This window comes from Xanthomonas sp. GW, from assembly GCF_014236815.1.
In the GTDB taxonomy this organism is placed as follows: Bacteria; Pseudomonadota; Gammaproteobacteria; order Xanthomonadales; family Xanthomonadaceae; genus Xanthomonas_A.
Map to the genome: position 1 here is coordinate 2,606,380 of NZ_CP051189.1, position 230,686 is coordinate 2,837,065.

Annotated in this window: 194 protein-coding genes, 1 pseudogene and 1 riboswitch (1 of these 196 cut by a window edge); of the genes and pseudogenes, 140 read left to right on the forward strand and 55 right to left on the reverse strand. The window is 68.1% G+C overall.

Going from position 1 to position 230,686, the window contains the following annotated elements; genetic code table 11:
* Positions 1 to 102: 102 nt before the first annotated feature.
* The 7 genes from HEP73_RS11195 to HEP73_RS11225 all read right to left on the reverse strand — a co-directional run bounded on the left by HEP73_RS11195 (position 103) and on the right by HEP73_RS11225 (position 5,797).
* Positions 103 to 339: a hypothetical protein gene (locus HEP73_RS11195; RefSeq protein WP_185823218.1), complete on the reverse strand. Its 237-nt coding sequence runs from the start codon at positions 337 to 339 to the stop codon at positions 103 to 105.
* A gap of 55 nt (positions 340 to 394) precedes the next feature.
* A complete protein-coding gene (locus HEP73_RS11200; protein ID WP_185823219.1) occupies positions 395 to 646 on the reverse strand; it encodes a hypothetical protein in 252 nt (83 codons plus the stop codon).
* The gene (locus HEP73_RS11205) at positions 643 to 1,980 is read right to left on the reverse strand and encodes a TFIIB-type zinc ribbon-containing protein (protein ID WP_185823220.1); all 1,338 of its coding nucleotides are present in this window, start codon (positions 1,978 to 1,980) and stop codon (positions 643 to 645) included. Before HEP73_RS11205 ends, HEP73_RS11200 begins: the two co-directional genes overlap by 4 nt.
* A gap of 19 nt (positions 1,981 to 1,999) precedes the next feature.
* Positions 2,000 to 3,151: an SPFH domain-containing protein gene (locus HEP73_RS11210; RefSeq protein ID WP_185823221.1), complete on the reverse strand. Its 1,152-nt coding sequence runs from the start codon at positions 3,149 to 3,151 to the stop codon at positions 2,000 to 2,002.
* Positions 3,152 to 3,385: 234 nt separating this feature from the next.
* Entirely contained in the window at positions 3,386 to 3,661 is a 276-nt protein-coding gene (locus HEP73_RS11215) for a hypothetical protein (RefSeq protein ID WP_185823222.1), read from the reverse strand.
* A 487-nt stretch (positions 3,662 to 4,148) separates the two neighbouring features.
* Positions 4,149 to 5,072 carry an alpha/beta fold hydrolase gene (locus tag HEP73_RS11220; RefSeq protein ID WP_185823223.1) on the reverse strand — a complete coding sequence of 308 codons (924 nt, stop codon included), beginning with the start codon at positions 5,070 to 5,072 and terminating at the stop codon, positions 4,149 to 4,151.
* Between the two features lie 83 nt (positions 5,073 to 5,155).
* Complete coding sequence (locus HEP73_RS11225; protein WP_185823224.1) at positions 5,156 to 5,797, reverse strand: cysteine hydrolase family protein; 642 nt, start codon at positions 5,795 to 5,797, stop codon at positions 5,156 to 5,158.
* 176 nt (positions 5,798 to 5,973) lie between these two features.
* Between HEP73_RS11225 and HEP73_RS11230 the strand changes: the two genes are divergently transcribed.
* Complete coding sequence (locus HEP73_RS11230) at positions 5,974 to 6,597, forward strand: response regulator transcription factor (RefSeq protein ID WP_185816364.1); 624 nt, start codon at positions 5,974 to 5,976, stop codon at positions 6,595 to 6,597.
* A 177-nt stretch (positions 6,598 to 6,774) separates the two neighbouring features.
* On the opposite strand, the gene HEP73_RS11235 is transcribed toward HEP73_RS11230, so the two are convergent.
* Positions 6,775 to 7,569, reverse strand: coding sequence for an SDR family NAD(P)-dependent oxidoreductase (locus tag HEP73_RS11235; protein ID WP_185823225.1), 795 nt, complete (start codon positions 7,567 to 7,569; stop codon positions 6,775 to 6,777).
* A gap of 116 nt (positions 7,570 to 7,685) precedes the next feature.
* Positions 7,686 to 8,177, reverse strand: a complete 492-nt coding sequence (locus HEP73_RS11240) for a cupin domain-containing protein (RefSeq protein WP_185823226.1) — start codon at positions 8,175 to 8,177, stop codon at positions 7,686 to 7,688.
* 503 nt (positions 8,178 to 8,680) lie between these two features.
* Between HEP73_RS11240 and HEP73_RS11245 the strand changes: the two genes are divergently transcribed.
* The 6 genes from HEP73_RS11245 to HEP73_RS11270 all read left to right on the forward strand — a co-directional run bounded on the left by HEP73_RS11245 (position 8,681) and on the right by HEP73_RS11270 (position 19,394).
* Positions 8,681 to 11,794: a sensor histidine kinase gene (locus tag HEP73_RS11245; RefSeq protein WP_185823227.1), complete on the forward strand. Its 3,114-nt coding sequence runs from the start codon at positions 8,681 to 8,683 to the stop codon at positions 11,792 to 11,794.
* Between the two features lie 62 nt (positions 11,795 to 11,856).
* Positions 11,857 to 13,251 (forward strand): SWIM zinc finger family protein, encoded by a 1,395-nt coding sequence (locus HEP73_RS11250; RefSeq protein WP_255423466.1) that lies wholly within the window; start codon positions 11,857 to 11,859, stop codon positions 13,249 to 13,251.
* Positions 13,248 to 14,774, forward strand: coding sequence for a DUF5691 domain-containing protein (locus HEP73_RS11255; RefSeq protein WP_185820077.1), 1,527 nt, complete (start codon positions 13,248 to 13,250; stop codon positions 14,772 to 14,774). Before HEP73_RS11250 ends, HEP73_RS11255 begins: the two co-directional genes overlap by 4 nt.
* Before the next feature lie 27 nt (positions 14,775 to 14,801).
* The gene (locus tag HEP73_RS11260; protein WP_185820078.1) at positions 14,802 to 15,884 is read left to right on the forward strand and encodes an ATP-binding protein; all 1,083 of its coding nucleotides are present in this window, start codon (positions 14,802 to 14,804) and stop codon (positions 15,882 to 15,884) included.
* A gap of 13 nt (positions 15,885 to 15,897) precedes the next feature.
* Positions 15,898 to 18,216 (forward strand): DUF5682 family protein, encoded by a 2,319-nt coding sequence (locus tag HEP73_RS11265; protein WP_185820079.1) that lies wholly within the window; start codon positions 15,898 to 15,900, stop codon positions 18,214 to 18,216.
* Positions 18,213 to 19,394, forward strand: a complete 1,182-nt coding sequence (locus tag HEP73_RS11270; RefSeq protein ID WP_185820080.1) for a vWA domain-containing protein — start codon at positions 18,213 to 18,215, stop codon at positions 19,392 to 19,394. Before HEP73_RS11265 ends, HEP73_RS11270 begins: the two co-directional genes overlap by 4 nt.
* Positions 19,395 to 19,834: 440 nt before the next feature.
* On the opposite strand, the gene HEP73_RS11275 is transcribed toward HEP73_RS11270, so the two are convergent.
* Entirely contained in the window at positions 19,835 to 21,115 is a 1,281-nt protein-coding gene (locus HEP73_RS11275) for a phospholipase D-like domain-containing protein (RefSeq protein WP_185820081.1), read from the reverse strand.
* A gap of 284 nt (positions 21,116 to 21,399) precedes the next feature.
* The gene (locus tag HEP73_RS11280; protein ID WP_185820082.1) at positions 21,400 to 21,630 is read right to left on the reverse strand and encodes a hypothetical protein; all 231 of its coding nucleotides are present in this window, start codon (positions 21,628 to 21,630) and stop codon (positions 21,400 to 21,402) included.
* Positions 21,631 to 21,798: 168 nt separating this feature from the next.
* Between HEP73_RS11280 and HEP73_RS11285 the strand changes: the two genes are divergently transcribed.
* From HEP73_RS11285 to HEP73_RS11310, 6 genes are all read left to right on the forward strand, one after another.
* Positions 21,799 to 22,338: a ZrgA family zinc uptake protein gene (locus HEP73_RS11285; protein ID WP_255423467.1), complete on the forward strand. Its 540-nt coding sequence runs from the start codon at positions 21,799 to 21,801 to the stop codon at positions 22,336 to 22,338.
* Positions 22,335 to 23,048: an ATP-binding cassette domain-containing protein gene (locus HEP73_RS11290; protein WP_185820083.1), complete on the forward strand. Its 714-nt coding sequence runs from the start codon at positions 22,335 to 22,337 to the stop codon at positions 23,046 to 23,048. Before HEP73_RS11285 ends, HEP73_RS11290 begins: the two co-directional genes overlap by 4 nt.
* A 2-nt stretch (positions 23,049 to 23,050) precedes the next feature.
* On the forward strand, positions 23,051 to 24,304 hold the full coding sequence (locus HEP73_RS11295) for an ABC transporter permease (protein WP_221899413.1): 1,254 nt from the start codon (positions 23,051 to 23,053) through the stop codon (positions 24,302 to 24,304).
* Between the two features lie 2 nt (positions 24,305 to 24,306).
* Complete coding sequence (locus HEP73_RS11300) at positions 24,307 to 24,894, forward strand: DUF3299 domain-containing protein (RefSeq protein ID WP_185820085.1); 588 nt, start codon at positions 24,307 to 24,309, stop codon at positions 24,892 to 24,894.
* The gene (locus HEP73_RS11305; RefSeq protein ID WP_255423468.1) at positions 24,881 to 25,525 is read left to right on the forward strand and encodes a DUF3299 domain-containing protein; all 645 of its coding nucleotides are present in this window, start codon (positions 24,881 to 24,883) and stop codon (positions 25,523 to 25,525) included. The genes HEP73_RS11300 and HEP73_RS11305 overlap by 14 nt, the downstream gene beginning before the upstream one ends.
* A gap of 150 nt (positions 25,526 to 25,675) precedes the next feature.
* Positions 25,676 to 26,341, forward strand: coding sequence for a hypothetical protein (locus HEP73_RS11310; RefSeq protein WP_255423469.1), 666 nt, complete (start codon positions 25,676 to 25,678; stop codon positions 26,339 to 26,341).
* A 249-nt stretch (positions 26,342 to 26,590) separates the two neighbouring features.
* Here the strand turns inward: HEP73_RS11310 and HEP73_RS11315 are convergent, their stop codons facing one another.
* Positions 26,591 to 27,610 (reverse strand): hypothetical protein, encoded by a 1,020-nt coding sequence (locus HEP73_RS11315; RefSeq protein ID WP_221899343.1) that lies wholly within the window; start codon positions 27,608 to 27,610, stop codon positions 26,591 to 26,593.
* A 157-nt stretch (positions 27,611 to 27,767) separates the two neighbouring features.
* Here HEP73_RS11315 and HEP73_RS11320 point away from each other — a divergent pair, with 157 nt between their 5' ends.
* Positions 27,768 to 27,974 carry a hypothetical protein gene (locus tag HEP73_RS11320; RefSeq protein ID WP_185820086.1) on the forward strand — a complete coding sequence of 69 codons (207 nt, stop codon included), beginning with the start codon at positions 27,768 to 27,770 and terminating at the stop codon, positions 27,972 to 27,974.
* 944 nt (positions 27,975 to 28,918) lie between these two features.
* Positions 28,919 to 29,113 (forward strand): type II toxin-antitoxin system RelB family antitoxin, encoded by a 195-nt coding sequence (relB, locus tag HEP73_RS11325; protein ID WP_185820087.1) that lies wholly within the window; start codon positions 28,919 to 28,921, stop codon positions 29,111 to 29,113.
* A 632-nt stretch (positions 29,114 to 29,745) separates the two neighbouring features.
* Here the strand turns inward: relB and HEP73_RS11330 are convergent.
* From HEP73_RS11330 to HEP73_RS11355, 6 genes are all read right to left on the reverse strand, one after another.
* Entirely contained in the window at positions 29,746 to 29,925 is a 180-nt protein-coding gene (locus HEP73_RS11330; protein WP_221899344.1) for a hypothetical protein, read from the reverse strand.
* 87 nt (positions 29,926 to 30,012) lie between these two features.
* A complete protein-coding gene (locus HEP73_RS11335) occupies positions 30,013 to 30,555 on the reverse strand; it encodes a hypothetical protein (protein ID WP_185820089.1) in 543 nt (180 codons plus the stop codon).
* Positions 30,552 to 31,145 carry a VC1465 family Xer recombination activation factor gene (locus HEP73_RS11340; protein ID WP_185820090.1) on the reverse strand — a complete coding sequence of 198 codons (594 nt, stop codon included), beginning with the start codon at positions 31,143 to 31,145 and terminating at the stop codon, positions 30,552 to 30,554. Before HEP73_RS11340 ends, HEP73_RS11335 begins: the two co-directional genes overlap by 4 nt.
* A gap of 706 nt (positions 31,146 to 31,851) precedes the next feature.
* Positions 31,852 to 32,559, reverse strand: coding sequence for a TraX family protein (locus HEP73_RS11345; protein WP_185820091.1), 708 nt, complete (start codon positions 32,557 to 32,559; stop codon positions 31,852 to 31,854).
* Positions 32,560 to 32,788: 229 nt separating this feature from the next.
* Positions 32,789 to 34,504, reverse strand: coding sequence for an ATP-binding cassette domain-containing protein (locus HEP73_RS11350; RefSeq protein ID WP_185820092.1), 1,716 nt, complete (start codon positions 34,502 to 34,504; stop codon positions 32,789 to 32,791).
* A gap of 156 nt (positions 34,505 to 34,660) precedes the next feature.
* Positions 34,661 to 35,719 (reverse strand): serine kinase, encoded by a 1,059-nt coding sequence (locus HEP73_RS11355; protein WP_185823392.1) that lies wholly within the window; start codon positions 35,717 to 35,719, stop codon positions 34,661 to 34,663.
* A 203-nt stretch (positions 35,720 to 35,922) separates the two neighbouring features.
* On the opposite strand from HEP73_RS11355, the gene HEP73_RS11360 reads away from it, so the two are divergent.
* Together HEP73_RS11360 and HEP73_RS11365 are read left to right on the forward strand one after the other, a co-directional pair.
* Positions 35,923 to 37,419, forward strand: a complete 1,497-nt coding sequence (locus tag HEP73_RS11360) for a B12-binding domain-containing radical SAM protein (protein WP_185820093.1) — start codon at positions 35,923 to 35,925, stop codon at positions 37,417 to 37,419.
* Positions 37,416 to 38,708 (forward strand): nucleotidyltransferase family protein, encoded by a 1,293-nt coding sequence (locus HEP73_RS11365; protein WP_185820094.1) that lies wholly within the window; start codon positions 37,416 to 37,418, stop codon positions 38,706 to 38,708. The genes HEP73_RS11360 and HEP73_RS11365 overlap by 4 nt, the downstream gene beginning before the upstream one ends.
* A gap of 96 nt (positions 38,709 to 38,804) precedes the next feature.
* Here the strand turns inward: HEP73_RS11365 and HEP73_RS11370 are convergent, their stop codons facing one another.
* The 15 genes from HEP73_RS11370 to HEP73_RS11440 form a co-directional block, all read right to left on the reverse strand.
* Positions 38,805 to 39,911, reverse strand: coding sequence for a glycosyltransferase family 4 protein (locus HEP73_RS11370; RefSeq protein WP_185820095.1), 1,107 nt, complete (start codon positions 39,909 to 39,911; stop codon positions 38,805 to 38,807).
* Complete coding sequence (locus HEP73_RS11375; RefSeq protein WP_185820096.1) at positions 39,908 to 41,032, reverse strand: glycosyltransferase family 4 protein; 1,125 nt, start codon at positions 41,030 to 41,032, stop codon at positions 39,908 to 39,910. Before HEP73_RS11375 ends, HEP73_RS11370 begins: the two co-directional genes overlap by 4 nt.
* A 26-nt stretch (positions 41,033 to 41,058) precedes the next feature.
* Positions 41,059 to 42,570 carry a B12-binding domain-containing radical SAM protein gene (locus tag HEP73_RS11380; protein WP_185820097.1) on the reverse strand — a complete coding sequence of 504 codons (1,512 nt, stop codon included), beginning with the start codon at positions 42,568 to 42,570 and terminating at the stop codon, positions 41,059 to 41,061.
* Between the two features lie 23 nt (positions 42,571 to 42,593).
* Positions 42,594 to 43,292 (reverse strand): class I SAM-dependent methyltransferase, encoded by a 699-nt coding sequence (locus HEP73_RS11385; protein WP_185820098.1) that lies wholly within the window; start codon positions 43,290 to 43,292, stop codon positions 42,594 to 42,596.
* Positions 43,289 to 44,518: an amidohydrolase family protein gene (locus tag HEP73_RS11390; protein WP_185820099.1), complete on the reverse strand. Its 1,230-nt coding sequence runs from the start codon at positions 44,516 to 44,518 to the stop codon at positions 43,289 to 43,291. Before HEP73_RS11390 ends, HEP73_RS11385 begins: the two co-directional genes overlap by 4 nt.
* A 3-nt stretch (positions 44,519 to 44,521) precedes the next feature.
* Positions 44,522 to 45,370: a class I SAM-dependent methyltransferase gene (locus tag HEP73_RS11395; RefSeq protein WP_185816392.1), complete on the reverse strand. Its 849-nt coding sequence runs from the start codon at positions 45,368 to 45,370 to the stop codon at positions 44,522 to 44,524.
* Positions 45,371 to 45,508: 138 nt separating this feature from the next.
* Positions 45,509 to 46,366, reverse strand: a complete 858-nt coding sequence (locus tag HEP73_RS11400; protein WP_185820100.1) for a Wzz/FepE/Etk N-terminal domain-containing protein — start codon at positions 46,364 to 46,366, stop codon at positions 45,509 to 45,511.
* Positions 46,363 to 47,550 (reverse strand): hypothetical protein, encoded by a 1,188-nt coding sequence (locus HEP73_RS11405; protein WP_185820101.1) that lies wholly within the window; start codon positions 47,548 to 47,550, stop codon positions 46,363 to 46,365. Before HEP73_RS11405 ends, HEP73_RS11400 begins: the two co-directional genes overlap by 4 nt.
* Positions 47,547 to 48,488 carry a glycosyltransferase gene (locus HEP73_RS11410; RefSeq protein ID WP_185820102.1) on the reverse strand — a complete coding sequence of 314 codons (942 nt, stop codon included), beginning with the start codon at positions 48,486 to 48,488 and terminating at the stop codon, positions 47,547 to 47,549. The genes HEP73_RS11405 and HEP73_RS11410 overlap by 4 nt, the downstream gene beginning before the upstream one ends.
* Positions 48,488 to 49,741, reverse strand: coding sequence for an O-antigen translocase (locus HEP73_RS11415; RefSeq protein WP_185820103.1), 1,254 nt, complete (start codon positions 49,739 to 49,741; stop codon positions 48,488 to 48,490). The genes HEP73_RS11410 and HEP73_RS11415 overlap by 1 nt, the downstream gene beginning before the upstream one ends.
* Positions 49,738 to 50,853, reverse strand: a complete 1,116-nt coding sequence (locus HEP73_RS11420; RefSeq protein ID WP_185820104.1) for a DegT/DnrJ/EryC1/StrS family aminotransferase — start codon at positions 50,851 to 50,853, stop codon at positions 49,738 to 49,740. The genes HEP73_RS11415 and HEP73_RS11420 overlap by 4 nt, the downstream gene beginning before the upstream one ends.
* Complete coding sequence (locus HEP73_RS11425; RefSeq protein WP_185820105.1) at positions 50,850 to 51,785, reverse strand: GNAT family N-acetyltransferase; 936 nt, start codon at positions 51,783 to 51,785, stop codon at positions 50,850 to 50,852. Before HEP73_RS11425 ends, HEP73_RS11420 begins: the two co-directional genes overlap by 4 nt.
* Positions 51,772 to 52,731: a glycoside hydrolase family protein gene (locus tag HEP73_RS11430; protein ID WP_185820106.1), complete on the reverse strand. Its 960-nt coding sequence runs from the start codon at positions 52,729 to 52,731 to the stop codon at positions 51,772 to 51,774. The genes HEP73_RS11425 and HEP73_RS11430 overlap by 14 nt, the downstream gene beginning before the upstream one ends.
* 4 nt (positions 52,732 to 52,735) lie before the next feature.
* On the reverse strand, positions 52,736 to 53,401 hold the full coding sequence (locus HEP73_RS11435; protein WP_185820107.1) for an acetyltransferase: 666 nt from the start codon (positions 53,399 to 53,401) through the stop codon (positions 52,736 to 52,738).
* Between the two features lie 4 nt (positions 53,402 to 53,405).
* Positions 53,406 to 53,822 carry a sugar 3,4-ketoisomerase gene (locus tag HEP73_RS11440; protein ID WP_185816401.1) on the reverse strand — a complete coding sequence of 139 codons (417 nt, stop codon included), beginning with the start codon at positions 53,820 to 53,822 and terminating at the stop codon, positions 53,406 to 53,408.
* Positions 53,823 to 54,170: 348 nt separating this feature from the next.
* Here HEP73_RS11440 and HEP73_RS11445 point away from each other — a divergent pair, with 348 nt between their 5' ends.
* The 15 genes from HEP73_RS11445 (at position 54,171) to HEP73_RS11515 (ending at position 66,452) form a co-directional block, all read left to right on the forward strand.
* Positions 54,171 to 54,680, forward strand: a complete 510-nt coding sequence (locus tag HEP73_RS11445) for a cytochrome b (RefSeq protein ID WP_185823393.1) — start codon at positions 54,171 to 54,173, stop codon at positions 54,678 to 54,680.
* A gap of 59 nt (positions 54,681 to 54,739) precedes the next feature.
* The gene (locus tag HEP73_RS11450; RefSeq protein ID WP_185820108.1) at positions 54,740 to 56,101 is read left to right on the forward strand and encodes a cytochrome C; all 1,362 of its coding nucleotides are present in this window, start codon (positions 54,740 to 54,742) and stop codon (positions 56,099 to 56,101) included.
* Between the two features lie 30 nt (positions 56,102 to 56,131).
* Positions 56,132 to 56,530, forward strand: coding sequence for a c-type cytochrome (locus HEP73_RS11455; RefSeq protein ID WP_185820109.1), 399 nt, complete (start codon positions 56,132 to 56,134; stop codon positions 56,528 to 56,530).
* A gap of 277 nt (positions 56,531 to 56,807) precedes the next feature.
* Positions 56,808 to 57,551 carry a TorF family putative porin gene (locus HEP73_RS11460; protein ID WP_255423472.1) on the forward strand — a complete coding sequence of 248 codons (744 nt, stop codon included), beginning with the start codon at positions 56,808 to 56,810 and terminating at the stop codon, positions 57,549 to 57,551.
* 64 nt (positions 57,552 to 57,615) lie between these two features.
* Positions 57,616 to 58,203, forward strand: a complete 588-nt coding sequence (locus HEP73_RS11465; RefSeq protein ID WP_053841697.1) for an RNA polymerase sigma factor — start codon at positions 57,616 to 57,618, stop codon at positions 58,201 to 58,203.
* Entirely contained in the window at positions 58,200 to 58,844 is a 645-nt protein-coding gene (locus HEP73_RS11470) for a zf-HC2 domain-containing protein (RefSeq protein ID WP_185820110.1), read from the forward strand. The genes HEP73_RS11465 and HEP73_RS11470 overlap by 4 nt, the downstream gene beginning before the upstream one ends.
* Positions 58,841 to 60,172: a S8 family serine peptidase gene (locus HEP73_RS11475; protein ID WP_185820111.1), complete on the forward strand. Its 1,332-nt coding sequence runs from the start codon at positions 58,841 to 58,843 to the stop codon at positions 60,170 to 60,172. The genes HEP73_RS11470 and HEP73_RS11475 overlap by 4 nt, the downstream gene beginning before the upstream one ends.
* Positions 60,173 to 60,181: 9 nt before the next feature.
* Complete coding sequence (locus tag HEP73_RS11480) at positions 60,182 to 60,982, forward strand: heme ABC transporter permease (protein WP_185820112.1); 801 nt, start codon at positions 60,182 to 60,184, stop codon at positions 60,980 to 60,982.
* A complete protein-coding gene (ccmD, locus tag HEP73_RS11485) occupies positions 60,979 to 61,194 on the forward strand; it encodes a heme exporter protein CcmD (RefSeq protein WP_185820113.1) in 216 nt (71 codons plus the stop codon). The genes HEP73_RS11480 and ccmD overlap by 4 nt, the downstream gene beginning before the upstream one ends.
* Complete coding sequence (gene ccmE, locus HEP73_RS11490; RefSeq protein ID WP_185820114.1) at positions 61,178 to 61,654, forward strand: cytochrome c maturation protein CcmE; 477 nt, start codon at positions 61,178 to 61,180, stop codon at positions 61,652 to 61,654. Before ccmD ends, ccmE begins: the two co-directional genes overlap by 17 nt.
* 58 nt (positions 61,655 to 61,712) lie before the next feature.
* Positions 61,713 to 63,698, forward strand: a complete 1,986-nt coding sequence (locus tag HEP73_RS11495; protein ID WP_185820115.1) for a heme lyase CcmF/NrfE family subunit — start codon at positions 61,713 to 61,715, stop codon at positions 63,696 to 63,698.
* A complete protein-coding gene (locus HEP73_RS11500) occupies positions 63,695 to 64,237 on the forward strand; it encodes a DsbE family thiol:disulfide interchange protein (RefSeq protein WP_185820116.1) in 543 nt (180 codons plus the stop codon). Before HEP73_RS11495 ends, HEP73_RS11500 begins: the two co-directional genes overlap by 4 nt.
* Positions 64,234 to 64,719: a cytochrome c-type biogenesis protein gene (locus tag HEP73_RS11505; protein ID WP_185820117.1), complete on the forward strand. Its 486-nt coding sequence runs from the start codon at positions 64,234 to 64,236 to the stop codon at positions 64,717 to 64,719. The genes HEP73_RS11500 and HEP73_RS11505 overlap by 4 nt, the downstream gene beginning before the upstream one ends.
* The gene (locus HEP73_RS11510) at positions 64,713 to 65,369 is read left to right on the forward strand and encodes a tetratricopeptide repeat protein (RefSeq protein WP_185820118.1); all 657 of its coding nucleotides are present in this window, start codon (positions 64,713 to 64,715) and stop codon (positions 65,367 to 65,369) included. Before HEP73_RS11505 ends, HEP73_RS11510 begins: the two co-directional genes overlap by 7 nt.
* Before the next feature lie 105 nt (positions 65,370 to 65,474).
* Positions 65,475 to 66,452, forward strand: a complete 978-nt coding sequence (locus tag HEP73_RS11515) for a retroviral-like aspartic protease family protein (protein WP_185820119.1) — start codon at positions 65,475 to 65,477, stop codon at positions 66,450 to 66,452.
* Between the two features lie 106 nt (positions 66,453 to 66,558).
* Here the strand turns inward: HEP73_RS11515 and HEP73_RS11520 are convergent, their stop codons facing one another.
* A complete protein-coding gene (locus HEP73_RS11520) occupies positions 66,559 to 66,918 on the reverse strand; it encodes a response regulator (RefSeq protein WP_185820120.1) in 360 nt (119 codons plus the stop codon).
* A gap of 445 nt (positions 66,919 to 67,363) precedes the next feature.
* Here HEP73_RS11520 and HEP73_RS11525 point away from each other — a divergent pair, with 445 nt between their 5' ends.
* Genes HEP73_RS11525 through HEP73_RS11535 form a run of 3 tightly spaced genes read left to right on the forward strand, consistent with a single transcriptional unit; the run spans position 67,364 to position 69,656 of the window.
* Entirely contained in the window at positions 67,364 to 67,711 is a 348-nt protein-coding gene (locus tag HEP73_RS11525) for a DUF3649 domain-containing protein (RefSeq protein ID WP_255423473.1), read from the forward strand.
* Positions 67,708 to 69,327 carry a PepSY-associated TM helix domain-containing protein gene (locus HEP73_RS11530; RefSeq protein ID WP_185820121.1) on the forward strand — a complete coding sequence of 540 codons (1,620 nt, stop codon included), beginning with the start codon at positions 67,708 to 67,710 and terminating at the stop codon, positions 69,325 to 69,327. Before HEP73_RS11525 ends, HEP73_RS11530 begins: the two co-directional genes overlap by 4 nt.
* Positions 69,324 to 69,656, forward strand: a complete 333-nt coding sequence (locus HEP73_RS11535; RefSeq protein WP_185820122.1) for a DUF3325 domain-containing protein — start codon at positions 69,324 to 69,326, stop codon at positions 69,654 to 69,656. Before HEP73_RS11530 ends, HEP73_RS11535 begins: the two co-directional genes overlap by 4 nt.
* Positions 69,657 to 69,674: 18 nt before the next feature.
* On the opposite strand, the gene crcB is transcribed toward HEP73_RS11535, so the two are convergent.
* Positions 69,675 to 70,094, reverse strand: coding sequence for a fluoride efflux transporter CrcB (gene crcB, locus HEP73_RS11540; RefSeq protein WP_185820123.1), 420 nt, complete (start codon positions 70,092 to 70,094; stop codon positions 69,675 to 69,677).
* Positions 70,095 to 70,205: 111 nt separating this feature from the next.
* A riboswitch (Fluoride riboswitch) is annotated at positions 70,206 to 70,276 on the reverse strand.
* Between the two features lies 1 nt (position 70,277).
* Entirely contained in the window at positions 70,278 to 71,588 is a 1,311-nt protein-coding gene (locus tag HEP73_RS11545) for a replication-associated recombination protein A (protein ID WP_185823396.1), read from the reverse strand.
* 180 nt (positions 71,589 to 71,768) lie between these two features.
* Here HEP73_RS11545 and dmeF point away from each other — a divergent pair, with 180 nt between their 5' ends.
* Entirely contained in the window at positions 71,769 to 72,845 is a 1,077-nt protein-coding gene (gene dmeF, locus HEP73_RS11550) for a CDF family Co(II)/Ni(II) efflux transporter DmeF (RefSeq protein ID WP_185820124.1), read from the forward strand.
* A 50-nt stretch (positions 72,846 to 72,895) separates the two neighbouring features.
* Here dmeF and lolA read toward each other — a convergent pair whose 3' ends face one another.
* From lolA to HEP73_RS11565, 3 genes are all read right to left on the reverse strand, one after another.
* A complete protein-coding gene (gene lolA / locus HEP73_RS11555) occupies positions 72,896 to 73,522 on the reverse strand; it encodes an outer membrane lipoprotein chaperone LolA (protein ID WP_185820125.1) in 627 nt (208 codons plus the stop codon).
* A 74-nt stretch (positions 73,523 to 73,596) separates the two neighbouring features.
* Complete coding sequence (locus tag HEP73_RS11560) at positions 73,597 to 75,552, reverse strand: DUF3857 domain-containing transglutaminase family protein (protein ID WP_255423474.1); 1,956 nt, start codon at positions 75,550 to 75,552, stop codon at positions 73,597 to 73,599.
* 101 nt (positions 75,553 to 75,653) lie between these two features.
* Positions 75,654 to 78,011, reverse strand: a complete 2,358-nt coding sequence (locus HEP73_RS11565) for a DNA translocase FtsK (protein ID WP_185816420.1) — start codon at positions 78,009 to 78,011, stop codon at positions 75,654 to 75,656.
* A gap of 296 nt (positions 78,012 to 78,307) precedes the next feature.
* Between HEP73_RS11565 and trxB the strand changes: the two genes are divergently transcribed.
* The 4 genes from trxB (at position 78,308) to infA (ending at position 81,533) form a co-directional block, all read left to right on the forward strand.
* A complete protein-coding gene (gene trxB, locus HEP73_RS11570) occupies positions 78,308 to 79,276 on the forward strand; it encodes a thioredoxin-disulfide reductase (protein WP_185816421.1) in 969 nt (322 codons plus the stop codon).
* Positions 79,277 to 79,330: 54 nt separating this feature from the next.
* The gene (locus HEP73_RS11575) at positions 79,331 to 80,452 is read left to right on the forward strand and encodes a GNAT family N-acetyltransferase (protein ID WP_185820126.1); all 1,122 of its coding nucleotides are present in this window, start codon (positions 79,331 to 79,333) and stop codon (positions 80,450 to 80,452) included.
* A gap of 30 nt (positions 80,453 to 80,482) precedes the next feature.
* Complete coding sequence (gene aat, locus HEP73_RS11580) at positions 80,483 to 81,220, forward strand: leucyl/phenylalanyl-tRNA--protein transferase (RefSeq protein WP_185820127.1); 738 nt, start codon at positions 80,483 to 80,485, stop codon at positions 81,218 to 81,220.
* 94 nt (positions 81,221 to 81,314) lie between these two features.
* Positions 81,315 to 81,533, forward strand: a complete 219-nt coding sequence (infA, locus tag HEP73_RS11585) for a translation initiation factor IF-1 (protein WP_004425677.1) — start codon at positions 81,315 to 81,317, stop codon at positions 81,531 to 81,533.
* 124 nt (positions 81,534 to 81,657) lie between these two features.
* On the opposite strand, the gene clpA is transcribed toward infA, so the two are convergent.
* Entirely contained in the window at positions 81,658 to 83,940 is a 2,283-nt protein-coding gene (gene clpA / locus HEP73_RS11590) for an ATP-dependent Clp protease ATP-binding subunit ClpA (protein WP_185816424.1), read from the reverse strand.
* A gap of 123 nt (positions 83,941 to 84,063) precedes the next feature.
* The gene (gene clpS / locus HEP73_RS11595) at positions 84,064 to 84,384 is read right to left on the reverse strand and encodes an ATP-dependent Clp protease adapter ClpS (protein ID WP_046979857.1); all 321 of its coding nucleotides are present in this window, start codon (positions 84,382 to 84,384) and stop codon (positions 84,064 to 84,066) included.
* A gap of 75 nt (positions 84,385 to 84,459) precedes the next feature.
* On the opposite strand from clpS, the gene HEP73_RS11600 reads away from it, so the two are divergent.
* The 6 genes from HEP73_RS11600 to HEP73_RS11625 all read left to right on the forward strand — a co-directional run bounded on the left by HEP73_RS11600 (position 84,460) and on the right by HEP73_RS11625 (position 88,950).
* On the forward strand, positions 84,460 to 84,960 hold the full coding sequence (locus HEP73_RS11600; protein ID WP_185820128.1) for a hypothetical protein: 501 nt from the start codon (positions 84,460 to 84,462) through the stop codon (positions 84,958 to 84,960).
* Positions 84,960 to 85,418, forward strand: coding sequence for an NUDIX hydrolase (locus tag HEP73_RS11605; RefSeq protein ID WP_185820129.1), 459 nt, complete (start codon positions 84,960 to 84,962; stop codon positions 85,416 to 85,418). The genes HEP73_RS11600 and HEP73_RS11605 overlap by 1 nt, the downstream gene beginning before the upstream one ends.
* Complete coding sequence (mnmA, locus tag HEP73_RS11610; RefSeq protein ID WP_185820130.1) at positions 85,415 to 86,554, forward strand: tRNA 2-thiouridine(34) synthase MnmA; 1,140 nt, start codon at positions 85,415 to 85,417, stop codon at positions 86,552 to 86,554. The genes HEP73_RS11605 and mnmA overlap by 4 nt, the downstream gene beginning before the upstream one ends.
* Positions 86,551 to 87,165 (forward strand): high frequency lysogenization protein HflD, encoded by a 615-nt coding sequence (gene hflD / locus HEP73_RS11615; RefSeq protein WP_185820131.1) that lies wholly within the window; start codon positions 86,551 to 86,553, stop codon positions 87,163 to 87,165. Before mnmA ends, hflD begins: the two co-directional genes overlap by 4 nt.
* A gap of 148 nt (positions 87,166 to 87,313) precedes the next feature.
* Entirely contained in the window at positions 87,314 to 88,504 is a 1,191-nt protein-coding gene (locus HEP73_RS11620) for a methyl-accepting chemotaxis protein (RefSeq protein ID WP_185812878.1), read from the forward strand.
* 128 nt (positions 88,505 to 88,632) lie between these two features.
* The gene (locus HEP73_RS11625) at positions 88,633 to 88,950 is read left to right on the forward strand and encodes a hypothetical protein (RefSeq protein WP_185820132.1); all 318 of its coding nucleotides are present in this window, start codon (positions 88,633 to 88,635) and stop codon (positions 88,948 to 88,950) included.
* A 190-nt stretch (positions 88,951 to 89,140) separates the two neighbouring features.
* Here the strand turns inward: HEP73_RS11625 and HEP73_RS11630 are convergent, their stop codons facing one another.
* The 4 genes from HEP73_RS11630 to HEP73_RS11645 form a co-directional block, all read right to left on the reverse strand.
* Positions 89,141 to 90,460: an ABC transporter ATP-binding protein gene (locus tag HEP73_RS11630; RefSeq protein ID WP_185812880.1), complete on the reverse strand. Its 1,320-nt coding sequence runs from the start codon at positions 90,458 to 90,460 to the stop codon at positions 89,141 to 89,143.
* Between the two features lie 19 nt (positions 90,461 to 90,479).
* Positions 90,480 to 92,234 carry an ABC transporter permease gene (locus HEP73_RS11635; RefSeq protein WP_185820133.1) on the reverse strand — a complete coding sequence of 585 codons (1,755 nt, stop codon included), beginning with the start codon at positions 92,232 to 92,234 and terminating at the stop codon, positions 90,480 to 90,482.
* A gap of 81 nt (positions 92,235 to 92,315) precedes the next feature.
* Positions 92,316 to 92,564: a hypothetical protein gene (locus HEP73_RS11640; protein WP_185820134.1), complete on the reverse strand. Its 249-nt coding sequence runs from the start codon at positions 92,562 to 92,564 to the stop codon at positions 92,316 to 92,318.
* A gap of 388 nt (positions 92,565 to 92,952) precedes the next feature.
* A complete protein-coding gene (locus HEP73_RS11645) occupies positions 92,953 to 95,742 on the reverse strand; it encodes a sensor domain-containing protein (protein ID WP_185820135.1) in 2,790 nt (929 codons plus the stop codon).
* Positions 95,743 to 95,914: 172 nt separating this feature from the next.
* On the opposite strand from HEP73_RS11645, the gene HEP73_RS11650 reads away from it, so the two are divergent.
* Entirely contained in the window at positions 95,915 to 98,014 is a 2,100-nt protein-coding gene (locus tag HEP73_RS11650; RefSeq protein WP_255423475.1) for a PAS domain-containing sensor histidine kinase, read from the forward strand.
* A 4-nt stretch (positions 98,015 to 98,018) separates the two neighbouring features.
* Positions 98,019 to 99,743, forward strand: coding sequence for an EAL domain-containing protein (locus tag HEP73_RS11655; protein WP_185812884.1), 1,725 nt, complete (start codon positions 98,019 to 98,021; stop codon positions 99,741 to 99,743).
* Positions 99,744 to 99,880: 137 nt separating this feature from the next.
* Here HEP73_RS11655 and HEP73_RS11660 read toward each other — a convergent pair whose 3' ends face one another.
* From HEP73_RS11660 to flgA, 4 genes are all read right to left on the reverse strand, one after another.
* The gene (locus HEP73_RS11660; RefSeq protein WP_185820137.1) at positions 99,881 to 101,110 is read right to left on the reverse strand and encodes an ATP-binding protein; all 1,230 of its coding nucleotides are present in this window, start codon (positions 101,108 to 101,110) and stop codon (positions 99,881 to 99,883) included.
* Positions 101,111 to 101,208: 98 nt separating this feature from the next.
* Positions 101,209 to 101,553: a flagellar protein FlgN gene (locus tag HEP73_RS11665; RefSeq protein ID WP_185812886.1), complete on the reverse strand. Its 345-nt coding sequence runs from the start codon at positions 101,551 to 101,553 to the stop codon at positions 101,209 to 101,211.
* Entirely contained in the window at positions 101,550 to 101,867 is a 318-nt protein-coding gene (flgM, locus tag HEP73_RS11670; protein WP_185812887.1) for a flagellar biosynthesis anti-sigma factor FlgM, read from the reverse strand. Before flgM ends, HEP73_RS11665 begins: the two co-directional genes overlap by 4 nt.
* A 65-nt stretch (positions 101,868 to 101,932) precedes the next feature.
* On the reverse strand, positions 101,933 to 102,577 hold the full coding sequence (flgA, locus tag HEP73_RS11675) for a flagellar basal body P-ring formation chaperone FlgA (RefSeq protein ID WP_185820138.1): 645 nt from the start codon (positions 102,575 to 102,577) through the stop codon (positions 101,933 to 101,935).
* A gap of 117 nt (positions 102,578 to 102,694) precedes the next feature.
* Between flgA and HEP73_RS11680 the strand changes: the two genes are divergently transcribed.
* From HEP73_RS11680 to HEP73_RS12125, 89 genes and pseudogenes are all read left to right on the forward strand, one after another.
* Positions 102,695 to 103,639: a chemotaxis protein gene (locus HEP73_RS11680; RefSeq protein ID WP_185812889.1), complete on the forward strand. Its 945-nt coding sequence runs from the start codon at positions 102,695 to 102,697 to the stop codon at positions 103,637 to 103,639.
* A gap of 151 nt (positions 103,640 to 103,790) precedes the next feature.
* The gene (flgB, locus tag HEP73_RS11685; protein ID WP_185812890.1) at positions 103,791 to 104,195 is read left to right on the forward strand and encodes a flagellar basal body rod protein FlgB; all 405 of its coding nucleotides are present in this window, start codon (positions 103,791 to 103,793) and stop codon (positions 104,193 to 104,195) included.
* Positions 104,196 to 104,197: 2 nt separating this feature from the next.
* Positions 104,198 to 104,605: a flagellar basal body rod protein FlgC gene (gene flgC / locus HEP73_RS11690; protein ID WP_145708233.1), complete on the forward strand. Its 408-nt coding sequence runs from the start codon at positions 104,198 to 104,200 to the stop codon at positions 104,603 to 104,605.
* A 38-nt stretch (positions 104,606 to 104,643) separates the two neighbouring features.
* The gene (locus tag HEP73_RS11695) at positions 104,644 to 105,318 is read left to right on the forward strand and encodes a flagellar hook capping FlgD N-terminal domain-containing protein (RefSeq protein ID WP_185820139.1); all 675 of its coding nucleotides are present in this window, start codon (positions 104,644 to 104,646) and stop codon (positions 105,316 to 105,318) included.
* 25 nt (positions 105,319 to 105,343) lie between these two features.
* Positions 105,344 to 106,567, forward strand: a complete 1,224-nt coding sequence (flgE, locus tag HEP73_RS11700; protein WP_185812892.1) for a flagellar hook protein FlgE — start codon at positions 105,344 to 105,346, stop codon at positions 106,565 to 106,567.
* Positions 106,568 to 106,716: 149 nt separating this feature from the next.
* A complete protein-coding gene (locus tag HEP73_RS11705) occupies positions 106,717 to 107,472 on the forward strand; it encodes a flagellar basal body rod protein FlgF (protein WP_145708224.1) in 756 nt (251 codons plus the stop codon).
* 117 nt (positions 107,473 to 107,589) lie between these two features.
* Positions 107,590 to 108,375, forward strand: coding sequence for a flagellar basal-body rod protein FlgG (gene flgG / locus HEP73_RS11710; RefSeq protein WP_185812893.1), 786 nt, complete (start codon positions 107,590 to 107,592; stop codon positions 108,373 to 108,375).
* A gap of 26 nt (positions 108,376 to 108,401) precedes the next feature.
* Positions 108,402 to 109,103 (forward strand): flagellar basal body L-ring protein FlgH, encoded by a 702-nt coding sequence (flgH, locus tag HEP73_RS11715; RefSeq protein WP_185820140.1) that lies wholly within the window; start codon positions 108,402 to 108,404, stop codon positions 109,101 to 109,103.
* An 8-nt stretch (positions 109,104 to 109,111) separates the two neighbouring features.
* A complete protein-coding gene (locus HEP73_RS11720) occupies positions 109,112 to 110,230 on the forward strand; it encodes a flagellar basal body P-ring protein FlgI (RefSeq protein WP_185812895.1) in 1,119 nt (372 codons plus the stop codon).
* A gap of 1 nt (position 110,231) precedes the next feature.
* Entirely contained in the window at positions 110,232 to 111,458 is a 1,227-nt protein-coding gene (gene flgJ / locus HEP73_RS11725) for a flagellar assembly peptidoglycan hydrolase FlgJ (RefSeq protein ID WP_185820141.1), read from the forward strand.
* Between the two features lie 11 nt (positions 111,459 to 111,469).
* The gene (flgK, locus tag HEP73_RS11730; RefSeq protein WP_185820142.1) at positions 111,470 to 113,344 is read left to right on the forward strand and encodes a flagellar hook-associated protein FlgK; all 1,875 of its coding nucleotides are present in this window, start codon (positions 111,470 to 111,472) and stop codon (positions 113,342 to 113,344) included.
* Positions 113,341 to 114,546 carry a flagellar hook-associated protein FlgL gene (gene flgL / locus HEP73_RS11735; RefSeq protein ID WP_185812898.1) on the forward strand — a complete coding sequence of 402 codons (1,206 nt, stop codon included), beginning with the start codon at positions 113,341 to 113,343 and terminating at the stop codon, positions 114,544 to 114,546. Before flgK ends, flgL begins: the two co-directional genes overlap by 4 nt.
* Positions 114,547 to 114,879: 333 nt before the next feature.
* A complete protein-coding gene (locus HEP73_RS11740; RefSeq protein WP_185820143.1) occupies positions 114,880 to 116,064 on the forward strand; it encodes a flagellin in 1,185 nt (394 codons plus the stop codon).
* A gap of 197 nt (positions 116,065 to 116,261) precedes the next feature.
* The gene (gene fliD / locus HEP73_RS11745; RefSeq protein WP_185820144.1) at positions 116,262 to 117,596 is read left to right on the forward strand and encodes a flagellar filament capping protein FliD; all 1,335 of its coding nucleotides are present in this window, start codon (positions 116,262 to 116,264) and stop codon (positions 117,594 to 117,596) included.
* A gap of 169 nt (positions 117,597 to 117,765) precedes the next feature.
* Positions 117,766 to 118,185 carry a flagellar export chaperone FliS gene (fliS, locus tag HEP73_RS11750; RefSeq protein ID WP_185812901.1) on the forward strand — a complete coding sequence of 140 codons (420 nt, stop codon included), beginning with the start codon at positions 117,766 to 117,768 and terminating at the stop codon, positions 118,183 to 118,185.
* On the forward strand, positions 118,182 to 118,484 hold the full coding sequence (locus HEP73_RS11755; protein ID WP_185820145.1) for a hypothetical protein: 303 nt from the start codon (positions 118,182 to 118,184) through the stop codon (positions 118,482 to 118,484). Before fliS ends, HEP73_RS11755 begins: the two co-directional genes overlap by 4 nt.
* The gene (locus HEP73_RS11760) at positions 118,481 to 119,059 is read left to right on the forward strand and encodes a PilZ domain-containing protein (protein ID WP_185812903.1); all 579 of its coding nucleotides are present in this window, start codon (positions 118,481 to 118,483) and stop codon (positions 119,057 to 119,059) included. The genes HEP73_RS11755 and HEP73_RS11760 overlap by 4 nt, the downstream gene beginning before the upstream one ends.
* Before the next feature lie 94 nt (positions 119,060 to 119,153).
* Positions 119,154 to 119,786, forward strand: coding sequence for a response regulator (locus HEP73_RS11765; RefSeq protein ID WP_185812904.1), 633 nt, complete (start codon positions 119,154 to 119,156; stop codon positions 119,784 to 119,786).
* A 272-nt stretch (positions 119,787 to 120,058) separates the two neighbouring features.
* Positions 120,059 to 121,456: an RNA polymerase factor sigma-54 gene (rpoN, locus tag HEP73_RS11770; RefSeq protein WP_185820146.1), complete on the forward strand. Its 1,398-nt coding sequence runs from the start codon at positions 120,059 to 120,061 to the stop codon at positions 121,454 to 121,456.
* A gap of 13 nt (positions 121,457 to 121,469) precedes the next feature.
* Positions 121,470 to 121,853, forward strand: coding sequence for a response regulator (locus HEP73_RS11775; RefSeq protein ID WP_010341669.1), 384 nt, complete (start codon positions 121,470 to 121,472; stop codon positions 121,851 to 121,853).
* Positions 121,850 to 123,340: a sigma-54 dependent transcriptional regulator gene (locus HEP73_RS11780; RefSeq protein WP_185820147.1), complete on the forward strand. Its 1,491-nt coding sequence runs from the start codon at positions 121,850 to 121,852 to the stop codon at positions 123,338 to 123,340. Before HEP73_RS11775 ends, HEP73_RS11780 begins: the two co-directional genes overlap by 4 nt.
* A gap of 280 nt (positions 123,341 to 123,620) precedes the next feature.
* Positions 123,621 to 124,796 carry a DegT/DnrJ/EryC1/StrS family aminotransferase gene (locus HEP73_RS11785; protein WP_185820148.1) on the forward strand — a complete coding sequence of 392 codons (1,176 nt, stop codon included), beginning with the start codon at positions 123,621 to 123,623 and terminating at the stop codon, positions 124,794 to 124,796.
* Positions 124,793 to 125,017 (forward strand): acyl carrier protein, encoded by a 225-nt coding sequence (locus HEP73_RS11790; RefSeq protein ID WP_003466862.1) that lies wholly within the window; start codon positions 124,793 to 124,795, stop codon positions 125,015 to 125,017. Before HEP73_RS11785 ends, HEP73_RS11790 begins: the two co-directional genes overlap by 4 nt.
* A 1-nt stretch (position 125,018) precedes the next feature.
* Complete coding sequence (locus tag HEP73_RS11795) at positions 125,019 to 126,059, forward strand: ketoacyl-ACP synthase III (RefSeq protein ID WP_185820149.1); 1,041 nt, start codon at positions 125,019 to 125,021, stop codon at positions 126,057 to 126,059.
* A gap of 2 nt (positions 126,060 to 126,061) precedes the next feature.
* A complete protein-coding gene (locus HEP73_RS11800) occupies positions 126,062 to 126,823 on the forward strand; it encodes an SDR family NAD(P)-dependent oxidoreductase (RefSeq protein WP_185820150.1) in 762 nt (253 codons plus the stop codon).
* Positions 126,820 to 127,599, forward strand: coding sequence for an SDR family NAD(P)-dependent oxidoreductase (locus HEP73_RS11805; RefSeq protein WP_185820151.1), 780 nt, complete (start codon positions 126,820 to 126,822; stop codon positions 127,597 to 127,599). Before HEP73_RS11800 ends, HEP73_RS11805 begins: the two co-directional genes overlap by 4 nt.
* Positions 127,596 to 128,252 carry a NeuD/PglB/VioB family sugar acetyltransferase gene (locus tag HEP73_RS11810; RefSeq protein ID WP_185820152.1) on the forward strand — a complete coding sequence of 219 codons (657 nt, stop codon included), beginning with the start codon at positions 127,596 to 127,598 and terminating at the stop codon, positions 128,250 to 128,252. Before HEP73_RS11805 ends, HEP73_RS11810 begins: the two co-directional genes overlap by 4 nt.
* 14 nt (positions 128,253 to 128,266) lie before the next feature.
* Positions 128,267 to 129,406, forward strand: coding sequence for an aromatic ring-hydroxylating oxygenase subunit alpha (locus HEP73_RS11815; protein ID WP_185820153.1), 1,140 nt, complete (start codon positions 128,267 to 128,269; stop codon positions 129,404 to 129,406).
* Complete coding sequence (locus tag HEP73_RS11820) at positions 129,403 to 130,032, forward strand: LbetaH domain-containing protein (RefSeq protein ID WP_185820154.1); 630 nt, start codon at positions 129,403 to 129,405, stop codon at positions 130,030 to 130,032. Before HEP73_RS11815 ends, HEP73_RS11820 begins: the two co-directional genes overlap by 4 nt.
* Before the next feature lie 37 nt (positions 130,033 to 130,069).
* Positions 130,070 to 131,215, forward strand: coding sequence for an aromatic ring-hydroxylating oxygenase subunit alpha (locus HEP73_RS11825; RefSeq protein ID WP_185820155.1), 1,146 nt, complete (start codon positions 130,070 to 130,072; stop codon positions 131,213 to 131,215).
* Positions 131,205 to 131,828 (forward strand): UDP-3-O-(3-hydroxymyristoyl)glucosamine N-acyltransferase, encoded by a 624-nt coding sequence (locus tag HEP73_RS11830; protein WP_185820156.1) that lies wholly within the window; start codon positions 131,205 to 131,207, stop codon positions 131,826 to 131,828. Before HEP73_RS11825 ends, HEP73_RS11830 begins: the two co-directional genes overlap by 11 nt.
* 31 nt (positions 131,829 to 131,859) lie before the next feature.
* Positions 131,860 to 132,801, forward strand: coding sequence for a hypothetical protein (locus tag HEP73_RS11840; RefSeq protein WP_255423476.1), 942 nt, complete (start codon positions 131,860 to 131,862; stop codon positions 132,799 to 132,801).
* 38 nt (positions 132,802 to 132,839) lie between these two features.
* Positions 132,840 to 133,001, forward strand: a complete 162-nt coding sequence (locus tag HEP73_RS11845; protein WP_185820157.1) for a hypothetical protein — start codon at positions 132,840 to 132,842, stop codon at positions 132,999 to 133,001.
* Entirely contained in the window at positions 132,998 to 134,521 is a 1,524-nt protein-coding gene (locus tag HEP73_RS11850) for an FkbM family methyltransferase (RefSeq protein ID WP_185820158.1), read from the forward strand. Before HEP73_RS11845 ends, HEP73_RS11850 begins: the two co-directional genes overlap by 4 nt.
* Before the next feature lie 386 nt (positions 134,522 to 134,907).
* A complete protein-coding gene (locus tag HEP73_RS11855) occupies positions 134,908 to 138,429 on the forward strand; it encodes a glycosyltransferase (protein ID WP_185820159.1) in 3,522 nt (1,173 codons plus the stop codon).
* A gap of 341 nt (positions 138,430 to 138,770) precedes the next feature.
* The gene (fliE, locus tag HEP73_RS11860) at positions 138,771 to 139,133 is read left to right on the forward strand and encodes a flagellar hook-basal body complex protein FliE (protein ID WP_185812917.1); all 363 of its coding nucleotides are present in this window, start codon (positions 138,771 to 138,773) and stop codon (positions 139,131 to 139,133) included.
* Between the two features lie 11 nt (positions 139,134 to 139,144).
* On the forward strand, positions 139,145 to 140,860 hold the full coding sequence (gene fliF, locus HEP73_RS11865) for a flagellar basal-body MS-ring/collar protein FliF (protein ID WP_185820160.1): 1,716 nt from the start codon (positions 139,145 to 139,147) through the stop codon (positions 140,858 to 140,860).
* 10 nt (positions 140,861 to 140,870) lie between these two features.
* Entirely contained in the window at positions 140,871 to 141,860 is a 990-nt protein-coding gene (gene fliG / locus HEP73_RS11870; RefSeq protein ID WP_185812919.1) for a flagellar motor switch protein FliG, read from the forward strand.
* Entirely contained in the window at positions 141,857 to 142,477 is a 621-nt protein-coding gene (locus HEP73_RS11875) for a FliH/SctL family protein (RefSeq protein WP_185820161.1), read from the forward strand. The genes fliG and HEP73_RS11875 overlap by 4 nt, the downstream gene beginning before the upstream one ends.
* A complete protein-coding gene (locus tag HEP73_RS11880; protein ID WP_185820162.1) occupies positions 142,474 to 143,850 on the forward strand; it encodes a FliI/YscN family ATPase in 1,377 nt (458 codons plus the stop codon). Before HEP73_RS11875 ends, HEP73_RS11880 begins: the two co-directional genes overlap by 4 nt.
* 3 nt (positions 143,851 to 143,853) lie before the next feature.
* Positions 143,854 to 144,321: a flagellar export protein FliJ gene (fliJ, locus tag HEP73_RS11885; RefSeq protein ID WP_179564511.1), complete on the forward strand. Its 468-nt coding sequence runs from the start codon at positions 143,854 to 143,856 to the stop codon at positions 144,319 to 144,321.
* Positions 144,318 to 145,619, forward strand: coding sequence for a flagellar hook-length control protein FliK (locus tag HEP73_RS11890; protein ID WP_185820163.1), 1,302 nt, complete (start codon positions 144,318 to 144,320; stop codon positions 145,617 to 145,619). The genes fliJ and HEP73_RS11890 overlap by 4 nt, the downstream gene beginning before the upstream one ends.
* Positions 145,620 to 145,847: 228 nt before the next feature.
* Positions 145,848 to 146,375, forward strand: coding sequence for a flagellar basal body-associated FliL family protein (locus HEP73_RS11895; RefSeq protein ID WP_185812923.1), 528 nt, complete (start codon positions 145,848 to 145,850; stop codon positions 146,373 to 146,375).
* A gap of 12 nt (positions 146,376 to 146,387) precedes the next feature.
* On the forward strand, positions 146,388 to 147,395 hold the full coding sequence (gene fliM, locus HEP73_RS11900; protein ID WP_185812924.1) for a flagellar motor switch protein FliM: 1,008 nt from the start codon (positions 146,388 to 146,390) through the stop codon (positions 147,393 to 147,395).
* The gene (gene fliN / locus HEP73_RS11905) at positions 147,392 to 147,730 is read left to right on the forward strand and encodes a flagellar motor switch protein FliN (protein ID WP_185820164.1); all 339 of its coding nucleotides are present in this window, start codon (positions 147,392 to 147,394) and stop codon (positions 147,728 to 147,730) included. Before fliM ends, fliN begins: the two co-directional genes overlap by 4 nt.
* The gene (gene fliO / locus HEP73_RS11910; RefSeq protein WP_185812926.1) at positions 147,727 to 148,146 is read left to right on the forward strand and encodes a flagellar biosynthetic protein FliO; all 420 of its coding nucleotides are present in this window, start codon (positions 147,727 to 147,729) and stop codon (positions 148,144 to 148,146) included. Before fliN ends, fliO begins: the two co-directional genes overlap by 4 nt.
* A gap of 2 nt (positions 148,147 to 148,148) precedes the next feature.
* Positions 148,149 to 148,970, forward strand: coding sequence for a flagellar type III secretion system pore protein FliP (gene fliP, locus HEP73_RS11915; protein WP_185820165.1), 822 nt, complete (start codon positions 148,149 to 148,151; stop codon positions 148,968 to 148,970).
* Positions 148,971 to 148,974: 4 nt separating this feature from the next.
* Positions 148,975 to 149,244, forward strand: a complete 270-nt coding sequence (locus HEP73_RS11920; RefSeq protein WP_185812928.1) for a flagellar biosynthetic protein FliQ — start codon at positions 148,975 to 148,977, stop codon at positions 149,242 to 149,244.
* A gap of 21 nt (positions 149,245 to 149,265) precedes the next feature.
* Positions 149,266 to 150,057, forward strand: a complete 792-nt coding sequence (fliR, locus tag HEP73_RS11925) for a flagellar biosynthetic protein FliR (protein WP_185812929.1) — start codon at positions 149,266 to 149,268, stop codon at positions 150,055 to 150,057.
* A gap of 131 nt (positions 150,058 to 150,188) precedes the next feature.
* Positions 150,189 to 153,140, forward strand: a complete 2,952-nt coding sequence (locus HEP73_RS11930; protein WP_255423477.1) for a ligand-binding sensor domain-containing diguanylate cyclase — start codon at positions 150,189 to 150,191, stop codon at positions 153,138 to 153,140.
* Between the two features lie 215 nt (positions 153,141 to 153,355).
* Positions 153,356 to 156,253: a ligand-binding sensor domain-containing diguanylate cyclase gene (locus HEP73_RS11935; RefSeq protein WP_255423478.1), complete on the forward strand. Its 2,898-nt coding sequence runs from the start codon at positions 153,356 to 153,358 to the stop codon at positions 156,251 to 156,253.
* A gap of 104 nt (positions 156,254 to 156,357) precedes the next feature.
* Positions 156,358 to 157,488: a flagellar biosynthesis protein FlhB gene (gene flhB / locus HEP73_RS11940; protein ID WP_185812931.1), complete on the forward strand. Its 1,131-nt coding sequence runs from the start codon at positions 156,358 to 156,360 to the stop codon at positions 157,486 to 157,488.
* A 17-nt stretch (positions 157,489 to 157,505) separates the two neighbouring features.
* Positions 157,506 to 159,569 (forward strand): flagellar biosynthesis protein FlhA, encoded by a 2,064-nt coding sequence (gene flhA, locus HEP73_RS11945; protein ID WP_185816590.1) that lies wholly within the window; start codon positions 157,506 to 157,508, stop codon positions 159,567 to 159,569.
* A gap of 182 nt (positions 159,570 to 159,751) precedes the next feature.
* The gene (gene flhF, locus HEP73_RS11950) at positions 159,752 to 161,212 is read left to right on the forward strand and encodes a flagellar biosynthesis protein FlhF (protein WP_185820167.1); all 1,461 of its coding nucleotides are present in this window, start codon (positions 159,752 to 159,754) and stop codon (positions 161,210 to 161,212) included.
* Positions 161,199 to 162,083, forward strand: coding sequence for a MinD/ParA family ATP-binding protein (locus tag HEP73_RS11955; protein ID WP_179564490.1), 885 nt, complete (start codon positions 161,199 to 161,201; stop codon positions 162,081 to 162,083). The genes flhF and HEP73_RS11955 overlap by 14 nt, the downstream gene beginning before the upstream one ends.
* Complete coding sequence (locus HEP73_RS11960; RefSeq protein WP_185812932.1) at positions 162,080 to 162,829, forward strand: RNA polymerase sigma factor FliA; 750 nt, start codon at positions 162,080 to 162,082, stop codon at positions 162,827 to 162,829. The genes HEP73_RS11955 and HEP73_RS11960 overlap by 4 nt, the downstream gene beginning before the upstream one ends.
* An 18-nt stretch (positions 162,830 to 162,847) precedes the next feature.
* Positions 162,848 to 163,240, forward strand: coding sequence for a chemotaxis response regulator CheY (gene cheY, locus HEP73_RS11965; protein ID WP_010341542.1), 393 nt, complete (start codon positions 162,848 to 162,850; stop codon positions 163,238 to 163,240).
* Positions 163,240 to 163,848, forward strand: coding sequence for a protein phosphatase CheZ (locus HEP73_RS11970; RefSeq protein ID WP_185812933.1), 609 nt, complete (start codon positions 163,240 to 163,242; stop codon positions 163,846 to 163,848). The genes cheY and HEP73_RS11970 overlap by 1 nt, the downstream gene beginning before the upstream one ends.
* Positions 163,849 to 163,852: 4 nt before the next feature.
* On the forward strand, positions 163,853 to 165,586 hold the full coding sequence (locus HEP73_RS11975; RefSeq protein WP_185812934.1) for a chemotaxis protein CheA: 1,734 nt from the start codon (positions 163,853 to 163,855) through the stop codon (positions 165,584 to 165,586).
* A 328-nt stretch (positions 165,587 to 165,914) separates the two neighbouring features.
* Positions 165,915 to 166,655, forward strand: a complete 741-nt coding sequence (locus HEP73_RS11980; RefSeq protein ID WP_185812935.1) for a flagellar motor protein — start codon at positions 165,915 to 165,917, stop codon at positions 166,653 to 166,655.
* Positions 166,656 to 166,664: 9 nt separating this feature from the next.
* The gene (gene motD / locus HEP73_RS11985; protein ID WP_185820168.1) at positions 166,665 to 167,654 is read left to right on the forward strand and encodes a flagellar motor protein MotD; all 990 of its coding nucleotides are present in this window, start codon (positions 166,665 to 166,667) and stop codon (positions 167,652 to 167,654) included.
* Positions 167,654 to 168,436 carry a ParA family protein gene (locus tag HEP73_RS11990; protein WP_185820169.1) on the forward strand — a complete coding sequence of 261 codons (783 nt, stop codon included), beginning with the start codon at positions 167,654 to 167,656 and terminating at the stop codon, positions 168,434 to 168,436. Before motD ends, HEP73_RS11990 begins: the two co-directional genes overlap by 1 nt.
* Positions 168,433 to 169,893, forward strand: coding sequence for a chemotaxis protein CheW (locus tag HEP73_RS11995; RefSeq protein WP_185820170.1), 1,461 nt, complete (start codon positions 168,433 to 168,435; stop codon positions 169,891 to 169,893). The genes HEP73_RS11990 and HEP73_RS11995 overlap by 4 nt, the downstream gene beginning before the upstream one ends.
* A gap of 293 nt (positions 169,894 to 170,186) precedes the next feature.
* Positions 170,187 to 170,495: an STAS domain-containing protein gene (locus HEP73_RS12000; RefSeq protein WP_074375519.1), complete on the forward strand. Its 309-nt coding sequence runs from the start codon at positions 170,187 to 170,189 to the stop codon at positions 170,493 to 170,495.
* Positions 170,492 to 170,857 carry a response regulator gene (locus HEP73_RS12005; RefSeq protein WP_003470902.1) on the forward strand — a complete coding sequence of 122 codons (366 nt, stop codon included), beginning with the start codon at positions 170,492 to 170,494 and terminating at the stop codon, positions 170,855 to 170,857. The genes HEP73_RS12000 and HEP73_RS12005 overlap by 4 nt, the downstream gene beginning before the upstream one ends.
* Before the next feature lie 34 nt (positions 170,858 to 170,891).
* Positions 170,892 to 172,892 carry a chemotaxis protein CheA gene (locus HEP73_RS12010; RefSeq protein ID WP_185820171.1) on the forward strand — a complete coding sequence of 667 codons (2,001 nt, stop codon included), beginning with the start codon at positions 170,892 to 170,894 and terminating at the stop codon, positions 172,890 to 172,892.
* A 348-nt stretch (positions 172,893 to 173,240) separates the two neighbouring features.
* Complete coding sequence (locus tag HEP73_RS12015; RefSeq protein ID WP_185820172.1) at positions 173,241 to 175,397, forward strand: methyl-accepting chemotaxis protein; 2,157 nt, start codon at positions 173,241 to 173,243, stop codon at positions 175,395 to 175,397.
* A gap of 395 nt (positions 175,398 to 175,792) precedes the next feature.
* Complete coding sequence (locus HEP73_RS12020; RefSeq protein ID WP_185820173.1) at positions 175,793 to 178,006, forward strand: methyl-accepting chemotaxis protein; 2,214 nt, start codon at positions 175,793 to 175,795, stop codon at positions 178,004 to 178,006.
* 197 nt (positions 178,007 to 178,203) lie between these two features.
* Positions 178,204 to 180,864: a methyl-accepting chemotaxis protein gene (locus HEP73_RS12025; protein WP_458309616.1), complete on the forward strand. Its 2,661-nt coding sequence runs from the start codon at positions 178,204 to 178,206 to the stop codon at positions 180,862 to 180,864.
* A 401-nt stretch (positions 180,865 to 181,265) separates the two neighbouring features.
* Positions 181,266 to 182,033 carry a transporter gene (locus HEP73_RS12030; protein ID WP_185820175.1) on the forward strand — a complete coding sequence of 256 codons (768 nt, stop codon included), beginning with the start codon at positions 181,266 to 181,268 and terminating at the stop codon, positions 182,031 to 182,033.
* A 19-nt stretch (positions 182,034 to 182,052) separates the two neighbouring features.
* Positions 182,053 to 184,431, forward strand: coding sequence for a methyl-accepting chemotaxis protein (locus tag HEP73_RS12035; protein ID WP_185820176.1), 2,379 nt, complete (start codon positions 182,053 to 182,055; stop codon positions 184,429 to 184,431).
* Between the two features lie 343 nt (positions 184,432 to 184,774).
* Positions 184,775 to 186,866: pseudogene (locus HEP73_RS12040) on the forward strand (methyl-accepting chemotaxis protein); the annotation flags it as partial.
* Between the two features lie 774 nt (positions 186,867 to 187,640).
* Entirely contained in the window at positions 187,641 to 189,887 is a 2,247-nt protein-coding gene (locus HEP73_RS12045) for a methyl-accepting chemotaxis protein (protein ID WP_185820178.1), read from the forward strand.
* Between the two features lie 480 nt (positions 189,888 to 190,367).
* On the forward strand, positions 190,368 to 192,923 hold the full coding sequence (locus tag HEP73_RS12050; RefSeq protein WP_185820179.1) for a HAMP domain-containing methyl-accepting chemotaxis protein: 2,556 nt from the start codon (positions 190,368 to 190,370) through the stop codon (positions 192,921 to 192,923).
* A 209-nt stretch (positions 192,924 to 193,132) separates the two neighbouring features.
* The gene (locus HEP73_RS12055) at positions 193,133 to 193,666 is read left to right on the forward strand and encodes a hypothetical protein (protein ID WP_255423479.1); all 534 of its coding nucleotides are present in this window, start codon (positions 193,133 to 193,135) and stop codon (positions 193,664 to 193,666) included.
* Positions 193,663 to 195,927 carry a methyl-accepting chemotaxis protein gene (locus tag HEP73_RS12060; protein WP_185820180.1) on the forward strand — a complete coding sequence of 755 codons (2,265 nt, stop codon included), beginning with the start codon at positions 193,663 to 193,665 and terminating at the stop codon, positions 195,925 to 195,927. The genes HEP73_RS12055 and HEP73_RS12060 overlap by 4 nt, the downstream gene beginning before the upstream one ends.
* 298 nt (positions 195,928 to 196,225) lie before the next feature.
* On the forward strand, positions 196,226 to 198,922 hold the full coding sequence (locus tag HEP73_RS12065; RefSeq protein ID WP_185820181.1) for a methyl-accepting chemotaxis protein: 2,697 nt from the start codon (positions 196,226 to 196,228) through the stop codon (positions 198,920 to 198,922).
* Positions 198,923 to 198,980: 58 nt separating this feature from the next.
* Entirely contained in the window at positions 198,981 to 199,763 is a 783-nt protein-coding gene (locus HEP73_RS12070; RefSeq protein ID WP_185820182.1) for a flagellar brake protein, read from the forward strand.
* A 249-nt stretch (positions 199,764 to 200,012) separates the two neighbouring features.
* Positions 200,013 to 200,504: a chemotaxis protein CheW gene (locus HEP73_RS12075; RefSeq protein ID WP_185820183.1), complete on the forward strand. Its 492-nt coding sequence runs from the start codon at positions 200,013 to 200,015 to the stop codon at positions 200,502 to 200,504.
* 202 nt (positions 200,505 to 200,706) lie between these two features.
* Positions 200,707 to 201,087, forward strand: a complete 381-nt coding sequence (locus tag HEP73_RS12080; protein ID WP_185812950.1) for a hypothetical protein — start codon at positions 200,707 to 200,709, stop codon at positions 201,085 to 201,087.
* Between the two features lie 104 nt (positions 201,088 to 201,191).
* Entirely contained in the window at positions 201,192 to 203,579 is a 2,388-nt protein-coding gene (locus HEP73_RS12085; protein WP_185820184.1) for a methyl-accepting chemotaxis protein, read from the forward strand.
* A gap of 179 nt (positions 203,580 to 203,758) precedes the next feature.
* The gene (locus HEP73_RS12090) at positions 203,759 to 206,008 is read left to right on the forward strand and encodes a methyl-accepting chemotaxis protein (protein WP_185820185.1); all 2,250 of its coding nucleotides are present in this window, start codon (positions 203,759 to 203,761) and stop codon (positions 206,006 to 206,008) included.
* A 166-nt stretch (positions 206,009 to 206,174) separates the two neighbouring features.
* Positions 206,175 to 206,744: an MCP four helix bundle domain-containing protein gene (locus HEP73_RS12095; protein WP_185820186.1), complete on the forward strand. Its 570-nt coding sequence runs from the start codon at positions 206,175 to 206,177 to the stop codon at positions 206,742 to 206,744.
* A 60-nt stretch (positions 206,745 to 206,804) separates the two neighbouring features.
* Positions 206,805 to 209,066, forward strand: a complete 2,262-nt coding sequence (locus HEP73_RS12100) for a methyl-accepting chemotaxis protein (RefSeq protein WP_185820187.1) — start codon at positions 206,805 to 206,807, stop codon at positions 209,064 to 209,066.
* 97 nt (positions 209,067 to 209,163) lie between these two features.
* A complete protein-coding gene (locus HEP73_RS12105) occupies positions 209,164 to 210,030 on the forward strand; it encodes a CheR family methyltransferase (RefSeq protein ID WP_185820188.1) in 867 nt (288 codons plus the stop codon).
* Positions 210,027 to 210,629 (forward strand): chemoreceptor glutamine deamidase CheD, encoded by a 603-nt coding sequence (gene cheD / locus HEP73_RS12110; RefSeq protein ID WP_185812956.1) that lies wholly within the window; start codon positions 210,027 to 210,029, stop codon positions 210,627 to 210,629. Before HEP73_RS12105 ends, cheD begins: the two co-directional genes overlap by 4 nt.
* On the forward strand, positions 210,626 to 211,702 hold the full coding sequence (locus HEP73_RS12115; protein WP_185812957.1) for a protein-glutamate methylesterase/protein-glutamine glutaminase: 1,077 nt from the start codon (positions 210,626 to 210,628) through the stop codon (positions 211,700 to 211,702). Before cheD ends, HEP73_RS12115 begins: the two co-directional genes overlap by 4 nt.
* A 4-nt stretch (positions 211,703 to 211,706) precedes the next feature.
* Positions 211,707 to 214,355 carry a sensor domain-containing protein gene (locus HEP73_RS12120; protein ID WP_185820189.1) on the forward strand — a complete coding sequence of 883 codons (2,649 nt, stop codon included), beginning with the start codon at positions 211,707 to 211,709 and terminating at the stop codon, positions 214,353 to 214,355.
* A gap of 22 nt (positions 214,356 to 214,377) precedes the next feature.
* Complete coding sequence (locus tag HEP73_RS12125) at positions 214,378 to 217,335, forward strand: ligand-binding sensor domain-containing diguanylate cyclase (RefSeq protein ID WP_185820190.1); 2,958 nt, start codon at positions 214,378 to 214,380, stop codon at positions 217,333 to 217,335.
* A 477-nt stretch (positions 217,336 to 217,812) separates the two neighbouring features.
* Here HEP73_RS12125 and acnB read toward each other — a convergent pair whose 3' ends face one another.
* The 3 genes from acnB to HEP73_RS12140 are packed head-to-tail and all read right to left on the reverse strand — an operon-like array spanning position 217,813 to position 221,124.
* Positions 217,813 to 220,404, reverse strand: a complete 2,592-nt coding sequence (acnB, locus tag HEP73_RS12130; RefSeq protein WP_185812960.1) for a bifunctional aconitate hydratase 2/2-methylisocitrate dehydratase — start codon at positions 220,402 to 220,404, stop codon at positions 217,813 to 217,815.
* Positions 220,405 to 220,462: 58 nt separating this feature from the next.
* Positions 220,463 to 220,870, reverse strand: coding sequence for a type II toxin-antitoxin system VapC family toxin (locus HEP73_RS12135; protein ID WP_185812961.1), 408 nt, complete (start codon positions 220,868 to 220,870; stop codon positions 220,463 to 220,465).
* Entirely contained in the window at positions 220,867 to 221,124 is a 258-nt protein-coding gene (locus HEP73_RS12140; protein WP_185820191.1) for an AbrB/MazE/SpoVT family DNA-binding domain-containing protein, read from the reverse strand. Before HEP73_RS12140 ends, HEP73_RS12135 begins: the two co-directional genes overlap by 4 nt.
* A gap of 148 nt (positions 221,125 to 221,272) precedes the next feature.
* On the opposite strand from HEP73_RS12140, the gene acnA reads away from it, so the two are divergent.
* Entirely contained in the window at positions 221,273 to 224,041 is a 2,769-nt protein-coding gene (acnA, locus tag HEP73_RS12145) for an aconitate hydratase AcnA (RefSeq protein ID WP_185820192.1), read from the forward strand.
* Positions 224,042 to 224,234: 193 nt separating this feature from the next.
* Here the strand turns inward: acnA and HEP73_RS12150 are convergent, their stop codons facing one another.
* Positions 224,235 to 224,669: a Cif family virulence factor gene (locus tag HEP73_RS12150; protein ID WP_185820193.1), complete on the reverse strand. Its 435-nt coding sequence runs from the start codon at positions 224,667 to 224,669 to the stop codon at positions 224,235 to 224,237.
* 108 nt (positions 224,670 to 224,777) lie between these two features.
* On the opposite strand from HEP73_RS12150, the gene HEP73_RS12155 reads away from it, so the two are divergent.
* Together HEP73_RS12155 and HEP73_RS12160 are read left to right on the forward strand one after the other, a co-directional pair.
* Positions 224,778 to 226,463 carry a long-chain fatty acid--CoA ligase gene (locus tag HEP73_RS12155; protein ID WP_185820194.1) on the forward strand — a complete coding sequence of 562 codons (1,686 nt, stop codon included), beginning with the start codon at positions 224,778 to 224,780 and terminating at the stop codon, positions 226,461 to 226,463.
* 254 nt (positions 226,464 to 226,717) lie between these two features.
* On the forward strand, positions 226,718 to 227,593 hold the full coding sequence (locus HEP73_RS12160; protein ID WP_185812965.1) for a crotonase/enoyl-CoA hydratase family protein: 876 nt from the start codon (positions 226,718 to 226,720) through the stop codon (positions 227,591 to 227,593).
* Between the two features lie 51 nt (positions 227,594 to 227,644).
* Here the strand turns inward: HEP73_RS12160 and HEP73_RS12165 are convergent, their stop codons facing one another.
* Both HEP73_RS12165 and HEP73_RS12170 read right to left on the reverse strand, forming a co-directional pair.
* Positions 227,645 to 229,804 carry an ATP-binding protein gene (locus HEP73_RS12165; RefSeq protein WP_185820195.1) on the reverse strand — a complete coding sequence of 720 codons (2,160 nt, stop codon included), beginning with the start codon at positions 229,802 to 229,804 and terminating at the stop codon, positions 227,645 to 227,647.
* Positions 229,801 to 230,686, reverse strand: the 3' portion of a protein-coding gene (locus HEP73_RS12170) for a response regulator (protein ID WP_179564411.1). 257 nt of this gene lie beyond the right edge of the window; the window shows 886 of its 1,143 coding nt (coding positions 258-1,143); its start codon lies beyond the right edge, outside the window; its stop codon occupies positions 229,801 to 229,803. The genes HEP73_RS12165 and HEP73_RS12170 overlap by 4 nt, the downstream gene beginning before the upstream one ends.

Consider the following 230,686-nt stretch of genomic DNA (forward strand, 5'->3'; position numbering starts at 1 on the left):
GCCTGGCCGATGCAAGCGGCCAACCTGGATTTCCACGACCGGACAAACGCATTGACTGCAAAGCGCCCAGCCGGCCCAGCCGGCCCGACCGGCACGACCCCTTCACAGTGGCAGGCGATCGAGCGAGCCGCGGAAGAGGAACTGCAGCGCCGCACGCGCGAGGCGCATGCGGCGATCCTCGCATTGCTTCAGCGCCATGCCCAGGATTTCAGCCCGCGGCAGATTGCAGGGCTTCAGCGACGCTTGCGCAAAGGGCGCTGAGCGGCAGGAGCGGGCGCGCACATTGATTGGCGCGGAAGCATCGCGCCATGGATGGATCATCGGGTCAAAGCGGTGCATCTCGCGCTGCACCGCCGCCGTGACCCTTTGGCGCGGCATGGAGCTGGACAGCGCCTCAGCCGGTGTCCCGCTGCACGCGTGCCCGGTAAGATCGCACGTTGCTGCCGCTGATGTACCGGTCCTGCGTGCCCGTCACCGTCCCGACCTTGCTGTCCGAGCCGGTCACCGGCTTGGCCTCGACGCTCGTCTCCCGCTCGAAGGCGTGCGATTTGTCGGTGTTGCGGTAGTACCGGTACAGGGTCCAGTACAACGCGCTCGCGCCGGCCGGACCGGCCAGCAGCAACCAGAGTCCACTGTCGTCGCTCATGAGGTGGTCACCACGATCCAGAAGGCGATGGCTTCGATGACGCTGCCGGCGGTGAGCGCGGCCAGCAGCAGTTTCCACTGCTGCACCGGCACGCTGCCCATGGTTTCGCCGGTGCGGCCGTTCACCGCGATGTAGTGCAGCATGCCGCCGTTGCGGCCGGGCTGGTGGTACGAGTACAGCCACACCGGCAGGTACATCGACACCCAGCGTGTGCCATGGACCTCGAGCCGTTCGTGCTCCCAGCGCACGCCGCGGTCGTAGCGGTCGACGGAGTCCTCGACCTGGGCGCGGGCGATCGACAGCAACTGGTCCTCCAGCCGTGGACGCAGATGCTCGACGTCGCGGTTGCGCTTTTCCGAGGTGAAACCCGCCAAGTACGACGCGTTCCACTGCACCGCGTTCTTGGTGTCGAACGGCAGGATCGTGTTGATGATGTTGTTGGTGTTGGCCTGGGCGTCCAGGTTGCCGCGTTCGGAAGACGATTCCAGCGGCAGGTCGTCCACGGTGAAATCCACGTGCCGTTGCACCTGGTACACGTCGGCGTCGTAGTAGGTGGTCTTGTTCTTCTCGGTGCCGCGCGTGTATTCGCGGGTCATGATCTCGCCCTTGCCGGCCACGCTGGCGCTCACGTTGCCGTCGACGATCATGTAGGGCAGGTACACGCCGACCACGTTCTCGGGCGTGAACTGCTCCTTGAAGGCCTTCAGCGCGAACAGGCGCCGCTTGTCCACGAACTGGCGGATGCGTGCGACCGCATCCTCTTTCTTGATGTGGAAGGGCAGCACCGCGTCGGGCACCGCGCCGTTGGCGATCTGCTCGTTGACGCCGAACACGTGACGGCACCAGTGGCAGCGCGCGGTCATCGTGCTCTCGGTGTTGACCGTGACCTCGGCGCCGCAGCCGCTGCACTTGAAGCTCATCAGGCTGGCGGCGTCGGCGGCGATGTCGCGCGCGCCCGAGGCGATGACGGTGCCGCGCAGCTCGCCGATGCCGGCGCCGAAGCCGAAGACCTCCTCGACCCGCGCGCCATGCCATTCGTTGCGGCAGTATTGGCAGACCAGCAGGTCGGTGCCGAGCTTGGGGCGGATGTCGGTGGCGCCGCATTTCGGGCAGCGGTTGAGGCCGTCCTTCAGCTCGTTGGCAGCGGTGTCGATGGCGAGCGGATCGGGCGCCTGCAGTTCGTCGCGGATCGGCGCGGGCAGGGTGGCCGGATCGAGCGGAAAACTGCCGGGCAGGGGCGGCACGTCCTGCGGCGAGCCGGGCCCGGTCACGGCCGCCGCAGGCAAGGGCGGCGGCACCGGCGGCAACGGCGGTGGGGTTCTGGAGTCGGACATGATCGTGGCGTCCGGCGGCTTACAGACCCAGCGCCTTGGCCTTGGCCGCGTCGTAGTCGCTTTGGGTGATCAGGCCCAGGTCCAGCATCTCCTTGGCCTTCTTCAGCTTGGCGACCGCATCGTCGGCGGCCGGTGCGGCGGGCGCGACCGGCTGCTGCAGACTGCCCACGCCGCCGACCATGCCGGTGGCCATGCCGACCCCGACCAGGCCCGCGGCGCCGCCATGCTCGCCCGCCGACTGGATGCCCTGGGCGACGCTCGCCTGCAGGTTGGAGTTGCCGCGCGCGCCAGCCAGCGCATCGGCGCGCTGCACGGTCTTGAGCAGTTCCCGCGTATTGGCGTCGTACTCGATCGACACGATCGCGGTCTTGACGATGGCCAGGCCGCGCTCGGAGCGCCACTGGTACGCCTGCTCGACCGCATCGGACAGGCTCTTGGCGAAGCCGAGCGAATCCTGCTGCAGCTTGGTGATGCGGTTGCCCTTGCCAGGGTCGTTCGTGTACAGGCTGAAGGCCGGCGCCAGCGAACCGATCACCTCATTGAACAATTGGTTGGCGGCAGCGTTGTCGAGGTCGGTGAAGTCGAACACCTGGCCCGGCTGCAGATAGCGCGCCGGCACGAAGTTCTTCACGAACAGGATCGGATCGACGATCTTCAGCGTATACGCGCCGCGCGTCACCGCGCCGACCTGGGTGCCGAGGAAACCGTCGTCCCAGTAGATCTCGGACTGCGTGCCGAAGCGGTTGTCGGGCAGCTCCTTCAGCGACACGAAGAACGCGGCCTGCTGCGAACCCGGCTGGCCGCCGAACTTGAAGCGCTCCCAGCTCTGCCGGATGAGCGGCGCGACCAGGCCGTCGCCGGCGAAGATGGATTGCGAATTCGGATCGTCGGAGCGCCATTCGTAACCGCCCGGCTCGGCGACGAAGCCGGTGATCGCGCCGTCCTGGATCAGCAGCAGCCCGTAGCCCTCGGGCACGACGATCTTCGACCCGTTGCTGATGATGTTCGACGACGCGCCGGTGTTGGAGCCGCGCCCGGCATTGGTGCCGTGCGGCACCGCGGCGAACAGCGCCGCCGTTGCCGGCAGGCCGGCCGGCACGGTGTAGAAGTCCTTCCACTGATCGGCGAGAACGCCGCCGACTGCACCTGACACCGCCTGGACAAGACCCATGACAACTCCGTTTGATTCGTGGACGGGCACCATGCCCATCGTGCTGGCCGGACTATATCAGTAGCGGGCGACGGGCGAAGGCGGAGGGCGGTCTGGTCCTGGCGTGCCGCTGACCTTGTGCCGAAGCGGCCATCGCGGTACGCCGTATACCGAAAAACAAAGCCCCGCGGGAGCGGGACCTTGTTCGGGTGACGGGATTTCAAAGCGCGGACTGGTGCCGCGCCGGTAGCAGCCTTACGGCAGATTGCACTTGAGCTTGCCGTCCACGTAGTAGGGCTTGGGGACATCCGGGTTCTGGCTGGTCTTCTCGAACACCACCTCGAACGAGTCGAGATCCGGCGTGCCCTTGCGCGACGTGCAGGCGTCCTGCAGCTTCTGCTTCACCGCGGCGATGCCGGCGTCGCGATTGGCGCCATCGGCGCTGTTGGTCAGATTGACGACCTCGGCGGAGGCCAGCGGGCTCAGGCCGAGCAGGCAACCGGCGAACACGAGTACGTGCAGCTTCTTCATGGAGTCTCCTTTGCGATGTCGATGTCCGTTGGCGGCCGGCGACGTGGTCTGTGCTTCACGGATATGCATGAGGCGTGGCGTCGTCCGGCGCGTCGGTAGGATAGGGGAAAGGAGTTAAGGCTTCGTGGGGACGGGAAAGGCGCTATGGCATTTCCCATTGGGTCGTACGCCAGCTACGCGTATCGGATCAATGAGCGGGATCTGGCTATCGAGTGTGTAGTCAAGCGGGTAGATGCGATCAGGGCGGCGTTATCGCAGGTAGGCACTGCCTGCGGACAGGCAGCGCCACCGTCGACCACCGCGCATATGGTGAATGATCGTTCTATTGCTGGTGGTCGCCGCACCGCGCGTTCGCAGCAGCCATCCTTGCAATTCGCTCACTCCCAGACGGTCTGCATGGGAATGAACCAACCAAATGCCGTTGGCCGGGGACGGCCGCATCGTGCATGCGAGCCGGTTCTTCGCACGGTATGTTTTTTCTCCCGCGCTATTTGTCCAGAAAAGAAACGAGCGCAGGAATTGTCTGCTCCGGCGCCTCCTCCATCAGCCAATGGCCCGAGCCCTTGACGATGACTCCCTCGACATTGGTATCGACCAAACGCGCCTGGTCGATCAGGAACTGGCCACCGGCCTTCTCGCCGGACAAGACCAGCATGGGGACATGGATCGGGGTCCTGGCGAAGTCGGCGAAGTCCTTCGCGTCCTGCTCGAAGTTACGGAAGTATTCGAAGCCGGCGCGCATGCCTCCCGGCTTGGCGTATTGCGCGGCGTAGAACTGCCGGTCCGTCTCCGAGATCGAACGCGTGCGATCGGCAGCGAAGTCGTTCCAGAAATGCTCGAAGTAGATGCGTTCGCGTCCATCGACCAGCTTGAGCGGCACCTCCCCATAGAAGTGGAAATGCCAGAGGTCGCGCAGCAGCCAGACCTTGGTCCAGTCGCCTACGCCCGGCAGGAAGGCATCCATCAGCACGACACTTTCGACCTGGTCGGGGTACTGGGCTGCATAGGCGTAGGCAACCATCAGGCCAATGTCGTGGCCGACGATCTTGACCTTGGCATAGCCGAGCGACTGCACCAGCGCATGGATGTCCTGGGCCATGGTCTTCTTGTCGTAGCCGCCTTGCGGTTTCGAGGACGAGCCCGCACCGCGCAGGTCGGGTGCGATCACAACATGGCGATCGCCCAGTTGGCTCATCAGCGGACGCCACATATGGCTGGTCTCGGCATAGCCGTGCAGCAGCACGACCGGCGTACCGGTGCCATGGCCGGCCTGCAGGTAATGCAGCGTGACGCCATTGGCGTCGGCCGAGTGGCTCTGGATGGGATCGTTGGCCGCATAGGCAGTGGATGCGGTGAGGAGCGTCAGCAATGCGATGACGGCATGCCGGAAGGAACGAAGCAGCGTTTTCATGGGAAGTCCTGGTTGAGAGCGTTGCGGGAGGAGGATTTCCTCCCGGTCATGCGGGCACCGTTGCCGGCGGAGAAGGAACGGGGTCATGGATCGGGGGCGAACGGCACGCGTGCCAGGAACTCACGCGTCGTCAGCAGTGCATGGGCATAGGTGGGCCCGTTGATTTCGTGCGCGTAGAACATCGCGTCGTGGCTCAAGGCCGCGGTGGCATCGGTGACCAGGGTGACGTGGTAGCCCAGTTCGCTGGCGTGGCGGGCGGTGGTTTCGACGCAGAGATTGGCGATCAACCCGACCACGACGACGTGGCTGATGCGCTGTTGCTTGAGCAGCAGATCCAGGTCCGTGCTGACGAAGCCGTTAGCGCCCCAGTGTTCCTTGGCCACGGTGTCGCCCGACGCCGGCGTGAAGTCCGGATGCCACTGGCCTCCCCAACTGTTCTTCAGGAATTCCTGCGCTTGCGAGCTCGCCTTTTGGTAGGGGTTAGGGTGCCGCCAACGGTCGAAGTCGTTGGACTCCGCGCGGTGATGGGGGACGAAGAACAGCGGCCATCGGGCGCAGCGGATCGCCTGCCGGATCCGGCGCAGGTTCTGCAACAGGTCGACGGCCCCGGCAACTTCGGCCAAGCGTGGCCAGAGTTTTCCGCCGTCGGACAGCACATCGTTGTAAGGGTCTACCAACAGCAGAGCGGTATGGCCCGGTGGATAGAACGGCCCCAGCGAATCCATGGCAGCTTCTCCGGGCACGCCGTTGCGCCCACGACGCCAGCATCGGCCGCTCGTCGCAGGGCGGCATCGCGGATAACGGTGGCTTGCGCATCCTCCATTTGGGGGATCCCGTCGTCGCCCCGGGTTTGCTGTACATTGCACCGCGAACGACAGCGGCAGGCGTAGCGGAGCTGGGCATGGCCATCCGGATACTGACCATCGACGATCATCCACTGGTACGGGAAGGCATTTCCGCCATGCTGGAGGTCGAGCAGGACCTGATCGTGGTAGGCGAGGCCGGCGATGTCGAAAGCGGCCTGGAAACGTTCCGCCGCCTGCTGCCGGATATCGTGCTCGTGGACCTGCAGATGCCAGGCTGCAACGGCATCGAGTTCATCCGCAGGCTGCGCGGGGAGTTTCCCGCGGCCAAGGCGGCAGTGCTCACGACTTACGGCGGGGATGGCAATGCGCGCGAGGCGATGGCGGCGGGTGCGTACGGCTACCTGCTGAAGAGCTCGCTGAGGGGCGAACTGATCGACGCGCTGCGCAAGATCGCGCAGGGAAAGCGCTGCGTGTCCGCCGAGGTGTCGCAGGAGATTTCCCGGCACATCGGCGAGGAGGCGCTGACGGCTCGCGAACTGACGATCCTCACGGCGCTGGCGCGCGGCTGGGAAAACAAGCGGATCGCCAATGAGATGGGAATCTCGGCCGAAACCGTCAAGTCGCACCTGACCCGCATTTTCGAGAAGATCGATGCCAGCAATCGGACCGAGGCATTTCAGATCGCGCTGCGCCGCGGCCTGGTGAGGCTCGACGATTGAACGGTCGCCCCGTACGGACTACGAGGACGACCGCAGCTTGCGTCTCAAGGTGATTCCTCGTCGCTGACCCCAGCATGCCGATGAACGGCGCGGCTTCCTGGCCTTGCTCGATTGCGACTGGCAGCAGCGTGCCCATATCGGCAAGCGCTGCAGCATCAGCGCAGTTTTTCCGCCAGTTCAGATAATTGAGCGCACCACGCCACCATCTACGCGCACGGCCGCGCCGGTAGTGGCCGAGGCTTGCTCCGAGGCAAGATAGACACTGAGATTGGCGACTTCTTCGACCGTTGCGAGGCGTTGAATCAAGGAAGTCGGGCGGTGGCTGGCAATGAAGTCCTGTTCGACCTCGGCCTGCGAAATTCCCTTCTCCGCGGCGATTTTCCCGAAGAAATCGCCAACCCCTTCGGATCTGGTGGGGCCCGGCAAGATGGCGTTGACGGTGACCCCAGTGCCGGCCAGCGATTCGGCGAGGCCGCGCGACACGGCGAGCTGCGCGGTTTTGGTCGTGCCGTAATGCACCATCTCCACAGGAATCTGCACGCCTGATTCGCTGGAGATGAATTGAATGCGGCCCCAGCCACGCCGGGCCATTTCCGGAGCGTAATGCCGGGCGAGGCGAATGCCACTCAGCACATTCACTTCGAAGAATCGCATCCAGTCTTCGTCAGGAATATCGAAGAACGCCTTCGGTTCGAAGATGCCCAGGTTGTTGACCAGTATGTCCGTCGCCGATACGGCAGCAATCAGTTCCTGTGCACCCTTGCTTGTCCCCAGGTCGGCGGCGACGCCCGACACCTCGGCATGCGGAACGTTGTTGGTAATGGCAACGATCGCGGCGTCCACGCGCTGCTGGGTGCGTCCAGTGACAATCACTCGCGCGCCAGCAGCGGCTAGGCCGTTGGCGATGGCAAGTCCAATGCCGGCCGTCGAACCCGTGACGATGGCGGTCCTGTTGTTCAAGTCGATCTGCATGGAAATCTCCTCTAGAGGTTTGACAAACGTTGTTCGGGGCTTGCGGCGGTTCATGAAGCTTTGCATTGCAGCGCCGCGGCGTCGAGCGCTTCCTCTCCGGCACCCGACGGGCGGACTCAGTGCTTGGCTCTCGGAGCATCCACGGGATTCTCGTAGACCGTGTCCGTCGGCCCGAAACCGGTGATGAGTACGGTGACCGCTTCGTCGCCGGTTTGCGCGAAATGCGCGGCATTTGCCGGCTCGGTGTAGACCGAACCGGGCGTCAGTGTTTTGAGCTTGCGTGGATCGAACTTCTGTCCGTAACCGAAGTGCCACGTGCCCGACAATACCGTCCCGGCGCGGTCGCCGGCATGATGATGCGCGGGAATGGAAGCATGCGGGGCCACGCGAAGCAGTTGGCTGTAAGGGCCGGGCTGCGATGGATCGCCGAGAATGGTGACAACCTGTACTTTCGCATTGCCAGAGCCGCCTGCGCCGCCGGTGGGGGAAATGGCAGAGAGTTCGCTGGGCGTCTTTGCATAGTGGTCCGAGAACGTCGGAACACTCGGCTGCTGGGCATGCGCATCCACGGCAAGCGCAACCAGGAAAGCGATCATCGGCTTGTTCATTTCGTCTCGTCCTTTCGTTGATGTTCGGTTTCTTTGCGCTCGTCATTGGCGACACCGACGTCAAGTGGGCACGGAAGCCTGGCGTGCCGTGTCGCGCCGGATCGGGTTCCGCGTGGCACCGTCGGCGGGGCCACGCGCCTACCGACGCTCCGCTTGATCGGTTGCGTCACTTGCATGAATCGGCCCGAGGCGACCACCGCGGATCTGGAAGGGCTCTGGGAGAACGCGTGGCCCGGTGAACGGACCTGGCCGCAGCGAGTCCATGGCAGGTGCTGCGGGCGCGTGCCGTGGCGTTCACCAGACCAGCATCGGCCGATCGTCGCAGGGCGACATCGCGAGAATCGGTTGGTCGCCTGTCCTCCATTTGGGGGATTCCCCGTGTTGCCCGCGTTCGCCGATCGCTGCGACCGTGCGCATGCAGCGCTTCACCTGCTGCGCCATACTCCTGACGTCCATCCGGCGTGGGAGATCGCCGGGCACATCCCTCCGACTGCGACCCACCCATGGCCCTTCTGGTCCCCGTCGTGCCGTCCTTCCGGTTTGGCGAGCCGGGCAGCGTGCGCCGTCTCCTGCATGGCGGCTTCGCCTTGCTCCTGCTCGGCTTGTGCGCTACGGCACACGCGCTTGCTCCCGATCGCGCCCTGTCGCAGCTGCGGCACGATCGATGGACTCCCGACCAGGGGGCGCCGGCGCAGGTCATGTCGATCGCGCAGACGCCGGATGGCTTCCTCTGGCTGGGATCGCGGCAGGGCTTGTACCGGTTCGATGGGCTGCGCTTCGAGCGGATCACGCAAATTGCAGGCAAGCCCATGAGCGATGACGACATCCTCAACCTGTTCGCCGACGAAGACGGCAGCGTCTGGATCGGCTATGTCAGCGGCGGCATGAGCCGCATGGGCGGACCACGCCCGGCGAACTACGCCTATCAGCGCGAGGATGTCCCCGTCGGTTCGGTGATCGGGTTTGGACGGGACGCAACCGGGCGGTTGTGGGCAGCCACGTCGGGCACGATCGTGTACCTGGATCTCGCCACGGATACGTGGAAGACCTCCCGGGACATGGGCTTCGATCCGGCGTGGTCGCCGCGGCGCCTGTTCGTCGATCGCGAGAAGGGCGTGTGGGTGGCCTTTTCAAATGGGGCGCAACACGGTATCGCGCACCTGGCGCCCGGCGCGACGCGGTTCGAGCGCGTGCCGCAGTCCATCGAGACTCCATTTTTCGACCAGGCGCCAAACGGCACGCTCTGGGCGGTGGACGAATGGGGCGCACGTCCGCTTGCGCAGGCTATGCCGCTGCCCGGACACGCCGGGGCTACTACGTTCAGCTGGCTTGCAGCGGATTTCAAGGGCGCCGGCCTTCGCTTCGACCGCGACGGCGTAATGTGGCTCGCCACCGCGGATGGAATCGCGCGCGTACGCGATCCCGCCAAGCTGCATGCGCCGGACAAGACCCATCCCGCGCCGTCGCCGGAATACTTCGGCACCGCGCAGGGATTGACCTCCGAGGTGGTGTGGACGCTGTTCGAGGATCGGGAGGGCAACATCTGGACCGGCACCGCCAACGGCCTGGACCGCTTCCGAGAGAACGCGCTGGCCGCGATCCGCCTGCCGCGGCGCGAGCAGGCATTTTCCATAGAGGCGGATCGCTCGGGCCGCATCTGGGCGGGCAATCCGGACCAGGGGCCGATGCGCGTTACCCCGGATGCCGACCAGGCCACCGGTGCCGTCGTGCAGGAAGTCGGGGGCGCGGACGACGGCGTTACCGCACTGCATCGCGACGGCGCCGGCAACCTCTGGGTCGGAGACGCCGACGGCGGGTTGTGGCGCAGCGACGGGGCAGGGCTCCGGCCTGTCCCGCTGCCGCCGGAGGTCGCTGGTGGCGGCAGGATCGTGACCATGGCCAGCGATCACGCAGGTGGACTGTGGCTGAGCAAGGTCAATGGCGGATTGCTACGGTTCCACGAGGGAAAGTGGGAAGCACAGAACGCCAAGTACGGCATGGACGCAGGGACTGCGCCACGGGCGCTGGTGGAGGACGCGCAGGGCCGGATCTGGTCCGACGCAGGACAGACGATCCGGGTGTTCGAGCATGGCGGACACCGCGATTTCGATGAGGATGGCCCCGGCGTCGGTCGCATCGCGGTGTTGCGCGCGTGGAAGAGCGAGCTCTGGATCGGCGGCGTGCAGGGCGTGGCGGCACGCATCGGCGAGCATTTCCAGCGCCTGCTGGGCCGCGGTGGCGAGACGTTCGAGCGCACAGCCGGGATCGTGATGCTGGCCAATGGCGAGGCGTGGTTCATCGGGCGCCCCGGCGTCACCCGGGTGCCCGCGAGCGAGATGGCACGCTGGCGTGTGCAGCCTTCCTATCGTGTCGCCTTCGATCGATTCGGGGTGTTGGATGGCCTGCGGGGCGCAGCAGAGCAGAGCGGGGCCTCGCCGGTCGCAGCGGCCGACGGCCAGGGCCGGGTATGGTTCGCGACCAGTCGCGGCGTCCACTGGATCGATCCGCGGCAGCTCCAGCACGGCAATGCGAGTCCAGGTGCCGCCCCCGTCGTGCTGGCCCTGCATGTGGACGAGAAGGAGCTATCGCTCGCATCGTCGCCGACCCTGCCGGCCGGCAGCCGGGACTTGCGGATCGGCTACACGGCGCCATTCCTGCGCAGGCCCGAGCAGGCCCGGTTCCGCTACCGCCTGGATGGACTGGACGATGACTGGCACGACGCCGGCGCCCGACGCCAGGCCTTGTACAGCCGCCTGGCCCCGGGCAGCTATCGGTTCCGGCTCATGGCCAGCGACGGGGCACAAGCCTGGTCAGGACGGGAGGCGGCGTTTACCTTCGAAGTGCTGCCGGCGTTCTGGCAAACCTGGTGGTTCGCACTGGCCTGCCTGGCGGTCACGCTGCTGCTGGTGTGGTGGCTGGTGCGTTGGCGCGTCGCGATCGCGCGCGAAGGCCTGCAGCGGGCGTACCGTGCCCGCATCGGCGAGCGCGAGCGGATCGCACGCGATCTGCACGATACGCTGCTGCAATCGATGCAGGCGCTGGTGTTCCTGGTGGATGCCGCGCGGGGACGGCTCGAACGCGGTGACGGCGAGGCCGCCAAGACCGGACTTTCCCGCGCGATACGGGAAGCCAATGCCGGGCTGGTGGAAAGCCGTGATCGTATCCGCGACCTGCGGCAGCAAGGAGCGGAGTCCCAGGACCTAGCAGCGGCACTCCGCGACCTGCCGAAGAAACTCGACATGCCGCCGGATTTCGCCTATGAATTCAGTACGTGGGGCAGGCCGGTCCGCTGGCATGCGCCGGAGCAGGACGAGGTGTATCGAATAGTGCGCGAGGCGGTCGCCAACGCAGTGCGGCATGCAGGTGCCAGGCATATCCGCGTGCGCGTGACCGGTGGATGGCTTGGCGTCCTGGTGGAGGTCGAGGACGATGGTTGCGGGATCGAAGCAAACCTCTTGGCACGCGGCAACCGCGATGGCCACTGGGGGCTGACCGGCATGCGCGAACGGGCGAGACTTTTGGGGGCGACGCTATCGGTGACCTCCAGGCCGGCGGAGGGCACTGTGGTGCGGCTGCGGCTGCTACGTTGGCGCGTGATTAGAGGCATTGGAGTGTAGGTCGGGTTTCGGCTCTATCTACTCAACGAGGGGGGCGTCGTCACTAATACCCCCCAACAACCATGAGTCCTGCAGCTGTATCCGACCTCGGCTATCATCCTCCGCAATCTGATGTGAGTACGGATATGGAAGTGCGACTCACGCGCGAGCAAGTGCTCGCGCTTGCGCCTGATGCATCGTCAAGCAAGGCGGCCGGTGGTCTGGCTACAGATGGAAAGTGGGGCCTGCTCGGTGCAGATGCCGAAGCCCTATGGGGTGAATGCCAAGGCAGCGGCGCCAAGCCATACCAGACCCAAGTGGAGCTGACCACGCTGGTGAGCCGCTGCTCGTGCCCCAGCCGCAAGTTTCCTTGCAAGCATGGCCTGGCATTGCTGTTGCTGTATGCCGCCGGCAATCCGCGCTGCGTGCCGGGCGCGCGCCCAGCCTGGGTGGAGGAGTGGATGCAGGGCCGCCGCGCCCGTGCGGTCCGGAAGGAGGAAGCTGCCGCCAACGTGTCCTCGCCGGATCCGCAGGTGCAGGCCGCCGCTGCCGCCAAGCGCGAACAGGCGCGCTGGTCGCGCATGGAAACCGGTGCGGCAGAACTGCAGCGCTGGGTGGCCGACCAGTTCCGCCAGGGGCTGGCCAACCTGGGCGCCGGCTTCGAGCAGGAAGCGCAGCGCATGATGGCACGCATGGTGGATGCCCAGGCCCCGGGACTGGCCGGCCGGCTGGAACGAGCGCTGGGCGAGGGCGGGCGCGACCTTGCCCAGCTGGCCGAACTGGGCGAATGCCTGGGGTTGTTGCAATTGCTCACCCAGGCGGTGCCCCGCATGGAAACCTTCAGCGCAGCGCGTCAGGCGGACCTGCGCACTGCGCTGGGTTGGCCGATGGAGCGCGAAGCGGTGCAGCGGGAGGGCGAGGCCGTGCGCGACCGTTGGCACGTGCAGGGTCAACACGTGATTGAACAGCCGGGCAACTTGCTGGAGCGCCGCGTGTGGCTGCACGGCCTGGAAAGCGGGCGGGCCGCGCTGTTGCAGGACTACAGCCATGCTGGGCGCGGTTGGGAGCAGCACTGGCGCAACGGCCATGTTCATGCGGGCACGCTGCATTTTCACGCGGGCACGGTACCGCTGCGCGCGGTGCCGGGCGAGGTGGAAGCGGGTATGGACGCCGGTAAGGCGCTGCCGCGCGAAGACACGCTGGACGCCGCCGCGCAGGCGTATGCCGTCAACCCATGGCTGCCGCAGGTACCCATGCGCCTTGGGCAGGCGCATGTGGCGCACGATGGCCGCAACGCTTGGGTGCAACACGCCGAGGGCACGCTGCCGCTTCGGCTTCCGACAATGCAGGGCTGGGCGCTGATGGCGTTTGCCGGTGGCCACCCGCTGTGCCTGATGGGCGAGTGGGACGGCCAGGCGCTGCTGCCACTGACCGCCTGGAACGCGCCGGGCGAGCGCTGGGAAAGGAGCGGGACATGAGCGAGGCATGGTTGAAGCCGGCCCTGCTGGGCATAGACCGTCCGCAGGCCATCCCCGCCACAGGCGCGCTCGGCGAAGTGCTCGCCGCCGTGGCCACGCAGGAAGATGCCGCGCTGGGCTACAGCCGGCAGGTGGGCGTCCTGGCCGCCTGCCGGCGCGCCGCCTTGCGCATGGCCGCGCCGGTCGCGCTGCCGCCGCCTGCGGAAGTCGATCCTCTGGCGCTGCCCACCGGCCACGCCTGGGCACCGTTGTTGAAGGGGCTATTCGGCAATGCACAGCCGTCGCCGTGGATGAAGCGCGCCCGTTACGAGGCCTGCTTGCAGCTGGCCGCACACAACCGGCACCTGCCGGTGGCGGTGCTGCCGCAGGCGCTGGAAGCCGGTGTCCGCCTGAGTGCGTTGCGCCCCGGCCTGCGCCCGGTGCTGGGTGTACGCGGCCGCTGGCTCGCGGCCCGCAATGCAGACTGGGCCTACGCGGCAGATACAGCGGTCGACGCGGATGCGCCGACGGACCTGGAGCGGGTGTGGAACGAAGGCGCGTTCGATGCGCGCCTGCTGGCCTTCCGGCAACTGCGTGCGCACAACGCCGAGGACGCCCGCGCGCGTTTGCAGGGCACGCTGAAAGACCTCTCCGCGCGCGAGCGGGTGGACTTCATCACTGCGCTGCAGCCACAGCTGAGCGAGGCCGATGCGCCGCTGCTGCAGCCGCTGTTGAAGGACCGCAGCCGCGAGGTGCGCATGCTGGCGGGTCCGATGCTGGCCCGGTTGCCGTCCACGCCGCACGCGCAATACGTGCAGGCGCAGATGCTCGCCGTGCTGCAGCACCAGCCTGGCGGGCTGATGCGCCGTATGACCTGGAAGCTGGAAGCTCCCGCGGCGGCCGATGCCGGATGGGCCGAAGCCGCCATCGACAGCAAGCGCCCCAACAACGATATGTTGGGTGAGCGTGCCTGGTGGCTCTATCAGCTGGCGCGCCAGCTGCCGCTGGCCTGGTGGTGCCATACCCTGGAAAAAGCGCCAGCGCAGGTGCTGGCCTGGGCTCGCAGCACGGACTGGCATGACGCGCTGTTGCGCGCCTGGCTGGAGCGTGTGGACGCCAGCGAACCAGAATGGGTGGAAGCCCTCATCGGTGTGGAGCAGCGGCACATGAGCCTGGGCGACCTGCTGGCCATGCTCCCGCCAGCGCAACGCGAACGGCATTGGCCCACCAGTGCGGCCGAACTTCAACAGAAGCGCCTGTTGGGCGAAGTGCTGGACAGCACGGGCCTTGGCCAGACTCTCAGCGCCACTTACTCGCGGCAACTGGCTGCCGGGCTAGGCGCGCTGTTCGGCGAAGCGTCCCTGCGTTATGACTACACCCTGCGCGACGCGCTGCTGGAACTGTTGGCCGTGCTTCACCCTTCCGTGCTGTCGCACGTGCAGGTAGCCGACGCACAGGCCGATGCCACCGAGGCCATGCGCGACTGCGTGCACCAGGCACGCCAACTTCTGGCCTTGCGCCAGACCCTGCATTCCGCTTTCTGATCATCACGCCCTTTCATTGGAGCCAACATGAGCACTGCCGTCCTGCGCCAGCACGCCGAACACCAATACGCAGAAGAGTTGGAAGAACTGCGCCGCCAGGACACCCGCCAGCGCCCGGCCAACTGGATCCTCTCGCCGTGGGCGGTGGTGACCTATCTATTGGGCGGCACGCTGGAAAATGGCTTTGTGGTCAGCCCCAAGTACATCGGCGAGCGTCGCCTGATGGAAGTGGCCGTGGCCACCATCGCCACCGATCGCGCCCTGTTGCTGTTCGGGGTGCCGGGCACGGCCAAGTCGTGGGTGTCCGAGCACATGACCGCGGCCATCAGCGGCGATTCCACACTGCTGGTGCAGGGCACGGCCGGCACCAGCGAAGAGCAGATCCGCTACGGCTGGAACTACGCGCAGTTGTTGGCCCACGGCCCCAGCGAGAAGGCGCTGGTGCCCAGCCCGCTGATGAACGCCATGCGCCTGGGCAAGATCGCTCGCATCGAAGAACTCACCCGTATTCCTGCGGATGTGCAGGACGCGCTTATCACCGTGCTTTCCGAAAAGACCCTGCCGGTGCCGGAACTGGGCAGCGAAGTGCAGGCCGTGCGCGGCTTCAGCGTGATTGCCACGGCCAACAACCGCGACAAGGGCGTGAACGAACTTTCCAGCGCGCTCAAGCGCCGCTTCAACACGGTGATCCTGCCGGTGCCCTCCAGCGAGGAAGACGAAGTGGCCATCGTGGTCAAGCGCGTGGCCGAAATGGGCGTGGCGCTGGACCTGCCGGCCGAACCGCCGGCGCTGCAGGAAGTCGCGCGGGTGGTACGCATTTTCCGCGAGCTGCGCAACGGCGTTACCGAAGACGGCAAGGCCAAGCTGAAGAGTCCCAGCGCCACGCTTTCGACCGCCGAGGTCATTTCGGTGATCAACAACGGCATGGCCCTGGCCGGCCACTTCGGCGATGGCGTGCTGCGCCCGAGCGACATGGCCGCCGGCATGATCGGTGCCATCGTCAAGAATCCGGTGCAGGACGCGCTGGTGTGGAAGGAATACCTGGAAACCGTGGTGAAGGAACGCGACGACTGGAAAGACCTGTACCGCGCATTCCGCGAGCACGTCTGAGCGGCCCGCGCCAATGAGCGAAGGCATCTCCCTTTTCGGCATCCGCCACCACGGACCGGGCTGCGCACGCAGCCTGCTGGCTGCGCTGGAGGCGCTGCAGCCGGACTGCGTGTTGATTGAAGGCCCGGCGGGTACCGAGGCGCTGCTGCCGCACGTGTTGGAGGCGGGCATGCAGCCGCCGGTGGCGTTGCTTTCCTATAGCGTGGACGACCCGCAGCTGGCGGTGTTCCATCCCTATGCGCTGTACTCGCCGGAATGGCAGGCGATGAGCTGGGCGCTGCGCAACGGCGTGCCGGTGCGCTTCATGGACGTGCCCCCGGCGCTGACGCTGGAATGGCAGGCGCAGGCCCGCGCGGACCGCCTGGTGCCGGAGGCCGCCGAGGCGCCGGACGCAGCGGATGAAACAGCGGTGCAGCCCCACGGCGACGCTGGATCTGCCGCCGAAGAAGACGCCGAAGCCCGCCCGGCCGACCCACTGGACTGGCTGGCGCGCGCCGCCGGCCACGCCGACGGCGAGGCCTGGTGGAACTACATGGTGGAAGAGCGGGGCAACGGGCAGGGGCTGTTCGACGCCATTGCCGAGGCCATGGCAGCCGTGCGCGAGCACACACCGGAATACCCCGGCCTGCGCGGCGAGCACGAGGCCGTGCGCGAGGCGCACATGCGCACCGCATTGCGCAGCGCCAGCAAGGAATTCGCGCGCGTTGCCGTCGTGTGCGGGGCCTGGCACGTGCCGGCGCTGCAGCCGGCCTCCCTGAGTGCCAACAGCGCCACCGCAGACAACCGCCTGCTCAAGGGCATGCCCAAGCGCAAGACGCAGAGCACCTGGGTGCCGTGGACCTACCGCCATCTGAGTGCCGAAAGCGGATACGGTGCCGGCGTGGAGGCGCCGGGCTGGTACGACCACCTGTGGCGCAACGCCGGCGCGCACGACCAGCGCACCGTGGGCTGGTACGCCCGCGTGGGCCGGTTGCTGCGCGAGCACGGGCTGGACTGCTCCCCGGCCCATCTCATTGAAGCCACGCGCCTGGCCGACACCCTGGCCGCGCTTCGCGGCCATCCTTCGCCTGGACTGGAAGACATTGCCGAAGCCAGCCGCGCCGTCATCTGCAATGGCGACGACGCGCCCATGCGGCTCATCCGCGAACGCCTCATGGTGGGCGACGCGCTGGGCCAAGTGCCTGAGAGCGTGCCGGTGGTCCCGCTGCAGCGCGACCTGGAAGCCCAGCAGAAACGCCTGCGCCTGAAACCCGAGGCGCTGGAAAAAACGCTGGATCTGGACCTGCGCAAAGAGAACGACCTGGCGCGAAGCCACTTGCTGCACCGCCTACGGCTGATCGGCATCGAATGGGGTAGGCTTACGCGCACCGGGCATTCGGTGCGCGGCACCTTCCACGAGGTCTGGCAGTTGGCGTGGCAACCGCACTTTCTGGTGGATCTGGTGGAGGCCAGCCGCCACGGGCAGACCCTGCTGGACGCCGCTTCCAGCAAGGCCATCGCGCAGGCGCGCAAGGCCGAAGCGCTGCCCGAGCTTTCCGGACTGGTGGATCAGGTGCTGCTGGCCGATCTGCCGCAGGCGGTGCGCGCCATTGCCGCCGAGCTGGAGGCGCGCGCAGCCACGGATGCCGATCCGCTGGCCCTGCTTGGCGCACTGCCGCCGCTGGCCAACATCCACCGCTACGGCAACGTGCGTCAGACCGAGGGCGTGCAGGTGGCGCACCTGTTCGACAGCATGCTGGAACGCGCGGTCATCGGCCTGACCCTGGCCCTTTCCGGCCTGGACGAAGCGCGCGCCGAACAGGCCCGCACCGTGGTGCTGGATGCCGACCGCGCCATTGGCCTGCGTGACGACGCAGGCGGCAGTGCCGGCTGGCAGCAAGCATTGCAGCGGGTCGCGCTGTCGTCTTCGTGCAGCGCGCTGCTGCGCGGCGTTGCCCTGCGTTTGCTGTTCGACACGCAGGCGGTGGCGGCCGAAACGGTGCACTTACAGCTGCAGCAGCAGCTTTCGCCGGGTGCCGAGCCGCTGCAAGCCGCGCAGTGGCTGGATGGCTTCCTCAACCGAAACGCTACCGTGCTGCTGCACGATGATGCGGTGTGGCGGATGATCGACGAATGGGTGGTGGCGCTGGACGAGGCGCAGCTGGTGCGCGTGCTGCCGCTGGTGCGGCGGACCTTTGCCGCCTTCGAGGCCGCCGATCGCCGTGACCTGGGCACTCGCGTGAAGCGGGCACCCATGCAGAAACCGGTGGCCGTGCTGGCCCCGGACTGGAACGTGGCACGCGCCGAACGCGCGTTGCCGATGCTGCGCGAACTGCTCGGGCTGCCCGCATGACCGATACCACCGAAGCACCGGACACCCCCACCTCGCGCGAGCAGCGCTGGCGATTGATTCTGGGCCAGGAGGCCGAGCGCAGCTGCGGCGCGTTGCCCAAGAACCTGCAGGGGATCGACCAGGCCCTGGCCGCGCTGTACGAACCTGATGGCCCCGGCGGCCTCGGTCGCCGCGGTGGGCGCGGGGCGTCTTCGCCGAATGTGGCCCGCTGGCTGGGCGACATTCGCCGTTATTTTCCGTCATCCGTGGTCCAGGTGATGCAGCGCGATGCCCTGCAGCGGCTGGACCTCACCCAGATGCTGCTGGAAAAGGAAATGCTGGAGCAGGTGCAGCCCGACGTGCACATGGTGGCCAACCTGATCGGCCTGAGCCGGGTGATTCCGGCGCAGACCAAGGACACCGCACGCATGGTGGTGCGCAAGGTGGTGGACGACCTGCTGCGCCAGCTCGAGGAGCCCATGCGCTCTGCAGTGACCGGCGCACTGGACCGCGCCCGCCGCAACCGCCGCCCGCGCCTGGCCGAGATCGACTGGCACCGCACCATCCGCAGCAACCTGCGCCACTGGCAGCCGGAACTGCGCACCGTGGTGCCGCAGGAGTTGGTCGGCTATGGCCGCAAGGCAAGAAAGCCGCAGCGGGAAGTGCTGCTGTGCATCGACCAGAGCGGTTCCATGGCGGCATCGGTGGTGTATTCGAGCATCTTCGGCGCGGTGATGGCCTCGTTGCCGGCGGTGGCCACGCGCCTGGTCGTGTTCGACACCGAAGTGGTGGACATGAGCGAGCAACTGGACGACCCGGTGGATCTGCTGTTCGGCGTGCAGTTGGGCGGCGGCACCGACATCCACCGCGCGGTGAGCTACTGCCAGGGCATCATCCGTGAACCGCACAACGCCATCCTGGTGCTCATCTCCGACCTGTACGAGGGCGGGGTGGAAGACAGCCTGCTGGCCCGCGCCCGCGAGCTGCTGGAGGCTGGCGTGCAGTTCATCGTGCTGTTGGCACTCAGCGACGAAGGCGCGCCGTCCTACGATCGAAGCTTGGCCGGCAAGCTGGCGGCACTGGGCGTACCGTCCTTCGCCTGCACGCCGGATGCATTCCCGGGGCTGATGGCCGCTGCGATCCGCCGCGATGACATCAACCAATGGGCAGGCGGGCAGGGGCTGTTGACGACGCGTTGAGGCTTACTCTGGATCGCGCAGCAATGCATGGTGCACAGACGGGGCAGGGCAGCGCGAACGCGGTGCGATTAGGGAGGTTTGACGCTGGACGCGCGACAGGTCGCAGCGTTGCCGACACCGCGCGCCGCAACGCGCTCGCCTTGGTCGACACGTCGGCGGCGCGGAAGCAGGCGATCGACCCGCCGATGCGTTCGGCCGGATTGGATGCAGGCGGGTAGGCCCATGCCTGGCAGTGGCAGTACCTCGGCTGGTGGCCGACGGCATTGCGATGACCTCGGCGATTGCGCGTTGCGGCGACATCCTGCAAATCGAAGCGGGCGATCACAGCTTGCGCCGTTGCGCGCGCCGGCCGATGGCATGATCGAACGCGCACCGGGCAGACAAACTCTGCTCGAACCCTGAAGGCGCGCGCCTTCAGGGCGATACCAGGGCGCCGGGGACTACTCGGTGCGCGGCGCCTTGTAGTCCTGGCCCGGCTGCAGCGTGGTGACGTAGGGGCCGTTCCAGTCGCGGTCGAAGATGTGCGTCAGCGTCTCGGCCGGGCCCTTGCCCTTGACGAACACCGAGGCGTCCACCGCGGTGTTGAAGTAGCTCCATTCCCAGTTGCCGGTGCCGATGAAGCTGCTGCGATCGTCGGCCACCGCGTACTTGGCGTGCTCGACGCGCGCATATGCAATGAAGCCTTCCGGCGCCGGCGGCAGGCTGCTGAACTTCACCGTGATGTTCGGGAGTACCGCCAGGCTTTTCAGATACGCCTGCATCGGTTCGCGCAGCGCCCAGTCGGCGACGATGATGTGCACCTGCACGCCGCGCGCGGCGGCATCGCGCATGGCGCTGTCGACCGGCGCCCACCAGCCCTCGGGCCCGAAGCTGCGGATCGCCGAGAGCGTCATCACCTGGATGCGTAACGCATGCTGGCTGGAGCGGATCATGTCGACCAGGGCCGGCTCCTCGGCGGTGACCCACGCGGGTTGCAGCGTCGGCGGGCTGAAGGCAGGGAAGGCGATCAGCGGCGCGTCGCTGCCGGCATCCAGCAACACCGGATCGCTGGCGGTGGCCGGGGCGAAGTCCGGCGGCTGCACGCCGCGCGCCTGCGCCTTGGCCAGCTTGCCTTCGTCGGCCAGGCGCCAGCTGAAATCGAAGCTGGCGGCGAAGGTTTTGGCGAAGCGTGCATCGTCGATGCGCGCGCCGATCTCGTGAATCTGCTCCAGTGCACGCCAGTCCCAGTTCTGGCTGCCGACGAACACGCTGGCGTCGTCGATGACCATGTACTTGGCGTGCAGCACGCCGCCGGTCAGCGTATCGACCGGCAACACGCGCACCGTGATGCCCGGCACCTTGCCCAGCCAGGCGACGCTGTCCGGGTTCTTGGCCAGGAAGCTGTGGTCGACCAGCAGATGCACCGTCACGCCGGCGCGGGCGCGGGCGGCCAGTGCGTCGAGCACCGGGGTCAGGCCGGTACCGGGTTTTTCGGAGAGATAGAACGCGGCGATGTCGATGCGGCGCTTGGCACCGTTGATCATCGCCAGCCAGGTCTGCTGCGTGCGCGGTACCCCCGGCTCGCCGTAGAGGCTGGCTTCGGGCACGCTTTCGACGATCTGGAACTGCGAGGGCTGCGGCCGGGCCTCGATGCCGGTCGCTGCCAACAGCAGCAGGCAGGTCAGGGCGGCGTGCAGGGAGCGGCGCGCGGGACGCGCGCGGACGGGGGACGAGAGAGGCACGTTGGGAGTCCTTGCGATGACGTGGGAAGTGGGCGCCATGCGGGCATGCGCTCGCACGCTGCCGGCGTCGCGGGTACTGGCCCTATCGCACAGGTGGCTGCAGCGCGTCGGCCAGTGCGGTGGCGTTGTAACGCATTAGTTCCAGATAGGTCGGTGCGGGCCCGTCCCCAGCCGACAGCGTATCCGAGCCAGCGAGACTCGCGGCGCGACGCCCAGCAGCAGCGGGTCGTCGGCGTGCAACGGTTCAGGCGACGGCGCGGTGGCCGCGGGCAGCTAGGGATGGCTCAGGCGCGACCGTCGGCGCGTTCGGCGTGCGCCTGCGCGAACCATTGCAGCACCTGTTGGCGAAGCGGCTCGCCCCAGCAGCGCACGAACTGCTGGGTGTGGTGGTCATTGTGGTCGTTCAGCGCGGCGATGCGTTGCTCGATATAGGCCTGGTGCAGGCTCAGGCCGCATTCGACCTCGACGCAGTGGCGCCAGGCGGCGTAGCTGTCGGGGATGACGAGGAGAGACATGGGGGTGTCCTTGGCTTGCGGCGCCAAACGAGGGGCATGCGATCCCCGTGCGGTGCGGTCTGATTGTGGCCGGAGGCGAACCGCGGCTGACTGAGGCCAGCGCCAGGCTTGCATCACCGGTCTGCTTTTCAAGTAGTGTAATATTATAACTTAACCAATACGGTCCCTATGCGACATCCCATTCCCCTGTTCCTGCTGCTCGCCTCGGCCAGCCTGCCGATCGCTGCCAACGCGGTCCGTCATCACGGCCCGCACGTGCATGGCCAGGCCAACCTGGATGTCGCCGTGGATGGCACGGCCTTGGAGGTTCAGCTCAGCGCACCGGGCATCGGCATCCTCGATTTCGAGCATCCGGCGCGCGACGCCGACGAGCGCCAGCGCCTGGATGCCGCAGTCGCCACGCTGCGCGGTGCCCGCTGGCTACAGTTCCCGGTCGCTGCGGCCTGTTCGCTGCGCAGTGCGCAGGTGAACACCGAGGGCTATGTCGTGGCGATGGCGGATCCGGACGAACCCGGCCATAGCCATGCCGAGTTCCACGCCCGCTACGCGTTCCAGTGCGCGCACCCGGCCCGGCTCGACCACCTGCAGGTGCTGCTGTCGCAGCGCTTCGCGGGGCTGCACAAGGTGGTGGTGAACGTCGCCACCGCGGCAGGCCAGGACCGCACCGAGGCGGTGGCCGGGCAGACCCGGGTGAACCTGCCGGGATGAGCCTGCACCACGTCGTCGAACTGAGCGATGTGCGCTTCGGCTATCCCGGCGCCGCCGCACCGGTGCTGGAGATTGCCGCGTTCGCGCTGCCGCGCGGGCAGCAGTTGTTGCTGCGCGGCGCCAGCGGATCGGGAAAGAGCACCTTGCTGGCGCTGATCGCCGGCGTGCTGCAGCCCGATGCCGGTCGGGTGCACGTCGCCGGGCAGGACCTGGCGGCGTTGCGCAAGGCGGCGCGCGACCGTTTCCGCGCCGACCACTGCGGCGTGGTGTTCCAGCAGTTCAACCTGCTGCCGTTCCTGAGCGCGCGCGACAACATCGCACTGGGCCTGCAGTTCTCCGCCCGCCGCGGCCGGCTGGCGACCGGCACGCAGGCGCTGGACGCGGAGATCGAACGGCTGATGGCCGCGCTGGGGCTGGACGTGGCGGCGCTGTGGTCGCGGCCGGCCAGCCGCCTCAGCGTCGGCCAGCAGCAGCGGGTGGCCGCCGCGCGCGCGTTGATCGCGCGGCCGCCGTTGCTGCTCGCCGACGAGCCGACCTCGGCGCTCGACCCGGTCGCGGCGCAGGCTTTCCTGCAACTGCTGTTCGCCGAATGTCGGCATGGCGGCACCAGTTCGATCGTGGTCAGCCACGATCCGTCGATCGCGCCGCTGTTCGACGCCCAGGCCGACCTGGCCACGCTCAACCGCGCCAGCGCCGGAGGTGCGCGATGACCCTGTTGAAGCTGGCCCTGGCCAGCCTGCGCAGCCGGCGCCTGGGCGTGGCGTTGACCGTGCTGGTGATCACCCTGAGCGTGATGCTGCTGCTGGGCGTGGAGCGCATCCGCGCGCAGGCGCACGAGGGCTTCGCCAGCACGGTGTCGGGCACCGACCTGATCGTCGGCGCGCGTTCGGGCCCGGTGAACCTTTTGCTGTATTCGGTGTTCCACATCGGCGACGCCACCAACAACGTGTCGTGGAAGAGCTACCAGGATCTGGCCGCGATGCCCGAAGTGAAGTGGGCGGTGCCGCTGTCGCTGGGCGATTCATATCGCGGCTACCGGGTGGTCGGCACCAGCACCGGATTCTTCGAGCACTACCACTACGGCGCGCGGCATGCGCTGGCGTTCGCGCAGGGCAGGGCGTTCGCCGATCTCTACGATGCGGTGATCGGCGCCGACGTGGCCGCCGCGCTTGGCCGCCACGTCGGCGACGAGATCGTGCTGACACATGGCACCGGACGGATCGGTCTGGCCACCCACGCCGACAAGCCGTTCCGCATCGTCGGTCTCCTGCGCCGCACCGGCACGCCGGTGGACTCCAGCGTGCTGGTGTCGCTGCAGGCGATCGAGGCGATCCATATCGACTGGCATTCCGGCGTCCGCCTGCCAGGCCGGCACGTCAGCGCCGAGCAGGCGCGGACGATGGACCTGACCCCGGACAACATCACCGCCTTCATGCTCGGCCTGAAGACCCGCATCGCCACCTTCTCGGTGCAGCGGCAGATCAACGAATACCCGGAGGAGGCGATGCTGGCGATCATGCCGGGCGTGACCCTGCAGCAGCTGTGGAGCACGCTGGGCACCGCCCAAGGCGCGCTGCGCATGATCGCCTCGCTGGTCGTGCTGCTCGGCCTGGTGTCGATGGTCGCGCTGCTGGTAGCCACGCTGCAGGAGCGCCGGCGCGAGATGGCGATCCTGCGCGCGGTCGGCGCGCGGCCGCGCGACATCGCCGGGCTTCTGCTGTTCGAGGCAGGCCTGGTCACCGTCGTATCGTGCGCACTGGCGCTGCTGGTGGTGAGCGCGGCCAGCTGGCTGGCGCGCGGCTGGGTGCTCGACCATTTCGGTCTGGCGATCAACCGCGTCGCGCCCAGCGAGGTGGAATGGGGCTGGCTTGGCTGCGTGCTGCTGGCCGGCGTGCTCGCCGGCATCGTGCCGGCCCTGCTGGCCTATCGCCGCACCTTGGCCGATGGCCTGTCGCCGGAGCTGTGAGCATGCGCCGCTGGATGCTTCCGTTGGTGACGCTCGCGCTGCTGTGCGGTTGCGGCCGTCAACCCGCCAACCCCAAGGTGCAACAGGCGCCGGCGGCGCAGCCGGCGCTGGTCGCCGACGTGCCGATCGACCCGCCGCTGGGCGAGCCCGACGCCGACGGCTACCGCGAGCTCGACTGGACCGCGATGCTGCCGCCCGCCGACCTGCAGGCAATGGAAAACGGCGGCGAACCGCAGGTCGACCATAGCGGCAATCATGCGATGCCGCAGACCGGCACCTACCACACGGTGGCGGCGGTGCTGGCGCGCAAGGTGCGGCTGCCGGGCTACGTGGTGCCGCTGGACAGCGACGATGCCGGCCGCGTGCGCGAGTTCCTGTTCGTGCCGTACTACGGCGCCTGCATCCACGTGCCGCCGCCGCCGCCGAACCAGATCGTGCATGTGCGCCTGGACACCCCGATCGACCCGCCCGACATGTACAGCCCGTTCTATCTGTCCGGCCAGTTACGCGCCGAGACCCTGCACGGCGAACTCGCCGGCACCGCCTACACGATGGAGCAGGCCCGTCTGCATCCCTATGAAAAAGATTGATCGCCATCTACCGCTGGCCGCGGTGCTGTGCCTGCTGGCGGCCTGCCACGGTCACGACGGGCAGCCCGGCACGAGGCCCGAACCGTCGGCGGCAGCGGCGAACGCGACCGCTGCGGCCGACGGTGTCGCCGACACGGTGGAGCGCTGGGAACAACTGGCGCCGGCCAACGACATCTACCAGCGCCCGCCGCCGCGCATCAGTGCCGGCTGGAGAGGCGACACCACCGCGATGGACCAGGCGGCCGGCGACGATGGCCCCTCGATGGTCAACGGCATGCCGATCGATCACTCCGGTACCCAGCGCGCCGCGCAGTTCGGTTCGTCGGAAGTGGTGAAGGCGTTGGAAGGCAAACGCTTCGCCCTGGACGGCTATGTGGTGCCACTGGAAAGCGACGACCAGGGCAAGGTCAGCGAACTGCTGTTCGTGCCGTTCTATGGCGCCTGCATCCACGTGCCGCCGCCGCCACCGAACCAGATCCTGCACGTCGTGCTGCGCACCCCGATCGACGTGCCGCAGCTGTGGGATCCGTTCCATTTGCAGGGCCGGCTGCATCTGGCCAGCTTCAAGGCGCACATCGCCAATGCGACCTACGACGCCGAGGACGCGTCGATCACCCCAGTGAAGGGCTGAGGGCGCGGATGGATGCGGCCGACGTCGCCAAGCGTGCGTTGGATCGCGCTTGCCGCCTGCGCGCTCGCCGTCGCTGGCGGTGTGCTGCTGGCGTTGCGCGCACACCGGCAAGCGGGACCGACGTCGGGCGCGGTGACCGCGCCGGCCCGCATGCCGGTCGCTGCCGCATTCCATGTCGCGCCATTGCCCGACGATGCGGCCGGCAAGCGCATCGCCACCCTGCTGCACAGCGATGCCGCATTCGCCCGCGACGTGGCGTTCCTGCTTGCGGCCAGCGTGCGCGAGCGCTGCGCGCCGGCGCATGCCGGCGAACTGGCGAAAATGGCCAACCGCGCGCGCCTGCCGGTGCTGGCCGCCACGTCCGCGGTGACTGCGCGCGAGCAGGACCTGGACCAGCCGATCTACCAGGCGATCCAGCGCATCGCCGCAGCCGCACCGTGCGGGCGCGCGCTCGACCTAGCGGCGACCGGTCTGCCGCTGCAACTGGACCCGGAGCGCTACTCGGCGGCGTTCCCCGACAGCTATTACCAGCCGACGTTGGACGCGGTACCGCACGAGTACGCCGGCCAGCCGCTGGGCGCACGCGCCGCGCAGGAATGCCAGTCGATCGCCTATGCGGTGCTGCCGCTGGGCCGCAATGGCTGGCAGTGCAGGGCGCTCTGGGCCAGCACGCGCCCGCGGATCGTCAAGGCCTGCGAACAGGCCCGCAGCGAAAGCGGGCAGGGGGCTGGCGAAGCGATTCCGCCCGAGGTCGCCAATCGGTTGACGCCGGTGGTGGCTGGCATGCTGGACAAGTTGCCGGAATCCTGCCGCTGAAGGCTGTTGCTGCTGTTGCTGCGAAAGCAGACTGTTGCGAATGGTAGGCGTTGGCCAAGACAGGGGCTCGCGGAGCAGTGGATTAGGGGTGTTTATCGAGGGTAGGGCGCATGTCCGCTTTCGGCCAGGAGCGGACATGGTTTTCTGAGTTAGAGAACTGACAAGCTTCTAGTCCACGACGGTGCCTAGGCCATCGCTCTGCAAAGCCCTCGCTTGACGCCCGAGACGCTTGCGCGGGCGTAAGTCGCATCACCCAGAAATGGGGGAGATCGCGAACATCTTGCGGAACATCAGGAAGTCGTCAGGCCTAGAACGATACACCTCCCCATCGGACGCGATCCAGTCCTGCGAGACTCGCGGGTGATCGAAGATGTCGATGGATAGAGGGTGCGTGGCAAATGGGTTGTGAAGTATGTGTAACCCGTCCAGCAGGTGCTCGGAATAGTCACGTTTAACTGCGCAACGCTTCTCAGGCATCAGAGTGTGTGGCGACGCATGAAGCGTATTGAAGATCGCAAGCATATCGGGCGCATCTGCAAGCGCGCACATCTTCCCCCAACCCGCGATCGGACTGAAGACAACCGCCGAGACTTCCTTGCACACGTCGGAACAGAAGAATCCAACAGGTATTGGAACGTCCGCCCGTTTCATCACAGCACTGATGCCGTACTCGATCATGGTCGAGAGACCCGCGGCGATCGTTTGCTCTTCGTCAACGTAACGACCGTAAAGGGCGGCTTGGATAGACCGATCGAACTCCAGGTGCGACATGGGACGATCGAAAGGCGCCAGCGCCAGTACGAAAGGCTTGTCCCGAACGTGTTCGAGCGTTCTGTAGTGGTCCCGATATCGCTTCGTCTTAGACGAAATGCTGTTGCATGTGCGAACGATTGACTCGCGATTGAACTCGTTCAGATCCTCGGGGATATCCGGAAATCCGGGCCCGACTGGAGGTGAGCCGCCTATCGCTGGCGCGGAGATCGTTGCCTCCATCGTGAAACTGGTGGGGCCGGTTATCAGGAAATCAGGGGCGTGGTGACGCTGATCAAGCTCAAGCCTAAGTTCCTTTAGCACCGCGTGCAGATACAGCTCCCAATAGCTTGAGTCGAAGGTCGTTTGGAACTCCCTCGTGAACTTGCCGTCTCTGTCACGAAACCCATTTGCCCAGCTTTCGATCACTGCGCGCTCAGCCGCGAAGCTCGGCCCTATGAGCCGTTTGAAAGCGGGATGAAGCTGTTCGTTTGCAACTTGGACTTCGAAAATATTCATGCTCGAATGACCGTACTTCCCGCCGCTTTCGGGTGCGACCATAAATCATTTGTCCACACGCGGCGGCTTTAGTCAACACTTCGGATTTCCCATCAACCTAAAGCGGCGTTTGCGCGAAACCGTTTGCAGATTCCACAGAAGAATAGGTGTCAGCTCCATGATCGACCTCATCATCACTCTAACCAAAGTTCTCGACCAAAGCGCGAAGCAGGCAATTTCCGACTGGCTGGAAGCGTCGCCGAAGCGCGCGGCATGGCACCTAATTTCCGACTATGTCTTTGACGACCCAGATCGCCACGACACTGCTTCCTTCGTCGTGCTACTTCACCATGAATCGCTGGATACGATCCTCGGCTACATTTAGAACCAAGCTCCCTCCGACATCAAGCGCACGCGGGACGCTTCTCCCGGATTGATCCGCTACCTCCCTCAACTCGTCAGTTGTTTTCAGCTTCACTTTTTGTCTTGGATGAGGGCGATCGCTTTCTGGCCAGCTATTCATCCATCTAAGAGATGATCGGTGGTCTTGAGGAGCTTGGGCGCATTGCTGATGCCATGAGCGATCGGGCTTCGATCTCGGCCAGTGGATGTGCAGATCATTCACGACAGGCCGACGGCGACATTGGTGGAAGCCTACTTTGAGGCTCATCCTGCAGTTCGGTCCAGACGACACCATGCCTTGGTCGATGCAGAGGCACTGCGAGTGGCATGGCATATCTCTACCGGTCGCGTGCCATGCCCCGCATGGGGCGTTGATGCTATGGCACGTGTGAATGCACACCTTAGCTAACCATCGCAAGCAGAACCGTGTGGAGAGAGAAGCGGCATGAATGACCTCGCAGACTACCTAGATCCGCAATACCGATCATGGCTGTTGTCTCAGGCTGTGCCTCAAGTATGGGCGGTAACGTTTTCCCTCCATCTTGTTGATGGAGGCGAGGGCACAGCAATCGCGGCAGCGGATGCTGCCGCCGGCGTGGTGAAAAGGCTAAAGGACGAACCTGTGCTTTCTCCAGAGGACATTGTTGCGAAGTCGGGCTTCGTCTTTTCCTTCGACGATTTTCGGGCTGGTACCGTGTCACTCATCGATTGCAACAGCCCAGTGACTCGATCTACCGAGATCCCACTGATACTGAGATCGAGCAAGCCTTCGAGAGCTACCAACAAAGCCGCAGTGACTTCTACTAAGGTCTGGGAACACCAGGCCGATCTAGCCGCAAGGAGGTCATTGCACTCGCAACCGCCGCCATCGGTATGCCATCTTGGCGAATCCGGGCAGCTTTTCCGTCGTTCCATCTTGGAGTAGGCATGGCCAAGCTCGATCCCCGTGTTTCCGAATTTGAGTCCACCGAAGCCGCCGAGGACTACGACCGGTGGTTCCGGGCGAAGATCGAGCGCGCCGTGGCCGACACGCGGCCGACGATTCCGCACGACCAAGTGATGGCGCGCGCACACGCTGCGATCGAAGCCGCCGCGAAGCGACAGATCTGCCTGATTGAATAAGGGTGTACTACCAGGGCGTCAGCGCTGTGGACTGAGTAAAAGTGCCTGCTTTTTCCGCATGGCGTTCATCGTGTACCGCAAATGTCTGCGTACGTTCACAGCTGCTCAGCAACATCTGCGTCGATTTCCCAGAGTCTCCGCCGGGATCGCCCAAAATTCTCCGCGGTGAACAAAAGTCTTTAAAAATCAATGAGGGGCACGATTTTAAAAAACTGACAGTGCTCAAACCAGCTAGATCGACCTGGGGGCCGGACCCGTAGAGCATTTCGCATAATGTATATCGGTTCGTTATACGTCGCATGAGTTAATCCCGCTGTGATCTTAGAGTAAATGAAAGTGTCGACACATGCAAAAACTTCTCGGTTTAATTCGTTACGCGTAACGTAAATGAATTTCCTGACGCGTCATGAAATAGGTATTTTCGTGACGCGTCATTAAATTAAAAGCGGCTTGCAGGACGCGAGCTTTTTGTCAGTGCCTCGGCAAGAAAAAGCCCGCGCCGATCAGGGCAGCGGGCTGATAGATCTCAAGCTGTTTACGCGGGGTGCCCCCGCACCCCAGATTAGATAATTCCGTGACGCGTCACGAAAATGGAAGTGAGAAAGATGGCGTAGAGCAGGACAAGCGAAACATCAGGCAACACGGTTCACCTGGACGCGATGACCTAGACCACCTCGCCGCGCAAGCAAAGAGAGCTCGCGCCGGTAGTAGGCGATGAACCTCTCAATTGACTGCAGCACGTCTGCATAGGCGATCTTCTCCTGGATTGACGTTGGTTTTTCCGCGCGAAGCTCAAGGACGATATCGCGCATCTGATAGGAACGTTGGAGCGAAGACCGCAGGTAATCAGCATCGGACTGACGTTTCATAGAACCCCCTTTTAGTGACGCGTGACAAAACTAGATGCCTTGCGACTTCTGGTGAAAACGCCGCCAGATGCGATCCTGGTAGTCCTGGGCCTTCACGTACTCATGCTGGAAAGACGCGCCGAGGATGCCGGTAGGTACAAAGCGACGAGGGCATAAGAGGAAGGTGGTCATAGCAGGGTTCGGCATGCCGCGAACCAGACCGCCATGGGGGATGAAAGTGAACTTAGATCGGCTCTCGGGCGTGGCCTTCTTGGCACGCGAGGGCAGGGGGGCGCCACGCCCCGACCCGATCGTCCCTCCAGGGGCGTGTCGTGGCGCCCCAACTGGCGACGTGGCATCGAGAGCTGCCTGCATTCCCAGCGCCGAGGCAAGAAGGCCTGGAACAGGGTCATGCTCTTTGGGCTGGTGTTGAGGCTTTTCACCGTCGAGGTACTGCCTGACGGCAAGGGAGACCAAGGCATTGAGCGAGATGCCCAGATCCTTGGCCTTGGCAGCTGCCTGGGTCTTGAGCGGGTCGACCAGGCGCACGTTGGGCGCGGTCTTGCGGGACGGTACCGGGAGCTGGTCGCTCATGCGGTCCTCCGCAGAGCATGGTCCTGAGACTTTTGGCCCGTGTTACTGCTCGGGCCAACCGGCATGCGCCGGGGAGCGACCTTGGAGCTGTGCTGGTGCGGTAGCACAGCTACCGGTGTATCCACCGGCCGGAGCGGTGAAAAGTCCCCGGAAGTGTCGACACTCTGCCGACAATGCGTCGACCTGGTCGACCTCGAGGCCCACGCCGGCGCGCGGCAGTGTTCGACCATAGCAGTGGCCACGTGGGTGGGCAACACGCCGCGCCGCTGGGCCATGATGTTGCGGAACTCCTGCGCCTGCAGCACCAGGAGCGACCACCAGACCAGGTCGCTGGAACGCAGCTCGCGGCCTTCGGGCGTCGCCAGGACGTCGCCACGCACCTGGAAGCCGGTCCAGTCAGGTCCGAGCAGCTTGCCGCCCCTGAGCACGCGCATGAGCTTGTACGCGGTGTAGGGGATCCGGGATCGAGCAGCTTCCCAGTTGGCGACGGTGCGCACGCTGACGCGCAGCAGAGCGGCGCAGTCGCGGATGGACAGGCCGAGGGTGAACCTGGCGGTGCGGAACCGGTCAGCGTGGTGCCGGATCTGCAAGGGCGATGGCCGGCCGCGCCCCCGTTCGGGGACACGGCCAATTTCGCATAATGTATATTATGTTAAAATCGCAGTGTAGCTGCGTTGGGTTGCTACCATTCTTGCCGCTCTTTGCCCCTGGCAACCCTAAAGTCGGCTCCATCTCGCCTTACAGGTGGATTGATCGCAGGATAAGGAATACACAGTGGCAAGCCCCGCCCCGGTCATCGACCAATGGATATCGCCGGCAGCTCTACCGAGGGTCGGCAGCGCAGATAGTTACGCTGCTGATCGAGCGCTTGCTCCCAGCCATTGCCCACTCTGCGGATCACACGGCCCTCGGAACATGAGACGCCGGAAGCCCTGGCTTCAGCGGTACCAAGTGCAGGGATATCGAGAAGAACCGAAGATGGCCGAGGACGTCCCCAGGCGCGGGACATGCCGTCCTGCATCGCGAAGTCGACATGCTCGCAATATGCATGTACCCATGGCCGAGGATCGCTAGCAAGAAGCTTGCGACAATCGAGCTTCGGAACCGCAGTGACATTGCGATTTGGGTTCACACGCTCGATGCCACGGCCAGCGGCTGAGCGCGTCTGCGCAGACAAAGCGGACGCCGAAAGCAACAAGAACAGCCCTAAGACACGAACATCCATGCTCACCCCCCATGGCAGAGATGATATGTGAGGAGTGAAGCGCACGCTTAGACAGATGCAACGCCCCGATGTCAGGCGGCATGTACGGCCATCGTTCGCGCCAACACCGCAAGCACCGCCAGATGCCCCACGTAGTAGAGATAGAACGCCCAGCGCGTCCGTGGAATGGGGAAATCGCGGTTCGCCAGCAGCGCTACTACCGGCAATGCCAGCAAAGCCCAGCCGTTGCCGTTCCACCAGCACAGCGGTCCGAACGCCACGACGAGTATGGCGATGCGCGCATAGCGGTGTTCGACCACGTGGCGGACGCCGTGCCGCATGGCGTCCTGGCGTGGCGCCTGCGGCACCGCGCGCAAACGGAACACCCACCAGGCGGTCAGCACCAGGATCAGTCCGGCCCAGTTGTAGTCCACCAGCGGCGGCGCCGCCAGGACGCACATGCCGAGCAAGGTCCACTGCCGTTGCTGGATACTCCAGATCGCCGCCGCCGCCAGGGCAAAGCTCAGCAGCACGTTGAACGGCACCCAGTAGCCGAACGCCAGTCCGCACGCCGGCTGGGCCAGGATTCCCCACAGCAGCAGCCTGCGCACGGACTTGAGTACGTCGGCGCCAGGCTGGGCCAGGTTGTAGGCCATGACCAGGGCGAACAGCGGGAACGCTACACGGCCGAGTTCGGACACGACCGGGAGGTAGCCGTCGTCGAGCACCTTCGCTACGTGATCGCCGGTCATCAGCAGCAAGGCGATCCATTTCAACAGTTCGCGGGCACTGCTGGTCATCGTGTCGTTCAGAACGCCGCTCCTGGCGGCCAGGTGTCCGCCCTGCCCCTACCTTGCGCCATTGCCTGTGATGAGCGATGCGGTGCGTAGGGCGGTGATCCGGCGAACAGCAGGCGCGCATGCTGTCGAGGCCATGGACGGTAGACGGTTCCGTGCAAGGCAGCAATACGGGTCATCGCTTTTCGCAGCGCGGCGCGCCAGCGCGGATCGCGCCCGCATGCGGCGCAGGTCAGAGCGACTGTTGTGCCATCGGCAGTGGCGCCGATGCCGGGCGCGTCATGTGCAGGCAGCGGTCGGCCACGGCCGACAGGCTGGTCCGGTGCGACACGACGACCAGCGCGGTGCGCGGCAGGCGTTGCCGCAGCGTCGACAGCACGTGCTTCTCCGAGACCGCGTCGAGTGCGCTGGTGGCTTCGTCGAGCAAGGCGATCCGCGGCTGCCTGAGGATCACCTGCGCCAGCAGCAAGCGTTGCAGTTCGCCGCCTGAGAGTTTGGCGGCGGCGCTGTTCAAGGTGGTGTCCAGGCCCTGCGCGCCAGCCTGCAGGCGCGCGGCCAGGCCGACGTCGCGCAGCGCCTGCCACATCGCCGCTTCGCTGGCGCCCGGCTCGGCCCAGGCGAGGCAGTCGCGCACCGTGTGCTGCCACGGGCGCACGCTCTGGCCGACATAGGCGCCATGCCGGACCAGGGCGCGGTACGCCGCGAAATCCAGCGTTTGCCCATCGCATTGCGCCGCGAACTCGCGCGGTTCGACCATGCCGGCGAGCACGTCCATCAGGCTGCTCTTGCCGGCACCGGAGTGTCCGCAGATCAAGGTCATGCTGCCGGGCGCCAGGATCAGTTCGCCGATCGCGATCGCGGCCAGCGGCGGCGCCAGGCCGATCCGGTGGATCCGCAGCGGGCCATGCATGGGCGCGGCCGCGTGCGGCGTTGCCGGCACCGCCCTCGCCGTCCCCAGGCCCACATAGTGTTGCCATAACTCCAGCGCCGGCGCCGCCGAACGCAGTTGCTGAAAGCTCTGCCGGGTCGAGACCAGATACGGCAACAGCCGCCCCAGCAACAGGCCTACGGTGATCAGCGCGCCGCGGTCGATGCCGTGCCAGAGGCCGGCCAGCAGCATGATCGCGGCGATGGCGGCGACGGCGCTGAGTTCGAGCAGCAGCCGGCCCGAGGCGACCAGTGCCTGTTGCCGCCAGTAGCCATGGCTGAGCCGGCTGGAGATCGCGTCGTAGCCGTTTTTCTCCAGGTCTTCGCGTTCGAACGAACGCACGTGGCGCAGGCGCCGCGGGAAATCCTCGCTGAGCCAGAACAGCCGGGTCATATCGGCGACGTACTGGCGGCTGACCCGCGCCTGTTCGTGGCCGGAGATGCGGAACGCGAGCACGGCCAGGCCCAGCAGCGGCGGCAGCGCCAGCACCAGGATCGGCGACACCAGAAAGGCGATGCCCAGGCTGACGCCGGCGGTGATGGCCGCCACCAGCAACTGCAGCAATGCGCTGAAGCCCTGGACGATGATCTCGATGTTGTAGGTGAGCACGTTGGCGATTTCCGCCGAACTGGCGTCGGCCAGCGCCGGCAGCGGCGCGTCGAGCAGGCGCGCATGCACCATGCGGCGCAGGCGCACCGCATGGCCACTGGCCAGGTCAGCAGCCAGCCGCGCGCCCGTCCAGCGCAGCAAGGCGAAACCGGCGCTGGCGACGACGAAGATCCCAGCCTGGGCGAGGACGCCGTCGGGCAACGCGAGCACGTGGCCGCCTAGCGTCAGTGCATGCCCTGGTTGCACCAGCGGTACCAGGGCGACCGTGGCCACGGCGCCGGCCAGCGCGCAGACCAACGACAGCACGACGTAGAGACAGATGCGCATCCGCTCGCCACGATCCAGGGTGGCGATGAAGGTGCGCAGCAGAGGTGGCGCCGCGTCGGGCGCGGTGTGGCTGCGCGCGATCATCGGTGGCTGCCTGGGGACGGCGCCCGTTCTCCGATCAGCACGGCGCGCTGCGACGCGCCTGTATGCCGCGCAAGTGCGAGCATGGCACTGCGACCGCCCTCGCCTGCGCGCGACGTCTCCGTTCTCATGGCCGGCATACGCTCGTCGTCGCCGTACTCATCGCAGCAACTGCAGCACGGCGTCGACCGAAGCATCCGGATGCGTGCCGCGTTGCAGTTCGTACACGCCCAGTCGCTGCAACTGGCGTGCGAACAGCGCCCATCCCGGTTGCGCGGCGGCGTAAGGCTGGTCGGCGGTCAGGCGCTCGAGCACCTCGTGTTCGGCGATGGGACGCAACAGCTGCTGCGGATCGGCGGCGGCCGTGCTGGAAACGAACACCGCACCGGCAAGCTGCAACGGCGCGGGCGCAAGGCATGCGCGACCGTTGCGGATATCGACTTCGTGCTTGACCGCGCCGCTGCGGCGCCGGATCGTCGGCGCGGCGGCGATCCAGGCGCGGGTCTGCTCGTCGACCAGCCGCAGCAGATCCGGCCGCAGGTGCAGGAAGTTGCCGATGCCGGTGGCGAGCATGCGCTGCGGCTCGACGAACAACGCGTCCTCGGCGAGGAACTCCAGCCCGCGCAGCATGCTGTGCAGGGCCAGAGTGGACTTGCCCGCACCGCTGGCGCCGAGCAGCAACACACCGCGCCCGCCGGCGCCGACACAGGCGCCGTGCAGCGGCACCAGACGCATCGCGCGCGCCGCCAGCACGAACACCGCGAACTCGATCAGTTCGTAGCGCACATGGTAGGGATGGGCGAGCATGTCTTCCGACACCACCAGCAGCGCCCTGCCCTGGTCCGGCATCAGCACCATGTAGTTGTCGGCGTCGATGACCCCGCACAGCGCGCCCGCGCCGGAATGGGTCTGCACCGGCGGCGGCTGCAGTGCGAACACATAGGGGGCGTCGTGGCGCGCGACCAGGTTCAGCTCGATATGGAAGTCGGCTGCCTCCGGCAGCTGGTGCGGCGGTACGCCGCCGAACGCCGCTTCGACCAGCTGCAGCAAGGCCTCGCTGTTGCTTTCGAAGCGGAAGCGGCCACCCAGCAGTTGCTTGCTGAGGACGTGGTCGCGCCGCAGCCGGTCGTGGAACGGATCGGCAGCAACTCCAGCCTGGGTTGCGGCAGTGCCGCCCACAGGCTCCCAGCGTTGCGTGCGCACGGTCGAGAGCTGCATCGGGGGATGGGTCCGTGGGGTCGATGCGCGTGAGTGCGTGCAGCGGCAGCAAAGGTTGCGCGGGTAGCGCGCGCCGACGTGGCTGCGCAACGCGCACAACCAAAGCTGCCGCCAGCGGCACTTACGGCACGGCCACCTGTGCGCGGCCACTGCTGCATGCGCCGCGGCATCTGTCGCCGGCGCCGAACGAGACCCTTCCGCCGATGCCAAAGATCCAGGTCAGCCACTCCTATTTCCTGCGCTACGATCCCAAGCAATGGGAGCGCGGCAAGCCGTATCCGCCGCTGGCCACGCTGCAGGTGGCCACGCTGCTGCGCCGGCATGGGCACGAGGTGACGCTGTTCGACGCGATGCTGGCCGACGGCGTGGAGGACTACCAAGGCTCGCTGCGCGCCGCGCAGCCGGACCTAGTGGTGTTTTATGAGGACAACTTCAATTTCCTGACCAAGATGTGCCTGAGCCGGATGCGCGAGGCCGCCTGCCGGATGATCGCCGAGGCGCGTGCCGGCGGCAGCCGGGTGATCGTGGCCGGCTCCGACGCGTCGGACCATCCCGAAGCGTTCCTGGCCGCTGGCGCGCACGCGGTGCTGATCGGCGAAGGCATCGCGCCGCTGCTGGAACTGGTCGAGCGGCTGCAGCGAACGCCCGGCATCGACGCCGCGGCCTGGGTGGCGGACGTGGCCGATGTCGCCACCGCCGCGCTGCCGCAGCTCAAGCGCGCGCAGATCGGCGCGCGGCCGCCGGATCCGCGCCTGTCCGGCCTGGCCGCCTGGGACCTGGTCGATATCGAACGCTACCGGCGCCTGTGGCTGCAGCGGCATGGCTATTTCAGCCTGAACATGGCCGCCTCGCGTGGTTGCCCGTTCCGTTGCAACTGGTGCGCCAAGCCGATCTGGGGCAACCACTACAAGCGCCGCAGCGCGCCGGAAGTGGCCGCGGAAATGATCCACCTCAAGCGCACCTTCGCCCCCGACCATATCTGGATGGCCGACGACATCTTCGGCTTCCACATCGAATGGGTGGAAGAATTCGCCGCGGTGCTGGCCGCGGCCGATGGCTCGATTCCATTCACCATCCAGACCCGCGCCGATCTCGGCAGCGAACGCATGGCCGCCGCGCTGGCCCGCGCCGGCTGCGCCGAGGCGTGGATCGGCGCGGAAAGCGGCAGCCAGCGCATCCTCGACAAGATGACCAAGGGCACCGCGGTGGAGGACGTGATCGCCGCGCGCCAGCGCCTGGGCGCGCACGGCATCCGCGTCGGTTTCTTCCTGCAGCTCGGTTACCTAGACGAGCAACTGGACGACATCCTCGCCACCCGTGCGCTGGTGGCGACGGCGCGCCCGGACGACATCGGCGTCAGCGTGTCGTATCCGCTGCCCGGCACCAAGTTCTACCAGCAGGTGAAGAACCAGCTCGGCCGCAAGACCCATTGGCAGGACAGCGACGACCTGGCGATGATGTTCCATGGCGCCTACGACTCGGAGTTCTACCGGCGGGTGCGCGATCTGCTGCACCGGCAGGTGGACCTGCAGCGCACCGAAGCCACGCGGCCGCCGCAGGACTATGCGCAGGACTGGGCGGCACTGGATGCACAGTGGGACGCATTGATCGCAAGCGAAGGCCAGCACCGGACCGACGCCGCCCTGCCTGCCGCAGCCATCGCCTCCGACCGCCGCATCCCGCTGGCGCAACGCCAATGAGCGCGCAGGCGACGCCGCAAGCGCAGGCGCCCTCCTCCGCCGATCCCTTCATCGATGCATTTGCCGAGCGCGCGACGCAGCCTGCGTTGAAACAGGTCGGCCGCGGCTTGCGGCTGGCGACCGAAACCCTGGCGCACGAGCTGGCGCGGCCGGGCAACCCGATGCCGCAGTGGAACCGGCTGCAATGGCAGCTGGCCGCGGCGGCGACCGCCGCGCACGGCATCGGGCCGTTGCTGAGCCGGCTGTCGGTGTGGCCCGATCGCGACTGGAGCGCGTTCCTGGCCGAGCAGCGCGAGCACGTCGCCCACCGCTACCGGCGCATCGCCGCGCTGCTGGAGCGGATCGATGCGCTGGCGCAGGCTGCCGGCGTGGCGATCGTGCCACTGAAGGGCGCGGCCTTGCACGCGCAAGGCCTGTACCTGCCTGGCGACCGGCCGATGGCCGACATCGACCTGCTGGTGCGCGCCGAAGATGCGGCGCAAGCGGGTGCGTTGCTGGAAGAGCTCGGATACGTAGCCGAATTCGCGCAGTGGAAGCACCAGACCTTCCGCCCGGCGCAGGCGCAGCCCGTCGCCAGCCTGGGCGAGCATCGCGACACGCCGATCAATATCGAGCTGCACCTGCGCATCCAGGAGCGGTTACCGCTGGCCACAGTCGATATCAGCGAGCGCATCTTCCCGCGCGACAGCCGCCCCGGGCTGAACCCCTACCCGTCCAACGGCGCGCTGATGAGCCATCTGCTGCTGCACGCGGCTGGCGGCATCTGCAGTCGCAGCCTGCGCTTGATGCATCTGCACGATATCTCGCTGCTGGCCACGCGGATGAGCGGCAAGGACTGGCGGGTACTGTGCGATGACGCCGATGGCGCGCCGTGGTGGGCGTTGCCGCCGTTGCAACTGGTGCTGCGCTACTACCGCACGGCGATTCCGAAGCCGGTGCTGGCGCAGTTGCGCGCGCAGTGCCCGCCGCTGCTGCGGCTGGTCTCGCGGCGGCTGGACCTGACCCGTGCCTCGTGCTCGCAGCTGTGGCTGCCGGCGCTGCCCGGGATCGAATGGGCGCGCTCGCCCGGCGAAGTCGTGCGCTATCTGCGGCAGCGGCTGCAGCCCTCGCAGGAAAGCAAGCAGGAACGTGCCGACATGATCCGCACCCAGCTGTGGCTGCAGGGCCAATCCTGGGTCGCCCTGCCGCAGCGGCGGCGCGTGCTGCTGCGCCTGCTGCGGCCGGTGCCGCGCATGGATACGCTGTATGCGGTGCGTAGCGCACTGCAGGGATATGCGGCTGCGCGTTGAGTTATGTAGCTCCCTGTAGGAGCGGCTTCAGCCGCGACAGGCGCTATCCGGAATGCCTGTCGCGGCTGAAGCCGCTCCTACATTGGATCCGTGCGCTCACGCGCGCTTCGGACACAGCCGCCGGTACAGCGTGTTGAAGCTGCGCACGGTGTGCTCGGCGTCTTCGCGCACCGCGCGGCATTGCGCGGACCAGGCCAGGCGCAGGCGCAGTTCGTCGTCGGCCAGGACCTGGCGCAAGGCTTCGGCCAGGCCGGCCCAGTCGCCGGTCGGCACCGCCAGCGCCGCCGACGGCGCCCATTCCAGCAGGTGCCCTACCCCGGTGCCGACGGTGGGCACGCCGGCCACCGCCGCTTCCAGCAGTACCATCGGCCCGGCTTCGTGCAGCGACGACAGCACCAGCAGATCGGCGGCCTCCACCAGCGGGCGCAGTTCGCGCTGGGTCTTGAAACCGAGGAAGCGCACCTGCTGCGACAGTCCCAGCTGCGCGACCAGGCGCTGCATCTCGCCGTCGAGCGTGTCCACGCCGACGATGTCGATCCGGAACGCGACCCCGGCCCGCGCCAGCGCCGCCAGTGCGCGCAGCAGCGTCGGCTGGTCCTTGACCCGGTTGAGGCTGGCCACGTGCAGCAGCTGCGCGGTGCCGCCATCGCGGCGGCGCGGCTCGCGCTGCGGCCAGGCGCGCAGGTCCACGCCCAGCGGCACGCGTTCGGCGGCGATGCCCAGCGCCTGCAGGGCATCGACGATCGGCGCGCTGGCCGCGGTGACCGCGTTCGCCAGCCGCAGCACCAGCGCCTCGCGCAGCCGGCCCTGCCATTTGCGCCGCCCGCCGTAGCCGATGGCATGCAGCGCGACCAGTTCGCCGCCGGCGATGTGCACCAGGCTCGGCCGCCGCAGCAAGCGTGCGGCGGCCACTGCGATCAGGCTGCAGTGGCCGGAAAAGATCGATTGCACCAGGTCGAACGGCGCCAGGCGATGCTCGGCGCGGATCGCGGCGACCGCGCGCAGACGAGTACGGCCCTCGCCGATGTTGTGGATGCGCGCGCCGAGCAACTCCCAGCATGCCGGCGCGGGCTCCTGGTGCAGCACGAACACATGCAGCTCGTGGCTGCGCGCCAGGCGTTCGATCAGGGTCAGCAGCACCGGGATCACCCGGTACTCGCCGCTGCGATCGACCCCGCCGGGCACCACCAGCGCCAGCTTCATGCCTCGCTCCGCGCGGCTTGCTCCAGCAGTTGCGCATAGGCGCGCGACCAGCGCCGGCCCACCGCCGCGAACGACAGCTGCGCATCGAAATGCGCGCGGACCTGCTCTGGCGTCGGCCGTTCGGCGGCGGCATGCACCAGCGCCTCGGCGAGCAGCCCGGCATCGCCGCACGGCCACAGTTCGCCGACGCGGCCGCAGTCGGTGAGCGCGCGGAACGACGGGATGTCGGTCAGCACCGGCAGCGTGCCGCAGGCGAAGGCTTCCAGCGCGGCGTAGCCGCAGCTTTCGGCCAGGCTGCCCGACACGAACAGATCCGCCGCGCGCATCAGCGTCTGCACCTGCGCATGGTCGACCTTGCCCAGCAGATGCACGCGCCCGCGCAGGCGCGGATCCTGCTGCACGCGTTGCTGGATCGCCTCCAGCAACGGCGCGCTGCCGTACGCGCAGAACAGCTGCAGTCCGGGCAACCGCGCGGCGGCGCAAGCCACGCCTTCGAGCACGGTCAACGGATCCTTGCCGGCGCTCAGGTGCCCGACCCACAGCACGCAGGGTTCACCATGCAGGCCGCTCTCGCGCCGCGCCTGGGCGCGATCGCCGGGGGTGAAGCGGCAGCTGGATTCGGGAATTGCGAACAGGCGGGTGGACGGCGCGAACAGCCCGGCATGCACGAACGAGCGCGCCAGATCGAGCGAGGTGAAGGCGATGCCCGCCGCGGCCGCGTACCACTGCCGCCACTGCGAGCGGCGCCACCAGCGCGGCGGGCGATTGGCATGGTCCTGCAGCAGGATCGGCACCTGCGGCAACTGCCGCGCCATCGCGCAGGCCTCGCGCGCGAACTCCAGGCCGTGCACGTGGACCACGTCGGCGCCGATCGCCTGCACGATGCCGGCGATGCGCCGCGCACGGCTGCTGGTGCCGGCATTGCCCGGATCGGTGAAGTGATATTCCACGCCGTTGCGCAGCAACTGCTCCGATGCGTCAGCGGCCTGGATCACCGACACGCGGGTGCCGGCGCTGGCCACCGCTTCGGAGATGTCGGCCAGAGACGGCCAGTGCGCGAACACCTGCGCCGGCGCCAGTCCCGGCGGCGTGCGGACGAAATTGATCTGGACGACGTGCATGGAGTTTCCGCGGGAAGACGACACGCCTAGATGCCGGAGACCTGCGGCCGGCGCAGGCGCACCAGCCAATTGGCAAGGTTCAATTCCCACGGCCGGTCGTAGCGCCGGTAGCGGTAGCGCCACGCCGCCATCGCGCTCAGGCCGCGCTTGGCCCAGCGCGGCGAGCGCAGGTCCTGCGCGGTGGGATAGCGGCAGCCCAGCACGGTGACGAAGTCGCGGATGCGCTGGCGCAGCGCGTCGTCGAGCCAGGGCGCGTCGGCATGGCAGGCGTAGTCCACCCATTGCGGCTGGGTCCACTCCTCCGGCGTGCGCGGGAACTCCACCGGCGCGCCATGCAGGTCGCGCAGCGGCATCGATGCGCGCTTGCCGCGGTCCTTCTCGTGGCGGCTGGCTTCCGGCAGCGGCGTGTACACGTAGACGATGATTTCCGACTGCGGATTGATCTGCTTGAGCTCGCGAATGAACTCGAAGGTCTGCTCGGTCTCGTGCACGGTGTCCTGCGGCGGCGCGACCATGAACGACAGCTCCGGGATCACCCCGTTGCGCCGGCACAGCTCGGCCACCTCCAGGGTCTGGTCCGGGCGCGTGCCCTTGCGGATTTCCTTGAGCATTGCCCCGCTCGGCGATTCGGCGCCGATGTAGGCCATGCGCAGCCGGCTCTTGCGTACCAGCTTCCAGGTGCTCTCGGACAGGTTGAGCAGCGCGTCGGCGCGCGCATAGCACCACCACGGCATCTCCAGCTTGGCCATGACCTCCAGCAGCGGGATCATCTCCGCCTCGCGGTCGAAGAAGTTGTGGTCGAAGAACTGGATCGAATCGGCGCCCAGTTCTTCCTTCAAATAGCGCAGCTCGCGCTCCAGCCGCGCCGCGGTGGGCAGCGCGGTGGCGCCGCCGAACATCGCCGCCACGCCGCAGAAGGTGCAGCGGAAACGGCAGCCGAGTGCGGCCTGGTGCGAGGCGGTGCGGCGGCCGAGGAAGCTGCGGCCCAGGTACTGGCGCGGGTCGCCGAGCTTTGCGTACGGCAGCGCCGGCGCCGCCTCGCCACGGCTGAAGCCGCGATTGCGGTTGTGCACGATCGCGCCGTCCTGTTTCCACGACAGGCCATCGATCTGCGCCAGACCTGGGCCTTCGCCGCGCAACGCCGCGACCAGTTCCGGCAGCGTGTCCTCGCCCTGCGCGCGGATCGCGTAGTCCACGTACGGCGCGCTCAGCGCGGTGTCGGTGTACAGGGTCGGGAAATAGCCGCCCCAGACGATCGGCATGGCCGGGAAGCGTTCGCGGATCGCGGTGGACAGTGCGATCGACGGGGCGATCTGCGGCCCGCCCATGACGCTGATGCCGACCGCGTCGTAGCGTTGTTCCTGCAACGCCTGCAGCGCGCTGTCGATGAAGCCGCGATCGACGTTGCCGTCGATGATGCGGCTGTCGCCGCTGCGGTCCAGCGCCGCGGCCAGGTTCAGCAGCGCCAGCGGGAAGCGGGCGTTGCCGCGCGAGGTGATGGTCGGATTGACCAGCAGCGTGTTCGGTGTGGAAGGCATGGGAGAAGACCGCAAGGCGAGGCTCACGGCAGGCGCCGCAGCCGGAACACCAGCGCCACCGGAACCTGCAGCGCGGCAGGATCGAAGTGCGCGCCGGCGGGAATGTCGGCAGGATCGAGCATCGGTTCGCGCACCGCCTCGATCGCCAGCCCGAGCGCGGCGCAGGCCGCATGCCAGTGGCTGTAGAGGTGCTGGGTGTGGCGCACCGCGTAACGCTGGCCAGCGGCCTTGAAATCGCGCTTCCAGCCCAACGCGTGGCCGATCGGATGCACGTCGCTGCACAGCACGCTGCCGCCTGGGCGGGTGACGCGGTGCAGTTCGGCCAGCGCCGGCAGCAGCTGCGGCAGATGCCCGACGACCAGGGCGCAGATGCTCAGGTCGGCCTCGGCATCGGCCACCGGCAGCGCGTCCAGGCTGCCTTCGCGCAGCGTGTAGCGATTGCCGGCGCCGGCCGCATCCAGTTCGCGCGCGGCGCGGCCGAGCATCTGTGGCGACAGGTCCACGCCGGTGGCGTGCGTGGCGTGGCGCTGCAGCGCATGCAGCAGATAGCGTCCGCTGCCGCAGCCGGCATCGAGCACGCGCTGGCCGTGCAGCGCGGGCGGCAGCAGCGCCAGCATGGCGCGCTGCTCTGCCTGCATCACCGGGTTGTGCGCATGCGCCGGATAGCTCGCCGCCCACAGCGCATAGGCCTCGAACGGGTCCAGGATCGGCACGGCGCTCATGCGCGGCGTGCCTGCAGGACGGACTGCTCGGTCGTGCGAAGCACATCGCCCTGCAGCTCCAGCCCAGGTTCGAGCGCGAGCAGCGCGGGGTCGGCCAGCTCGGCGGCCAGCAGCTTCGGCGCGCCATCCAGCGTGACCGGCACCGCCGCCACACCGGTGGCCTCGAACCAGTCGGCGAAATCGGGATCGGCGATGCGCGGGCGTCCATCGCGCACCACCGCACGCAGTTCGCTGCGCGCCAGCCCGACCAGGCTATGCGCCGGATCGCCGCCGCGGTCGCCGACGATCAGCAGATCCGCGGCGGTGCCGACCGCGAGACTGCCGCGTCCGGGCAGGCGCAGGATGCGCGCCGCGGCGGTGGTCGCCAGCGCCAGCGCCTGCCCGGCATCCACGCCGTTGGCGGCGGCCACCTGCAGTTCCTCGAGCAGGTCGCGCGCGCCGCTCAGGCGCGAATCGCTGCCCAGCGCCAGGCGCCCGCCGGCGTACAGCCGGCGTGGATCCAGCGTGCGCCCCAGCAGCGCCAGGTTGCTCGACGGGCACCACACCACGGCGGCGCCGCAGGCGAGCACGCGTTCGATGTCGGCGGTGTCGAGGCCCACGCCGTGGATCAGCACGCTGTTGGCGGCCAGGCAGCCGCGCCGGTCCAGTTCGGCCAGCTCGCCGGCGGCGACCGCATCGGTGCCCTCGGCCAGGTGGATCATCCACGGGTGGTCGGCGGCGGTCGCGGCGAAGCTCTGCGCCAGCGGCGGGCCATAGTCGGGACCGTGCAAGGCGTAGCTCCAACCGAACTCGCGCAGCAGCGCGATCGGAAAGTCCGCCGCGTCCAGTTCGGCGTGCCACGGATCGTGGTGGGCGACGCAGGTGACGCCGGCGAGCAGGTTCTTCAGCGCGCCGTGGCGCAGGCGCAACGCTTTCGGCAGTTGCAGCGCGGCGGCGACGGCGGGGTCGCTGAAGTGCTCAGCGAATGCCTCGATCCATGCGTAGCTATTGGCGAACGGCGCGGTCTGCGGCAACGGCGGCACCGCGTTGACCTGCAGGTGCTCGTGCGCATTGATCAGCCCCGGAAACACCAGGTGCCCGTGCAGCGCGATTCGGTACGCCGCGGTGGCCGGCGCGGCGGCGATGCGTGCGCCGCGCAACGCCAGCGAGGCGCGCACCGCGCCGGCCGGCGTGGCCAGGCGCGCGCCGTGCAGGCAGGTCTCGGCGGTGGCGAAAGGCGTGCGCATCGGTCAGCGCTTGCGCATCACGATCAGGAAGTGATCGCCCATGTCGCGCAGCAGCGGCCAGCCGCCGATGCGGTCGTCCAGCCGGCCCAGGCGCTCGCCCCAGCGCGGGTGGCGGCGGTAGTGGTCGACCAGGTACGGCGGCGGCAGGCACAGGCTGAGCGCGCGATAGGATTCCAGTTCGAAATGCGCGGAAAAGGCGCGATAGAACTCGCGCGGCAGGTAGTACCAGGTCCAGATCGTGTGCCCGTTCATGCCCACCGCGGTGACTCCGCGCGCGCCACGCACCGCGGCGCGGCGGAAGCGTCCGCGCAGCGCGTAATGGCCCACTTCCCACGGGCACAGGCGCCCGATCACCGAGAACACCAGGCGCCCGTCGCGGCGCAGCAGGCGCGCGCATTCGGCGGCCACCGCGGGCAGGTCCGGCGCGCAGTTCAGCGGGCCGAAGTTGGAATACATGCCGTCGAACTCGCCATCGAGGCGGTCCAGTTGCTGGATGCCGACGTGCGCCGCGCTGAGCCGCCCCTGCAGCGCCGGGTCCTGCGCACGCTGCCGGGTGCGCTCCACCATCTGCGGCGACCAGTCGGTGGCCAGCACCCGATAGCCGCGCTGCGCGAACTCGTGGGCGTCCAGGCCGGTGCCGCAGCCCAGGTCGATCAGCCGCGCGCCGACCGGCAACTGCGCCGCCACGGTGTCCCACAGGGTGGTGCGCATGCGCTGGATCAGTTCGTTGTTGCCGCGCGGGCCGTCGTAGTCGGCGGCGACGCTATCGAAGGCGCGCTGAGTCTCCAGCAGCAGCGCCGGATCGATCGTCGCCGCGCGCGCAGCGGCGCCGGGCTTGCCATTCGCAGTCACATCCACTCTCCACTCGCCTGCCGTCGTCGTCGGGAATTGCCGTGCCGGCCGCAAGCGCGGATCGCACGGTATGCCAGTGAGTGCGGGTGGCGGGCGGTTTGGTTGAATCGCCGTGCGCGGCGTCTTGCGTATTGGCGCTTATGCGCCGCTAAGGGCCTGCTGAGGCTGCGGCATGCGTGCGGCCTGCCGGCGCCGCAGCGCGTTGCGGACGATCGCGGCGAACACGCCAAGCCCGGCGCCCAGCATCAGCGCCACCGCCAGCACCAGCACCGGATTGGGAAATGCCGGGCGTTCGGGCACGTAGGCCGCCCACGGCGCGGAGGTGTCGTAGGTATAGCGCGCGCCGAGCCGGGCGAGCAGGTCGTCGCGCTCGGACTTCAGGCTGCGGATGGTCGCGTTCTTCTCCGACAGCAGCATGTTGCCGAGCAACTGCTGCTCGACGCTGCCCTTGCCCTCGGCCTGCTGTTGCAGCAGGCGTGCGCGCTCGGCCTGGGTCGTGGCGAGTTCGCTGCCGATGTCCTGCAGGCGTTCGCGCGCCTGCTGCATCGGCACGGCCTGGATGCGCCGGTGCAGCGCCTGCAGCTGCGCGGTCGTCGCCGCGGCCAGGGCGCGCGCCTGCTGCGCCGAATCGGCGCGCAGGCTCAACTCGATCAGGTTGGCGTAGGGATCCGGGTCCAGTTTCAGGCTGCTGCGGTACAACGCGGCCTCGCGCCCGTTCAACGGCAGGCCCAGGCTGTGCAGCACCTGGTCCTGGAACAGCCGGGTCTTGATCCGCTCGATCACGCGCTGGAACGGCTCCAGCTTGGGATCGCGCCCGGCCGGGGTCGGGCCGAATTCGCCGACCTGCACCCATGCGGTGGCCTGCCACTGGCGCGTGGCCACATGCAGGAAGGCGAACGCCAGCGCCAGCGCGGCGAGCAGCGGCAACACGCACCACTTCCACTCGCGGCGCAGGATCCGCCACAGGTCGATCAGGTAGATTTCGTCTTCTTTCATGGCAAGGCACTTCCTGGAGAAAAAGGTGGCGACGGTGCCTGCCCCGCCCTGACCGGCGCCGCCGCCAGCGCCGCGCGGCGGTTCGGCAACAGCGCGCTGCAGGCGTGCAGGACCAGGCACAGCGCGATGAAGCCGGCGTTGGTCCAGGTGAAGGCCTGCGGCGCGAACGGCGACATCAGGCAGGCGTAGGCGATGCGCAGGAACACCAGCAGGTTGAACAGCGACACCGTGCTGCCGAGCAGGCGCACGCTCCACAGCAGCGCCGCGTACAGCGCCAGCATCGCGGCCAGCGCGGCGCCGGCGCCGCCGGCCAGCAGGAACGGGAAGAATTCGGTGCCGACGTTGATGTTCGGCGCATCCAGCGGAATGCCGGTGCCGGCGGTGGCGATCGAGCCGCTCAACGGCACCAGCTGGTTGACCAGGAAACTGGCGTTGACGTAGTCCTTGGCCAGCATCGCGCCGAAGTTGTAAGGGCCGGCGCCGATGTACAGCAGCAGCCACTTGATGCCTTGCGGCGCGGCGCGGTACAGCGCGCCGAACGGCAGCGTCACCGAATCCAGCGAGCCCGAGCGCAGCGTGCCCAGCAGCGAGAACGCCGCGCCGCCAGCGACCAGCAACGCCACGATGGCCTTCCACGGCACCGGCCGCGCCGGATCGCGCCGCAGCAGCAGGAGCAGCGCGAAGCTGAACAACCCGGCGAAGATCCGGTTGCGGTCGATCACCAGCACCGGGAACACGAAACCGGCGACGATCATCGCGTTGCGCAGCGCCTTGTCGCGCACGCACAGCAGCGCGATCGGCGGCAGGATCCAGCACATGTTGGACAGGTGCCGCACGTGCGAATGCAGCGGTGTCAGGTCGGCATACGCGGATGGATTGGTGAACAGCGGGATCGGGAACAGCGCCAGGTCCAGTACGCAGAACACGCCGACCAGCGCCGCCAGGCACAGCGCGACGAAGGCCTCGCGGGTGCCGGCATAGCGGCGCGCGCGAAACGCGGCCAGCGACGGCAGGCGCATGCCGTGCAGCGCATCCAGCAGCAGCGTCGTTGCGGCCGCGGCGGCCAGCAAGGCGATGCCGTCGGCATAGCCGGGCGGCAGATCGAAGCTGAGCAAGGTCAGTGCGCAACTGAACAGCAGCGGCAGGCCGAAGTAACTCGACGGCAGGCGCAGCAGGCGTTTCATGCGCGCTCGGCCAGCGGCGCCGCTGCGGCCGGCCGCAGGCGCGCCAGCAGCGACAGCCAGGCATGCGCCAGCAGGTGCCCGCCCAGCGCCGCCGGCTGCCGCCGCAGGAACGCGATCTTGGCCGCGATGTAGTGCGCCTGCGCGTGCAGCAGCGTGCGGCACGGTGCATCGAACAGCGCTGCGCGGCTCAGCGCCACCTGCCGCGACTCGGTCAGGTTTGCCAAGCGACTGGGCAGGTGCCGGGTCCTGCTGGCGTTGGCGCCGTGCAGCCGGTACGCGCAGACGCCAACGTCGATGAAACCCAACGCGTCGCGCGCGACCAGGCGCAGGAAGAAATCCCAGTCCTCGATATGCAGCTCTTCGTCCCAGGCCACGCGCGCCTGCAGCGCGCTGCGCCGGACCAGGGCCACCGCCCCGCTCACCGCCCAGTGCCGGATCACCGCGCGGCGGATGCCGGCGTCGCTCAGGTACAGGCGTTTGTCCACGCCGTGCAGGTCGCGCATGCTGCTCTGGTGCAGCAGGCGCCCGTCCGCATCGACCACTACCGCATCGCCGATCACCGCGGTCTTGTCCGGCGCAGCGCGCAGATAGGCGACCTGCGCGGCCAGACCGCCCGGCAACAGGTAGTCGTCGCTGGCGCCCAGGCGCAGGAACTCGCCGCTGGCCATCGCCACCAGGTGGTTCAAGGTGGCGGCGATGCCGCGGTTCTCGCGCGGCCAGAACCGCACCGGGATGCGCTGCCCATGCAGCGCGATCCACTCGGCGATGCGCGCGGCGGTGGCGTCGCTGGAGCCGTCGTCGACGATCACCAACTCCTTGTTCGGATACGGATCCTCCAGCACGCTGTCCAGGCAGCGCTGCACGAAGCGTTCGTGGTTGAACGCCGGCACCAGCACCGACACCAGCGGCATGTCGCCGCGCAGTTCGCGTTCGTCCATCAGCGCAACCCTCCCAGATAGCGGCGTACCACCACGACGTTGAACGCCAGGTACAGCGCATAGTTGACCGCGAATGCGTATGCCGCCCCGATCAGGCCCATGCGCGCGGTGAACAGATAGACCAGCCCCAGATAGCTGGCGGCGAACACGCATTCGGAGATCACGAACAGCCGCGTCATCGCCTTGGCCAGCATCAGGTACGACAGCACGAACGAGGCGATCTTGATCACGTCGCCGATCAGCTGCGGCGCGTATAGCGGCGCGGCGGCGGCGAAGTCGGCGGCGAACAGCAGCCGGGTGATCCAGTCGCGGCACAGATAGATCGCCGCGGCCAATGCGATCACCGCCGGCAGCACGTAGCGGTAAGCCGTGCGCAATTCCAGCAGCAGCCCGGCGCGATCGCGCAACGCCGCCAGCTTCGGCAAGTAGTAGACGTTGATCGCGGTGGTGAAGAACAGCAGATAGGCCTCGGAGACCTTGCTGACCGCCTGCCAGTAGCCGACCTGCTGCCAGCCGAAGGTGCCGGCCAGATGGTCGCGCACGCCGATGTTGACCAGCAGCGGCAGCAGCGCCGAGGTCAGGGTCATCACCGAGAACGCGGCTAGCCGCCGGGTCATCTCCGCATCGAAGCGGATGCGCAGCATGTCGCGGCGGAAATATGGGCTGCGCCGCAGCGCCGGCAAGCCGGCGCACAGCCACAGCACCTGCCCGGCGACCAGCGCCAGCAGCGCGCCGTACAGCTGCAGCCAGCGCGACAGCCACAACACCACCAGCACGCTGAGCACCGAGCCGGCGACCTGGATGAAGGCCAGCCGGCGCACGTCCATGAAACCGTTGACCACCGCCAGGATGTAGTTGACCAGGGCGATGCCGAGCTGGGCCACGGCCAGCACGCAGATCAGGCTCTGGTACTGCGGATCGCCGAGCAGGCGCTGCGCGATCTGGCGGCTGAACAGCAGCGCGACCACGCCCATCACGCAGGCGGCGCAGCACGCATAGCCCAGCGCCGCGCCGAGCAGCCGCGCCAGCTTCTGCGCATCGTCGCGGTACTCGGCCACGTACTTGACGATGCCGGCGCCGATGCCGCCGCCGGCCAGCACCGCCAGCAGCGACATCAGGCTGGTGAACTGGCCGAGCCGGGCCACGCCGGCAGGCCCGGCATACACCGCGACCAGCTTCAGCACCAGCAACGCGGCCAGCAACTTGGCCGCGGTGGCCACGCCGCTGTACAGGCCGCTGCGCAGCACGTTCATGCCGCGCTGGCCTCGAACGCCTGGCAGGCATCGATCACCCGCTCCACCGCTGCCGCATCCAGGGTCGGCCCGATCGGCAGGCTCAGCACCTCCCGGTGCAACTGCTCGCACAGCGGCAGGCTGCGTCCGCTCAGCCCGGCATAGGCCGGCTGCCGGTGCGGTGCCACCGGATAGTGCACCAGGCAGTGGATGCCGCTGGCCAGCAGGTGGCGTTGCAGCGCGTCGCGCCGGGCGCAGCGCACCACGAACAGATGCCAGGCGTGGGCCGCCTCGTCGGCCACATGCGGCAACTGCAATTGCGGATGCACGATGCCGGCGCGGTAGCGCCGCGCCACATCGCGGCGCAGGGCGATGTCGGCATCCAGGTAGTGCAGCTTGACCCGCAGCAACGCCGCCTGCATTTCGTCCAGGCGCGAGTTCACGCCCTGCACCAGGTGCCGGTACTTGATGTCCGAGCCGTAGTTGCGCAGCATCCGGATCTGCGCGGCCAACGCGTCGTCGTCGGTCGTCACCGCGCCGCCGTCGCCGAGCGCGCCCAGGTTCTTGCCGGGGAAGAAACTGAAGCCGGCGGCGTCGCCGAAGCTGCCGGCGTGGCGTCCGTGCAGGCGTGCGCCATGCGCCTGCGCCGCGTCCTCGATCAGCAGCAGGCCATGCTGCCGCGCCAGCGTCCGCAGCGCGGCCATGTCCGCCAGCTGGCCGTACAGGTGCACCGCCATGATCGCCCGCGTGCGCGGGCCGATCGCCCGCTCCACACTGGCCGGATCCAGGTTGAAGCTGACCGGGTCCGGCTCCACCGGCACCGGCAGCAGCCGGTTCTCGCTGATCGCCAGGAAGCTGGCGATGAAGGTGTTGCCCGGTACGATCACCTCGTCGCCGTCGCGTAGCCGGCCCAGTTCGCGGTAGCCGCGCAGGATCAGGGTCAGCGCGTCCATGCCGTTGCCCACGCCGATCGCATGTTCGGTGCCGCAATAGGCGGCGAACTCGCGCTCGAACGCGTCGAGCTCCTCGCCCAGCACATACCAGCCCGAGTCGATGACTCGTGCCGCCGCGGCCTTCAGTTCGTCGGCATAGCGGGCGTTGAGCGCGCGCAGGTCCAGGAACGGCACGCTCATCGCAGATCCCAGGCGTAGAAATCGTGGACCACGCCGCGCGCGCCGAAGCGCTCCTTCTGCGTGACCAGGCCGTCGTTGAGCACCTGGCCCTGCTGCTCGGTGGAAATGCCGAGGCTGAAGTACTCGCGCGGCGCGTAGCGGTGTTCGATCAGGTCGGCCAGCAGCAGGCTGAGCGCGTCCACGCGCCGGCCCTGTTCGGAACAGGCAAGGTACTGCGTGTGCACCACGCGGCCGAAGTCGTACAGCAGCGTGCCGGCAAGCAGCGCATCGCCGTCGCGCACTTCGTACAGCACCAGCTGTTCCGGGAAGCGCCCGCACAACAGGCGCAGTTCCTGCAGGCTGTGGGTGGGCGTGGCGCCGTGGCGCTGCAGCACCTCGCTCAGCAGCGCATGGAACGGGGCCGGATCGTCGCTGTGCTGCACGCGCAGGCCGGCCTTGCGCGCCTTGCCGATCGAGCGCCGCCGTTCGGCGGCGAAGCGCAGCGGCTCGCGCAAGGCGATGGCCGAGGACAGGTCGCGGCGTTGCAGCCGCGCACCGAGCCGATGCAGGGCATAGAGATCCTCTTCCGCCGGCGACGCATGGAATAGGTGCGGCACCGCCTTGTACAACAGTTCGTGCACGCCGCGCGCGCGATAGTGCGCGGCGATCTGTTCGAACACGTCCAGCGTGGCCGCCGCGCGCAGGCCATGCGCGGACAGCAGCCCGGCATAGCTCAGCCCGGCATGGCTGACCACGCGCGCGCCCTCGATGTTGGCCGGGAACACCGCAAGCAGCGCACCGCCGCGTTCGACCAGCAGCGAGGCGTCGACGAAGCGCTCGGCGTGGTAGTCCATGTAGCCGCGCCGGTGCAGCAGGTTGCCGTTGCGGGATTCGGCGATCAACGCGTCCCAGGCTGGCGCATCGGCGGCGGTATACGGCCTAACCGAAATCATCGCCACTCCCCTCGCCTGCGCCCTGCGCCAGCGGCGCCACCGCCACGCCGAAGCCGTCGCGGCCCATGTCGTTGCCGTTGTAGAACATCAGCACGCGGTCGCGGTGCCGGATCAGCGCCGGATAGCACAGCGTGCGCGCGTCCCAGCCGCCAGGCGAAAGCGCCAGGCCGAAGGCCTCGTCGCACCGCTGCCAGTGGCGGCCGTCGGCGCTGCGCGCCACGCCGGGGAAATACGCCCCATCGATGTTGCCGCGGGTGAAGTACATCAGGTAGCCGCCCTGGTGGCGGTACACGCGCGGGCGGCCGATGCGGTATTCGCTGCCCTGCGGCTGCAGGCACAACGTGTCCTGGCGCGGGATCGCCTGCAGGTCGTCGGTCTCGGCGTAGCGGATGTGGTAGCGCGGGAACGGCGTGCCGTCGATGTGCTCCCAGTCGTCGCCGACCGCGTACCACAGCCGCCAGCGGCCGTCCTCGTAGCGTGCCGAATGCACCGCGGCGATGGTGCTGCGCCCGGGCGCGCGGTCCAGCAGCGGCGTGTCCTGGCGGCGCTGGAACGTCTCGCCGCCATCGCTGGACACCGCCAGCCCGGTGAAGGCCAGGAACTTGGCCTTGGCCACGCGCTGGAAGCCGACATAGAACATGTACAGCCCGTCCGGCGCGGCGACTACGTCGCCGAGGATCATGCCGTTGTCGTCGAAGCAGCCGTCGCGGCCGATGTCCAGCACCGGCGTGGCGCTCACGCGAACCACCCGGGTCGGATCGTCGCCGCGCACGTCGACGTAGCCGATGCGGCTGATCCCGGCGTCGTCGCGGAAGCCGGCGTAGACGCGGATCAGCTCGGCATCCAGGCGATACGGCGTCGGCGTCAACGCCGAATGCCGCATCCAGCCGCCGACGCCGTCGCGTGCGGTGGCGAACGCCAAACCGCGTTTGCTCCAGTCGAACATGGCGTCAGAGCGTCACGTCGAAGCTGGACTTGCCGGCCACCGCGCGCGCCGGCGCGCCGACGTAGACCCGGCCCGGTTCGGTGTCGCGGGTGACCAGTGCGCCGGCGCCGATGACGTTGTCCGCAGCGACCTTGACCCCGTCGCTGAAGGTGGCATTGACCCCGACGAAACTGCTCTGGCCGATCTCGCAATAGCCGGAAATCACCGCATGCGAGGCGACGAACACGTGATCGTGGATCACCGTGCGGTGGCCGATGTGGTTGCCGCTCCACAGGATGCAGTTGTCGCCGATGCGCGTGAACGGCTGCACCACATTGCCTTCGAACACGAAACAGTTCTCGCCCAGCTGCGCATTGCGCCAGACGAAGGCGCGCGAACTGACGTAGCTGGCCAGGCGGTAGCCGCGGCGCTTGGCGTCGAGGAAGAACCGCGTGCGCAGGCGATTGAGGCCGCTGGCGGGAATCGCCACGAACGCCTCGATCTCCCCCGGCGGGTACAGCCGCTCCAACTCCTCGTACGCCACCACCGGCCGCTCGGCCAGGGTCGGCGCGGCGATGTAGTCGCGCTCGGCGCTGAAGGCCAGCACTTCATAGTCGCTGTCGTGGCTGAAGTATTCGCAGGCGATCTGCGCCATTTCGCCCGCGCCGATGATGACCAATGGTTTCGCCATGGCGCTACGCCTCCTGCCTGCGTTCGCCCGCGGCTTCGCGCAGGAAATCGTCGTAGTCGAGGATGTAGTCGGCCGGATCGTAGGCCTGGTCGGCCAGCACCATCAGCACGCAGTCGGCACTGAAATCGTACAGGTCGCGCCACACCATGCTGCCGAGCAGCAGGCCCTGGGAAGGGTCGTCGAGCACCACCTGCACCGGTCCGCTGCCGTCGTCGAGCAGGAACGACACCGAGCCATGCAGGGCCACCGCCAATTGATTCAGATGGCGGTGCGCGTGCTGCCCGCGGTGCACGCCGTGCTTGGTCGCGAACAGGTAGTACACGCGCCGGATGTCGAAGGGCACGTCGCGTTGCTGCTCCAGGGCCACGAGCAGACCGCGCTCGTCGCCGTGCGTACGCAACTGGATTCGTTCGATTGCCATAGTATGTCCGACACGGACTCCGACGCGGAGTTACCAGGCTGAGTGCCGCCGGCCGGCGCAAAGGTTGCGCCATGCCGCTCGCAGTGCCGCTGCGAAGGCCGCCGCCACGCCGACGCAACCTTTTGCCGCGCACCCGGCACCCATCTGCGACCACCACTGCGCCGGCCATTGCGCTGCCCGCGGGTGGCGCAGCACGACGCCGCGAACGGCAGCGCGCATTCCATCGACACGACCTGGACAGGGCACGCCACCATGACTTCATCCACGCAGGCCGACGACGGCACCTCTCTCTCCGGCGCACCGGAGCATCCGCCGCGCACATCCGCAGCGGCAGGGTTGCCGCGGCCGATGGTGGTGCTGCACTGGCTCACCGTGCTGTGCCTGGTGCTGGCGGCGAGCCTGATCCTGCTGCGCGAAGAAGTCGAAGGCCGCGCCGTACGCCAATGGTTGCTGGAGGGACATCGGCATTTCGGCCTGTTCGTGCTCGGTCTGTTTTTCCTGCGCGTGGCGCTGCGCCTGCGCCTGGGCAAACGCCACGATCCCGACGCCACCTCGCCGCTGCTGCGGGCGCTGGCCGGGCTCACCCATGTGGTCATGTACGCGCTGCTGCTGACCCTGCCGGTGCTGGGCTGGGCGCTGAGCCAGTCCATGGGCAAGCCGGTGCACCTGTTCGCCGCCACGCTGCCGGAACTGGTCGCCCCCGATCCGGATCTGGCCGACACGCTCGGCGCCTGGCACGTGTATGCCGCCTGGGCGCTGCTCGGCCTGATCCTGCTGCATATCGGTGCCGCGCTATGGCACCACTTCGTGCGCCGCGACGACACCCTGCGGCGAATGCTGCGCTTCCGCCGCGGCTGAGCCGCGCCGCCACCCTTCCCTCGTCCGCCGCCGCGCCGACCCGCTCAAGGACCCATCGCATGCAGACCGCCCCGTCTCCTTCTTCCCTCTTCCGTCCCGGCACGCTGCGCGGCGCCGAGCAGGTCTTGCTGTGGTCCACGCTCGGCTCGCTGTTGCTGCTGGCCAGTCCGCGCGCCGCGGCGGTGCCGGCGTTCGCGCGGCAGACCGGCTCGTCCTGCGCGGACTGCCACATCGGCGCCTATGGCCCGGCGCTGACCCCGTACGGCATGCGCTTCAAGCTCAACGGCTACACCGACAGCGACGGCAACGGGACCAAGATCCCGGCCTCGGCGCAGCTCATCGGTACCCGCAGCGTGCCGGTACGCGGCAAGACCAACAACCAGCTCAGCGAGGGCGATCTGTACCTGGCAGGGCGTGTCACCGACAACATCGGCGGCTACATCAAGGTCTCCAGCACCAATAACGGCAAGGACAAGTTCACGACCAAGCTGGACAACGTGGACCTGCGCTTCGTCGCCAAGACCTTCAAGCTCGGCGGCAAGGACGCCCTGCTCGGGGTCAGCGTCAACAACAATCCGGGCAGCCAGGATCCGATCGGCGTGCTGCCCAACGCCTCCGGCCTGGGGCCGGCCTCGGCCTACGCCAGCTCCACCACCCTGCTCAACCAGTCCTCGCTGTCCAACCGGGTGATCGGCACCAGCGTCTACGGCGTGTACGACCGCAACTGGTACGGCGAGATCGGCACCTACAACGCGCTGCCGGTCTCCACCCAGGACGACCTCGGCTATGCGGTCGGCGGCGACCCGGGCAAGCTCAGCGACACCGGCTACCTGCGCCTGAGCTACATGAAGGACATGAAGAAGCAGTTCTTCTCCGCCGGCGTGGTCGCGCTGACCACCCATCGCCAGCTGCCGCGCAGTACCGGCCCGCGCGACGACTTCACCGACCTGGGCTACGACCTGAACTACCAGTTCCTGGGCACCCGCGAGCACATCCTCAAGCTCGGCTATCTCAACATCTACGAACGCCGCCGCTACGGCAGCGCGCTGATCGACCCGGCCGACCCCAGCGTGGCCGGACTGCGCCGCGGCAGCATCCGCGACCAGTCGATCAACCTCAGTTACACCTACAAGCAGAGCTACGGCCTGTTGCTGGCGCACTTCATCAACACCGGCTCGGACGATGCGTTCCGCTACCGCCCGTACGCCGCGCCGGACACCACCAGCAACCTGATCAGCGCCTCGTGGGCGCCGTTCGGCAAGGACGATTCGTTCACCTCGATCGCCAATATGCGCCTGTCCGCCACCTGGTTCCGTTTCAGCAAGTTCAACGGCACCACCGGCAACGTGTTCGGCGCCCTGCCGGAGACCCGCCCGCACGACCTGAACCAGTTCTCGCTGGCCCTGAGCCTCGCGTTCTGAGCACACCTTTCCCCCCAAGTACGGATCGCCATGAAAGCAGCCAACCCATTTCCCCTGTGGTGCACCCTGATGGCCAGCCTGCTGCCGCTCGGCGCTGCGCTCGCGCCCGCCGCGCAGGCCGGCGGCGGCCTGCCCGGCGCCGACGTGTTCGCCACCGAATGCGCCGAATGCCATAGCGCGGCGCCGGGCAAGAACAAGAAGGGCCCGACTCTGTTCGGCGTGGTCGGACGCAGCGCCGGCAGCGTGCCCGACTACCGCTACTCGGACGCGATGAAGAAGACCCAGTGGACCTGGAGCGACGACAAGCTGCGCAGCTACCTGGCCCAGCCCGCGTCCAAGGGCGTCCCCGGCGCCAACATGAAGTACGACGGGCTCGACGACAGCAAGCAACTGGAAGACCTGATCGCCTATCTCAATACCCTGCATTGAAGTCGGCACCCGGCCCCGGCATAGTCGAACCTGAACCCGGCGTCCGCCGCCGGGCGTCCGCCGTGTCGCCACCAGTGCGCAATGCCGATAATGGCGATCGTCCACGCGGCGGGCGCTCCAGCGTTGCCGCTGGCACGTGCCCCAGCGTCCCCTGCGATCCGACCCGCGACCATCGAGCGCCCGTGCACAACCGCCCTTCTGCCGCCGGCTCCCCGTCCCCGACCGCCCTGCCCGCGACCGCCATGGGCCGCCGCCGCAGATGGGCATCCCGACCGGCATGACCACGGCCGCAGGTGACCTGGCGCCGCGTGTCGCATGCCTGCGCCCGCTGCCCGGCACGCTGGCGCTGGCGGCGGCGCTGTGCCTGCCGGGCACGGCGTTGGCGGCCAAGCTGGGCGGCGCGGTCGGGCTCAGTTCGCAATTGGTCGATCGCGGCATCGCGGTGACCGCCGACACCCCGTCCCTGCAATTCGCCGGCTACTGGCTACCGGCGCCGGGCTGGTCGCTGGGCGCGTCCGCCAGTACGGCGCTGGATGCGCCGGGCCACCAGTTGCTGACCACGGTCGAGCTGTCGCGCAGCTGGACCCTGTCCGACAGCTGGCAGATGCAGGCCGGGCTGCTGCGCTACGACTACCCCGGCAACCGCATCAACCGCCTGTTCAACCGCAACGAGGCCAGCCTCGGCTGGTCGTACCGGGACCGGCTGAGCGTGTCGCTGGCTGCGTTCGAGCTGCCCGACAGCTACCGCGGCCGCTGGTACGGCGCCGCCGACCTCACCGTGCACCAGCCGCTGTCGGGGCAGCTGTCGCTGTCGGCCGGGATCGGCATCAGCCAGGCCCCGCCGGCGCTGTACGGGCTGGACTACGCCGACCACTACAGCTACGGCCAGGCCGGGCTGATCTGGAACGACGGCGCCTGGAGCGTGGAGGTCGACCGCGTGTTCAGCGACGCGCGCAGCATCTACGCCAGGCGCGGCAACGGGATCTGGCCGTGGGTAGTCACCGTGTCGCGCGCCTTCTGATCCGCACGCAACCTTTTCGTGCCGACCCGGCACATACCGGTGCCCGTTGCCAAGCCAGCCCTCCATGACCGACACCGATCCACTAGGCGATGCCACCGACCGCATGCTGCTCCGGCGCATGGCCGGCGGCGACCGCGATGCGTTGGCGACCCTGTATCGCAACTACCACGGGCGCCTGTGCCGGTTCCTGTCGCGGCTGACCCGGCGCCCGGACATCATCGAGGAGGCGATCAACGACTGCTTCTGGATCGCCTGGCAGAAGGCCGGCGACTTCCGCGGCGATTCGCAGGTCTCGACCTGGATCATGGGCATCGCCTACCGCTGCGGGCTCAAGGCGATCCGCCACCACAGCGACGAGGCGATCGAGGACGGGGTGAGCGCCGAAGAGCATTTCGGCTCCTCTTCCGACCCGGACGAGGACCGCGAACTGCGCGACTGGCTGGGCAAGGGCCTGGAGCGGCTGTCGGCCGACCAGCGCCTGGTGGTCGAACTGGTCTACGGCCTGGGCCACAAGCTGGAAGAAGTCGCGGCGATCATGCAGTGTCCGGTGGGCACGATCAAGGCGCGGCTGTTCCATGCCCGGGTCAAGCTGCGCAACGTGCTGCCGGGATTGGCCGGCGGTGCTTCCCCTCTGACGGAGAGCGTGTCATGAAGACAGGCTTCAACGAGCCGGGCAACGAGTGCTCGCATGCCTGGGAACTGATGCCGTGGGTGCTGCAGGCCAGCGCCACGGAAGAACAGCACGAGTGGCTGATCGCGCATCTGGCCAAGTGCAGCTTCTGCAGCGCCGAGTTCGCGCAGCAGAGCCGGCTGCGCATGGCGATGTCGCTGCCCAGCGACGTGCCGGTGGACGCAGAGGCCGGGCTGCAGCGTCTGCTCGGCCGCCTCGACGCGCCCGAACCGCAGCGCCTGCCGGTGCGCGTGCGCTCCAGCTGGACCACGCGGGCGCTGGTCGCCGCGGCGCTGGTGCAGGCGGTCGGACTGGGCGTGCTCGGGGTCAGGCTGTCCGCCAGCGACCAGGGCCAGGGCAGCGGCTACCGCACCCTCAGCGAGACCGCGCAGCCGCTGGCGAGCGATGCGATCCGCGTGGTGCCGGACGCGCGCATGACCCTGGCCGACTGGGACGCGGTGCTGCGCAAGCTGCAGCTGCGCGTGGTCGGCGGCCCCAACGGCGCCGGTGCCTACACCGTGGTGCCGGTGCAGGCCGGATCGCCGGCGCAGCCGCAGCGCAGCGTGCAGCAGCTGCGTGCGACGCCCGGCATCCGCCTGGCGGAGCCGATTTCCGCACCATGAGCCTGCGTCGCGCCTGCTTCCTCGTCGCCTGCCTAGCGCTCGGCGCCTGCGCCCATGGCGGGCGCGGTGCTGGCGACGCGCCCGTGGCGGCAGCGGCGGCGCCTGCGAAGACCCCGACCCTTGACGCCTCGCCGGCCTTGGACAGCCAGCGCCAGATCGTGCTCGCGGTGGCCAACCCGATGGCCGCGCCGGGTCGGCATGCCGGCTCCAACCTGATCGGCTATGCCTCGTCCAAGTATTACGGTGCCGGCACCCAGGCAGCGGCGACGCTGGACGCGCTGACCCAGCGCTACAGCCTGCGCCAGGTGACCGGCTGGCCGATCAAGCCGCTCGGCGTGTACTGCGTGGTGTTCGAGCCGGCGCCGGGCGCGGAGCGCGACGCGCTGCTCGCCGAACTGGCCAAGGACGAACGCGTCGCGCTGTCGCAGCCGCTGCAGGAATTCGCCACCTACGCCGACGCCGCGCCGCCGGCCCAGGCCGCGCAGCCGCTGCGCTACAACGATCCCTACGTGGACATGCAGCGCGGCTTCGCCGCGACCAACGCCGCCACCGCGCAGGTGCTGAGCCAGGGCCAGGGCGTGGGCGTGGCCATCATCGATACCGGCGTGGACACCGCGCATCCGGACCTGCAGGGCCGGCTGCGCGAGGTGCGCGACATGGTCGGCGCCGATCCCACGGCGTTCAATCGCGACCACCACGGCACCGAAGTGGCCGGGATCATCGCCGCCGGCAGCAACAACCATCTCGGCATCGTCGGCATGGCGCCCAAGGCCATGCTCGACGTGTACAAGGCCTGCTGGTATCCGCAGCGCGCCGGCGCCGGCGCCGGCTGCAACTCCTTCACCCTGGCCAAGGCGCTGGTCGCGATCGGCGACACCCGCGCGCGCATCATCAATCTGAGCCTGGGCGGCCCGGCCGATCCGCTGCTGCGCAAGCTGCTCGAACAGTTGCTGCGGCAGGGCCGCATCGTGGTCGCGGCGATGCCGCCGGACGGCCGCCTGGACGGCTTTCCCGATGCCACCCCGGGGGTGATCGTGGTGCGCACCAGCAGCCCTACCCCGTCGCCGCCGGGCGTGCTCAGCGCACCGGGCGAGGACATCCTCACCACCCAGCCCAACGGCGGCTACGACTTCACCTCCGGCTCGTCGATGGCCACCGCCCACGTCAGCGGCGTGGTCGCGCTGCTGCTGGCGCTGGCGCCGCAGCTGGACGCGCGCAGCGTGCACGAGCTGCTGCGCCGGACCAGCCGGCAACGCGACGGCTTGCTGCAGGTGGATGCCGCCGCCGCGGTACAGGCGCTGCCGCGCACCGCCGCCACGGCGCGCTGAGCGTTGCGCATGGCCAAGTGGATTCCGCACTGGATGCATCGTCTGGCCTCGCCGCCGACGTTCTACCGCGTCGCCGGCGCGATCCGGCCGTGGGCGCTGGGCGCGGCGCTGCTGCTCGGCGCGGTGGCGTTCTACGGCGGCCTGGTGCTGGCGCCGCCGGACTACCAGCAGCACGACGCCTACCGGATCATCTTCATCCACGTGCCCAGCGCCTGGATGAGCCTGTTCGTCTATGGCGCGATGGGCGCGGCCGGCTTCGTCGCCCTGGTCTGGCGGCTGAAACTGGCGGAAGTGGCATGCATGGCCTCCGCCTCGATCGGCGCCGCGTTCACCTTCATCACCCTGTGCACCGGTTCGCTGTGGGGCAAGCCGATGTGGGGCACGTGGTGGACCTGGGACGCGCGGCTGACCTCGGAACTGGTGCTGCTGTTCCTGTACCTGGGCGTGATCGGCCTGTACCGCGCGATCGAGGATCCGCGCCAGGGCGCGCGTGCCGCCGCGCTGCTGGCGCTGGTCGGGCTGATCAACCTGCCGATCGTGCATTTCTCCGTGGTCTGGTGGAACACCCTGCACCAGGGCTCCACGGTGCGCGTACTCGGCCCGTCGAAGATGCCGCTGGCGATGCTGTGGCCGCTGCTGACCGCGGTGCTGGCGAGCAAGTGCTACTACCTGGCTAGCCTGCTCGGGCGCATGCGCACCGACCTGCTGGCGCTGGAGCGCGGCAAGGGCTGGGTGCGTGCGCTCGCGCTGGCCGCACATGCGCCGGCGCCGCTGCCGGAAGTGCGCGTGGCGGCGGAGCGCGCGGCATGAGCGGCTTCTGGGCGATGGGCGGCTACGCCGCCTACGTGTGGAGCGCCTACGCGCTGTTCCTGCTGATGCTGCTGCTGGACACGCTGCTGCCGCGCTGGCGGCAGCGGCGCCTGCTCGCCGAGACGCGTGCGCAGTTGCTGCGCGAACAGGCGCGGCGCCAGCGTGGCGCCTCTTCCCGCTTGCCAGGTATCGACCATGAATCCCACCCGTAAGCGCCGCCTGCTGGTCGTGCTGTTGGTGCTGGGCGCCGCCGCGCTCGCCACCGGCCTGTTCGTGCTGGCCCTGCAGCACAACATCAGCTACCTGTTCACGCCGAGCCAGGTGCAGGCCGGCCAGGCCGACGGCTACCGCGTGTTCCGCCTCGGCGGCATGGTCAAGGCCGGCTCGATCCGGCGCAGCGCCGATTCGCTGCGGGTGGACTTCACCGTGATCGACAAGTCCGGCGCCACCGCGGTCGCCTACACCGGGATCCTGCCCGACCTGTTCCGCGACAACCAGGCGGTGATCGCCACCGGTTCGCTGCATGGCGCCGGTTTCGTCGCCACCGAGGTGCTGGCCAAGCACGACGAGACCTACATGCCGCAGGAACTGAAGGACGCGATGGCGCAGGCCCATGAGGGGCGCACCGCGGCGGCGGTCTCCGCGTCGGCCGCCACGTCCGCCACGCCATGACGCGGATGCTGACCTGCCGCACCGCGCTGCGCTGGCCGCGTTCGATCGCCCTGCCTCGATGACCGCCGAACTTGCCCAGCTCGCGTTGATCCTGGCCCTGTTGCTGGCGCTGGCGCAGGGTGTGCTGCCGCTGCTCGGCGCCTGGCGCGGCGATCGCGCGTTGATGGCGGTGGCGCGGCCTGCGGCTTGCGCGCAAGCGCTGTTCGCCTGGCTGGCCTTCGCCCTGCTCGCCTATGCGCTGCTGCGCCTGGATTTCTCGGTGCGCTACGTGGCCGCCAACGCCAACTTGGCGCAGCCCTGGTACTACCGGCTGGCCGCGGTGTGGGGCGCGCACGAAGGCTCGCTGCTGCTGTGGATCGCCATCCTCAATCTGTGGACGCTGCTGCTGGCGCGCAGCAGCCGGCACCTGCCGGAGGCGTTCGCCGCGCGTGTGCTCGGCGTGCTCGGCCTGATCGCTGCCGGCTTCCTGGCGTTCGTGCTGTTCACCTCCAACCCGTTCGCGCGGCTGTCGCCGATGCCGCTGGACGGCAACGAACTCAACCCGGTGCTGCAGGACCCGGGCATGGTGTTCCACCCGCCGGTGCTCTACACCGGCTACGTCGGTTTCTCGGTGGCCTTCGCCTTCGCCATCGCCGCCCTGCTCGGCGGCGAACAGCAGCAGGCCTGGGTGCGCTGGGCGCGGCGGTGGACCAATGTCGCGTGGGGCTTCCTCACCGCCGGCATCGTCGCCGGCAGCTGGTGGGCGTATGCCGAACTGGGCTGGGGCGGATGGTGGTTCTGGGATCCGGTGGAGAACGCCAGCTTCATGCCGTGGCTGGTCGGCGCGGCGCTGATCCACACCCAGGCGGTCACCGAGAAACGCGGCGCGCTGGGTGCCTGGACCCTGCTGTTGTCGATCCTGGCGTTCTCGCTGTCGCTGCTCGGTACTTTCCTGGTGCGCTCGGGCGTGCTGACCTCGGTGCACGCCTTCGCTGCCGACCCGCGCCGCGGCCTGTACATCCTCGGCTTCCTGATCGTGGCGGTCGGCGGTGCGTTGCTGCTGTACGCGCTGCGCGCGCCGCGGCTGGCTGCCGGCAAGCCGTTCGCCGCCCTGTCGCGGGAAACCGCGATCCTGGTCGGCAACCTGATGCTGACCGTGGCCGCGGCGATGGTGCTGCTGGGCACGCTGTTCCCGCTGCTCGGCGATGCACTGCGCTTGGGCAAGGTCTCGGTCGGCCCGCCCTACTTCGGCCTGCTGTTCCCGCTGCTGATGCTGCCGGTGGTGCTGCTGCTGCCGTTCGGCCCGTACCTGCGCTGGGGCCGGACCGAACCCGGCGCGCTGCAGGCGGTGGCCGTGCGCGCGATGCTGGCCGCACTGGCCTGCGCCCTGGTCGCCTTCGTGCTGACCGACGGCTCGGCCCGCGCCGTGGCCGGCGTCGCCGCCGCCACCTGGATCGGCGTCGGCACCGCGCTGTATGCCTACAAGCGCCTGCGCGAAGCGCCGCGCGGCCGCCGCTTCCCCGCGGAGCTGGCCGGCATGCTGCTGGCCCATGCCGGCGTGGCGGTATTCGTGGCCGGCGTGCTGCTGTCGGAAAGCCTGTCGATCGAGCGCGATGTGCGCCTGGCGCCGGGGCAGAGCGAACAGATCGGCGGCTATGCGTTCCGCTTCGACGGCGTGCGCATGATCGACGGCCCCAACTGGAAGGCCGAGCAAGGCACGCTGACGGTGAGCCGCGATGGCACGGCGGTGGCGGTGTTGCATCCGCAGAAACGCCTGTATTCCAGCGAGCGGATCCAGACCGAGGCGGCGATCGATGCCGGCGTCACCCGCGACCTGTACGTCGCGCTGGGCGAGCCGATGGACGACCAGCACATCGAGAACGCCTGGACCCTGCGCCTGTACTACAAACCCTTCATCCGCTGGATCTGGCTGGGCGGCCTGCTGATGATGCTCGGCGGCTTCGTCAGCGCCTGCGCGCGCCGGCTGCGTGCGCCGCATGCGCTCGCGCACGAATCGGGCCTGGCCGCGCCTGCGGTCCCAGCAGCAGCGGGCGTATCGCCATGAGCCGGCTGCTGCCCCTGCTCGGCTTCGTGCTGCTGGCCGCGTTGTTCGGTTTCGGCATCTACTGGAGTCGCGCGCACGACCCGCGCGAGGTGCCCTCGCCGCTGATCGGCAAGCCGGCGCCGGCGTTCTCGCTGCCGCGCCTGGACGATCCCGCGCAACGTGCCGGCAGCGCCGAATTGCGCGGCAGCCCGTACCTGCTCAACGTGTTCGGCAGCTGGTGCCTGGCCTGCGGCGAGGAGCATCCTGTGCTGCTGGCGCACGCCAACGACCTCGGCATCGCACTGATCGGCTACGCCTACAAGGACGACCCGCAAGACGCGCGTGCCTGGCTCGCACAGCGCGGCAATCCTTATGCACTGGTGGTGGTCGATGAGGACGGACAGCGCGCGATCGACTTCGGCGTCTACGGCGCCCCGGAAACCTTCCTGATCGATGCCCAGGGCGTGATCCGCTACAAGCATGTCGGCGTGTTGACCCCGGCGGTGATCGCCGAAGAACTGCGCCCGGCGATCGCCGCGCTGGACGGAGCGCAGCGATGAACGTGCCCTTTGCACTGACGCTACGCGGCCGGCCATGGACCAGATCGTGGCTGGCGTTGCTGGTCTTGCTGCTGCTCGCGCATGCGGTGCCGGCGGCGGCGCAGGCGGTGGATCCGCTGCCGTTCCAGGACCGGCAGCAGGAACTGCGCTTCCAGCGCCTGACCGCGCAATTGCGCTGCCTGGTCTGCCAGAACGAGAACCTGGCCGACTCCAACGCCACGCTGGCGCGCGACCTGCGCCACCAGGTGTTCGCGCAGTTGCAGGCCGGCCGCAGCGATGCGCAGATCAAGCAGTACATGGTCGATCGCTATTCGCAGTTCGTGCTCTACGACCCGCCGCTGGCGCCGGCGACCTGGCTGCTGTGGTTCGGTCCGCTGCTGTTCCTGCTCGGCGGCGCGGCCATGGTCGTGGCCACGCTGCGGCGCCGAGCCGCCGCCGCAGCGCACGCGCCGCCGGAACAGGAGCCGGAAGAACAATGGTGACCGCCGGCTTCTGCATCGCCGCCGTGCTGATGCTCGGCATCGCGCTGGGCGCTTTGCTGCGGCCGCTGCTGCGCCGGCGTCCGGGCGCGCGCACGCTGCGGCTTGGCGCCGCGACGCTGTTGGCCGTGGTGCTGCCGCTGGCGAGCGCCGGCCTGTATCTGCTGGTCGGCGATCCGGCCGCACTTGCCGGCGTGCCCGTGCAGGCCGCAGCGGCGCCCGACCCGGGGGTGACGCAGCGAGTGCTGCAGCAATGGTTGGACCAGGCCGCGGCGGCAGTGCAGGCGAAACGCAGTGCCGAAGCGCGCGACGCCTACGCGCAGGCGCTGCGGATCGATCCGGACAACAGCGACGCGCTGCTCGGCTGGGTCGAGGCGGACATGGCCGAGCAAGCCGATTTCGCCGTCGGCACGACCGCGCACGGCATGCTCGAGCGCGTGCTCGCGCAGCAACCGGACAACCAGCGCGCCCTGTGGATGCTCGGTATCGGCGAATTCCAGCAGCGCCGCTACGCCAGCGCCGCGGCGCACTGGCGACACCTGCAAGGCCTGCTGCCCGAGGCTTCCCCGCTGCGCGACGCGGTGGCGCAGAAAATCGCCGCCGCCGAAGCGATGGCCGCGACGCCCACGCCTGCGCCCGCCGCAACGCGCTGAAGCGCCATTGCTTGCGCGATCTGTCGCGCGGTCTCGGCATCCAGATGCCGCCCGCGCTACCCTTCGCCTTTCAACGAGAATGCGAACCGCACTGTGGAGCACCCTATGCTGGTTTCCCCGACAAGCCCGAACAGCCGCGTCTATCGGATCAGGCCGACGGCAAGCAAGCTCGGCGCATGCGGCCTCGCGCTGATCGCGTTGCTCGCGAGCGCCATCTGGCCGCGCGACGCGACAGCGGAAGTCGCGATGACGCCGGGCGTCACCGGGCACCTGCTGGTCCCCGTGTTCGTCAACGGCAAGGGACCCTACGAGTTCATGCTCGACACCGGCGCCGACACCAGCGCGGTCTATGCCTGGTTCGCGTCGGAACAGCATCTCCCCTCCGGCAAGATCGCAACCATCAGCGGCGCGACCGGAGACGTGGAGGAGACGACGACGCGGGTAGAGTCGCTCTCCCTCGACGGCAGGGCGATCCATCATCTCGACGTGGACACCATTCCCGACCGGACCGACGGCGTGAAGATCGCGGGAATCGTCGGCGCCGATCTGCTGATGGACCGCATCACGGTGATGGATACCGGGTGCCAGACCGTCTCGCTGCTGCCGCGCGGCAAGAATGCGGCACGGCTCGCCGGACACAGCGCGACCCTGATCGAGGCGGGGTCGATCAAAAACGGCAAGCAATTGACGCTACCGGTCACGGTCAACGGCGTGGCCGGCGTGGCGACGCTCGACAGCGGCGCCCGCTCGTCGATGATCAACACCACCTTCGCCAACGCCGCGCAGATCGATCCCGGTTCGGCAGCGTTCCGCGACGGACCGCCCGCGCGTGGCGCCGTCCAGACGCCCATCCCTTCGCGTATCGGCCCGATCGGCACAGTGAGCTTTCCGGGATCGACCCAGCGCAACGTCGTGGCGCGCGTGGTCGACCTGCCGGTGTTCGACGACGCGGGGTACTCCGACGGGCACGCGTTCAACATCGGCGTGGACATGCTCCAGGCCATGCGTATCACGCTCGATTACAGTGCGCGCCGGGTATGGATTGGCCCGTCAAGCTGTGTTGCCACGTCAGGCAGCCGCTGATTCCCGCTCAGGCCACGCTCTCGATCGATCTTTCACAAACAGCCCAATCCCACCTCCGCCGTGACGTGTCGCAACGCTAGCGCATCGGCCAATCGCCGAAAACCGGTCAGAGCACGGCGTTGATCTTGGCTTGCAGCGAATCGGTACTGAAGGGCTTCAAGAGGTAGCCACTCGCCCCCGCCTCCTTGAGCGCGGTGATGTCGTCCCGCCTGTCGTTGGCGAGTACCATGATGAAAGGCGTGCCGGCTATCGCACGGTCCTTGCGGATCTCGTGCAGGAGCTGCAAGCCGGTCATCGGCTGCATGTTCCAGTCGCACAGGACCAGGCCGACCTTGTCCGCACGCAACGTAGTCAGGGCCGACGCGCCGTCGGCGGCCTCGGCCACGTCGTCGTAGCCGAGCCGGTTCAACAGGTTCTGGATGACACGGCGCATCGTTCGGTAATCGTCGACGATCAGAATCTTCATCTATCGCGTCTCCGCAGTGGTCTGTCGCCGGCATCCACCGGCCATCGGGCGCATCCGGTGCGGGGCTGCGTCGTGACGGGAACGCGGCAATGGCCGCCCTCCCTTGCGCTCCACATCGTTCGCTTGGCCCATGGTGCCAGCAGTCCGCGAAGGATTTCAGCGCCAGAACTTGCCACGAGGCCGTCATTTGCCTCGCGGCGCCGTGGCCTGGACTGCCACGTCTGCTAACGCGACCACGGCACCAGGTACGGCAGGAATATTTGACCACCGTCGCCGCCGATCGGTGGCGAGCTTCCTGGCCGACACTGCGGTCGCTACACGCACTACCGGAGCATTGCGCAGCAAAGATAGGAATGCGTATCATTAACGTGCTCGGCACGATTCATCGCCGCCACGCTCCCGCCTAGCCCGATGCCAAGCCGGTGCCTTTTCCCGACAGGCTTCCATGCATCCAGTTCCTCCCGCCCCCCTGCCCGATCCCCACGCCTCGCGCACGCCGGCTGCGTCGCGGCGTCCATTGCCGCCCTGGCTGGGTGTGCTGTCGCGCACCCTGGCGGCGATCTTCGGCGGCTATGCGCTGGCCGCGGCGACCTCCGCGCTGCTGCCGCTGCTGTGGCCGGCGCTGCGCGCGCAGGCGGTGCTGAGCGGCATGATGCTGGGCATCCTGGTCTGCGCCTGCACCGCGTTGTGGGCGTTCGCCACGCGCAGCGCCACCCGCGCCTGGCTGGGGATCGTCGCGCTGCTGGCGCCGATGGCCCTGGCCATCGCCTGGCTGCAGCGGCACGCGCCATGAAGCAGGGATTCCGCCAGTCGATGGCCTGGCTGCACACCTGGACCGGGCTGCTGGTCGGCTGGGTGCTGCTGCTGATCTTCATGGCCGGCACCGCCAGCTATTTCCGCGACGAGATCAGCCGCTGGATGCGCCCGGAATTGCCGCGCGCTTCGCTGAGCACGGATGCCGTCGCCGCGCGCGCGGTCGCGCTGCTGGAGCGCGAAGCGCCGCAGTCGCCGCAATGGACGGTGTCGCTGCCAGGCGCGCGCTCCTCGTTCACGCAACTGTTCTGGCGCAATCCGCCGCCGGCCGACGGCAGCGCCCAGAGCCGCAAGCAGATGTTCGGCGACGCGCTGCTGGATCCGCTCAGCGGCCAGCCCAGCGCCGCGCGCGACACCCGCGGCGGCGAGTTCTTCTATCGCCTGCATTTCGATCTGCACTACATCCCGGTGATGTGGGCGCGCTACATCGTCGGCTTCTGCGCGATGTTCATGCTGGTGGCGATCATCAGCGGGGTCATCACCCACAAGAAGATCTTCAAGGACTTCTTCACCTTCCGCCCGGCCAAGGGCCAGCGCTCGTGGCTGGACTTCCACAACGTCAGCGCGGTGCTGGCCCTGCCCTACCACGCGATGATCACCTATACCGGGCTGGTCACGCTGATGCTGATGTACCTGCCGTGGGGCATCAAGGTCGCCTATCCGAATGCGGAAGACGCGTTCTACGCCGAAGCCTTTTCGCAGCCGGCCAATCCCCGCGAAGCCAGCGGCCGGCCGGGCACGCGCCTGCCGATCGCGCGCCTGCTGGACGTGGTCCGCGCCGAATGGGGCGCGCAGGCGCCGATCTTCGGGTTCTCGCTGTACAACCCGGGCGATGCCGCGGCGGTGATCGAAATCCGCCAGGGCGAGGGCCGGCGCCTGGCCTACGATCCGCCGTCGCTGCTGCTGGATGCCGGCAGCGGACAGGTCCTGGCGCGCAGCGGCAGCTCCGGCGCGGCCGCGCAGACCCGCAGCACGCTGTACGGCCTGCACCTGGCGCACTTCGCCGAATCGGGGTTGCGCTGGCTGTTCTTCGGTTCCGGCCTGCTCGGCTGCCTGATGGTGGCCAGCGGCGTGATCCTGTGGGCGGTCAAGGAACGGCCCAAGCACGCCAAGGCCGGCCGGATCAGCGTCGGCCTGCGCCTGGTCGATGCGCTGAACATCGGCACGGTGGCCGGCTTGCCGATCGCCTTCGCCGCCTACTTCTGGGGCAACCGGCTGATTCCGGTGCAGGTGGCCGAGCGCCCGGAGCAGGAAGCGGCGGCATTCTTCCTGGCCTGGGCCGCGGCGCTGCTCGCCGCCTTCGCCTGGCCGAAGCGCGCGATGTGGGCCTGGCAGCTGTATCTGGGCGCCACCCTGTTCGCGCTGCTGCCGCTGCTCAACGTAGCGACCAGCGACGCGCATCTGGGCAATAGCCTCCCGGCGCGGGATTGGGCGCTGGCCGGAGTGGATCTGGTGTGCTTCGCATTGGGCTGCGTGCTGGCGCTGGCCGCACGGCGCATGCAGCGCTGGCAACCGCCGCTGTCGGCGGCCGAACGCCGCGCACGCGAACGCGCGGCGGCGCAGCCCGTGTCCAGCGCGGCGCTGGAGACGCCATGAACCTGCTCGGCCTGGGCCTGGCCTTTTCCGGCTTCGTCGCGCTGTGCCTGGCGATGGAGAAACACCAGCTGGAACTGTACGGCGCGCAGCGCGCCGCGCCGGCGCGGATGCGCCAGCTGCGCGTCGCCGGCTGGCTGCTGCTGGCCGCGGCGTTCGCCTGCTGCGTGACAGCGCGGGGCTGGACCATCGGCGCGGTGCTGTGGCTGGGCACGCTCAGCGCCAGCGCCGCGCTGCTGACCTACGGCCTGCTGCCATACCGGCCGCGCGCCATCGTGCCGCTGGCGCTGGCCGCGCCGCCGTTGGGGCTGGCGGCCGCGCTGCTGTCCTAGCACGCGCGGCCAATGCACTCACTTGCCGGCACTGGCTGCCGGCGGTCGCAGTTCGGTCGCCACGCGGGCGCCGCCGATCACCAGCAGCAGGCCCGCCGCCAGGGTGATCGCCAGGTACAGCGGCACCATGCCGCCGCGCCCGTTGCGCAGGAACACCAGGCTTTCCATCATCAGCGAGGAGAACGTGGTCAGCCCTCCGAGCAGGCCGACGATCAGCAACGCACGCCAGTACGGCGCGCTGGCGCCCTTGCCTTCGATCCAGACCAGCAGGAAACCGCCTAAGAACGCGCCGACCAGGTTCACCGTCAGCGTGCCCCACGGGAAACCGGCGCCATAGCGCTGCAACAAGGCGCTGCCGACGGCGAAGCGCAGTCCGGAGCCGACCGCACCACCGGCCATCGCCAGCAGCAACTGCTGCCACCACACGGCGAAGTTCATGCGCGGCCCCGCTGCACGGCGGCGCGGCGGCGTGGAAAAACGAAAACGAAGTGCGGCATCGTGGTCTCCAGATCGGGCGATGCCGGGGCGCAAGCCTGCCGCCCCGGCGGGGGTTGGGCAGGCATCATCAGCGCGCAGGGACTGCGGGCGGTTCGAGGAGGAATGCCATCTCCTTGCTGCCGATTATGAGCGCGTCGGCTTGGCCTTGTCAGCCCGCGCCTGTTCGCGCGCGGCGCGCAGCCGGTCGAGCTTGTCCTTGAGCTTGATCTCCAGGCCGCGCTCCACCGGCCGGTAGTACACGCGCTCGCCCATCGCATCCGGAAACCCGGTCTGGTCCAGGGCGATGCCGCCCTCGGCGTCGTGGTCGTACTGGTAATGCTCGCCGTAGCCGAGGTTCTTCATCAGCTTGGTCGGCGCGTTGCGCAGATGCAGCGGCACTTCCTCGGTGCCGCTCTCGCGCACTTCGGCCTTTGCCTGGTTGAACGCGGCGTAGCCGGCGTTGGACTTGGCGGTGCTGGCCAGGTACAGCACCAGTTGCGCGAAGGCCAGCTCGCCTTCCGGGCTGCCCAGCCGCTCGTAGATGTCCCAGGCTTCCAGCGCCATCTGCTGGGCGCGCGGATCGGCCAGGCCGATGTCCTCGATCGCCATGCGGGTCAGGCGCCGCGCCAGGTAGGCCGGATCGCAGCCGCCGTCGAGCATGCGCGTCAGCCAGTACAGTGCCGCATCCGGGTTGGAGCTGCGCACCGACTTGTGCAGCGCCGAGATCTGGTCGTAGAACTGCTCGCCGCCCTTGTCGAAGCGGCGGGTGCGGTCGGCCAGCACCTGCAGCAGGGTCTGCGGGGTGATCTCGCCGTCCTCGCCCTGCGCCAGCTCGGCGGCGATCTCCAGCAGGGTCAGCGCACGCCGCACGTCGCCGTCGGCGGCGCTGGCGATCTCCAGCAGCGCCGCGTCCGAGACCCGGATCGCCTCCTCGCCCAGGCCGCGCTCGCTGTCGTGCAGCGCACGCTGCAGCGCCTCGACGATGTCCTGCGGCGACACCGATTCCAGCACGTGCACGCGGCAGCGCGACAGCAGCGCCGAGTTCAGCTCGAACGACGGGTTCTCGGTGGTGGCGCCGACGAACAGGATGGTGCCGCGCTCGATGTGCGGCAGGAACGCGTCCTGCTGCGCCTTGTTGAAACGGTGCACCTCGTCCACGAACAACACCGTGCGGCGCCCGTCGGCGAAGCGCTGCGCGGCTTCGGCCAGCACCAGCCGCACCTCCGGCAGGCCGGACAGCACCGCCGAGATCGCCTTGAATTCGGCCTCGGCGTAATGCGCCAGCAGCAGCGCCAGGGTGGTCTTGCCGCAGCCCGGCGGCCCCCACAGGATCATCGAATGCACGCGCCCGGACTCGACCGCGCGGCGCAGTGCGCTGGCCGGCGCCAGCAGGCGTTTCTGCCCGACCATCTCGTCGAGCGTGCGCGGGCGCATGCGCTCGGCCAACGGGCGCATCGCATCGCGATCGACGCTCAGCAGGTCGGGGGTATCGGGGGCGAGGAGTCTGCGCTTGGCCACCTGCGCATTCTATCGCCGGCGTGTGCAGGCCGCGCGTTGCCGGTGGCGCCGGCAGCGCAGATCGGCGCCGCGCTGCCGCTACAATCCGTTGCGTTCCCCTGCCCTGCGAGTGTCCCGATGAGCCACCACCGCACGCTGGACGCCTTCACCCACGCGCACGACTTCCTCGGCGATCGCCACGAGCGCAACGCGCGCCGGACATGGGCGGTGGTCGCGCTGACCGCGGCGATGATGCTGGTGGAGATCGTCGCCGGCTGGTGGACCGGCTCGATGGCGCTGCTCGCCGACGGCATGCACATGGCCACCCACGCCGGGGCGCTGTCGATCGCCGGCTTCGCCTACTGGTTCGCGCGCCGCCACCGGCACGATCCGCGCTTCAGCTTCGGCACCGGCAAGGTCGGCGACCTGGCCGGGTTCTGCAGCGCGCTGATCCTGGCTCTGATCGCGCTCGGCATCGGCGTGGAGTCGGCGCTGCGCCTGGCGCAGCCGGTGCGGATCGCCTACGACGAGGCGATCTGGATCGCCTCCCTGGGCCTGCTGGTGAACCTGGTCAGCGCGTGGATGCTCGGTGCCGACCATCACCATGGTCACGACCATGGCCATGGGCACGCGCATGGCGATTCCAGCCACGGTCACGCAACAGCCGTGCAGCACCGCGCACACCACGACCACGACCACGACCACGACGATCATGCCCACGGGCACGCTCATGTCCATGCCCTCGCGCCCGAGCGCACGCATACCGCCGCGGACCACGCCGCGCACGCGCATACCGACAACAACCTGCGCTCGGCCTACGTGCACATGCTGGCCGACGCGCTGACCTCGGTGCTGGCGATCGTGGCCCTGCTGCTGGCCAAGACCCTGGGCTGGCTTTGGATGGACGCGCTGATGGGCATCGTCGGCGCCATCGTCATCGCGCGCTGGTCGCTGGGCTTGCTGCGCGATACCGGCGCGGTGCTGCTCGACGCGTCGGCGCCGGCCGCGTTGCAGGCGCAGATCCGGCAACGCCTGGAACAGGACGACGAGCGCATCGCCGACCTGCACGTGTGGCGGATCGGCCCCGGCCAGCATGCGGCGATCGTGTCGCTGGTGACCCACCGGCCGCGGCCGGCGGCGTTCTACCACGCGCGCCTGGAAGGCGTGGCGACGCTGGGGCACGTCAGCATCGAAGTGCAGACCTGCCCTGATTGAGCCGGCCCGGCTGAGCCGGCCCGGCGTGGCCGCGGCCGACGTTCGGCGCCTCAGCGGTCGCCGACCACGTCCACGTCCTTGTCCGGCACGTAGCGGAAGGTGCCCGCGGCGAAGGCCGGGTTGCGCTTCCAGCCGCTGAAGCTGATCTCGGTGCGCTGACCGACCGCATCCACCACCTCCATCCGCGCCAGGCCGCCGCCATCGAAGCCGAGCTTGGCGATCTGGAAGCTGGCCTCGGTGTCCACCTTCGGCGTCATCGACAGCCACTGCAGGCCGTCGCGGGCCACCGCTTCCTCGCTGACGTCGTACTGGCGGTCCAGCTTGCCCGGGTCGATCAGCGCGGTCAGCGGGCTGTTCTGCTCCTCCGCGCCCTGAGTGCGCACCGTGGCCTGCTTCAGGTCCGGATCGTAGACCCAGACCTTGGCGCCGTCGGCGACGATCAGCTGCGTATAGGGCTTGCGGTATTCCCAGCGGAACAGGCGCGGCGCCGACAGCGCGACGCGACCGCTGGCGGTTTCCTTCAGCGCGCCCTTGCCGTCGTAGACCTTCTGCGCGAACTGGCCGTCCAGGCCCTTGAGCCCGCGGGTGAAGGTGTTCAGGTCGTCGCGCGCGCCGGCGAAGGCGCTGCCGGCCAGCAGCGCGCTGGCGAGGACGGTATAGCGGAGTGTGCGAAGCATGCGGATGGAGTTCCGGATGGAGTGTGGGAAGTGTGCCGCGAACAAGCTGAATAGGCGATCAGACGGTGAGGCGATCAGTGTCCGGTCTGCATGCGGCCAAGGTCGCCGTACAGGATCTGGCTGCGGAAGCCGCGCCGCACCTGCTGGTACAGCTCGCGAAACGCGGCGTAGTCCTGCGGCTGGCACAGCGCCTCCGGGCCATGCACCGCGCGCCGGTGCAGCGTGTGCGTGGCGACCACGGTCTGCCCGTCGCGCACCCAGGTCGCGGCGTATTCGCCGGCGGCGTTGCGGAAACGGGTGTCGGCCGGAATGGCGATGATCGGCACGCTGTCCGGGAAGGTCAGCCGGTAGGTCTCGCTGCGCGCGTTGTCGTTGCAGTAGAACGGGGTCAGGTTGCGCTCGGCCGAGGTGGTCGCATAGACCCCGCGCACCGAATCGGCGCCGGGCATCTGCGGCAGGGTCATGCCGCCGACCACGCCGAAGTCGACGTAGTCGCTGGCGCGGAACTTATAGGCGTAGCCGAACGGTCGGCTCAGGTCCTGCGGCGCGCCCTGCAGCTCCAGTTCGCCGCTGCCGTCGAAGCCGGACGCGGCCAGGATCGATTCCTCGATGCGGGTGCGGTTCTGCGTGTTGAGCTGCACGAACATGGTGCGCAGGCCGATCTCGCCGATCTGGCCGCTGTCCAGCCTGGTGGTACCGCTCAGGCTGCCGTCGGCGGCGAAGCGGTAGTCGGCCTCGGCCTGGTACAGGTTCACCCGCGCGTCGTTGGCCGGAGTCCGCGCCAGGCTGCCGTCCACGGTGTGCAGCACCGGCACGCCGAGATCGCCGGCCGGCAACTGGCCGAAGCGCGCGTAGGGATTGGTCGAGTCCACGTACAGCTTGAACTCGGGCAGATAGGTGATGGCGTGGTTGAAGCGGCCGAGCACCGGCACCTCGGGCAGGGTCGGCCCGCCTTCGGCGCCGATCAGCACCGGCGTGCTGGCGATGCCCTTGGCCGCCAGCAGCGCCTCCAGCACCACGGTGTGGTCCTTGCAGTCGCCGTAGTGGTTGTCGAGGATGCTGTCGGCGCTGTTCGGCTCCAGTCCGCCATTGCCCAGGTACACCGCCACGTAGCGGATGTTGCGCGCCACCCATTCGTACAGCGCGGCGGCCTGCGCACGGCGCTCGCCGATGCCGGCGGTGATCTGCTCGGCGCGGGCGCGCACTTTCGGCGTGACCTGCGCGGCCACGCCGCTGCTGCGCTGGTAGGCCTCGCCCATCTGCGACCAGCGGCGGAAGCTGCTGGCCATGATGGTCGGGCTGAATTCCCAGGTCGCCGCCGCCCAGTTCTGGCTCTTCATCGGCTCGCGGCGCTGGTAGCGCCATTCCCAGCGCGCCTGCGCGCCGTCGATCTTCGGCGTGTCGACGCCGTCCACGCCGCGCGTGTACACGTGCATCGGCATGCGCCGCGGCGCGACCAGGGTCACCGTGGCGTCGTCGTACTGGGAGAACACGCTGAAGGTCTCCCACAGGCTGAAGTAGCCGGGGAAATACGGCACCGTCTGGGTGCGGCGCACCCGGTACACCAGGCGCGTGCCCGGCATCAGGTTGGGGAACACCACCACCTTGACCTTGCGGTCGGCGTACATCGCCGCCGAGGCGCTCGAATAGCTTTCCTGGGTGTAGATCTTGTCGGCCGGCACGTCATGGCGCAGCCCGTCCGGGGTGATCGCATAGGCCGCCAGCACCTCCAGCGTCTCCAGCTTCTCGCTGTAGCTCAGCCGCACCTGGCTGAACTTGTCCACGCCGGCCTTGGTCTTCAGCAGCAGCTCGTACTCGTCGGTCTCCACGCTGCTGGCGTCGTCGCGCACCTCGTAGTCGGCGCGGTAGCGCACGTAGCTGTAGTTGTTGGCGACTTCGGGCGTGGCCGCGGCCGGGCTGGCCGGGCTGGCCGCCGCGGCGGCAGCTGGCGGCGGCGCGGCGGCAGCGGACCCGGCCACGGCCAGGAAAGCGCACAGCAACAGGCGCAGGGTGCAGGCGGTTCGGGACATCGGCAACGGCAGCGGGCGGGAACGGCCGCCAGCATCGCATGCGGCGCTGCGCCGGACGGCCCCGGTGGCCGTGAGCCGGGATGCGGGCCGCGTCGCGCGTCTCACTTCGGCGGCGGCGGCGCCAGCACGCTGCGGTCGCCGTTGTGTTCGGGCGGGCTGACCACGCCGGCCGCTTCCATCGCCTCGATCAGCCGCGCGGCGCGGTTGTAGCCGATCTTCAGCCGCCGCTGCACGCCGGAGATCGACGCGCGGCGGGTCTCGGTGACGATCCGCAAGGCTTCGTCGTACAGCGGATCGGATTCGTCCCCGCCGCCGCCGCTGCTCTCCGGCAGGCCGGTGGCGCCGACCACGGTGCCGTCGCCCATGGTCTGCACCTCGTCCAGCACGCCCTCGATGTAGTCGGCCGGGCCGCTGGCCTTGAGGTGCTCGACCACGCGATGCACTTCCTCGTCGCTGACGAAGGCGCCGTGCACGCGGTCGGGCATCGCCGTGCCCGGCGGCAGGTACAGCATGTCGCCGTGGCCGAGCAGGGTCTCGGCGCCGGATTGGTCGAGGATGGTGCGCGAGTCGATCTTGGAACTCACCTGGAACGCGATGCGGGTCGGGATGTTGGCCTTGATCAGGCCGGTGATCACGTCCACCGACGGGCGCTGGGTGGCCAGGATCAGGTGGATGCCGGCCGCGCGCGCCTTCTGCGCCAGGCGCGCGATCAGCTCTTCGACCTTCTTGCCGACGATCATCATCATGTCGGCGAATTCGTCGATGAAGATGACGATGAACGGCAGCGTGTCCAGCGGCCGCGGCGCCTCGGCCAGGTCCGGGTTGGGCTTGAACAGCGGATCCATCATCGGCTGCCCGGCGTCCTGCGCGTCCTTGACCTTCTTGTTGAAGCCGGCCAAGTTGCGCACCCCGACCGTGCTCATCAGCTTGTAGCGGCGTTCCATCTCCGCCACGCACCAGCGCAGGCCGTTGGCGGCTTCCTTCATGTCGGTGACCACCGGCGCCAGCAGGTGCGGGATGCCCTGGTAGACGCTCAGCTCGAGCATCTTCGGGTCGATCATCAGCATCCGCAGTTCCTTGGCCGAGGCCTTGTACAGCAGGCTCAGCACCATGGCGTTGACCGCCACCGACTTGCCCGAGCCGGTGGTGCCGGCGACCAGCAGGTGCGGCATGCGCGCCAGGTCGGCCACGGTCGGGCGGCCGGCGATGTCCTTGCCCAGCGCCAGGGTCAGCGGGCTGGCCGACTTGTCGTATTCCTTGGAGCGCAGCAGCTCGCTCAGATAGATCATCTCGCGGCTGACGTTGGGGATCTCCAGGCCGACCACCGACTTGCCCGGGATCACGTCGACCACGCGCACCGACTTCACCGACAGGCCGCGCGCGATGTCCTTGTCCAGCGAACTGATCTGGCTGACCTTCACGCCCGGCGCCGGCTCGATCTCGAAGCGGGTGATCACCGGGCCCGGATAGGCGCCGACCACCTGCGCCTCGATGCGGAAGTCCTTCAGCTTGAACTCGATCTGCCGCGACAGGGTTTCCAGGGTTTCCTCGGAATAGCCCTTGGTCTGCGGCTTGGGATCGTCGAGCAGGGCCAGCGGCGGGATGCCGGACTGGTCGCCGCCGGTACCGTGGAACAGCGGGATCTGCTGCTCGCGCTTGGCCCGCTCGCTCTTCTCCACCACCGGCGCCGGCGGCGGCTCGATCTTGACCGGCTCGCGCTTGGCGCGCTGCACCGCGTCGACCTTGCGCACTTCCTCGCGTTCCTCGCGCATGGCGCGGGTCTGCTGCCATTCGTTGGCTTGCTGGCTGCCGCGCCGCGCCAGCGTCGGCAGGGTCATCACCGCGCGGCCGATGCGCTCCATCACCGCGAACCAGGACAGGCCGGTGGCCAGGGTGATCGACACCAGCAGCAGCACCAGCACGAACAGGTTGCTGCCCAGCGCGCCAAAGCCGGCGGTCAGCGAGCTGCCGACCAGCTTGCCGAGGATGCCGCCAGCACCGGCCACGTCGCCGCTGAACAGGCGCAGGTGCAGCAACCCGGTACCGGCGATCAGGAAGCCGACGATGCCGACCAGGCGCAGCGCCGGGCCCAGGTCGGCCTCGCCGTCGCCATCGCTGTCCATGCCGAACAGCGCGATCCAGGACACCGCGCCGATCACCACCGGCAGCAGGAACGCCACGTAGCCGAACAGTTGCAGCAGCACGTCGGCGATCCAGGCGCCGAACTTGCCGCCCATGTTGTGCACCGGCGCGATGACGCTGCCGGTATGCGACCAGCCGGGATCGGTCGCCGAATAGGTGGCCAGGCTGGCCAGCAGGTACAGCAGCAGCGGCGCGATCGCGATCAGCGCCAGGTCGCGCCACAGCTTCTGCCGGCGCGGATTGGCCGCGGCGGCCTGCTTGCGTGCGGCCGCGTTGGCGCCCTGGGATTTGCCGCGTTCCGGAACCTGCTTCGCCACGCTATGACCAGACCTTAGAAATACACCGTTAGTGTTTGATAATAAACGAATCGGATTGGCATTTCAGCAGTCGGCACCGGATCGGCAGGCGAAGCCTGAAGCGTCCAGGGCCCGCTCCTGCCGCGACGCGGCGGCATGGACACGCGGCGTGCGCAAGGCGGCACGCTGAGCGCAGGCCGCAGCGTTCTCGCCACGCGGCTTGATTCATCCCAGGCCGGCCGCCACTCTATGCGACTAAGCCGGAAGCCGCGCAATGCCGCGAATCCGCCGCCATTTCCACCTCTTCGCGAGTATACATGAGCTCTTCTGTCGCCAATTCCGCCAAGCATTCCCGCCTGCTGATCCTGGGTTCGGGCCCGGCCGGCTGGACCGCCGCGGTCTACGCCGCGCGCGCCAATCTCAAGCCGGTGGTCATCACCGGCCTGCAGCAGGGCGGCCAGCTGATGACCACCACCGAGGTCGACAATTGGCCCGGCGATGCCCATGGCCTGCAGGGGCCTGATCTGATGTCGCGGATGCAGGCGCATGCCGAGCGCTTCGACACCGAGGTGATCTTCGACCACATCCATACCGCCGACCTGTCGCAGCGCCCGTTCAAGCTCAGCGGCGACAGCGCCGAGTACACCTGCGACGCGCTGGTCATCGCCACCGGCGCCACCGCCAAGTACCTGGGCATCCCCTCGGAAGAGGCGTTCAAGGGGCGCGGCGTGTCCGCCTGCGCCACCTGCGACGGCTTCTTCTACAAGGACCAGGACGTGGTCGTGGTCGGCGGCGGCAACACCGCGGTGGAAGAGGCGCTGTATCTGTCCAACATCGCCCGCAAGGTCTATCTGGTGCACCGCCGCGACACCTTGCGCGCCGAGAAGATCATGCAGGACAAGCTGTTCGCCAAGGTCGCGGCGGGCAAGATCGAGACCGTCTGGCACCACGCCATCGACGAAGTGCTGGGCAACGAGGCCGGCGTCACCGGGGTGCGGGTCAAGTCCACCCAGGACGGCAGCACCCGCGAGATCGAAGCGCACGGGTTCTTCGTGGCTATCGGCCACCACCCGAACACGCAGTTGTTCGACGGCCAGCTGGCGATGAACAACGGCTACCTGGAGATCCGCTCCGGCCTCGGCGGCGCGGCCACCGAGACCTCGGTGCCGGGCGTGTTCGCCGCCGGCGACGTCGCCGACCAGCACTACCGCCAGGCGATCACCTCGGCCGGCTTCGGCTGCATGGCCGCGCTGGATGCCGAGCGCTATCTGGACAAGGGTGCCTGAGCGCGCAGCCACACGCCCGCTGATGCCGTCCGCAACGCACAAGCGCAGGCGGGCATGAGCGGCGTGCGCTGGCTGCACCGGCTCGACGAGGTCGCCGCCGCCGACTGGGACGCCCTGCACGACGGCCGCAACCCGTTCGTCGCGCACGCGTTCCTGGCCGGCCTTGAACGGCACGGCTGCCTGCGGCCGGACTGGGGCTGGAATCCGCTGCATCTGACCCTGTGGGACGGCGACACGCTGGTTGCCGCCGCGCCGGGCTACCTGAAGACCAACTCGCATGGCGAATTCGTGTTCGACCATGCCTGGGCGCATGCCTATGCGCGCTACGGCCAGGACTACTTCCCGAAATGGCTGTGCGCGGTGCCGTATTCGCCGGTGACCGGGCCGCGCCTGCTGGCGCGCGACAGCGCCGGGCGCCAGGCGCTGCTGGCCGCGATGCAGGCGCTGACCGAAGCCAGCGGCCTGTCCTCGGCGCACGTGAACTTCCACAGCGCGGACGATGACGTCGCGTTCGGCGACGACTGGCTGGCGCGCTGCGACGTGCAGTACCAGTGGCACAACGAGGCCGGCTGGACCGATTTCGATGCCTATCTGGCGGCGATGGACCACAAGCGGCGCAAGAACATTCGCCAGGAGCGGGCCAAGGTGCAACGCGCCGGCATCGGCTTCCGCGTCGTGCACGGCGACGAGGCCAGCGCCGCCGACCTGCAGGCGATGTACGGCTTCTACCTGCGTACCTTCGACGATTACGGCAATTCGCCGGCGCTGACGCTGGAGTTCTTCTCGCATCTTGCGCGAGAAATGCCTCGTAACTTTCTGATATTCCTAGCTACACTAGATGAAACGCCGGTGGCCGGAGCGCTGTGCCTGCGCGGCGGTGACACCTTGTACGGCCGTTACTGGGGCGGCGACACCCTGCCCGGCCTGCACTTCGAGACCTGCTATTACCAGGGCATCGACTACTGCCTGCGCGAAGGCCTGACCCGCTTCGAACCCGGCGCGCAGGGCGAGCACAAGATCGCACGCGGCTTCCTGCCGCGGCTGGTGCGCAGCCGCCACTGGATCGCCGACCCCGGCTTCCGCGCGCCGCTGGCCGACTGGTGCGCAGAGGAAGCGGCCGCGGTGCGCCAGCATGCGGCGGCCCTGCTGCGGCACTCGCCGTTCCGCCAGGACTGAACCGGCTACCCGATCGGCTACGCTGCGTCGATGCGCCGTCTCCCTGCCCTGCTTGCCACCGATCCGGCCGCCCCGTTCCCGCCCGCGGCGAGCGCGCTGCGCGAACCGGAAGGGCTACTTGCGATCGGCGGCGACCTGACCGCGACACGCCTGCTCAATGCCTACGCGCACGGCATCTTCCCCTGGTACTCGGACGGCGATCCGATCATGTGGTGGAGCCCGGACCCGCGCACCGTGTTCCGCAGCGACGCGGTGCGGCTGTCGTCGCGCTTCCGCCGCTCGCTGCGCCACTCGCCGTGGCGGGTGCGCGCCGACACCGCGTTCGCGCAGGTGATCGCCGCCTGCGCGCAGGCACCGCGCCGCGGCCAGGACGGGACCTGGATAACCGCCGAGATGAGCGCCGCCTATGTCGCCCTGCATCGCGCCGGGCACGCGCACTCGGTGGAGGTGTTCGACGGCGAAGAACTGGTCGGCGGCATCTATGGCGTGGCGCGCGGACGCATGTTCTTCGGCGAAAGCATGTTCAGTGCGCGCAGCGGCGGTTCCAAGGTGGCGCTGGCGACATTGGCCAGGCGCCTGCATGGCTGGGGCTGGCCGCTGATCGATGCCCAGGTCGAGAACGACCACCTGCTGAGCCTCGGCGCGCAGCGCTGGCCGCGCGCGGCGTTCCTCGACGCGGTCGCCACGCTGGTGGCCAAGCCCGCTCCACCTGGCCCGTGGACGCCGCATTTCGGCGAACTGGCAGCCGCGGAACTGGCCTTGCCCTGAGCGGGGTTAACGCAAACTTTGCATGCGGCGGCCGAGGCGAGTAAAATCCCCGCTCTTAAGGCCTTTGGCCGCACGCGAAATCGCACAGGAATACATGTCGAAAGACGACTCCATCGAATTCGAAGGCACCGTCAGCGAGACGTTGCCCAATACCACCTTCCGGGTCAAGCTGGAAAACGGGCACGAGATCATCGCCCACATCTCCGGACGCATGCGCAAGAACTACATCCGCATCCTGACCGGCGACCGGGTGAAGGTCGAGATGACCCCGTACGACCTGACCAAGGGCCGTATCACCTACCGCATGAAGTGACCGCCTCGCAGCGGTCATGAGAAAGGCGGCCATCGGCCGCCTTCTCGTCTGAATCGGTGACATCGCAAGGCGACTGCAGGTGCTGCAGCCGCCTTTTGTCGTGCCTGGCGTTTCTAGCGCACCATCACTCGACGGTCGCCGGCAGCAGGCGCTCCGGCTCGGCCTGGGCATCCACCACCAGCTCGCCGTCGCGCACGTCGATGGTGACGCGGCCGCCGCCGACCAGCTTGCCGAACAGCAGCTCGTCCGCCAGCGGGCGCTTGACCTTGTCCTGGATCACCCGCGCCATCGGCCGCGCGCCCATCAACGGGTCGAAGCCGTGCTGGGCCAGCCAGTCGCGCGCGGTCGGGGTGGCCGACAGCGACACGTGCTTCTCCTGCAGCAGCATCTCCAGTTCGATGATGAACTTGTCGACCACGCGCAGGATGTGGCTGAACGCCAGCGGCTGGAACTGCACCACCGCGTCCAGGCGGTTGCGGAATTCCGGGGTGAAGCTGCGGCGGATGCTCTCCATCGCGTCGGTGGAATGGTCCTGCTTGGTGAAGCCGATCGAGCGCCGCGAGGCCTGGGTGGCACCGGCATTGGTGGTCATCACCAGGATCACGTTCTTGAAGTTGGCCTCGCGCCCGTTGGTGTCGGTCAGCACGCCGCGGTCCATGACCTGCAACAGGATGTTGAAGATGTCCGGATGCGCCTTCTCCACCTCGTCCAGCAGCAGCACGCAGTGCGGGGTCTTGACGATCTTCTCGGTCAGCAGGCCGCCCTGGTCGAAACCGACATAGCCCGGGGGCGCACCGATCAGGCGGCTGATCGAATGCGGCTCCATATACTCGGACATGTCGAAGCGCACCAGCTCGATGCCCAGCTGCAGCGCCAGCTGCTTGGTCACCTCGGTCTTGCCGACGCCGGTGGGACCGGCGAACAGGAAGTTGCCGATCGGCTTTTCCGGATTGGCCAGGCCCGACCGCGCCAGCTTGATCGACGAGGCCAGCGTCTCGATCGCCGGGTCCTGGCCGAAGATCACCATCTTCAGGTTGCGCTCCAGGTGCTGCAGCACGTCCTTGTCGGTGGCGCTGACCTGCTTGGCCGGGATCCGCGCCATCTTGGCGACGATGGTCTCGATCTCCTCGATGTCGATCAGCTCCTTGCGCACGCCCTGCGGCAGCAGCCGCTGGCGCGCGCCGGCCTCGTCCATCACGTCGATCGCCTTGTCCGGCAGCAGGCGGTCGCCGATGTGCTTCACCGACAGGTCCACCGCCGCCTGCAGCGCGTCGTCGGCGTAGGTCACGCCGTGGTGCGCCTCGTACTTGGGCTTCAGGCCCTGCAGGATCTCGAAGGTCTCGCCCACGGTCGGCTCGACGATGTCGATCTTCTGGAAGCGCCGCGCCAACGCACGGTCCTTCTCGAAGATGCCGCGGTATTCTTGGAACGTGGTCGAGCCGATGCAACGCAGATCGCCCGACGCCAACGCCGGCTTGATCAGGTTGGAGGCGTCCATGGTGCCGCCCGACGCCGAGCCGGCGCCGATGATGGTGTGGATCTCGTCGATGAACAGCACCGCGTTGGGCACCTTCTTCAGCGAGGTCAGCACGCCCTTCAGGCGCTTTTCGAAGTCGCCGCGGTACTTGGTGCCGGCGACCAGCGCGCCCAGGTCCAGCGAATAGATGACCGCGTCGGCCAGCACCTCGGGCACGCTGCCCTCGACGATGCGCTTGGCCAGGCCCTCGGCGATCGCGGTCTTGCCGACACCGGCCTCGCCCACGTACAGCGGGTTGTTCTTGCGCCGGCGGCACAACACCTGGATGGTGCGCTCGATCTCGTCGGCACGGCCGACCAGCGGGTCGATGCGGCCGTTGCGCGCCTGTTCGTTCAGGTTGCTGGCGTATTCGGCCAGCGCGTCGCCCTTGGCCTCGCCCTCGCCCGCCTCGCCCTTGGCTTCGCCATCGGATGGCGCCGGGCTTTCGCCCTCCTCGCCGAGCTTGGCGATGCCGTGCGACAAGTAGTTGACGATGTCGAGCCGGGTGATGTCCTGCTGATTCAGGAAATACACCGCATGCGAGTCCTTTTCGCCGAAGATCGCGACCAGCACGTTGGCGCCGGTGACTTCCTTCTTGCCCGAGGACTGCACGTGGTAGACCGCGCGCTGCAGCACCCGCTGAAAGCCCAGCGTGGGTTGCGTGTCGCGGCCGTCGTCTTCGGCCAGGCGCGACACCGAGGCCTCGATGGCCTGCTCCAGTTCGCCGCGCAGGCGCTCGGTATCGGCGCCGCAGGCTTTCAGCACCGCCTGCGCCGAAGGGTTGTCGAGCAATGCCAACAACAGGTGTTCGACCGTCATGAACTCATGGCGGGCTTCCCGGGCGCGCTTGTAGCACTGGCCGATGGTTTGCTCGAGATCTTTGCTGAACATGGTTCACTCCGACGTCTGTTGCCAACAATATGCGGCTGGAGTTGCGAATTTCCACAACCCTATCGGATCAGTGTGTTCAGACCGCGTTAGTCCGGGCAAACCGGTGACCGACGCTTACCAATATCAGGCTTTTTCCATCGTGCACAACAGGGGATGCTGGTTCATCCGCGAAAACTCGTTCACCTGAGCTACCTTGGATTCAGCCACTTCGCGGGTGTACACGCCGCAGACGCCGCGGCCGCGGGTATGCACGTGCAGCATCACCTGCGTGGCCTTCTCCAGGTCCAGCGAGAAAAACTGCTGCAACACGGTCACCACGAAGTCCATCGGGGTGTAGTCGTCGTTCAGCAACAGCACTTGGTACATCGGCGGGCGGGCGACTTCGGGCTTGCCGGTCTCCACCATTACGCCGTGGTCGTGGTCTGAAGAATTCTTGCGAGGCATGCGCCGATTATATACGGCCGCTGTCGGCCCGGATTGGACGATCGCCGATCCTGCCCGCACAATTCCCCTTCTTTGATGGCGCAACGCATGCATTCGACGAATTTCCGCACGGCCGCCCTGCTCGCCGCGCTCCTGGTGGCCTCGCTGCCAGCCGCCGCCGCGCCGGACCAGGCGCTGGGCAAGCGGCTGAAGGCGATGGGCTACGACGTCCAGGCCGATGCCGACGGCGACTACCAGTTGCTGTTCGGGCTGCGCGAACAGGGCCGCGAGCGCCAGCAGCTGATCTATGTGCGCTCGCCGGTGGAAAGCTTCGGCAGCTACCGGATCCGCGAGATCTGGTCGCCGGCCTACCAGGCCAAGGGCGACACCCTGCCCAGCGCGATCGCCAACCGCCTGCTGGAAGACGCGCAGGCCGACATCCTCGGCGGCTGGGTGCGCCAGGGCGGCACCGCGGTGTTTGTGGTCAAGGTGGCCGCCGATGCCGACGACACCGCCTTGCGCGAGGCGCTGGAAGCGGCGGCGCGCGGCGCCGATGCGATGGATGCCGAACTCAACGCCGGCAAGGACGCGTTCTGATGGCGCTGGCTCCCGGCCCCTGGCAGCCCGATGTGACCGTGGCCACGGTGGTGGTGCGCGATGGCCGTCTGCTGCAGGTGGAGGAATCCATCGCCGGTGCGCTGGTGCTGAACCAGCCGGCCGGGCACCTGGAGCCGGACGAGAGCCTGCTGCAGGCGGCGCTGCGCGAGACGCTGGAGGAAACCGGCTGGCAGGTGCGGCTGACCGCGTTCATCGGCGCCTACCAGTGGAAGGCCGACAACGGCCGCCACTACCTGCGCTTCGCCTTCGCCGCCGAGCCGGTCGCGCACGACCCGCAGCGGCCGCTGGACGACGGCATCGTGCGCGCCCTGTGGATGACCCCGGCCGAGCTGGAGGCCGCCGCGCCGCGCTGGCGCAGCCCGCTGGTGTGGCAGGTGGCCGCCGATTTCCTCGCCGGCAAGCGCTATCCGCTGGATCTGGTGCGGCAACTGGCATGAACGGCGCGCGGATCATGGTCGGCGTCTCCGGCGGGGTCGATTCGTCGGTGGCGGCCTGGCAACTGGTGCAGCAAGGCGCCGACGTGGCCGGCCTGTTCATGCAGAACTGGGCCGACGACGGCAGCGGAGACTGCCGCGCCGAGGACGACCGCCGCGACGCGGTGGCGGTATGCGGCCTGCTCGGGATGCCGTTCCATTTCCGCGATTTCTCGCAGGAATACTGGCAAGGCGTGTTCGCCCACTTCCTGGCCGAATACGCCGCCGGGCGCACGCCCAACCCGGACGTGCTGTGCAACCGCGAGGTCAAGTTCAAGCATTTCCTGGACGCGGCGCGCGAACTCGGCGCCGAACGCATCGCCACCGGCCACTACGCCCGGGTGGCCTTCGCCGACGGCCGCTGGCGGCTGCTGCGCGGGGTGGACCGCAACAAGGACCAGAGCTATTTCCTGCACCAGCTCGGCCAGGCGCAGTTGGCCGCGACCCTGTTCCCGGTCGGCGAGCTGCCCAAGGACCAGGTGCGGCGCATCGCCCGCGAGGCCGGTCTGCCGACCCACGCGAAGAAGGACTCCACCGGCATCTGCTTCATCGGCGAGCGCGACTTCCGCGAATTCCTCGGCCGCTATCTGCCGGCCTGGCGCGGCGAAATCCGCGACCCGCAGGAACAGGTCGTGGCCGAGCATCCGGGGGTGTTCTATTTCACCCTGGGCCAGCGCGAGGGCCTGAACATCGGCGGCGTGCGCGGCCGCGCCGCGGCGCCCTGGTACGTGGTCGGCAAGGACGTGGCGCGCAACGTGCTGTATGTGGACCAGGACCGCGACAGCCCGCATCTGATGTCCACGCAGCTGCAGTCCGAAGCCGCGCACTGGATCGCCGGGTCGGCGCCGGCGCGGCGCTTCGACTGCACCGCGCAGACCCGTTACCGCCAGGCCGACGAGCCGTGCACGGTCGAGGTGGCCGACGACGGCACCCTGGCGGCGCGCTTCGCCCGCCCGCAGCGCGCCGTGACCCCCGGCCAGTCGCTGGTGCTGTACCAGGGCGACGAGTGCCTGGGCGGCGCCGTGATCGCCACCACCGATGCCCCGCTGCAACGCCGTCTGGCGCAGCGCACCGATCTACATGAGGAAACCACCCGATGACCGATTCCATGGACGCGCGCGTGCTGGCGCTGGCCGGCGTCGCCCAGGCCCTGCAGCAGGTGCGGCGCATCGCCGAGACCGGGCAGTCCGAGGCGTCGCTGGTGCGGACCCTGCTGGACAGCGTGTTCCGCACCGACGCCGACACGCCGGAGGCGGTCTATGGCCGGGTCGGCGACGTCGCGCCCGGGCTGCGCCTGCTGCACAACTATTTCCGCAACCAGGGCCAGGACGAGGCGCTGCCGCGGCTGGCGCTGGCGGTGCTGCAGCTGGAACGGCGCTTCGTGCGCGACACCGAGACCAGCGCCAAGGTCACCGCCGGCATCGCCCGGATCGCGCCGATGCTGGGCGAACACGCCGACAGCGCGCATCCGGAGGTGATCGGTGCGCTCGGCCAGCTGTACGCCGACACCATTAGTCACCTGCGCCCGCGGGTGATGGTGCAGGGCAATCCGCATTACCTGGGCCAGGCCGGGGTGGTGGCGGAGATCCGCGCGCTGTTGCTGGCCGCGGTGCGCTCGGCGGTGCTGTGGCGGCAGATGGGCGGCAGCCTGTGGGATTTCCTGCTGGCCAAGCGGCGCATGATCGACGCGGTGGACCGCGCGCTGGGCTGAGCGTTGGCTGGCGGGGCGCTGGCGCTGCCGGCAGGGGCTCGATGCAGCGCACGTTTTTTTGCCGCGCCGACACGATCCGCTCCACTTGGCGGCTAAAGACCGAGGGGGTACGGCCGATACAGCAATTGTGAATCTGCCGAGAACGTCCATGTACTCACGCCTCCTAATCCGTCTGGCCGCCCCGCTCGCCCTGACGCTGCTGTTCCCCATCGCCGCCGGTTTCGATTGGCCGGCCCCGGTCCGTTGGGCCATCCTCACCACGATGACGTTGAGTTGGCTGGGCTTCGCCGCCTGGACAGCCTACAGCCAGAGCCGGCGCTCGCCGGAGCAGTCCAAGATCATGCGCGAGCAGGATCAGCTGCTGTCGGAGTTGCGCAACTTCGTCGGCAACGAGATCGAGGGCTCGCGCAGCGAAATCGAACGGGCCCGCGAACTGATCCGTCAGGCGGTCAGCGGCCTGGGCGGCAGCTTCGAGGCGATGAACCGCAAGTCACGGCAGCAGAGCGTGGCGCTTGCGCGGATCGTGGACCGCGCCGGCGACGACGGCGGTGCCGGGGTCGACGTGGCCCGCTTCGCCCAGCATGCCAGCCACCGCATGGAGCAATTGGTCGAGGCGCTGGAACAGGTCAGCGGCCAGAGCAGCGCCACGGTGCATTACATCGACGACATGTCGCAGCACCTGGACGGCATCTTCGCCCTGCTGGAGGACGTCAAGTCGATCGCCGACCAGACCAATCTGCTGGCGCTGAACGCGGCGATCGAAGCGGCGCGTGCCGGCGAGGCGGGCCGCGGCTTCGCGGTGGTCGCCGACGAGGTGCGCAACCTGTCCGAGCGCTCGACCACCTTCAACGAGCAGATCCGCAAGCTGGCGCACAGCTCCAAGGACGCCATCGCCAAGGTCCGCGAGACGGTTTCGCACATGGCCTCGCGCGACATGGACCGTTCCCGCGAGGCGCGCGCCGAAGCCGCGTCGATGCTGGACAACGTGGCGGCGATCAACAATTCGCTGGGCGAAGGCATGCGCGAGATTTCCGAGTGCGGCCGCGCCATCGACAGCAGCGTCGCCGAAGCGGTGCGTTCCCTGCAGTTCGAGGACATCGCGACCCAGGCCCTGGGTGGCGTACACACCCACCTGGACCGCCTGACCGCGATCAACCGCGAGGCCGTGGGCCTGCAGGAACTGCTGCATCGCAACGGCGGCGTGTTCGACAACGAACTGGTCGAGGCCCTGCAGCGGGTCGGCACCCGCCTGCGCGAGATGCGCGTGGAGTGGGAGCGTCCGCCGCACAAGGCGGTGGCGCAGCAGAGCATGGGCGCCGGCACCGTCGAGTTGTTCTGACCGACACCGCGTGCACCCCGTCCTACGATGAAACGACCAGTCCCCGGCCCTGTCCGGGGCTTGTCGTGTCTGCCCTCCTCCGACCGTTCGAGCCGATGCCTTTCCAGTCCCAGTCCCGAGTCGAGGCCATGTCCTGCGACGACCTGAGCGCCGAGCACGGCGCCCTGCCCGCTCACGCGCACCCGGCACCCGGCGTGGCCGCCATCGCCACGCCCGTCGTGGCGCGGCGGCAGCCGGGCAGCGCGCTGCGACAGCTGGAAATGCTGGCGCAGGCCGAACTGCGGCAGATGCTCGGCGGGCGTGGCCCGGCGGCGCAGAGCGATAGCATTGCCGACCTGATCTGGGCCGGACTGGCCTGGGACATGGGCCTGAGCGGGGCCGCCATCGCCGCGGCCGGCACGCCGCAACCGCTGCCTGGCTACGCGGCGCTCGCCGACAACGACTGAAGTAATCTGCGCGGTTGCGACAGTGTGCTGCGACCGCATCGCGACATCGCTGCACCTGGCTTGTTCGGCATCTGTCTGGGCGCGCAAAACCCTGTAGGAGCGGCTTCAGCCGCGACAGGCGTTACCGATAGATGCTGTCGCGGCTGAAGCCGCTCCTACATGGGCGCTGTCGCCTTGCGCATCGACGAAGTCAGCTGGGATTCTCCAGCGAGAACAGGTCCGCCTGCTTGTCGTAGGCGAAGTACTCGGCGTAGCGCGCCCAACTGATCACCGCCTGCACGGTTTCGGCCGCATAGTCCTCGGACATGTGGTCTTCCAGTTCGTCGCGGAAACGCCGCGCCGGCGCATGGTGGGTCGGGCGTTCGTCGAGCACGCGGCGGATGTGCGCGGCCAGCGGCACGTAGGTGGCCAGGTGCTGGGCGAACATCTGCTTGCGCGCGTCGGTGCCTAGTTCTGCAAAGCGCTGCCCGGCCGGGGTCAGCTGCAGGTCGCCCTGCTCGAACACCGCGAAGCGCAGCAACTGCAGGGTTTCGGCGATCGGGAACAGTTCGTCCACTTCCAGTTGCAGACTTGCCGCCAGCGGCGGCAGGTCGGCACGGCCGTGGTACGGCTCGGCCGCCACCGCCTCGACCAGGCCAGCCAGCAGGTTGCTCGACACCCGCGGCAGCACCATGGCGATGCCGCTGCCGGGGAACACGCCTTCGCGCGCCTGCGGCCGCTGCGGGCTGGCGGTCATGCGTGCGTAGATGTCGTCGACCAAGGCGCGAAACGCCGGTGCCAGGCGGTTGCGCGGCTGCGGCAGGGTGACCTGGATCTCCCCGATTACCCGGCCCGGATTGGCCCCGAAGATCACGATGCGGTCGCACATCAGCACCGCTTCCTCGATGTTGTGGGTGACCATCAGGATCGACTCGATCGGCATGCGCCCTTCCGACCACAGGTCGAGCAGGTCGGTGCGCAGGGTCTCGGCGGTCAGCACGTCCAGCGCCGAGAACGGCTCGTCCATCAGCAGCAGCTTGGGCCGCACCACCAGCGCACGGGCCAGGCCCACGCGCTGGCGCATGCCGCCGGACAGCTCCTTCGGATAGGCGCCCTCGTAGCCGTCCAGGCCGATCAGGTCGATCGCCGCCAGCGCCCGCCGGCGGCGTTCGTCGGCCGCCACGCCGCGTGCCTCCAGGCCGACCTCCACGTTCTGCAGCACGGTCAGCCACGGGAACAGCGCGAAGCTCTGGAACACCATCGCGATATCGTCGATCGCCTGGGTCGGGGTGGCGTCGCGGAACACGATGCTGCCGGCGCTGGGCTGCAGCAGCCCGGCGATGGCGCGCAACAGCGTGGACTTGCCGGAGCCGGAGCGTCCGAGCAGGCCGACGATCTGCCCCGAATGCAGGGTCAGGTCGACATCGTCCAGCACCACCAGCGGCGTCGCCCCGCCCTTGTCGTAGCTCTTGCGCACGCCGTGCACGCGGACCAGCGGGGCGCGCTCGGGCGCGCTTGCGGAAAAGGTCATGGTCGGAATCTCCAAGTGGTCAATCGAAGCGCAGGCGGCGTTCGGCGAAGGCGTACAGGCGCCGCCACACCGCGCGGTTGAAGGCGGTCACGAACAGCGACATCACCGCCACCCCGAGCAGCACCCGCGCGCCATCGCCGGCGGCGGTGGCGCGGGCGATGTAGGAACCCAGCCCGTAGGCCTGCACCCGGGTGTCGCCCCAGCTGGCGAGTTCGGCGACGATGCTGGCGTTCCACGAGCCGCCGGAAGCGGTCAGCGCGCCGGTGATGTAGTACGGGAAGATGCCCGGCAGGATCACCCGCCGCCACCAAGTCCACGAGCGCAGCTGGTAGACCGTGGCCGCCTCGCGCAGGTCGGTCGGAAACGCGCTGGCGCCGGCGATCACGTTGAACAGGATGTACCACTGCGTACCCAGGATCATCAGCGGCGACAGCCAGATGTTCGGGTTGGCGCCGGTGGCGACGATCGCCAGCACCGCGAACGGGAACAGCACGTTGGCCGGAAACGCGGCCAGGAACTGCGCCAGCGGCTGCACCCGCTGCGCCACCTTCGGGCGCAGTCCGATCCACACCCCGATCGGCACCCACACCACGCTGGCCAGCGCGATCAGCACCACCACCCGCAGCAGCGTGGCCAGGCCGCCGCCGAACGCTTCGGCCAGGTCGTGCAGGCCAAGGTGCTGGCGGCCGTAATCGAACGCGAACCAGGCCGCAGCCAGACCGGCGATGGCCAGCGCCGCGCTCCATAGCCGGTCGCCCCAGACGTTGCCGCCGGCGTCGTGCACGGCAGCCGCCGCCGGACGCGGGCGCCGCGGTGCCCAGCGCAGCAGCAAGGTGCGCTGCCAGACCCAGGCCAGCGGCGCGACCAGGCGCTTGGCCAGGCGCGTGCGCCGCAACAGGTCGTACAGCCACGATTGCGGCTTGTCCTGCGAGGCGGTGAGTTCGGCGCGGAACTTGTCCGACCAGGCGACGATGGGACGGAACAGCAACTGGTCGTACAGCACGATCAGCACGCCCATCGCCAGCACCGCCCAGCCGACCGCGGCGAAGTTGCGCTGCGCGATCGCCAACGCCAGGTAGGAGCCGATGCCGGGCAGTTCCAGGGTGTGGTCGCCGACCGTGATCGCCTCGGAGGCGACCACGAAGAACCAGCCGCCGGACATCGACATCATCATGTTCCAAATCAGCGCCGGCGTCGCATACGGCGCTTCCAGCCGCCAGAAGCGCTGCCACGACGACAGGCCGAAACCGCGCGTGACCTCGTCCAGGTCGCGCGGCACGTTGCGCAGCGACTGGTAGAACGAGTACGCCATGTTCCAGGCCTGGCTGGTGAAGATGGCGAAGATCGAGGCCAGCTCGGCGCCGATCTGGCGGCCGGGGAACAGGCCCAGGAAGAAGGTCACGGTGAAGGTCAGAAAGCCCAGCACCGGCACCGACTGCAGGATGTCCAGCGCCGGCACGATCAGCCGCTCGGCGCGGCGGCTCTTGGCCGCCAGGGTCGCCACGACGAAGGTGAACGCCAGCGAGGCGGCCATCGCCGCGAACATGCGCAAGGTGGTGCGCAGGCCGTATTCGGGCAGCTGGCGCAGATCCAGCGAGACCGCTTCGGTGCCCGGCGGCGGCAGCGGCGCGCGCATGTCGGCGGCGCCGTGCAACAGCAGCACGCCCAGCGCCAGCAGCAGCGCGAACACCGCCAGATCGTGGAAATTGGGCAGCACGCCGGTGCGTGCGGCGACAGTGCCGGGCGCGTTGCGGTCGCGGGGGAATAGCACCATGGGAAGGTTCCAGCAGGACTGCGACGCCAGCGGCGGCGCACGGGTTGGGAGGAGTGAGGGAAACAGGCGCGGGACGACCGCTCAGTGTGGCGGGCGAATATGCAAGCCAGGCGTCAGCCGCTGCTTTGCCGCGTTCGTGGTGCGCCGAGAGGCCATCGGCCCGATGCCGGTCGCGGCGTCGATCGCGGCAGGCGCGCCGGCGTCGGCCAGGGCCGTGGCGCGTTCGCGACGGCACGTGCCCAGCAAGATCGGGTTGCCGCCGGTGAGACCGGCAGGCGCACAGACGCCGCACGCTGGCGTGCAGTGCGGATCGAGCAGCGGCGGCAGCATGCGCCGACCACGGACCGGTTTCGGCACGCACACGCACAACTGGTAGCGCTTACGCGGCGCATGGCGACAACGACGACGACAGATGCATGGGCGGCTCCGGAATGCGGAAACGCCAGGGGCCACGCTCGGGGTCCTCGCGGATCGGGCTTGCGTGCTGCGGGAGTGTCTTGCCAGTGCCGGTGCAGCGCTGGCGAACGATCCCGTCCTGAGCGGACGGGACCCATCTGGGACGAACCCAGACCTTGGCGGTCCTGTCAGCTCGACAGCTGCAGCGTCGGTCTAGGATGACTGTCCAAGGAAGTGGCCTCTGGCCGGGAACGATGGCCGCGAAGTATAGCCAGCAACCGCGGTGCCGCAACCGCGTCCGGCGGGCGCCGGCAACGCGCGTTCACTGACCAGCAAGCACCAGCCGCGGCAGCGTCGCCGGCGTCTCGGCCTGGCGCGCGCGCAGCCAGGCCGCCAGCTCGCGCGGCGGCAGCGGCCGCGAGTGCAGATAGCCCTGGATCTCGTCGCAGCCTTGCTCGCGCAGCAGCGCCTCTTCCTGCGCCGTCTCCACGCCCTCGGCCACCACCTGCATGCCCAGCGCATGGCCGAGTTGCACGATCGCCTGGGTGACCTTGGCGGTACCGCTGTCGATCAACATGTCCTGCACGAAGCTGCGGTCGATCTTCAGCCGCTGCACCGGGAAGCGGTTGAGGTAATGTAGGTTGGAGAAGCCGGTGCCGAAGTCGTCCACCGCCAGCAGCACGCCTTCCTGCTCGAACAGTTCGAAGCAGCGGCGCAGCGATTCGGTGTCGCGGATCAGCGCCGATTCGGTCAGTTCCAGTTCCAGCCGCTTGGGCGACCAGCCGTTGCGCTGGCACAGTTCGATCACCCGCTCGGCGAAGCCGCGGTCGCGCAGCTGCATCGCCGAGACGTTGACCGACACGCGGTCGAAGCTCAGCCCCGCCGCATCCCAGGCCGCGGCCTGACGGCAGGCCTCGTTGATCACCCAGTCGCCCAGGCGCACGATCTCGCCGCATTCCTCGGCGATGGGAATGAACTCGGCCGGATTGCAATGGCCGTGACCGGGGCGGTGCCAGCGCAACAGCGCCTCGACCGCCGGCGCGCGTTCGCCGGCCGCGTGCACCAACGGCTGGTACACCAGCGAGAACTCCTCGCGGTCCAGCGCACCGTGCAGCGCATGCTCGATCTCCAGGCGCCGCTGCGCGCGCAGCAGCACGTCCTGGCTGTAGTAGTGGCAGGTGTTGCGGCCCGATTCCTTGGCCGCGTACATCGCCGCATCGGCGGCGCGCAGCAGGCTGTCGAAGTCCTGGCGCCCGTCTTCCATCAAGGCGATGCCGATGCTGGCGCCGATCTTGATTACGTTCTCGCCATTGTGCAGCGGCTCGGCCAGCGCCGCGATCAGCTTGCGCGCCACATGGCCGGCGTCGCCCGGCTCGGCCAGGTCGCGCAGCACCACCAGGAACTCGTCGCCGCTGAAGCGCCCGAACAGGTCGCTGGTGCGCAGTTGCTGGTGCATGCGCGTGGCCGCCAGTTTCAGCAACGCATCGCCGGTGGCATGCCCGAAGGAATCGTTGATGCTCTTGAACCCGTCCAGGTCGACGAACAGCATCGCCAGGGTGCTGCCGCGCTCCACCGCGTCGTGCATCGCCGCTTCCGCCTGCTCGCGCAGCAGTTGCCGGTTCGGCAGCCCGGTCAGCAGGTCGTAGTGGGCCAGCAGTTCGATCCGCTCGCTGGCCTCGCGTTCGCGGCTGATGTCGCGGAACAGCACCACGAAGCGCGGCGGCAGGCCGTCGCGGTCGTCCAGTTCGATCAGCACCTGCACCCATACACGGTGCCCGGAGGGCCGATGGAAGCACAGGTCCAGCTGCTCGGGCAGGCCGCCGTGGGCGATCCGCGCCAGCGCCGTTTCGAACGCGTCGCGCGAATCCAGGGTGTACAGCGCCAGCGCCTGGTCCAGGTCGATGTTTTCCTTGCGCAGGCCGTGGATGCGGTAGCACTCCTCGGTCCATTGCATGCGCCGGGTGCCGACCTCGATCTCGCAGCCGCCGATCTTGCCCAGCGCGGAGACGCGGTTGAGCAGTTCGGTGCGCCAGCGGATCAGCGCGTCGGTCTGGCGCTGCTCGGTGATGTTCTGCACCTGGCCGAGCACGCGCTGCACGCGGCCGTCCGCTTCCAGCTGCGGCTGCGCCCACACCCGCAGGTGCAGCGGCGCCTCGCTGCCGCGCACCAGCTCGACCTCGAAATTGGCCTGCTTGCCGTCGCGCTGCATGCGCCGCCAGGTGGAGATCACCTGCGCCGCCGACTCGCGGCTGAGCAGGCGCAGCCAGCCGCGGCTGCTCGGCACCTGCTCCTCGGTCAGGCCGGTGACGCGCAGGAACTCGCGCGACCACCAGATCCGGTTCTGCAGCGGATCCCACGACCAACTGCCCATGCGGGTCATGCGCTGCGCCTCGCGCAGCAGGGTTTGCTGGTCGCGCAGGCGCTGCTCGAGCAGCTTCTGTTCGTGGATGTCGGTATGCGTGCCGACCATGCGCAGCGGGCTGCCGTCGGCGGTGCGGGCGACGATGCGGCCGCGGTCCAGGATCCAGCGCCACTGGCCGTCCTGCTGGCGCAGCCTGAATTCGCACACGTAGGTCGCGCTGCGGCCTTCGAAATGGGCGCGGATCGCCTCGCGCAGGCGCGCCTGGTCGTCGTTGTGCACCAACGGCAGCAGCGTGTTGAGTCCGTAGTCCGGCGCGTCGCCCTCGTAGCCGAGCATCTGCTTCCAACGCTCGGAACGGAAGATCCGGTCGCTGGGGATGTCCCAGTCCCACAGGCCGTGTTCGGCGCTGTCCAGGGCGATTTCCCAGCGCGTGGCGCCGTCGCTGCCGACCGGCTCGGGCACGCTCAGGGTATAGGCCAACAGCGCGCCGGCGTCGTCGCGCACCGCGCGCAGCCACCCGTCCAGGCGCCGCCCGGCGGTGCCGGGCAGCGCGCAGGCGAGCATGCTCTCGCCGTTGAGCAGGCGCTCGCGCACGTCGCGCATCAGCTCGGCATAGGCCTCCACCGTGCGCGGCAGCTCCAGCGCCTGCGCGGCCCGGTTCGCGGCCAGCGGCCGCCCTTCGGCGTCCAACAGGACCACGGCCGAGGTGAGCGGATGCTGCAGCAAGCTTGCGATGACGCCTTGATCCACGCCGAGGTGCTCCGTTTCTGCCGCGCTGGTGCTGGCGGACGAAGGAGATAACGGCACCCGGCGGCATTAATTGAGCGCCGGGCCGGCGGTGGCGCCGGGCGCGCTGGGCCGCAATGGCCGCTTGCCGGTAAGATGGCGGTGGACGAATACCGCCGCATCGGGCTGTCGGGGCATGCAACCACAACGCGATCTCTCCCCGACCTCCCCGTCCGCGGGCATGCGTCTGGCGCAGCGGCTGGACCGGGGAATCTGGCGGACCGCACTGCTGTACCTGCTGATCGGCCTGATCTGGTCGCTGGGCAGCGACCTGCTGCTGGTCCGGTTCGTGAACGACACGCACACCCTGGCCGTGCTGCAACTGGTCAACGACGCCGTGTTCCTGCTGTTGACCGCCATCGCCCTGTACTGCCTGCTGCGCCCGCTGGTGCGCGGCGCCGTTCAGGTGCATGCGCAGCTGGCGCTGTCCGAGGCCGGCTACCGGCAGATGTTCCAGGCCAATCCCAGCCCGATGCTGGTCTACGATCCGGAAACGCTGCGGGTGGTGGACGTCAATCCGGCGGCGATCGCCTTTTTCGGCTGGCCGCACGACAGCTTCGTCGGCCTGGAACTGGGCCGGCTATGGCCGGCCGACGCCGCCGAGCGCATGAGCGAGGTGATCCAGGCGATCCGCGACGCCCCCTCCAAGGTCTGCGTGGTGGCCGAGCCGCTGCGCCTGCGCGACGGCAGCCAGCGCATGGTCGAGGCGCGCAGCACCGGCCTGGACTACCGCGGCCGCGGCGCGCGGCTGGTGGTGATCAGCGACCGCAGCGCCGAGCACGAGGCGCAGCAGCGCCGCGATCAGGCGCTGCTGCGGCTGGAGGAAGCGCAGGCGATCGCCCGCCTCGGCTCCTGGCAACTGGACCCGGGCAGCGGCCTGGGCCGCTATTCCGACCAGGTCTACCAGATGCTCGGCCGGCGCGCGCCGGAGGCGCCGCGCCAGCATCGCCTGGAGGAATTGCTGATCCCCGCCGACCTGGCGTCGCAGGCGCGCATCCAGCGCATGCTCGAGGACCTGTGCGGCGCCGCGCCGGTGCAACTGGACATGCTACTGCCGGTGCTGGCCGCCGACGGCCAGGCGCGCATGCTGCACCTGCGCGCCGAATCGGCCAGCGACGACGATGGCGCGGCCTGCGTGCGCGGCACCCTGCAGGACGTGACCGAGCACGAACGCTCGCGGCGCCTGCTGCACGAGCGCGAGGAGCAGTTCCGTGAACTGGTACGGGTGCTGCCCGACGGGGTGGCGATCCTGCACCAGGAGCACGTGCTGTACGCCAACGCCGCCTGCGCCGGGCAGTTCGGCTACGAGGGCGAGAACCTGCTCGGCGAACCGCTGCAGGGCCTGGTCTACCCCAGCGACCTGCAGCAGGTGCGCGAGCAGATGCGCGATGCCGGCGACAAGGGCGAGCGCGGCGCCGCCGCGCGCATGCGCCGGCGCGACGGTTCGCTGTTCCACGCCGGGCTGTCGTTCGGCAAGGTGCGCTACAGCGGCCGCGACTGCAAGCTGCTGATCGTGCGCGACCTCAGCGAGCCCGAGCGCATGCGCGACGCGCTGGCGCTGAGCAACCGCGAGCTGCAGGCGATGGCGCGGCGGCTGTTCTCGCTGCAGGAGGACGAGCGCCGCGCGATCTCGCGCGACCTGCACGACGACATCGGCCAGGCGATCACCGCGATGAAGCTGTCCGCGCACGCGGCGCTGGACGAAGCCGATGCCGAGCGCCGCCGCGAAGACCTCAACGAGATCGTGCAGCTGGCCGACAGCAGCATCACCAAGCTGCGCAACCTGTCCACCCTGCTGCGCCCGCCGCAACTGGACGCGCTCGGCCTGGAGGCGGCGCTGCGCTGGCAGGCCGGCATGCTGTTCCGCGCCTCGCCGGTGCGCCTGCAGCTGGAGATCGCCACCCTGCCCGCGCGGCCCAGCGGCGAGGTCGAGCAGGCCTGCTTCCGCATCGCCCAGGAAAGCCTGACCAACGTGCTGCGCCACGCCTGCGCCGGCGAAGTGCGCATGGCGCTGAGCGACGAGCAGCACCGGCGACTGCGCCTGGAGGTGGTCGACGACGGCGACGGCTTCGATCCGGCCGGACCGCGCGGACTGGGCCTGATCGTGATGCGCGAGCGCGCGCAGAGCGCAGGCGGTACCCTGCAGATCGACACCGCGCCCGGTGCCGGCACGCGGGTGACGCTGTGCCTGCCCTATACGACGGCGGCGACGCCGACGCACCCACCTGGACCCTGAAACGATGTGGAATCCCGCTGTCCCCGTGCCGCCAGACGACGAACTTCCGTCGCGCCTGGGCGCAGGCCACCCCGCGCTGACCGGCATGATCGCCGAGTCGCTGGCCGGCGGGCCGGGGGTGATGCTGCTGCACATCGACATCGACCACTTCGCCTCGATCAACGAGAACATGAGCGCGGAAGTGGGCGACCACGCGCTGGCGCTGCTGGCGCATCGGCTGCAGGCGCACCTGCGCGGGCGCGGTCTGCTGTGGCGCCACGGCAGCGACGAACTGGTCATGGCGGTGCCGCGTACCGCCGACGTGCCGCCGCCGGAGGCCTTCGCCGAAGAGATCCGGCAGCAGATCGAACTGCCGCTGTCGGTGCTGCCGTACACCTTGTTCATGACCGGCAAGATCGGCGTGAGCCTGTGCCCGGAACACTCCACGCGGCTGTCCACGCTGCTCGACTACGCCGAGGACGCGGTCTACCAGGCCGCACGCGAAGGCGGCAACATGGTGCGCCTGTACGCGGCCGACGGCCCGCCCAGCGCGCACAGCGAGAGCATCATCTCGCGGCAGATCGTCGATGCGATCCCCAACGGCGAGCTGCGCCTGCGCTACCAGCCGATGGTCAGCGCCCGCGACGGCCGCGTGGTCGGCATGGAATCGCTGTTGCGCTGGCAGTCGCCGACGCTGGGCATCCTGGTGCCGGAACGGTTCATGCGCACCGCCGAACGGCTGGGCGTGATCGTGCAGATCGGCACCTGGGTGATGGAGGGCGCGCTGCGCCAGGCGCGGCTGTGGCGCGACCAGGGCTTCGACGACTTCACCATCGCGGTCAACGTCTCCACCCTGCAGCTGCTGCGCCCGACCTTCTTCAACGAAGTGATGTCGGCGCTGCAGGCCGCCGGCGTGCCGCCGCAGATGATGGTGCTGGAGATCAACGAAAGCGCGCTGACCAACAACGTCAACTTCGTCCACGAGACCCTGGCCAACCTGTGCCGCGAGGGCATCAGCCTGAGCCTGGACAACTTCGGCACCGGCGATTCCAGCCTCAGCGCGCTGGTGCGCTATCCGGTGGACAAGCTGAAGATCGACCGCAGCTTCATCAAGAGCGCGCCGGCCGGCAACCGCGAGGCGGCGATCGCCCGCGCCATCATCGCCATGGGCCACCAGCTGGGCATGGTGGTGATCGCCAACGGCGTCGAATCGCAGGCGCAGCTGGGCTTCCTGCGCCGCAACGACTGCGACATCTTCCAGGGCTACCTGTTTGGCGAACCGATGTCGGCCGAGGCCGCGGGCATGGCGCTGCGGCGCCGCTACCTGCGCCCGGAGTCGTTCACCGAGACCCGCCCGGACCGCACCCTGCTGCTGCTCGACGACGAGGAGAACGTGCTGCGTTCGCTGGTGCGCCTGTTCCGCCGCGACGGCTACCGGATCCTGGCCGCCGGCAACGTGCGCGACGCCTTCGACCTGCTCGCCACCAACGACGTGCAGGTGATCCTGTCCGACCAGCGCATGTCCGACATGAGCGGCACCGAGTTCCTGGGCCGGGTGAAGATGCTCTACCCCGACACCATCCGCCTGGTGCTATCCGGCTACACCGACCTGGCCACCGTCACCGACGCGATCAACCGCGGCGCGATCTACCGCTTCCTGACCAAGCCCTGGAACGACGACGAACTGCGCGAACACATCCGCCAGGCGTTCCGCACGCATGACGAACAGCGGCGGGATGCTGGGCCCTGACGGGCCGGGATTCGGCATTCGGGATTGGGGATTGGCAAAAGCAGCGATTCCGGCTTTTCCTCGACACGCAAGGACTGGAAAAGCAAGCGCAAAACCGCTCTTGCGAATCCCCAATCCCAAATCCCGAATCCCGGCTCCTACTTAGGCTGCCTAACAGGAATCACGATCCGGAAGCTGGAGCCCTCGCCGACGGTGCTGGTCACGTCGATGCGGCCGTGGTGCTTGTTGATGATGCCGTAGGAGATCGACAGGCCCAGGCCGGTGCCGCTGCCGACCGGCTTGGTGGTGAAGAACGGGTCGAAGATGCGCTGCAGCAGGTCCGCCGGAATGCCGGCGCCGGAGTCCTTGAACTCGATCCAGACCTCCTCGCCGTCCTGGCCGGTGCTGACCACGATGGTGCCGCGCTCGCCGATCGCCTGGCCGGCGTTGAGCAGCAGGTTCATGTACACCTGATTGAGCTCGGACGGCAGGCACTCGACCAGCGGCAGGTTGCCGTAGTGGCGGTCCAGGGTGACCTTGTACTTAAGCTCGTTCCAGATGATGTTGATCGTGGACTCGAGCCCGGAATGCAGGTCCACCAGCTTCCACGATTCCTCGCGGCCGGAGTACGAGAAATCCTTGAGGTCGCGCACGATCCGCGTCACCCGCTCGATGCCTTCGCGCGACTCGGCCATCAGCTGCGGCAGGTCGCGGCTGATGAAGTCGATGTCGAAACGGTTGCGGATGTCGTCGATTTCCGGGATCAGCGCCTTCGGATCCGGCGCGCGCAGGGCGCGCTCGTAGGCTTCGATCAGAGTGAACAGGCTGCGCAGGTATTCCTGCAGGCTGCCCAGGTTGGAATGCACGTAGCCGATCGGGTTGTTGATCTCGTGCGCGACGCCGGCGGCGAGCTGGCCGATCGAGGCCATCTTCTCCGATTGCAGCAGCTTTTCCTGCGCGCCGTTGAGGCGCAGATAGGCCTGGCGCAACTCGGCGTGGCGCTGCTGCAGTTCCTGTTCGTAGTCCTGCTGGCCTTCGATGCCCTGGATCAGCACCAGAAAGTGGCCATCGTCGCCGTCGGCATGGAAATACAGATGCGCCAGCACCACGTGTTCTTCGGTCGGCAGGCTGCCGCTCCAGCGACCGTTGCTGCGCGCCTGCGACAGCGCATCGCTGGGCAGCCACTGCGCCAGGCGTTCGCCCAGGGCGCAGTCGTCGAAGACTTCGGCATTGCACAGGTGGCCGCGGGCGGCACTGTTGGCCAGCAGCAGACGGCCGTCGGCGCGGAACAGCACCAGACCTTCGTCGATCAGCTCGCTCAGCGCGAGCAGGCTCTTGCGCGAAGGCAACGGCACCGTGTCGGTGTAATCGGGATCGGCAAAATTCACGAAAGGCAACGGGTAACGAGCGGACGCTCAATATACGCCGATGCCATCGCCAGGTGCGCAGATGCCGGCACATGGCCGGCGGTGCCGCGATCGGCGTCTCAGGCGATCGCCAGCGGGCGGCTCATCCGCAATGTGCTGGACTGGCCTTTGGCATCGTAGGACGAGGCGCTCTCGCTGCGTCCCAGGTGCCGCAGCGCCCAGTTGACCTCGCGCCGCCGCCGCGACAACAACGCGCCGTTGGCGCGGTTGGCGTCGGCCAGCTGGCGCAGCAACGACTCAGCCTCGGCACCGGCCGGCACGTTGGCTTCCAGCGCCCGCAGTGCGGCCAGCTTGTCGCTGGTCGCCTGCATCAGGCCTTCCACGTTGTGATCCAACAACGCCTGCCGTTCGCCGGCGAGCGCGTCGCTGAGCTGCTGCAAGGGGTTGGTCACGGTCGTGTTCATGCGCTGAGCTGCTGATCCATCTCCAGCATGCGGCTGGCGATCGCGTCGGGGTTGATCTTGTAGCTGCCGCTCTGCAACGCGTTGCGCACCGACTCGACGCGGTTGCTGTCCACTGCCGGCGCCGCCGCCAGCTCGCGCTGCAGGCTTTGCAGCCCGGACGCTTCGCCGGTCAGGCGCAGGCTATCGGTTGCGGCCGTGGCGCCCACCGCACTCGTCTTGCCGTCCTCGGACGCGCCGGAGGCGGCCTTGGTGTTGACGGTCGAAGTACGAAGGGTGGCCTGGGTCGGCGAATTCCCTTCAATTTTCTGGCTCATGACGACATCCTGCTACGGGTTCGGTGTAGGTAACGGCCCTACACCGACGAACTTTAGGCCAGATCTCAACGCGTCACAAAAACGTCGCCATTTTGTGACACGGTTCCCTGAACGACGCGGCGAGACGACAGGTTTTCGACGGTCACCCGCTCGTTCTCGCCGCCGTCGCTGAGCGCGCGGCCCGCCATCCGCACTTCCAGCGCGCCGTTGCGCGCCACCAGCGCCACATTGTCGCCGCGCCGCACCAGCCGCTGCGCGACCAGATCGCTGGCCGACAGCAAGGTGCCTGCCGGCAGGGTCCGCCGCACCACCCTGCCGATCGCCGCGGCCGGATCGGTCATTGCCGCACCGACGATCCGCGCCGCGTCGCGCTTCTCGACGACCATATCGGCGGCACCGACGGTTTCTCCAGCGGCCAGGCCGCGGCCCAGCACCAGCACGTTCTGCAGGCGCCGCACCTTGACCGGCACGAACAGGCGCCAGCCGGCCTCGCGCGGGCAACTCACTTCCACCGTCGTGGTCCCGGTCGGCTGCGCCTGCAGCGACACCGGACACAGCGGCACGCGCACCGACGGGTCCAGGGTCGCCTCGGCTTCGGCATCGGCGCCAAGGGTGGACAGCGCCGCGGCGCGGATCGACTCCACCGGTTGGAATTCCGCGGCCCAGGCCGGCATCGCCGCCAGCAGGACCACTAACAGGATCAGGCGCATGGCCATCTCTCTAATGAAGGTGTCGCCAGTCCCATGCAAAGCCCGTGCCGCAATTCGCCCCCCGCGCGCCGACAGCCCGGCCTCAAGTTCCGCCGCGAAGGCGCCGATATGAACCCCATGTCTCATGACCTGCTCAACCGAATCGACCAGCGCACCCGCTTGGCGGGCCACAATCGGCTTGCCCTGCTGCTGTTCAGGCTGGGCGGCCGTCAGCTTTTTGGCGTGAACGTCTTCAAGGTGCAGGAAGTGCTGCGCCGGCCGGAGCTGTTCCAGGTGCCGGGGCTGCCACTGCAATTCTCCGGGGTAGCCGATGTGCGCGGCCGTTCGGTGCCGGTGCTCGATCTGGGCCTGGCGATCGGCCATCCGGAACGCGAGACGCAGGCCGACAAGGCGCCCGGCTACCTGGTGGTCACCGAGTTCAACCGCTCGGTGCAGGGCTTCCTGGTCAGCGGCGTGGAGCGCATCGTCAACATCGCGGTGGAGGACATCCATCCACCGCCGGAACTGGGTGCCGAATCCAGCTACCTGACCGCGGTGACCCGCTTCCAGGGCGAACTGATCCAGGTCATCGACGTGGAAAGCGTGCTGGCCGACATCGCCCAGAACCGCACCGAGGCGCTGATCGACCCGGCGCTGGCGCTCACCGGCTCGCAGTTGCAGGTGCTGGTGGTGGACGACTCGCGCGTGGCGCGGCAGCAGATCCGCAGCGTGCTCGACCAGCTCGGGGTCGGCGCCACCCTGCTGTCCGACGGCCGCCAGGCCCTGGACCATCTCTTGCAGATCCATGCGGGCGGCGAGAATCCGGCCGAGCGCTACGCCATGGTGATCTCCGACATCGAGATGCCGGCGATGGACGGCTATACGCTGACGACGGAAATCCGGCGCCACCCCGGCCTGGCCGGCCTGTACGTGCTGCTGCACACCTCGCTGTCGGGGGTGTTCAACAACGCCATGGTCGAGCGCGTCGGCGCCAACGCCTTCGTCGCCAAGTACAGCCCGCACGAACTGGCCGACTACGTGCTGGCGCGGCTGCGGGTGGTCGCCGAGGCCCAGGCCGCCTAGCGTTCCGCGGTGCCCGGCGCGACGCCGGGCACCCAGCAGCACGCCTTCCGCCGCGATGGCGAAGGCCGTTCCCCCGCGCCGCACGGCGCGCGCATCCCGGTTCTGGCACAGACCTTGCCTGTACTCCTGCAACGAACCGCGGGAGCGCGCCATGCCCAATCTGATTTCATCCTACCTAGGTGTCCACGGCGACGCCCTGCCGCTGCGCGAGCAACGGATGAAGCTGATCGCCAGCAACCTCAGCAATGTCGACACGCCCGGCTACAAGGCGCAGGACCTGGATTTCGACGCGGCGATGCGCGCCGCGCAGGGCCAGCGCGACGGCAGCCAGATGCAGGTCACCGACGGCCGCCACATCGCGGTCGGCGGCACCGGCAACGGGCTCAATCCGTTCCAGGTCACCCGCGAGGCCAACCAGCCCAGCCTCGACGGCAATACCGTCGATGCGGACACCGAACGCGCCGCCTACGGCCGCGCCGCGCTGGAATACCGCGCCTCGCTGAGCTTCGTCGAATCCAAGGTGCGCAGCATGCTCACCGCGATCACAGGCCAATAAGCATGAGCAATCTGCCGATTTTCGACGTCGCCGGCTCCGCGCTGCAAGCGCAGTCGGTGCGCCTGAGCACCATCGCCAGCAACCTGGCCAACGCCGATTCGGTGGCCGGGTCGGCCGAAGCGGCCTACAAGCCGATCGAGCCGATCTTCCAGGCGGTGCGCAACCCGCACGACAGCAGCCTGACCGCGGTCAACGTCAAGGAAATCACCCAGAGCAAGGATCCGCCGATCAAGCGCTACGAGCCCGGCCATCCGCTCGCCGACGCCGACGGCTACATCTACTCGCCGGACGTGGACCCGGTATCGCAGATGGTCAACCTGATCTCCGCCTCGCGCAATTACCAGGCAGGCGTGGAAGTCCTCAACACCGCCAAGGAACTGGCGTTGGCCACCTTGTCCATGGGCCGCTGAGCCCTCCCTCCCGCCGCCTAACGGCCTAGGACGTACCGATGAGCACCGTTTCCAGCGATATCTATTCCAGCCTTGGATTGACCGGCTCCAGCACCAGCAAGACCACCGACAACAAGTCCTCGTCGCTGAACCAGGCCGACTTCCTGAAGTTGATGACCGAGCAATTGCAGCACCAGGACCCGCTCAAGCCGATGGACAACAGCCAGATGGTCTCGCAGATGGCGCAGCTGTCCACCGTGCAGGGCATCGGCGACCTCAACAAGACCGTGACCGCGCTGTCCAGTTCGATGAGCACCGACCAGATCCTGCGCGGCGCGCAGCTGGTCGGGCACAAGGTGCTGGTGCCGTCGGCGACGATGCCGCTGGGCAGCGAAGGCGGCGCCACCGGGGTGATCGCCGCGCCCGGCGCCGGCATCGTCAACCTCACCGTCACCGACGCCAACGGCAACGCGGTCAAGCAGATCAGCGTCAGCGCCAGCAAGGCCGGCGAAGTCAATTTCAGTTGGGATGGCACCAACACCGCCGGCGAGCGCATGCCGGCCGGCGCCTACGGCGTCACCGCCACGCATACCGACAGCAAGGGCACCAACACCGCGCTGTCCACCTACGTCCAGGCCCCGGTCGAGAGCGCCACCATCGGCTCGGACGGCATCTACCTCGACCTGACCGGGCTGGGCACCGCCCCGCTCGCCAACGTGCTCCGCGTCAGCTGAGCCGGCCAATCCACAGGAGTCCACCATGGGTTTCAATACTTCGCTGTCCGGTATCAAAGCGGCCAACTCCGACCTCAACGTCACCGCCAACAACATCGCCAACGTCAACACCACCGGTTTCAAGGAATCGCGCGCCGAGTTCGCCGACCTGTTCTCCGCCACCGGCTACGGCCTGGCGCGCAACGCGATCGGCGCCGGCGTGCGGGTCAGCAACGTCGCCCAGCAGTTCTCGCAGGGCAACGTCGATCCGACCGGGCGCAACCTGGACCTGGCGATCTCCGGCGACGGCTTCTTCACCCTGACCAACAACGGCGCCAAGGTGTATTCGCGCGCCGGCAACTTCCAGACCGACGACAACGGCTACGTGGTCAACCCGCAGGGCGCCAAGCTGCAGGTGTTCCCGCCGGCGGCCAACGGCAACGGCTTCGCGGTCGGCACCCTGACCGACCTGCAGTTGCTGACCACCGACAGCTCGCCCAAGCAGAGCGAGACGGTGAACCTGATGTTCACCCTGCCCGGCAATGCCAGCGCGCCGACGGTGACCACCTTCTCGCCGAGCGACGCCAACAGCTACAACCACTCCACCGGCGGCATCACCGTCTACGATTCGCTGGGCGTCAGCCACACCCAGACCTCGTATTTCGTCAAGACCGGCAACGCCAACGAGTGGCAGGTGCACAACTACGTCGACGGCACCGCGGTCGGCACCCCGACCACGATCCAGTTCGACGGCAACGGCAAGCTCACCACGCCCGCCGACGGCAGGATCGCGCTGAGCACGTTCACCCCCAGCACCGGCGCCGGCACCCTCAACCTGACCCTGGACGTGAGCGGCTCGACCCAGTACGGCGAGGCGTTCGCGTTGCGCGACGCGCGCCAGGACGGCTACGCCAGCGGCAAGCTCAACTCGATCAGCATCGATGCCAACGGCGTGGTCTACGCGCGCTACTCCAACAACGCCGACAAGGCGCTGGGCCAGGTGGCGATGACCAACTTCGTCAATCCGCAGGGACTGAGCTCGCTCGGCGACAACGTGTGGGCGGAGAGCTCGGCCTCGGGCAACGCGCGCACCGGTGCGCCGGGCACCTCGGATTTCGGCGGCGTCCAGTCCGGCGCGCTGGAAGCCTCGACCGTCGACCTGACCGAGCAACTGGTCAACATGATCGTCGCGCAGCGCAACTTCCAGGCCAACTCGCAGATGATCTCGACCCAGGATCAGGTCACGCAGACCATCATCAATATCCGTTAAGGCCGGGATTGGTGATTCGGGATTGGTGATTCGTCACGGCTGGCGTTCCGTCGATCGGAAGCCAGCCCTGCCCGCCACCCCTGATCGTTTGCGGCACCCCCGCTTCTTCGAATCCCGAATCCCCTCATCCCGAATCACGGCTCACATCCATGGACAAAGCACTTTACGTCGCCATGACCGGCGCCCGAGCCTCGCTGCAGGCGCAGGGCACGGTGTCGCACAATCTGGCCAACGTCGATACCGCCGGTTTCAAGGCGGCGTTGGCCAATACCGAGGCATTCCGCATCAAGGGCGCCGGCTATCCGTCGCGGATCGATGCGCTGCATATCGACCAGGGCTTCAATCGCGACGTCGGCGCGCAGCAGGTGACCGGCAATGCGCTGGACGTCTCGCTCAGCGCCGACAACTGGCTGGCGGTGCAGGCCAGCGACGGCAAGGAGGCGTACACGCGCGGCGGCGAGCTGGCAGTGACCCCGAACGGCCAGCTGGTCACCTCCAGCGGCCGCGCGGTGCTCGACGACCAGGGCAATCCGATGGCGATTCCGCCGCACCAGTCGCTGGAGATCGGCGAGGACGGCTCGGTGTCGATCGTGCCGCTGGGCGAAGGCCCGCAGGCGATGGCCGTGGTCGGCAAGATGAAGGTGGTGCAGGCGCCGGCCGAACGCCTGGAACGCCGCCCCGACGGGCTGATGCGCAACATCAGCGACGATCCGACCCAGGCCTTCGCCCTGGCCACCGGCAGCGCGGTCCACACCGGCGCGCTGGAAGGCAGCAACGTCGATGCCGCCGGCGCACTGGTGCAGATGATCCAGCTGCAGCGCCAGTTCGAGATGCAGGTGAAGGTGATCAAGCACGGCGACGAGAACGCGCAGTCGGCCAACACCATGCTGCGCCTGAACGGCTAAGCCCGCCACGGGCGCCGCGCCGCTGCCGACGAAAAGCCGGCGCATTTGTGGCACGGCACATGCATCAGTCCCCCTGCCCCTCGCGGATCTGGGGGCCACCATCAGAGGAATCGGGTCATGAATCAGGCTTTGTGGGTCGCCAAGACCGGACTGGATGCGCAGCAGACGCGCATGTCGGTCGTGTCCAACAACCTGGCCAACACCAACACCACCGGCTTCAAGCGCGATCGCGCCAGCTTCGAGGACCTGCTGTACCAACAGGTGCGTCAGCCTGGCGGCGCGACTTCGGCGCAGACGCAGTTGCCCTCGGGCCTGCAGCTGGGTACCGGCGTGCGCGTGGTGTCCACCTCGAAGGATTTCGAGCAGGGCAATCCGCAGCAGACCGGACGCGCGCTGGACGTGATGGTCAACGGCCGCGGCTTCTTCGAAGTGCAGATGCCCGACGGCACTTCGGCCTACACCCGCGACGGCAGCTTCCAGATCAACTCGCAGGGTGAGCTGGTCACCAACAGCGGCTATGCGATCCAGCCCGGCATCCAGGTCCCGGAAGGCGCGCAGTCGCTGACCATCGGCACCGACGGCACGGTCAGCGTGCAGGTCGCCGGCACCGCCGCGGCGCTGGAGATCGGCTCGTTGACGCTGACCGATTTCATCAATCCCTCGGGCCTGCAGGCCAAGGGCGGAAACCTGTATGCGGAAACCGCCGCCTCCGGCCCAGCGCAGAACGGCACGCCCGGCCTCAATGGCCTCGGCACCACCGTGCAGGCCTCGCTGGAAGGCAGCAACGTCAACGTGGTCGAGGAGCTGGTCAGCATGATCGAGACCCAGCGCGCCTACGAAATGAACGCCAAGGCGATCTCCACCACCGATTCGATGCTCGGCTATCTGAACAACAACGTCTGATCCCGACACTTCTTCTGGAAACCGCCATGTCGCGTCCGTTCTCCTTCTCTCTCATCGCTGCGCTGGTCCTGCCCACGCTGCTCGGCGGCTGCGCCGGCCTGGGTATCGCCGCCGGCGACGTGCGCCCGTACGCGCCGATGGCGCCGATCGTGCCGGTGGTGGCGCAGGCCGCGCAGCCGACCGCCGGGGCGATCTATGCCGCCGGCCCGAGCCTGTCGCTGTATTCGGACCGTCGCGCGCGCGACGTCGGCGACCTGCTGACCATCACCCTGGTCGAAAGCACCAACGCCAGCACCACCGCCAATACCAGCATCACCAAGAAGGACGCGGTGACGATGGCCACGCCGACCCTGCTCGGCGCGCCGCTGACGGTCAACGGCGTCAACGTGCTGAACAATTCCACCAGCGGCGACCGCAGCTTCGCCGGCAAGGGCAACACCGCGCAGAGCAACACCATGCAGGGCAGCATCACCGTGACCGTGATGCAGCGCCTGCCCAACGGCAACCTGGTGATCCAGGGGCAGAAGAACCTGCGCCTGAACCAGGGCGACGAACTGGTGCAGGTGCAAGGCATCGTGCGCGCCGCCGACATCGCACCGGACAACACCATTCCTTCCAGCAAGGTCGCCGACGCGCGCATCGCCTACGGCGGCCGCGGCGCCGTCGCCCAATCCAACGCGATGGGCTGGCTGAGCCGCTTCTTCAACTCGCGCATCTCGCCGTACTGAGGCCTGCCATGAATCTTCTGTCCCTGTCCTGCCGCCTGCTCGCCGCGTTCGCGCTGTGCGCCGGCCTGGCCGCCCCGGCCGCCGCCGAACGCATCAAGGACCTGGCCCAGGTCGGCGGCGTGCGCGGCAACGCGCTGGTCGGCTACGGCCTGGTGGTCGGCCTGGACGGCAGCGGCGACCGCACCAGCCAGGCGCCCTTCACCGTGCAGAGCCTGAAGAACATGCTCGGCGAGTTGGGCGTCAACGTGCCGTCGAACGTCAATCCGCAGCTGAAGAACGTGGCCGCGGTGGCGATCCACGCCGAACTGCCGCCGTTCGCCAAGCCCGGCCAGCCGATCGACATCACCGTGTCCTCGATCGGCAACGCGGTGTCGCTGCGCGGCGGCTCGCTGCTGATGGCGCCGCTGAAGGGCGCCGACGGCCAGGTCTACGCGATCGCCCAGGGCAGCCTGATCGTCGGCGGCTTCGGCGCGCAGGGCAAGGACGGTTCGCGGATCTCGGTGAACGTGCCCAGCGTCGGCCGCATTCCCAACGGCGCCACGGTGGAGCGCGCGCTGCCGGACGTGTTCGGCAGCAGCGGCGAGATCACCCTGAACCTGCACCAGAACGATTTCACCACGGTGTCGCGGATGGTCGCGGCGCTGGAGAGCACCTTCGGCCCCGGCAGTGCGCACGCGGTCGACGGCGGCACCGTCGCGGTGCGTTCGCCCACCGACCCGAGCGCGCGCATCGGCCTGCTGGCGCGGATCGAGAACGTGGAACTGTCGCCGGGCGCGGCGCCGGCAAAGGTGGTGGTCAATGCCCGCACCGGCACCGTGGTCATCGGCGCGCAGGTGCGGGTCAGCCCGGCGGCGATCTCGCACGGCTCACTGACCGTCACCATCAGCGAAGGCACCCAGGTCAGCCAGCCCAACGCGCTGAGCAACGGCCAGACCGTGGCCTCGCCGAAATCCACCATCACCGCCACCAACGAAGGCAGCCGCATGTTCAAGTTCGAGGGCGGCACCTCGCTGGACCAGATCGTGCGCGCGGTCAACGAAGTCGGCGCTGCGCCGGGCGACCTGATCGCGATCCTGGAAGCACTGAAGCAGGCCGGCGCGCTGAGCGCGGAGCTAGAGGTCATCTGACATGCGTATCTCGGCCTCCCCCATCGAACTGAACGCGGCCACCCAGAACGATCCTGCGCGGATCGACAAGGTGTCGCGCCAGTTGGAAGGACAGTTCGCGAACCTGCTCGTGAAGAGCATGCGCGACGCCAGCTTCGGCGATTCCCTGTTCCCGGGCGAGAACCAGACCTTTCGCGACATGTACGACCAGCAGATGGCCAAGGCGCTGACCGAGGGCAAAGGGCTGGGCCTGGCGGCGATGATCGCCAAGCAACTGGGCGGCGGCAAGAGCGCCGACGCGCCGGCCACCAATACGTCGATCGGCGCCGCGCAGGCGGCCAAGGCGTATTCGCTGGTGTCCGGCCAGGGCGGCGGCAGCGCCGGCAACAGCGCCAGCGCCGGTGCCTCCGCGCTGGCCGATAGCGGCGCAGTCGCCGGCGCCGGCGCCGCTGCCTGGGGCGGCCTGGACGCCGACGCGCCGCAACACCAGGTCGCGCGCGTGCTCGATCTGATCGCCGGCCGCGAGACCAGCGCCATGCACGAAGCGATCGGCAGCAATCCTGCCGACGGCAGCGCCACCGTGGCCTGGACCGGGGCCGACGACCGCTGGTCGGATCTGGCGACGACGGCGGCCGACGACAGTATCGGCATCGATGCCAGCGCCAGCGCCGCCGCCAAGGCGGCCGCGGCCAGCCTCGGCGAGCGCACCCCGGAAGGCTTCGTCGCGCAGATCTGGCCCCACGCGCAGAAAGCGGCCAAGGAACTGGGCGTGGATGCGCGGGCGCTGGTGGCGCAGGCCGCGCTGGAGACCGGCTGGGGCCGCCGCGGCATTTCCCGCGGCGACGGCGCCAGTTCCAACAACCTGTTCGGGATCAAGGCCACCGGCTGGAGCGGCGAGCGCGTCACCACCGGCACCCACGAATACGTCGGTGGGGTCAAGCAATCGCAGACCGCCGATTTCCGCGCCTACGCCTCGCCGGCCGAGAGTTTCGCCGACTACGTGCGCCTGTTGAAGACCAATCCGCGCTACCAGCAAGCGCTCAATGCCGGCACCAACATCCATGGTTTCGCCCAGGGCCTTCAGCGCGCCGGCTATGCCACCGATCCGTCCTACGCCGCCAAGATCGCCGCGATCGCCGGCGGCCCGACCATCGGCCGCGCCGTCGCCGCGATCGGCAGCGCCGCCGCCAGCGGCATCGAACGCGCGTTCGCCAGCACTTCCGATCCGTCCAACAGCGTCCTGCGCTGAGGTAGCCGCCCATGTCCGTCCTGTCCACCGGCACCAGCGCCCTCATCGCCTTCCAGCGCGCCCTGGCGACCGTGAGCCACAACGTCGCCAACATCAACACCGACGGCTACAGCCGGCAGCGCGTGTCGTTCGCGACCACCACGCCGACCCAGTACGGCTCGGACTACATCGGCAACGGCACCAAGATCACCGACATCTCCCGCGTCGCCGACCAGCTGGCGACCTCGCGGCTGCTGGACAGCGGCGGAGAACTGGCGCGGCTGAAGCAGCTGTCGAGCCTGTCCGACCGCGTCGACGGGCTGTTCTCCGACAAGGCCACCAACATCTCCGGGCAGTGGTCGAATTTCTTCGACGCCACCACCGGGCTGTCGTCCAACGCCTCGGCCACCGCCACCCGGCAGAACGTGCTGGACAACGCCGCCTCGCTGGTCACCCGCTTCAAGCAGCTCAACGGGCAGATGGATTCGCTCGGCAACGAGGTCAACAACGGCCTGCTCTCGGCCACCACCGAAGCCAACCGCCTGGCCAGCGAGATCGCCAAGATCAACGGCCAGATCGGCGGCGACTCCAGCTCGGCCGCGCCGGACCTGCTCGACCGGCGCGATGCGCTGATCACCCAGCTGGTCGGCTACACCGGCGGCAACGCGATCCAGCAGGACGGCGGCGCGATCAACGTCTACACCTCCGGCGGCCAGGCGATGGTGGTCGGTACCACCGCCTCCACCCTGACCACGGTCACCGATCCCTACCAGCCCGGGCGCCTGCAGGTCGCGCTGAAGGCACAAGGCACCACCATCACCCTGGGCGACAGCGCGCTGGGCGGGCAGATCGGCGGCCTGCTCGAGTTCCGCAGCAGCGTGCTGGACCCGACCAAGGCCGAACTGGGGCGCATCGCCACCGGCCTGGCGGTCACCTACAACCAGCAGCACAAGGCCGGCGTGGACCTGTACGGCAATCTGGGCAGCGACTTCTTCTCGCTGTCTGCGCCCAGCGTCAACTCCAATGCCGCCAACACCGGCAGTGCCAGCTTCAGCGCCAGCGTCGGCGACCTGAGCAAGCTCGACGGGCAGAACCTGCTGCTGAAGTTCGACGGCAGCACCTGGACCGCCAGCCGTGCCGACACCGGCGCCAGCGTGGCCATGACCGGCACCGGCAGCAGCACCGATCCGTTCGTGGTCAACGGGGTGACCCTGCAGGTGTCCGGCAGCGCCGCCGCCGGCGACAAGTTCCTGCTGCAGCCCACCGCCAACGCGGTCACCGGCCTGGCGGTGGCGATCACCGACCCGTCGCGCATCGCCGCGGCCACGCCGGTCACCGGCAGCGCCGACCTGGACAACCTGGGCACCGGCAAGGTCAGCAACGTGCGCGCCACCAACGCCAGCAACGCCAATCTGCTGACGCCCTCCAGCATCGCCTTCATCGACGCCAACCAGTACACCATCGACGGTGCCGGCCCGTTCGCCTACACCGCCGGGCAGACCATCAGCGCCAACGGCTGGAGCATGACCCTGGACGGCGCGCCGGTCGCCGGCGACACCTTCGCGGTCAAACCCACCGGTGCCGGCTCCAGCAACAACGGCAACGCGCTGACCCTGTCCAACCTGGACGACGCCAAGGCGTTCAACGGCGGCACCATCACCCTCAATGGCGCGGTGTCCGGACTCACCACCACGATCGGCTCGGCGGCGCGGCAGGCGAGCTACGCGGCCGACGCGCAGGACGTGATCCACACCAGCGCGCAAGACGCGCGCGACTCGGTGTCCGGCGTCAACCTGGACGAGGAAGCCTCGGACATGTTGCGCCTGCAGCAGGCCTACCAGGCCGCCTCGCAGTTGATCTCCACCGCCGACACGATGTTCCAGTCCATCCTGGGTGCGATCCGATGAGCAACCGTATTTCCACCGGCATGATGTTCAGCCAGTCGGTCAACAACATGCTGGGCAAGCAGGCCAAGATCTCGCATCTGGAACAGCAGCTGGCGACCGGCCAGCGCTTGGTCACCGCCGCCGACGACCCGGTCGCCTCCGGCACCGCGGTCAACCTGGACCGCGCGGTGGCCGAGCTGGAGCGCTTCGGCCAGAACGCCAACAACGTGCAGAACCGCCTGGGCCTGCAGGAGAACGCGCTGTCGCAGGCCGGCGACTTGATGGCACGTGTCAACGAATTGACCGTGCAAGCCAACAGCTCGGCGTTGACCACCGACAACCGCAAGGCAATCGCCGCCGAACTCAAATCCTTGCACGCCAGCCTGCTCAGCCTGTCCAACAGCACCGACGGCAGCGGCCGCTACCTGTTCGCCGGCGCCGCCGACGACAAGGCGCCGTTCGCGGTGGTCAACGGCAGCGTGGTCTACAGCGGCGACCAGACCCAGCGCAGCGTGGAGGTGGCGGCCGACACCCAGGTCGCCGATGCCCTGCCCGGCAGCGAGATCTTCATGCGCATCCGCACCGGCGACGGCACCGTCGATGCGCATGCGGCCAGCACCAACACCGGCACCGGGCTGCTGCTGGACTACAGCCGCGACTCCGGCGCCGGCGGCTGGAACGGCGGCAGCTACAGCGTCGCCTTCACCGCCACCGACGCCTACGAAGTGCGCGACAGCACCGGCACCGTGGTCACCACCGGCACCTATGCCGCCGGTGAGACGCTCAGCTTCGGCGGCCTGAAGATGCGCCTGGACGGCGCGCCGGCGGTCGGCGACAGCTTCCAGATCGGCGCCTCCACCAACAAGGACGTGTTCTCCACCATCACCGATCTGGTCAACGTACTGAACTCGGATCCGCTCACCGCCACCGACAAGGCGGCGATGCAGAACACCCTGCAGTCGTCGATGCGCGACATCAGCCAGGCCTCGGCGAAGATGATCGATGCGCGCGCGGCCGGCGGCGCGCAGCTGGCCGCGCTCGACAGCGCCGCCGAACTGCGCGAATCCAACGAAGTGACGCTGAAGACCACCCTGTCCTCGCTGCGCGACCTGGACTACGCCGATGCGATCGGCCAGTACCAGCTGGAACAGGCCGCGCTCAAGTCGGCGCAGACCATCTTCACCCAGATGCAGTCGATGTCGCTGTTCAACATGATCCGCTGAATCCCGACTCCACTCTATAAGCGAAGGCCCGGAGCGCGGCGACGCCTCCGGGCTTTTGCCGTTATACCGAGTTCGTCATCGCTGCCGGGTCTTGGAAACGTCATCAACGGACCGCTAAAGTTTGGCAAAGCGCGGCCGAAACAAGCTCTTCGCCGCGCGTGCCACAGGCTCCCGGTTCGCCGCATCGCGATAATTTCCGCAGCGAATCGCTAAAGGTTGTTGACATCGCGCCGTTATTTATCTCAGCAGCGGCAACGGCCAATTGATGGCCCCCCTGCGGAGGCTCCAGGCACCGATGGGTTGCCGGATAAATCGCTTAGAGGAGATATCAAAATGGCACAGGTAATCAACACCAACGTAATGTCGCTGAACGCTCAGCGTAATCTCAACAGCACCAGCGCGAGCATGGCGACGACGATTCAGCGTCTGTCCTCCGGCCTGCGCATCAACAGCGCCAAGGACGACGCCGCCGGTCTGGCGATCTCCGAGCGCTTCACCACCCAGATCCGCGGCCTGGACGTCGCCTCGCGCAACGCCAACGACGGCATCTCGCTGGCGCAGACCGCTGAAGGCTCGATGGTTGAAATCGGCAACAACCTGCAGCGTATCCGCGAGCTGTCGGTGCAGTCGGCCAACGCCACCAACTCCGCCACCGACCGCGAGGCGCTGAACTCGGAAGTCAAGCAGCTGACCTCGGAAATCGACCGTGTCGCCAACCAGACCAGCTTCAACGGCACCAAGCTGCTGGACGGCTCGTTCTCCGGCGCGCTGTTCCAGGTCGGCGCCGATGCCGGCCAGACCATCGGCATCAACAGCATCGTCGACGCCAACGTCGATTCGCTGGGCAAGGCCGGCTTCGCCGCCACCCAGACCGGTTCGGCCGCTCTGGCCTCCGGCACCGCGACCGCCAGCGGCAGCTTCTCCGGCATGTCGGTCAACGGCGCCAGCATCGCCTCGGTCGCCGTGGCCGTCGGCGACACCGGCAGCGACATCTCCAAGAAGATCGCCGCCGCGATCAACGACAAGCTGGACCAGACCGGCGTGTATGCCTCGGTCGACAGCACCACCGGCGCACTGAAGCTGGAATCGCTGAAGGCCGGCAAGGACTTCTCCTTCACCGCAGGCTCGGCCACCGGCGCCACCGGCGTCACCTTCAGCAGCGCAGGCATCGCCACCTCGGCCACCGCCGTCGCCGGCACCACCAGCACCCTGGAGGACCTGGACATCTCCACCTTCTCCGGTGCGCAGAAGGCCCTGGAAATCGTCGACAAGGCGCTGACCGCGGTCAACTCCTCGCGCGCCGACATGGGTGCGGTGCAGAACCGCTTCACCTCCACCATCGCCAACCTGAGCTCCACCTCGGAGAACCTGTCGGCCTCGCGTAGCCGCATCCGCGACACCGACTACGCCAAGGAAACCGCCGAACTGACCCGCACGCAGATCCTGCAGCAGGCCGGTACCGCGATGCTGGCGCAGGCCAAGTCGGTCCCGCAGAACGTGCTGAGCCTGCTGCAGTAACAGCCCGCTCGACACCGGCAAGACCAAAAGCCCCTCCGCAAGGAGGGGCTTTTTTGCGTCTGGCCGCCCGCAGGCACAGGATTTGCATGACCTCCCGGGCATCGCCGACGCGTGCGCGGCCTCAAGAACTGTCGTCCGCCGCCGATACCCCTATCTACCGCTGGCCTCCGTGCCCGCTATCGTAAGGAAGCCCACCCATGGCTACTTCATCGCTGTCTTCCGTCGGTTCCGGCATGGACGTCGCCGCAGTCGTCAAAACCTTGGTCGCCGCCCAGCGCGCACCGCAGGAAAACCGGATCAACGCCGACGGCACCGCGTCCAGCGCCCAACTTTCGGCGCTGAGCACGATCAAGGGGGCGCTGTCCAACCTGCAGACCGCAATGAACGCGATCGCCAAGAGCGCCGACAAGAGCGCGGTCAAGGCCACCGTCGCCGACGGCGCCGGCTATACCGCCAGCGTCACCGAGAGCGCCACCGCCGGCAACTACAGCGTGGAAGTGGTGAAGCTGGCCGAACGGCAGAAGCTGACCTCGGCCGCCTATGCCGACGACGCGGTGGTCGGCGACGGCACCTTGACGATCGGCTATGGCGACAAGACGCTGAACGTCACCGTTGCCGAAAACAGCAAGCTCAGCGACGTCGCCGCCGCGATCAACAAGGCCGCCGGCGGCAGCGGCGTGACCGCCAGCGTGGTCAGCGCCGACGACGGCGACCACCTGGTGCTCAATGCGGTCGATTCCGGCACCAAGGGCGCGCTGACCATCACCAGTGCCGGCGGCAACGGCGGACTCGCCGCGCTGACCTACAGCAGCGGCAGCAGCGGCGGCCTGACCCAGACCGTGGCCGCGGCCGACGCGGTCGTGCGCGTGGACGGCTTCGAGCGCACCTCCAGCAGCAATGCGATCGCCGACCTCGTGCCCGGCGTCACCTTGAACCTGACCAAGGCCGCGGAAGGCACCAAGTACAGCCTGAGCATCGCCAACGACAGCAGCAGCCTGAAGGCGAACCTCACCGCGTTCGTGACCGCCTACAACACCGCCAACACCTTGCTGAAGTCCTCCAGCGCCTACGACGCCACCAACAAGAAGGCCTCGGCGCTGACCGGCGACTCGATGGTGCGGGGGCTGCAGCAGTCGCTGCGCAAGCAGGTCAGCGACAACACCGTGGATCTAAAGGCGATGGGAGTGACCATCGACAAGAACGGGACGATGAGCTTCGACAGCGCCAAGTTCGACAGCGCCATCGCCAGCGACCCGGCCTCGGCCAAGGCGATGTTCGGGACCGACGGCAGCTTCACCGCCGGTGTGACCACGCTGCTGAACAGCAATCTCGACGTCACCAGCGGCACCATCACCCAGCGCACCGCCACGCTCAACAAGCACATCACCGACCTGACCGACCAGCTCAGCGACCTGGACAAGCGGATGGACACGCTGACCACCAACTACACCGCCAGGTTCACCGCGATGGACACCATCGTCGCGAAGATGCAGACGATCAGCCAAAGCCTCTCCCAGCAGTTCTCTTCGTAGCGGCAACGGCATCGGAATGAAAGACGCTGCCGGCGCTCAAGTCCGACCGGGCAGCGGCCGATATCTTTAGCATCGACAGTCATTCCGGACTGGCAGCACGTACCGCCGCCGCGGCGCCTTCGCCGTCCGGCGCGGCAGCGCGGCACCAGGCCACCCGAGGGAGTTTTCCATGCACGGTTCCAGTCGCCAATACGCCGAGCAATACCGCAAGATGAGCGTGTCCACCAGCATCACAGATGCCGACCCGCACAAGCTGGTGGCGCTGCTGTTCGCCGGCGCGTGCCAGCGCATCCGCCAGGCCCAGGCCTGCCTGGCGCAGGGCGACCAGGCGCGCAAGGGCAAGGCGATCGGCGAAGCCTGCGCCATCGTCGGCCACCTCAACGGCTCGCTGGACCACGAGGCCGGTGGCGAGATCGCCAACAACCTCTCGGCGCTGTACGACTACGTGATGCACCGGCTCACCGAAGCCAACCTGCACAACGACGACAGCGCGCTGGTCGAATCGCTGGAACTGCTCAGCGAGATCGATGCGGCGTGGAATGCCATTCCCGTCCAGCAACGCGAACTCGCCGCGGTCGCCGCCGTATGATCGCGGTCAGCATCGAGGCGCTGCACGCCGAACTGCAGCAGCTGCAGTTGGTGCTGCAGGGCGACGACCACGCGCTGGCCGAGCGCATGGTCGCCGAACACGAGCAGAACCTGCGCGAATACCTGCAGCAGGCTGGCAATGACGTCTCGCGCGAAGGCATCGGCTCGCTGCTGAAACTGCAGCAAGCGGTGATCGCGCAGATGCTGCAGGCGCGCGACGAGGCCGGCAACTGGCTGCGCGCCAACCGCCTGTCCAACAATGCCGCGCGCGCCTATTCGCAGGCCGGATCGCTGAGATGAACAGCGCGTCCGACGGCGCCGTACACCACCCTGCCGAAGCCGAGCTGTTCCACGACACCCTCAGCTGCGAACTGGCGTTGCCGGCCGACTTCAAGCTGGGCAATGGCATCGGCCGCTTCGGCGCCGGCGAAGCCCTGCTGCGCGGCCTGGCCCAGGTCGAGGACCTGCGCAGCGAGGACGGCGGCGAAGAGCGCAGCGACCAGCCGCTGCAACTGCAGCGCATGGACGCCAAGCTCGATTTGATGCTGGTGCTGCTCGGCCGCCTGGCCCGGCAGCACGAGGAAGGCCTGCCGCTGCGCCCCGTGCGCTGGTCGCGCCGAGGCCTGAGATTGGAACTGGGATCGCGCTCGGGCGCGCTGCCGGGCGCGGCCGGCTTGCTGCGCCTGCAGCCTTCGGACTGGCTCCCTGATCACCTGGAACTACCGGTCCAGGTACTGGCCGAAGCCGCCGCTGGCGGCGGTTTCTATCTCTGGCTACGATTCGAGACACAGCCGCCAGGCCTGGAAGAGGCCCTGGAACGGCACCTGTTCCGCCTGCACCGGCGGCAGATCGCCGACAGCCGGCGCGCGCGCTGAATCGCCCGCGGCCGCCCCGCCGCGACACCGCGTGGTTGGCGGCGACGGCGCGCTCGGCTAAGGTGCGGTACTAGAGTAGAGAGATCTTCCCACTGTGCGAGTCATCATCGTCGACGATCACACCCTGGTCCGTGCCGGCCTGAGCCGGCTGTTGCAGACGTTCGCGGACATCGACGTGATCGCCGAGGCCAGCAACGCACAGGAAGCCGTGGACCTGGCCAGCCTGCACCGCCCCGACCTGGTGTTGATGGACCTGTCGCTGCCCGGGCGCAGCGGCCTGGACGCGCTGACCGACGTGCTGCACACCTCGCCCAAGACCCGCGTGGTGATGATGTCGATGCACGACGACCCGGTGCATGTGCGCGACGCGCTGGACCGCGGCGCCACCGGCTTCGTGGTCAAGGATGCGGCGCCGCTGGAACTGGAACTGGCGCTGCGCGCGGCCAGCCTCAACCAGGTGTTCCTGAGCCCGCAGATCTCGTCGAAGATGATCGCGCCGATGCTGGGCCGCGAACGCCCGGTCGGCGTCGCCGCGCTGTCGCCGCGGCAGCGCGAGATCCTGCGCCAGATCGGCCGCGGCCAGAGCAACAAGGAAATCGCCTCGGACCTGGGCATCAGCGTCAAGACGGTGGAGACCCACCGCGCACGGATGATGGAATCGCTGGGCTGCCGTCGCGCCAACGATCTGGTCCTGCTGGCCGCGCGCCACCAGAACGAACTGATCTGAGCGCAGCCGGGAACGGGTTCCCGACGCGCCGCACTGGCATGCGGCTTGCCTTAACCGCTCAGCTGCCGCCGTGAAACCGTCGAAGCCCGCCAGCGTTGACTCTGCAGCGCCGATCGACCGGCGCCCCCTACGCCGATGTAGGGATTTTCCCCACATGCTGTCGGGAATTTGACTACCCCGCTCAGGAACGCCCTGATTCTGTTACCGTCAGATGGCAAGCACTATGCATTCCACGGGCGCCAGAGGGTTGGCGCCAAACCGAGGAAGTTCGCATGAAGCCGACCGTCTCCGCCCAGCTTGGCCAGCAACTCCACCTGACCCCGCAATTGCTGCAGTCGATCCGGCTGCTGCAACTGGACGGGATGCAATTGGAAATGGAAATCCGGCGCGCGCTGGAAACCAATCCGTTGCTGGAACTGGAAGAGCCGGAAGGCGTGCTCGAGCCGGTGGTAAACCACGACGACACGCTGGAAACCGCCGCGTTCGACGAGCTGCCCGAATCCTCGATGTGGGACATCCCCGCCGCCGGCCGGAGCGAAGGCGAAGACGACCGCATGCAGCGCATCGCCGCCGGCGAGTCCACCGACCCGCAACTGCGCGTGCTGCAGCGCCTGGCAATGGAACTGGACGAGCGCGACCTGGAAGTGGCCGCGTTCTGGCTGGAGCACAGCGACGATGCCGGTTATCTCGACGGCGCGCTGGACACGCTGACCCTGCTCGCCTGCGCGCGCTTCGACCGCTCCGCCGCGCAGGTGGAAGCGATTCGCCAGCGGCTGCTGCACGGCGACCCCGCCGGCTTGGCCGCCTGCGACCTGCGCGAATGCCTGAGCGTGCAGCTGGCCGCCCTGCCCGGCCGCGTCGCCGGCCGCCATCTGGCCGCACGCATCCTTGCCGGCGATCTGAACCTGCTCGCCAGCCACGATTACCCGCTGCTGGCGCGCCTTCTGGACGCCGAAGCCGACGACGTGCGCGAAGCGGTGCGACTGATCCTGTCGCTGCAGCCACGCCCCGGCGACAGCCTGCTGCCGGAGAACCTGGGTCACGTGATCCCGGACGTGGTCGCCTGGCACAGCGACGGCACCTGGCGGGTCGCGCTGAACCCGGCCACCACCCACCGCGTCACCGTCAACCCGATGCACGAGCGCGCCCTGGCCGAGGCCGGCGAGGCGGCGGCACCGTTGCGCGAGATGCTGCAGGAGGCGCGTTGGCTGACCCGCGGCCTGTCGATGCGCTACGAGACCCTGCTGCGCACCACCCGCACCATCGTCGAACGCCAGGCCGCGTTCCTGGTCAGGGGCGAGGAAGCGATGGCGCCGCTGACCCTGAAGGAAGTGGCCGACGCGATCGGCATGCACGAATCCACCGTGTCGCGCATCACTACCGGCAAGTACCTGCAGACGCCGCGTGGTACCTTCGAACTGAAGCATTTCTTCGCCGTACGCCTGGAAGGCGCCGCGGTTTCGGGACAGGCGGTGCGCGCGATGGTGCGGCGCCTGATCGAATCCGAGCCGTCCGGGCGGCCGCTGGCCGACGAGGCGATCGCCGGCCTGCTGTCGCGCCAGGGCGTGAACGTGGCCAGGCGCACCGTGGCCAAGTACCGTGAACAACTGGATATCGCCCCCGCCCGCGAACGCCGTCGCGCCAAACCGCTGCTGGCCCGCGCGGGCTAAGGAAACAATGCACATGAACAAATTGTCCGTGCTTCTGGTCGACGACCACGAAGGTTTCATCAACGCCGCGATGCGCCACTTCCGCAAGCTGGACTGGATGGAAGTGATCGGCAGCGCCGCCAACGGCCTGGAGGCGATCGAACGCTCCGAGTCGCTGCGCCCGCAGGTGGTGCTGATGGATCTGGCCATGCCCGAAATGGGCGGCCTGCAGGCCACGCGCCTGATCAAGACCCAGGACCAGGCCCCGTACATCGTGATCGCCAGCCATTTCGACGATGCCGAGCACCGCGAGCACGCCATGCGCGCCGGTGCCGACAACTTCGTCAGCAAGCTGTCCTATATCCAGGAAGTGATGCCGATCCTGGAGGGCTTACGCACAGAGGGAGTACCGGCATGAGCGAATCGCGCATCCTGGTGATCGATGACGACGCGGTCCGCGCCGAACGCACGGTAAGCCTGCTCGAATTCATGGACCTCAACCCGCGTTGGGTGACCGACGTGGCCGACGTCAATCCCGGCCGCCACCGGCAGACCGAGTGGATGGCGATCCTGGTCGGCGGACTCGACGACCAGGCCCAGGCCGACGCGTTCTTCGGCTGGGTCGCGCGCAGTCCGCTGCCGCCACCGGTGCTGCTGCTCCACGGCGAGGCGCAGGCGTTCGCGCAGCGCCATGGCCTGCACGAGGCCAACGTATGGCAACTGGAAGCGCCGCTGCGCCACGCGCAGCTAGAGACCCTGCTGCGCCGCGCCAGCCTCAAGCGCCTGGACGCCGAGCACCAGGCCGGCGCGGTGCAGGACAGCGGCCCGACCGGCAACAGCGCCGCGGTGGTACGGCTGCGGCGGCTGATCGACCAGGTCGCCGCGTTCGACACCACCGTGCTGGTGCTGGGCGAGTCCGGGACCGGCAAGGAAGTGGTCGCACGCGCGATCCACCAGCAGTCGCCACGCCGCGACGGCCCGTTCGTGGCGATCAACTGCGGCGCGATTCCGCCGGATCTGCTGGAAAGCGAACTGTTCGGCCATGAGAAAGGCTCCTTCACCGGCGCGCTGTCGGCGCGCAAGGGCCGTTTCGAGATGGCCGAGGGCGGCACCCTGCTGCTCGACGAGATCGGCGACATGAGCCTGCCGATGCAGGTCAAGCTGCTGCGCGTGCTGCAGGAGCGCAGCTTCGAGCGGGTCGGCGGCAACGTCACCATCCGCTGCAACGTGCGCGTGATCGCCGCCACCCACCGCAACCTGGAAGAGCGCATCGCCGGCAACCAATTCCGCGAGGACCTGTTCTACCGGCTCAACGTGTTCCCGATCGAGATGCCGGCGCTGCGCGAGCGCAGCGACGACCTGCCGGCGCTGGTCAACACCATCGCCGCGCAACTGGCGCGCACCGGACGCGGCGAAGTGCGCTTCTCCGAAGAAGCCCTGCAGGCGCTGCGCGGCTACGACTGGCCGGGCAACGTGCGCGAGCTGACCAACCTGGTCGAACGCCTGGCGGTGCTGCATCCCAGCGGCCTGGTGCGGGTGCAGGACCTGCCGGCGCGCTACCGCGGCGACTTCGCCTCCTCGATCGACGTGTCGGCGCCGCTGGCGCCGATCGCCACGCCGGATCCGCGCCGCGTGCCCAACGTGGTCGACCTGCATGTCGGTCCCAAGGCGTTCGCCGATCCGTCCGAAGCGGCCGCACAGACCGCGTCGACGCTGCCGGAAAGCGGCCTGGACCTGCGCGGGCACATGGCCAACATCGAGTTGGCGCTGATCAACGAAGCGCTGGAGCGCACCCAGGGCGTGGTCGCGCATGCGGCGCAGCTGCTGGGTCTGCGTCGCACCACGCTGGTGGAGAAACTGCGCAAGTACGGCATCGACCGCGACCAGACCGAACTGGCCGGCTGAGCGCGCGCTCGCGATCCGCGTCCTCGCGCGCTTGCTGCGCTACGGAACGACCGCGGTTCGAAACTGAAGTACCCTCCCCTCTACGCATCGCATGCTTTCCGGACGCACGTCCGGCCGGCCCGGTGCGGCTGTGTCGCGAACGATGGGGATCGTCGCGCGCTTCCCGCAGGCGAACGCGGAAGCAGTAGACACGTCTGTTGGCATATGGCTTGCTTTCAGAACAGAACCCCGTCGCAACGATCCGCGCCGCGGATTCTCACACGCACCCACGCAGGCCACCATGCCCATTCCCGTCACCAGTCCGCTGCTGCCTCCCCTGGACGAGTTCGTGCCGTACCTGGAGAAGATCTGGAGCAGCCGCATCCTGACCAACGGCGGCGACATGCACCGGGCGCTGGAAAAGGCGCTGGCGGAGTACCTGGGCGTGGGGCACCTGGCCTTGCTGACCAACGGCACGCTGGCCCTGCTCACCGCACTGCAGGCGCTGCGCGTCACCGGCGAGGTGATCACCACGCCCTACTCGTTCGTGGCCACCGCGCACTCGCTGCTGTGGAAAGGGATCAAGCCGGTGTTCGTGGACATCGACCCGGTCACGCTGAATCTGGACCCGCAGAAGATCGAGGCCGCGATCACCCCGCAGACCACCGCGATCATGCCGGTGCACTGCTACGGCACGCCATGCGACACCGCCGCGATCGAGCGCATCGCCGACACGTACAACCTCAAGGTCATCTACGACGCCGCGCAAGCGTTCGGAGTCAAGGACGACGGCGGCTCGATCCTGCGCCACGGCGACCTCAGCGTGCTCAGCTTCCACGCCACCAAGGTGTTCAACACCTTCGAAGGCGGCGCCATCGTCTGCCCCGACGAAAAGACCTACCAGCGCATCAGCCGGCTGAAGAACTTCGGCTTCGTCGACGAGACCACGGTGGTGGCCACCGGCATCAACGGCAAGATGAGCGAGGTGAACGCGGCCTTCGGTCTGCTGCAACTGCAGCACATCGATCGTGCGCTGGCGCAGCGCCACGAGATCGATGCCGACTACCGGCGGCGCCTGGCGCAGGTCCCCGGCGTGCGTTGCCTGGCGCCGCGCCCGCCGGAACTGGCCAACTACGCCTCGTTCCCGATCCTGATCGAGGACGACTTTCCGCTGACCCGCGACGGCCTGCATCAACTGATGCGCGAGCACGAGATCCTGGTGCGCCGCTACTTCTATCCGCTCATCAGCGATTTCCCGATGTACCGCGGCCTGCCCTCGGCCGCGCCGGCTGGGCTGCCGGTGGCGCGGCAGGCATCCGAGCGGGTGCTGTGCCTGCCGATCTATCCCGGCCTGAGCGCCGGCGACGTGGAAACCATCGCCAACCTGATCGCCGGCGCCACTGTGCCAGCCGCTGCAAAAAGCGGTCGCCCTCCGGCGACTGTCCCCTCCTCCGCCCACCCTGTGGAACAAGAATGAGCCAAGCAACGTTTATCGAGAATTTCCTGTCGGCGACCGATTTCCAGACTCCCGTCGAGGTGACGACGGACACCGTGCTGCGCGAGCTTCCCGAATGGGATTCGCTCGCCGCGCTCGGCGTGATCGTGATGTTCGACATGGAATACGGCAAGACCATCACCGGCGAGCACCTGGCCGCCGCCGTCACCGTGGGCGACCTCTACCAGCTGACCGAGGCGTAGCATGCCGACTTCCACCCTGCACAACGTGCGCTTTGCCGGCATGGCGACCTGCGTGCCCAAGCGCATCGTCTCCAACCTGACCGATTGCCGGCCGCAGATCCGTTCCGAGCGCGAGCGGCTGGTGCGCAACATCGGCATCGAGACCCGGCGCATGGCGCAGGAGTGGCAGTGTTTTTCAGACCTGGCGTTCGACGCGGCGCAGGTATTGATCGAACGGCTGCAATGGAAGCGCGAGGAAATCGATGCGCTGATCGTGGTCACCCAGTCGCCGGACTATCCGATCCCGGCGACCGCGATCATCCTGCAGGACCGGCTGGGCCTGTCGCATGCCACCGTCGCCTTCGACGTCAACCTGGGCTGCTCGGCCTATCCGTTCGGCATCAACCTGCTGGGCTCGATGATCGCCGCCGGCGGGGTCAAGAAGGGCCTGCTGCTGGTGGGCGACCGCAGCGCCAATCTGGAGGACCCGATCTTCTCCGATTCCGGCACCGCCACCGCGCTGGAATTCAGCGCCGACGCCGCGCCGATGTATTTCGACCTCAACAGCGACGGCAGCGGCTACAAGGCGATCATCCTACCGGTGGGCGGCCAGCGCGAGCCGGTCGGCATTCAACATCTGATGCCGTTCCGCGCCGACGAGAACGATGCCTGGCACCGCGGCATAGACCTGCAGTTGGACGGCGTGGCGGTGCTGAGCTTCTCCACCCAGCGCGTGCCGCCAGCTGTGCAGAAACTGCTCGACTACACCGGCGTGTCCAAGGACGAGATCGACTATTTCGTGTTCCACCAGGCCAACCGGATGATCAACGAAACCATCCGCAAGAAGCTCGGCTTGCCGGTGGAGAAAGTGCCTTCGACGCTGCGTGATTTCGGCAACACCAGCGGCGCCTCGCTGCCGGTGACCATGACCGCGCGCATCAACAAGGAACTGGAATCGGGCCGCAAGCGCGTGCTGCTGTGCGGCTTCGGTATCGGCCTGTCGTGGGGTACCTGCCTGGTCGACATCGACGGCGCCGTATTCCCCGACCTGATCGAGTCCTGACGATGACGTCTGTCGCAACTACCGACGCCTTCTCGTTGCAGGGCAAGACCATTCTGGTGACCGGCGCGTCCTCCGGCATCGGCGCTGCCGTGGCCGCGCTGTGCGCGCGACTGGGTGCGACACTGGTGCTCAACGGGCGCGACGCGGAACGGCTGCAGGCCGTAGCCGATGCGCTGCACGGCCACGGCCACCGCAGCGTCGTCGGCGACCTCACCGAAGAAGCGACCCGCACGCGCCTGCTGGAGGCCACCGAGCGCTATCACGGCCTGGCCTCGTGTGCGGGCATGGCGGCGCTGGTGCCGTTCCGCATGGCCGCCGAAAAGCACCTGCAGCAGATGCTGGCGGTGAACTACCTGGCGCCGGTCATCCTCACCCAGCAGTTGCTGGCCAAGCGCCGGCTGCACGAGGGCGCTTCGCTGGTCTACATTTCGGCATTGACCGCGCGCGCCGCGCCCCCCGCTAGCGTCGGCTATGCTGCCTCGAAGGCTGCGCTGGAGGCGGCCGTGCGCACCTTGGCGCTGGAACAGGGCAAACATGGCATCCGCGCCAATTGCATTGCACCAGGCTACGTGCAGACGCCGATGCTGCGGAAGCTCGGAAGCACTGCAAACATGGATGAAAGAGTCGGACCGACCCCGCTGGGCTACATCGACCCGGATGAAATCGCGAAGGGCGCAGTGTATTTGCTCTCCGCTGCCAGTCGCTGGGTCACCCGTACCACCTTGACGATCGACGGCGGAACGTCCATGCCGATCCGCTTATGAGCCCGGAACACTCCATGCCCTCTCCAGATGAAACGTCCACCCTGCTGCATGCGCTGTACGGCCTTCAGGACAAGCGCGTGCTGATCACCGGCGCCTCCAAGGGCATCGGTGAGGCAGTCGCCAAGGCGTGTGCAGGCGCCGGCGCCCAGTTGCTCGTGGCAGGCCGAGATACGGCGCGGCTGCAGGCCCTGCTGGACGTGCTGCCCGGCGAAGGCCACCGCATGTTTGCCGGCGACCTGGGTGACGCGGCAACCGTGCAACGGCTGGCGGCCGATAGCGGCGCGCTCGACGGCGTGGTGCATAGCGCCGGCATCCGCGGCCTGTCGCCGATGAAGCTGATCAGCGAAAGCCTTTTCGACGAAGTGACCACGATCAACTACGTCGCGCCGACCATGCTGACCCGGCACCTGCTCGCGCGCCAGGCGCTGCGGCCCGGTGGCTCGATCGTCTTCCTGTCCTCGATCGCCGCACTGACCGGCACCGTCGGCGTCGGCGCCTATTCTGGTGCCAAGGCGGCGTTGATCGGCGTGCTGCGCCCCCTGGCGCTGGAACTGGCCCGACGCAAGATCCGCGCGAACGCACTCTGCCCCGCACTTGTCGACACCACCCTGGTCAACAAAGACAAGGAGTGGCTCGAGGAAACGGCCAAGCGCTATCCGCTCGGCATCGGCCAGCCGGAGGACATCGCGCTGGCATGCCTGTACTTCCTTTCCGACGCCAGCATCATGGTGACCGGACAAGCCTTCAACATGGACGGTGGCGTGGAACTGGTATGAGCACCCCTGTGGAGATGCCACGCGAACACGTCCTGATCGTCGGTGCCGGCGGCTTCGGTCGCGGCATCGCCGCCATGGCCTATCACGAAGATCCCAGCCATGGCCGCGTCTGGGACATTAAGGGCTTTCTCGACAGCCGCACCGAACTCGCTTCCGGTCTGCGCTGGCCGCTGCTCGGCGACCCGGACACCTACCGGCCCGAGCCCGGCGATCTTTTCGTCTGCGCGCTTGGCAACCCTGCAGCGCGTCGCCGTTATAGCCAGCCGCTGCTGGCACGCGGAGCGAATTTCATCGTGCTGCGCCCGCAATTGCGCGAAGCCTCGCCCACCCCCATTGGGCGCGGCAGCCTGTTCGAGGTCGGCGTGGGAATCGGCGCGGACTGCAGCATCGGCGAGTTCGTCACCATCCTGGCCACCACCATCGTCGGCCACGATGTCACCATCGGTGACTACGTGCAGATCGGCAACTTCGTGTTCATCGGTGGCGGCGTGCGCATCGGCAACGACGTGACGATCCATCCGCATGCGACCGTACTGCCAGGGGTCGCGGTGGGCGATGGCGCGGTGATCGGCGCCGGCAGCGTGGTGATCAAGGATGTCCCGCCCAACGTCACGGTGGCCGGCAATCCCGCACGCACCATCTTCAGCAAGTAGCAGGGACCCGCACAATGACCCGCCACGCACTCGATGCCGAGCACTACATCAGCGAGCACAGCCTGCGCCTGGAACAGCAGCGACTGTTCGGCAGGCTGTGGAACTTCGTAGGCTTTTCCTCGATGGTATGCGAACGCAACCAGTTCTTCGCGCGCCAGGTGGCTGGCGTCCCGGTATTGGTCCAGCGCACCGACGCCGGTATCCGCGCCTTCCTCAACCAGTGCCCGCATCGGCAGTCGGCGATCCAGATCGAACGCCACGGCAAGCGCCCGCTGGTCTGCCCTTACCACGCTTGGTCGTTCGGCGCGGAAGGCGAGCTGCGCGGACTGCCCAATTCCGGGCTGTACCAGTTCAGTGCCGAAGAAAAAGCCGGTATCTGCCTGACCCAGTTCCGTCTGGAACAGATCGGCCAGTTGCTGTTCGTGAACTTCTCGGGCGATCCACTGCCGCTGCAGGAGCAGTTCTCGCCAGAGTTCTTGCAAGACTTCCTCACAGCGTCCATGCACCTGGATTCGCAGATCATCTACAGCTGCCACCGCGTGCGCTACAACTGGAAGTTGAACATGGAGAACGTGAAGGACTACAACCATGTCCCGTTCATCCATCCCAAGACGTTCAACCCGCTGATGACGGACGCGCCTAAGCCTTCCACTAACGTTGAACGTCCAGCTAACGTTCCGTCTCACGTACAGGAGCTTCTACAATCGTGTATGCGCCCTGCCCTGAGCGAACTGAGCTTCCCAACAAAAGCGTCGATCACGCCACATGAGAATTGGTATAGCGCGCTTTGTGATAGCTATGGCGAGGAATCGGCCTTCTATAACTGGTTCATTTACCCCAATGTGAATTTTTACAGCGTGCGTGGCGACAGTTTCGTACTGCAACAATACGATCCAGTGTCCGCGCATGAAACCGACTACCACCTGTGGGTGATGACCGCCCGCCGAAAAAGCGAACGCACGGACTTCACGGCCTTGCTAAGCGCGCTGATTCGCATCGAACACGAGGTCATCGCCGAAGACACCGCGGTACTGGAGCGCATGCAAGCAGTTCTCGGCCCCCATTCCCGGCAGTTCATGCATGGCGACTACGAAACCCAACTGGTGCGGCAACATCTGTGGTATCGCGCCAACGTGCTGGGAGAGCCTACATGAAGTCGCTCGTATTGCTGGGCGAAGGCACTGCGCTGGAACAGGCGCAGCGTACCGCGCAGGACTGCGGGCTTGTCCATACGCGTCTGGCGCTGACGTCGGCCGACCACTACAACTTCGATCTTGGCGAACTGCTGGCGCGCTACGTTGCCAGCACCACCGAGGTGTTCGTCGCGCTCGACGAACGCGCGGTCAACCATGCGCGGCACAAGTTGCTGGCCGACGTGCGCCTGGCCGGCTATCGCACGATCAATCTTGTCTCGCCGCATGCCCACGTCGACACCGACGTGCGCCTGATGGGCAATGTCTATGTCGGCCCCGGTTGCAACCTGGCTTTCGGCAGCAGCATCGGTTCCGGTAGCTGGCTGGAGCGGCAAGTGATCGTCGAGCAGAACGTGCGCCTGGGGGCTTGCGTCACCTTGCAGGCGGGCGTCCTGCTCGGCCACGACGTGGAGATCGGGCAATGCAGCACCCTGGGCCGGGGCTGCATTGCGCCAGCCAAGGCCAAGATCGGCCGCCATTGCGAGTGGCTGTTGCCTAGCATGTTGCCGGCTGCCCTGCCGGATCGCTGCTTTCATGATGCCTTGATGCCTCAAGGCGCACGTATTCTCAACGGCGGACGACCATGACATATACCAGCCAACACGATTGACAAGGCAGTGACTCATGCGCTCGCGAATGCACCCCAGGTACTACCTGTCACCGGAGATCTTTGAGCGCGAGCAGCGCAAGATCTTCCGTCGGGTTTGGTTGTTTGCAGGACTCAAGACGCTACTGCGGGAAAACAACTGCTTTATCACCCGCAAGATCGCGGGCATTCCCCTGGTGATCCAGAACTTCCACGGCCAAATCCGTGCGTTCGAGAACGTCTGCCTCCACCGCAGTGCACTGATTCAAACCGGTGCTATCGGTTGCCGGCCCTTGGTGTGCCCCTACCACGCCTGGAGTTACGACGAGCAAGGCCGGGTAAAGAACATCCCGGACTGCGATGCGCTCTATCGCCTGGACAATAGTGAAAAGGACAACCTGAAGCTGCGCGAATTTTCACTGCGCGCCATCGGCAACCTGTTGTTTGTCAACCTCGATCCCAACCCAATGCCAATCGAGGAGCAGTTTTCGGCAGACTTCATCGCTTTGCTGGAAAGTAGTTCCAACGCCTATGACACTGAGGTCATGGTGACCACATGGCGTGGCCGGTACAACTGGAAACTCGCTTACGAAAATCTTCGGGATGCCAATCACCCGCGCTTCGTCCACCCTAAGACCTTAGCCAAGAGTGTCAGCTTCTTTGCCGAGGTAAACGAAGAACAAGCCAAGGAGTCCATGGAAGCTTTGCAAGACAGCTCGCTCGCCGCCTTGAGGCGAGAGATGCGCCGTTTCAGTTTCGGCGGCCCGGAAGCCCCCATACCCAACCTTAAGCACTTCGCCTGGCACGATAAAGTGGAACGCTGGGGCGAGCAGGATGCCTACTTCAACTGGTTGGCCTTCCCGAACATGCATATCGCCAGTTCCAACGGCGGCCATTCTTTCACCCTAGAACACCACATCCCCATCGCGCCGGACCGGACCGACCTGGAAATCTATTGGTTTAGCGCACGCAGGAAACAGCCTTACGGTTCTTCCAGTCAAGTGCTACTGGCGCAGATGCACGGCAGCAAAGTGGTGGTTGGCGAAGACGTGGACATCATGGAGCGGGTGCAGGCGGCATTGCACACAGACGCTCCGCTCCCCACCCAGGGGGCCTATGAATCCATGAACCGCCTGGTCGAGCGCTGGTACACGCTGCTGATGGAGACCGAATATGAGATCTAGATGGATCATCGGCAGCAGCGAATACCTCGACCTGGCCTTTCACGCCTGGAAGCAGGCGCGTAAGGACGAGGCGGTCATCAGGATCGATGTACCACAAGACTCGGAACACGAATTCGATCTTGGCGTGCTGGATGGGCTGAATCCGACCGATGGAGCCATGTTCGTAGCTTTCGACGAACGCTTCGGCAATTTCAAGCGCATGGAACTGATGCAGCTGGCGATGGCGCGCGGTTTTAGCCTGGAGCCTTTCGTCAGCACTTCGGCCGTGGTCGCTGCCGATGCAGTGATCGGCCGCAACTGCTTCATCGGCGACGGCGTGGTGGTCGGCACGGGCAGCCGTATCGACTACAACACCGTGCTGCATAGCGGGGTCAAGATTGGCGCTGGCGTACATCTGCGCCCCTCATGCTGGTGCGACATCGGCGTAAGCATCGGCCACGGCACGGAGATCGGCGCGCACGCCATCCTGCGCATGGGAGCGGTAGTCGGCACTGGCGTCAGGATCGGCCGCCACTGCGAACTGGGCTGGCCACGCCTGTATGACCGGGACGTGCCCAGCCGCACGGTGTACGACACCCGCTATGACGAACCCCTCTTGGTCTACGGACAGTAACGGAGGAGCCGGGCCGCGCGCCTGTCGCAAAATGAAAACTAACTACATATTCCTCTCCGGCATGGCGAAATGCGGGACCACGCCCCTGGCCGGCTGGCTGACCGAAAACGGGATCGCAAGGTATCTGGTCGAGGACATCAAGGAACCGCATGGCTACCTGATTCCCGGCACGCAGCCGCAACTGCCGGCACCAGCACAACTACCGTGGCTAGATGCCAGCTCCGGCTACGCTCTCAGCCCCTATGCGATCTCGCGGCTGCCCGAACATGGCACCCGGATCGTGCTATGCCTGCGTAACCCCTTCGAGCGGGCCTGGAGTTGCTACCGCATGAATAAGATCAACGCCCTCCAGGACAGCGAGGCGCTAGCGCTTTCCAAAAGTTACCTGAAAGCCTCTGGAACCACCACGAGCTGGGATGGGAAGCGACTGCCAGAGATCACCGCGTCCACACCCTACCAGGAACAGAAGAACCTTCACCTACGCATGTTCCCTCAAGTTTCCTCTGGTTACGTCGAGCAGCATTTCGATGCAGAGATCGATAGACTCCGTCAAGGAGACTTCGCAGGCCGGCTGGATTACGAAACAGCGTTCCTGATGACTCGCCGAAGCTTCCCCTTCATGTCTGTCCTGGTGGCTAGCTTCTACTACGCAGGCATTAGGAGCTTCCTCGATCGGTACCGCCCGGAAGACCTGATACTGGTCTCACTCGACAAACTGAAAGAGGAGGCGAACCGTGTGAAGTTCCTGTCGAGGCTGATCGGCGAGGCACCTGAGACAGATGACGTAAAGTTTGGCTTCTCCAGCCGCGACTTACCCTTCGATGAGCAGAAGCCCGACTTCGACGCACCGAAGTTCGACTCGTTGCGGACAGCGTTGTCCTACGATTTGCAGCAATACTCAGCCCTACTGGCCGCGCGCGGTGTAGTCACCGACCTGCTGGACTGGGACGACCTACGCCGGCACTTACGCTAAGCGCGCGCGGTTGCCGATGCCGATGCCGATCAGCGCAGATGAAACTCTCCTTGCAGCGGACCGGCGCCGTCATACGCGGGAGCGTCAAGGCCGGACGAAGCTATGAACTTGGCTCGCCGCACGTCTACTGGGGGAATGTGCCTGTCAAGGCCTATTTCGACGCCTGCGACGACACCCCCATTCATACCTACGGGACATGACGTTCATGAACTCCAGAAATGACCAGCTTCGCCAACGGATTCTACGTATTGCGGAGCAGGAGCGCCCTGCGCTTGAGGATGTCATTGCGCGCCTACCCGCGATTGCCAACCGCCCTGTATTCCTCGTCGCTCCCGAGTCCTATATAGGCATGGTGCATGGCCCGAGAGTCGTTGCCGAACTGCGCCATGTTGTTGCCGCAATTGATGACCAAAGCATCCACCTGGACCGCATACACGGCGCGCCCCGCTGGAGCAGTCAGGAGTTTCTTGCCATGGCGGGCCAGTACGCCGATGCAATCGCTATCGATTTCTCCTGCAGCCCGCGCGGACGGGCGTTTGCAAATAACCTCTGCACCAGCGCGGGCATTGAGCAACTGAGCGTTGCGCCTTCCTTGGACCCGCTGATCCCCTGTTTCGAGCAGCGCCCCCTTTTTCTGCTCCAACCGCGCTCGGGCCTTGGCAATATTTATGGCCCACAGATCGTCCAGCGCCCCAGCCATGTCATTGCGGCCGTTGATGACCAGCCAAGCGGCAGCGACACCATTCATGGGGTACCGCGTTGGAGTTCGCGCCAGTTCATCGAACAGGCCGCCCAGCATTCCCAGGCATTGGCCATCGATTTTTCTTACAGCCCAGGAGAGTCGGGCTTGGCCCGCAAGCTCTGCGAGCAAGCAGGCATTGAAAGGGTAGATGCCTGCCTCGCCGTTGCGCACTGTGGACTGCACGCCGTGTACGAGCCCGCACAGGTCTACCGTCAGCGGACGCTTCTGCGCCTGGATGAATTTCTGCGTTTTGCGGATCGATTGGACGACGATTTGAGCGTTTTTACGCTCTACAGCAACCTGTTGTTCCGCCTAACCTACGATTCCAGCCTCCTGTTGGACTGCTGGGCGACGCCGATCAACGAGTACTTTTCGGAATACGCCGATAGCAGCACATTCCAGCTGGGCCAGCGTGAACATTTCTGCGATGGCGGCGCCTTCCAGGGCCCCATCGTCCATAAGTTTTTAGAAGCATCCCGCTATCACTACGAAAGCATCACCGCCTTCGAACCCGATAGCATCAACTTTCAGAAATTGGAGGGCATCGCAAGTAGCCTCCCTCTTCCCCCGCACAATTTCAAGGTCATAAAAAAAGCCATCTCCAACGAACATACGACGCTGCGCTTCGAGGAGACCGGCACCGTTTCCAGCCATGTATCGCCGGATGGCGGAATCTCCGTGGCGACTACATGCCTGGACGACGAATTGGAAAAGCTGACGCTACTGAAGTTGGACATCGAAGGATTTGAAGCCAGAGCACTAGAAGGCGCCTCTCACCTCATCCGTACCCAGCGCCCCCGCATGGCTATTTGTGTATACCACTACGCCCAGGATTTACTGGACATCGTGGAACAGCTGGACAAATTGGTGGATGGCTATCACTTCCGTCTACGCCAGCACTCTCCAGGCCACTACTACGACCTCGTTTTGTATGCGTCCCCCGTCGCCGGTGCCGCACCGCCGCCCTGGGCGGAGTAAAAGCCGGGGCTGCGATGCCATTGCCCATGGCGCCGCCGAGGCGGTGCTGGCGCCAAGGTTGCTGGTAGCGCCCTTCCCCGTTCGCTACCAGCAACCAGCCAAGCACTGTCGATTGGGGCTATATCGATTTCCGGCAAGGCCTACGTGAGCTGGACTCGCGCCAGCGGCGACAATCCGCCTGGTGCGATCCAGGTAACCGGCCCGCCGATCCAGGTCCTGCATCCTCTCCTGGGTGCCGAGCAACGGAGCCGCGCAGGTCCTGATCGAGCGACTGCGGCACGCATGTTGCATCCATAGCGGATTGACGGCGACAACGCTGGCATCCGTACGTGCGGGGGCCGACATCGCGGCCGCCGCCTCTTCCCTCTTAGAGACCATCCGTCCCAATGAGTGTCAACGCCCTGGTCAGCATCGTCATGCCGGCCTACAAGTTCCGGTACTTCGAACGCACGCTCGAAAGCGTGCTGGGCCAGACTTACCCGGCGCTGGAACTGGTGATCTGCGACGACAACCCCGATGGCACGATCGCCGCGGCGGTGGAGCGTAGGCGCGCCGGCGCGCGCTTCCCGATCCGCTACCAACGCAATCCCAGCCGCCTGGGTGAACTCGGCAGCACCATCAAGGGCATCGGCCTGGCGCAGGGCGAGTACGTCAAGTTCCTGCACGACGACGACGTGCTGGAGCCTGACTGCATCGCCGCGCTGGTGCGGGCCATGCAGTCCGACCCCAGCGTGGTGCTGGCGTCCTCGCGCCGGCTGCGCATCGACGGCGACGACGCGCCGCTGCCGGACATCCACGCCACCGCCTTCCCGTTCGCTGGCGACGTGGTGCTCGACGGCCCCGAACTGCTGTCGTTTCTCGCCGACCACACCATCAATTTCATCGGCGAGCCAAGTTGCGTGCTGTGCCGGCGCCAGGATCTGCTGGAGATCGGCGACCAGTTGATGGTCCTGGACGGCAAGGTGATCCACTGGGTTGGCGACCTGGCGCTGTACGCCAAGCTGTTGCACCGCGGCGACCTAGCCCTGCTGGCCAGGCCGTTGACCCGCTTCCGCGTGTCGCAGGACCAATACAGCCAGGCCGGCCGCGACCAGCCGGGGATCGGCGACCAGGGCCACGCCGATTTCCGCCGCGGCGTGCGCGCCATGGGTTGGTACCGCGGCGGCGGCGACGCGCGCGTGGTTCATGTGACTCCGCTGGACGGAGGCCACGCCGAACCGGTCGATCTGCTGCAGGCGATCCAGGCCGCGTATGCGCGCGGCCGCGCCCAGCTGGCGCTACGCGACTGGCAGGCGCAGCGGCAGCTGCCGCCGGCCAAGCGCGCCTTGTTCGACGCGCGCCTGGCGGAGCTGGGCGGCGGCGCGCGGCTCGCGGTGCTGCTGGACGCGCGCAACGCCGACGCGGCCGCGCTGGAAACCAGCCTGCACAGCCTGCTGCTGGACGGCGCCGCCTTCGCCACGCTGAGCGTGGTCGTACTCGGCGCCGCGACGGCCACGCCGTGGCCGGATCCGCGGGTCCGGTATCTGCCACTGGCGTCCGCCGACGAAGCCGCCGACCGCAACGCAGCACTGGCCGAACTCGGCCACGCGGACTGGTTCCTATGCGCCAGCGCCGGCACCCGTTTCTACACCGGCGGCCTGCTGCGGTTGCTGCTGGAACTGGCGCAGCAGCCACACTGCAGCGCGCTGTATGCCGACGAATGGCTGGCGCTGGACGGCCAGACGCTGGCCCCGGTGCTGCGCCCGGATCCGGACCTGGACCTGGTGCTGGGCAACCCGCTGGCGACCGCCGGGCATTGGGTGTTCCGCCGCGCCCTGGTGCAGGAGCTGGGCGGGTTCGATCCCGATCACGGCGGCGCGCTGGAGCTGGAACTGATCCTGCGCCTGTTCCAGCGCGATGCCGGCGCCAGCCTGGTGCATCTGCCCGAGCCGCTGCTGATCGCGGCGCCGGCCGACGCTGCCGCGGGCGCCGAGGCGCGCCAGCGTGCCGTCGCAAGCCATCTGCGCGCACGCGGCTATGCCGACGCCAGGATCGACACGCTGCCCGGCGGACTGCATCGCATCGACTATGGCCATGCGCAGCAGGCGCCGGTCTCGATCGTGACCATCGCCCAGGACAATCTGCCGGCCCTGCAGCGCCTGGTGGTCGGCCTGCTCGAACACACCGCCTACCCGGCCTACGAACTGCTGCTGGTCGACAACGCCAGCGACGCGCCAGCGGTCGGCGAATGGCTGCAGGCGGTGGCCGAACTGGGCAACGGCCGCATCCGCGTGTTCGCGCTGGAGCAGCGCGTGGCCCAGGCCGAGGCGCGCAACCTGGCCGCGACCCAGGCGCATGGCGACTACCTGCTGTTCCTGGACGCCGACAGCGCCGTGGTCCAGGGCCGCTGGCTGCACGAACTGATGAACCATGCGCAGCGCCCGGAGGTCGGCATCGTCGGCGCCAAGGGCGTGTCCGCGGACGCCACCATCACCCACGCGGGTCTGCTGCCCGGGCTGTTGCCCGGCGCCGGGCATGCCTTCGCCGGCGAGCCGATGGCGCAGGCCGGCTACATGGGCCGGCTGCAGGTGGCGCACCGCTACAGCGCCGTGTCCGAGCGCTGCATGCTGGTGCGGCGCGACCTGTTCGAGCGGCTGTCCGGATTCGACGCGGCTGGCTTCGCCGACGGCGGCGCCGACGTGGACCTGTGCCTGCGCGCCGCGGCGCTGGGCGAATGGACGGTCTGGACGCCGGAGGCGCTGCTGCTGCAACCGCCCGCGCCGTCACGTCCGGAAACTGCGGACGACGCCCTGCTGCAGCGCTGGCTGCCGGTCATGGCGCACGATCCGGCCTACTCGCCGAGCCTGGGCCTGGAGCAGCCGGGCGGCTTCAAGCTGGGCGAATCCGAATTCTCCTGGCAACCGCTGGCGTGGAAGCCGCTGCCGCGGATCCTGGCGCATCCCGGCGACGCGTTCGGCAGCGGCCACTACCGAGTGATCCAGCCGTTCCAGGCGCTGGCCGAGGCCGGGCAGATCGACGGCGTCTACTACGCGCGCCTGCTCGATCCGGTGGAGATGGAGCGCATCGCCCCCGATGCGGTGGTGGTGCAGCGCCGGGTCGGCGACGTCGAGCTGGCGAAGATGGAGCGCATGCGCCGCTTCTGCACCGCGTTCAAGGTCTACGAACTGGACGACTACCTGCCCAACCTGCCGCTGAAGAGCGTGCATCGCGAGCAGATGCCCAAGGACGTGCTGCGCTCGCTGCGCCGCGCCGCGACGCTGGTGGACCGGGTGGTGGTGTCCACCCCTGCCCTGGCCGAGGCACTGGCCGGCCTGCATGCGGACATCCGCGTGGTCCACAACCGGCTGGATCCGCGCATGTGGGGCGATCTGCCCGCGCCGGCGAGGGTTAGCGCCGGCGCCAAGCCGCGGGTCGGCTGGGCCGGCGGCGCCAGCCACACCGGCGACCTGGAACTGATCGCCGACGTGGTGCAGGCGCTGGCCGGCGAGGTGCACTGGGTGTTCATGGGCATGTGCCCGGAGCGGCTGCACCCGCATGTGGCCGAAGTGCACCCGGGCGTGGATTTCGAACGCTATCCGCAGGCCCTGGCCGCGCTGCGCCTGGACCTGGCGCTGGCACCGCTGGAAGACAACCTGTTCAACCGCTGCAAGAGCAATCTGCGCCTGCTCGAATACGGCGCCTGCGGCTACCCGGTGGTGGCCAGCGACCTGCCACCCTACCAAAGCGGGTTGCCGGCCACCCTGGTCAAGAACCGTTTCCGCGACTGGGTCAACGCCATCCGCATGCACCTGGCCGATGCCCAGGCGCGCGCCGCGGCCGGCACGGCGCTGCACGCGGCGGTGCGCCGCGACTGGATGCTGGAAGGCACCAACCTGCAGGCCTGGCGCGCGGCGTGGCTGCCGGACTGAGCGCAGCGGCCGCCGGAACCGGCACCAGGATTGCATCCTGATCCGGGCCAGGACCCGCGCCGGCGCGGCGCGTCAATCGGCCGTCACCAGGGGAGCGAAGACCGCGGCCGGGCTGCGTCGGGAAGCCGACGCCGCCGTCGGCCCTCCCACGGCGTGCGCTCCCTTCTCCCCCCGGGAGAAGGTGCCCCGAAGGGGCGGATGAGGGTACGGGCGAAGCTTCGTGTCGTTGCGATGCGCCGCGCATTCCGCCCGTCCGTCCATGCAGCCGATCGGCACCCGCCGGATTTCGGCACACCGCTTGCATCCATCCCGGGTAGCCGCCCCGGCATGGACATCCCCGTATGAGCGACTCCATCAGTTCCATCCTCTCGCAGATCCGCAGCTACCAGAGCCAGGTCGGCCAGGCCGCGCCTGCGCAGGTGGCCGATGCCGGGCGCAGCAATGCGATCGAGGGCCTGACCGGGACCCAGGGCACGCAGGCCCCGAGCTTCAGCGAAACCCTGCGCAGCGCGATCAGCGGCGTCAACGAAACCCAGCAGAAGGCCGGCGATCTGGCCAAGGCCTTCGAAATGGGCGACCCCAATGCCGGCCTGGCCAAGGTGATGATGGCCGCGCAACAGTCCCAGGTGGCGTTTCGCGCCACCGTGGAAGTCCGCAACCGACTCGTCCAGGCGTACCAGGACGTGATGAACATGCCGCTGTAAGGTAGACAACGATGGCTCTTGCGCTCAGCAAAGACACTCTCAGCGGCGAAAAGGCAGGCGCCTGGTTCGATCGCCTGCAGAGCCTGCAGATCACCCGTCGCATCGGTCTGATGGCGATGATCGCCGTGGCCGTGGCCGCGGGCCTGTTCGTGTTCTTCTGGTCGCAGAAGCCCGCGTACACCCCGCTGTACACCGGCCTGGACGAAAAGGGCACGGCCGAGGCCACCGACCTGCTGCGCACCGCGCAGATCCCGTTCAAGCTCGACCAGACCACCGGCGCGATCACCGTGCCGGAGGACAAGCTCTACGACGCGCGGCTGAAGCTGGCCGGCTCCGGCCTGACCGAGAACGGGGGCAACATGGGCTTTGAGGTCATGGAGAAGGATCCGGGCTTCGGCGTCAGCCAGTTCGTCGAGAACGCGCGCTACCAGCACGCGCTGGAGACCGAACTGGCGCGCACCATCGCCAGCCTGCGCCCGGTGCGCGAGGCTCGGGTGCACCTGGCCATTCCCAAGCCCAGCGCGTTCACCCGCCAGCGCGACGTGGCCAGCGCCTCGGTGGTGCTGGAACTGCGCGGCGGCACCACCCTGGAACGCAACCAGGTCGATGCGATCGTCAACATGGTCGCCTCCAGCATCCCCGACCTGACCCCGGAGCGGGTCACCGTGGTCGACCAGAGCGGGCGCATGCTGACCATCGCCGACCCGAACAGCGACGCGGCCCTGAACGCGGCCCAGTTCGAGCAGGTGCGGCGCCAGGAAAGCTCCTACAACCAGCGCATCCGCGAACTGCTGGAGCCGATGACCGGCCCCGGCCGGGTCAATCCCGAAGTCAGCGTGGACATGGATTTCTCGGTCACCGAGGAAGCGCGCGAGCTGTACAACGGCGAGCCGCCGAAGCTGCGCAGCGAGCAGGTCAGCGACAGCAGCACCGCCGCGGCCGGCCCGCAGGGCGTGCCCGGCGCGACCAGTAATTCGCCGCCCGGCGCCGCCGCGCCTGGACAGCCTGGCGCCGCCGGCACCCCGGGCGCTACCCCGGCCAACACCCAGCAGGCAGCCGCCGCGACCCCGACCGAAAGCTCCAAGAGCGCCACCCGCAACTACGAGCTGGACCGCACCCTGCAGCACACCCGGCAGCCGCCGGGCCGGATCAAGCGCGTGTCGGTGGCGGTGCTGGTCGACCACGTGCCGCGGCCGGGCGCCAAGGGCAAGATGGTCGAGCAGGCGCTGAGCGCCGCCGAGCTGACCCGCATCGAAGGCCTGGTCAAGCAGGCGGTTGGTTTCAACGCCGAGCGCGGCGACACTGTGTCGGTGATGAACGCCCCGTTCGTGCGCGAAGCGCCGGAAGCGGCGGACAAGCCCGGTTGGTGGGAAGATCCGCGGGTGATGAACGGTTTGCGCCTGCTGCTTGGCGCGGCGGTGGTGCTGGCCCTGCTGTTCGGCGTGCTGCGCCCGGCGCTGCGCCAGATCGCCGGCCCGGCGCCGGCCAAGAATGCCGGCAAGGACAAGTCCGAGCCGCACAATGCCAATGTGTCGATGCTGGACGACGAGGACCCGCTGCTGCCGTCGATGGCCGACGATACCGCCAGCATCGCCGGCGGCAGCCGCCCCGCCATCGCCCTGCCCGACGCCTACGAAGAGCGTCTGCGCCTGGCGCGCGAGGCGGTCAAGCAGGATTCCAAGCGTGTCGCGCAAGTCGTGAAGGGATGGGTCGCCAGTGAAGCCTGATACGTCCGCAATGAACGGAACCCAGCGCGCCGCCGTGCTGTTGCTGTCGCTCGGCGAGAGCGACGCGGCCGAGGTGCTCAAGCACATGGACCCCAAGGAGGTGCAGAAGATCGGCATCGCCATGGCGACCATGAGCGGCATCTCGCGCGACCAGGTCGAGAAGGTCATGGACGAGTTCAACAGCGAACTCGGCAGCAAGACCTCGCTGGGCGTGGGCGCCGACGACTACATACGCAACGTGCTGGTGCAGGCGCTGGGCGCGGACAAGGCCGGCGGCCTGATCGACCGCATCCTGCTCGGCCGCAATACCACCGGCCTGGACACGCTGAAGTGGATGGACCCGCGCGCGGTCGCCGACCTGGTGCGCAACGAGCACCCGCAGATCATCGCCATCGTCATGGCGCACCTGGACAGCGACCAGGCCGCCGAGGCGCTGAAGCTGCTGCCCGAGCGCGTGCGCGCCGACGTGCTGATGCGCATCGCCACCCTCGACGGCATCCCGCCGAACGCGCTGAACGAACTCAACGAGATCATGGAGCGGCAGTTCTCCGGCAACCAGGGCCTGAAGTCGTCCAACGTCGGCGGGGTCAAGGTCGCCGCCAACATCCTCAACTTCATGGACAGCGGCCAGGACCAGGGCGTGCTGGCGGCGATCGGCAAGATCGACGCCGAGCTCAGCACCCGCATCCAGGACCTGATGTTCGTGTTCGACAACCTGGTCGAACTGGAAGACCGCGCGCTGCAGACCCTGCTGCGCGAAGTCAGCGGCGACCGCCTCGGCCTGGCCCTGCGCGGCGCCGACATCAAGGTGCGCGAGAAGATCACCAAGAACATGTCGCAGCGCGCCGCCGAAATCCTGCTCGAGGACATGGAAGCGCGCGGCCCGGTGCGCCTGGCCGACGTGGAAGGCGCGCAGAAGGAAATCCTCGGCATCGTGCGCCGGCTGGCCGATGAAGGCGTGATCAGCCTCGGCGGCGCCGGTGCGGAGGCGATGGTATGAGCGGCAACGTGGTGCGCTGGTTCGCGCCGGAGCTCAATGCCGCGCCGCTGCCCGAGCCGCAGTTCGAGGAGGCCTTGCCCGAAGAGCCGGTGTTGCGCCCGCCAAGCCTGGAAGACATCCAGGCGATCGAGGCGGCCGCGCAGCTCGAGGGCTTCGAGCGCGGCCACAGCGAGGGCCTGGCCCAGGGCCAGGCCGAGATCCGCCGCCTGACCGCGCAGATCGAAGGCATCCTGGACAACTTCTCGCGGCCGCTGGCGCGGCTGGAAAACGAAGTGGTCGGCGCGCTCGGCGAACTGGCCGTGCGCATCGCCGGCAGTCTGGTCGGCCGCGCCTACGAGGCCGATCCGGCGCTGCTGGCGGACCTGGTCGGCGAAGCACTGGACGCGGTCGGCGGCGCGCGCCGCGAGGTCGAGGTGCGCCTGCACCCGGACGACATCGCCGCGCTGACCCCGCTGCTGGCCTCGATGGCCGAGGGCACCCGGCTGGTGCCGGACCTGACCCTGAGCCGCGGCGACCTGCGCGTGCATGCCGAAGCGGTGCGCATCGACGGCACCCTGGAAGCGCGCCTGCGCGCGGCGCTGGAGACGGTGATGCGCAAGTCCGGAGCGGGCCTGTGAGCGCGCTGTCCGGCACCCATCCGGCCGATTGGCTGGACGCGCGCAACCTGCGCCTGGCCTCGCGCCTGGGCAAGCTCGATCTCGACGCCGCCGCCGGCCGCGGCCTGATCCGCGAAGGCATCCTGCGTCGCGCGGTCGGGCTGACCCTGGAAGCGGTCGGCTGCGAGGCGCCGATGGGCGCCACCTGCAAGGTCGAGGTCGACGGCGGCTGGGTCGATGCCGAAGTGGTCGGCTTCTCCGGCGAACGCACGTCGCTGATGCCCAGCGCCGAAACCCATGGCCTGCTGCCCAACGCGCGGGTGGTGCCGGTGCGCCGCCGCGGCGGCGTGGAAGTAGGCGAAGGCCTGCTCGGCCGGGTCATCGATTCGGACGGCGTGCCGCTGGACGGCAAGGGCCCGATCCGCGCCGAAGGCTCGGTCGGCATGGCCGGCATTTCGATCAACCCGTTGGCGCGCGAGCCGATCACCATGCCGCTGGACGTGGGCGTGCGCGCGATCAACGCGCTGCTGCCGATCGGGCGCGGCCAGCGCGTGGGCCTGTTCGCCGGTTCCGGCGTCGGCAAGTCCACCCTGCTCGGGATGATGACCCGCTACACCGCCGCGGACGTGATCGTGGTCGGGCTGATCGGCGAACGCGGCCGCGAAGTGCGCGATTTCGTCGAGACCACGCTGGGCGAGGAAGGGCTGCGCCGCGCCGTGGTCGTGGCCGCGCCGGCCGACCGCCCGCCGCTGGCGCGCCTGCACGGCGCCTACCGCGCCACTGCGATCGCCGAATGGTTCCGCGACCAGGGCCTGAACGTGCTGCTGCTGATGGACTCGCTGACCCGCTTCGCCCAGGCGCAGCGCGAGATCGGCCTGTCGGTCGGCGAACCGCCGACCACCCGCGGCTATCCGCCGTCGGTGTTCGCCAAGTTGCCGGCGCTGGTCGAGCGCGCCGGCAACGGCGCCAAGGGCCGCGGCTCGATCACCGCCTTCTACACCGTGCTGACCGAAGGCGACGATCCGCAGGATCCGATCGCCGACGCCGCCCGCGCCATCCTCGACGGCCACATTCTGCTGTCGCGGCGCGTCGCCGACAGCGGCCTGTATCCGGCCATCGACGTCGAATCCTCGGTCAGCCGCGTGGTCCAGGACATCGCCGACGAGCCGTGGCGGCTGCGCATCCGCGCGCTGAAGCGGCTGGTCTCGGCGTACTCGTCCAACCGCGACCTGATCACCATCGGCGCCTACCAGCGCGGCAACGATGCGGCCGTGGACGAGGCGCTGGAGCGCTGGCCGGAAATCATGGAATTCCTCGGACAGGATGTCGCCAAGGCCGCAGATCTGCCCCACAGCCAGGCCGCGTTGAAGCGCCTGGTCGAACGTGAGAACTAAGCCATGATGCAATCACAGCGTATCGATCCCCTGCTCCGCCGCGCCCAGCAGCACGAGGACGAGGTCGCCCGCGATCTGGCCGAGCGGCAGCGCGCGCTGGAGACCCACGAGTCGCGGCTGGAAGAACTGCGCCGCTACGCCGAGGAATACGCCAACAGCCAGATGGCCGCCACCAGCCTGGCGCAACTGGCCAACCGCCGCGCATTCCTGGATCGCCTGGAAAGCGCGGTGCAGCAGCAGTGCCAGACCGTGGACCGCAATCGCGAGAAAGTGGAGATGGAGCGCAGCCGGCTGTTGCTGGCCAGCCGCGACAAGCAGGTGCTGGAACAGCTGGCGGCCAGCTACCGCGCCCAGGAACGCAAGGTCGACGACCGCCGCAGCCAGCGCGAGATGGACGACCTCGGCGCGCGCCGGGTGCGCCTGGCGGTGGCCGCAGCCGACAGCGACAACGACAACGGAGACAGCCGATGAGCAACCTACTTTCCGCGCTGGGCGGCAACGCCCGCGCCAGTGCCTCCGGCGGCAGCGCCGACATGCAGGGCCAGGACCGCAGCGGCGGCCAGGACTTCGACAAGCTGCTCGGCAACGACAGCGCGCGCGCCGCGCCCAAGCCGGCGCCGCGGCCCAGCGCCAAGTCGCAGCAGGCATCCGCCGACAAGGACCCGGCGGCGAAGCGTCCGGAAGCTTCGGAAGACACCGCCAGCGAGCCGGCGCGCAGCGCGCAGGCCGGCAGCCAGGCCGCGCGCGACACCGAAAAGAGCAGCGAAGACAGCAAGACGCCGAGCAAGGGCAGCAAGGCCGACACCAAGAAAGGCGAGGACAGCGAGGAAGACGCCGGCTGGCCGCCGGCCGGTCTGGCCGGCATCGGCATGAGCCTGTTGCCGACCCTCGCTGCCGCGTTGCCGGCGGCGAGCGCCGGCCCGCTGGGCGCGGCCGGGCTGGCGATCGGCGTCGCCGGTGCCGCCGCCCAGGGCGTGGCCGCGTTGCTCGGTGGCGACACCCTGGCGGCAGCCGCGGGCGCCGACACCGCAGCCGCCGGTGCGGCCGCGACCGCCGCCGCGCCGGCAACCGCCGCGGCCAGCGCTGGCGCCAGCGCCGCCGGCGGCTTCGGCGGCATGCTGGCGCAGGTCGCCGGGGCCGCGGCGCAGGCCGCCAGCGGCGGCGATGCTAGCGCACCGGTCGCCGCACTGGCGGCGCTGGCCACCGCCAGCGACAAGAGCGCCGACAGCGGCAGCGATGTCGCCAGCACCGGCACCGATCCGATCAACCTGCTGGCGACGGCCGGGATCCACGCGCCGGCACGCAGCGCCGACAGCACCGCGCCGTTCACCGGCTCGCCGACCCCGACTCCGAACCTGCACGGCGACAACTTCGACGACGAGCTGGGCACGCGCATGAGCTGGCTGGCGGACCAGAAGATCGGCCACGCGCACATCAAGCTCAGCCCGGCCGAGCTGGGCCCGGTCGAGGTGCGCCTGCATCTGAACGGCGACCAGGTCAACGCCAGCTTCAGCAGTGCCCAGCCGGAAGTGCGCCAGGCGCTGGAGAACAGCCTGCCGCGGCTGCGCGACATGCTCGGCCAGCATGGCTTCCAGCTCGGCCAGGCCGACGTCGGCCAGCAGCAACAGCAGGCCTCGCAGAACGCCCGCCAAGGCGGCGGGTCGAACGGCGGCAATGCCGGCGGCGGCGCCGGCGACGACTTGCTGGGCAGCGTCGGGATTCCGTCGGTGGTGCTGCGCCAGCGCGGCCTGCTCGACGCGTACGCGTAACCCGGCGGCACCGCCGCGTCTGCGGCGGCGCCAAGCGCTCCCTGTGAGAGCAGCTTCAGCCCCGGCGGGCGGCACCGAAAACGCCCGCCGGGCCTGAAAAATCCGGTCCGCACAAGGCCGCATGGCGAGCCGCCGCGGCCACCGTCAAATATCCGGCGAGCCCAACCCGCCGTTTCGGCACACCGATTGCATCCTTAGGGGCAGAGACCCCCTTCAAGGAGCCAATCCGTGGCAGCAGCAGCCGACAAATCGAAGAAATCCGCCGACGCCAAAGAGGCCCCCGAGGGCGGCAAGTCGAAGAAGAAGCTGCTGATCATCGTCATCGCCGCGGTGCTGGTGCTGGGCGGCGGCGGCGCCGGCGCCTGGTTCTTCCTGAAGAAGCCCGATGCCGCGCACGGCAAGGCCGCGGCCAAGACCGCCGAGCTGCCCAAGCCGGCCCAGTATTTCGCGATGGACCCGGCGTTCGTGGTCAATCTCAACGGCAGCCCCGACGAGGGCCCGCACTACCTGCAGATGGAAGTGCAGCTGATGACCCGCGACCCGGAAGAGCTGAAGCTGATCACCGAGAATGCGCCGGCGATCCGCGCGCACCTGCTGATGCTGTTCTCGCAGGTGCAGGCGCAGGACATCGCCGACATCGCCGGGCGCAAGAAGCTGCAGGCCGCGGCACTGGCCGACGCGCAGAAGCTGATGACCGCCGAGACCGGCAAGAAGTGCGTGGAAGACCTGCTGTTCACCAGTTTCGTGACCCAGTAAGGCGCCGCCGCGATGACCGACCTGCTTTCCCAAGACGAGATCGATGCGCTATTGCATGGCGTCGATGCCGGTGCGGTGGACACCGGACCGGCGCCGCCGGCCCCCGGCGAAGCGCGCCAGTACGATTTCTCCAGCCAGGACCGGATCATCCGTGGGCGCATGCCGACCCTGGAGATGGTCAACGAGCGCTTCGCACGGCTGTGGCGGATCGGCCTGTTCAACCTGATCCGGCGCTCGGCCGACCTGTCGGTGCGCGGCATCGACCTGATCAAGTTCAACGACTACATGCACTCGCTGTACGTGCCGAGCAACCTGAACCTGATCAAGTTCAAGCCGCTGCGCGGCACCGGCCTGATCGTGTTCGAACCGACCCTGGTGTTCACCGTGGTCGACAATTTCTTCGGCGGCGACGGCCGCTACCCGACCCGCATCGAAGGTCGCGAATTCACCCCGACCGAGATGCGGGTGATCCAGCTGATGCTCAAGCAGACCTTCGCCGACCTGCACGAGGCCTGGGCGCCGGTGATGGAAGTGGACTTCGAGTACATCAATTCCGAGGTCAACCCGCACTTCGCCAACATCGTCACCCCGCGCGAGTACGTGGTGGTCAGCCGCTTCCACGTGGAACTGGAAGGCGGCGGCGGCGAGATCCACATCACCCTGCCGTACTCGATGCTGGAGCCGATCCGCGAGCTGCTAGACGCCGGCATCCAGAGCGACCGCGTGGACCGCGACGAGAGCTGGAACATCATGCTGCGCGAGCAGCTCAACACCGCCGAGGTCACCATCTCCAGCGTGCTGGCGCAGAAGCAGATGACCCTGCGCGAGCTGACCCGGCTGAAGATCGGCGACGTGCTGCCGATCGAGCTGCCCAAGCAAGTGCCGCTGTGCGTGGAGAACATCCCGGTGTTCACCGGCGAGTTCGGCATTTCCCGCGGCCAGAACGCCGTGAAGATCACTTCGACCCAACCCCCGGGCGCGCTGCGCCGCCGCCCCGCCCTTCAGGAAGACGCGTCATGAGCCAGAACGAAATCCCCGAGCCGGTCCCGGCCCAGTTCGACAGCCTGCAGCCGGAATCGGGCAGCGACAGCAACGAACTGAACCTGGACATGATCCTGGACGTGCCGGTGACGCTGTCGCTGGAAGTCGGGCGCAACCGCATTCCGATCCGCAACCTGCTGCAGCTCAACCAGGGCTCGGTGGTGGAACTGGAGCGCGGCGCCGGCGAACCGCTGGACGTGTACGTCAACGGCACCCTGATCGCGCATGGCGAAGTGGTGACGATCAACGACCGCTTCGGCGTGCGCCTGACCGACGTGGTCAGCCCCAGCGAACGCATCCGGAGACTGCGGTGAGCCTATTGCTCGCGGCCGCCACCCAGGCGGCCAAGTCCGCCTCGGGCGTCGGCAGCGCCGCGCCCTCGCCGCCCAGTTTGATCGGCGCGGTGTTCGCGCTGCTGCTGGTGCTGGGGCTGATCCTGGGCATGGCCTGGGTGCTCAAGCGCCTGCCCGGCAGCGGCTTCCGCCCGGCCGAAGGCCTGCGCGTGGTGGCCAGCCTGGCGGTCGGCGCCAAGGAGCGCGTGGTGGTGCTCGAGGTCAACGGCGAGCAGTTGCTGCTCGGCGTGTCGCCGGGCGGCGGGGTACGCACCTTGCATCGCCTGCCCGAGCCGCTGCCGCAAGCGCCGGCGCCGTCGCTGCCGAACCTCAAGCAGCTCAAGAACCTCCCCGATTTCGCCCAGTTGCTGGCGCAGAAGCTGCGCAAGGACAAATGATCATGCTGCCTCGTTGGAACCGTTATGCGCGCGGCCTGCGCCTGCTGCTGATCCTGCTGACGCTGAGCCTGCTGCCGGCGCTGGGCTGGGCCCAGGCCGCACCGGCCGCGCCCGCCGCGCCGGCCGCGCAGAACGCTGCCCCGACCCTGCCCTCGCTGCCGGAAGTGAACGTCGGCAAGGTCGGCGCGCAGCCGGTGAGCCTGCCGCTGCAGACCCTGCTGCTGATGACCGCGATCACCCTGCTGCCGTCGATGCTGCTGGTGCTGACCGCGTTCACCCGCATCACCATCGTGCTCGGCCTGCTGCGCCAGGCGATGGGCACCGGGCAGACCCCGTCCAACCAGGTGCTGATGGGCCTGGCGCTGTTCCTGACCGCGCTGGTGATGATGCCGGTATGGGAAAAGGCCTGGGGCCAGGGCATGAGCCCCTACCTCAACGGCCAGATCGACTTCCAGACCGCCTGGACCCTGACCACCCAGCCGCTGCGCGCGTTCATGCTGGCGCAGGTGCGCGAGGCCGATCTGATGACCTTCGCCGGCATGGCCGGCAACGGCACCTACAGCGGCCCCGACGCGATCCCGTTCCCGGTGTTGGTGGCCTCGTTCGTGACCTCGGAGCTGAAGACCGCGTTCGAGATCGGCTTCCTGATCTTCATCCCGTTCGTGATCATCGATCTGGTGGTGGCCAGCGTGCTGATGTCGATGGGCATGATGATGATGTCGCCGATGCTGATCTCGGCACCGTTCAAGATCCTGCTGTTCGTGCTGGTCGACGGCTGGGTGCTGACGGTCGGCACCCTCGCCGCCAGCTTCAACGGAGTCTGAGCCGATGAGTCCCGAACTGGCCCTGACCGAACTGCGCGGCGGCCTGATCACCGTGCTGTGGGTGGCCGGCCCGTTGCTGCTGTCGATGCTGGTGGTGGGCGTGGTGATCGGCGTGTTCCAGGCCGCCACCCAGCTCAACGAACCGACCATCGGCTTCATCGCCAAGGTCATCACCCTGACCGCGATGCTGTTCGCCACCGGCAGCATGCTGCTGGCGCACCTGGTCGAGTACACCACCATGCTGTTCCAGCGCATTCCGCATCTGATCGGCTAGCGGGACAGGAGCCCGACGGCAATGGATTCGGCAACGCAAATGGTCATCGATGGCCAGCAGGCCTTCGCGATGGTCGGGGCGATCCTGTGGACCATGCTGCGCATCGGCGCGATGCTGATGGCGATGCCGCTGGTCGGCACCCGCGCGGTGCCGGCGCGGGTGCGGGTGATGCTGGCGGCGACGCTGGCGATGGCGCTGGCGCCGCTGCTGCCGCCGGTGCCGGACTGGAACGGCTTCGATGCCGCGGTGGTGCTGAGCGTGGCGCGCGAACTGGCGGTCGGCGCGAGCATGGGCTTCATGCTGCGGCTGATCTTCGAAGCCGGCGCGCTGGCCGGCGAACTGGTCTCGCAGAGCACCGGCCTGGGTTTCGCGCAGATGGCCGATCCGCTGCGCGGGGTCACCTCCGGGGTGATCGGGCAATGGTTCTACCTGGCCTTCGGCCTGCTGTTCTTCACCGCCAACGGCCACCTGGCCGTGGTGCAGCTGCTGGTGGACAGCTACAAGGCGCTGCCGATCGGCAACGCGCTGCCGGACGCGCAGGCGATGGCCTCGGTGGCGCCGAACTTCTTCATGAGCATGATGCGCGGCGCGGTGACCCTGGCGCTGCCGGTGATGGTGGCGATGCTGGCGGTGAACCTGGCGTTCGGCGCGCTGGCCAAGGCCGCGCCGGCGCTGAACCCGATCCAGCTCGGCCTGCCGGTGGCGGTGGTGATCGGCCTGGCGCTGCTGGCGGTGCTGGTCGGCGAGATGGGGCCGCCGGTGCAACGCCTGTTCGATGCCGCCTTCGACGCCGCGCGCCAGGTCACCGCCTAGAATTTGCTGGCGCAAGCCCCGGGCCTTGAACCATTCAAGCCTCGGGCGACGGCGCCGATAGTCTCTTCAATGGTGTTGCACGTGCAGCACCCACCATCGCGCAGCGCCTTCCGGGGACGCCAGTCATCGCCGTGCCGAACAGCCACCTGCCGCTGTCGCCCTCCCCGTCGCGCGGCTTCGCATGGCGGCTCGCCGCGCTGCTCGCGCTGTGCGCCTGGGTCGGCGCCGCCGTGGCGCAGGAATACAGTTTCCGCGACTACGCGCAGGCCGACGGCCTGCAGGGCCTGAGCATTAATTGCCTGTACGCCGATCGGCACGGCGTGATCTGGGCCTGCACCGAGTTGGGCCTGCACCGCTACGAGCGCGAACGCTTCGAACAGGTCGGCAGCGATGCCGGCGTCGGCAGTCCGCTGGTCTATGCGATCGCCGAGGATCGCCGGCAACGCATGTGGGTCGGCGCGTCCAATGCGCTGTACGTCGGCGACGGACGCCGCTTCGCCGCCGTGCCCGGCGCCGACGGGCGACGCCTGCGGATCGACCAGGGGCAATCGCTGGCGGCGTTCGGCGACGCCATCGTCGCGCTCAACGACAAGCAGCCGCTGCGGATCTCCGCAGGCGCCGCCGGCGGCTGGCAGGTCGCACCGCTGCGCGCGGCCGACGGCGCGCCGCTGGCCGATGTCTCCAGCGTCACCGCAATCGGCGAGGCGCTGTGGCTGGGCTGCGGCCACCAGCTGTGCCGGCTGGACGCGCAAGGCGGCCTGCAGCGGCTCGGCCGTGCCGACGGCGTTCCCGACGACAACTGGCTGGCGCTGCTGCGCGACCGCGACGGCACGCTGTGGGCGCGCGGCATCCACCACGTGCTGGCCTGGCCGGCCGGCGCGGCGGGTTTCGCCGAACGCCCGCCGCCGCCGGGCAGCAGCCTGTCGACCATGGCGGTGGGCATCAACCTGGTCGAGGACGCCGCCGGCCGGGTACTGACCCGCAGCGATACCGGCGTGCTGCGCTGGGAAGCCGGGCACTGGCGCGCGTTCGAGCGCGCGCAGGGCCTGGGCGCGCTGGCGGCCAACATTTCCCCAATGCTCAGCGATCGCCAAGGCCGCCTGTGGATGGGCACCCGCGGCCGCGGCGTGCAGCGCTGGCTGGGCTATGGGCTGATCCAGCATTGGGAAGAACCGCAGGGACTGGCGACCGGGCCGACCTGGTCGATCCTGCGCAGCCGCGGCGACGGCCGCCTGTACGTCGGCAGCGAAATGGGCGCCAATGTGCTCGACCCCGACAGCGGCCGCATGCTGCCGCTGACCGACGGCGACGGGCAGGCGCTGCGGCAGACGGTGCAACTGGTCGATGCCGCCGACGGCACGCTGTGGCTGGGCCAGTCGTCCGGGCGGGTGTTGCGGCTGGACCGCGGCAGCGGCCGCATGCTCGAGCAGACCAAGGTGCTGTCGGCGATGAAATGCATGTTCTTCGACGATGCCGGCACCCTGTGGATCCTGACCACCCGCGGCCTGTTCCTGCTGCCGGCGGGCGAACGCAGCGCGCAGCCGGCGCGCGACCTGCCGCGCGACCAGTTCGTCGGCGGCGGCTACGATGCGCGCGGCCGCTTGTGGCTGGTCGGCAAGAACGGGCTGTACCTGCGCCAGGCGCAGGGCTGGCAGTCGATCCGCCTGCGCGGCCACGCCCTGCCGGATGCGGAGCTGGACAAGTTCAGCATCGGCGCCGGCGACGACGTCTGGCTGTCGTTCGGCGATGTCGGGGTCTGGCGCGGGCGTTTCGAGCCGCGCAGCGCCAGCGTGTCGCTGCGCAAGGTCGACGACCCGCTGCTGGCGCGGATCGTGCCCTACGTGCTGCGCCAGGACCGGCAGCAACGGCTGTGGGTCGGCAGCAGCCAGGGCCTGGACCTGTGGTCGGGCGGGCGCTGGATCCGGGTCACCCAGGCCGATGGCCTGCTGTGGGACGACACCTCCGAATCGGCGTTCTTCGAGGACAGCGACGGCTCGGTGTGGATCGGCAACAGCAAGGGCGTCAGCCAGATTCTGGAACCGGCACGGCTGTTCGCCGCGCGGCCGCTGCGCCTGCAGTTGCTGCGCGCCACCCGCGCCGGCAAAGCGGTCGTCGCCGGCGCGCAGTTGCCGTGGTCGCAGCAACCGATCGAATTCGCCTTCTCCGCCCCCGGCGCGGTCGGCGGCAGCGACACCATCGGCTTCCGCTACCGCCTCGAGGGCCTGCAGGAGCAATGGGCCAGCACCCAGCAGGCGCATCTGACCTACACCCTGCTCTCGCCTGGCCGCTACGCGCTGGAGGTGCAGGCGCTGGACGAACGCCAGCGCGCGCGCAGCAACGTGGTGCGCCTGGAGTTCACCATCCTGCCGCCGTGGTGGCGCAGCCCGCTGGCGTGGATGGCGTACCTGCTGGCGGCGGCATTGCTGCTGACCGTGGTCTGGCGCTGGCGGGTGAAACAGTTGATGGTGCGCGAGCGCACCCTGGCGCGGCTGGTCGCCGAGCGGACCCAGGAACTGGAGCACGACAAGCGCGAACTGGAGCAGGCGCGCGCCGCGCTGGCGCTGAAGTCGGTGCGCGACGACCTCACCGGCCTGCTCAACCGGGTCGGCATCCTCGACGCGCTGGCGGTGCAGATCCAGCGCTGCCGCAACGACGGCAGCCCGTTGGCGGTGGCGATGATCGATCTGGACCACTTCAAGCAGATCAACGACCAGCACGGCCATCTGATCGGCGATGCGGTGCTGGCGCGGGTCGGGCGGCGCATGAACGCGAACCTGCGCGGTGCCGACCTGATCGGCCGCTACGGCGGCGAGGAACTGCTGGCGGTGCTGCCGGGCCTGCTGCCGCCGGCGCAGAACCGGCTGCGCGCCCTGCACCAGGTGATCGGCGCCACCCCGTTCCTCACCGACGCCGGCCTGCTCGAGGTCACCGCCTCGATCGGCGTGGCCTGGTACCGCGAGGACGAGTCGGTGCAACAGTTGCTCAGCCGCGCCGACGACGCCCTGTACCGGGCCAAGCATGGCGGCCGCAACCGGATCGAATTGCATCTGGACCCGGCCCTGGGCGCCAGCGTGCCGCGCTGAGCGGCGCCGGCTCAAGCCCGGCCGCCGCGCTGCCGATAACAGACAGTGAGCTACGCGTCCCGCGTGTAGCGCCATGGCCGCCGGCCGCCGCGAACACGGCATGCAACCGTCGCTCTCCTTCTCCACTTCTTGCACGGTGCCGCACGCGATGTCGGATTTCCTGCCAGTCCCCGCCGATGACTGCCGCGGCGCACGCGGCGGCTGAGGGGGCCGGCATGCGCGCGCGCCGGCGCGGCCTGCAGTCGCTGCAGGCCCTGCTGCTGTGGCTGGCCGTGGAGCTGCTGGCGGCCGGGGTCGCCCGCGCGCAGTCGATTCCCTTGCGCCGCTACGCCCACGACCAGGGCCTGCTCGGCCTGGCCGACACCTGCCTGCTGCAGAGCGGCGACGGCAGCCTGTGGGTGTGTACCGAGAGCGGGCTGTACCGCTTCAATGGCCATCGCTTCGAACAGGTGCCGCTGCAGGGCCAGCGCGGCCATTCCATCAGCGCCGCGAGCGAGGACGCCGAGCACCGGTTGTGGGTGGCCACCTTCGACGCGCTCTACGTCGACGACGGCACCCAGCTGCGTCGGCTGAGCGCGCAGGAGACCGGGCCGCTGCACAAGAACAAGCTGCGCCTGGCCAGCACGCCCTGGGGCATGGTGCTGCTCAGCGGCCAGCAGGCGCTGCGCGCGGTGGCCGGCAGCGACGGACGCTGGCAGCTGCGGCCGCTGTTCGACGCGGCGACCCTGGCGCGGCTGCCGCAGCTCGGCAAGCTCGCCGCGGCGCAGAGCGAAGGCGACGATCTTTGGCTGGGCTGCGACCAGGCGCTGTGCCGGATCGCCGCCGATGGCTCGGTGACGGTCTACGGCCAGGCGCAGGGCCTGCCGCCCGATCGCTGGCGGCATGTCGTGCGCGACCGCGACGGCGCGCTGTGGCTGCGCGGCGACCAGCACGTGATGCAGTTGCCGGCCGCGGCCGAGCGTTTCGTCGCGCGGCCCCCGCCCGGGGTCGGCCTGCGCCAGGTGGGCGGCCAGACCCAGATCCTGCTCGATCCGCAGGGGCGCGTGCTGATCCGCACCGGCCAGGGCCTGGCGCGCTGGGAACACGACCACTGGCGCCAGTTCGACCGCGGCAACGGCCTGCCCGACGCCGGCATCCTGGTGCTGCTGTTCGACCGCGCCGGCGACCTGTGGATGACGGTGGACGGCGAAGGCGTGGTGCGTTGGAACGGCTACGGCTGGATCGAGAACTGGGACGTCTCGCAAGGCATGAGCACCGCGCCGACCTGGAGCATCCTGCGCAACGGCGACGGCGCGCTGCTGCTCGGCAACGAAGCCGGCATCAACCGCCAACGCCTTCCCGACCAGCGCTTCCAGCCCTGGCTGGCGGATGCCGGGTTGCAGGTCATCAGCCTGCAGAGCGCGGCGGACGGATCGCTGTGGAGCCTGGGCTCGCTGGGCGAGCTGCGCCACCACGACCGCCAGGGCCGCCTGCTGCGCAGCTATCCGCGCCTGGGCGCCACGATCAGACGGCTGTTTCTGGATGCCGGCGGCCGGATCTGGATCCTCTCCGCGGACGGCCTGTACCTGCTGCAGCGGCCGCAGTCCAACGACCTGCCGCAGCGGGTGCAGGCGCTGCCTGGCGGCGAGTACTCGGACATCCAGCAGCGCCGCGACGGCAGCCTGTGGCTGAGCGGCGCGGCCGGCGTGTTCCGGCTGCGCGGCAACACCTGGACCCCGATCCGGCTGCAGCTGGACGGCAAGCCGGCGCAGCCATGGGTCAGCAAGCTGCTGATCCAGGAAGATGGCCAGGTCTGGGCCGCGCTGTACAACCCGGGCGTGTGGCAGGGCCGGCTCGACGGCGACACCCTGCAGTTGCGGCCGAGCGTGCAGTCCGAACAGCGCGAGCTGCAGATCTACCTGATCCGACGCACCCGCAACGGCTGGATCTGGATCGGCCACAACCAGGGCGTGGACGTCTACGACGGCCGCCGCTGGTCGCGCCTGACCCAGTCGCAGGGACTGCTGTGGGACGACATCTCCGAATCGGCGTTCTTCGAGGACCACGACGGCTCGGTGTGGATCGGCACCAGCAAGGGCGTCAGCCACATCCTGGCCCCGCAACGCCTGTTCCAGGCCAACGCGCCAGGGGTGACGCTGAGCGAATTCAGCCGCGGCGGCCATCCGATCGCGGCCGGCGCGCGCCTGCCCTGGAACCAGGAGCCGCTGCACATCGAGGCCGGATCGCCGGACCTGTACGACGACCGCAACCGGGTCTCGCTGCGCTACCGCTTCGAAGGCGCGCATACGCAGTGGATCTACACGCCCAACTTCGAGATCGAGCATCCGCCGCTGGCGCCGGGCGCCTACACGTTCGAACTGCAACTGCTCGACGCCTACCGGCACAGCGCCTCGGCGCCGGTGCGGGTGGCGTTCTCGGTGGCGCCGGTGTGGTGGCGCAGCCAGACCATGCTGGCGCTGTACGCGCTGCTCGGCGGCGGGCTGGCGATCGCCGCGCTGCACTGGCGCGAGCGCCGCCTGCGCCAGCGCGAGCGCCACCTGGCCGAGCTGGTCGCGCTGCGCACCCAGGAACTGGAGCACGACAAGCGCGAACTGGAAATCGCCCGCGCCGCGCTGGCGGTGAAGGCCTCGCACGACTCCCTGACCGGCCTGCTCAACCGCGCCGGCATCCTCGATGCGCTGGCCGCGCAGATGCGCCACAGCCAGGCCGAGCAGCAGCCGCTGGCGGTGGCGATGATCGACCTGGACCACTTCAAGCGCATCAACGACACGCACGGCCACCTGATCGGCGATGCGGTCCTGACCAAGGTCGCGCAGCGCCTGAACGCCAATCTGCGCGAATCGGACCAGATCGGCCGCTACGGCGGCGAGGAACTGCTGGGCGTGCTGCCCGGACTGCCGCCCCCCTCCCACGAGCGCTTGCAGAACCTGCGCGTGGCGGTCTCCGGGCATCCGCTGCAAGTCGGCACGCAGCACCTGGCGGTCACCGCCTCGATCGGCGTGGCCTGGTACCGGCAAGGCGAGAGCCTGCAGCAACTGCTGGCCCGCGCCGACGATGCGCTGTACCGGGCCAAGCACCTGGGCCGCAATCGCGTGGAACTGCAGCAGGACTAGGCTGCGTCGACGCGGCGGAGCGCACCGCGGACCGGCCGTCCGGCGAACGGTACGGTCCTTGCAAGAGGCTGGGTTGAATCCCCTGCCCGGCGCGCCTCACCGTCATGTCCGAAAACGAAGAAGGCACCGAAAAAACCGAACAACCGACCGAAAAACGCCTGCGCGAGGCACGCGAGCAGGGCAACATCCCGCAGTCGCGCGAACTGGCGACGGCGGCGGTGTTCAGCGCCGGCATCTTCGCCCTGATGGGCATGTCCGGCTCGCTGGCGGCCGGCGCGGCGAACTGGATGAAGGCCGCGCTGCGCCCGGATCCGCGCCTGCACGACAACCCGGACGCGCTGTTCGGCCACTTCGGCGAATTGCTGCTGGGGCTGCTGTGGGTGACCCTGCCGCTGGTCGGCATCTGCGTGGCGGCCGGCTTCGTCGCGCCGATCCTGATGGGCAGCCTGCGCTTCTCCGGCGCGGCGCTGATCCCCAAGTTCGAACGGCTCAACCCGATGGCCGGGCTGTCCCGGCTGTACGGCCCGGAAAGCCTGGCCGAACTGTTCAAGTCGATGCTGCGCATGGGCTTCGTCGGCGGCGCCGCCGCCCTGTGCATCTCCAACAACGTGGACGGCCTGCGCAGCCTGATGCGGCAGCCGCTGGAGACCGCCATCGGCGACGGCCTGGGCTTCACCCTGCACCTGCTGCTGTACACCGCCGGCGCGCTGGCGCTGCTGGCCGCGATCGACGCGCCGTACCAGAAGTGGAACTACACCCGCAAATTGATGATGACCCGCGACGAAGTGCGCCGGGAAATGAAGGAGAGCGAGGGCAGCCCGGAGGTCAAGGGGCGCATCCGGCAGATGCAGATGCAGCTGTCGCAGCGGCGGATGATGGAGGCGGTGCCCAGCGCCGACGTGGTGGTGGTCAACCCCACCCACTACGCGGTGGCGCTGAAATACGAGAGCGGCCGCATGCGCGCCCCGACCGTGGTCGCCAAGGGCGTGGACGAACTGGCCTTCCGCATCCGCGAAATCGGCGAGCAGCACCGCGTCGCAGTGGTGTCTGCGCCACCTTTGGCACGCGCCTTGTATCGGGAAGGGCAACTCGGCAAGGAAATTCCCGTGAGACTGTATTCGGCGGTGGCGCAGATCCTCTCCTACGTGTACCAGCTGCGCGCCTGGCGCAGCGGGCCGATGCCGCCGTTGCCGCCGTTGGAGGTCGATGAATTCGCCCCGGGGAGCAAGCCGTGAGCCAGCCCGCCGCGCAAATGAACACGCGCAAGATGATGGACATGATCAAGCACGGCCTCGGCGCGCCGGTGATCGTGATGGCGATGCTGGCGATGGTCGTGGTGCCGCTGGCCGCGCCGGTGCTGGACGCCCTGTTCACCTTCAACATCGCGATCTCGCTGATGGTGCTGCTGGCGGTGGTCTATGTGAAGCGGCCGCTGGAGTTCAGCATCTTCCCGATCGTGCTGCTGATGACCACGATGCTGCGCCTGGCGCTGAACGTGGCCTCCACCCGCGTAATCCTGATCAACGGCCAGGACGGCCACGGCGCCGCCGGCAAGGTGATCGAGGCGTTCGGCCAGTTCGTGATCGGCGGCAACTACGCGGTCGGCATCGTGGTGTTCGCGATCCTGACCATCATCAACTTCGTGGTCATCACCAAGGGCGCCGGGCGCGTGTCGGAAGTGACCGCGCGCTTCATCCTCGACGCCATGCCCGGCAAGCAGATGGCGATCGACGCCGACCTCAACGCCGGCCTGCTGACCCGCGAAGAGGCCAAGGCCCGGCGCGAGGAGGTCCGCGAGGAAGCCGACTTCTACGGCTCGATGGACGGCGCCAGCAAGTTCATCCGCGGCGACGCCATCGCCGGCATCCTGATCCTGTTCATCAACCTCATCGGCGGCATGGCGGTCGGCGTCCTGCAACACGGCATGCCGGTAGGCCAGGCCGCGTCCACCTATACCCTGCTGTCGATCGGCGACGGCCTGGTGGCGCAGCTGCCGGCGCTGCTGGTGTCCTCGGCGGTGGCGATGCTGGTCACCCGCGCCTCGCGCTCGCAGGACATGGGCGCCTCGATGATGGGCCAGGTGTTCGGCCAGCACAAAGCGTTGGCGGTGGCCGCGGCGATCCTGGGCCTGGTCGGCCTGGTCCCGGGCATGCCCAACGTCGCTTTCTTGACGCTGGCGCTGATCCTGGGCCTGCTGGCCTGGAAAATGTGGAAGCGCAGCCTGCTGCCGGAAGAAGCCAAGCCGGATCCGGCGCAGCAGGCGGCCAGCGCCGGTGCGCAGGCCAACGCCGAACTGGGCTGGGACGAACTGCGCCCGATCGATCCGCTGGGCCTGGAGGTCGGCTACCGGCTGATCCCGCTGGTGGACAAGACCCAGGGCGGCGAACTGATGGCGCGGATCAAGGGCGTGCGCCGCAAGCTGACCCAGGACATCGGCTTCCTGATCCCGCCGGTGCACATCCGCGACAACCTGGAGCTGCCGGCCAACGCCTACCGCCTGCTGGTGCATGGGGTGCCGGTGGCCACCGCCGACATCCACCCCGATCGCGAACTGGCGCTGGACCCGGGCGGCGCGCTGGGCAAGATCGACGGCATCGCCGGCAAGGACCCCGCGTTCGGCCTGGACGCGATCTGGATCCAGCCGCACCAACGCGCCCAGGCCGAGACCATGGGCTACACCGTGGTCGACCCGGCCACGGTGATCGCCACCCACCTGTCGCACCTGATCCGCGAGCACGCCCCGGAACTGCTCGGCCACGAAGAGGTGCAGCAGTTGCTGGCCACGCTGGCCAAGAGCGCGCCGAAGCTGGTCGAGGACCTCACCCCGAAGGCGCTGCCGCTGTCGGTGGTGGTGCGCGTGCTGCAGAACCTGCTGATCGAGAAGATCCCGGTGCGGCAGCTGCGCAAGATCGTCGAGGCGCTGGTCGAACAGGCCCCGCAGAGTCAAGAACCCGGCGTGCTCACCGCCGCGGTGCGCAACGCGCTGGGCCGGTTCATCGTCCAGGAAATCTCGGGAATGTCGGCCGAACTGCCGGTGTACACCCTGGCCCCGCAATTGGAACGTGTCTTGCAAGACTCTACCCAAGGCAACGGTGCCGCGCTGGAACCCGGCCTGGCCGAGCGACTGCACCAGAGCCTGGCCGAATGCGTCAGCAAGCAGGAAGCGCGCAATGAACCGGCCGTGGTGCTGGTGCCGGCGCAAGTCCGCGCCGCGCTGGCCAGGCTGGTCCGCCACAGCGTCCCCTCGCTGTCGGTGCTGTCCTACAGCGAGGTACCGGAAGACAAGCGGCTGAAGCTGGTGGGAACGATTAGTTGAAGCCGGGACCCGGGACTAGGGACTCGGGACTCGGAAGCGCAACGGTCAGGAATCGGAATAGACAAAATGAATTCTCGCAAACACATCCACGTCCGAACGCCATCGCAAGGTGCGGCCTCCAAGCCCTTGCTGTTGCCGAGTCCCGCGTCCCGCGTCCCGAGTCCCGCTCCGAAGGTGCACGTATGAAAATCAAACGCTTCGTAGCCCCCGACATGCGCACCGCGTTCCGCATGGTCCGCGACGAGCACGGTCCGGATGCGGTGATCCTGTCCAACCGGCGCACCGACGAAGGCATCGAGATCGTCGCCGCCAGCAACTACGACGAAGCCCTGGTGCAGCAGGCGCTGGACGCGGCGCGTCCGGAAGAGGCGGCGCCGCGGCTGCAGGTGTCGGCGGCCAATCCGGCGCCGCGTGCGGCCAAGGCCGCCGCCAACCCGGCAATGGCGATGATGGCCGCGATCAGCGAGCGCCGTGCCCCGGCCGCCGCCATGGCCAACGCCGGCAGCACCGCGACAGTGGCGCAGGCCGCACCGGCACGGCCGCTGACCCAGCCCGCCGCGATCGCCGCCGAGGTGCCGGCCTGGCTCGAAGACATCGCCGCCGTGTCGCTGACCCCGGCCGCCGCGACTAGCGCCGCGAACGTCGTGCCGCTGCCGGCCGCCGCGCCTGCGGCCAGCGCCGGGATCCCGGCGCCGCCGACGCTGGCGCCGGTGGCCAGCTTCCCCGTCGCCCAGAACGACGAACAATTGACTCAGCTGCGCGACGAACTGGCGCTGATGCGGCAGATGATCGAGCGCGAGATGAACCGGCTCACCGACGAACGCCTGCGCGGCTCGCCGGTGCGCGCCCAGGCGCTGGAGCTGATGGACGACTACGGCTTCGACAGCGGCCTGACCCGCGACGTGGTGATGCAGATCCCCGCCGACCTGGAACTGCACCGCGGCCGCGGGCTGATGCTGGGACTGCTGTCCAAGCGCCTGCCGATCGCCCCGCTGGACCCGATCGAGGAAGGCGGCGTGATCGCCCTGATCGGCCCCACCGGCGCCGGCAAGACCACCACCATCGCCAAGCTGGCCTCGCGCTTCCTGGAGCGCCACGCCGCCCGCGACGTGGCCCTGGTCACCACCGACACCATCCGCGTCGGCGGCCGCGAACAGCTGCACAGCTACGGCCGCCAGCTCGGCATCGCCGTGCACGAGGCCGACAGCGACGCCGCCCTGCAGCAGCTGCTGGAGCGCCTGCGCGACTACAAGCTGGTGCTGATCGACACCGCCGGCATGGGCCAGCGCGACCGCGCCCTGGCCGCACAGCTGCACTGGCTGCGCGCCTCGCGAGTGGTCCGGTCCTTGCTAGTACTCCCTGCCAACGCTCATTTCTCCGACCTGGACGAGGTGGTGCGCCGGTTTGCCGGCGCCGATCCGCAGGGGGTGATCTTGACCAAGCTGGATGAAACCGGGCGGTTTGGCAGTGCCCTGTCGGTGGTCGCGGACCACCGGCTTCCCATCACCTGGGTGACCGATGGTCAGCGCGTGCCGGACGACCTGCACCGCGCCAACGCCGCCAGCCTGGTATTGCGCCTTGAAGATTTGCGGCGCGCTGCCGATAAGCCCTGTACTCCGGAGCAGAACCATGCCGTCGCGTGATTACGCCAATCTGACCAATGCCTTCCCCCTGTCGGCAACGCGCAGCGAACCGCTGGGCCCGGTGCGCACGATCGCCGTGACCGGCGGCAAGGGCGGCGTCGGCAAGACCAACATCTCGGTCAACCTGTCGATGGCGCTGGCCGACATGGGCAAGCGCACCCTGCTGCTGGACGCCGACCTCGGCCTGGCCAACGTCGACGTGCTGCTCGGGCTGACCCCCAAGTTCACCCTGGCCGACCTGGTCGCCGGGCGCTGCACCCTGGAAGAGGTGCTGATCGACATGCCCAACGGGCTGATGGTGGTGCCCGCCGCCTCCGGTCGCCGGCACATGGCCGAGCTGCCGCCGGCCCAGCACGTCGGCCTGGTCAACGTGTTCTCCGAGCTCAAGCGCGAGCTGGACGTGATGATCATCGACACCGCCGCCGGCATCACCGACAGCGTGCTGACCTTCTGCCAGGCCGCGCAGGACGCGGTGGTGGTGGTCTGCGACGAACCGGCCTCGATCACCGACGCCTACGCGCTGATCAAGGTGCTGTCGCGCGAACGCGGCGTGGACCGGGTGCAGATCGTGGCCAACATGGTCCGCGACCTCAACGAAGGCCGCCTGCTGTACGACAAGCTGAGCCGGGTGTGCGAGAAGTTCCTCGGCGACGTGTCGCTGAATTACCTGGGTTGCGTGCCGCAGGACGACTGGCTGCGCCTTGCCGTGCAGCGCCAGCAGCCGGTGGTCAAGGCCTACCCGTCCAGCCCGTCGGCGCAGGCGATCGCCGAGATCGCCCGCCGCACCTCGCGCTGGCAGGCGCCGACCGTGCCGCGCGGCAACGTCGAGTTCTTCGTCGAACGGATCATCCAGCGGGGGGTCGCCGCATGAACGCCGCCGCCCAATACCGCGCCGTGCAGCGCAACAGCTCCAACGACTACATCGCCCAGCATTCGGACCTGGTGCGGCGCATCGCCCACCACCTGGCGGCGCGACTGCCGGCCAGCGTCGAGATCGACGACCTGATCCAGGCCGGCATGATCGGCCTGATCGAGGCCTCGCGCAGCTACGACGCCGACCAGGGCGCCTCGTTCGAGACCTACGCCTCGATCCGCATCCGCGGCTCGATGATCGATGAGATCCGCCGCGGCGACTGGGTGCCGCGTTCGGTGCACCGCCGCGCCCGCGACGCCGCCTCGGCGATCCGCAAGATCGAGCAGAGCACCGGCCGCGCCGCCGCCGCCAACGAAGTGGCCGCGGCGATGGACATGCCGCTTCCCGAATACCTGCGATTGATGGAAGATGCCGCGCGCGGCCAGGTGCTGAGCCTGGAATCGCGGGTCGAAGACCACGGCGAACTGGACACCATCGCCAAGGGCGGGCCCAATCCGCAGCAGATGCTCGAGCGCAGCGAGTTCGGGCGCGAACTGGGCAAGGCGATCGCGCTGCTGCCCGAGCGCGAGCAGCTGGTACTGTCGCTGTACTACGAACAAGAATTGAACTTGAAGGAAATCGGCGCGGTGCTCGGTGTCAGCGAGTCGCGCGTCTGCCAGATCCACGGCCAGGCCACGGTACGCTTGCGCGGACGCTTGAAAGCGTTCGAAGCGGCAGACGCCGGCCTGGAAGACGAAGAATAAGACCCAAGGGAGTTAGCGGTGAACAAGAACATGCGGATTTTGATCGTGGACGATTTCTCGACGATGCGGCGCATCGTCAAGAATCTGCTCGGCGATCTGGGCTTCACCAACACTGCAGAGGCCGAAGACGGCAACAGTGCGCTGGCTGCGCTGCGCTCGGCACCGTTCGAGTTCGTGGTCACCGACTGGAACATGCCCGGCATGACCGGCATCGACCTGCTGCGCAACATTCGTGCCGACGACAAGCTCAAGCACCTGCCGGTGCTGATGGTGACCGCCGAGGCCAAGCGCGAGCAGATCATCGAGGCGGCGCAGTGCGGCGTGAACGGCTACATCATCAAGCCGTTCACCGCGCAGACGTTGCAGGAGAAGCTGGGCAAGATCTTCGAACGCCTGGGAGCGACCGCCTGATGCAAGCCACCGCCGAACGCAGCGCCCTGATCGAACGCCTGCAAGGTGCGCTGGACGCACTGGAGCGCGGCGACGAAACCGCCTGGCGCAAGGAAATCGACACGCTCGCCGCCTGGCGCACGCGGCCGATGATGCAGGGCCTGAGCCGGCTGGCGCGCGACCTGGGCCAGGCGCTCGGCGAGCTGCCGGTCATTCCCAGCGAAGCCGGCGAACTGGACGACGCCTGCTCACGTCTGGACCACGTGGTGGAGATGACCGAGAAGGCCAGCCACCGCACTCTGGACCTGGCCGAGGAATGCCGCGCGCTGGCCGAACAGCTGCGCGCCGGCGGGCTGACCGGCGACCAGGGCGAGATCCTCGACAAGATCCGCCACAACCTCACCGAGATGGCCCTGGCGCAGAGCTTCCAGGACCTGACCGGGCAGATCATCCGCCGCGTGGCGACCATCGTGCGCCGCGTGCACGAGGGCTTCGGCGCGCTCGGCCTGCCGCCGAAGGAAGACAAGAAGCCCGACGGCAGCCTGGCCGGCCCGGCGCTGGCCGGACTGGACCGCCACGGCGTGTCGCAGAACGACGCCGACGACCTGCTGTCCGGACTGGGGCTGTAATCCGATGAGCGCCGTCCCCGACGACATCGCTGCCGACTTCATCATCGAGGCCCAGGAAATCCTGGACCGGCTCGGCGAGCAGTTGGTGTCGCTGGAGCAGGCGCCCGAGGACAGCGACCAGCTCAACGCGGTATTCCGCGGTTTCCACACGCTCAAGGGCGGCGCCGGCTTTCTGGCGATCAACGCCATGGTCGAGCTGTGCCACGCCGCCGAGGACACCCTGGGCCAGGCCCGCGCCGGCCAGGCCACCTTGCAGGCACGGCACTTCGACGCCGCGCAGCAGTCGCTGGACTACCTGCAGTCGATGCTCGACGCGTTCGGCAGCGGCAGCGAACCGCCGCGCGCGCCGCAACAGCTGATCGCGCAGTTCGCCACCAGCGGCGAAGAAACCGCCGCGCCCAGCGCCAAGGCCGCCGTCGCCGCGCCGCTGCCCGCCGCGGGCGGCAACAGCGACATGATCGACGACGACGAATTCGAAGCGTTGCTCGACCAGTTGCACGGCGGCGCCGCGCCGGCCGCGCTGCCGGTACCGGCCGCCGCGCCGCGGCCGGCGCCGAGCGCCAAGCCCGCAGGTGCGCCGGCCAAAGCCGCCGAACCAGAACACACCGTGCGCGTGGACACCAAGCGCCTGGACGCGATCGTCAACCTGATCGGCGAACTGGTGCTGTCGCGCAACCGGCTCAAGACCCTGCGCGTGCGCCTGCGCGACGAAGAACTGGACCGCGCGGTCAGCAGCCTGGACATCGCCACCTCGCGCCTGCAATCGGCGGTGATGCGCACCCGCATGCAGCCGGTCGGCAAGGTGTTCTCTCGCTTCCCCAAGGTGGCGCGCGACGTCGCCCGCTCCCTGAACAAGGAAGTGGACCTGGAACTGATCGGCGCCGACACCGAACTGGACCGCAACCTGGTCGAGGCGCTGGCCGATCCGCTGGTGCATCTGGTGCGCAACGCGATCGACCACGGCATCGAGACCCCGGCGCTGCGCGAAGCCACCGGCAAGCCGCGCGGCGGCCACGTGCGCCTGTCGGCGCAGCAGGAAGGAGACTACGTCAGCATCGAAGTGCAGGACGACGGCGCCGGCATCGACCCCGAACGCCTGCGGCAGAAGGCGCGCGAAAAGGGCCTGATCGATCCGGAAGCCGCCGCGCGCCTGACCACCGAGGAATGCCTGCACCTGGTGTTCCTGCCCGGTTTCTCGACCAAATCCGAAGTCACCGACATCTCCGGCCGCGGCGTCGGCATGGACGTGGTGCAGTCGCGCATCCGCGAACTCAGCGGGCAGATCCAGATCCAGTCCGAACTGGGCCGCGGCAGCCGCTTCCTGATCCGCGTGCCGCTGACCCTGGCGATCCTGCCGACCCTGCTGGTGCAGGCCGGCGACACCGTCTATGCGCTGCCGCTGGCGCGCGTGGTGGAAGTGCTGCACGCGCCGCGCCGCGCGCTGGGCTGGTTCGACGGCCGCGCCGTGCTCGACCGGCAATCGCATACCTTGCCGCTGGTGGACCTGCGCCACTGGTTGAACATCGAAGCGCCGGAACTGCCGCTGCTGACCGTGGTGGTGCTGCAGGCCGGCGAATCGCGCATGGGCCTGGTCGTGGACCAGGTCCGCGGCCGCGAGGAAGTGGTGATCAAGCCGCTGCCGCGCGCACTGCGCGGCCTGCCCGGCTACGCCGGCGCGACCCTGATCGGCGATGGCCGGCTGGCGTTGATCCTGGATGTGGACGGGTTGAAGAGCTGATCGAAGGCCGGGATTGGGGAGTCGGGATTGGGGATTCGCAAAAGCGGGATCCCGCAGGCCGCCCGTCATCGCATCGCTCCTTGTAGGAGCGGCTTCAGCCGCGACCCGGTGATGCCGGGATTGGGGATTGGGGATTCGCAAAAGCGGCGCCTGTTGCCTTCCGACAGCTTTTTGCATGTCCTGCGGCCACCGCCACGCTGCACCGCGCCCGAAACTGCTGCCACAGCAACCCGACCAAATGTCGGCACCCGCGCTTTTACGAATCCCGAATCCCGAATCCCGGCCCCACCCCCATCAAGTCCCAAGCCCGCTGGCCGATACCTCCTGCATGGACAAACTCAGTCTCATTGGCTTGCTGTTGGCGATCGCCTCGCTGGTCGGCGGCAGCATCCTCAAGGGCGCCGGCGTTTCCGCGCTGTGGTCGCCGGCCGCGTTCGTGATCGTGATCGTCGGCACCGTCGCCGCGATCCTGGTGCATACCCCGCCGGCGGTGTTCAGGCGCGCGTTCCAGATCGCCAAGTGGATCCTGCATCCGCCGGCCAGCGATCGCCAGGCGCTGCTGCAGCAGATCGTGGAGTGGAGCAACATCGCCCGCCGCCAGGGCCTGCTCGGCCTGGAGAACCAGGTGCAGCAGCAGCCCGACCCGTTCGTGCGCAAGGGTTTGCAGATGCTGGTCGACGGGGTGGAGCCGGAATCGATCCGGCACATGCTGGAAATCGACCTCGACGGCCAGGAACACTGCGACCTGGCCGCGGCCAAGGTGTTCGAAGGCATGGGCATCTATGCGCCGACGCTGGGCATCATCGGCGCGGTGCTGGGCCTGATCGCGGTGATGAAGAACCTCGCCGACCCGAGCAAGCTCGGCCACGGCATCGCCGCCGCGTTCACCGCCACCATCTACGGCATCGCCTCGGCCAACCTGCTGTTCCTGCCGATGGCCAGCAAGCTCAAGAGCGTGATCAAGCACAGCAGCGGCGAGCGCGAAATGATCATCGAAGGGCTCATCGCCATCGCCCAGGGCGAGAATCCGCGCAACATCGAATCGAAGCTGGCCGGCTTCTTGCATTGACCCACCACTATGGCCCGCAAGCGTCAGCACGAAGATCACGTCAACCATGAGGCATGGGCCATCCCCTATGCCGATCTGATGACGTTGCTGCTCGCCTTCTTCGTGGTGATGTACGCGCTGTCCACGGTCAACGAGGCCAAGTACCGGGTCATGGCCGACGCGATGAGCACCGCCTTCGGCGGCGCGCCGCGGACGATGAGCCCGGTGCAGGTCGGCGATCACCTGATGCAGGGCCAGGGCGGCGCGCGCCCGACCCCGATCAAGTCCAGCCCGGCGCTGTCCCTGCCCGACCCGAACCGGCTGCCCTCGGCCTCGCCGCTGCGCTCGCCCAGCGCGCTGCGCGACGAGGACCAGCTGCGGCGTGCGCAACGCCAGCTCGACGGCATCGCCGACCGGCTCGGCGCCGCCCTGGCGCCGCTGATCCAGAAGAAGCTGATCACCGTGCGCCACGCCGGGCTGTGGATCGAAGTGGAGATCAACAGCGACATCCTGTTCGGCTCCGGCTCCGCGTCGCTGGACCAGAGCGCCCGCGCCACCCTGGCGCAGCTGGCGCAGGTGCTGGTGCCGGTGCCCAACGGCGTGCGCGTGGAGGGTTATACCGACAACAGCCCGATCGCCACCCTGCAGTTCCCGTCGAACTGGGAACTGTCGGCGGCGCGCGCGGCCAGCGTGGTGCACCTGTTCGCCGACCAGGGCCTGCAACCGTCGCGGCTGTCGATGATCGGCTACGGCGAGTTCCGCCCGCGTGCCGACAACGACAGCCAGGCCGGCCGCAACGCCAACCGCCGCGTGGTGCTGGTGATCCTGGCCGACGCCGGCGGTCCCGACAGCGGCAGCGACGCGGCGCCCATCGCCGCCACCGGCACGCCGTCGCCGCAAGACCGATTGACCGATACCGCCGGCGCCGCGCCGGCGACCCCGCTACATGCCGCCGCGGTGGCTGCCGGCCATGCCGGCCAGCCCCGCGCGGTACCTGCCGCCATTGAAGGAGTGAACTGATGCGCATCTGGGCGATTGCCAACCAGAAGGGTGGCGTGGGCAAGACCACCAGCACGCTGGCGCTGGGCCGTGGCCTGGCCATGCTCGGCCACCGCGTGCTGATGCTGGATCTCGATCCGCACGCCTCGCTGACCCGCGCCTTCGACGTGCCGCAGGATCCGCCGCCGAGCGGCGTGCTGGACCTGTTCGCCACGCCGCCGAGCGACCTGGCCGCACTGGCCCGCGACAGCGCCATCGAGCGCCTGAGCTACGTCTGCGGGCAGACCGCGCTGGCCACGCTGGAGCGGCGCAGCGCCAACCAGCCCGGGCTGGGCCTGGCGCTGCAGCAGGCGATGGCACGGCATGCCGGCCAGCACGACTACATCCTGCTCGATTGCCCGCCGACCCTTGGCCTGCTGATGATCAACGCGCTGGCCGCGGCCGACCGGGTGATCATCCCGACCCAGGCCGAGCCGCTGGCACTGCACGGCCTGGCCAGCATGGTTCGCACCGTGGACATGGTCGAGCGCTCGCGCCGCCGTCCCCTGCCCGCCTCGATCCTGCCGACCCTGTTCGACAAGCGTACCCGCGCCGGCAACGACACCCTCAAGCAGATGCAGGACAGCTACGGCGAGCGGGTCTGGGAAGACGCGATCCCGGTCGACACCAAGATCTGCAACGTCAAGGCGTTGACGGTGGCCGGCGTTCCGGGCGACTACCCCGGCCGCGGCCTGGCCGCCTACCGCCGCGCGCTGGAATGGTTGATCGCCAGCGACGCCGTGCCGATGGAGCAGGCCGCATGAACACGCCCGGGGTCATCGACGACTATCTGGAAGGCCTGCTGCACGACGTGATCGCCGAAGAGCGCGACGCCGAACGCCAGGCCACGCTCGCCGCGGCCAGCGCCGCACCGGCGCCGGAACCGGTGCGCGCCGTCGAGGCGCCCGCGCCGGTGGTCCCCTCCGCGGAGGAAATCGCCATCGCTGTACTGGCCGAAGCCGATTCCGATCCGGCCCTGGCCGGCATCATGTCGCAGCAGGCCCTGGCGCCTGCGCCGGCCGGCCCGACTCCGGAAGAACTTGCCGCCGCGGTCCTGGCCGAAGCCGACGCCGATCCGGCCCTGGCCGGCATCATGTCGCAGCAAGCACTGGCACCCAAGCCGGCTGGTCCCACCCCGGAAGAACTCGCCGCCGCGGTCCTGGCCGAAGCCGACGCCGATCCGGCCCTGGCCGGCATCATGTCGCAGCAAGCCCTGGCACCCAAGCCGCCGGCCGGCCCCACCCCGGAAGAACTCGCCGCCGCGGTCCTGGCCGAAGCCGATGCCGATCCGGCACTGGCCGGGATCATGTCGCAGCAAGCGCTGGCGCCCAAGCCGGCTGGCCCCACCCCGGAAGAACTTGCCGCCGCCGTGTTGGCCGAAGCCGACGCCGATCCGGCCCTGGCCGGGATCATGTCGCAGCAAGCCCTGGCGCCCAAGCCGGCTGGCCCGACCCCTGAGGAACTCGCCGCCGCGGTATTGGCCGAAGCCGATGCCGATCCGGCCCTGGCCGGCATCATGTCGCAGCAGGCGCCGTCCGCCGCCGAGCGCGACGCCGATCTGGAGGTGGTCGCGGCGATGGAGATGCAGCGCGCCGCCGCGCCGCCGCGCGACCTGGCCGCCGAAGACGATGCCGCCTCCGCACGCGCGACCAAGCGCCCGCCGATGGCGGTGCCGCCGGAACGCCGCGTCGAGGCCGAGCGCGCGCAGGCCGCGGGCGCGCGGCTGCCGCCCAACCTGCAGGCGTTCATGGCCCCGAGCACGCCGCACGAAGCCTCTCCGCACCAGCGCCGCGCGCCGGACCGCAGCACCCGCTGGCTGCGCCTGCGCTGCGGCGAACAGGCCTATGCGCTGGAACTGCTGAAGGTGCAGGAAGTGGTGCTGCCGGTGCCGCTGCTGGCGCTGCGCGGCACCCCGACGGCGATGCTGGGGATCATGAACCTGCGTGGCCAGGTGGTGCCGGTGATCGACCTGGGCATCCACCTGGGTGCCGCGCCGATCGAGATGGACATGCTGACCCGGGTGGTGGTGCTGGAAGAGAACGGCGAGACCCTGGGCCTGCGCGTGTCCGCGGTCGAGGACGTGGCCAGCCTCACCGACCAGCAGATCGAGCCGCCGGACAACGCCCGCATCTGCCGCATCTCCAACCACCTGTTCCGCGGCGTGGCGCGGCTGGGGCAGCAGCCGATGATCCTGCTCGACGCCGAGCAACTGCTGCACTGAACGCGTAAGGACAGGCGCGCCGTGCTTGCGCACGTGCGGGCCAAGACAGGCAAGAAAGGGAGCTTGTGTCGACAAGCACCCCGCAACGACGCAGTGCCGTGCGCCGCGCCCAGGCGCCGCGCTGCCCAACGGCCGCATGCGGAACGGCCCAACCTGGGCCCAAGCCGGCGGCAACGCACCACCACGGCGGCGGCCCGGCAACTGCCAACCCTGCCGCACTTTCCCGATGCGCCGCTAAAGCTTCCCGCGCATTGGCCGTTATCTGCCCTAGAACCATTCCGTGCGGAGCAATGATGAGCACAGTGACCCTTGGCGAAGATCTCGGCATCGAGACCAGCGCCGACCTGAAACAACGGCTGACCCCGTTCCTGGCGTCGGACGACGAGCTGCAGCTGGACGCCGGCGAGGTCCGCCGTATCCATACCGCATCCGTGCAGGTGCTGTGCGCATTCGTCGATGCACGTCGCAAGGACGGCAAGAGCACCGTGTTCGCAACCTGCAACGACACGTTCCGCGACGCGGCACGTCTGCTAGGGGTCAGCGCATCGCTGGGCCTTCCTGCAACCCCTGACAACCTGAAATCTGTGGAGAACGCCGCATGAGCGCACGTATCTTGGTGGTGGACGATTCGGCGTCGATGCGCCAGATGGTCTCCTTTGCCCTCACCTCGGCCGGTTTCGCGGTCGAGGAAGCCGAAGACGGCCAGGTCGCCCTCGGCCGCGCCCAGGGCCAGCGCTTCAACGCGGTGGTCACCGACGTCAACATGCCGAACATGGACGGCATCTCGCTGATCCGCGCGCTGCGCCAGCTGCCGGACTACAAGTTCACGCCGATGCTGATGCTGACCACCGAGTCGGCGGCGGACAAGAAGTCCGAAGGCAAGGCCGCCGGCGCCACCGGCTGGCTGGTCAAGCCGTTCAACCCGGAACAGCTGATCGCCACCGTCCAGAAAGTCCTGGGCTGATTTCCTCTCCACCCTTTTTCCGGATTCCCCGCCCATGAGCATGGACCTGCAACGTTTCCACGCCACCTTCTTCGAGGAAAGCCGCGAAGGGCTGGACGCGATGGAAGCCGGATTGCTGTCGCTGGAAGAAGGCAACCGCGATCCCGAAGTGATCAACTCGGTGTTCCGCGCCGCGCACTCGATCAAGGGCGGCGCCGCCACCTTCGGCTTCGAGGCGATGGCCGGCCTGACCCACGTGCTGGAGACGCTGCTCGACGAGCTGCGCTCGGGCAAGCGCGAAGTGGAAGCGCACGCGATCGATGCGATCCTGGGGTCGGTGGACGTGCTGCGCGCCTTGCTGCGCGAAGCCGAACACGGCACCCCGGCCGATCCGGTCGCGGTCAAGGCGGTGCACGACCGCTTGCAGCAGGCCCTCAACGGCAACGCCGCCGCCGCGCCCGTCGCGACCCCGGCCGCCAACCAGCCGGCCGAACCGGAAGCCTGGCAGATCGGCTTCACCCCGGCGCCGTCGCTGTTCATGAGCGGCAACGACCCGCTGCGCATCATCCGCGAACTCGAACACCTCGGCCCGCTGCAGGTCGCCTGCCGCACCGCGCGCCTGCCCGGCTTCAGCGACCTCGACCCGCTCGAGGCCTATCTGGCCTGGGACCTGGGCCTGGTCGCCAAGGTGCCGCGCAGCGCGATCGAAGACACCTTCGCCTGGGTGATCGACGATTGCGAACTGGACATCCGCGCGGTGCCGCCGCCGAGCCTGGCCAACGCGCCCGCCCCGACCCTGGCGCAGCCGCCGGCCAGCGCCACCGCTGCGCCGGCCGCCGCCGTCGCCGCCAATGCGCCGGCCGGCAACGCCGCCGCCGCGCACGAAGCGGAAAGCTCGATCCGGGTCAGCGTCGACAAGGTCGATGCGCTGATCAACCTGGTCGGCGAACTGGTCATCACCCAGGCCATGCTCAAGCAGGTCTCCGGCGATCTCGACCCGGCCCACGCCGAACGCCTGTTCGCCGGCCTGGACCTGCTCGAACGCAACACCCGCGACCTGCAGGAAGCGGTGATCGGCGTGCGCATGCTGCCGGTGGATGCGGTGTTCCGCCGCTTCCCGCGCCTGGTCCGCGACCTGTCCACCCGCCTCGGCAAGCAGGTGCGGCTGCGCACCATCGGCGAAGGCACCGAGCTGGACAAGGGCCTGATCGAGAAGATCGCCGATCCGCTGGTGCACCTGGTGCGCAACTCGATCGACCACGGCCTGGAAATGCCGGAAGCGCGCCGCGCCGCCGGCAAGGACGAGACCGGCACCATCACCCTCGCCGCCTCGCACCAGGGCGGGCACATCGTCATCGAAGTCAGCGACGACGGCGCCGGCCTCAACCGCGAACGCATCCTGGCCAAGGCCGCCGAACGCGGCCTGGCGGTCCCGGACAACCCGACCGACGCGCAGGTGTGGGACCTGATCTTCGCCCCCGGCTTCTCCACCGCCGACGCGGTCACCGACCTGTCCGGCCGCGGCGTGGGCATGGACGTGGTCCGCCGCAACATCCAGGGCCTGGGCGGCGAAGTGCAGCTGGAAAGCAATTCCGGCCGCGGCACCCGCGTGCTGATCCGGCTGCCGCTGACCCTGGCGATCCTGGACGGCATGACCGTGTCGGTCGCCGGCGAGACCCTGATCCTGCCGCTGGCCTACGTGCTCGAAGCGCTGCAGCCGCAGCCCGACGACATCCGCAGCATGGCCGGCGAAGGCCGCGTATTGCGGGTCCGCGGCGAATACCTGCCGATCCTCTCGCTCAGCGATTCGTACGGCTATGGCCGCACCGAGCAAGCCGACCCGCTGGTGGTGGTGGTCGAGGCCGATGGCCAGAAGATCGCGCTGGAAGTGGACGAACTGGTCGGCCAGCAGCAGGTGGTGGTCAAGAACATCGAGAACAACTACCGGCGCATCGGCGGCATTTCCGGCGCCACCATCCTCGGCGACGGCCGCGTCGCGCTGATCGTGGACATCGGCGGGTTGGTGCGTTCATTGAAGGTGCCGCAAGCGGCCTGATCGTTCCTGGCCGATCGCCGCGCGCTGCGCGGCCAGCAAGACCCAAGCCCCGGCAGCGATGCCGGGGCTTTTGCGTTTTGGCCACGCCTGCGCGTGCACGCCTGCAACAGCCACCCAGCCAGCAACAGAGAGTGCCGCACATCGCGGAAGCGGCGGACGGCGTCGCCAGGCAGAAGGCACAGCGCGGCCGGATCCCGACATCGGCAACGTGTACCAGGTGATCGAGCCGCCTAAAGGTCCAGAGGGCAGCGCCGTTATGAAGTAGACAAAACGCGACTCACTTTGCAATTTTATAAAAATATTATTGCTTAGTGAAAGAAATTGATTGCCTCCCAAGGAGCCAGCTACATGACCGCATTCCTGCAGCGCTATAGCGTCGGCAATCGACTCTCCACCGCATTCGGCATCCTGATCCTGATTTCCGGGATGCTGGTTGCCGCCGGCCTGTTCGCGATGTCCGGTGCGCGCAAGCAACTGGATGGCATCGTCAATTCGAACATCCAGAAAATCAACTTGTCCAACAGCATGCTCGATGCGAATTCCGCCATCCTGATCGCGCTGGGCACCTACGCAGCGCAGATCGGCGAAAGCGAAGCCGAAAAGTCGCTTGCGCTCATTCACGCCGAACGTAAGCACTACAACGAAGAGCGCGAAAAGCTCTACGCCATGCCGACCAACGACGCCGGCAAAATCCTGCGTGCCGAAATCGATGCGCTGCTGCAGGTCGCGCGACCGTTGAACGACGAGGTGATGACACTGATCGGAGCAGGCGACTATCCGCAGGCGCAAAAGGTGTTCCACGAGAAATCGCGTCCCGCCATGCTCGCCTGGCAGGCCAAGATCCGGGAAAACGTCATCTTGCAGAACCAACTCAGCCAGCAAGCCTATGCCACCGCGATCGGCCACACCGAACGCGGTCGCGCGATGCTCATCGGCGGCGGCATCGCCGCGGTGCTGGTCAGCAGCCTGCTGGCCTGGTTGATCACCCGCAGCCTGACCCAGCCGCTGAACCGCGCCACCCGTGCCGCCGAGGCGATCGCCGACGGCCGCCTGGACAACGACGTCGGCACCCAGGCCCGCGACGAGCCCGGGCGCCTGCTCAATGCGATGGACAGGATGCAGTCGCAGTTACAGCGCTTTTCCCGGGAAACGTCGCTGATGATCGAGCTGCATGCCGACAAGGACATTTCCCACCGCATGCCACTGGATTTCCCCGGTGTGTACGGCGACCTGAGCCAGGGCATCAACACCATGATGTTCGAGCACCTGGACGCGATCGTCGATGCGATCGCGGTGCTCAACGAATACGCCAACGGCGATCTGCGTCGCGATGCCCGGCGCCTGCCCGGCAGCCGCGCGGTGCTGCACGAATCGATGGACGCGGCCAAGGCCAGCCTGCTGGCGATCAACACCGAGATCAAGCGCCTGGCCGCTGCCGCGGCCGCCGGCGACTTCACTGCGCGTGGCGATGCCGAGCACTTCCAGCACGACTTCCAGGCGATGGTGCAAGGCCTCAACGCGATGATGGAGGTCAGCGACCGCAACCTCGGCAAGCTCTCCGCGCTGCTGCAGTCCATCGCCGCCGGCGACCTGACCGCGCGCATGGATGGCGAGTTCCATGGCGTGTTCGCCAGGATGCGCGACGACGCCAACGCCACCGCCGACCAGTTGACCGGCATCGTCGGCCGCATCCAGACCGCGGCGGTCAGCATCAATGCCGCGGCCACCGAGATCGCCGCCGGCAACGACGACCTGTCGCGCCGTACCGAGCAGCAGGCCGCCAGCCTGGAAGAAACCGCCGCCTCGATGGAAGAATTGACCTCCACGGTCAAGCAGAACGCCGAGCATGCGCGGCAAGCCAATCAGCTTGCGGTCGGTGCTGCCGCGGTCGCCTCGCAAGGCGGCGATGTGGTCGGCCAGGTGGTGACCACGATGAGCGGCATCGAAACCTCGTCGAAGAAGATCGCCGACATCATCTCGGTGATCGACGGGATCGCCTTCCAGACCAACATCCTGGCGTTGAATGCGGCGGTGGAAGCGGCGCGTGCCGGCGAACAGGGCCGCGGTTTCGCGGTGGTCGCCAGCGAAGTGCGTACCCTCGCCCAGCGTTCGGCTGGCGCGGCCAAGGAGATCAAGAGCCTGATCGACGACTCGGTGACCCGCGTCAGCGAAGGCTCGACGCTGGTGCGCCAGGCGGGCCAGACCATGACCGAGATCGTGTCCTCGGTGCAGCGTGTCACCGACATCATGGGCGAGATCTCCGCTGCCTCGCAGGAGCAGTACGCCGGCATCGAACAGGTCAACCAGACCGTGACCCAGATGGACGAAGCGACGCAGCAGAATGCGGCGCTGGTGGAAGAAGCCACGGCCGCCGCGCGCTCAATGGAAGACCAAGCCGGCCAGCTCAGCGCAGCCGTGGCCGTGTTCAAGATCGAGGCGGCCAACGCGGCGTCTGCAAACCGCGCCGCCCTGCGCAGCCAGCCGGCGCAGTTGCGTCAGGCATAACCGCAAGGGCGCGGGCCACACCGCAATGGCGGCGACCGAAATCCGGTTGCCGCCTGACCGGAGCGCAACGCAACACCAGTCGGCCGCGGAATCTTCGCGGCCGAGTCGCGTTCTGGGACCCAGTGCCAATCATGGCCGGCCTTGATACGTCACACACATTTTCCGTGGAACAGACCACAAACGCAGCGCATGGCGTGTCATAAACCGCTAAATCCAAGGCCCCGCATAGCAGAACGGTCGATAACGATTGACTGAGACTATCTATTGCAGCCGAGAAATCGATTGAACTTGGCCATGGACCGGCCGTTACAGAGGACATGGATGCGGCAATCGGCATCCGCCGCGCTGCCATCCTCCTTTCATAGCCCGTTTCACCTCAATTTCGGGATCCATCGATGAAGACCAAGAATTTGCCCCTGTCGGCCCAACTCGCCATCGGCTTCGGCGCCGTCGTGCTGGTGCTGCTCATCGTTGGCGCGATCGGGCTGCGCAGCCAGTTCAAGCTCAACGACGCTGTCGCGATCAACGAGCACACCTTCAAGGTGCTGGCCACGGGCGAACTGATGCAGGCCAATGTACTGAACGTGCAGACAAGCACCCGCGGCTATCTGCTCTCGAACAACAAGGATTATCTGCAGCCCTTCGCTCTCGGCCAGGCCGGCTTCGACAAGAGCTTCGCCGAGGCCAAGCGCCTGACCGCGGACAATCCGCGGCAGCAGGCGCGCCTGGCGCAGCTGCAGGCCGAGTATCAGGAACTGCTGCAGAGCGAACAGCAGATCATCGCCCTGCGTGCGGCGCCCAACAGCCAGGATCAGGTGCTTTCCGCATTCGGCGAAGGCCGCGACCGCGCCGCGATGGGCAAGATCCGCTCGCTGCTCGGCGCATTCGCCGACGAGGAAAACGGCTTGCTGGTCAAGCGCAGCGAACAGTTGGCCGCGGTGCGCGCGCAGGGCACCTGGTCGGTGCTGCTCGGCAGCCTGGTCGCGATCCTGGTCGCCGTGGGCATGGGCCTGCTGATCCGCCAGCAGATGGTCAAGCGCCTGGGCCAGGCCATCTCGGTCGCCGATGCCATCGCCTCGGGCAAGCTGGACAACGACATCGATACCCAATCGCGCGACGAAACCGGGCGCTTGCTGGCCAGCATGGGCATCATGCAGACCCAGTTGCGCGCAGTGCTCGCCGCGCAGACCGAGATGGCGCAGCGCCACGACGCCGGCCAGATCAGCTATCGCATGGACGAGAGCGCCTTCCCCGGCGACTACGGACGCATGGTCCGCGACAGCAACGGCCTGGTCGCTGCGCATATCGCGGTGAAGATGCGCCTGATCCAGATCATGGGCCGCTATGCGATCGGCGACTTCAGCGAGGACATGGACCGCCTGCCCGGCGAGAAGGCCGTGCTGAGCACGACGATGGACACGGTCAAGCAGAACCTGGGCGCGATGAACCGAGAGATCGGCCAGCTCGCCGATGCCGCGGCGGCCGGCGACTTCAGCGTGCGCGGCGATGCGCAGCGTTTCCAGCACGACTTCCGCGCCATGGTCGACAGCCTCAACCAGCTGATGACCACCGCCGACGGCAACCTCGACGCACTGTCCACGATGCTGCAGTCCATCGCCGCCGGCGACCTCACCGCACGCATGCACGGCGACTTCAGCGGTGTATTCGCCAGGATGCGCGACGACGCCAACGCCACCTCCGAACAGCTGGCCAGCATCGTCGGTGGCATCCAGACCGCCGCGCTCAGCATCAATGCCGCGGCCAGCGAGATCGCCGCCGGCAACGACGATCTGTCGCGGCGCACCGAGCAGCAGGCCGCCAGCCTGGAAGAGACCGCCGCCTCGATGGAAGAGCTGACCTCCACGGTCAAGCAGAATGCCGAGCATGCGCGCCAGGCCAATCAGCTCGCGGTCGGTGCGGCCGCGGTCGCGGCGCAAGGCGGCGACGTGGTCGGTCAGGTGGTCAGCACGATGAGCGGCATCGAGGCCTCGTCGAAGAAGATCGCCGACATCATCAGCGTCATCGATGGCATCGCCTTCCAGACCAACATCCTGGCCTTGAATGCGGCGGTGGAAGCGGCGCGCGCCGGCGAACAGGGCCGTGGCTTCGCCGTCGTCGCCAGCGAAGTGCGCACCCTCGCCCAACGCTCGGCCGGTGCCGCCAAGGAGATCAAGAGCCTGATCGACGACTCGGTCAACCAGGTGTCCAACGGCTCGGTCCTGGTGCGCCAGGCCGGCCAGACCATGACCGAAATCGTGTCCTCGGTGCAGCGCGTCACCGACATCATGGGCGAGATCTCCGCCGCCTCGCAGGAACAGTACGCCGGCATCGAGCAGGTCAACCAGACCGTCAATCAGATGGACGAAACCACCCAGCAGAACGCCGCCCTGGTCGAGGAAGCCAGCGCCGCCGCCCGCGCGATGGAAGAACAGGCCGGCCAGCTCAGCGGCGCCGTGGCGGTGTTCAAGATCGAGGCCGCCAACGACGCCGTCGCTCCGGCCCGGCCGGTCCTGCGCAGCGCAGCGGCCACGCGTCCGCCGCTGCGCCAGGCGCCGCGGCCGCGTGCGCTGGCCGCGGTGGGCACGGCGACCGAATGGCAGGAGTTCTGAGTCCGGCGGCAGCGAGCGCCGCCGCATGAGGGTCCGATCGGCCGCAGTGTCCCTGCGGCCGATTCAATTTCCGGGACGCAGTGCCGATAAGCATTCGACACAGGATAGTTCCGGGCCGCTCGCGCCGCGTACTCGACGTCGCACCGCAGCGTGGTGAATGGATCGGCATCCGTGTCTTTCTCCATTTCTGCCAGTCGATGAACCCCATGAGCCAGACTCCAGCCCCCCGCTTCACCAGCGTCGCCACCCGCCTGATGCTCGGCGTGGCCGCGATCGCCCTGCTGTGTTTCGGCGTGACCGCCGCGATCATCTACGTGCGCAGCAGCGATGCGCTGCTCGCCTCGGCGAAAGCGGGCATGACCGATGCCGCCCACCTGGAAGCGCAACGCGTTTCCAGCGACATCGGCGCGGCCTTCGTGTCCAACCAGGTCTTCGCCAACAGCCTGCTGGCGCAGCGCAACCAGGACGGCAAGGTGCGCGAGACGTTCAGCGATATCGTGCTGCGCGAATTGCGCCAGCATCCGGACTGGACCGGCCTGGGCACGCTGTGGGAGCCGCAGGCGTTCGACGGCAAGGACAGCGCCTATGCCAACGCCGAGGGCCACGACGCCAGCGGCCGCTACATGGTGTATTGGGCCTGGCAGGGCGACAAGCAGGTGCGCGAGCCGCTGCGCGACTACGAGGTGCCGGGCTCCGGCGACTGGTACCTGAAAGCGCGCCAGCAGCGCCGCCCGACCGTGGTGGAACCCTACGTGTACGAGATCGGCGGCAACAAGGTGCTGATGACCACGCTGACCACGCCGGTGCTCGAGGACGGCAAGTTCCTTGGCGTGGTGACCACCGACTTCGGCTTGGCCAAGCTGCAGGAACGCCTGTCCAAGCTGCGCCCGCTCGGCGCGGGCCGCGTGCGCCTGCTGTCGCCCGGCGGCGCGATCATCGCCGATCGCGACGCGGCCAAGGTCGGCAAGAAGCTGGACGATCCGGCCACGCGCGCCCTGCTGGCCGCCATCGCCAAGGGCGAGAGCGTGACCCGCGAAGTCGCCGATGCGCAGACCGGGGCCACCGACATCGAAGTGTACGTACCGCTGCAGATCGGCCAGGCACAGGAGCGTTTCGCGCTGGGCGTGGCGGTGCCGCGCGCGCTGCTGATGGCCCAGGCGCGCTCGTTGCTGTGGACCATCGCCGCGGTCGGCCTGTGCGCGGCGCTGCTGCTCAGCGCCGGTCTCTACATCCTGCTGCGGCGCCTGGTGGTCGTGCCGCTGGCCAAGGCCGTGGAGGTGTCCGGCGCGGTCGCCGACGGACGTCTGGACAGCCGCATCCATTATCAGCGCAACGACGAACTGGGTCGCTTGTTCGGTTCGTTGCAGCGCATGCAGGAACAACTGCGCGCCGTGCTCGATGTGCAGAAGGAAATGGCGCAGCGCCACGACGCCGGCCAGATCAGCTACCGCATGGACGAAAGCGCCTTCCCCGGCGACTACGGACGCATGGTCCGCGACAGCAACGCGCTGGCCGCGTCGCATATCGCGGTGAAGCTGCGCCTGGCGCAGATCATGGGCCGCTACGCGATCGGCGACCTCAGCGAGGACATGGACCGCCTGCCCGGCGAAAAAGCCGTGCTGACCGCGACCATGGACACGGTCAAGCAGAACCTGACCGCGATGAACCGCGAGATCAACCAGCTCGCCTCCGCCGCCGCGGCCGGCGACTTCAGCGTGCGCGGCGACGCCGACAGCTTCCAGTACGACTTCCGCGCCATGGTCGACAGCCTCAACCAGCTGATGGCCACCGCCGACGGCAACCTGGAAGCGCTGTCCACGCTGCTGCAGGCCATCGCCGCCGGCGACCTGAGCGCGCGCATGCACGGCGAGTTCAATGGCGTGTTCGCCAGGATGCGCGACGACGCCAACGCCACCGCCGAACAGCTGGCCGGCATCGTCGGCCGCATCCAGACCGCCGCATTGAGCATCAACAGCGCCTCCAGCGAGATCGCCGCCGGCAACGACGACCTGTCGCGCCGCACCGAGCAGCAAGCCGCCAGCCTGGAAGAAACCGCCGCCTCGATGGAAGAGCTGACCTCCACGGTCAAGCAGAATGCCGAGCACGCACGCCAGGCCAATCAACTCGCCGTCGGCGCGGCCGCGGTCGCCTCGCAGGGCGGCGACGTGGTCAGCCAGGTCGTCACCACGATGAACGGCATCGAGACCTCGTCGAAGAAGATCGCCGACATCATTTCGGTGATCGACGGCATCGCGTTCCAGACCAATATCCTCGCGTTGAATGCGGCGGTGGAAGCGGCGCGCGCCGGCGAGCAAGGCCGCGGTTTCGCGGTGGTCGCCAGCGAGGTGCGCACCCTCGCCCAGCGCTCGGCGAGCGCGGCCAAGGAGATCAAGGGCCTGATCGACGACTCGGTGACCCGCGTCGCCGAAGGCTCGGCACTGGTCGATCGCGCCGGACAGACCATGCAGGAGATCGTGTCTTCGGTGCAGCGCGTCACCGACATCATGGGCGAGATCTCCGCCGCCTCGCAGGAACAGTACGCCGGCATCGAGCAGGTCAACCAGACCGTCACCCAGATGGACGAGGCCACGCAACAGAACGCCGCGCTGGTCGAGGAAGCCACCGCCGCGGCGCGCGCGATGGAAGAACAGGCCGGCCAGCTCACCCAGGCCGTGGCCGTGTTCAAGCTCGACAACGCGGCCGTCTCCACGCCGGTAGCCGTGGTCAGGCCCAGCCTCGCGGTCGCTACGCCAAAAACGAAAGCCAAGAACGCGCCGACAAAGCGCAGCACCGTGCCGATCCGCGCGCTGCCAGGCAAGCCGGCAAGCGCCAACGACACGCAGTGGCACGAGTTCTGAGCCGCTGCGGTTCGGCGCATTCCTGCACTGGCCGGGGATGCGCCGGACCGGTCTGGGCGGCTGTGCTTGCCTGCATAGCCCGTCGCCGACCGTCCATCGCGTCGCCATCGGTTGAGCCCCTCCCCTCCGGCGAGCGAAGCAAGTCCCTGTGGAGAGAGGGTTGAAGTTAAGGCGCGACAAGCACGCCAGGCCGACCGCCGTTCCGCTGGCTTTTCGATTGCTTGCGCAAGCCATCAGTCGGACATGTTTAAAGATACTTGGCGCCCGGCCGTTAGCCTGTATGACATTTGGCTGACCGCGTCTTGGGGGACGCGACAGCCGGTCCAAACGGACCATGCGGCCCGCCCGGGACACCACCGCAGGCGCATGCGTTTCACGGTCGACCGTTCACGGGGAACACAATGAAGCCTATCGTTCTTGCCAGCTGCCTGACCTTGTTCGGCATCACCAGCCTCGCGCACGCCGAAGAGGAGCCGATCGCCACCGATCGCCCCGACTTCGTCGAATCCAGCCTGACCGTCGGCGACCACCGCCTGCAGGTGGAAACCAGCGTCGCCTGGGAACGCGACGACGGCGTCGACGGTTATGCCACGCCCACCCTGTTCCGCTACGGCCTCGGCCCGACCTGGGAACTGCGCCTGGAAACCGACGGCTGGCAGCACAACGATGTGCCCGGCGGCGATGGCGATATCTCCGGCTTCTCCGATGTCTCGCTCGGGGTCAAGCATCACCTGGCCTCTTCCGACGACGGCGGCGCCTCGCTGGCGTGGCTGCTGCACGTGGACCTGCCCAGCGGCGCGCGCCGCCTGCGCGGCAACGGCGCGCGGCCTTCGTTCCGCCTGGTCGCCGAATGGGAGCTCAGCGACAGTCTCTCCGCCGGGGTGATGCCGGGCGTGATCTGGGACGAAAACGAGGACGGCCACCGCTACGCCGCCGGCATCTTCGGCGTGGTGCTCGGCAAATCGTGGACCGAACGCAGCCGTTCGTTCGTCGAACTGGCGCTGCCGCAGATCGCCAAAAGCGACGACGGCGGCACCGTCGCCCTGCTCGACGTCGGCTCGGCCTGGCTGCTGAGCAACGACGTGCAACTGGATGTGGCCTACAGCTACGGCCTCAACGATCGTTCGCCGGATCACGCGCTCGGCGCCGGTTTGTCCTTCCGCTTCTGAACCGAACTAGGCGATACCGATGAAGATCATGCACATGCTCGCGATCCTGGTGCTGGTGGCGGTGCTCGCGCTGCTGGCGCTGGGCGGCGTCGGCTACAGCGCGCAGCACGGATTGCTCCAGGCGGTCGCCGCGCAGGTCATCTCGTCCGACGCGCTGCGCAACCACATGCAGGCGGACATGATGCACGACGCCTTGCGCGGCGACGTGACCACCGCGCTGCTGTCCGCCTCGCGCCAGGACGACGCCGGCATCAAGGCCGCGCGCGCCTCGCTGGTCGAGCACGCCGCGGAGTTCCGCCAGGCCGTGGCCGACAACCGCAAGCTGCCGCTGGATCCGTCCCTGCGTCGCGAGCTGGATGCGGTCGCGCCTGCGCTGCAGGGCTACATCGACGCTGCGAGCCAGGTCGTGGGCCTGGTCGAAACGCATGCGGACAGCGCCGCCGCCTATGCCGCGTTCACCGAGAAGTTCGAGCAGCTCGAAACCCGCATGGGCTCGATCAGCGACCGCATCGCGGCACTGAACGAGGCCAATCGCAGCGCGGCCGAGCAGTACAGCCGCCGCGTGACCTGGCAGCAGTCCGCTGCGGTCGTGCTGGCGATCCTGTGCCTGGGACTGGCCGCCGGCTGGATCCTGCGCTCGGTCTCGCGCCTGCTCGGCGGCGAGCCGCGCGTGGCGATGGCCGCCGCCCAGCACATCGCGGCGGGCCGCCTGGACCAGCCGATCCCGGTCGCCGCCAAGCACGCGAACAGCCTGATGGCGGCGCTGGCGCGGATGCAGCGCGAACTGCGCGAGCGCATCGAACGCGAGCGCAGCGTCGCCGCCGAGAACCTGCGCATCCGCACCGCGCTGGACAACGCCTCGACCGGCATGTACATCGCCGATCCCGACCTGACCATCGTCTATGCCAACGGCGCGCTGCAGAAACTGCTGCACACCTACGCCGACGACATCCACGCCTGCGCGCCGGCCTTCACGCGTTCCAGCCCGCTGCTCGGCCAGCCGGTGTCGTTGCTGGAAGTGGGCAACTCGCAGGACGCCGAGATCTACCAGCAGCTCGACCGCCAGGGCGTCGCGCAGCGCGAGGTACGCTACCGCGAGGCCTGCATCGCCCAGGAGGTCTCCGCGATCCGCAACGAGGCCGGCGCCCACGTCGGTTTCGTCTGCGAATGGCGCGACCGCACCGCCGAGGCCAAGGTCGAAGTGGACGTGGCCGAGGTGGTGCGCAGCGCCGCCGCCGGCGATCTGTCCAAGCGTATCGACAGCGACGGCAAGCAGGGCTTCTTCCTGTTGCTGGCGCAGCAGCTCAACGGCCTGCTCGATGCCAATGCGGTCAGCATCGCCGAAGTGTCGCGCCTGCTCAGCGCATTGGCCGACGGCGACCTGAGCGCGCGCATGCGCGGCGAGTTCCACGGCGTGTTCGCGACTATGCGCGACGATGCCAACGCCACCGCCGAGCGGCTGGCCGGCATCGTCGGCCGCATCCAGCAGGCCGCCGGCAACATCAATACCGCCGCCAGCGAGATCGCCGCCGGCAACGACGATCTGTCGCGGCGCACCGAGCAGCAGGCCGCCAGCCTGGAAGAGACCGCCGCCTCGATGGAAGAACTGACCTCCACGGTCAAGCAGAACGCCGAGCACGCGCGCCAGGCCAACCAGCTCGCGGTCGGCGCCGCGTCCGTCGCCTCGCAGGGCGGCGCCGTGGTCAGCCAGGTCGTGACCACGATGAGCGGCATCGAGACTTCCTCCAAGAAGATCGCCGACATCATCAGCGTCATCGACGGCATCGCCTTCCAGACCAACATCCTCGCGCTCAACGCGGCGGTGGAAGCGGCGCGTGCCGGCGAACAGGGCCGCGGTTTCGCGGTGGTCGCCAGCGAAGTGCGTACCCTCGCCCAGCGCTCGGCCGGTGCGGCGAAGGAGATCAAGGGCCTGATCGACGAGTCGGTGACCCGCGTCGCCGAAGGCTCGGCGCTGGTCGACCAGGCCGGCCGCACCATGCAGGAGATCGTGTCCTCGGTGCAGCGCGTCACCGACATCATGGGCGAGATCTCCGCCGCTTCGCAGGAACAGTCGTCCGGCATCGAGCAGGTCAACCAGACCATCACCCAGATGGACGAGGCCACCCAGCAGAACGCCGCGCTGGTCGAGGAAGCCACCGCCGCGGCGCGCGCGATGGAAGAACAGGCCGGCCAGCTCAGCGAGGTCGTCGCGATCTTCAGGCTCGACGGCAGCGCGACGGGCACGGCGCTACCGAGCCGACCCGTGGCTGCGGCGCAAACGCTGGCGAAGCGGCCTCAGCCGGCGAGCGGCGGCGTGCGCAAGCCAGCCATTCGCGCGATTCCCGGCAATCGCGCCGCCGCCAATACCGCGGCCGAGACGGATTGGCAGGAGTTCTGACGCAGGCGCAGCCGGACGGTTCGCCCGGCTGCGCCTTCGGTACCGATGTGGCGTGAACAACGATGCGCAATGGCGAACCTTCCGCGCGTAGGGAGTAACCGCACCCAAGGTCGGGAATCGCCTTACGCCTAATGTGCCATGCATCAATCCAGCTTCCGTGCCGATAGAGCCTTGAGGCGACGGCACGGCAGCCGCACAGCAGCGCAACGAAGCAGTCCGACTCTTGCTCCATTTGCTTACCGCCACGTCTCGCCGCTCCAGGTTTGTCTTCGGCATGGTCCACGCGTGGGCGTCGCCTAGCGAACCGCGACAGCCAACCTTCGGTAATTCAAAGAGGTCAGCCATGAATTCGTTCCTGCAACGCTACAACGTCGGGCGCCGCCTCGGCGGCGCCTTCGGCCTTCTGATCCTGCTCTCCTGCCTGCTGGTGGCGGCCGGGCTGCTTTCCATGTCGCGCGCCAGACAGGAACTCGACAACATCGTCAAGGTCAGCGTCGAGAAAGCCAGGATCGGTAATGGCATGCTCGATGCCAACTCCAACATCCTGATCGCGCTGGGCACCCTGTCCATGGTCACCAGCGAGGAACTCAACCAGCAGGCGCTGGCCGAAATCAAGAAACAGCGCCAGCGCTATACGGACCTGCGCAAGCAACTGGACGCGTTTCCGCCCAGCGAGAAAGGCAAGGCGCTTCGCGCCGAAATCGATGCCGCACGCGCCACCGCCCGTGCCATGAACGACGAAGTCATCGCGCTCGCCATCGCCGATCGCAATGCCGAAGCACAAACCGCGCTGAGCGAGCGCTCGCGCCCGGCCACCCTCGCCTGGATCGCGAAGATTCGCGAGAACGTGACTTTGCAGGACGAGCAGCTGCAGGCGGCCTATGCCCAGGCGACGCAAGCGATGGCCAGCGGGCGCAACATGCTGATCGCCGGCGGCGTGACGGTGCTGATCGTCAGCAGCCTGTTGGCCTGGGCGATCACCCGCAGCCTGACCCAGCCGCTGAACCGCGCCACCCGCGCCGCCGAAGCGATCGCCGACGGCCGCCTGGACAACGACGTGCGCACCGATGCGCGCGACGAACCCGGCCGCCTGCTCAACGCGATGGACAGGATGCAGACGCAGCTGCAGCGCTTTTCCAGCGAAACTTCGCAGATGATCGAGCTGCATGCCGACAAGGACATGTCCCACCGCATGCCGCTGGATTTCCCGGGCGTATACGGCGACCTGAGCAAGGGCATCAACACCATGATGTTCGAGCACCTGGACGCGATCGTCGATGCGATCGCGGTGCTCAACGAATACGCCAACGGCGACCTGCGCCGCGACGCCCGGCGCCTGCCCGGCAGCCGCGCGGTGCTGCACGAATCGATGGACGCGGCCAAGGCCAGCCTGCTGGCGATCAACACCGAGATCAAGCGCCTGGCCGCTGCCGCGGCCGCCGGCGACTTCACTGCGCGTGGCGATGCCGAGCACTTCCAGCACGACTTCCAGGCAATGGTGCAAGGCCTCAACGCGATGATGGAGGTCAGCGACCGCAACCTCGGCAAGCTCTCCGCGCTGCTGCAGTCGATCGCCGCCGGCGACCTGACCGCGCGCATGGATGGCGAGTTCCATGGCGTGTTCGCCAGGATGCGCGACGACGCCAACGCCACCGCCGACCAGCTGACCGGCATCGTCGGCCGCATCCAGACCGCGGCGGTCAGCATCAATGCCGCCGCCACCGAGATCGCCGCCGGCAACGACGACCTGTCGCGCCGCACCGAGCAGCAGGCGGCCAGCCTGGAAGAGACTGCAGCCTCGATGGAAGAACTGACCTCCACGGTCAAGCAAAACGCAGAGCATGCGCGGCAAGCCAATCAGCTTGCGGTCGGTGCTGCCGCGGTCGCCTCGCAAGGTGGCGATGTGGTCGGCCAGGTGGTGACCACGATGAGCGGCATCGAGACCTCGTCAAAGAAGATCGCCGACATCATCAGCGTCATCGACGGCATCGCCTTCCAGACCAACATCCTGGCGTTGAATGCGGCGGTGGAAGCGGCGCGTGCCGGCGAACAGGGCCGCGGTTTCGCGGTGGTCGCCAGCGAAGTGCGCACCCTCGCCCAGCGTTCGGCCGGTGCGGCCAAGGAGATAAAGAGCCTGATCGACGAATCGGTGACCCGCGTCAGCGAAGGCTCGGCCCTGGTCGACCAGGCCGGCCGCACCATGCAGGAGATCGTGTCCTCGGTGAAACGCGTCACCGACATCATGGGCGAGATCTCCGCCGCCTCGCAGGAACAGTACGCCGGCATCGAGCAGGTCAATCAGACCGTGACCCAGATGGACGAGACCACCCAGCAGAACGCCGCGCTGGTGGAGGAAGCCACGGCCGCCGCGCGCTCGATGGAGGAACAGGCGGGGCAGCTCAGCGAAGCGGTGGCCGTGTTCAAGATCGACGAGGTTCCCGCGGCAGCGCGCCGCCGTCCCGCGGTCAGCGCGCCGGAGGTGGCCGCCGTGGTCAAGGCGCAGGTCGCAGCGGCGACGCGTGCGGTGCGCAATGCGCCCAAGCGCGCGGCAGGCGGTGGCGGCGACGCCAGTTGGCAGGAATTCTGAGGCCTCAGCCGCCATGCCGCTGACGCATAGCGGCTGCAGTCCAGGCCGGTCGGCAGGCGTTCTGTCGCACCGGCACTGCGTGATGATCGGCAAGCCCGAATCGCAGGTTCGGGCTTTTCATGTCCGCGGCACGAACGTTCGCCATGCGCGGCGGCAGTCTCGAACAAAGCGACGTTTCATCGCAGTGATCGACGGGCCAGGTAGAGATGCCCCGGATCGTCAAAGGCATCGCACGGCGGCAGCCGCGGCGGCGCGAAGCATGGGAATGATTCTCATGTGGGCAAAAAGGACCCTGATCCAGCCCTCAAGTTTCTGGGATGAGCATCCTGAGCCGAACATTTTTCCGATGGCACCCTAAAGTCCGTCCGGCAAATGCCGTTAAAAGTCTCAATATGAGAATTTGTCTAAAAAATACTACTAAAGTTTTCGCCCTTTCCTGCTAGGGACTGCCGCCGTCCGACAGGCGGACCTCCACGTCCGTGGGCCAGACGAACAGCGCCAACCGCTTCTCCTGCACCTGCGTCACGTCTGCTGAGCTCCGGCACCATGCAGACCGCTCTCTCTCCCCTGCCGGGCACATACCTTCGTTCGATCACTCGTTCACCTGACCCGGTAGAGCCACATGACTTCCAAGAATCCCTCCATCTCCACTCAGCTCGCCATCGGCTTCGGCGCCGTGGTGCTGGTCATGCTCGTCGTCGGCGGCATCAGCCTGAGCAGCCAGTCCAAATTGAACAGCGCGATGGCGATCAACGAACACACGTTCCAGGTGTTGGCGACCGGGCAAGAGATGCAGGAGAACGCACTCAATATCGAAACCGGCACCCGCGGCTACCTGCTGTCGGGCGACAAGCAGCATCTGCAGCCCTTCGAGAAGGGCCGGGCCGGGTTCGAAAAGGGCTATGCCGACGCCAAGCAGCTGACCGTGGACAACGCCAAGCAACAGACGCGCCTGGCTGAGTTGGACAAGACATATCAGCAATTTTTGGCAGTGGAAAAGGACACCATCGGCGTGCGCGATGCGGCCAACGGTGCCGAACAGTCCCTGGCCGTGTTCCGCGAGGGACGCGACCGCGTGGCGATGGGCAAGATCCGTCAGCTGCTGAGCGATTTCGCCAACGAAGAGACCAGCCTGCTGGCCACGCGCAGCGCCGAGTTGGAAGCGGTGCGCACCCGCGGCAAGTGGTCGGTGCTGATCGGCAGTCTGATCGCGGTGCTGGTCGCCGTGGGCATGGGCCTGCTGATCCGCCGCCAGTTGGTCAAGCGGATGGGGCAAGCGATCACGGTCGCCGACGCCATCGCCTCGGGCAATCTCGACAATGCCATCGACACCCGCTCGCGCGACGAAACCGGCCGTCTGCTGATCAGCATGAACAAGATGCAGACGCAGCTGCAGTCGGTCCTGGCCGCGCAGACCGAGATGGCGCAGCGCCATGATGCCGGCCAGATCAGCTACCGCATGGACGCCAAGGCGTTCCCGGGGCAATACGGCCGCATGGTGCACGACAGCAACGAACTGGCGGGTTCGCACATCGCGGTGAAGCTGCGCCTGGCGCAGATCATGGGCCGCTATGCGATCGGCGACTTCAGCGACGACATGGATCGCCTGCCGGGCGAAAAGGCCGTGCTGACCGAGACCATGGACAAGGTCAAGCAGAACCTGACCGCGATGAACCGCGAGATCAGCCAGCTGGCCACGGCCGCGGCGGCGGGCGACTTCAGCGTGCGCGGCGACGCCGACAGTTTCCAGTACGACTTCCGCGCAATGGTCGACAACCTCAACCAGCTGATGGCCACCGCCGACGGCAACCTGCAGTCCTTGTCCGCGCTGCTGCAGTCGATCGCCGCAGGCGACCTGACCGCGCGCATGCACGGCGAATTCCAGGGCGTGTTCGCGCAGATGCGCGACGACGCCAACGCCACCTCCGAGCAACTGGCCGCCATCGTCGGTCGCATCCAGACCGCCGCGTTGAGTATCAACAGCGCCTCCAGCGAGATCGCCACCGGCAACGACGACCTGTCGCGCCGTACCGAGCAGCAGGCAGCCAGCCTGGAAGAAACCGCCGCCTCGATGGAAGAACTGACCTCCACCGTCAAGCAGAACGCAGAGCACGCGCGCCAGGCCAATCAACTCGCGGTCGGTGCCGCGGCGGTCGCCTCGCAGGGCGGCGACGTGGTCGGCCAGGTCGTCACCACGATGAGCGGCATCGAGACATCGTCGAAGAAGATCGCCGACATCATCTCGGTCATCGACGGCATCGCCTTCCAGACCAACATCCTGGCGCTCAACGCCGCGGTGGAAGCGGCACGTGCCGGCGAACAGGGCCGTGGCTTCGCCGTGGTCGCCAGCGAGGTGCGCACCCTCGCCCAGCGTTCGGCCAACGCGGCCAAGGAGATCAAGAGCCTGATCGACGATTCGGTCAGCCAGGTGTCCAACGGCTCGGCGCTGGTGCGCCAGGCCGGTCAGACCATGACCGAGATCGTGTCCTCGGTGCAGCGCGTCACCGACATCATGGGCGAGATCTCCGCCGCCTCGCAGGAACAGTACGCCGGCATCGAGCAGGTCAACCAGACCGTGACCCAGATGGACGAAGCGACGCAGCAGAATGCGGCGCTGGTGGAAGAAGCCACGGCCGCGGCGCGCTCGATGGAAGAGCAGGCGCGCGAGCTCACCGAAACCGTCGCGGTGTTCAAGATCGACGATGCTCCTGCGACGACGGCACCGGCGAGCCGGCACCAGGCGATCGGCGCGCCGGCCGTGACCGCGGTGGTCAAGGCAAAGGTGGCGGCGGCGACGCGCGCCGTGCGCAGCGCGCCCAAGCGCGTGGCGAGCGGTGGCGGCAGCGATACCAGCTGGCACGAGTTCTAAGCCCCCGCCATCGGAATGCCAACGATCGCCATGCCATCCGGCATGGCGATCGTCGTTGTGCCGGCCACTCGCAGCGCGAACGCTGCCAAGACGCGCGCTCGGTAATTACTTGGATTCCCACGCAGATCACGCCGATCGCTAGCAGTGGCGACCCCGGCCTGGAATCGGCCCACCGTTTCCGGAGCGAGCGCCGCGCCGGGTGGCATGCTGCAACAGCGCTGTAACCCGGAGCTCACAGCCACGCGACAAACTCGATCGCCGGCTGACTCGCACGCTGGCCGCGCTTCAACAATCCAGCCCGCACGCCGTTACTGCATCGACCCCCAAGACGTTTCCGCATCGCCATGAAACATTCCCTATCGCGCTGCCCGCTGCCTGCATCCGTGCGCGCGGCTGCTGCGTATCCGAAGGCAGGCGATGCCCGGCCGCCGCAATCACGCGCTGCTTGACCTGTCGCCCCCACGACGCTCAGAGACTTTCATGCCACAACAGTTTCCCCAGGCCGCTGCCGGCCATCCCCGCCCCGCCCTCGGGTCACAGCGCCTACTGCGCGTCTGGCACGATCTCGCCATCGCCAGGAAACTCAGCATCATCGGCATTCTCGTCCTGCTCGGGCTGGTGATCCCGGTCCTGCTCTACAGCGACAAACTCGACGAAAGCGTCGGCGTCAGCCGCAACGAACTGCGCAGCTATGCGCCGCTGCGCGAGATGCTGTCGCTGCTGGGGGCGCTGCAGGCCGAACGCGTGGAAACCGGCGCTGCCGCCGCCGATGCGGCACGCGCGGCGGACAGGTCTCTGGCCGATCTGCAGCGCACCGTTCCGGCACTGCCCGGCTTCGAACGTAGCGACAAGGCCTTGGCCGGCTTGCGCCAGGCGCTGGCGAACGGGCGCGGCGACAGCCGCGCGGTCGCCGAACAGGCCGCCGCCGCGCTGGATGCGCTGCGCGACGACAGCCAACTGGTCTATACCCCGTATGTGGAGAGTTACCACCTGGTGGTGGCCAGCCTGATCTACGGTCCCGATACCAGCGAAGCGCTGACCCGCCTGGACGTGGCTGCGGATCCGTCGCAGGCCGGCGCGGATGCGCCAGTGCTACGCGAGCAGATCGCGCAGATCGCGCGCGACCACGCACGGCTGCGCAACGAACTGGAAAAGGCGGTCGGCTTGCTCGAGCAACCGGATCCGTCGCTGGCCGCGGCCGTCGCGACCGAAGCGGGCCGCGCCGACGACGCTTTGCAGCAACTGTCCGCCGCGTTGGACAGCGGCGCGCCCGACGCCGACCGCCGCTGGAACCGCGCGCTCGACACCTGGGGTCATGCCCTGCAGGCGCTGAGCGCAACGTCGTTGCAGGCCCTGCAGCGGCAGTCGGCACGGCATCTGGCCGACGCGCGCGGCGCGATGTGGTGGACGATCGCCGGGCTGAGCCTGCTGACGCTGCTCATCGTCGCCTTGTGCCTCCACACCCTGTCGGTGCTGACCCGCAACGTCCGCAACGCCGCCAGCGTCGCCGCACAGATCGCGCAGGGCCAGCTGGACACCGCGATTGCGGTCTCCAGTCGCGACGAAAGCGGACAGTTGCTCGCAAACATGCAGCAGATGCAGCAGCAGCTGCAACGCGTACTGGCGGCGCAGGTCGAGATGGCACAGCGCCACGACGCCGGCCAGATCAGCTACCGCATGGACGAGAGCGCCTTCCCCGGCGACTACGGGCGCATGGTCCGCGACAGCAATGGCCTGGTCGCTGCGCATATCGCGGTGAAGATGCGCCTGATCCAGATCATGGGCCGCTATGCGATCGGCGACTTCAGCGAGGACATGGACACACTGCCCGGCGAGAAGGCCGTGATGACCACCACGATGAACACGGTCAAGCAGAACCTGACCGCGATGAACCGCGAGATCAACCAGCTCGCCTCCGCCGCCGCGGCCGGCGACTTCAGCGTGCGTGGCGATGCGCAGCGCTTCCAGTACGACTTCCGCGCCATGGTCGACAGCCTCAACCGGCTGATGGCCACCGCCGACGGCAACCTCGAGGCGCTGTCCGCGATGCTGCAAGCCATCGCCGCCGGCGACCTGACCGCGCGCATGCACGGCGAGTTCAACGGCGTGTTCGCCAGGATGCGCGACGATGCCAACGCCACCTCCGAGCAGCTGGCCGGCATCGTCGGCCGCATCCAGAGCGCCGCGTCGAGCATCGACAGCGCCTCCAGCGAGATCGCCACCGGCAACGACGACCTGTCGCGGCGCACCGAGCAGCAGGCCGCCAGCCTGGAGGAAACCGCCGCGTCGATGGAAGAGCTGACCTCGACGGTCAAGCAGAATGCCGAGTACGCCCGCCAGGCCAACCAGCTTGCGGTCGGTGCGGCCGCGGTCGCGGCGCAAGGCGGCGACGTGGTCGGTCAGGTGGTCAGCACGATGAGCGGCATCGAAGCCTCGTCCAAGAAGATCGCCGACATCATCTCGGTCATCGACGGCATCGCCTTCCAGACCAATATCCTGGCCTTGAATGCTGCGGTGGAAGCGGCGCGCGCCGGCGAACAGGGCCGCGGTTTCGCCGTCGTCGCCAGCGAAGTGCGCACCCTGGCCCAGCGTTCGGCCACCGCCGCCAAGGAGATCAAGAGCCTGATCGACGATTCGGTCGGCCAGGTCGCCAACGGTTCGACCCTGGTGCGCCAGGCCGGTGAGACCATGAGCGAGATCGTGTCCTCGGTGCAGCGCGTCACCGACATCATGGGCGAGATCTCCGCGGCCTCGCAGGAGCAGTACGCCGGCATCGAGCAAGTCAACCAGACCGTCAACCAGATGGACGAGGCGACGCAGCAGAACGCCGCCCTGGTCGAGGAAGCCGCCGCCGCGGCGCGCGCGATGGAAGAACAGGCCGGGCAACTCACCGAGACCGTCGCCCTGTTCAAGATCGACACGTCCCATGCCGCGCCATCGCCACGGTCCCGCTCCGCCGCGGCAACCACGGCACCCGAACGCAAGCCGCAGCCAGCGTATGCCAGCCACGGCAGTGCGGCGATCGCAGGGCGGTAGCGCATTCGATCCAACGGCGCCTGGCCCATGCCATGAGCCGACCCGCATCGGCCGCGGAGCGTCTCCGCGGCCGATGTCGTTTGCGTCGCCACCCGGCGACGGCGGGCCGGCGGCGAAGGGCCTGCGCAAGCGCCCCTGCCCTTCTTCACGCCTCCGCATCGGCAAAGGCCTAAAGCCAGCCCCGTTCCCGTCGATAACGTGAACAGCCGGTGATTGTCGGCGCAGCGCCCATCGGGAGGCCCATGCACGATGCCACCATCGCCGAGGCGAATCGCCCGCGCCGGCTTGCGCCGTTGCCGGTCGGTCTGCTGTTGCTCGCCGTCTGGGCCGCGTGGTCGGCCGCCAGCCTGGTGTACCTCGCCAAGCCGCCGGCCGGCGCCAGCGCCGACGCCATCGGTCGGCAATTGCAGGCCTTCGCGTCCACCACGCCGCCGCGCGGCCAGGCCGTGGCGTTCCAGTTGCGCGTGGCCGGATGCGGCTGCACGGCCCGCAGCCCCGCGCCCGCGCTGCCGGGCCTGCTCAACATCGATCTGAGCGACCGTCCTGCGCCCGCGGCGCTGCCCTACCCGCTGATCGTGCTCGCTGCCGACGGTCGCCTGGTCTACGCCGGCCCTTCGCACATCGAAGCCTGCGGCACCGCCATTGCCGCCGCGTCGCTGCTGCCGCGCCTGCTCGCGGCCGGCAATGCGCCGCCGCTGATCCTTTTCACCCACTGTGCATGCCCAAAGGAACCATCCGCATGAGCGCCTCCACCACCCAGGGAAGCTTTCTCGTAGGCAACGAACGCTACGTCTATCTGCAGAAACTGGCTGCGGAGGCCGACCGCCTGTTCCTGGTGGTGGCCGCGTTCACCGGCATCGTCAGCCTCGCCGCCGCCTGGCACCAGGGCGTATGGACGCCGTGGCTGGCGGTGGCGCTGCCGACCCTGGCGATCATCGCCCTGCAGGTGAAGCTCTACCCCGGCACGCTGCTGAGCCGCTGCACCGTGGCGCTGGGCCTGATGGTGCTGGCCGCCGTGCTGATCCAGCAGGCCGGCGGCATGGCCGAAGTCCACTTCGGCGTGATCGTGCTGATCGCATTGCTGCTGTACTACCGCGACTGGCGGCCGATCGTGGTCGCCTCCGGCGCCATCGCCGTCCACCACGTGCTGTTCTTCTGGCTGCAGCATCGCGGCCTGCCGCTGCAAGCATTCGCGGCCGATGCCGGGATCGGCATCCTGGCCACCCACGCCGGCTATGTGGTGGCCGAAGCCGGAATCCTGGTGGCGATGGCGGTGCAGATGCGCAAGCAATTGCTGGACGTCGGCCACGACCCGCGCGACCTGGCGCTGCTGGCGCGCGCCATGGCCCGCCAGCAACCGCTGCCGGCCTCGATCCGCGATCTTACCCTGCCGGAAGGCTCGATCGCGCATACCCTGGTGGTGGCCAGCGAGCAGTTGCTGAGCAGCCGCGAACAGGACGCGGAGATCCAGCGCGAGAGCCTGCGCATCCGCACCGCCCTGGACAACGTCACCGCCAACGTGATGATCGCCGACGCCGAGCGCAACATCGTCTACGTCAACAAGCCGCTGGCACGGATGCTGTCGGCGGCGCAAGACAACATGCGCCGCGAGCTTCCCGGCTTCGATGCGAACGCCCTGCTGGGACGCAACATCGACATCTTCCACAAGCGCCCCGAGCACCAAGCCAAGCTGCTGGCGGCGCTGCAGCAGACCCACACCGCGCAGATCCGGGTGGGTGGGCACACCATGCGCCTGATCATCAATCCGATCGTCAGCAGCGCCTCCGAGCGCCAGGGCTTCGTCGTGGAGTGGGCCGACCGCACCGACGAAATCCAGGTGGAAGAGGAAGTGACCCAGATCGTGCGGGCCGCCGCCGCCGGCGACCTCGACAGCCGCATCGGCCTGCACGGCAAGCAGGGTTTCTACCTGCTGCTGGCGCAGCAGCTCAACACGCTGCTGGACAACAACGCCGACGGCCTGGCGCGCATTTCGCAGCTGCTGTCGGCGCTGTCGCAGGGCGACCTCACCGCGCGCATGGACGGCGATCTGCATGGCGTGTTCGCCCGCATCCGCGACGACGCCAATGCCACCGCGACCCAATTGGCGACGATCGTGCGCCAGATCCAGGGCGCCTCGGATGCGATCAACACCGCCGCCGGCGAGATCGCCGCCGGCAACGTCGACCTGTCGCGGCGCACCGAGCAGCAGGCCGCCAGCCTGGAAGAGACTGCCGCGTCGATGGAAGAACTGACCTCCACCGTGAAGCAGAATGCCGAGTATGCGCGGCAGGCCAACCAGCTCGCGGTCGGTGCCGCGTCCGTCGCCTCGCAAGGCGGCGACGTGGTCGGCCAGGTGGTGAGCACGATGAGCGGCATCGAAACTTCATCGAAGAAGATCGCCGACATCATCTCGGTCATCGACGGCATCGCCTTCCAGACCAACATCCTGGCGCTCAACGCCGCGGTGGAAGCGGCGCGTGCCGGCGAACAGGGCCGGGGTTTCGCGGTGGTAGCCAGCGAGGTGCGCACTCTCGCCCAGCGTTCGGCCACCGCCGCCAAGGAGATCAAGGGCCTGATCGACGCCTCGGTCGGCCAGGTCGCCAACGGCTCGGCGCTGGTGCGCCAGGCTGGCCAGACCATGAGCGAGATCGTGTCCTCGGTGCAGCGCGTCACCGACATCATGGGCGAGATCTCCGCCGCCTCGCAGGAACAGTCGTCCGGGATCGAGCAGGTCAACCAGACCGTCACCCAGATGGACGAGGCCACCCAGCAGAACGCCGCCTTGGTGGAGGAAGCCAGCGCCGCGGCGCGCACGATGGAGGAACAGGCCGGGCAGCTGGCCGATGCGGTCGCGGCGTTCAAGCTGTCCGACGCGGCAACCACGCCCACGCTCCGCGCGCATCCTGCCGCAGTGTCTCGCCCTGCCATCAAGCCGGCGGCGTTGTCCGCAGTGCGCTCCGCACCGATCGCTGTCGCCACTGGCACAGAGTTGCGCGAGTTCTGATCCGGCGCAGCGCCGTCGCCCGGCCTGCCGCACACCGACATCCCGCGCTCACCGCAGCGCGGGCACGCATAGCGCTTCGACGCGTATGCGTCCCCATGCGATACGCATTTGCCGCAGGCCGGGTGGCCTGACCGCCTCGCGAATGTCTCGAAAATGTCCCTCAACTGTCTCCAGACAGGTCAAAACGCCGAAAAATAAAGTCATTAATGGAAATTAAATGGTTAATTTTTCGCCACCGCCGCCGATAGGATTTCACGCGCCGCTCACTTGGGCGTTCTGTTCCCGCATAGGCGCCCCCATGAAAAAGTTCAGCCATCTCTCGGTCGGCACCAAGCTGTCGGCCCTGCTCACCCTCGCGGTCAGCGCCGCGCTGGTATTGCTGGCCACCCTGATCTACCGCCAGTCCGCCACCAGCCATGAGACCCAGGTCCTCAAGGAACTTGAGTCGTCCACCACGCTGATGCAGCAGTCGGTGGCGATGTACGACCGGGTGCTGAGCGAGGAAACCGACCGGATGGGGCAGCTGTTCGCGACCATGCTGCCCGCCGGCGCGCCGCAGCTGGAGCCTACCAAGACGGTGCAGGTCGGCGACGTGCAGACGCCGACGCTGCGGATCGGGCCGCATGTGCTGAATCTCGATTTCGCCTCGGTGGACCATTTCGCCGACGCCAGCGGCGGCGTGGCGACGGTATTCGTGCGCAGCGGCGACGACCTGGTCCGGATCGCCACCTCGCTGCACGACCAGTCCGGCGCGCGCGTGGTCGGCACCGTGCTGGACCATGCGCATCCGGCCTACGCGCTGCTGCTGCAGAACAAGCCCTATACCGGGACGGCGAATTTGTTCGGCAACGACTACATGACCCATTACCGGCCGCTGCACGACGCGCAGGGCAATCTGGTCGGCGCGCTGTTCGTCGGCCGCAACTACACCCAGGGCCTGGCCGCGCTGCAGGAACGCCTGCGCAGCACGCGCATCGGCGAAGACGGCCACTTCATCGCCGTGGACATGCACCCGGCGCGGCGCGGGCAACTGCTCGCGCACCCGGTCTCCAAGGCCGCCAACATGGAAGCGCTGGTGGTGGAAGCGGACAAGCCGTTGCTGCAGGCCTTGCTCGAGGGCAAGCAGGCCAGCGCGACGCTGCGGCTCAAGCGCGACGCAACTGCGGACGCGGCGGCCGAGCCGTTCCTGGTCAACGCGCAGGCCTACCGGCCGTGGCAATGGGTGTTGCTCGGCGCACAGCCGCGCAGCGCCATCGAGGCGCCGCTGCAGGCATTGATGCGCAACATCCTGGCGTTCTCCGCCTTGATGCTGATCGGCTGCGCCGTGCTGGTGTTCGTGCTGGCGCGGCGCATGGTGTCGCGGCCGCTGGCGGTGGTCGAGCAGGTGATCGGCGACATCGCCGCCGGGCGCCTGGAAAGCCATATCGAGGTCGGCCACGGCCAGGACGACGTGAGCCGGCTGCTGCACGGCATGCGCCGCATGCGCGACGATCTGCGCGAACGGCTGCGCACCGAGCGCGTGGTGGCCGCGGAGAATCTGCGCGTGCGCGTCGCGCTGGACGATGTCAGCACCAACGTGATGATCGCCGACGCCGATCGGCGCATCGTCTACGTCAACCGTCCGCTGGTGAAGATGCTCGGCGACGTGCAGGACGACCTGCGCCGCGACCTGCCCCACTTCGACGTGCAGACGCTGATCGGCAACACCATCGACGTGTTCCATCGCCACCCCGAGCACCAGGCGCGCCTGCTGGCCGAGCTGAAGGGCACCTACCGCGCGCAGATCCGCGTCGGCGGCCACACCATGCGACTGATCGTGAATCCGGTGATCGACGGCGACGGCAACCGCCTCGGCTTCGTCGTCGAATGGGCCGACCGCACCGACGAAGTGGCGGTGGAAGAGGAAATCGCCGGCATCGTGCGCAGCGCGGTCGCCGGCGAACTGGACGGCCGCGTGCGCCTGGACAACAAGCAGGGCTTCCTGCTGTTGCTGGCCGAGCAGATCAATGCCCTTCTGGAAGCCAGCGCCTCCGGCCTGGGGCATATCCAGCACATGCTGCAAGCGCTGTCCGCGGGCGACCTGTCCACCCGCATCGACGCCGACCTGCAGGGCGTCTACGCCAACATGAAGGACCACGCCAACACCACCGCCGAGCAGTTGGCGACGATCGTGCGCCAGATCCAGGGCGCCTCGGATGCGATCAACACCGCCGCCGGCGAGATCGCCGCCGGCAACGACGACCTGTCGCGCCGCACCGAGCAGCAGGCCGCCAGCCTGGAGGAAACCGCCGCGTCGCTGGAGGAGCTGACCTCCACCGTCAGGCAGAACGCCGAGAATGCGCGCCAAGCCAACCAACTGGCGGTCGGCGCCGCGGCCGTCGCCACCCAGGGCGGCGACGTGGTCGGCCAGGTGGTGAGCACGATGAGCGGCATCGAAACCTCGTCGAAGAAGATCGCCGACATCATCTCGGTCATCGACGGCATCGCGTTCCAGACCAATATCCTTGCCTTGAATGCGGCGGTGGAAGCGGCGCGCGCCGGCGAACAGGGCCGCGGCTTCGCGGTGGTCGCCAGCGAGGTGCGCACCCTCGCCCAGCGCTCGGCCAATGCGGCCAAGGAGATCAAGAGCCTGATCGACGACTCGGTCGGCCAGGTGTCCAACGGTTCGGCACTGGTGCGCCAGGCCGGCCAGACCATGAGCGAGATCGTGTCCTCGGTGCAGCGCGTCACCGACATCATGGGCGAGATCTCCACCGCCTCGCAGGAGCAGTCGGCCGGCATCGAACAGGTCAACCAGACCGTGACCCAGATGGACGAAGCCACCCAGCAGAACGCGGCCCTGGTCGAGGAAGCCACCGCCAGCGCACGCTCCATGGAAGGCCAGGCCGGCGAGCTGGCGCGGGCGGTCGCCTCGTTCACCCTGGACCAGCGCCCGCCGGCCGGCAACATCGCCACATTGCATTCAGGCTACAAAAAAGCCGGACACGGCCGATAGCATCGTGGGACGGGCGGAATGCGCCGCCCCGCCCCATCCACGATCCCGTTGCCCACCCATGGCCGAAGGCATTCCCAGCGACTCCCCCGAACCGTCTGCGCACGAGGCGACGGAACAGGACGACCGCTTCCTGCTGACCAACCCGCGCCAGATCCGGCAGCTGCTGCAATCGCTGATCAACCAGCGCTCGCAGATCAGCGCGCATGTGGGCGGCCGCGACCAGTCGTTCTCGACCGCGCTGCTGGAGCTGGACGATGACAGCCTGCTGCTGGACCTGAGCATCAACGAGGCCAACAACCGCATCGCCGAGCAGGCCGAGTACCTGTTGTGCTTCGCACAGCTGGACAAGGTCCGGCTGCGCTTCCGCATCGCCGACCTGGAACGGGTCGACAGCGACGGCACGCCCGGCTTTCGCGCGCCGCTGCCCGATTCGCTGTACTACCTGCAGCGCCGCGAGCACTTCCGCCTGGAGACGCCGATCACCGAATCGCCGATGTGCGTGCTGCGGCTGGACGACGCCAGCCCGCCCACCGAACTGGTGCTGCGGGTCATCGACATCAGCGGCGGCGGCCTGGCGGTGGCGCTGGTTCCCGGCCAGCCGGTGCCGGAGCAGCGCCACAGCTACCCGCGCTGCGTGCTGCAGTTGCCCGACGCCGATGCCATCAAGCTGACCCTGCAGGTCTGCAACATGTATCCGCACAAGCTGGCCAACGGCCAGGACACGCTGCGGGTGGGGCTGCGCTTCGCCGACCTGCCGCGCGGCGCCGACGCGGCGATCCAGCGCTACATCTTCCGCATCGAGCGCCAGCGCAGCGCACGCAAGAGCGGCGTGCTGTCCTGAACAGCGCCTCGACCGCACAAAGCGCCCCTGTAGGAGCGGCTTCAACCGCGACCGCGGCGTTACCAGGAAAACCCCGGTCGCGGCTGAAGCCGCTCCTACAGGTCACGCCGTCTTTATCGGATGCTCCACGCCGGCCAGGACGGTTACAGCACCGCTAAAGTTCTGCCCCACCACGCCGATCTAGTGCAAGAGCCGCATGTCCCGCTTCCCGCCATCCCTCCGCAATTCCGTGCGCACCAGGAGCACACGATGAACGACAAGAACACCTCTGCCTCCGGTGCCACCGGCGGCGAATTCCTCAGCTTCACCCTCGGCGAAGAGCATTACGGCGTCGACATCCTGAAGGTGCAGGAAATCCGTGGCTACGACTCGGTCACCCGGGTGCCGGACGCCCCGGAGTACATCAAGGGCGTGATCAACCTGCGCGGCACCATCGTGCCGGTGATCGACCTGCGCCTGAAGCTGCGCCTGAAGGAAGCGCGCTACGACGCCTTCACCGTGATGATCGTGCTCAACGTCGAGGACCGCGTGGTCGGCATCGTCGTGGACAGCGTCTCCGACGTGATCCCGTTGAACGAGGACCAGATCCGGCCGACGCCCGAATTCGGCGCCGCGGTGGACACCCGTTTCATCTCCGGCATCGGCACCCAGGACGACAAGATGCTGATCCTGCTGGACATCGAGACCCTGCTCGACAGCGCCGACCTGAGCCAGCAGGCGCACGTCGACGAAGCCGCCTGAGCCAGCTCGAGCCGCGGCCACGCCGCGGTTTCGCACGCAATTCCCGACCCGCCGTCCATTGGCGGGTTTTTTCTTTCGGAAATGCGAACTGCTTATCACTTGCGCCGATCAAGTTCGTCGTTACCACGCCGATAGCTGATAGGTGGCCCGATCCAGTACCTGGGCCGACCTCTTTCGCCCACCCCTAAAGGAGTTTTCCCCCATGAAGCCGAGCTTTCCCCTGTTGCTGGTCCTGCTGCTTGCCGCCAGCCCGAGCGCCTTCGCCCAGTCGCAGCAGATGATTCCGCCGGAGATGGCGGCCCGCTTCGTCGGCAAGGACGGCATGGTCTGCGGCAAGGTCGAGAAGGCCAAGTACGCGCAGAACTCCGAAGGCGAGCCGACCTTCCTGTACATGGGCGGCATGTTCCCGCGCCACACCTTCTCCGCGCGCATCGCCGGCGCCGACCGCGGCAAGTTCGGCTTCGCGCCGGAAAGCCTGGAAGGCAAGGACGTGTGCGTGATCGGCAAGATCGAACGCGACAGCTCGCGCGCCGAGATCCAGGTCAGCGCGCCGTCCAGCCTGAAGCTGGCCACGATCAAGTAAGACCACGAAGCGTCGCCGCGCCGGAGCCCATGCGCTCCGGCATGGCGGCGCTTTTGTTTTTCTGATGCTACGCCGCCGTTGTCGAACCAAGGGGAAATGCGTTCATGCAGTGGATAAAGAATATGAAGCTGATGCCGAAGCTGATGCTGGCATTCGGTCTCGTGCTCGCCATCATGTTGATACAGGGGCTTGCCGCCTATAACGGGCTGCATTCGATCAACGGCGTGGCCGAAATGGTATCCAAGAATGTGGTGCCAAGCGTGCGTACCGGCGGCGAGATCCGTGGCATTCTCGGCGAATACCGCAATGCGGCGTACCAGAGCCTGATCCGCAGCAGCGACGCGCTGAAGAAGGAGTCGGAGGCGCGCAGGGTCACGCTGGCCAAGCAACTGGACGAGATCCTGGCCAAATACCCGCCGATGATCGGCAGCGACAACGAGCGCGCGATCTACCAGCGCACGGTCGCCGATTGGAAGAAGGCGAAAGCCTCCTATCAGTCCGTGGACGAAATGGTGCAGCTGGAGCTGCATGACGATGCGATCGATACGTTCACCAGCGAGACGCGCACCCTGCACAACAAGGTGGTCGACGATGTGATCGCGCTGATCGCGGAGAACGATCGCCAGGCCAAGCTGGCCGCGGAAACCGCTGGCAGCACCTACGGCAAGGCGTCGGCCATGCTGCTGGTCTGCCTGCTGATCGGCGTCGCTGGCGCAGTGGGCATGGCCTGGCTGTTCGGACGGATGCTGGCCAACAGCGTGGGCAGCGCGGTCAAGGTGGCCAACGAAGTCGCCGGCGGCAAGCTCGATGGCCATATCGACGCCAGCGGCCAGGACGAAGTCGGCGAACTGCTGCAGGCGCTCAAGCGCATGCAACAGGATCTGCGCGAGCGCACCGAGCGCGACGCGGCGGTGGCGTCGGAGAACCTGCGCATCCGCACCGCGTTGGACAACTCCTCCACCGGCATGTTCATCGCTGACCTGGACTACACCATCGTCTACGCGAACCCGTCGATGCAGGGCATCGTCGACAAGTATGCCGACCATATCCGCAAGGTCGCCCCCGCATTCGACTCGAGCATGCCGCTGGTCGGTTCCTCGCTGTCGGTGCTGGAATACGGCAATCAGATCGACACCCGCACCGTCGCCGCGATCGAGAAGCAAGGCGTGGCCGAGCGCGAGATGGCCTACGGCCATGCCCGCATCGCCCAGATCGTCTCCAGCATCCGCGATGCGCACGGCAGCCATGTCGGTTTCGTCTGCGAATCGCGCGACCGCACCGTCGAGGCCCAGGTCGAAGAAGAAGTGGCCAAGATCGTGCAGGCCGCCGCCGCCGGCGACCTGTCCGGGCGCGTGGCCACCGACGGCAAGCAGGGCTTCTTCCTGCAGCTGGCGCAGCAGCTCAACGGCCTGCTGCAGGCCAACGGCGACAGCATCGGCGAAGTTTCCAAGCTGCTGACCGCGCTGTCGCAGGGCGACCTGACCGCACGCATGCACGGCGAGTTCGACGGCGTGTTCGCGACCATGCGCGACGACGCCAACGCCACTGCCGAGCAGCTCGCCTCCATCGTCGGCCGCATCCAGACCGCCGCGGTCAGCATCAACGCCGCCGCCGGCGAGATCGCCGCCGGCAACGACGACCTGTCGCGCCGCACCGAACAGCAAGCGGCGAACCTGGAAGAAACCGCCGCCTCGATGGAAGAGCTGACCTCCACGGTCAAGCAAAACGCCGAGCATGCGCGCCAGGCCAACCAGCTGGCGGTCGGCGCCGCGTCCGTGGCCTCGCAGGGCGGCGCCGTGGTCGGCCAGGTGGTGACCACGATGAGCGGCATCGAGACCTCCTCCAAGAAGATCGCCGACATCATCAGCGTCATCGACGGCATCGCCTTCCAGACCAACATCCTCGCGCTCAACGCGGCGGTGGAAGCGGCGCGCGCCGGCGAACAGGGCCGCGGCTTCGCGGTGGTCGCCAGCGAGGTGCGTACCCTCGCCCAGCGCTCGGCCAATGCGGCCAAGGAGATCAAGGGCCTGATCGACGCCTCGGTCAGCCAGGTCGCCAACGGCTCGGCGCTGGTGCGCCAGGCCGGCCAGACCATGAGCGAGATCGTGTCCTCGGTACAGCGCGTCACCGACATCATGAGCGAGATCGCGGCGGCGTCGCAGGAGCAGTCGTCCGGCATCGAGCAGGTCAACCAGACCGTCACCCAGATGGACGAGACCACCCAGCAGAACGCCGCGCTGGTCGAAGAAGCCACCGCTGCCGCACGCTCGATGGAAGAGCAGGCCGGGCAGCTGACCGAGGCGGTCTCGATCTTCCGCGTGGAACAGTCGCCGGTCAGCGCGCCGACGCCGGCGCCGCGTCATGCGCAGGTGCACTCGATCCGCACGGTGGCGAAGAAGCCGGTCGTGGTGCCGTCGGGCAAGCCGGCGCTGGCCACCGGCAGCAAGAAGTCCGTACCGGCCCTGGCCGATTCGGACTGGCAGGAGTTCTGAGGCGCCGGCGGTCGCGGCATTCAGGCACTTCCCGATCCCCGGCCACGCGCCGGGGATTTTTTTGCCGGCCATTCCACGGTCGTGGCCACGGCCGCTCGCTCGGGCCAGGCGAGTTTGTCTCAATTTTGTTACAGCCGCGCCGCTAAGACCTTCGAGAACCACTCCAAGGTGCCCATCCAATGTCGTCTCCGTCGCTTATCGCGCGCCTGTCGGATCTGCCGCTGCGTCGCAAATTCGTCTGGCAAACCCTGCTGCTCGGCGGCGGCATCGTGCTGCTGGCGATCATCGCCGCGCGCATGCAGTACGTGGATATCCGCAACACCCGCGAGCAGGCGCTGAAGAGCCAGATCGAACTGGCGGTCGGCGTGGTCCAGGCCTATGCGGCCAAGGCCGAGGCCGGGCAGATGCCGCTGGCCGAGGCGCAGCGCACCGCGCTGGCCACGCTCGAATCGATGCGCGCCCGCGACGGCGTGGACTATTTCTACGTGCACGACATGCACCCGACCATGCTGATGCACCCGACCCGCCACGACCTAGTCGGCAAGGACATCGGCAACGTGCTCAGCGCCGACGGCAAGCCCATCTTCCGCCAGTTCGCCGCGGCGGCCGCGGCCGGCGGCGGCTATGTGGACTATCTGTGGCCCAAGCCCGGCAACGAGGAGCCGGTCGAGAAGGTGTCCTACAACGCACCGTTCAAGCCCTGGAACTGGGTCATCGGCACCGGCGTGTACATGGACGATGTGCAGGCGCAGGCGCTGCTGTTCACCGGCGTGATGACCGTGGCCGGCGGCGTGCTGGTGCTGATCACCTTCGGCATCAACTGGCTGATCGGCAGCTCGGTGCTGGTGCCGGTGTCGCGCACGCTGCAGGCGATCCGCGCGGTGTCCCGCGGCGACCTGAGCGTGCGCATCGACAACCCCGGACGCGATGAGACCGGACAGATGCTGCGCGCCACCGGCGAAATGATCCAGATGCTGGAACGCTTCTCCAGCGAGGCGGCGAAGATGGCGGTACTGCACGCCGACAAGGACATGTCGCACCGCATGCCGCAGGACTTCCCCGGCGTGTACGGCGAGCTCAGCAAAAGCATCAACACGATGATGTTCGAGCACCTGGACGCCATCGTCGATGCGATCGCGGTGCTCAACGAATACGCCAACGGCGACCTGCATCGCGACGCGCGGCGCCTGCCCGGCAGCCGCGCGGTGCTGCACGAATCGATGGATGCGGCCAAGGCCAGCCTGCTGGCGATCAACACCGAGATCAAGCGCCTGGCCGCTGCGGCTGCGGCCGGCGACTTCAGCGCACGCGGCGATGCGGCGCACTTCCAGCACGACTTCCGATTGATGGTGCAGGACCTCAACGCGATGATGGAGGTCAGCGACCGCAACCTGGGCCAGCTGTCCACGCTGCTGCAGGCCATCGCTGCCGGCGACCTGAGCGTGCGCATGAGCGGCGAGTTCAACGGCGTGTTCGCGACCATGCGCGACGACGCCAATGCCACCGCCGACCAGTTGGCCGACATCGTCGGCCGCATCCAGAACGCGGCGCTGAGCATCAACACCGCGACCACCGAGATCGCCGCCGGCAACGACGACCTGTCGCGCCGCACCGAGCAGCAGGCCGCCAGCCTGGAGGAAACCGCCGCCTCGATGGAAGAACTGACTTCCACGGTCAAGCAGAACGCCGAGCATGCGCGCCAGGCCAACCAGCTCGCAGTTGGCGCCGCCGCGGTCGCCTCGCAAGGCGGCGACGTGGTCGGCCAGGTCGTCACCACGATGAGCGGCATCGAGATCTCGTCGAAGAAGATCGCCGACATCATCAGCGTCATCGACGGCATCGCCTTCCAGACCAACATCCTCGCGCTCAACGCGGCGGTGGAAGCGGCGCGCGCCGGCGAACAGGGCCGCGGCTTCGCCGTGGTCGCCAGCGAAGTGCGTACCCTCGCCCAGCGTTCGGCCGGCGCGGCCAAGGAGATCAAGGGCCTGATCGACGAATCGGTGACCCGCGTCGCCGAAGGCTCGGCGCTGGTCGACCAGGCCGGCCGCACCATGCAGGAGATCGTGTCCTCGGTGCAGCGCGTCACCGACATCATGGGCGAGATCTCCGCCGCCTCGCAGGAGCAGTCGTCCGGGATCGAGCAGGTCAACCAGACCGTCACCCAGATGGACGAGGCCACCCAGCAGAACGCTGCCCTGGTCGAGGAAGCCAGCGCATCGGCACGGGCGCTGGAGGAAGAGGCGCGCAGGCTGAGCGAGGCCGCGGCGGTGTTCCGGCTCGGCACCGGCGGCGGGAGCTCTGCTGCGGCCACGTCCGTTCGCGCCGCCCCCGCGCGCGCATCGTCGCGTCCGGCGACAGCCAAACCGGCTCTGCGCCAGGTGGCGGGCAAGCGCGCGGCAGTGGCCGAAACGGACTGGGCGGAGTTCTGAGCGCAGCGCTGCGGCCCGGACACTCAACCGGACTTGCATCACAGTTGCGCCGGTCCCGGGCACCGGCGGTCTCAAGCGGCAGACGCGGCAGTCGATATCGGATTAACGAAGCGTGAATGCGATCGCCGCAGCCACCTCGCCATTGCCGCCGCTTCGGGAGCCTGAGATGCCGCGCTACACCGATCTGAAATCGTCTCTGCTCGTGTCGCTGCTGTGCGTGCTCGGCTGCGCCACGGTGATCGGGGTGGCGCATCTGAGCACCCGCGCCCTCGACGACTCGCGCCAGCACCTGCTGCAGTTGCAGACCCGGCAAGCGCCCTCGGCCATGGCCTTGCGCGAGCTGCGCGCGCAGCTGGCGGAATTGCGTCTGTATCAGTTGTCGCTGATCGCCGCGACCGGCAATACCGCGGAAGTGGCCGACTACGACCGGCGCATCGAACGCTCGATGCGCGGCGCGCGCACGCAAGTGGCGCGGTACATCGCCACCGCGCCGAGCGAAGACGAACGCCGCCGCTTCGCCACTGTCCAGGCCGAGCTGGATGCCTACCTGCAGCTGCACCGGCAGATCAGCAGCGCGGTGCATGCCGGCGATCGCGAACGCGCCCGCCAGCTGTCCACGCAACAGGCGCTGCCGCAGCGCCGCGCCCTGTTCGCCGACCTGGAGGAACTGAGCCGTATCAACGCCGCGCACGCGCTGCACCCGGACCTCGACGCGCCCACCTACGTCGCCCGCTAGCCCAACTGTCTTACTGCCTTACTGCCTCGCCATCGCCCAATCCGTTGCACGGAAACGCCAATGAACGTCTTCAAACAACTGAAAATCCGCGACAAGCTGATCTTTGCATTCGCCCTGACCACGCTGCTGACGGTGATCCTGGGCGTGTTCACTTATTCGCGCACCACCTTGGCGATGTCCGAGCTCAAGCGCATCGAGCTGGATTGGGTGCCGGCCACGCAGGCGCTGGCCGAAGTGCGCGCGCAGCTCGGCGAGTTCCGCACCTACGAACTGGCGCAGATCGCCCGCGCCAACGACCCGGAAGCGATGGCCGACTACTTCAAGCGCATGCAGAAGGTGCGCGCGGAAGTTGCGAAGAACCAGGCCATCATCGAGCGGGTGATGCTGGAAAAGACCCAGCGGCAGATGTATGCCGGGGTCAAGGAAAAACTGGACGCCTACCTGCAGACCAACACGCTGATGGGCGATGCGCTGCGCGGCGGCGACGTCGCCGCCGCGCAGACCATCTCCGACAAGCAATCGCGGCCGCTGCGGCGCGAACTGTTCGAACGGATCGTGGCGCTGACCGACTACAACGTCGCCCAGCTGAACCAGGAAATGGACACCATCAACGCGCAGCTGACGCGCACCAAGCTGCTGATCCTGAGCCTGCTCGCCCTGGCGGTCGCGGCCGCAGCCAGCGTCGGCTGGATGATTTCGCGCGGCATCGCGCGCCAGCTCGACGCGGCACGGCAGCTGTCGCAGGCCATCGCCCGCGGCGAACTGGACAGCAACGTGCGCACACGCTCCAGCGACGAGATCGGTCAGCTGATGGGCGACATGCTGGACATGCGCAGCCGCATCCGCGAGGTGATCGACGCGCAGAACCTGATGGCGCAGCGCCACGAACAGGGCACGATCAGCTACCGCATGGATGCGGCCGCCTTCCCAGGCGAGTACGGGCACATGGTCAAGGCCACCAACGACCTGGTCGCCTCGCACGTGGCGGTGAAGCTGCGCCTGGTGCAGATCATCCAGCGCTATGCGATCGGCGACCTGTCCGACGACATGGACCGCCTGCCCGGCGAGAAAGCCGCGCTGACCGACGCGATGGACACCGCCAAGGCCAACCTGAGCGCGATGAACGTACAGGTCAAGCAGCTGGCCGAGGCCGCGGCGGTCGGCGACTTCAGCGCGCGCGGCGACGCCGAGCGCTTCCAGTACGATTTCCGCGCGATGGTGCAGAACCTCAACGCGATGATGGAGGTCAGCGACCACACCCTCGGCAAGCTGTCGCAGCTGCTGCAGGCCATCGCCGCCGGCGACCTGAGCGTGCGCATGCAGGGCGAGTTCCATGGCGTGTTCGCCAAAATGCGCGACGACGCCAATGCCACTGCCGAGCAGTTGGCCGATATCGTCGGCCGCATCCAGAGCGCGGCCGCCAGCATCAACGTCGCCTCCTCGGAAATCGCCGCCGGCAACGACGACCTGTCGCGCCGTACCGAGCAGCAGGCCGCCAGCCTGGAAGAAACCGCCGCCTCGATGGAAGAACTGACCTCCACCGTGAAGCAGAACGCCGAGCATGCGCGGCAAGCCAACCAGCTCGCGGTCGGTGCGGCCGCCGTCGCCTCGCAGGGCGGCGATGTGGTCAGCCAAGTCGTCACCACGATGAGCGGCATCGAGACCTCGTCGAAGAAGATCGCCGACATCATCTCGGTCATCGACGGCATCGCCTTCCAGACCAACATCCTCGCGCTCAACGCCGCGGTGGAAGCGGCGCGTGCCGGCGAACAGGGCCGTGGTTTCGCGGTGGTCGCCAGCGAGGTGCGTACCCTCGCCCAGCGCTCGGCCGGTGCGGCGAAAGAGATCAAGGGCCTGATCGACGAATCGGTGACCCGCGTCGCCGAAGGTTCGGCCCTGGTCGACCAGGCCGGCCGCACCATGCAGGAGATCGTGTCCTCGGTGCAGCGTGTCACCGACATCATGGGCGAAATCTCCGCCGCCTCGCAGGAGCAGTCGCTGGGCATCGAGCAGGTCAACCAGACCGTGACCCAGATGGACGAGGCCACCCAGCAGAACGCCGCGCTGGTCGAGGAAGCCACCGCCGCTGCGCGCACGCTGCAGACCCAGGCCGGCCAGCTCAGCGCCACCGTCGCCGAGTTCAAGCTGGACCCACAGGCCAGCGCACCGGCGCCGCAGGCCGCGCCGGTCGCAAAGGCCAGGCCGTCCGTGCGCGCCAAGGCCTCGCCGGTGGCGACCGCAGCGCGTGCGCCTGCGCGCATCCGCAGCGCGGCAGGCACGGCGCGCGCCAGCGCCGCCGAAGACCAGTGGCAGGAGTTCTGACGGCTGCAGCGGCAGCGGCGCAGGCCGCGTCTTGTTCCGGCGTCAATTTCGTGCGGCGCCGGCCGATAACCCGATAGACCGATCACCGCTGCGAGCCATGGCCACTCCAACGTCTTCCCTGCCCCACCCCGGTTCCGACAATCGCGACTTCGAATTCAGCGATCGCGATTTCAAGCGGGTCTGCGACCTGATCTACCAGAAGGCGGGCATCGCGCTGGCACCGGCCAAGCGCGATATGGTCTACGGCCGGCTGTCGCGGCGCCTGCGCACGCTGGGCCTGCGCTCGTTCCGCGAGTACCTGGACTGGCTGGAACGCGACGGCGGCGACGAGTGGGAAGCGTTCACCAACGCGCTGACCACCAACCTGACCTCGTTCTTCCGCGAGCCGCACCACTTCGAGCGCCTGCGCGAGGAGCTGCAGAAGCACGCCGCCTCGGCGCCGGTGAAGATCTGGTCGTGCGCCGCCTCCACCGGCGAGGAGCCGTATTCGCTGGCGATCACCGCCTGCGAGGCGTTCGGCACGCTGACCCCGCCGGTGCGGATCCTGGCCACCGACGTGGACACCCAGGTGCTGGCGACCGCCTCGCGCGGCGTGTACGCGGTCGATCGCATCTCCAGCCTGGACCCGGCGCTCAAGCGCAAGTACTTCCAGCGCGGCAGCGGCGCCAACGAAGGCCAGTGCCGGGTGGTGCCGGCGCTGCGCGAGCTGCTCGAGTTCCGCCAGTTGAACCTGCTGGAGCCGCGCTACGACGTCAGCGGCCCGTACCTGGCGTTGTTCTGCCGCAACGTGATGATTTATTTCGACAAGCCTACGCAACGTGGCATCCTGTCGCGGCTGATCCCGCATCTGGACGACGAAGGCATGCTCTACACCGGCCATTCGGAAAACTACCTGCATGCGGCCGACCTGATCCAGCCCTGTGGCCGCACGCTGTACCGGCGCGCCACCAAGGCGCGCGCATGAGAGCCGCCACGGTGGTCGCCGATCAGGTGATGCGCTACCACGACACCCGCTTCCAGACCATTGCGGCCAAGCTGTTGCCGACCCAGTACCTGGTGGTGGACGACGACACCGCGCTGACCACCATCCTCGGTTCCTGCGTGGCCGCCTGCATCCGCGACCCGCTGCTGAAGATCGGCGGCATGAACCATTTCATGCTGCCCGACGGCCAGGCCGGCGACGGCGCGCCGGCGCGCTACGGCAGCTATGCGATGGAAGTGCTGATCAACGACCTGCTCAAGCGCGGCGCCAGCCGCAGCCGCCTGGAAGCCAAGGTGTTCGGCGGCGGCAACGTGCTCAAGGGTTTCACCAACAACCCGGTCGGCACCCGCAACGCCGAGTTCGTGTTGCAGTATCTGAAAGCCGAGCAGATTCCGGTGGTGGCCGAGGACCTGCGCGGCATCCATCCGCGCAAGATCTGGTTCTTCCCCACCACCGGCCGCGTGGTCGTGCAGCGCCTGCCGCATGCGCACGAAGAAGCCGAAGTCGCCGCCGCCGAATCGGCGGTGCGTGCCCGCCTCGCCAAAGCGCCGGTCACCGGCGCCGTGGAGTTGTTCGAATGACCTCAGAAATTCCCTGTCGCGTGCTGATCGTCGACGACTCCGCGGTCGTGCGGCAGATGCTCACCGAGATCCTGTCGCGCGCGCCCGGCATCGAGGTGGTCGGCTCGGCCGCCGATCCGATCCTGGCCCGCGAGAAGATCAAGCGACTCAATCCGGACGTGATCACCCTGGACGTGGAAATGCCGCGCATGGATGGCCTGGCGTTCCTGGAAAACCTGATGCGGCTGCGGCCCACGCCGGTGGTGATGATTTCCTCGCTGACCGAGCGCGGCGCCGACACCACGCTGCAGGCGCTGGCACTGGGCGCGGTCGATTTCATCTCCAAGCCCAAGCTCGACGTGGCCCGCGGCCTGGAGGAATACGCCGAGGAAATCGTCGGCAAGGTCAAGGCTGCGGCCAAGGCCAAGGTCCGCGCGCTCGACCGCCCGGCCGCGCCGCGGCCTGGCGGCAACACCGTGATCACGCCCAGCGCCGCGTCCACATTGAAATTCCGCACCACCGACCGGCTGATCGCGATCGGCGCCTCCGCCGGCGGCACCGAGGCGCTGCGCGTGGTCCTGGAAGGCATGCCGGCCGATGCGCCGGCGGTGGTGATGACCCAGCACCTGCCGGCCGGCTTCAGCACCGCCTTCGCCGACCGCCTCAACCGGCACTCGGCGATGGCGGTGCGCGAGGCCAGCGAAGGCGAAGCGATCCTGCCCGGCCACGCCTACCTGCCGCCCGGCGGCAAGCACCTGCAGGTGGTCCGCGACGGCGCGCGCTGGCGTTGCAAGATCGACGACGGCCCGCCGGTCAACCGGCACAAGCCGGCGGTGGACGTGCTGTTCCAGTCGGTGGCGCGCAACGCCGGCGCCAACGCGATCGGCGCGGTGCTGACCGGCATGGGCGACGACGGCGCGCGCGGCCTGCTGGAAATGCTGCAGGCCGGCGCCAGCACCCTGGTCCAGGACGAGGCCACCAGCGTGGTCTGGGGCATGCCCGGCACCGCGTTCCGGCTCGGTGCCGCGCAGGAAGTGTTGCCGCTGGACCGGATCGCCGAACGCCTGATCGCCTTGTCCAACCAGGCCCGCTAGCCCCATGCCGCGCCAGCGCGTCCGCACCCCGAACGCGCCTGGCGATGCCGTTGCCGCCACGGTTCCGGGCCTGGCCACGCTGACCGATTCCGAGCAGGCCCTGCTGAGCTGCCTGCAACAGGCGCCCGACGGCGTGGTGGTGATCGACGCGGACGCGCGCATCCTCGCCTTCAATCAGACCGCCGAGGCGCTGTGGGGCCTGTCGCAGGCGCAGGTCCTGGGGCGTTCGCTGGGCGAGCTGGTGCCGGACGAGGCGCGCGCGCCGTTCCTGGCCAGGTGCATGCGGCAGCGCACCGACACCCCCGGCGACGGCTACGAACTGCAGTTGCCCGGCAACGACGGCGTGCAGCGCTGGGTGTCGGTCAGCGCGGCCACGGTGCCGCAGCAGCCGGCGCCGCTGTACGTGGTGTTCGTGCGCGACATCAGCGCCGAACGCGAGCGCGACGCCAAGATGCGGCTGCTGTCGCTGGCCCTGGACCGCAGCGACAACGCCATCGTGGTCTGCGACCCGCAGCTGGCGATCCTGTACGTCAACGCCGGCTTCGTGCACATGTTCGGCTACACCGCCGAGGAAGTGCGCGGGCTGCTGCCCAGCAGCGTGCTGCCCGGCGTCGGCACCGACATGCAGGCGGTACGGCTGACCCGCGAACGCGTGGTCGGCGGCCTGGGCCACCAGACCGATCTGCTGGTCTACCGCAAGGACGGCTCGCCGCTGTGGACCACGCTGATGGCCAATCCGATCGCCGACGCGGCCGGCGGCATCCAGCACTACGTGGTGTCGTTCACCGACATCACCCAGAGCAAGATGCACGAGATCCTGCACAAGAACGTGCTCGACGCGCTGGTCCGCGAACAGCCGCTGGTCGACGTGGCCGCGCTGATCTGCAGCGAAGTCGAGCGCGTCGCCCCGCAGGTGGTGGCCTCGATCATCAGCGTCGATGGCGACGGGCGGCTGCACCCGCTGGCCTCGCCGAGCCTGCCGACCGCCTTCAACGCCGCGGTCGAATGCATGCGCGTGGGTCCCACCGCCGGTGCCTGCGGCGCGGCGATCTGGCGCGGCAAGCAGGTGCTGGTGCGCGACGCCGCCACCGATCCGCTGTTCGCCGAGTACCGGCCGCTGGTGCACCAGCTCGGCCTGGGCAGCTGCGTGGCCAGCCCGATCAAGTCCAGCGGCGGGCGCGTGCTCGGCAGTTTCGCGCTGTATTACCGCGACGTGTGCGAACCGCAGCCCTGGCACCTGCGGCTGATCGAGCTGTGCCTGCACCTGTGCGCGCTGGCGCTGGAGCGCGAGCAGACCAAGGCGCGCGTGCACCAGCTGGCGTTCTACGACTCGCTGACCGGCCTGCCCAACCGGGTCATGTTCAGCGCACGTGCCGAGCAGGCGCTGGCCGCCGCCGAGTACCACGCGTTTCCGGTGGCGATCCTGTTCGTCGACATCGACCGCTTCAAACGCGTCAACGAAACCCAGGGCCACGCCGCCGGCGACGGCATGCTGCGCGACATTGCGCGGCGCCTGGGCGAGACCTTGAGCGCGACCGACCTGATCGGGCGCCAGGCCGGCGACGAGTTCGTGCTGATGCTGCCGCAGTGCGGCGCCGAACAGGCCGCCGGCGTGGCCGAACGGCTGTTGCTGGCGCTGGCCGATCCGCTGGTGGTCGGGCACGTGACCCTGCATCCGGGCGCCAGCATCGGCGTGGCGATGTTCCCCGACGACGGCCGCGACATCGAGACCCTGCTGCGCCACGCCGACCTGGCCATGTACCGGGCCAAGAACGAAGGCGGCGGCAGTTTCCGCTTCTTCAGCGCCGACATGAACCGCATGGCGCAGGAACGCGTGGCGCTGGAGACCGCGCTGCGCGAGGCGTTGCGCCGCGACCAGCTGCAGTTGCACTACCAGCCGCAGTTGCACAGCCAGCCGCCCTACGCGCTGTACGGGGTGGAAGCGCTGCTGCGCTGGCAGCACCCGCATCTGGGCGACATCTCGCCGGCGCGCTTCGTGCCGATGGCCGAGGAATGCGGGCTGATCGACGAACTCGGGCATTGGGTGCTGCGCCAGGCCTGCCGGCAGATGGCCGATTGGCGCCTGCGCGGCGTGCCGGTGCCGCGCGTGGCGGTCAACCTGTCGGCCAGCAACTTCGCCGACGCGCAGTTGCCGGCGCGCGTGGCGAAGAAACTGAGCGCACATGGGCTGGTGCCCAGCGACCTGGCGCTGGAGATGACCGAGAGCGTCATGCTGTCCAACGCACCGGCGGTGCTGGCCAATCTGCGTCAGTTGCAGGCCAGCGGCGTACGCCTGTCGCTGGACGACTTCGGCACCGGCTATTCCAGCCTCAGCCATCTGCACCAGTTGCCGGTCAACGAACTCAAGCTGGACATGAGCTTCGTCCGCGACCTGGAACACAGCGAGACCGCGCGCGCACTGACCACCTCGGTGCTGCGCATCGGCGAGAGCCTGCGCCTGCATACCGTCGCCGAGGGCGTGGAAACCGAGGCGCAGCGGGCGTTCCTGTCGTGGCTCGGCTGCGACGTGCTGCAGGGCTTCCTGTTCTCGCCGGCGCTGCCAGCGACGCAGTTGGAACGCTGGATCGGCGCGCATCAGGCCGACCCGGAGGCGGCCGCGCCGCCCGCAACGTCCGGCGCTGCGCCCCACTAGCCGGTCGCGGCACAATTATTGCTTGATCCGCAGCACGTTTTTCACCCCCCGCCTGGCAATGCCGATCCGCTTCCTGTTGTCGCTGCTGCTGTGGTCCGTCAGTGCTGCGCTCGCCGCGCAGACGCTGCGTCCTGCCTATCCCGACGTCGTGCGCCGGTTCTCCACCCACGATGGCCTGCCGCAGAATTCGGTGAACGCGATCGTGCAGGACCGCGACGGTTTCCTGTGGCTGGGCACCTTCGGCGGGCTGGCGCGCTTCGACGGCAGCGAGTTCAGCGTCTACCGCAGCCTGGCCGGCAGCGGTCCGTCCAGCGACCGGATCCTGCAACTGCTGGAGGACCAGCGCGGCCAGCTGTGGATCGGCAGCGAGGATGCCGGCGTCAGCGTCTACCGCGACGGCCGCTTCCTGCGCCTGGACGTGTGCGGCGGCCGCTGCCTGATCCGCCGCTTCGTCGCCGCAGCCGACGGCAGCGTGTGGGTCCTCAGCAGCGCCGGCGCCTACCGGATCGACCCGCGCACCCTGCGCACTCTCGAACAGCAGCCGCAGGCGCTGGATATGGCCGCCGCGCTCGGCGGCGACGGGCAACTCTACCTGGGTGGGCAAGGCCTGTGGCGGCTGCGCCACGGACGCCGCGAAGCGGTGCCGTTGCCAGCCGCGGAAACCCGGGTCAGTTCGCTGCACAGCGAAGGCAGCGTGCTGTGGGTGGGCGCTGGCGCGGCCCTGTACCGCTACGACACGCTGCGCCGGCAGTGGCTGCCGACAGCGGCACCGATACGCGGCGCACAGGCGCTGGCGCGCGATGCGCAGCACCGGCTGTGGGCGGTCGATGTCGATGGACAGCTGTTCCGCGACGACGACGATGGCGGCGGGCTGCGCCCGTTGGCGACCCCGGCACTGCCGGCGTCGCGCAGCCTGCTCAGCGATCGCGACGGCAACCTGTGGCTGGGCAGCAACGCACGCGGCCTGCTGCGCATCGCGCGCTCGCGCATCGGCCTGCTCAACGACCCGCAGCAGGGCATGGACCTGCCCGGGCTGCCGGTGATCGGCGACGGCAGCGGCGGGCTGTGGCTGGGCACCGTGTGTGGCGGCCTGCGGCACTGGGACGCGCCCAGCGGACGCCTGCGCCGCTGGTCGCTGCAATCCGCGCTCGGCAACGAATGCGTGTGGTCGCTGCACCGCGACGAGGCCGGCGGCGTGTGGATCGGCACCGTCGATGGCCGCGTCGGCTATCTGCCGCCCGACGCGCAGGACGACCACGCCGACCGCGACAGCGACGCCTACCGCAGCCAGGCGCCGCGGCTGGTCGCGCAGTGGCCGGACCAGTTGCCGATCCGCGCTCTGTACCGCACCGCCAAGCACAAGCTGCTGGTCGCCAGCGGCCACGGCGTGTACGCGATCCCGGTCGGCGCCGGCGGCGAGACCGGCACGCCGCAGCGCCTCCCCGGCCTGCCCGGCAGCGTCACCCTGATCCAGCCGGCGCAGCAGGGCGGCCTGTGGCTGGCCGGCGGCGAAGGCGTGGTGCGCTGGCGGCGGCAACGGGTGGTGGAACGCTGGAACACCGGCAATGGCCTGTCCAGCCGCTTCGTGCGCTCGCTGTACGAACAGCCCGACGGCACGCTGTGGATCGGCACCTATGGCGGCGGCCTCAACCGCATCGGCAACGGCCGCGTGCAGCGTTTCGATCGCGGTAGCGGCCTGTTCGACGACGTGGTCTCGTGCATGGTCGCCGACGCGCGCGGCGGGCTGTGGCTCAGCGGCAACCGCGGCATTTCCCTGCTGCTGCCGGAAGAGTTGGCCAAGGCCGCCGCCGGCAGCGAGGAGTTGAGCGCGATCGGCTTTTCCGAAAGCGACGGCCTGGAACCGGCCGAAACCAACGGCGGCGGCCAGCCGGCGTGCCTGCGCGACGCCGCCGGCAAGCTGTGGTTCCCGCTGATTTCCGGCTTCGCCGAGATCGATCCGCTGGCGCTCGGCCAGCGCCGCGTGCAGGCGCCGCCGGTGCGGATCCAGTCGCTCGACGTGGGCGGCCGCAGCGTGCCGCTGGCCACGGAGCTGCGCCTGCCGCCGCACAGCCACGACATCGAAGTGGGCTTCACCGCGATCAACCTCAGCGCGCCGGAGAAGACCCGCTTCCGCTACCGGCTGACCCGCCCGGGACAGGACCCGGCGTGGACCGACATCGGCGCGCAGCGCAGCCTGCACTTCGCGCTGCTGCCGTGGGACGACAGCAGCCTGGAAATCATCGCGCGCAGCGATACCGGCGCCTGGTCGACCACGCCGGCGCGGCTGCGCTTCCGGCAGCCTTCGCCGTGGTATCTGTCGCCGCTGAGCTGGGGTGCCGCAGCGGTGGCACTGATTGCCGCGCTGCTGCTCGGCTGGCGCGTGCACGGCTATCGGCTGCGCCGCCAGCGCGACCTGCTGGCGCAACTGGTGAGCACCCGCACCCAGGAACTGGAGCAGGCCAACCGCCGCCTCGCCGACCAGGCGCAGCGCGACCCGGTCACCGGCATCGCCAACCATCGCCATTTCGTCGAAAGCCAGCAGCGGCTGTGGCAACAGATGCAGGCGCAGCAGCGGCCGTTGGCGCTGCTGATGATCGACATCGACGAATTCAAGCGCTTCAACGACCACTACGGGCATCTGGCCGGCGACGACTGCCTGCGCGTGGTGGCTCTGGCGATGGCCGCACAACTGCGCGAGGACGGCGTGCTGGCGCGCTATGGCGGCGAGGAATTCGTCGCACTGCTGCCCGGCTGCGACAGCGAGGCGGCGCATGCGGTCGGCGAACGGCTGCGCCAGGCGGTGCTGGGTTGCGCGGTGGCGCACGCCCCGGGCGCACACCACCGGCTGGTGACGGTCAGCATCGGCTGCGCCAGCAAATGGCCACGGTCCGACCTGTCGAGCACGCGCCTGACCAACCTCGCCGACCAGGCGCTGTACCGGGCCAAGGAACAAGGTCGCAACCGGGTGGAAAGCGCCTGAGCGCAGGTCTTTGCGCGACCGCGACCAACGAAGTCGGCATGCCGGCCGGCGCTGCCTCTCACCCCACCCCCTGTCCCCAGGTGGAGAGGGGCCAAGCGGCTATTCCCTTCTCCCTTCGGGACCATGGCCCCCTTTTCGGGGGAAGGTGCCCCGAAGGGGCGGATGAGGGTCCGGGCGAAGCCTCGTGCACCCAACTCGGCGAGGCGCTTTCGCGCCGTACCCTCACCCCAACCCCTCTCCCGAGGGGAGAGGGGCTAAGCGCTGCTCCCTTCTCCCACCGGGAGAAGGTGCCCCGAAGGGGCGGATGAGGGTACGGCGAAGCCTCGTGCACCCAACTCGGCGAGGCGCCTTCGCACCGTACCCTCACCCCAACCCCTCTCCCGGGGGAGAGGGGCTTTGGTCCTGCTGCAGGGCCAGGCGCAAACGAAAAAGCCCGGCATCGCCGGGCTTTTTCGTTACAGCGTTCGACCGCCTGGATCAGGCGGCGACCGTATCGGCCACGTCCTGGTATTCCTGGATCTGGTCGAAGTTCATGTAGCGGTAGATCTGCTCACCGCTGGTCTTGATCACGCCCACGTCGGCCATGTACTCGTCCTTGGTCGGGATGCGACCCAGACGCGAACAGATCGCCGCCAGTTCCGCCGAACCCAGGTACACGTTGGTGTTGCGGCCCAGGCGGTTGGGGAAGTTACGGGTGGAGGTGGAGAACACCGTGGCGCCCTCGCGCGCCTGCGCCTGGTTGCCCATGCACAGCGAGCAGCCCGGCATTTCCATGCGCGCGCCGGCTGCGCCGAAGGTGCCGTAGTGGCCTTCCTTGGTCAGCTCGGAAGCGTCCATCTTGGTCGGCGGCGCGACCCACAGGCGGGTCGGGATGTCGCGCTTGCCTTCCAGCAGCTTGGCCGCGGCGCGGAAGTGGCCGATGTTGGTCATGCACGAGCCGATGAACACTTCGTCGATCGCCGCGCCGGCGACTTCGGACAGCGTCTTGACGTCGTCCGGATCGTTCGGGCACGCCACGATCGGCTCGTGGATATCGGCCAGGTCGATCTCGATCACCGCGGCGTATTCGGCATCGGCATCGGGCTCGAGCAACTGCGGATCGGCCAGCCACTCTTCCATCTTCTTGATGCGGCGGCCCAGGGTGCGCGCATCGGCGTAGCCCTCGGCGATCATCCAGCGCAGCAGGGTGATGTTGCTGGTCAGGTATTCGATGATCGGCGCCTTGTCCAGGTGCACAGTGCAGCCGGCCGCCGAACGCTCGGCCGAGGCGTCGGACAATTCGAACGCCTGCTCCACCTTCAGGTTCGGCAGCCCTTCGATCTCCAGGATGCGGCCGGAGAAGATGTTCTTCTTGCCCTGCTTGGCCACGGTCAGCAGGCCGTCCTTGATCGCGTACAGCGGGATCGCGTTGACCAGGTCGCGCAGGGTCACGCCCGGCTGCATCTCGCCCTTGAAGCGCACCAGCACGCTCTCCGGCATGTCCAGCGGCATGACCCCGGTGGCGGCGGCGAACGCGACCAGGCCGGAGCCGGCCGGGAACGAAATGCCGATCGGGAAGCGGGTGTGCGAGTCGCCGCCGGTGCCGACGGTGTCGGGCAGCAGCATGCGGTTGAGCCAGCTGTGGATCACGCCATCGCCCGGACGCAGCGACACGCCGCCGCGGGTGGAGATGAACTCCGGCAGGGTGTGGTGGGTCTTGACGTCCACCGGCTTCGGATACGCGGCGGTGTGGCAGAACGACTGCATCACCAGGTCGGCGGAGAAGCCCAGGCAGGCCAGGTCCTTCAGCTCGTCGCGGGTCATCGGCCCGGTGGTGTCCTGCGAACCCACCGAGGTCATCTTCGGCTCGCAATAGGTACCCGGGCGCATGCCCTCGCCTTCCGGCAGACCGCAGGCGCGGCCGACCATCTTCTGCGCCAGCGAGAAGCCCTTGCCGGTATCCGGCGGCACCATCGGCAGGCGGAACAGATCCGAGGCCGGCAGGCCCAGGAACTCACGCGCCTTGGCGGTCAGGCCGCGGCCGACGATCAGCGGGATGCGGCCACCGGCGCGCACTTCGTCGAACAGCACGTCCGACTTCATCGCGAACTCGGCGATCACCTGCCCGTTCTTCAGCGCCTTGCCGTCGTACGGACGCAGCTCGACCACGTCGCCGTGCTCCATCTGCGACACGTCCAGCTCGATCGGCAGCGCGCCGGCGTCTTCCATGGTGTTGTAGAAGATCGGCGCGATCTTCGAACCCAGGCACACGCCGCCGAAACGCTTGTTCGGAATGAACGGAATGTCTTCGCCGGTCCACCACAGCACCGAGTTGGTCGCCGACTTGCGCGAGGAACCGGTGCCGACCACGTCGCCGACGTAGGCGACTAGGTGGCCCTTGGCCTTGAGCTCGGCGATCGCCTGGATCGGGCCGCGCTTGCCGTCTTCTTCCGGCACGAACGCCGCGCCGTCGCGCTTGTTCTTCAGCATCGCCAGCGCGTGCATGGGGATGTCCGGGCGCGTGGTCGCGTCCGGCGCCGGCGACAGGTCGTCGGTGTTGGTCTCGCCCGGCACCTTGAACACGCTGACGGTCAGGCTCTGCGGCACTTCCGGCTTGCTGGTGAACCACTCCGCGTCGGCCCAGCTCTGCAGCACCGCCTTGGCGTGCGCGTTGCCGGCCTCGGCCTTTTCCTGCACGTCGTGGAACGCGTCGAAGATCAGCAGCGTGTGCTTGAGGCCCTCGGCGGCCACCGCGCCGAGCTCGGCGTTGTCCAGCAGCTCGATCAGCGGGTGGATGTTGTAGCCGCCGAGCATGGTGCCGAGCAGTTCGGTGGCGCGCTTGGGCGAGATCAGCGCGCACTGCTCGCTGCCGAAGGCGAGCGCGGCCAGGTACGAGGCCTTGACCTTGGCCGCGTCGTCGACGCCGGCGGGCACGCGCTGGCTCAGCAGTTCGACCAGGAACTGCTCTTCGCCGGCGGGCGGCTGCTTCAGCAGCTCGACGACCTCGGCGGTCTGCTGCGCGCTCAGCGGCAGCGGCGGGATACCGAGCGCGGCGCGCTCTGCGACGTGGTGGCGGTAGGCTTCCAACATGCGGGTTCTCCGGAAATTTCGGTAGGGGTGAGCGGTAAGCGGGAAACGAATGGCGGCGTCAGGCGGACGGCTTGGGCACGATGATCTTCAGGCCCTTGAAGTAGTCGCGGAAAAAGCCGTCGTCGCGGGTGATCAGGCCGTCGCATTGCAGCAGCGCGTGGGCGCCGATCAGGAAATCGGCCACCACCCGCTCGCGCTGGCCGCCGCGGGCGCGGAAACGGCGCTGCATCTCGCCGGCGCGCAACGCCGACTTGGCCTCCAGCGCATTGAAGCGGATGCTCATGTCCTCCAGCACCGACAGCGCCTCGGCGCCGTCGCGCAACGCGCCGCAGACTTCGGCCAGGACGATGTCGCACACCACCACCGGGCCGGTGCTCAGGCACTGGCGCAGGCAGGCTTCGGCGGCATCGGCCTGCGGGCCGTCGGCCAGCAGGTCCACCAGCACGGACGAATCGATGGCGATCATGCCTTGGGGTCGGGTCCGAACGGATCGCCCGGCGCGCGGCCGCGGATCGCGCGCATCGCCTCGTCGGTGCTGGCGAAGCCGTCCAGCTTGAAGCGGCCGCGGGCGCGCGAGATCGCATCGTCCACGCTCTTGCGCAGGATGATGCGGCCACCGTCCAGCTCCACCTTCAGGATGGTGCCCTTGCTCAATCCCAGCGCGTCGCGCACGGCCTTGGGCAAGGTGATCTGACCGCGCTCGGCGACGGTGGCTTCCATGGGCGGACTCCGCAAGGTATGCACGAATTTTACATACTTGAAGCGTCATACTCAAGCCCGCATACAGTCCCGGTCACACCCTCCGTACACACTGAATCGGTCAGAATGACCGCAGTCCCTACAGCCGCAACGCCATAGGAGTTCCGTGATGAGCGATTCCTTTTCCACCCGCGCCTCGCTCGAGGTCAACGGCAAACGCTACGCCTACTACAGCCTGCCCAAGCTCGCCGAGCGCTTCGACATCGGCCGCCTGCCCTACTCGCTGAAGATCCTGCTGGAAAACCTGCTGCGCCACGAAGACGGCGGCGTGACCGTGGGCAAGGACCATATCGAGGCGGTGGCGAAGTGGGATCCCAAGGCCGAGCCCGACACCGAGATCGCGTTCATGCCGGCGCGGGTGGTGCTGCAGGACTTCACCGGCGTGCCGTGCGTGGTCGATCTGGCCGCGATGCGCGATGCGGTGGTCAAGCTCGGCGGGCGCCCGGAGCAGATCAATCCGCTGATCCCCTCGGAACTGGTGATCGACCATTCGGTGCAGGTGGACGTGTTCGGCAAGGCCGACGCGCTCGACCTCAACGGCAAGATCGAATTCCAGCGCAACAAGGAACGCTACGGCTTCCTGCGCTGGGGACAGAAGGCGTTCGACAACTTCAAGGTGGTGCCGCCGAACACCGGCATCGTGCATCAGGTCAACCTCGAGCACCTGGCGCGGGTGGTGATGACCGGCGAACGCGACGGCGAGACGATCGCCTACCCGGACACCGTGTTCGGCACCGACAGCCATACCACCATGATCAACGGCATCGGCGTGCTCGGCTGGGGCGTGGGCGGCATCGAAGCGGAAGCGGCGATGCTCGGCCAGCCCTCGTCGATGCTGATCCCACAGGTGGTCGGCTTCAAGCTGACCGGCAGGCTGCCCGAAGGCGCCACCGCCACCGACCTGGTGCTGACGGTGACGCAGATGCTGCGCAAGCACGGCGTGGTCGGCAAGTTCGTCGAGTTCTTCGGCGAGGGTCTGCAGCACCTGCCGCTGGCCGACCGCGCCACCATCGGCAACATGGCGCCGGAATACGGCGCCACTTGCGGCATCTTCCCGGTCGATGCCGAATCGCTGACTTACCTGCGCCTGTCCGGGCGCAGCGAGGAGCAGATCGCGCTGGTCGAGGCCTACGCCAAGGCGCAGGGCCTGTGGCACGACGCCGACACCGCGCACGCCGCCTACAGCGCCACGCTGGAACTGGACATGGCCGAGGTCAAGCCGTCGCTGGCCGGGCCCAAGCGGCCGCAGGACCGGGTGCTGCTGGAAGACATGCAACGCAATTTCCGCGACAACCTGGTGCCCTTCGCCGAAGCGCGCCACAAGCGCCATAGCGACCTCAAGCAGGAAGACCGGCTCAAGAACGAAGGCGGCGGCGGCACCGCGGTCGGCGCCAAGGCCGCGCAGGCCGAGACCGCCGAAGACAGCGGCGCCGGCTGGCAGCTGCGCGACGGCTCGGTGGTGATCGCCGCGATCACCTCCTGCACCAATACCTCCAATCCGGCGGTGATGCTCGGCGCCGGCCTGCTGGCGCGCAACGCCGTGGCCAAGGGCCTGAAGGCGCAGCCGTGGGTCAAGACTTCGCTCGGGCCCGGCTCGCTGGTGGTCACCGATTATCTGAAGAAGGCCGGGGTCATGGAGGACCTGGAACGCCTGGGTTTCTACGTGGTCGGCTACGGCTGCACCACCTGCATCGGCAATTCCGGCCCGCTACCGGACGACGTGTCGGCGGCGATCGCCAAGGACGACCTGGTGGTGGCCTCGGTGCTGTCGGGCAACCGCAATTTCGAAGGCCGCGTACACCCGGAAGTGAAGATGAACTACCTGGCCTCGCCGCCGCTGGTGGTCGCCTACGCCATCGCCGGCACCACCGACATCGATCTGAGCCGCGATCCGCTCGGCACCGGCAGCGACGGTGCGCCGGTGTACCTGCGCGACATCTGGCCGAGCAACAAGGAAATCGGCGACACCATCGCCGCCACCGTCGGCCCGGAGATGTTCAAGCAGAACTATGCCGACGTGTTCAAGGGCGACAGCCGCTGGGCCGCGATCGCCTCGCCCGACGGCGAGCTGTACGCCTGGGACGCGGCGTCCACCTACATCAAGAACCCGCCCTACTTCGACGGCATGACCATGCAGGTCGGCACTGTCGACGACGTGCACGGCGCGCGCGTGCTCGGCCTGTTCGGCGACTCGATCACCACCGACCACATCTCCCCGGCCGGCAACATCAAGAAGGACTCGCCGGCGGGCCGCTTCCTGCAGGAACGCGGCGTGCAGCCGGCCGACTTCAACAGCTACGGCAGCCGCCGCGGCAACGACGACGTGATGGTGCGCGGCACCTTCGCCAACATCCGCATCAAGAACCTGATGTTCGGCGGCGAAGAAGGCGGCAACACGCTGTACCGCGGGCCCGATGGCGCGCAGCCGCAGAAGCTGGCGATCTACGACGCGGCGATGAAGTACAAGGCCGACGGCGTGCCGCTGGTGGTGATCGCCGGCAAGGAATACGGCACCGGCTCCTCGCGCGACTGGGCGGCCAAGGGCACCAACCTGCTCGGGGTCAAGGCGGTGATCGCCGAGAGCTTCGAGCGCATCCACCGCTCCAACCTGGTCGGCATGGGCGTGCTGCCGCTGCAGTTCCTGGACAACGAGAACGCGCAGTCGCTGGGCCTGGACGGTTCGGAGGTGTTCGACATCACCGGCTTGCAGGACGGCGCCAGCAAACGCGCCACGGTCGATGCGAAGAAGGCCGACGGCAGCGTCAAGCAGTTCCAGGTCAAGGTGCTGCTGCTGACGCCGAAAGAAGTGGAGTACTTCAAGCACGGCGGCCTGCTGCAGTACGTGCTGCGCCAACTGGCGGCGCGCAAGGCGGCCTGAGCGGCCATGGCATGCGCGGTGTCCTGCACGGGCGCCGCGCACGCTCGCGCGGGTATGCACGGCCGCTCGCGTGCACGCCTGCTCATCGGCACGGTGTTTCGAAATAACGGGTCTTTCCCCGCCACAACGACAGCATTGAAGGCGCCCCGTTTCCCGAACGGGGCGATTGCGGCTTCGCCCTACCCGCGACTCGCTACGGCGCCGCACTCCATTGCGCATGCCGCAGCCGCCAGTGCCCGTCCTGCTCGCGCCAGCCGGTGACCACTGCGTAGCGCTGCATCCGCTCCGGCAACACGCGTGCATCGCCGCCGCTGACCACCGCATCGAACCGCACCGTGGCGTCGTCGCCCTGCAGCGCGATCGACAGCGGTCCGGTGTTCACTCCGATCCGTGCGTTGGCCAGGAATTGCGCGCGCAACAGGTTGTGCAGCGCAGCACGATCCATCCCCGCCTCGCCCGCGAAATCCTCGGCCACCGCGGCCATCGCATCGCGCAGTCGATGTTCCTCCACCGCCTCCTGCATCGCGGCGATGTCCTTGCGCAGCCGCTGTTCCGCCGAATCGCGCTGGCAGCCGGGCAAGGCCAGCAGCAACGCGCATCCCCATCCCCACGCCCATGCCTGTCGCATCGGATTTCCTCCAGGTTTCGCCTTTTCCATGCGGGACGGTATCCTGCCACTCGCCACGCCGCAGCGTTGCGTCGGCGTGCGGCAGCATTCCACACGAGGGGGGAGTACATGAGTCAGGAACGTCCGTGGTTGCAGAGTTATCCGGCCAGCATTCCCGCCGAGATCGACGTCAACGAGTATCGATCCGTCGCCGCCGTCTTCGAAACCTCCGTCGCCAAGTTCGGCGACCGTCCGGCCTACTGCAACTTCGGCAAGACCCTGACCTACCGCGAGGCCGGCGAACTGGCCCGGCACTTCGCCGCCTACCTGCTGGGCGAATTGCAGCTCAAGAAGGGCGACCGCGTCGCGCTGATGATGCCCAACTGCCTGCAGTACCCGATCGCCACCTTCGGCGTGCTGCTGGCCGGCATGACCGTGGTCAACGTCAACCCGCTGTACACGCCGCGCGAATTGCGTCACCAGCTGATCGACTCCGGCGCCAGCGCGATCGTGGTGATCGACAACTTCGCCAAGACCGTGCAGGACGTGCTGGCCGACACGCAGCTCAAGCAGGTCATCACCACCGGCCTGGGCGACATGCTCGGTTTCCCGAAGGGCGCGCTGGTCAACTTCGTGCTCAAGTACATCAAGAAGCTGGTGCCCGACTACGACATCCCCAACGCGGTGCGCTTCCGCGACACGCTGACCCTGGGCCGCCTGCACACGCTGCCGCAACTGGACATCGAGCCGGACGACATCGCCTTCCTGCAGTACACCGGCGGCACCACCGGGGTGGCCAAGGGCGCGATGCTGACCCACCGCAACCTGGTCGCCAACATGCTGCAGGCCGGCGCCTGGATCGCCGCGACCGGCAAGCTGGAGGAAGGCAAGGAAGTCATCATCACCGCGCTGCCGCTGTACCACATCTTCGCGCTGACCGCGAACGGCCTGGTGTTCATGAAGCTCGGCGGCCTCAACCACCTGATCAGCAATCCGCGCGACATGCCCGGCTTCGTCAAGGAGCTGCAGAAGACCCGCTTCACCGCCTTCACCGGGGTCAACACGCTGTTCAACGGCCTGCTCAACACGCCCGGCTTCGACAAGGTGGATTTCTCGACGCTGAAGTTCACCCTGGGCGGCGGCATGGCGGTGCAGCGCGCCGTGGCCGAGCGCTGGAAACAGGTGACCGGGCTGACCCTGGTCGAGGCCTACGGCCTGACCGAGACCTCGCCCGCCGCCTGCATCAACCCGCTGACGCTGCAGGAATACAACGGCGCCATCGGCCTGCCGATCCCGTCCACCGACGCCTGCGTCAAGGACGACCAGGGCCAGATCATGGCGCCCGGCGAAGTCGGCGAACTGTGCATCAAGGGCCCGCAGGTGATGAAGGGCTACTGGCGCCGCCCCGAGGAAACCGCCGGTGCGATCGATGCCGACGGCTGGCTGCATACCGGCGACATGGCGCGGATGGATCCGCAGGGCTTCTTCTACATCGTCGACCGCAAGAAGGACATGATCCTGGTGTCGGGCTTCAACGTGTACCCGAACGAGGTCGAGGACGTGATCGCGATGATGCCCGGCGTACTGGAAGTGGCCGCGGTCGGGGTGCCGGACGAGAAGTCCGGCGAAGTGGTCAAAGTGGTCATCGTCAAGAAGGACCCCAACCTCACCGCCGAGGACGTCAAGGCCCACGCCCGCGCCAACCTGACCGGCTACAAGCACCCGCGCATCGTCGAGTTCCGCAAGGAGCTGCCCAAGACCAACGTCGGCAAGATCCTGCGGCGGGAATTGCGCGACAGCCCGCCGGCCGCCTAGGTCGCCACTGGCGTGGACTCCAGGTCCACGCCGCGCGGCGGGCGCAGGCTAGACACACTCCGCCGTTACCCTCGCTTCTCGCCCTGCCGCCAAGACGCATGGCTGTGGCCAGCCATGCCCGCCACAAGACGTGAATTTCTCCGTCCAAGGCGCCATCAGTCCTCTGTTTCCGTAGGTGTAGCATCGGCTCGCGCGCCGTCCCCCCGGCGCCGCGCACGCCGTTCCGCTGCCAACCAAAACACCGAGGAAATCCCATGAACGTTGACAAACGCTTCTTCAACCCGAGCTTCCCCACCATCCGCGTCGAGTCGAGCGCGGATGGCAACGCGCATTGGATGTTCATGCACAACGATGCGGCCGTCGGCGCCCGCCCGTGCTTCAGGGACGATCTGCTCGACGACATGTGGAGCTTTACCGATGCGATCACCCTGAGCGGCGGCAATGCGCTGCAGCGCGGGCAACTGCGGCACTTCGTATTGGCCTCGGATGCGAACGTGTTCAACCTCGGCGGAGACCTGGAACTGTTTACCCAGCTCATTCGCTTGCGCGACAGGGACAGCTTGCTCGCCTACGCCAAGCGTTGCGTGGAAGGCGTGCATACCCTGCATACCGGCCTCGGCGGCGACGTGCGGACCATCGCGTTGCTGCAGGGCGACGCCCTGGGCGGCGGCCTGGAGATGGCGCTGGCATGCCACACCATCGTGGCGGAGGAAGGCGTCGGCATGGGCTTGCCGGAGGTGATGTTCGGCCTGTTTCCGGGCATGGGTGCCTACTCCTTCCTGTGCCAGCGCGTATCGCCGCAGCTGGCCGAGAAGATCATTCTGGAAGGAACGGTCTACAGCAGCGAGCAGATGCATGCACTCGGCGTGGTCGACATCCTGGTACCCAGGGGCGAGGGAAAGGCGGCGGTCGAGGAACTGATCCGCATCCAGCAGCGCAGCAAGCTGTCCTATCTCGCGATGAACGCCGCGCGCCGCATTTCGCAACACGTGTCGTTGCGGGAACTGATGGCCATCACCGAAGTCTGGGTAGACGCGGCGCTTGCGCTAGACGACAAGTCGCTACGCATGATGGACCGATTGGTGCGGGCCCAGACGCGGCGCGCGCACAACGTCGCCGCGCTCGCCTAGAAGACTCAGACCGGAAGGGGGCCCGGGCCCGGCCGAATGCCGGGCTTTCCCTCAGCGCAGTTCGTTGCCGTCCTGCTGGCTGCTTCGCAGCGCCCGCAGGTCCAGCACCTCCCTGCCCTCGGTCAGGCTGGCATTGAGCGTCGCCAGGCATTGCCGCCACTCGCTGCGCATCTGCCAATCCGCCATACGCATCAGTTCGCCGCCAAGGTTGGCCATCTTCACCAGCCCCAGGTTGCTCGCCACGCCCTTTACCGCGTGCGCATGTTCGCGCAACCGCTCCCAATTCTCGGACTCGCCCGCCATCTGCATTCCGCCCAGGCAGCCATCGGCATCGTTGAGGCATTGGGAAATGAATTCCCGCTCGAATCCGTCACCCATGCCCAGGCCGGCCAGCTCGTCGAGTACGGACGAATCCAACACCCCCTCCTTGGCAAGCCGCGATTGCGGTTCGGCCGGGCGCAACCTGCCGTCCGTGGCGATATCCGTCAGCGTGTCCAGCAGCCGCGAGGCGACCACCGGCTTGGCCAGGAACGTATGTGCGCCGGCCTGTTCGCAGCGGTGAATCGACTCAGGCGTGACGTCCGCGCTGAGCACCACGACCGGTGTGCGCGAACGGCCGGCCTGCATGATCCGCAAGTGCTTGAGCATGTCCAGGCCACTCATCCCCGGCATGTGCAGATCGACGATGACGGCATCGAAATCGGTCTCGGCAAGTGCATCGAGCACCGCTTCCGCACCATCGAGACAGATCGCGCGATGGCCGGCCTTCTGCAGCAGGCGCTGCAGCACCATGCGGTTGGCCGCATGGTCGTCGGCAACCAGGATGCGCATGCTGCGCACCCGCGCGCGATGGCGCAGGAACGGATCCGTGAACGCGATGATGTTGCCGCTCGGCGACGGTTCTTCTTCGCTTGCGCCATCCCGAGCGTTGCTGGTCAGCGGCGCGGCGGCGGCGGCCTCGAACGGCAGCTCGAACCAGAAGCGGCTACCGCGCGGAGGACTCTCCTGGTAGCCGATGCTGCCGCCCATCGCTTCGACCAGCCCCTTGGCGATCGTGGTTCCCAGGCCGGTGCCTTCGTAACGCCGGGACAGGCCCACGTCCGCCTGTTCGAACGCCTCGAACAGGCGCGGGCGCATCGCGGGCGGCACGCCGATCCCCGTGTCGACGATGTCGAAACTCAACCGGAACGGCTCGCCGGCGTCGTTGCGCTGTATCCGGACACGGATATCCACCCGCCCCATGTTGGTGAACTTGATCGCGTTGCCGGCCAGGTTCAACAGGATCTGCCGCAGGTGCCCCGCATCGCCACGCACATGGTCGGGCACATCGGCCGCGACCTCCAGGTGGTAGCCGAGCGCCTTGGCGCGCGCCTGCGGCTGCAGGATCAAGCCGATCTGCGCCAGAGTCTCGCGCAGCGAAAAATCGTGCTTCTCGGTGCGGATCTTGCCCGCCTCGATGGCGGAAATATCCAACACCTCTTCCACCAGGGACAGCAGACTGCGCGCGGACGCCTGGATGGTGCCCACGCACTCGCGCTGTTCCGCGTCCAGCTTGGTGGTGGCCAGGACTTCGGTCATGCCGGACAAGCCGTTCAACGGGGTCCGGAACTCATGGCTCATGTTGGCAAGGAATCGGCTCTTGGCTTCGCTGGCGCGCCGCGCCTCCGCAGTCGCCTGGGTCAACTGCCGCAGCAGCCCCGACAGATACATGGGAATGGCAATCAGACCGGCCCACAGCCCGGCGCTCAGCGTGACGTTCTCGCGCCAGTAGCCATTGAGCAGGACCACGCAACCGAAACTGATGCAGGCGGACACCACGGCGCCGATCAGATAACGGTTTCCGTAGCGAAGGCCATTGCCGACCGTGACCCACATGATGATGACGTAAAGCCAGGCCAGCGGTTCTCCCTGCAGGATCATCGCCACCGTCATCAGGCCATAGTCGGTCACCATGCCGATGACGCGCCGCACGTTCGACTTGCCTGGCCGCGCCAGAATCGCGGCGAACAGCGCCAGGCCGACAAGAACGCCCACGCCGCTCATCAGCACCGACGTCAGGTACACATCGGGCGCGAGCTGACCCAGCCTTTCGGCGATCGTCATGCAGACGATGACGCACAGGAAGATGCCGACCCGGATCAGCGTCTGCCCGTGTTCGGTATCCGTGCGCTGTCGCAAGCGGGCCCGGATCCATTCCAGCCGCGATTTCACAGCGCGACCCCCGGCCGGACCGACGCGCTCGAAAACTTCTCGCAGATCAGATGCAACTGCTCGCGCCCACGGAACAGCGCGTCCACGCAGCGCGGGTCGAACAGGCGGCCGCGTTGCGCGTAGAGATAGGCGAGGGTCGCATCCATGGTCCAGGCTTCCTTGTAGGGACGCGGCGAGATCAGCGCGTCGAAGACGTCGGCGACCGCCACGATCCGCGCCTCCAGCGGGATCGCTTCGCCGACCAGTCCGTCGGGGTATCCGCTGCCATCGTAACGCTCATGGTGGCGCAGCGCGATCAGCGCGCCGACCTGGATGAAGCGGTTCTGGCTGCCGCTGAGCAGTTCGTAGCCGATGCGCGGGTGCATGCGCATCACCGCCATCTCTTCCTCGTTGAGCTTGCCGGGCTTGAGCAGCACCGCATCGGGAATGGCGATCTTGCCCATGTCGTGCAGGCTCGCGGCCATCTCGATGACCCGCACCTCGTCCTCGGACAGGCCGAGTTGCTCGGCGATCAGGCCGGCCACGTGCGCCATCCGCTCCAGGTAGGCGCTGGTGCCGGCGTCGCGGTACTCGATCGCCCGCGCCAGCCGCGACAGGGTCTCGCGCTCGCGTTCCTCGACCTCGCGCATGCTGGCCAGCAGGCGTTGCTCCAGCGACATCGCGCGCTGCTTGATGTTCTCGCTCTGCAGCCGCAGCTGCAGCAGGTTGTGGCAGCGCGCGCGCAGTTCGCGCGGGCGGATCGGCTTGACCAGAAAGTCGATGACCCCGGCTTCCAGCGCGGCCTGGCGGATCGGCTCGTCGCCGACCACGGTGATCAGGATGATCGGAATGTCGCGGTGCTTGGGCAGGCGCCGCAGCCGCCGCGCGAATTCCAGCCCGTCC

Excerpts from the sequence above, each read along its gene's own strand:
- HEP73_RS11195 (WP_185823218.1), bottom strand. The coding sequence starts at position 339 with ATGCACCGCTTTGACCCGATGATCCATCCATGGCGCGATGCTTCCGCG.
- HEP73_RS11200 (WP_185823219.1), bottom strand. The coding sequence starts at position 646 with ATGAGCGACGACAGTGGACTCTGGTTGCTGCTGGCCGGTCCGGCCGGC.
- HEP73_RS11205 (WP_185823220.1), bottom strand. The coding sequence starts at position 1,980 with ATGTCCGACTCCAGAACCCCACCGCCGTTGCCGCCGGTGCCGCCGCCC.
- HEP73_RS11210 (WP_185823221.1), bottom strand. The coding sequence starts at position 3,151 with ATGGGTCTTGTCCAGGCGGTGTCAGGTGCAGTCGGCGGCGTTCTCGCC.
- HEP73_RS11215 (WP_185823222.1), bottom strand. The coding sequence starts at position 3,661 with ATGAAGAAGCTGCACGTACTCGTGTTCGCCGGTTGCCTGCTCGGCCTG.
- HEP73_RS11220 (WP_185823223.1), bottom strand. The coding sequence starts at position 5,072 with ATGAAAACGCTGCTTCGTTCCTTCCGGCATGCCGTCATCGCATTGCTG.
- HEP73_RS11225 (WP_185823224.1), bottom strand. The coding sequence starts at position 5,797 with ATGGATTCGCTGGGGCCGTTCTATCCACCGGGCCATACCGCTCTGCTG.
- HEP73_RS11230 (WP_185816364.1), top strand. The coding sequence starts at position 5,974 with ATGGCCATCCGGATACTGACCATCGACGATCATCCACTGGTACGGGAA.
- HEP73_RS11235 (WP_185823225.1), bottom strand. The coding sequence starts at position 7,569 with ATGCAGATCGACTTGAACAACAGGACCGCCATCGTCACGGGTTCGACG.
- HEP73_RS11240 (WP_185823226.1), bottom strand. The coding sequence starts at position 8,177 with ATGAACAAGCCGATGATCGCTTTCCTGGTTGCGCTTGCCGTGGATGCG.
- HEP73_RS11245 (WP_185823227.1), top strand. The coding sequence starts at position 8,681 with ATGGCCCTTCTGGTCCCCGTCGTGCCGTCCTTCCGGTTTGGCGAGCCG.
- HEP73_RS11250 (WP_255423466.1), top strand. The coding sequence starts at position 11,857 with ATGAGTCCTGCAGCTGTATCCGACCTCGGCTATCATCCTCCGCAATCT.
- HEP73_RS11255 (WP_185820077.1), top strand. The coding sequence starts at position 13,248 with ATGAGCGAGGCATGGTTGAAGCCGGCCCTGCTGGGCATAGACCGTCCG.
- HEP73_RS11260 (WP_185820078.1), top strand. The coding sequence starts at position 14,802 with ATGAGCACTGCCGTCCTGCGCCAGCACGCCGAACACCAATACGCAGAA.
- HEP73_RS11265 (WP_185820079.1), top strand. The coding sequence starts at position 15,898 with ATGAGCGAAGGCATCTCCCTTTTCGGCATCCGCCACCACGGACCGGGC.
- HEP73_RS11270 (WP_185820080.1), top strand. The coding sequence starts at position 18,213 with ATGACCGATACCACCGAAGCACCGGACACCCCCACCTCGCGCGAGCAG.
- HEP73_RS11280 (WP_185820082.1), bottom strand. The coding sequence starts at position 21,630 with ATGTCTCTCCTCGTCATCCCCGACAGCTACGCCGCCTGGCGCCACTGC.
- HEP73_RS11285 (WP_255423467.1), top strand. The coding sequence starts at position 21,799 with ATGCGACATCCCATTCCCCTGTTCCTGCTGCTCGCCTCGGCCAGCCTG.
- HEP73_RS11290 (WP_185820083.1), top strand. The coding sequence starts at position 22,335 with ATGAGCCTGCACCACGTCGTCGAACTGAGCGATGTGCGCTTCGGCTAT.
- HEP73_RS11300 (WP_185820085.1), top strand. The coding sequence starts at position 24,307 with ATGCGCCGCTGGATGCTTCCGTTGGTGACGCTCGCGCTGCTGTGCGGT.
- HEP73_RS11305 (WP_255423468.1), top strand. The coding sequence starts at position 24,881 with ATGAAAAAGATTGATCGCCATCTACCGCTGGCCGCGGTGCTGTGCCTG.
- HEP73_RS11310 (WP_255423469.1), top strand. The coding sequence starts at position 25,676 with ATGCCGGTCGCTGCCGCATTCCATGTCGCGCCATTGCCCGACGATGCG.
- HEP73_RS11315 (WP_221899343.1), bottom strand. The coding sequence starts at position 27,610 with ATGAATATTTTCGAAGTCCAAGTTGCAAACGAACAGCTTCATCCCGCT.
- HEP73_RS11320 (WP_185820086.1), top strand. The coding sequence starts at position 27,768 with ATGATCGACCTCATCATCACTCTAACCAAAGTTCTCGACCAAAGCGCG.
- relB (WP_185820087.1), top strand. The coding sequence starts at position 28,919 with ATGGCCAAGCTCGATCCCCGTGTTTCCGAATTTGAGTCCACCGAAGCC.
- HEP73_RS11330 (WP_221899344.1), bottom strand. The coding sequence starts at position 29,925 with ATGCGCGATATCGTCCTTGAGCTTCGCGCGGAAAAACCAACGTCAATC.
- HEP73_RS11335 (WP_185820089.1), bottom strand. The coding sequence starts at position 30,555 with ATGAGCGACCAGCTCCCGGTACCGTCCCGCAAGACCGCGCCCAACGTG.
- HEP73_RS11345 (WP_185820091.1), bottom strand. The coding sequence starts at position 32,559 with ATGACCAGCAGTGCCCGCGAACTGTTGAAATGGATCGCCTTGCTGCTG.
- HEP73_RS11350 (WP_185820092.1), bottom strand. The coding sequence starts at position 34,504 with ATGATCGCGCGCAGCCACACCGCGCCCGACGCGGCGCCACCTCTGCTG.
- HEP73_RS11355 (WP_185823392.1), bottom strand. The coding sequence starts at position 35,719 with ATGCAGCTCTCGACCGTGCGCACGCAACGCTGGGAGCCTGTGGGCGGC.
- HEP73_RS11360 (WP_185820093.1), top strand. The coding sequence starts at position 35,923 with ATGCCAAAGATCCAGGTCAGCCACTCCTATTTCCTGCGCTACGATCCC.
- HEP73_RS11365 (WP_185820094.1), top strand. The coding sequence starts at position 37,416 with ATGAGCGCGCAGGCGACGCCGCAAGCGCAGGCGCCCTCCTCCGCCGAT.
- HEP73_RS11370 (WP_185820095.1), bottom strand. The coding sequence starts at position 39,911 with ATGAAGCTGGCGCTGGTGGTGCCCGGCGGGGTCGATCGCAGCGGCGAG.
- HEP73_RS11375 (WP_185820096.1), bottom strand. The coding sequence starts at position 41,032 with ATGCACGTCGTCCAGATCAATTTCGTCCGCACGCCGCCGGGACTGGCG.
- HEP73_RS11380 (WP_185820097.1), bottom strand. The coding sequence starts at position 42,570 with ATGCCTTCCACACCGAACACGCTGCTGGTCAATCCGACCATCACCTCG.
- HEP73_RS11385 (WP_185820098.1), bottom strand. The coding sequence starts at position 43,292 with ATGAGCGCCGTGCCGATCCTGGACCCGTTCGAGGCCTATGCGCTGTGG.
- HEP73_RS11390 (WP_185820099.1), bottom strand. The coding sequence starts at position 44,518 with ATGCGCACGCCTTTCGCCACCGCCGAGACCTGCCTGCACGGCGCGCGC.
- HEP73_RS11400 (WP_185820100.1), bottom strand. The coding sequence starts at position 46,366 with ATGAAAGAAGACGAAATCTACCTGATCGACCTGTGGCGGATCCTGCGC.
- HEP73_RS11405 (WP_185820101.1), bottom strand. The coding sequence starts at position 47,550 with ATGAAACGCCTGCTGCGCCTGCCGTCGAGTTACTTCGGCCTGCCGCTG.
- HEP73_RS11410 (WP_185820102.1), bottom strand. The coding sequence starts at position 48,488 with ATGGACGAACGCGAACTGCGCGGCGACATGCCGCTGGTGTCGGTGCTG.
- HEP73_RS11415 (WP_185820103.1), bottom strand. The coding sequence starts at position 49,741 with ATGAACGTGCTGCGCAGCGGCCTGTACAGCGGCGTGGCCACCGCGGCC.
- HEP73_RS11420 (WP_185820104.1), bottom strand. The coding sequence starts at position 50,853 with ATGAGCGTGCCGTTCCTGGACCTGCGCGCGCTCAACGCCCGCTATGCC.
- HEP73_RS11425 (WP_185820105.1), bottom strand. The coding sequence starts at position 51,785 with ATGATTTCGGTTAGGCCGTATACCGCCGCCGATGCGCCAGCCTGGGAC.
- HEP73_RS11430 (WP_185820106.1), bottom strand. The coding sequence starts at position 52,731 with ATGTTCGACTGGAGCAAACGCGGTTTGGCGTTCGCCACCGCACGCGAC.
- HEP73_RS11435 (WP_185820107.1), bottom strand. The coding sequence starts at position 53,401 with ATGGCGAAACCATTGGTCATCATCGGCGCGGGCGAAATGGCGCAGATC.
- HEP73_RS11440 (WP_185816401.1), bottom strand. The coding sequence starts at position 53,822 with ATGGCAATCGAACGAATCCAGTTGCGTACGCACGGCGACGAGCGCGGT.
- HEP73_RS11445 (WP_185823393.1), top strand. The coding sequence starts at position 54,171 with ATGGTGGTGCTGCACTGGCTCACCGTGCTGTGCCTGGTGCTGGCGGCG.
- HEP73_RS11450 (WP_185820108.1), top strand. The coding sequence starts at position 54,740 with ATGCAGACCGCCCCGTCTCCTTCTTCCCTCTTCCGTCCCGGCACGCTG.
- HEP73_RS11455 (WP_185820109.1), top strand. The coding sequence starts at position 56,132 with ATGAAAGCAGCCAACCCATTTCCCCTGTGGTGCACCCTGATGGCCAGC.
- HEP73_RS11460 (WP_255423472.1), top strand. The coding sequence starts at position 56,808 with ATGACCACGGCCGCAGGTGACCTGGCGCCGCGTGTCGCATGCCTGCGC.
- HEP73_RS11465 (WP_053841697.1), top strand. The coding sequence starts at position 57,616 with ATGACCGACACCGATCCACTAGGCGATGCCACCGACCGCATGCTGCTC.
- HEP73_RS11470 (WP_185820110.1), top strand. The coding sequence starts at position 58,200 with ATGAAGACAGGCTTCAACGAGCCGGGCAACGAGTGCTCGCATGCCTGG.
- HEP73_RS11475 (WP_185820111.1), top strand. The coding sequence starts at position 58,841 with ATGAGCCTGCGTCGCGCCTGCTTCCTCGTCGCCTGCCTAGCGCTCGGC.
- HEP73_RS11480 (WP_185820112.1), top strand. The coding sequence starts at position 60,182 with ATGGCCAAGTGGATTCCGCACTGGATGCATCGTCTGGCCTCGCCGCCG.
- ccmD (WP_185820113.1), top strand. The coding sequence starts at position 60,979 with ATGAGCGGCTTCTGGGCGATGGGCGGCTACGCCGCCTACGTGTGGAGC.
- ccmE (WP_185820114.1), top strand. The coding sequence starts at position 61,178 with ATGAATCCCACCCGTAAGCGCCGCCTGCTGGTCGTGCTGTTGGTGCTG.
- HEP73_RS11495 (WP_185820115.1), top strand. The coding sequence starts at position 61,713 with ATGACCGCCGAACTTGCCCAGCTCGCGTTGATCCTGGCCCTGTTGCTG.
- HEP73_RS11500 (WP_185820116.1), top strand. The coding sequence starts at position 63,695 with ATGAGCCGGCTGCTGCCCCTGCTCGGCTTCGTGCTGCTGGCCGCGTTG.
- HEP73_RS11505 (WP_185820117.1), top strand. The coding sequence starts at position 64,234 with ATGAACGTGCCCTTTGCACTGACGCTACGCGGCCGGCCATGGACCAGA.
- HEP73_RS11510 (WP_185820118.1), top strand. The coding sequence starts at position 64,713 with ATGGTGACCGCCGGCTTCTGCATCGCCGCCGTGCTGATGCTCGGCATC.
- HEP73_RS11515 (WP_185820119.1), top strand. The coding sequence starts at position 65,475 with ATGCTGGTTTCCCCGACAAGCCCGAACAGCCGCGTCTATCGGATCAGG.
- HEP73_RS11520 (WP_185820120.1), bottom strand. The coding sequence starts at position 66,918 with ATGAAGATTCTGATCGTCGACGATTACCGAACGATGCGCCGTGTCATC.
- HEP73_RS11525 (WP_255423473.1), top strand. The coding sequence starts at position 67,364 with ATGCATCCAGTTCCTCCCGCCCCCCTGCCCGATCCCCACGCCTCGCGC.
- HEP73_RS11530 (WP_185820121.1), top strand. The coding sequence starts at position 67,708 with ATGAAGCAGGGATTCCGCCAGTCGATGGCCTGGCTGCACACCTGGACC.
- HEP73_RS11535 (WP_185820122.1), top strand. The coding sequence starts at position 69,324 with ATGAACCTGCTCGGCCTGGGCCTGGCCTTTTCCGGCTTCGTCGCGCTG.
- crcB (WP_185820123.1), bottom strand. The coding sequence starts at position 70,094 with ATGAACTTCGCCGTGTGGTGGCAGCAGTTGCTGCTGGCGATGGCCGGT.
- HEP73_RS11545 (WP_185823396.1), bottom strand. The coding sequence starts at position 71,588 with ATGCGCCCGTTGGCCGAGCGCATGCGCCCGCGCACGCTCGACGAGATG.
- dmeF (WP_185820124.1), top strand. The coding sequence starts at position 71,769 with ATGAGCCACCACCGCACGCTGGACGCCTTCACCCACGCGCACGACTTC.
- lolA (WP_185820125.1), bottom strand. The coding sequence starts at position 73,522 with ATGCTTCGCACACTCCGCTATACCGTCCTCGCCAGCGCGCTGCTGGCC.
- HEP73_RS11560 (WP_255423474.1), bottom strand. The coding sequence starts at position 75,552 with ATGTCCCGAACCGCCTGCACCCTGCGCCTGTTGCTGTGCGCTTTCCTG.
- trxB (WP_185816421.1), top strand. The coding sequence starts at position 78,308 with ATGAGCTCTTCTGTCGCCAATTCCGCCAAGCATTCCCGCCTGCTGATC.
- HEP73_RS11575 (WP_185820126.1), top strand. The coding sequence starts at position 79,331 with ATGAGCGGCGTGCGCTGGCTGCACCGGCTCGACGAGGTCGCCGCCGCC.
- aat (WP_185820127.1), top strand. The coding sequence starts at position 80,483 with ATGCGCCGTCTCCCTGCCCTGCTTGCCACCGATCCGGCCGCCCCGTTC.
- infA (WP_004425677.1), top strand. The coding sequence starts at position 81,315 with ATGTCGAAAGACGACTCCATCGAATTCGAAGGCACCGTCAGCGAGACG.
- clpA (WP_185816424.1), bottom strand. The coding sequence starts at position 83,940 with ATGTTCAGCAAAGATCTCGAGCAAACCATCGGCCAGTGCTACAAGCGC.
- clpS (WP_046979857.1), bottom strand. The coding sequence starts at position 84,384 with ATGCCTCGCAAGAATTCTTCAGACCACGACCACGGCGTAATGGTGGAG.
- HEP73_RS11600 (WP_185820128.1), top strand. The coding sequence starts at position 84,460 with ATGGCGCAACGCATGCATTCGACGAATTTCCGCACGGCCGCCCTGCTC.
- HEP73_RS11605 (WP_185820129.1), top strand. The coding sequence starts at position 84,960 with ATGGCGCTGGCTCCCGGCCCCTGGCAGCCCGATGTGACCGTGGCCACG.
- mnmA (WP_185820130.1), top strand. The coding sequence starts at position 85,415 with ATGAACGGCGCGCGGATCATGGTCGGCGTCTCCGGCGGGGTCGATTCG.
- hflD (WP_185820131.1), top strand. The coding sequence starts at position 86,551 with ATGACCGATTCCATGGACGCGCGCGTGCTGGCGCTGGCCGGCGTCGCC.
- HEP73_RS11620 (WP_185812878.1), top strand. The coding sequence starts at position 87,314 with ATGTACTCACGCCTCCTAATCCGTCTGGCCGCCCCGCTCGCCCTGACG.
- HEP73_RS11625 (WP_185820132.1), top strand. The coding sequence starts at position 88,633 with ATGTCCTGCGACGACCTGAGCGCCGAGCACGGCGCCCTGCCCGCTCAC.
- HEP73_RS11630 (WP_185812880.1), bottom strand. The coding sequence starts at position 90,460 with ATGACCTTTTCCGCAAGCGCGCCCGAGCGCGCCCCGCTGGTCCGCGTG.
- HEP73_RS11635 (WP_185820133.1), bottom strand. The coding sequence starts at position 92,234 with ATGGTGCTATTCCCCCGCGACCGCAACGCGCCCGGCACTGTCGCCGCA.
- HEP73_RS11640 (WP_185820134.1), bottom strand. The coding sequence starts at position 92,564 with ATGCTGCCGCCGCTGCTCGATCCGCACTGCACGCCAGCGTGCGGCGTC.
- HEP73_RS11650 (WP_255423475.1), top strand. The coding sequence starts at position 95,915 with ATGCAACCACAACGCGATCTCTCCCCGACCTCCCCGTCCGCGGGCATG.
- HEP73_RS11655 (WP_185812884.1), top strand. The coding sequence starts at position 98,019 with ATGTGGAATCCCGCTGTCCCCGTGCCGCCAGACGACGAACTTCCGTCG.
- HEP73_RS11665 (WP_185812886.1), bottom strand. The coding sequence starts at position 101,553 with ATGAACACGACCGTGACCAACCCCTTGCAGCAGCTCAGCGACGCGCTC.
- flgM (WP_185812887.1), bottom strand. The coding sequence starts at position 101,867 with ATGAGCCAGAAAATTGAAGGGAATTCGCCGACCCAGGCCACCCTTCGT.
- flgA (WP_185820138.1), bottom strand. The coding sequence starts at position 102,577 with ATGCGCCTGATCCTGTTAGTGGTCCTGCTGGCGGCGATGCCGGCCTGG.
- HEP73_RS11680 (WP_185812889.1), top strand. The coding sequence starts at position 102,695 with ATGTCTCATGACCTGCTCAACCGAATCGACCAGCGCACCCGCTTGGCG.
- flgB (WP_185812890.1), top strand. The coding sequence starts at position 103,791 with ATGCCCAATCTGATTTCATCCTACCTAGGTGTCCACGGCGACGCCCTG.
- flgC (WP_145708233.1), top strand. The coding sequence starts at position 104,198 with ATGAGCAATCTGCCGATTTTCGACGTCGCCGGCTCCGCGCTGCAAGCG.
- HEP73_RS11695 (WP_185820139.1), top strand. The coding sequence starts at position 104,644 with ATGAGCACCGTTTCCAGCGATATCTATTCCAGCCTTGGATTGACCGGC.
- flgE (WP_185812892.1), top strand. The coding sequence starts at position 105,344 with ATGGGTTTCAATACTTCGCTGTCCGGTATCAAAGCGGCCAACTCCGAC.
- HEP73_RS11705 (WP_145708224.1), top strand. The coding sequence starts at position 106,717 with ATGGACAAAGCACTTTACGTCGCCATGACCGGCGCCCGAGCCTCGCTG.
- flgG (WP_185812893.1), top strand. The coding sequence starts at position 107,590 with ATGAATCAGGCTTTGTGGGTCGCCAAGACCGGACTGGATGCGCAGCAG.
- flgH (WP_185820140.1), top strand. The coding sequence starts at position 108,402 with ATGTCGCGTCCGTTCTCCTTCTCTCTCATCGCTGCGCTGGTCCTGCCC.
- HEP73_RS11720 (WP_185812895.1), top strand. The coding sequence starts at position 109,112 with ATGAATCTTCTGTCCCTGTCCTGCCGCCTGCTCGCCGCGTTCGCGCTG.
- flgJ (WP_185820141.1), top strand. The coding sequence starts at position 110,232 with ATGCGTATCTCGGCCTCCCCCATCGAACTGAACGCGGCCACCCAGAAC.
- flgK (WP_185820142.1), top strand. The coding sequence starts at position 111,470 with ATGTCCGTCCTGTCCACCGGCACCAGCGCCCTCATCGCCTTCCAGCGC.
- flgL (WP_185812898.1), top strand. The coding sequence starts at position 113,341 with ATGAGCAACCGTATTTCCACCGGCATGATGTTCAGCCAGTCGGTCAAC.
- HEP73_RS11740 (WP_185820143.1), top strand. The coding sequence starts at position 114,880 with ATGGCACAGGTAATCAACACCAACGTAATGTCGCTGAACGCTCAGCGT.
- fliD (WP_185820144.1), top strand. The coding sequence starts at position 116,262 with ATGGCTACTTCATCGCTGTCTTCCGTCGGTTCCGGCATGGACGTCGCC.
- fliS (WP_185812901.1), top strand. The coding sequence starts at position 117,766 with ATGCACGGTTCCAGTCGCCAATACGCCGAGCAATACCGCAAGATGAGC.
- HEP73_RS11755 (WP_185820145.1), top strand. The coding sequence starts at position 118,182 with ATGATCGCGGTCAGCATCGAGGCGCTGCACGCCGAACTGCAGCAGCTG.
- HEP73_RS11760 (WP_185812903.1), top strand. The coding sequence starts at position 118,481 with ATGAACAGCGCGTCCGACGGCGCCGTACACCACCCTGCCGAAGCCGAG.
- rpoN (WP_185820146.1), top strand. The coding sequence starts at position 120,059 with ATGAAGCCGACCGTCTCCGCCCAGCTTGGCCAGCAACTCCACCTGACC.
- HEP73_RS11775 (WP_010341669.1), top strand. The coding sequence starts at position 121,470 with ATGAACAAATTGTCCGTGCTTCTGGTCGACGACCACGAAGGTTTCATC.
- HEP73_RS11780 (WP_185820147.1), top strand. The coding sequence starts at position 121,850 with ATGAGCGAATCGCGCATCCTGGTGATCGATGACGACGCGGTCCGCGCC.
- HEP73_RS11785 (WP_185820148.1), top strand. The coding sequence starts at position 123,621 with ATGCCCATTCCCGTCACCAGTCCGCTGCTGCCTCCCCTGGACGAGTTC.
- HEP73_RS11790 (WP_003466862.1), top strand. The coding sequence starts at position 124,793 with ATGAGCCAAGCAACGTTTATCGAGAATTTCCTGTCGGCGACCGATTTC.
- HEP73_RS11795 (WP_185820149.1), top strand. The coding sequence starts at position 125,019 with ATGCCGACTTCCACCCTGCACAACGTGCGCTTTGCCGGCATGGCGACC.
- HEP73_RS11800 (WP_185820150.1), top strand. The coding sequence starts at position 126,062 with ATGACGTCTGTCGCAACTACCGACGCCTTCTCGTTGCAGGGCAAGACC.
- HEP73_RS11805 (WP_185820151.1), top strand. The coding sequence starts at position 126,820 with ATGAGCCCGGAACACTCCATGCCCTCTCCAGATGAAACGTCCACCCTG.
- HEP73_RS11810 (WP_185820152.1), top strand. The coding sequence starts at position 127,596 with ATGAGCACCCCTGTGGAGATGCCACGCGAACACGTCCTGATCGTCGGT.
- HEP73_RS11815 (WP_185820153.1), top strand. The coding sequence starts at position 128,267 with ATGACCCGCCACGCACTCGATGCCGAGCACTACATCAGCGAGCACAGC.
- HEP73_RS11820 (WP_185820154.1), top strand. The coding sequence starts at position 129,403 with ATGAAGTCGCTCGTATTGCTGGGCGAAGGCACTGCGCTGGAACAGGCG.
- HEP73_RS11825 (WP_185820155.1), top strand. The coding sequence starts at position 130,070 with ATGCGCTCGCGAATGCACCCCAGGTACTACCTGTCACCGGAGATCTTT.
- HEP73_RS11830 (WP_185820156.1), top strand. The coding sequence starts at position 131,205 with ATGAGATCTAGATGGATCATCGGCAGCAGCGAATACCTCGACCTGGCC.
- HEP73_RS11840 (WP_255423476.1), top strand. The coding sequence starts at position 131,860 with ATGAAAACTAACTACATATTCCTCTCCGGCATGGCGAAATGCGGGACC.
- HEP73_RS11845 (WP_185820157.1), top strand. The coding sequence starts at position 132,840 with ATGAAACTCTCCTTGCAGCGGACCGGCGCCGTCATACGCGGGAGCGTC.
- HEP73_RS11850 (WP_185820158.1), top strand. The coding sequence starts at position 132,998 with ATGACGTTCATGAACTCCAGAAATGACCAGCTTCGCCAACGGATTCTA.
- HEP73_RS11855 (WP_185820159.1), top strand. The coding sequence starts at position 134,908 with ATGAGTGTCAACGCCCTGGTCAGCATCGTCATGCCGGCCTACAAGTTC.
- fliE (WP_185812917.1), top strand. The coding sequence starts at position 138,771 with ATGAGCGACTCCATCAGTTCCATCCTCTCGCAGATCCGCAGCTACCAG.
- fliF (WP_185820160.1), top strand. The coding sequence starts at position 139,145 with ATGGCTCTTGCGCTCAGCAAAGACACTCTCAGCGGCGAAAAGGCAGGC.
- fliG (WP_185812919.1), top strand. The coding sequence starts at position 140,871 with ATGAACGGAACCCAGCGCGCCGCCGTGCTGTTGCTGTCGCTCGGCGAG.
- HEP73_RS11875 (WP_185820161.1), top strand. The coding sequence starts at position 141,857 with ATGAGCGGCAACGTGGTGCGCTGGTTCGCGCCGGAGCTCAATGCCGCG.
- fliJ (WP_179564511.1), top strand. The coding sequence starts at position 143,854 with ATGATGCAATCACAGCGTATCGATCCCCTGCTCCGCCGCGCCCAGCAG.
- HEP73_RS11890 (WP_185820163.1), top strand. The coding sequence starts at position 144,318 with ATGAGCAACCTACTTTCCGCGCTGGGCGGCAACGCCCGCGCCAGTGCC.
- fliM (WP_185812924.1), top strand. The coding sequence starts at position 146,388 with ATGACCGACCTGCTTTCCCAAGACGAGATCGATGCGCTATTGCATGGC.
- fliN (WP_185820164.1), top strand. The coding sequence starts at position 147,392 with ATGAGCCAGAACGAAATCCCCGAGCCGGTCCCGGCCCAGTTCGACAGC.
- fliP (WP_185820165.1), top strand. The coding sequence starts at position 148,149 with ATGCTGCCTCGTTGGAACCGTTATGCGCGCGGCCTGCGCCTGCTGCTG.
- HEP73_RS11920 (WP_185812928.1), top strand. The coding sequence starts at position 148,975 with ATGAGTCCCGAACTGGCCCTGACCGAACTGCGCGGCGGCCTGATCACC.
- fliR (WP_185812929.1), top strand. The coding sequence starts at position 149,266 with ATGGATTCGGCAACGCAAATGGTCATCGATGGCCAGCAGGCCTTCGCG.
- HEP73_RS11935 (WP_255423478.1), top strand. The coding sequence starts at position 153,356 with ATGCGCGCGCGCCGGCGCGGCCTGCAGTCGCTGCAGGCCCTGCTGCTG.
- flhB (WP_185812931.1), top strand. The coding sequence starts at position 156,358 with ATGTCCGAAAACGAAGAAGGCACCGAAAAAACCGAACAACCGACCGAA.
- flhA (WP_185816590.1), top strand. The coding sequence starts at position 157,506 with ATGAACACGCGCAAGATGATGGACATGATCAAGCACGGCCTCGGCGCG.
- flhF (WP_185820167.1), top strand. The coding sequence starts at position 159,752 with ATGAAAATCAAACGCTTCGTAGCCCCCGACATGCGCACCGCGTTCCGC.
- HEP73_RS11955 (WP_179564490.1), top strand. The coding sequence starts at position 161,199 with ATGCCGTCGCGTGATTACGCCAATCTGACCAATGCCTTCCCCCTGTCG.
- HEP73_RS11960 (WP_185812932.1), top strand. The coding sequence starts at position 162,080 with ATGAACGCCGCCGCCCAATACCGCGCCGTGCAGCGCAACAGCTCCAAC.
- HEP73_RS11970 (WP_185812933.1), top strand. The coding sequence starts at position 163,240 with ATGCAAGCCACCGCCGAACGCAGCGCCCTGATCGAACGCCTGCAAGGT.
- HEP73_RS11975 (WP_185812934.1), top strand. The coding sequence starts at position 163,853 with ATGAGCGCCGTCCCCGACGACATCGCTGCCGACTTCATCATCGAGGCC.
- HEP73_RS11980 (WP_185812935.1), top strand. The coding sequence starts at position 165,915 with ATGGACAAACTCAGTCTCATTGGCTTGCTGTTGGCGATCGCCTCGCTG.
- motD (WP_185820168.1), top strand. The coding sequence starts at position 166,665 with ATGGCCCGCAAGCGTCAGCACGAAGATCACGTCAACCATGAGGCATGG.
- HEP73_RS11990 (WP_185820169.1), top strand. The coding sequence starts at position 167,654 with ATGCGCATCTGGGCGATTGCCAACCAGAAGGGTGGCGTGGGCAAGACC.
- HEP73_RS11995 (WP_185820170.1), top strand. The coding sequence starts at position 168,433 with ATGAACACGCCCGGGGTCATCGACGACTATCTGGAAGGCCTGCTGCAC.
- HEP73_RS12000 (WP_074375519.1), top strand. The coding sequence starts at position 170,187 with ATGAGCACAGTGACCCTTGGCGAAGATCTCGGCATCGAGACCAGCGCC.
- HEP73_RS12005 (WP_003470902.1), top strand. The coding sequence starts at position 170,492 with ATGAGCGCACGTATCTTGGTGGTGGACGATTCGGCGTCGATGCGCCAG.
- HEP73_RS12010 (WP_185820171.1), top strand. The coding sequence starts at position 170,892 with ATGAGCATGGACCTGCAACGTTTCCACGCCACCTTCTTCGAGGAAAGC.
- HEP73_RS12015 (WP_185820172.1), top strand. The coding sequence starts at position 173,241 with ATGACCGCATTCCTGCAGCGCTATAGCGTCGGCAATCGACTCTCCACC.
- HEP73_RS12020 (WP_185820173.1), top strand. The coding sequence starts at position 175,793 with ATGAAGACCAAGAATTTGCCCCTGTCGGCCCAACTCGCCATCGGCTTC.
- HEP73_RS12025 (WP_458309616.1), top strand. The coding sequence starts at position 178,204 with ATGAACCCCATGAGCCAGACTCCAGCCCCCCGCTTCACCAGCGTCGCC.
- HEP73_RS12030 (WP_185820175.1), top strand. The coding sequence starts at position 181,266 with ATGAAGCCTATCGTTCTTGCCAGCTGCCTGACCTTGTTCGGCATCACC.
- HEP73_RS12035 (WP_185820176.1), top strand. The coding sequence starts at position 182,053 with ATGAAGATCATGCACATGCTCGCGATCCTGGTGCTGGTGGCGGTGCTC.
- HEP73_RS12045 (WP_185820178.1), top strand. The coding sequence starts at position 187,641 with ATGACTTCCAAGAATCCCTCCATCTCCACTCAGCTCGCCATCGGCTTC.
- HEP73_RS12050 (WP_185820179.1), top strand. The coding sequence starts at position 190,368 with ATGCCACAACAGTTTCCCCAGGCCGCTGCCGGCCATCCCCGCCCCGCC.
- HEP73_RS12060 (WP_185820180.1), top strand. The coding sequence starts at position 193,663 with ATGAGCGCCTCCACCACCCAGGGAAGCTTTCTCGTAGGCAACGAACGC.
- HEP73_RS12065 (WP_185820181.1), top strand. The coding sequence starts at position 196,226 with ATGAAAAAGTTCAGCCATCTCTCGGTCGGCACCAAGCTGTCGGCCCTG.
- HEP73_RS12070 (WP_185820182.1), top strand. The coding sequence starts at position 198,981 with ATGGCCGAAGGCATTCCCAGCGACTCCCCCGAACCGTCTGCGCACGAG.
- HEP73_RS12075 (WP_185820183.1), top strand. The coding sequence starts at position 200,013 with ATGAACGACAAGAACACCTCTGCCTCCGGTGCCACCGGCGGCGAATTC.
- HEP73_RS12080 (WP_185812950.1), top strand. The coding sequence starts at position 200,707 with ATGAAGCCGAGCTTTCCCCTGTTGCTGGTCCTGCTGCTTGCCGCCAGC.
- HEP73_RS12085 (WP_185820184.1), top strand. The coding sequence starts at position 201,192 with ATGCAGTGGATAAAGAATATGAAGCTGATGCCGAAGCTGATGCTGGCA.
- HEP73_RS12090 (WP_185820185.1), top strand. The coding sequence starts at position 203,759 with ATGTCGTCTCCGTCGCTTATCGCGCGCCTGTCGGATCTGCCGCTGCGT.
- HEP73_RS12095 (WP_185820186.1), top strand. The coding sequence starts at position 206,175 with ATGCCGCGCTACACCGATCTGAAATCGTCTCTGCTCGTGTCGCTGCTG.
- HEP73_RS12100 (WP_185820187.1), top strand. The coding sequence starts at position 206,805 with ATGAACGTCTTCAAACAACTGAAAATCCGCGACAAGCTGATCTTTGCA.
- HEP73_RS12105 (WP_185820188.1), top strand. The coding sequence starts at position 209,164 with ATGGCCACTCCAACGTCTTCCCTGCCCCACCCCGGTTCCGACAATCGC.
- cheD (WP_185812956.1), top strand. The coding sequence starts at position 210,027 with ATGAGAGCCGCCACGGTGGTCGCCGATCAGGTGATGCGCTACCACGAC.
- HEP73_RS12115 (WP_185812957.1), top strand. The coding sequence starts at position 210,626 with ATGACCTCAGAAATTCCCTGTCGCGTGCTGATCGTCGACGACTCCGCG.
- HEP73_RS12120 (WP_185820189.1), top strand. The coding sequence starts at position 211,707 with ATGCCGCGCCAGCGCGTCCGCACCCCGAACGCGCCTGGCGATGCCGTT.
- acnB (WP_185812960.1), bottom strand. The coding sequence starts at position 220,404 with ATGTTGGAAGCCTACCGCCACCACGTCGCAGAGCGCGCCGCGCTCGGT.
- HEP73_RS12135 (WP_185812961.1), bottom strand. The coding sequence starts at position 220,870 with ATGATCGCCATCGATTCGTCCGTGCTGGTGGACCTGCTGGCCGACGGC.
- HEP73_RS12140 (WP_185820191.1), bottom strand. The coding sequence starts at position 221,124 with ATGGAAGCCACCGTCGCCGAGCGCGGTCAGATCACCTTGCCCAAGGCC.
- acnA (WP_185820192.1), top strand. The coding sequence starts at position 221,273 with ATGAGCGATTCCTTTTCCACCCGCGCCTCGCTCGAGGTCAACGGCAAA.
- HEP73_RS12150 (WP_185820193.1), bottom strand. The coding sequence starts at position 224,669 with ATGCGACAGGCATGGGCGTGGGGATGGGGATGCGCGTTGCTGCTGGCC.
- HEP73_RS12155 (WP_185820194.1), top strand. The coding sequence starts at position 224,778 with ATGAGTCAGGAACGTCCGTGGTTGCAGAGTTATCCGGCCAGCATTCCC.
- HEP73_RS12160 (WP_185812965.1), top strand. The coding sequence starts at position 226,718 with ATGAACGTTGACAAACGCTTCTTCAACCCGAGCTTCCCCACCATCCGC.